The 230686-nt window shown below is 31.2% G+C and carries 190 protein-coding genes, 1 pseudogene and 1 riboswitch (1 of these 192 only partly in view); of the genes and pseudogenes, 101 read left to right on the top strand and 90 right to left on the bottom strand.

Annotated features, from left to right (window positions below; all coding sequences use genetic code 11):
* On the top strand, nt 1-273 hold the end of the coding sequence (locus tag V9L04_RS17920; protein ID WP_338791293.1) for a hypothetical protein. 2427 nt of this gene lie to the left of the window's left edge; 273 of the gene's 2700 nt are visible here — the last part of the coding sequence; its start codon lies beyond the left edge, outside the window; its stop codon occupies nt 271-273.
* A gap of 312 nt (nt 274-585) precedes the next feature.
* On the opposite strand, the gene rpmH is transcribed toward V9L04_RS17920, so the two are convergent.
* The 3 genes from rpmH to gcvT form a co-directional block, all read right to left on the bottom strand.
* Nucleotides 586-741, bottom strand: a complete 156-nt coding sequence (gene rpmH / locus V9L04_RS17925) for a 50S ribosomal protein L34 (RefSeq protein WP_014799268.1) — start codon at nt 739-741, stop codon at nt 586-588.
* Between the two features lie 214 nt (nt 742-955).
* Nucleotides 956-1594: a T9SS type A sorting domain-containing protein gene (locus V9L04_RS17930; RefSeq protein ID WP_338791294.1), complete on the bottom strand. Its 639-nt coding sequence runs from the start codon at nt 1592-1594 to the stop codon at nt 956-958.
* Between the two features lie 217 nt (nt 1595-1811).
* Nucleotides 1812-2933, bottom strand: a complete 1122-nt coding sequence (gene gcvT, locus V9L04_RS17935) for a glycine cleavage system aminomethyltransferase GcvT (RefSeq protein ID WP_338791295.1) — start codon at nt 2931-2933, stop codon at nt 1812-1814.
* A 212-nt stretch (nt 2934-3145) separates the two neighbouring features.
* Between gcvT and rlmB the strand changes: the two genes are divergently transcribed.
* From rlmB to dprA, 5 genes are all read left to right on the top strand, one after another.
* Nucleotides 3146-4000 carry a 23S rRNA (guanosine(2251)-2'-O)-methyltransferase RlmB gene (gene rlmB, locus V9L04_RS17940; RefSeq protein ID WP_338791296.1) on the top strand — a complete coding sequence of 285 codons (855 nt, stop codon included), beginning with the start codon at nt 3146-3148 and terminating at the stop codon, nt 3998-4000.
* A gap of 108 nt (nt 4001-4108) precedes the next feature.
* Nucleotides 4109-5290, top strand: coding sequence for an FAD-dependent oxidoreductase (locus V9L04_RS17945; RefSeq protein WP_338791297.1), 1182 nt, complete (start codon nt 4109-4111; stop codon nt 5288-5290).
* Nucleotides 5291-5579: 289 nt separating this feature from the next.
* Entirely contained in the window at nt 5580-5822 is a 243-nt protein-coding gene (locus V9L04_RS17950; protein ID WP_338791298.1) for a hypothetical protein, read from the top strand.
* A 212-nt stretch (nt 5823-6034) separates the two neighbouring features.
* The gene (locus V9L04_RS17955) at nt 6035-6295 is read left to right on the top strand and encodes a hypothetical protein (protein WP_338791299.1); all 261 of its coding nucleotides are present in this window, start codon (nt 6035-6037) and stop codon (nt 6293-6295) included.
* Nucleotides 6296-7029: 734 nt separating this feature from the next.
* Nucleotides 7030-8139, top strand: coding sequence for a DNA-processing protein DprA (gene dprA, locus V9L04_RS17960; RefSeq protein WP_338791300.1), 1110 nt, complete (start codon nt 7030-7032; stop codon nt 8137-8139).
* A gap of 194 nt (nt 8140-8333) precedes the next feature.
* Here the strand turns inward: dprA and V9L04_RS17965 are convergent, their stop codons facing one another.
* Entirely contained in the window at nt 8334-9734 is a 1401-nt protein-coding gene (locus V9L04_RS17965; protein WP_338791301.1) for a hypothetical protein, read from the bottom strand.
* Between the two features lie 213 nt (nt 9735-9947).
* On the opposite strand from V9L04_RS17965, the gene V9L04_RS17970 reads away from it, so the two are divergent.
* Nucleotides 9948-10313 (top strand): DoxX family protein, encoded by a 366-nt coding sequence (locus V9L04_RS17970; RefSeq protein WP_338791302.1) that lies wholly within the window; start codon nt 9948-9950, stop codon nt 10311-10313.
* Nucleotides 10314-10508: 195 nt separating this feature from the next.
* Here V9L04_RS17970 and V9L04_RS17975 read toward each other — a convergent pair whose 3' ends face one another.
* Together V9L04_RS17975 and V9L04_RS17980 are read right to left on the bottom strand one after the other, a co-directional pair.
* The gene (locus V9L04_RS17975) at nt 10509-10781 is read right to left on the bottom strand and encodes a DUF1294 domain-containing protein (protein ID WP_338791303.1); all 273 of its coding nucleotides are present in this window, start codon (nt 10779-10781) and stop codon (nt 10509-10511) included.
* Between the two features lie 138 nt (nt 10782-10919).
* A complete protein-coding gene (locus V9L04_RS17980) occupies nt 10920-12530 on the bottom strand; it encodes a S8 family serine peptidase (protein WP_338791304.1) in 1611 nt (536 codons plus the stop codon).
* Nucleotides 12531-13432: 902 nt separating this feature from the next.
* On the opposite strand from V9L04_RS17980, the gene V9L04_RS17985 reads away from it, so the two are divergent.
* Together V9L04_RS17985 and V9L04_RS17990 are read left to right on the top strand one after the other, a co-directional pair.
* On the top strand, nt 13433-15106 hold the full coding sequence (locus V9L04_RS17985) for a S41 family peptidase (protein ID WP_338791305.1): 1674 nt from the start codon (nt 13433-13435) through the stop codon (nt 15104-15106).
* 146 nt (nt 15107-15252) lie between these two features.
* Nucleotides 15253-17394 (top strand): thioredoxin domain-containing protein, encoded by a 2142-nt coding sequence (locus V9L04_RS17990; RefSeq protein WP_338791306.1) that lies wholly within the window; start codon nt 15253-15255, stop codon nt 17392-17394.
* Between the two features lie 99 nt (nt 17395-17493).
* On the opposite strand, the gene V9L04_RS17995 is transcribed toward V9L04_RS17990, so the two are convergent.
* Entirely contained in the window at nt 17494-18312 is an 819-nt protein-coding gene (locus V9L04_RS17995) for a hypothetical protein (protein ID WP_338791307.1), read from the bottom strand.
* 79 nt (nt 18313-18391) lie between these two features.
* Nucleotides 18392-19009: an RdgB/HAM1 family non-canonical purine NTP pyrophosphatase gene (gene rdgB, locus V9L04_RS18000; protein WP_338791308.1), complete on the bottom strand. Its 618-nt coding sequence runs from the start codon at nt 19007-19009 to the stop codon at nt 18392-18394.
* 140 nt (nt 19010-19149) lie between these two features.
* Here rdgB and V9L04_RS18005 point away from each other — a divergent pair, with 140 nt between their 5' ends.
* The 8 genes from V9L04_RS18005 (at nt 19150) to V9L04_RS18040 (ending at nt 26007) form a co-directional block, all read left to right on the top strand.
* Nucleotides 19150-20085: a hypothetical protein gene (locus V9L04_RS18005; protein ID WP_338791309.1), complete on the top strand. Its 936-nt coding sequence runs from the start codon at nt 19150-19152 to the stop codon at nt 20083-20085.
* Nucleotides 20086-20997, top strand: coding sequence for a hypothetical protein (locus V9L04_RS18010; RefSeq protein WP_338791310.1), 912 nt, complete (start codon nt 20086-20088; stop codon nt 20995-20997).
* 6 nt (nt 20998-21003) lie between these two features.
* Nucleotides 21004-21909, top strand: a complete 906-nt coding sequence (locus tag V9L04_RS18015; RefSeq protein WP_338791311.1) for a hypothetical protein — start codon at nt 21004-21006, stop codon at nt 21907-21909.
* A gap of 3 nt (nt 21910-21912) precedes the next feature.
* Nucleotides 21913-22815 (top strand): hypothetical protein, encoded by a 903-nt coding sequence (locus V9L04_RS18020; protein ID WP_338791312.1) that lies wholly within the window; start codon nt 21913-21915, stop codon nt 22813-22815.
* A gap of 9 nt (nt 22816-22824) precedes the next feature.
* The gene (locus V9L04_RS18025; protein WP_338791313.1) at nt 22825-23727 is read left to right on the top strand and encodes a hypothetical protein; all 903 of its coding nucleotides are present in this window, start codon (nt 22825-22827) and stop codon (nt 23725-23727) included.
* Nucleotides 23728-23782: 55 nt separating this feature from the next.
* On the top strand, nt 23783-25093 hold the full coding sequence (locus V9L04_RS18030) for a hypothetical protein (protein ID WP_338791314.1): 1311 nt from the start codon (nt 23783-23785) through the stop codon (nt 25091-25093).
* Between the two features lie 55 nt (nt 25094-25148).
* The gene (locus V9L04_RS18035) at nt 25149-25658 is read left to right on the top strand and encodes a DUF2480 family protein (protein ID WP_338791315.1); all 510 of its coding nucleotides are present in this window, start codon (nt 25149-25151) and stop codon (nt 25656-25658) included.
* 133 nt (nt 25659-25791) lie between these two features.
* Nucleotides 25792-26007: a hypothetical protein gene (locus tag V9L04_RS18040; protein ID WP_338791316.1), complete on the top strand. Its 216-nt coding sequence runs from the start codon at nt 25792-25794 to the stop codon at nt 26005-26007.
* 100 nt (nt 26008-26107) lie between these two features.
* Here the strand turns inward: V9L04_RS18040 and V9L04_RS18045 are convergent, their stop codons facing one another.
* Entirely contained in the window at nt 26108-26833 is a 726-nt protein-coding gene (locus V9L04_RS18045) for a pyridoxine 5'-phosphate synthase (protein WP_338791317.1), read from the bottom strand.
* Between the two features lie 221 nt (nt 26834-27054).
* Here V9L04_RS18045 and V9L04_RS18050 point away from each other — a divergent pair, with 221 nt between their 5' ends.
* Entirely contained in the window at nt 27055-27987 is a 933-nt protein-coding gene (locus V9L04_RS18050; protein WP_338791318.1) for an EamA family transporter, read from the top strand.
* Between the two features lie 30 nt (nt 27988-28017).
* Here V9L04_RS18050 and V9L04_RS18055 read toward each other — a convergent pair whose 3' ends face one another.
* On the bottom strand, nt 28018-30948 hold the full coding sequence (locus tag V9L04_RS18055) for a sensor histidine kinase (RefSeq protein ID WP_338791319.1): 2931 nt from the start codon (nt 30946-30948) through the stop codon (nt 28018-28020).
* Between the two features lie 173 nt (nt 30949-31121).
* On the opposite strand from V9L04_RS18055, the gene V9L04_RS18060 reads away from it, so the two are divergent.
* Together V9L04_RS18060 and V9L04_RS18065 are read left to right on the top strand one after the other, a co-directional pair.
* Complete coding sequence (locus V9L04_RS18060) at nt 31122-31478, top strand: response regulator (RefSeq protein ID WP_338791320.1); 357 nt, start codon at nt 31122-31124, stop codon at nt 31476-31478.
* A gap of 68 nt (nt 31479-31546) precedes the next feature.
* Nucleotides 31547-31810, top strand: a complete 264-nt coding sequence (locus V9L04_RS18065; protein WP_338791321.1) for a hypothetical protein — start codon at nt 31547-31549, stop codon at nt 31808-31810.
* Between the two features lie 58 nt (nt 31811-31868).
* On the opposite strand, the gene V9L04_RS18070 is transcribed toward V9L04_RS18065, so the two are convergent.
* The 4 genes from V9L04_RS18070 to V9L04_RS18085 all read right to left on the bottom strand — a co-directional run bounded on the left by V9L04_RS18070 (nt 31869) and on the right by V9L04_RS18085 (nt 35943).
* Nucleotides 31869-32057, bottom strand: a complete 189-nt coding sequence (locus tag V9L04_RS18070; protein ID WP_338791322.1) for a hypothetical protein — start codon at nt 32055-32057, stop codon at nt 31869-31871.
* Between the two features lie 144 nt (nt 32058-32201).
* Nucleotides 32202-33938 (bottom strand): sodium:solute symporter family protein, encoded by a 1737-nt coding sequence (locus V9L04_RS18075; protein ID WP_338791323.1) that lies wholly within the window; start codon nt 33936-33938, stop codon nt 32202-32204.
* 186 nt (nt 33939-34124) lie between these two features.
* Nucleotides 34125-34400: a DUF4212 domain-containing protein gene (locus tag V9L04_RS18080; RefSeq protein WP_338791325.1), complete on the bottom strand. Its 276-nt coding sequence runs from the start codon at nt 34398-34400 to the stop codon at nt 34125-34127.
* A gap of 226 nt (nt 34401-34626) precedes the next feature.
* A complete protein-coding gene (locus tag V9L04_RS18085) occupies nt 34627-35943 on the bottom strand; it encodes a porin (RefSeq protein WP_338791326.1) in 1317 nt (438 codons plus the stop codon).
* Nucleotides 35944-36183: 240 nt separating this feature from the next.
* Between V9L04_RS18085 and V9L04_RS18090 the strand changes: the two genes are divergently transcribed.
* Nucleotides 36184-36549, top strand: a complete 366-nt coding sequence (locus tag V9L04_RS18090) for a four helix bundle protein (protein WP_338791327.1) — start codon at nt 36184-36186, stop codon at nt 36547-36549.
* 63 nt (nt 36550-36612) lie between these two features.
* Here the strand turns inward: V9L04_RS18090 and V9L04_RS18095 are convergent, their stop codons facing one another.
* Nucleotides 36613-37035 (bottom strand): IS1 family transposase, encoded by a 423-nt coding sequence (locus V9L04_RS18095; protein WP_338791328.1) that lies wholly within the window; start codon nt 37033-37035, stop codon nt 36613-36615.
* 329 nt (nt 37036-37364) lie between these two features.
* Here V9L04_RS18095 and acs point away from each other — a divergent pair, with 329 nt between their 5' ends.
* Together acs and V9L04_RS18105 are read left to right on the top strand one after the other, a co-directional pair.
* Entirely contained in the window at nt 37365-39266 is a 1902-nt protein-coding gene (gene acs / locus V9L04_RS18100) for an acetate--CoA ligase (RefSeq protein ID WP_338791329.1), read from the top strand.
* Nucleotides 39267-39474: 208 nt separating this feature from the next.
* Nucleotides 39475-41649, top strand: a complete 2175-nt coding sequence (locus V9L04_RS18105) for a 7TM diverse intracellular signaling domain-containing protein (protein ID WP_338791330.1) — start codon at nt 39475-39477, stop codon at nt 41647-41649.
* Between the two features lie 9 nt (nt 41650-41658).
* On the opposite strand, the gene hemG is transcribed toward V9L04_RS18105, so the two are convergent.
* Nucleotides 41659-43023 carry a protoporphyrinogen oxidase gene (gene hemG, locus V9L04_RS18110; RefSeq protein WP_338791331.1) on the bottom strand — a complete coding sequence of 455 codons (1365 nt, stop codon included), beginning with the start codon at nt 43021-43023 and terminating at the stop codon, nt 41659-41661.
* A 143-nt stretch (nt 43024-43166) separates the two neighbouring features.
* Between hemG and V9L04_RS18115 the strand changes: the two genes are divergently transcribed.
* The 3 genes from V9L04_RS18115 (at nt 43167) to V9L04_RS18125 (ending at nt 45811) form a co-directional block, all read left to right on the top strand.
* On the top strand, nt 43167-43991 hold the full coding sequence (locus V9L04_RS18115) for a VanW family protein (protein WP_338791332.1): 825 nt from the start codon (nt 43167-43169) through the stop codon (nt 43989-43991).
* A 520-nt stretch (nt 43992-44511) separates the two neighbouring features.
* Nucleotides 44512-45420: an IS982 family transposase gene (locus V9L04_RS18120; RefSeq protein ID WP_338790429.1), complete on the top strand. Its 909-nt coding sequence runs from the start codon at nt 44512-44514 to the stop codon at nt 45418-45420.
* Nucleotides 45421-45472: 52 nt separating this feature from the next.
* The gene (locus V9L04_RS18125; protein ID WP_338791333.1) at nt 45473-45811 is read left to right on the top strand and encodes a hypothetical protein; all 339 of its coding nucleotides are present in this window, start codon (nt 45473-45475) and stop codon (nt 45809-45811) included.
* Nucleotides 45812-45820: 9 nt separating this feature from the next.
* Here V9L04_RS18125 and V9L04_RS18130 read toward each other — a convergent pair whose 3' ends face one another.
* Nucleotides 45821-46279: a beta-carotene hydroxylase gene (locus tag V9L04_RS18130; RefSeq protein WP_338791334.1), complete on the bottom strand. Its 459-nt coding sequence runs from the start codon at nt 46277-46279 to the stop codon at nt 45821-45823.
* 318 nt (nt 46280-46597) lie between these two features.
* Entirely contained in the window at nt 46598-49270 is a 2673-nt protein-coding gene (locus tag V9L04_RS18135; protein WP_338791335.1) for a putative LPS assembly protein LptD, read from the bottom strand.
* Between the two features lie 367 nt (nt 49271-49637).
* Between V9L04_RS18135 and V9L04_RS18140 the strand changes: the two genes are divergently transcribed.
* On the top strand, nt 49638-50663 hold the full coding sequence (locus V9L04_RS18140) for a mechanosensitive ion channel (RefSeq protein WP_338791336.1): 1026 nt from the start codon (nt 49638-49640) through the stop codon (nt 50661-50663).
* A 436-nt stretch (nt 50664-51099) separates the two neighbouring features.
* Here V9L04_RS18140 and V9L04_RS18145 read toward each other — a convergent pair whose 3' ends face one another.
* The 3 genes from V9L04_RS18145 to recO all read right to left on the bottom strand — a co-directional run bounded on the left by V9L04_RS18145 (nt 51100) and on the right by recO (nt 53249).
* The gene (locus V9L04_RS18145; RefSeq protein ID WP_338791337.1) at nt 51100-51438 is read right to left on the bottom strand and encodes a hypothetical protein; all 339 of its coding nucleotides are present in this window, start codon (nt 51436-51438) and stop codon (nt 51100-51102) included.
* A gap of 15 nt (nt 51439-51453) precedes the next feature.
* Complete coding sequence (locus tag V9L04_RS18150; RefSeq protein WP_338791338.1) at nt 51454-52470, bottom strand: hypothetical protein; 1017 nt, start codon at nt 52468-52470, stop codon at nt 51454-51456.
* A gap of 86 nt (nt 52471-52556) precedes the next feature.
* Complete coding sequence (gene recO, locus V9L04_RS18155; RefSeq protein WP_338791339.1) at nt 52557-53249, bottom strand: DNA repair protein RecO; 693 nt, start codon at nt 53247-53249, stop codon at nt 52557-52559.
* Nucleotides 53250-53445: 196 nt separating this feature from the next.
* Here recO and V9L04_RS18160 point away from each other — a divergent pair, with 196 nt between their 5' ends.
* Entirely contained in the window at nt 53446-54702 is a 1257-nt protein-coding gene (locus V9L04_RS18160; RefSeq protein WP_338791340.1) for a 7TM diverse intracellular signaling domain-containing protein, read from the top strand.
* 68 nt (nt 54703-54770) lie between these two features.
* On the opposite strand, the gene V9L04_RS18165 is transcribed toward V9L04_RS18160, so the two are convergent.
* Together V9L04_RS18165 and V9L04_RS18170 are read right to left on the bottom strand one after the other, a co-directional pair.
* On the bottom strand, nt 54771-56411 hold the full coding sequence (locus V9L04_RS18165) for an ATP-binding cassette domain-containing protein (RefSeq protein WP_338791341.1): 1641 nt from the start codon (nt 56409-56411) through the stop codon (nt 54771-54773).
* 274 nt (nt 56412-56685) lie between these two features.
* The gene (locus V9L04_RS18170; RefSeq protein ID WP_338791342.1) at nt 56686-58599 is read right to left on the bottom strand and encodes a GAF domain-containing protein; all 1914 of its coding nucleotides are present in this window, start codon (nt 58597-58599) and stop codon (nt 56686-56688) included.
* Between the two features lie 253 nt (nt 58600-58852).
* Between V9L04_RS18170 and V9L04_RS18175 the strand changes: the two genes are divergently transcribed.
* The gene (locus tag V9L04_RS18175; protein ID WP_338791343.1) at nt 58853-59197 is read left to right on the top strand and encodes a MazG nucleotide pyrophosphohydrolase domain-containing protein; all 345 of its coding nucleotides are present in this window, start codon (nt 58853-58855) and stop codon (nt 59195-59197) included.
* A 12-nt stretch (nt 59198-59209) separates the two neighbouring features.
* Here V9L04_RS18175 and V9L04_RS18180 read toward each other — a convergent pair whose 3' ends face one another.
* Entirely contained in the window at nt 59210-59986 is a 777-nt protein-coding gene (locus V9L04_RS18180) for a hypothetical protein (protein WP_338791344.1), read from the bottom strand.
* A 162-nt stretch (nt 59987-60148) separates the two neighbouring features.
* On the bottom strand, nt 60149-60346 hold the full coding sequence (rpsU, locus tag V9L04_RS18185; protein WP_338791345.1) for a 30S ribosomal protein S21: 198 nt from the start codon (nt 60344-60346) through the stop codon (nt 60149-60151).
* Nucleotides 60347-60857: 511 nt separating this feature from the next.
* On the opposite strand from rpsU, the gene V9L04_RS18190 reads away from it, so the two are divergent.
* Nucleotides 60858-61256 (top strand): DUF4296 domain-containing protein, encoded by a 399-nt coding sequence (locus tag V9L04_RS18190; RefSeq protein ID WP_338791346.1) that lies wholly within the window; start codon nt 60858-60860, stop codon nt 61254-61256.
* A gap of 8 nt (nt 61257-61264) precedes the next feature.
* On the opposite strand, the gene V9L04_RS18195 is transcribed toward V9L04_RS18190, so the two are convergent.
* Nucleotides 61265-61954 (bottom strand): hypothetical protein, encoded by a 690-nt coding sequence (locus V9L04_RS18195; RefSeq protein ID WP_338791347.1) that lies wholly within the window; start codon nt 61952-61954, stop codon nt 61265-61267.
* A 437-nt stretch (nt 61955-62391) separates the two neighbouring features.
* Between V9L04_RS18195 and rsgA the strand changes: the two genes are divergently transcribed.
* Together rsgA and V9L04_RS18205 are read left to right on the top strand one after the other, a co-directional pair.
* Entirely contained in the window at nt 62392-63315 is a 924-nt protein-coding gene (rsgA, locus tag V9L04_RS18200) for a ribosome small subunit-dependent GTPase A (RefSeq protein WP_338791348.1), read from the top strand.
* Between the two features lie 10 nt (nt 63316-63325).
* Nucleotides 63326-64267 carry an aminotransferase class IV gene (locus V9L04_RS18205; protein ID WP_338791349.1) on the top strand — a complete coding sequence of 314 codons (942 nt, stop codon included), beginning with the start codon at nt 63326-63328 and terminating at the stop codon, nt 64265-64267.
* Nucleotides 64268-64308: 41 nt separating this feature from the next.
* Here V9L04_RS18205 and V9L04_RS18210 read toward each other — a convergent pair whose 3' ends face one another.
* The gene (locus V9L04_RS18210; RefSeq protein WP_338791350.1) at nt 64309-64815 is read right to left on the bottom strand and encodes a DUF4112 domain-containing protein; all 507 of its coding nucleotides are present in this window, start codon (nt 64813-64815) and stop codon (nt 64309-64311) included.
* 113 nt (nt 64816-64928) lie between these two features.
* On the opposite strand from V9L04_RS18210, the gene V9L04_RS18215 reads away from it, so the two are divergent.
* Nucleotides 64929-65984: a saccharopine dehydrogenase NADP-binding domain-containing protein gene (locus tag V9L04_RS18215; RefSeq protein ID WP_338791351.1), complete on the top strand. Its 1056-nt coding sequence runs from the start codon at nt 64929-64931 to the stop codon at nt 65982-65984.
* 254 nt (nt 65985-66238) lie between these two features.
* Here V9L04_RS18215 and V9L04_RS18220 read toward each other — a convergent pair whose 3' ends face one another.
* The 4 genes from V9L04_RS18220 to V9L04_RS18235 all read right to left on the bottom strand — a co-directional run bounded on the left by V9L04_RS18220 (nt 66239) and on the right by V9L04_RS18235 (nt 69402).
* Nucleotides 66239-66967 carry a LytTR family DNA-binding domain-containing protein gene (locus V9L04_RS18220; RefSeq protein ID WP_338791352.1) on the bottom strand — a complete coding sequence of 243 codons (729 nt, stop codon included), beginning with the start codon at nt 66965-66967 and terminating at the stop codon, nt 66239-66241.
* 161 nt (nt 66968-67128) lie between these two features.
* Entirely contained in the window at nt 67129-68184 is a 1056-nt protein-coding gene (locus tag V9L04_RS18225; RefSeq protein ID WP_338791353.1) for a histidine kinase, read from the bottom strand.
* A gap of 3 nt (nt 68185-68187) precedes the next feature.
* Nucleotides 68188-68664, bottom strand: coding sequence for a DUF2306 domain-containing protein (locus V9L04_RS18230; protein WP_338791354.1), 477 nt, complete (start codon nt 68662-68664; stop codon nt 68188-68190).
* Between the two features lie 54 nt (nt 68665-68718).
* Entirely contained in the window at nt 68719-69402 is a 684-nt protein-coding gene (locus tag V9L04_RS18235) for a hypothetical protein (protein ID WP_338791355.1), read from the bottom strand.
* Between the two features lie 195 nt (nt 69403-69597).
* On the opposite strand from V9L04_RS18235, the gene V9L04_RS18240 reads away from it, so the two are divergent.
* The 12 genes from V9L04_RS18240 to V9L04_RS18295 all read left to right on the top strand — a co-directional run bounded on the left by V9L04_RS18240 (nt 69598) and on the right by V9L04_RS18295 (nt 85396).
* Nucleotides 69598-70425 (top strand): prohibitin family protein, encoded by an 828-nt coding sequence (locus V9L04_RS18240; RefSeq protein ID WP_338791356.1) that lies wholly within the window; start codon nt 69598-69600, stop codon nt 70423-70425.
* 432 nt (nt 70426-70857) lie between these two features.
* A riboswitch (SAM riboswitch) is annotated at nt 70858-70967 on the top strand.
* A 475-nt stretch (nt 70968-71442) separates the two neighbouring features.
* Nucleotides 71443-72768 (top strand): O-acetylhomoserine aminocarboxypropyltransferase/cysteine synthase, encoded by a 1326-nt coding sequence (locus tag V9L04_RS18245; protein WP_338791357.1) that lies wholly within the window; start codon nt 71443-71445, stop codon nt 72766-72768.
* A gap of 160 nt (nt 72769-72928) precedes the next feature.
* Nucleotides 72929-73390 carry an OsmC family protein gene (locus V9L04_RS18250; protein WP_338791358.1) on the top strand — a complete coding sequence of 154 codons (462 nt, stop codon included), beginning with the start codon at nt 72929-72931 and terminating at the stop codon, nt 73388-73390.
* Nucleotides 73391-73641: 251 nt separating this feature from the next.
* Nucleotides 73642-74469 carry a uroporphyrinogen-III C-methyltransferase gene (cobA, locus tag V9L04_RS18255; protein WP_338791359.1) on the top strand — a complete coding sequence of 276 codons (828 nt, stop codon included), beginning with the start codon at nt 73642-73644 and terminating at the stop codon, nt 74467-74469.
* A complete protein-coding gene (locus V9L04_RS18260) occupies nt 74459-76210 on the top strand; it encodes a flavodoxin domain-containing protein (RefSeq protein WP_338791360.1) in 1752 nt (583 codons plus the stop codon). The genes cobA and V9L04_RS18260 overlap by 11 nt, the downstream gene beginning before the upstream one ends.
* Before the next feature lie 148 nt (nt 76211-76358).
* Entirely contained in the window at nt 76359-78005 is a 1647-nt protein-coding gene (locus V9L04_RS18265; RefSeq protein WP_338791361.1) for an NADPH-dependent assimilatory sulfite reductase hemoprotein subunit, read from the top strand.
* Between the two features lie 132 nt (nt 78006-78137).
* Nucleotides 78138-79655 carry a TSUP family transporter gene (locus tag V9L04_RS18270; RefSeq protein ID WP_338791362.1) on the top strand — a complete coding sequence of 506 codons (1518 nt, stop codon included), beginning with the start codon at nt 78138-78140 and terminating at the stop codon, nt 79653-79655.
* 118 nt (nt 79656-79773) lie between these two features.
* The gene (locus tag V9L04_RS18275; protein ID WP_338791363.1) at nt 79774-80481 is read left to right on the top strand and encodes a phosphoadenylyl-sulfate reductase; all 708 of its coding nucleotides are present in this window, start codon (nt 79774-79776) and stop codon (nt 80479-80481) included.
* A gap of 149 nt (nt 80482-80630) precedes the next feature.
* Complete coding sequence (cysD, locus tag V9L04_RS18280; protein ID WP_338791364.1) at nt 80631-81527, top strand: sulfate adenylyltransferase subunit CysD; 897 nt, start codon at nt 80631-80633, stop codon at nt 81525-81527.
* A gap of 98 nt (nt 81528-81625) precedes the next feature.
* Nucleotides 81626-82870 (top strand): GTP-binding protein, encoded by a 1245-nt coding sequence (locus V9L04_RS18285; RefSeq protein ID WP_338791365.1) that lies wholly within the window; start codon nt 81626-81628, stop codon nt 82868-82870.
* Between the two features lie 124 nt (nt 82871-82994).
* A complete protein-coding gene (metX, locus tag V9L04_RS18290; protein ID WP_338791366.1) occupies nt 82995-84053 on the top strand; it encodes a homoserine O-acetyltransferase in 1059 nt (352 codons plus the stop codon).
* Between the two features lie 11 nt (nt 84054-84064).
* The gene (locus V9L04_RS18295) at nt 84065-85396 is read left to right on the top strand and encodes a homoserine dehydrogenase (RefSeq protein WP_338791367.1); all 1332 of its coding nucleotides are present in this window, start codon (nt 84065-84067) and stop codon (nt 85394-85396) included.
* A 72-nt stretch (nt 85397-85468) separates the two neighbouring features.
* On the opposite strand, the gene V9L04_RS18300 is transcribed toward V9L04_RS18295, so the two are convergent.
* Nucleotides 85469-87772: a LysM peptidoglycan-binding domain-containing protein gene (locus V9L04_RS18300; RefSeq protein WP_338791368.1), complete on the bottom strand. Its 2304-nt coding sequence runs from the start codon at nt 87770-87772 to the stop codon at nt 85469-85471.
* Between the two features lie 212 nt (nt 87773-87984).
* On the opposite strand from V9L04_RS18300, the gene V9L04_RS18305 reads away from it, so the two are divergent.
* Both V9L04_RS18305 and V9L04_RS18310 read left to right on the top strand, forming a co-directional pair.
* Nucleotides 87985-88593 (top strand): ATP-binding protein, encoded by a 609-nt coding sequence (locus V9L04_RS18305; protein ID WP_338791369.1) that lies wholly within the window; start codon nt 87985-87987, stop codon nt 88591-88593.
* 246 nt (nt 88594-88839) lie between these two features.
* The gene (locus tag V9L04_RS18310; RefSeq protein WP_338791370.1) at nt 88840-90360 is read left to right on the top strand and encodes a T9SS type A sorting domain-containing protein; all 1521 of its coding nucleotides are present in this window, start codon (nt 88840-88842) and stop codon (nt 90358-90360) included.
* A gap of 3 nt (nt 90361-90363) precedes the next feature.
* On the opposite strand, the gene V9L04_RS18315 is transcribed toward V9L04_RS18310, so the two are convergent.
* Nucleotides 90364-91470 (bottom strand): glucosaminidase domain-containing protein, encoded by a 1107-nt coding sequence (locus V9L04_RS18315; RefSeq protein WP_338791371.1) that lies wholly within the window; start codon nt 91468-91470, stop codon nt 90364-90366.
* Nucleotides 91471-91822: 352 nt separating this feature from the next.
* On the opposite strand from V9L04_RS18315, the gene V9L04_RS18320 reads away from it, so the two are divergent.
* Nucleotides 91823-97036, top strand: a complete 5214-nt coding sequence (locus tag V9L04_RS18320) for a hypothetical protein (RefSeq protein ID WP_338791372.1) — start codon at nt 91823-91825, stop codon at nt 97034-97036.
* Between the two features lie 83 nt (nt 97037-97119).
* On the opposite strand, the gene V9L04_RS18325 is transcribed toward V9L04_RS18320, so the two are convergent.
* Both V9L04_RS18325 and V9L04_RS18330 read right to left on the bottom strand, forming a co-directional pair.
* On the bottom strand, nt 97120-97698 hold the full coding sequence (locus V9L04_RS18325) for a hypothetical protein (protein ID WP_338791373.1): 579 nt from the start codon (nt 97696-97698) through the stop codon (nt 97120-97122).
* A 170-nt stretch (nt 97699-97868) separates the two neighbouring features.
* Complete coding sequence (locus tag V9L04_RS18330) at nt 97869-98585, bottom strand: RDD family protein (protein ID WP_338791374.1); 717 nt, start codon at nt 98583-98585, stop codon at nt 97869-97871.
* A 182-nt stretch (nt 98586-98767) separates the two neighbouring features.
* On the opposite strand from V9L04_RS18330, the gene V9L04_RS18335 reads away from it, so the two are divergent.
* Entirely contained in the window at nt 98768-99700 is a 933-nt protein-coding gene (locus V9L04_RS18335; RefSeq protein WP_338791375.1) for a tryptophan 2,3-dioxygenase family protein, read from the top strand.
* 79 nt (nt 99701-99779) lie between these two features.
* On the opposite strand, the gene V9L04_RS18340 is transcribed toward V9L04_RS18335, so the two are convergent.
* Nucleotides 99780-100754, bottom strand: coding sequence for a cation diffusion facilitator family transporter (locus tag V9L04_RS18340; protein WP_338791376.1), 975 nt, complete (start codon nt 100752-100754; stop codon nt 99780-99782).
* 223 nt (nt 100755-100977) lie between these two features.
* Here V9L04_RS18340 and V9L04_RS18345 point away from each other — a divergent pair, with 223 nt between their 5' ends.
* Together V9L04_RS18345 and V9L04_RS18350 are read left to right on the top strand one after the other, a co-directional pair.
* The gene (locus V9L04_RS18345; RefSeq protein ID WP_338791377.1) at nt 100978-102399 is read left to right on the top strand and encodes a DUF1800 domain-containing protein; all 1422 of its coding nucleotides are present in this window, start codon (nt 100978-100980) and stop codon (nt 102397-102399) included.
* Nucleotides 102400-102535: 136 nt separating this feature from the next.
* Nucleotides 102536-103777 (top strand): DUF1501 domain-containing protein, encoded by a 1242-nt coding sequence (locus V9L04_RS18350; RefSeq protein WP_338791378.1) that lies wholly within the window; start codon nt 102536-102538, stop codon nt 103775-103777.
* A gap of 112 nt (nt 103778-103889) precedes the next feature.
* Here the strand turns inward: V9L04_RS18350 and V9L04_RS18355 are convergent, their stop codons facing one another.
* Nucleotides 103890-104609 carry an SDR family oxidoreductase gene (locus tag V9L04_RS18355; RefSeq protein WP_338791379.1) on the bottom strand — a complete coding sequence of 240 codons (720 nt, stop codon included), beginning with the start codon at nt 104607-104609 and terminating at the stop codon, nt 103890-103892.
* Nucleotides 104610-104700: 91 nt separating this feature from the next.
* Here V9L04_RS18355 and V9L04_RS18360 point away from each other — a divergent pair, with 91 nt between their 5' ends.
* From V9L04_RS18360 to V9L04_RS18395, 8 genes are all read left to right on the top strand, one after another.
* Complete coding sequence (locus tag V9L04_RS18360; RefSeq protein ID WP_338791380.1) at nt 104701-105048, top strand: hypothetical protein; 348 nt, start codon at nt 104701-104703, stop codon at nt 105046-105048.
* Nucleotides 105049-105373: 325 nt separating this feature from the next.
* A complete protein-coding gene (locus V9L04_RS18365) occupies nt 105374-105577 on the top strand; it encodes a DUF6132 family protein (protein ID WP_338791381.1) in 204 nt (67 codons plus the stop codon).
* A gap of 95 nt (nt 105578-105672) precedes the next feature.
* The gene (locus V9L04_RS18370; protein WP_338791382.1) at nt 105673-106197 is read left to right on the top strand and encodes a flavodoxin; all 525 of its coding nucleotides are present in this window, start codon (nt 105673-105675) and stop codon (nt 106195-106197) included.
* Between the two features lie 288 nt (nt 106198-106485).
* Nucleotides 106486-109767, top strand: coding sequence for a hypothetical protein (locus V9L04_RS18375; protein ID WP_338791383.1), 3282 nt, complete (start codon nt 106486-106488; stop codon nt 109765-109767).
* A gap of 28 nt (nt 109768-109795) precedes the next feature.
* Nucleotides 109796-110449, top strand: coding sequence for a hypothetical protein (locus V9L04_RS18380; protein ID WP_338791384.1), 654 nt, complete (start codon nt 109796-109798; stop codon nt 110447-110449).
* A gap of 190 nt (nt 110450-110639) precedes the next feature.
* Nucleotides 110640-113495: a 2-oxoglutarate dehydrogenase E1 component gene (locus V9L04_RS18385; RefSeq protein ID WP_338791385.1), complete on the top strand. Its 2856-nt coding sequence runs from the start codon at nt 110640-110642 to the stop codon at nt 113493-113495.
* 177 nt (nt 113496-113672) lie between these two features.
* Entirely contained in the window at nt 113673-114158 is a 486-nt protein-coding gene (locus tag V9L04_RS18390; RefSeq protein WP_338791386.1) for a hypothetical protein, read from the top strand.
* A gap of 185 nt (nt 114159-114343) precedes the next feature.
* Nucleotides 114344-115621 carry a TlpA disulfide reductase family protein gene (locus V9L04_RS18395; protein WP_338791387.1) on the top strand — a complete coding sequence of 426 codons (1278 nt, stop codon included), beginning with the start codon at nt 114344-114346 and terminating at the stop codon, nt 115619-115621.
* 169 nt (nt 115622-115790) lie between these two features.
* On the opposite strand, the gene V9L04_RS18400 is transcribed toward V9L04_RS18395, so the two are convergent.
* Entirely contained in the window at nt 115791-116252 is a 462-nt protein-coding gene (locus V9L04_RS18400; RefSeq protein ID WP_338791388.1) for a PA2169 family four-helix-bundle protein, read from the bottom strand.
* Between the two features lie 165 nt (nt 116253-116417).
* Nucleotides 116418-117182, bottom strand: a complete 765-nt coding sequence (locus V9L04_RS18405) for a GDSL-type esterase/lipase family protein (RefSeq protein ID WP_338791389.1) — start codon at nt 117180-117182, stop codon at nt 116418-116420.
* Nucleotides 117183-117401: 219 nt separating this feature from the next.
* Here V9L04_RS18405 and V9L04_RS18410 point away from each other — a divergent pair, with 219 nt between their 5' ends.
* The 4 genes from V9L04_RS18410 to V9L04_RS18425 all read left to right on the top strand — a co-directional run bounded on the left by V9L04_RS18410 (nt 117402) and on the right by V9L04_RS18425 (nt 124080).
* The gene (locus V9L04_RS18410) at nt 117402-117854 is read left to right on the top strand and encodes a hypothetical protein (RefSeq protein ID WP_338791390.1); all 453 of its coding nucleotides are present in this window, start codon (nt 117402-117404) and stop codon (nt 117852-117854) included.
* 198 nt (nt 117855-118052) lie between these two features.
* Nucleotides 118053-119138, top strand: coding sequence for an efflux RND transporter periplasmic adaptor subunit (locus V9L04_RS18415; protein ID WP_338791391.1), 1086 nt, complete (start codon nt 118053-118055; stop codon nt 119136-119138).
* Between the two features lie 236 nt (nt 119139-119374).
* On the top strand, nt 119375-122551 hold the full coding sequence (locus V9L04_RS18420) for an efflux RND transporter permease subunit (protein ID WP_338791392.1): 3177 nt from the start codon (nt 119375-119377) through the stop codon (nt 122549-122551).
* Between the two features lie 86 nt (nt 122552-122637).
* Nucleotides 122638-124080 carry a TolC family protein gene (locus tag V9L04_RS18425; protein WP_338791393.1) on the top strand — a complete coding sequence of 481 codons (1443 nt, stop codon included), beginning with the start codon at nt 122638-122640 and terminating at the stop codon, nt 124078-124080.
* A gap of 130 nt (nt 124081-124210) precedes the next feature.
* Here the strand turns inward: V9L04_RS18425 and recQ are convergent, their stop codons facing one another.
* The 10 genes from recQ to V9L04_RS18475 form a co-directional block, all read right to left on the bottom strand.
* Nucleotides 124211-126400: a DNA helicase RecQ gene (gene recQ, locus V9L04_RS18430; protein ID WP_338791394.1), complete on the bottom strand. Its 2190-nt coding sequence runs from the start codon at nt 126398-126400 to the stop codon at nt 124211-124213.
* Between the two features lie 392 nt (nt 126401-126792).
* Nucleotides 126793-127731 carry a hypothetical protein gene (locus tag V9L04_RS18435; RefSeq protein ID WP_338791395.1) on the bottom strand — a complete coding sequence of 313 codons (939 nt, stop codon included), beginning with the start codon at nt 127729-127731 and terminating at the stop codon, nt 126793-126795.
* 14 nt (nt 127732-127745) lie between these two features.
* Nucleotides 127746-128378, bottom strand: a complete 633-nt coding sequence (locus tag V9L04_RS18440) for a macro domain-containing protein (protein WP_338791396.1) — start codon at nt 128376-128378, stop codon at nt 127746-127748.
* A 78-nt stretch (nt 128379-128456) separates the two neighbouring features.
* The gene (locus V9L04_RS18445) at nt 128457-129299 is read right to left on the bottom strand and encodes a DUF2520 domain-containing protein (protein ID WP_338791397.1); all 843 of its coding nucleotides are present in this window, start codon (nt 129297-129299) and stop codon (nt 128457-128459) included.
* A gap of 69 nt (nt 129300-129368) precedes the next feature.
* Nucleotides 129369-130127, bottom strand: a complete 759-nt coding sequence (locus V9L04_RS18450; RefSeq protein ID WP_338791398.1) for a hypothetical protein — start codon at nt 130125-130127, stop codon at nt 129369-129371.
* A 26-nt stretch (nt 130128-130153) separates the two neighbouring features.
* A complete protein-coding gene (locus V9L04_RS18455; RefSeq protein WP_338791399.1) occupies nt 130154-131386 on the bottom strand; it encodes a ThiF family adenylyltransferase in 1233 nt (410 codons plus the stop codon).
* Nucleotides 131387-131424: 38 nt separating this feature from the next.
* Complete coding sequence (locus V9L04_RS18460) at nt 131425-132393, bottom strand: site-specific DNA-methyltransferase (protein WP_338791400.1); 969 nt, start codon at nt 132391-132393, stop codon at nt 131425-131427.
* Nucleotides 132394-132395: 2 nt separating this feature from the next.
* Nucleotides 132396-133247, bottom strand: a complete 852-nt coding sequence (locus V9L04_RS18465; protein ID WP_338791401.1) for a HindIII family type II restriction endonuclease — start codon at nt 133245-133247, stop codon at nt 132396-132398.
* 24 nt (nt 133248-133271) lie between these two features.
* Nucleotides 133272-134147: a DUF3822 family protein gene (locus V9L04_RS18470; RefSeq protein ID WP_338791402.1), complete on the bottom strand. Its 876-nt coding sequence runs from the start codon at nt 134145-134147 to the stop codon at nt 133272-133274.
* A 401-nt stretch (nt 134148-134548) separates the two neighbouring features.
* On the bottom strand, nt 134549-135199 hold the full coding sequence (locus V9L04_RS18475) for a histidine phosphatase family protein (RefSeq protein WP_338791403.1): 651 nt from the start codon (nt 135197-135199) through the stop codon (nt 134549-134551).
* A 229-nt stretch (nt 135200-135428) separates the two neighbouring features.
* Here V9L04_RS18475 and V9L04_RS18480 point away from each other — a divergent pair, with 229 nt between their 5' ends.
* The 4 genes from V9L04_RS18480 (at nt 135429) to V9L04_RS18495 (ending at nt 138774) form a co-directional block, all read left to right on the top strand.
* Nucleotides 135429-136001 (top strand): hypothetical protein, encoded by a 573-nt coding sequence (locus tag V9L04_RS18480; RefSeq protein ID WP_338791404.1) that lies wholly within the window; start codon nt 135429-135431, stop codon nt 135999-136001.
* Between the two features lie 144 nt (nt 136002-136145).
* A complete protein-coding gene (locus V9L04_RS18485) occupies nt 136146-136472 on the top strand; it encodes a hypothetical protein (protein WP_338791405.1) in 327 nt (108 codons plus the stop codon).
* A 6-nt stretch (nt 136473-136478) separates the two neighbouring features.
* Nucleotides 136479-137582 (top strand): hypothetical protein, encoded by a 1104-nt coding sequence (locus tag V9L04_RS18490; protein WP_338791406.1) that lies wholly within the window; start codon nt 136479-136481, stop codon nt 137580-137582.
* A complete protein-coding gene (locus tag V9L04_RS18495) occupies nt 137560-138774 on the top strand; it encodes a hypothetical protein (protein ID WP_338791407.1) in 1215 nt (404 codons plus the stop codon). The genes V9L04_RS18490 and V9L04_RS18495 overlap by 23 nt, the downstream gene beginning before the upstream one ends.
* Nucleotides 138775-138787: 13 nt before the next feature.
* Here the strand turns inward: V9L04_RS18495 and V9L04_RS18500 are convergent, their stop codons facing one another.
* The 3 genes from V9L04_RS18500 to proC all read right to left on the bottom strand — a co-directional run bounded on the left by V9L04_RS18500 (nt 138788) and on the right by proC (nt 144188).
* A complete protein-coding gene (locus tag V9L04_RS18500; RefSeq protein WP_338791408.1) occupies nt 138788-142084 on the bottom strand; it encodes a two-component regulator propeller domain-containing protein in 3297 nt (1098 codons plus the stop codon).
* Between the two features lie 249 nt (nt 142085-142333).
* Complete coding sequence (locus V9L04_RS18505) at nt 142334-143257, bottom strand: YihY/virulence factor BrkB family protein (RefSeq protein WP_338791409.1); 924 nt, start codon at nt 143255-143257, stop codon at nt 142334-142336.
* Between the two features lie 130 nt (nt 143258-143387).
* Nucleotides 143388-144188 carry a pyrroline-5-carboxylate reductase gene (gene proC / locus V9L04_RS18510; protein ID WP_338791410.1) on the bottom strand — a complete coding sequence of 267 codons (801 nt, stop codon included), beginning with the start codon at nt 144186-144188 and terminating at the stop codon, nt 143388-143390.
* Nucleotides 144189-144499: 311 nt separating this feature from the next.
* Between proC and V9L04_RS18515 the strand changes: the two genes are divergently transcribed.
* From V9L04_RS18515 to V9L04_RS18540, 6 genes are all read left to right on the top strand, one after another.
* Nucleotides 144500-145462 (top strand): hypothetical protein, encoded by a 963-nt coding sequence (locus tag V9L04_RS18515; protein ID WP_338791411.1) that lies wholly within the window; start codon nt 144500-144502, stop codon nt 145460-145462.
* A gap of 116 nt (nt 145463-145578) precedes the next feature.
* Nucleotides 145579-146700, top strand: a complete 1122-nt coding sequence (locus tag V9L04_RS18520) for a hypothetical protein (RefSeq protein ID WP_338791412.1) — start codon at nt 145579-145581, stop codon at nt 146698-146700.
* Between the two features lie 180 nt (nt 146701-146880).
* Nucleotides 146881-147480, top strand: coding sequence for an ACP phosphodiesterase (locus V9L04_RS18525; RefSeq protein WP_338791413.1), 600 nt, complete (start codon nt 146881-146883; stop codon nt 147478-147480).
* 226 nt (nt 147481-147706) lie between these two features.
* Nucleotides 147707-149902 carry a tetratricopeptide repeat-containing sensor histidine kinase gene (locus V9L04_RS18530; protein ID WP_338791414.1) on the top strand — a complete coding sequence of 732 codons (2196 nt, stop codon included), beginning with the start codon at nt 147707-147709 and terminating at the stop codon, nt 149900-149902.
* 6 nt (nt 149903-149908) lie between these two features.
* On the top strand, nt 149909-150766 hold the full coding sequence (locus tag V9L04_RS18535; protein WP_338791415.1) for a hypothetical protein: 858 nt from the start codon (nt 149909-149911) through the stop codon (nt 150764-150766).
* A gap of 184 nt (nt 150767-150950) precedes the next feature.
* On the top strand, nt 150951-151826 hold the full coding sequence (locus tag V9L04_RS18540) for a porin family protein (protein WP_338791416.1): 876 nt from the start codon (nt 150951-150953) through the stop codon (nt 151824-151826).
* An 84-nt stretch (nt 151827-151910) separates the two neighbouring features.
* Here V9L04_RS18540 and V9L04_RS18545 read toward each other — a convergent pair whose 3' ends face one another.
* From V9L04_RS18545 to V9L04_RS18595, 11 genes are all read right to left on the bottom strand, one after another.
* Nucleotides 151911-152237 carry an iron-sulfur cluster assembly accessory protein gene (locus V9L04_RS18545; RefSeq protein WP_338765439.1) on the bottom strand — a complete coding sequence of 109 codons (327 nt, stop codon included), beginning with the start codon at nt 152235-152237 and terminating at the stop codon, nt 151911-151913.
* A 191-nt stretch (nt 152238-152428) separates the two neighbouring features.
* Nucleotides 152429-153136: a PIG-L family deacetylase gene (locus V9L04_RS18550; RefSeq protein ID WP_338791417.1), complete on the bottom strand. Its 708-nt coding sequence runs from the start codon at nt 153134-153136 to the stop codon at nt 152429-152431.
* Nucleotides 153137-153171: 35 nt separating this feature from the next.
* Nucleotides 153172-154155 (bottom strand): GNAT family N-acetyltransferase, encoded by a 984-nt coding sequence (locus V9L04_RS18555; protein ID WP_338791418.1) that lies wholly within the window; start codon nt 154153-154155, stop codon nt 153172-153174.
* 8 nt (nt 154156-154163) lie between these two features.
* Nucleotides 154164-155213: a pseudaminic acid synthase gene (gene pseI / locus V9L04_RS18560; RefSeq protein ID WP_338791419.1), complete on the bottom strand. Its 1050-nt coding sequence runs from the start codon at nt 155211-155213 to the stop codon at nt 154164-154166.
* 3 nt (nt 155214-155216) lie between these two features.
* Complete coding sequence (locus V9L04_RS18565; RefSeq protein ID WP_338791420.1) at nt 155217-155849, bottom strand: formyltransferase family protein; 633 nt, start codon at nt 155847-155849, stop codon at nt 155217-155219.
* A 5-nt stretch (nt 155850-155854) separates the two neighbouring features.
* Nucleotides 155855-156847 carry a UDP-2,4-diacetamido-2,4,6-trideoxy-beta-L-altropyranose hydrolase gene (gene pseG / locus V9L04_RS18570; RefSeq protein WP_338791421.1) on the bottom strand — a complete coding sequence of 331 codons (993 nt, stop codon included), beginning with the start codon at nt 156845-156847 and terminating at the stop codon, nt 155855-155857.
* Between the two features lie 17 nt (nt 156848-156864).
* On the bottom strand, nt 156865-157560 hold the full coding sequence (gene pseF, locus V9L04_RS18575; protein WP_338791422.1) for a pseudaminic acid cytidylyltransferase: 696 nt from the start codon (nt 157558-157560) through the stop codon (nt 156865-156867).
* Nucleotides 157561-157567: 7 nt separating this feature from the next.
* Nucleotides 157568-158758, bottom strand: coding sequence for a UDP-4-amino-4,6-dideoxy-N-acetyl-beta-L-altrosamine transaminase (pseC, locus tag V9L04_RS18580; RefSeq protein WP_338791423.1), 1191 nt, complete (start codon nt 158756-158758; stop codon nt 157568-157570).
* Nucleotides 158759-158763: 5 nt separating this feature from the next.
* Nucleotides 158764-160845 (bottom strand): hypothetical protein, encoded by a 2082-nt coding sequence (locus V9L04_RS18585; RefSeq protein ID WP_338791424.1) that lies wholly within the window; start codon nt 160843-160845, stop codon nt 158764-158766.
* A gap of 216 nt (nt 160846-161061) precedes the next feature.
* Nucleotides 161062-162105: a UDP-N-acetylglucosamine 4,6-dehydratase (inverting) gene (gene pseB, locus V9L04_RS18590; protein WP_338791425.1), complete on the bottom strand. Its 1044-nt coding sequence runs from the start codon at nt 162103-162105 to the stop codon at nt 161062-161064.
* A gap of 90 nt (nt 162106-162195) precedes the next feature.
* Nucleotides 162196-163077 (bottom strand): ABC transporter permease, encoded by an 882-nt coding sequence (locus V9L04_RS18595; protein ID WP_338791426.1) that lies wholly within the window; start codon nt 163075-163077, stop codon nt 162196-162198.
* A gap of 253 nt (nt 163078-163330) precedes the next feature.
* Between V9L04_RS18595 and gmk the strand changes: the two genes are divergently transcribed.
* From gmk to lpxB, 7 genes are all read left to right on the top strand, one after another.
* Nucleotides 163331-163945, top strand: a complete 615-nt coding sequence (gmk, locus tag V9L04_RS18600) for a guanylate kinase (protein ID WP_338791427.1) — start codon at nt 163331-163333, stop codon at nt 163943-163945.
* Entirely contained in the window at nt 163942-164514 is a 573-nt protein-coding gene (gene nadD / locus V9L04_RS18605; protein ID WP_338791428.1) for a nicotinate (nicotinamide) nucleotide adenylyltransferase, read from the top strand. Before gmk ends, nadD begins: the two co-directional genes overlap by 4 nt.
* A 989-nt stretch (nt 164515-165503) precedes the next feature.
* Nucleotides 165504-167120 carry a reverse transcriptase family protein gene (locus V9L04_RS18610; protein WP_338791429.1) on the top strand — a complete coding sequence of 539 codons (1617 nt, stop codon included), beginning with the start codon at nt 165504-165506 and terminating at the stop codon, nt 167118-167120.
* A 108-nt stretch (nt 167121-167228) separates the two neighbouring features.
* Entirely contained in the window at nt 167229-170693 is a 3465-nt protein-coding gene (locus V9L04_RS18615; RefSeq protein ID WP_338791430.1) for a hypothetical protein, read from the top strand.
* Nucleotides 170694-170802: 109 nt separating this feature from the next.
* Nucleotides 170803-172485, top strand: coding sequence for an SWIM zinc finger family protein (locus V9L04_RS18620; protein WP_338791431.1), 1683 nt, complete (start codon nt 170803-170805; stop codon nt 172483-172485).
* Between the two features lie 276 nt (nt 172486-172761).
* Nucleotides 172762-173829, top strand: coding sequence for an LD-carboxypeptidase (locus V9L04_RS18625; protein ID WP_338791432.1), 1068 nt, complete (start codon nt 172762-172764; stop codon nt 173827-173829).
* A 102-nt stretch (nt 173830-173931) separates the two neighbouring features.
* Entirely contained in the window at nt 173932-175128 is a 1197-nt protein-coding gene (lpxB, locus tag V9L04_RS18630; RefSeq protein WP_338791433.1) for a lipid-A-disaccharide synthase, read from the top strand.
* A 93-nt stretch (nt 175129-175221) separates the two neighbouring features.
* On the opposite strand, the gene V9L04_RS18635 is transcribed toward lpxB, so the two are convergent.
* From V9L04_RS18635 to V9L04_RS18650, 4 genes are all read right to left on the bottom strand, one after another.
* Nucleotides 175222-175935 carry a DUF4476 domain-containing protein gene (locus V9L04_RS18635; RefSeq protein ID WP_338791434.1) on the bottom strand — a complete coding sequence of 238 codons (714 nt, stop codon included), beginning with the start codon at nt 175933-175935 and terminating at the stop codon, nt 175222-175224.
* Between the two features lie 252 nt (nt 175936-176187).
* On the bottom strand, nt 176188-178089 hold the full coding sequence (gene mnmG, locus V9L04_RS18640; RefSeq protein ID WP_338791435.1) for a tRNA uridine-5-carboxymethylaminomethyl(34) synthesis enzyme MnmG: 1902 nt from the start codon (nt 178087-178089) through the stop codon (nt 176188-176190).
* A 268-nt stretch (nt 178090-178357) separates the two neighbouring features.
* Nucleotides 178358-178975, bottom strand: a complete 618-nt coding sequence (locus V9L04_RS18645; protein WP_338791436.1) for a hypothetical protein — start codon at nt 178973-178975, stop codon at nt 178358-178360.
* A 655-nt stretch (nt 178976-179630) separates the two neighbouring features.
* Nucleotides 179631-180674 carry an IS630 family transposase gene (locus tag V9L04_RS18650; protein WP_338790635.1) on the bottom strand — a complete coding sequence of 348 codons (1044 nt, stop codon included), beginning with the start codon at nt 180672-180674 and terminating at the stop codon, nt 179631-179633.
* 794 nt (nt 180675-181468) lie between these two features.
* On the opposite strand from V9L04_RS18650, the pseudogene V9L04_RS18655 reads away from it, so the two are divergent.
* Nucleotides 181469-183973, top strand: a pseudogene (locus V9L04_RS18655) (COR domain-containing protein).
* Here V9L04_RS18655 and V9L04_RS18660 read toward each other — a convergent pair.
* The 4 genes from V9L04_RS18660 to V9L04_RS18675 form a co-directional block, all read right to left on the bottom strand.
* Entirely contained in the window at nt 183970-185343 is a 1374-nt protein-coding gene (locus V9L04_RS18660; protein ID WP_338790948.1) for a hypothetical protein, read from the bottom strand. The pseudogene V9L04_RS18655 and the gene V9L04_RS18660 overlap by 4 nt on opposite strands.
* A 249-nt stretch (nt 185344-185592) precedes the next feature.
* A complete protein-coding gene (locus V9L04_RS18665; protein ID WP_338791437.1) occupies nt 185593-185778 on the bottom strand; it encodes a hypothetical protein in 186 nt (61 codons plus the stop codon).
* A 239-nt stretch (nt 185779-186017) separates the two neighbouring features.
* Nucleotides 186018-187994 carry a flotillin domain-containing protein gene (locus tag V9L04_RS18670; RefSeq protein ID WP_338791438.1) on the bottom strand — a complete coding sequence of 659 codons (1977 nt, stop codon included), beginning with the start codon at nt 187992-187994 and terminating at the stop codon, nt 186018-186020.
* Between the two features lie 265 nt (nt 187995-188259).
* Nucleotides 188260-188928 carry a hypothetical protein gene (locus tag V9L04_RS18675; protein ID WP_338791439.1) on the bottom strand — a complete coding sequence of 223 codons (669 nt, stop codon included), beginning with the start codon at nt 188926-188928 and terminating at the stop codon, nt 188260-188262.
* A 360-nt stretch (nt 188929-189288) separates the two neighbouring features.
* Here V9L04_RS18675 and V9L04_RS18680 point away from each other — a divergent pair, with 360 nt between their 5' ends.
* On the top strand, nt 189289-189909 hold the full coding sequence (locus V9L04_RS18680) for a hypothetical protein (RefSeq protein WP_338791440.1): 621 nt from the start codon (nt 189289-189291) through the stop codon (nt 189907-189909).
* A 95-nt stretch (nt 189910-190004) separates the two neighbouring features.
* Nucleotides 190005-190499 (top strand): DUF4385 domain-containing protein, encoded by a 495-nt coding sequence (locus V9L04_RS18685; RefSeq protein ID WP_338791441.1) that lies wholly within the window; start codon nt 190005-190007, stop codon nt 190497-190499.
* Here the strand turns inward: V9L04_RS18685 and V9L04_RS18690 are convergent.
* The gene (locus V9L04_RS18690) at nt 190487-190993 is read right to left on the bottom strand and encodes a hypothetical protein (protein ID WP_338791442.1); all 507 of its coding nucleotides are present in this window, start codon (nt 190991-190993) and stop codon (nt 190487-190489) included. The two genes, V9L04_RS18685 and V9L04_RS18690, sit on opposite strands and share 13 nt — an antisense overlap.
* 126 nt (nt 190994-191119) lie before the next feature.
* Between V9L04_RS18690 and V9L04_RS18695 the strand changes: the two genes are divergently transcribed.
* From V9L04_RS18695 to V9L04_RS18705, 3 genes are all read left to right on the top strand, one after another.
* On the top strand, nt 191120-191497 hold the full coding sequence (locus V9L04_RS18695) for a hypothetical protein (protein ID WP_338791443.1): 378 nt from the start codon (nt 191120-191122) through the stop codon (nt 191495-191497).
* Between the two features lie 112 nt (nt 191498-191609).
* Nucleotides 191610-192899, top strand: coding sequence for a dihydroorotase (locus V9L04_RS18700; protein WP_338791444.1), 1290 nt, complete (start codon nt 191610-191612; stop codon nt 192897-192899).
* Between the two features lie 63 nt (nt 192900-192962).
* A complete protein-coding gene (locus V9L04_RS18705) occupies nt 192963-193400 on the top strand; it encodes a nuclear transport factor 2 family protein (protein ID WP_338791445.1) in 438 nt (145 codons plus the stop codon).
* A gap of 90 nt (nt 193401-193490) precedes the next feature.
* Here the strand turns inward: V9L04_RS18705 and V9L04_RS18710 are convergent, their stop codons facing one another.
* The 3 genes from V9L04_RS18710 to V9L04_RS18720 form a co-directional block, all read right to left on the bottom strand.
* The gene (locus V9L04_RS18710; protein WP_338791446.1) at nt 193491-194504 is read right to left on the bottom strand and encodes an aspartate-semialdehyde dehydrogenase; all 1014 of its coding nucleotides are present in this window, start codon (nt 194502-194504) and stop codon (nt 193491-193493) included.
* Nucleotides 194505-194928: 424 nt separating this feature from the next.
* Nucleotides 194929-198213 (bottom strand): T9SS type A sorting domain-containing protein, encoded by a 3285-nt coding sequence (locus tag V9L04_RS18715; RefSeq protein WP_338791447.1) that lies wholly within the window; start codon nt 198211-198213, stop codon nt 194929-194931.
* 252 nt (nt 198214-198465) lie between these two features.
* Nucleotides 198466-198744 (bottom strand): hypothetical protein, encoded by a 279-nt coding sequence (locus V9L04_RS18720; protein WP_338791448.1) that lies wholly within the window; start codon nt 198742-198744, stop codon nt 198466-198468.
* A gap of 224 nt (nt 198745-198968) precedes the next feature.
* On the opposite strand from V9L04_RS18720, the gene V9L04_RS18725 reads away from it, so the two are divergent.
* Both V9L04_RS18725 and V9L04_RS18730 read left to right on the top strand, forming a co-directional pair.
* Complete coding sequence (locus tag V9L04_RS18725) at nt 198969-199886, top strand: ribonuclease Z (RefSeq protein WP_338791449.1); 918 nt, start codon at nt 198969-198971, stop codon at nt 199884-199886.
* A gap of 48 nt (nt 199887-199934) precedes the next feature.
* Entirely contained in the window at nt 199935-200717 is a 783-nt protein-coding gene (locus V9L04_RS18730; RefSeq protein ID WP_338791450.1) for a queuosine precursor transporter, read from the top strand.
* Between the two features lie 73 nt (nt 200718-200790).
* Here V9L04_RS18730 and V9L04_RS18735 read toward each other — a convergent pair whose 3' ends face one another.
* From V9L04_RS18735 to V9L04_RS18765, 7 genes are all read right to left on the bottom strand, one after another.
* Nucleotides 200791-201243, bottom strand: coding sequence for a DinB family protein (locus tag V9L04_RS18735; RefSeq protein ID WP_338791451.1), 453 nt, complete (start codon nt 201241-201243; stop codon nt 200791-200793).
* Nucleotides 201244-201280: 37 nt separating this feature from the next.
* Complete coding sequence (locus tag V9L04_RS18740; protein WP_338791452.1) at nt 201281-201676, bottom strand: hypothetical protein; 396 nt, start codon at nt 201674-201676, stop codon at nt 201281-201283.
* Nucleotides 201677-201801: 125 nt separating this feature from the next.
* The gene (locus tag V9L04_RS18745) at nt 201802-203031 is read right to left on the bottom strand and encodes a bifunctional 3,4-dihydroxy-2-butanone-4-phosphate synthase/GTP cyclohydrolase II (RefSeq protein WP_338791453.1); all 1230 of its coding nucleotides are present in this window, start codon (nt 203029-203031) and stop codon (nt 201802-201804) included.
* Nucleotides 203032-203139: 108 nt separating this feature from the next.
* A complete protein-coding gene (locus V9L04_RS18750) occupies nt 203140-203682 on the bottom strand; it encodes a hypothetical protein (protein ID WP_338791454.1) in 543 nt (180 codons plus the stop codon).
* Nucleotides 203683-203812: 130 nt separating this feature from the next.
* On the bottom strand, nt 203813-204505 hold the full coding sequence (locus V9L04_RS18755) for a TrkA family potassium uptake protein (protein ID WP_338791455.1): 693 nt from the start codon (nt 204503-204505) through the stop codon (nt 203813-203815).
* 11 nt (nt 204506-204516) lie between these two features.
* Nucleotides 204517-205182, bottom strand: coding sequence for a uridine kinase (udk, locus tag V9L04_RS18760; RefSeq protein ID WP_338791456.1), 666 nt, complete (start codon nt 205180-205182; stop codon nt 204517-204519).
* Nucleotides 205183-205252: 70 nt separating this feature from the next.
* Nucleotides 205253-207172, bottom strand: coding sequence for a sulfatase-like hydrolase/transferase (locus V9L04_RS18765; RefSeq protein ID WP_338791457.1), 1920 nt, complete (start codon nt 207170-207172; stop codon nt 205253-205255).
* Between the two features lie 245 nt (nt 207173-207417).
* Between V9L04_RS18765 and V9L04_RS18770 the strand changes: the two genes are divergently transcribed.
* The 7 genes from V9L04_RS18770 (at nt 207418) to V9L04_RS18800 (ending at nt 214773) form a co-directional block, all read left to right on the top strand.
* A complete protein-coding gene (locus V9L04_RS18770; RefSeq protein WP_338791458.1) occupies nt 207418-209256 on the top strand; it encodes a L,D-transpeptidase family protein in 1839 nt (612 codons plus the stop codon).
* A 262-nt stretch (nt 209257-209518) separates the two neighbouring features.
* Nucleotides 209519-210007, top strand: a complete 489-nt coding sequence (locus V9L04_RS18775) for a redoxin domain-containing protein (protein WP_338791459.1) — start codon at nt 209519-209521, stop codon at nt 210005-210007.
* 98 nt (nt 210008-210105) lie between these two features.
* On the top strand, nt 210106-211305 hold the full coding sequence (locus V9L04_RS18780; protein ID WP_338791460.1) for an FtsX-like permease family protein: 1200 nt from the start codon (nt 210106-210108) through the stop codon (nt 211303-211305).
* 148 nt (nt 211306-211453) lie between these two features.
* Nucleotides 211454-212473, top strand: coding sequence for a HAMP domain-containing sensor histidine kinase (locus V9L04_RS18785; RefSeq protein WP_338791461.1), 1020 nt, complete (start codon nt 211454-211456; stop codon nt 212471-212473).
* Between the two features lie 201 nt (nt 212474-212674).
* Nucleotides 212675-213136, top strand: coding sequence for a hypothetical protein (locus V9L04_RS18790; protein WP_338791462.1), 462 nt, complete (start codon nt 212675-212677; stop codon nt 213134-213136).
* A 12-nt stretch (nt 213137-213148) separates the two neighbouring features.
* Nucleotides 213149-213904 (top strand): AraC family transcriptional regulator, encoded by a 756-nt coding sequence (locus V9L04_RS18795; RefSeq protein ID WP_338791463.1) that lies wholly within the window; start codon nt 213149-213151, stop codon nt 213902-213904.
* Between the two features lie 119 nt (nt 213905-214023).
* On the top strand, nt 214024-214773 hold the full coding sequence (locus tag V9L04_RS18800) for a transglutaminase family protein (RefSeq protein ID WP_338791464.1): 750 nt from the start codon (nt 214024-214026) through the stop codon (nt 214771-214773).
* Nucleotides 214774-214832: 59 nt separating this feature from the next.
* Here the strand turns inward: V9L04_RS18800 and V9L04_RS18805 are convergent, their stop codons facing one another.
* Nucleotides 214833-215888: a GDP-L-fucose synthase gene (locus V9L04_RS18805; protein WP_338791465.1), complete on the bottom strand. Its 1056-nt coding sequence runs from the start codon at nt 215886-215888 to the stop codon at nt 214833-214835.
* A 131-nt stretch (nt 215889-216019) separates the two neighbouring features.
* Nucleotides 216020-217132: a GDP-mannose 4,6-dehydratase gene (gene gmd, locus V9L04_RS18810; RefSeq protein ID WP_338791466.1), complete on the bottom strand. Its 1113-nt coding sequence runs from the start codon at nt 217130-217132 to the stop codon at nt 216020-216022.
* Nucleotides 217133-217509: 377 nt separating this feature from the next.
* Between gmd and V9L04_RS18815 the strand changes: the two genes are divergently transcribed.
* Entirely contained in the window at nt 217510-218178 is a 669-nt protein-coding gene (locus tag V9L04_RS18815) for a hypothetical protein (protein ID WP_338791467.1), read from the top strand.
* Between the two features lie 134 nt (nt 218179-218312).
* Here V9L04_RS18815 and V9L04_RS18820 read toward each other — a convergent pair whose 3' ends face one another.
* Nucleotides 218313-219557 (bottom strand): hypothetical protein, encoded by a 1245-nt coding sequence (locus tag V9L04_RS18820; RefSeq protein ID WP_338791468.1) that lies wholly within the window; start codon nt 219555-219557, stop codon nt 218313-218315.
* 374 nt (nt 219558-219931) lie between these two features.
* Nucleotides 219932-221407, bottom strand: coding sequence for a M28 family peptidase (locus V9L04_RS18825; protein WP_338791469.1), 1476 nt, complete (start codon nt 221405-221407; stop codon nt 219932-219934).
* 105 nt (nt 221408-221512) lie between these two features.
* On the opposite strand from V9L04_RS18825, the gene V9L04_RS18830 reads away from it, so the two are divergent.
* Nucleotides 221513-221971 (top strand): hypothetical protein, encoded by a 459-nt coding sequence (locus V9L04_RS18830; protein ID WP_338791470.1) that lies wholly within the window; start codon nt 221513-221515, stop codon nt 221969-221971.
* Between the two features lie 59 nt (nt 221972-222030).
* Here the strand turns inward: V9L04_RS18830 and V9L04_RS18835 are convergent, their stop codons facing one another.
* The gene (locus V9L04_RS18835) at nt 222031-223074 is read right to left on the bottom strand and encodes a hypothetical protein (protein WP_338791471.1); all 1044 of its coding nucleotides are present in this window, start codon (nt 223072-223074) and stop codon (nt 222031-222033) included.
* A gap of 401 nt (nt 223075-223475) precedes the next feature.
* Here V9L04_RS18835 and V9L04_RS18840 point away from each other — a divergent pair, with 401 nt between their 5' ends.
* From V9L04_RS18840 to V9L04_RS18855, 4 genes are all read left to right on the top strand, one after another.
* A complete protein-coding gene (locus V9L04_RS18840) occupies nt 223476-225065 on the top strand; it encodes a peptide MFS transporter (protein WP_338791472.1) in 1590 nt (529 codons plus the stop codon).
* A gap of 94 nt (nt 225066-225159) precedes the next feature.
* Nucleotides 225160-225759: a hypothetical protein gene (locus V9L04_RS18845; RefSeq protein WP_338791473.1), complete on the top strand. Its 600-nt coding sequence runs from the start codon at nt 225160-225162 to the stop codon at nt 225757-225759.
* Nucleotides 225760-226017: 258 nt separating this feature from the next.
* Nucleotides 226018-226749, top strand: a complete 732-nt coding sequence (locus tag V9L04_RS18850) for an electron transfer flavoprotein subunit beta/FixA family protein (RefSeq protein WP_338791474.1) — start codon at nt 226018-226020, stop codon at nt 226747-226749.
* Nucleotides 226750-226890: 141 nt separating this feature from the next.
* Complete coding sequence (locus V9L04_RS18855; RefSeq protein ID WP_338791475.1) at nt 226891-227847, top strand: electron transfer flavoprotein subunit alpha/FixB family protein; 957 nt, start codon at nt 226891-226893, stop codon at nt 227845-227847.
* Between the two features lie 118 nt (nt 227848-227965).
* Here the strand turns inward: V9L04_RS18855 and V9L04_RS18860 are convergent, their stop codons facing one another.
* The 3 genes from V9L04_RS18860 to V9L04_RS18870 all read right to left on the bottom strand — a co-directional run bounded on the left by V9L04_RS18860 (nt 227966) and on the right by V9L04_RS18870 (nt 230495).
* The gene (locus V9L04_RS18860) at nt 227966-228364 is read right to left on the bottom strand and encodes an acyl-CoA thioesterase (protein WP_338791476.1); all 399 of its coding nucleotides are present in this window, start codon (nt 228362-228364) and stop codon (nt 227966-227968) included.
* A gap of 190 nt (nt 228365-228554) precedes the next feature.
* Complete coding sequence (locus tag V9L04_RS18865; RefSeq protein ID WP_338791477.1) at nt 228555-230018, bottom strand: hypothetical protein; 1464 nt, start codon at nt 230016-230018, stop codon at nt 228555-228557.
* A 90-nt stretch (nt 230019-230108) separates the two neighbouring features.
* Nucleotides 230109-230495 (bottom strand): VOC family protein, encoded by a 387-nt coding sequence (locus tag V9L04_RS18870; protein ID WP_338791478.1) that lies wholly within the window; start codon nt 230493-230495, stop codon nt 230109-230111.
* Nucleotides 230496-230686: the final 191 nt, after the last annotated feature.

Below are 230686 nucleotides of genomic sequence, written 5' to 3' on the forward strand. Positions count from 1 at the left end.
AACCTGTCGGTGGCTCTTCGTCGACTTATTCAAGATAAAGAAGCCTATTCAAGAATTATTCTTTTGAGTAAATGGACAGAAAAACAACCTCCTTTTCCTTTTAAATTACTAAAAGAATATCGACAAAAGCATCGTATTTCGCCTTGTGTTTTTCTAGTAAACCTTCAACCTAACCTCTCGCCACAGCTTCGCCTACGTAGAAATGGTGTTTTTGCTGTACAAGGAATTTATGAAAATTTGGTAGACTGGATTTTAGAAATGGAATGTTTGTAATGAATTGCATTATTTTCTCCAAATCCTAAGCATAAACAGGATTAAAACCCTGTTAATTAAAAAAAAGAGTCGGAATTATAAATTGGACAGGGTTTTAACCCTGTTTTTATTTTTGTAGTACCCAAAAAATGTCTATTAGTAGGGTCTTAAAGATAGTTAGGATATAAAAAAGCAAATAGAAATACAAAAAAAAGACTTGCAAATAAGATAAATTATAAAATTTATAGTATTAACAAGTCCTAATTTATCTTCACTTTGGTTTAACTTTAGTTTATCAAAGTAGTAGAAACACTAGAGTAGTTAGAGTAATTCTTATTTGTGTGTACGTTCGTCAGAAACAGTAAGTTTATGACGTCCTTTTGCACGTCTAGCACGAATTACATTACGTCCTCCTGGAGTTTCTGTACGTGAACGAAAACCATGTTTGTTTTTACGCTTACGTTGCGAAGGTTGAAAAGTACGTTTCATAATGGTATAGATTTAAATAATTTAAGAATATTAGAAATTAGAATCAGAATTTAAAATCAGTAGAGCTAATTATAAATTTTGACAAATTTCAAAAATTATATTTTTATGCTATAAGCATTATTCCTAAATCGCTTTACAAATATTTTAAAATAATGAAGGGCAAAAGTACAAAAAGACTAGCGTATCTACAAGAATTATTTAAAATTATTTAGTTTTATCTTTCTACAAGCATTTTATTAACTTCTGTACGTTGTGCTGAACGAAAATGAACAAAATATTCTCCATTCTGCCAACCATTGATATCAATAATCAGAGGTGATTTATCAGCTTCTACCGAAAAATATAGAACTCCATCAGCATCGTAAATCTGAACTGTTGCATGCAAATCTGTACTTGGCAAATGAATTTTGATATATGAAGTTTCTACTGTAGAAGGCACAAATTGATTAGAAGCCAGTGTAAGAATTACATCAACAGGCATAATATCAGAATAAGTAGTTTTGCCAGCCGTATTAAGAATTTTTAAGCGATAATGCAGACGAGAAGCAAATGCTTTTTTATCTACAAAAGAATAATATTCTATATCGTTGCTCTGAATAGTTTCGATAGTTGTAAAATTACGTCCATCAATACTTCTTTCTACTTCAAAATAAGAAATAGGAACTGTTTCAGCAGCCGATTTTAATTGCCATCGCAAAATAACTGTCTGTGGAGAAGTGGCTTGTGCCTGAATACTCACTTCTTGTGCATAACTATCAGCGTGTGTATGGAAAGCACAAAATAGCAAAATCAGAAAACAGCCTATACTATGTACAAGAGGATTAAAAGAAGAATATATATATTTTTTTCGCATAGCCGTTTGGTAGAATTGAGAAACTAATTGATTTATTAAATTCAAGATAGTTTCAAATAAATAGTATTGAATAAGATAGCATTTTTTGAAGAATAAGTATTCTTACTCTAAACTAAAATAGTCAGAATTTATACCAATAACCCTATAAATCAGATTATAGTATAGTAAAAAACATATTTTTCGATAAAGCCATCTTACTCAGCTACAAAATAATCGTTTACTTCTGTAAAAAAGGAAACTTTTTTACCTCAGCTTTCATTCTTTTTCCTTCTCTTACTTCTACAAAAATTTCACTTCCTGCTTTTGTAAAATCTTTTTGGAGATATGCCATTCCGATAGACTTACCCAGTGAAGGTGATTTTGTTCCAGAAGTAACTTCTCCAATCTGATTTCCATCACTTTCTGCATCAAAAATTTTATGAAACTGACGGGCAATTCCTTTATCCAATACCTCAAAGCCTACTAATTTCTTCTTAACTCCTTCTTTCTTCTGTAATTCTAATGCTTCACTATTAATAAATTTTTTATTAAATTTGGTTATCCAACCTAGTCCAGCTTCCAAAGGCGAAGTGGTGTCATTTATATCATTTCCATACAAACAAAAACCCATTTCCAAACGAAGTGTATCTCGTGCAGCAAGTCCAACAGGAATAATTCCGTGTGCTGCTCCACTCTCTAAAATTGCTTCCCAAACGGCAACAGCATTTTCATTATTTACATAAATTTCAAAACCACCTGCACCTGTATAGCCTGTATTCGAAATAATTACATTAGGAACACCTGCAAACGTATCTTTTACGAAATGATAATAGGGGATTTCTTTTAAGTTGGCTTTTGTAAGAGGTTGAAGCGCATCAATAGCCACTGTACCCTGAACAGCAAAAAGACTAATGTTATCTGAAATATTTGTCATTTCTACACTTTCAGGCTTGTGTTTCATAAGCCAGTTCCAATCTTTTTCGATATTAGATGCATTGACAACCAAAAAATAATCATTTTCTGCCATCTTATAAACTAATAAATCATCTACAATTCCACCTTTATCATTTGGAAAACAAGAATACTGAACTCTTCCATCATAAAGTGTAGCCACATCATTTGAAGTTACATATTGTAAAAAAGCCTCAGCTTCTTCACCTTTTACAGAAAACTCGCCCATATGCGAAACATCAAACATACCTACTTTTTCACGAACAGCATGGTGTTCAGTAGTTTGAGAAGCATACCAAACAGGCATTTCATAACCAGCAAAAGGAATCAGTTTTGCACCTAAAGCTGTATGCACATCGTGCAAAGCAACACGTTTTAAGTCTGTTGAAATAGAAGAATCTTGAGCCATTTTAATTATATGTTTATTGTGTTAAAATCAAATGTCTATATATAAACACAAAAATAGGTATTTTTTTGGAATGGTTGATTTTGAAAATACGTTAATTTTGTAAGTCTTTGCTAGAATAAATTAGAATATAATCCTCAAATTAGGTAATCTTTGCTTTTATTCGTTTTTTTGCATTCCATTTAGACCAAAAGCAATTCCCAAAAAGTAAAACTATGCAAACTCCAAGCGACGATAACAACAGAAACGACGATTATAAAGATTCGAAAAGTAATTTTAAAGAAAAAAAAGACTATACTCATTCAAGACAGAATAGAAATCAAAGACAAACTACTTCTAATTTTATTTTTGGCTGGCATCCTGTTTTGGAGGCACTCAGAAGTGATAAAACTATCGATAAAATTTTAGTAGAAAAAGATTTTAAAAGTGAAGAAATGACAGAACTTATGCAGCTTGTAAGAAAGCAAAGCATTTATGTTCAGCGAGTTCCTGTTGAAAAGTTGAATAGAGTTACACGAAAAGCGCATCAAGGTGTAGTTGCTTTTGTTTCTGAAATTGATTTTGTTCCCTTAGAAAATATCGTTGCAGGAGCTTTTGAAGCTGGCAAAAATCCATTGATTTTGATTTTGGATAGAATAACAGATGTTAGAAATTTTGGTGCAATTGTTCGTTCGGCAGAATGTACAGGTGTAGATGGAATTGTAGTTCCGACACGCTTAACAGCTCAAATGGGTGCAGATGCAGTCAAAACTTCAGCAGGCGCACTTATGCACATGCCAATTTGTAGATATAGAAGTTTGGTAGGCGCAGTTAATTTTTTGAAAGAATCAGGTTTGAAAGTAGTTGCCTGTACTGAAAAAACAGACAAACAGATTTATGATTTGGAATTAGATATGCCTTTAGCCATTGTGATGGGTTCAGAAGAAGTAGGAATTTCGGAAGAAGTGCTAGAAGTAGTAGATGAAAGAGCTAGTCTTCCTATGGTGGGAAAAGTAGGTTCGCTCAATGTTTCGGTAGCAACAGGTGTAGCTTTATACGAGGTAGTTCGTCAAAAATCAATTACGAATTAAAAATTACGACCTAAAAAAGCAGCAAAGCTAATTTTCTAAAAAATAAAAATACAGTTACAGTAAATTAGTATTTTACTGGTAACTGTTTACTGATAACTGATAACTGACATGTGGAGTTTTTGGGAAAATAAATCATTTAAAAAGTACGACTATATTATTGTCGGTGCTGGCATCACAGGACTTTCGACGGCTACTAGTCTCATCGAAAAAAATCCAAAGGCTAAAATTGCTGTTTTGGAAAGAGGTTTTTTGCCTACTGGAGCAAGCACCAAAAATGCAGGTTTTGCTTGTTTTGGAAGTCTTTCAGAAATTGCTTCCGACCTAAAAACGATGAGCGAAACTGAGCTTACAGACCTTGTAACAAATCGTTTGCAAGGACTTGAAAAATTGCGTACTCGTTTAGGAGATAAAAAAATAGGTTATAAAAATTATGGAGGATATGAGCTTATTTTAGATAAACAAATTCCTTATATCAATGAGTTAGATAAAGTAAATCAGCTTTTACAGCCCATTTTTAACGGACAAAATGTATTCAAAACCAAAGACGGCTTAATAGAAGGCTTTGGCTTTAATGCTCGCCACGTCAGAAGGATTGTCTATAATCGCTTTGAGGGACAGATTCATACAGGCAAAATGATGAAGTCGCTTTTAAATTATGTCCAAAAGAGAGGCGTTACTGTTTTTACAGGCTGTGAAGTAACAGATTTTGAAGATGTACAAATAGAAGGAAAAGCAGGAAAAAACAATGTATCTGTAAAAATCAAAAATCCTTTACAAAATGAAGATGCAAATTTTCCAGACATCGAACTTACTGCCTCAAAAGTAGCCATTTGCACAAATGCTTTTTCTAAAAAACTCATTCCAGATTTGGATTTGCAAGCAGGACGAGGACAAGTTTTGGTAACCAAACCCTTAAAATATTTACGTTTTAAAGGTACTTTTCACTTAGATGAAGGTTTTTATTATTTCCGAAATTTTGGTAGAAGAATTATTTTAGGAGGAGGAAGAAATATGGATTTTGAAGGCGAAACAACCACAAAATTGGAAACTACAGAACTAATTCTTGAAGATTTAAAATCAAAACTAAGTGAGATTATTATTCCAAAACACAAATTTGAAATAGATACCACTTGGGCAGGAATTATGGCTTTTACAGAAAGTTCAAAAACAAAAATCCCACTCCTTCAAAATTACTCTAAAAATGTCGTTTTAGGAGTTCGTTTGGGTGGAATGGGAGTCGCTTTGGGAAGCAAACTTGGAGAAGAAATAGCTGAAATGATGGGAAATTAGGACTTAGAAAATATGACATGGGAATTGGAAAATACAGAAATTCAACTTCTATTTTAGAAGTAGGGTTTTCTTATAAAAAAAGAAAAATGCCCTTGTTGGTGTTTTAGCGACAGCGACACCAACAACCAAAACTTGACCATAGAGGTTTAAGATATAAAACAGAACTAAATAGTTTTTATAAGAAAACCCTGATTTTAGAAGTTACGCACCTTAAACTTACGTAATTTTTTTTTAACTTTAGATTGTATTTTTTTAGTATGTTTTTTTTATTACTTAAATTTTACTTTTGATGAGAGTGTTGGTACGAAAATCAACTGCATTGTGTAATTTATCTCTTTATAGTAATTATTTATTAGTAAATCCTAGAAATAAAGGATGTACTCAACTAGCTTTTGGAATGAAAAAAATGAGCCATGATAGTGTTCGCAATTTTTTAGTCCGTGAAGATTATACCCCACAGGATTTGTTTGAACGTGTTTGTTTACTGATTGTACTAGCAGGAGGCACTTTAAGTATTGATGCTAGTGTTTGAGATAAACCCTATAGTGATGCCAAATTAAATCCTTTTATAGCTCGTCAGTATTCAGGCAAACATCATGGTGTTGTAAAAGGTATCTGTTTAGTTACCTTATTTTATACTGATATAAATGGGGTTCGTCTTCCTGTTAATTATAGAGTATATGAGCCAACTTTAGGGGTTATAAAAAATGAACTTTTTCTTAAAATGCTTAGAGAAGTATTGGATTGGGTTTAGCTCCTGCACTTATAACAGGTGATAGTTGGTATTCTTCAAAGGAAAACTTGCGTTTTATTCGTTCTCATAAAATGGATGCTTTTTTTGGCGTCGAAAAAACTCGTACTGTTTCTACTCAAAAAGGAGTGTGTCAAAAGGTAGCTGATATAGAAATTGATGAAAATGGAGTACTTACTCACTTAAAGAATTTTGATTTTGTAACTTTGTTCAGAAAAGAACAGGCAGGTAAAGTTCGTCATTATGTCTATTAAAAATATTACAACCTAAAAGAACAAGAAAAACCTCAAAAAGCTACAAAAGAAGATTTTGAAAAATCACACCAACTACATTGGCACATTGAAGAATTTCATAGAGCTAGAAAGCAGCTTTGTAATGCTGAAAACTTCTTGGTGCGAACAAGAAAAGCTGTACAAAATCATATTTTTTCAGTCTATTGGGCATTTGTTACACTAGAAGAATATGTAATAAATAAAATATATAAAAATTGGTATAAATTTAAAAACAAAATTACATATCAAACTATCAAAACAAACCTTAGAAAGACTAAAAAAATAAATTTACATTTTTAGCTATCTATAAAACAGGGTTTTAACCCTGTTTATTAATGCGTGAATTTTTCAAAGTGTAAATTTATTCATTTTATATTCTTTATGTAGTATTAGGATGCGTAACTTCTATAGAATATAAGAAAAAAATAGCAATTTAGACTTGTGCCTAATCGATAGGGTTTGCAAACCTGTCGCTACGGAAAAATGAACATTACTAAATTAACCGTGATAACCTTTAATAAATAAACTGTAAATAATTTAGCTCAATTACTTATTTTCTTTAGAAGACTAAATACTTACCTAACTTTTATTTTTACGCAGTGTTTATAGAAATTATTTCAAAAATACATAAAAAGGAAAATAAGATAAGGTTTTTAGCTAAAATTTTTAGTATTTTGCATTTTATTTTTACATTTTCACTTGTTTTGTTTTAATTTATGTCTGATAGTCGTCAGTTTCAAGTGGCTTTATCGCTTTTGCCTCATGTGGGTGCAAAGACTGCCAAACTTTTGATTAGTTATTGTGGCTCTGCTCAGGAGGTTTTTAATGCTTCTCCATCCAAACTACTAAAAATTCCTAATGTAGGACAAAAACTTATTGCTTCACTAAAGCAAAATAAAACAGAAGTATTACATAAAGCTGAAAAGCAGTTGGCTATTGCTGAAAAACAAGATGTCAAAATTCTGATTTATACAGACAAAGGTTATCCTCAACGCCTTTTAAGACACGAAGATTCTCCTTATATTTTATACTACAAAGGCAATGCAGATTTGAATGCCCAAAAAACAGTTGGAATAGTGGGAACTCGCAAAGCCACTGAGTATGGCAAAGAAATGACACAGAAGATAGTTAGAGATTTAACGAAATATAATCCTTTAATAGTAAGTGGGTTAGCTTATGGAATTGATATTTTTTCACACCGAGCAAGTCTAGAAAGTGGATTAGATACAATTGGTGTGATGGCAAATGGTCTTGATCAAATATATCCTCCAGCTCATAAAAATACAGCTTTTGAAATGATTGATCAAGGAGGACTTTTAACTGAAGGTTGTTTTGGTACAATGCCTGACCCTTCTCGTTTTCCACAACGCAACCGAGTAATTGCAGGTCTTTCTGATGTTTTGATTGTAGTAGAAGCTGCTGCAAAGGGAGGCGCACTTATTACAGCTCATATTGCAAATGCCTATAATTGTGAAGTTTTTGCAGTACCAGGTAACTTGGATTCTGCAAGTTCGGCAGGTTGTAATCGTCTTATTCGCAATCATCATGCTCATATTTATACAGCAATAGAAGACATTGAATATATTTTGAAATGGGATTTGGACGAACAAAATATTCCTCCTATCAAAAAATCAAATGGTCAACTAACCATGGAAGAGCAAATTATTATCAATAAATTAGAAGATGTAGGAGGAACAATGGCAATAGATAATCTTTCTATCAAAACTCAAATTCCCCTTGGTCAGCTTGCAGGACAATTATTGATGATGGAAATGAAAGGAATCATAAAGGCTTTACCTGGAAAACAGTTTAAAGTAATTAGTTAAAACAAAACTGACTTATCAAAATTTTGTCAGAGTTATCTCCTAAATCCAAATAACTCTGACAATAGCTTGAAAAAATAGTCATTCTTAAACAACTTCTATATCTAAAAATAGTATTTCAAAAACGTATTTTCATTCTCTGCGTTCTCTGTAACTCTGTGTTTAACAAAACATACGTATAACTACTTATTATCTAGTTATTTCCCTTCTACAATTTCTTCTTTTATTAAAATGCCATTTCTGTCAGTCATTCTAAAATAAAATGTTTGTCCTCTTCCCAAATAATGTTTAAAAACAGTTGGAATAGTTCTATAACCGTGATGCAATCCACTATTTTCTAAAATATTGGCTACTTTATTTCCATATTGGTCATAAACATCAAGATTTACTCCTGACACAGGATCGACAAGGTTTACTTCAAAGTTATGTCTTTGAACAATCATTTCTTTGCGTTCTATCTTATGCCCATCTGTATAAACTCGCTCCCTTCCTACTTCTTTTCCATTTGTGTCTTTAGCTATCAAAAAATATGTTCCACTTTTGGGAATGAAAACATTATGACGAATATTTATGACCGTTTGTGAGCTTTTATTATATTCTTTATCTGTAAAATAGGATTTGAAAAGATGTTCTTGGTCATCATACAAAGCCAAATTTAGTTTTGTAGTTTCATCCAAAACAAAAACAAATTTATTTTCAGTTTCGATAAGTTTCATATCTTCATTGTGAGCAATGCTATTTTTATTTACTTCTTGCTCTGCCAACGTTCTCTCTTCATTTTCTTTTGCTGGATTAATTAATTTTATTTTGAAAGTTGCATCTTCTCCAATTTGTTGTGTAAACATAAAAGAACGATAAAAAAAACCTGCTTTTGCTGGAAAGTTTTTTACAATGGTTTTAAAAAACTTTCCTTGCGCATCATACACTTCAATATTTACTTTTTGGTCTTCTTCCAAAAAAGTCTGTAAATAACCATTAAATGTATAAGTAGGAATGTATTTTTCTTGTGCTGTGAATTTCATTTTATCAAAATCTTCTCCTTTAGCTTCACAAACTGCCTTTGCTAAATTTTCAAAAACTTCTTTTTTCGGATGAGAAAGATAAGATGTTTCTTTATTATTAGAAACACACCAAACACTAGATTGAGCAAGATATTCTTTTTGATAGTCATGCTTTGCAATCGTTTGAGCTACTTTTGAAAGTCCTTCATTATCTAATCTATCAAACTGATAAAGAGAATTTTTGTAAGGTGAGCCGTTGCTTGCCTGAATACAGGCTGTCATGACTGGTTGAAGTTTGGTAGCTCCTTTTTGAATGGCAAATTGATAATCTTCCAAAATCATTAGGTCTTGAATGCCTTCATCTTCGCTTCGAAATATTGTTCCTGCTGAAATCTTTACTAAAAGAGGTTTTGAGTATGTATTATAAATATTTAGCAAAAGACTTTCACCAAAATAACCTCCCAGTCCTCGTGCATTTATTTTGACTTGTTGTTTTTCAATTAGTTCTGCTAGTTCTATATGTGCCATTTGAGCAGAAGAAAAGCTAAAGAAGGAAAATAGAATAAATAGTGAAACAGATAAAATAGTAGTTTTCATAAAGTTTAAATAGTAAAAGTGGATAATTGGAGTTCTCTAATTTAACGAAAAAAAGTTATTTTATTTTATTAGTCTGTTTTTCAATTATCAAAATTGCTACTGGCTAGTTAATTTATCTATTTTCTAAAGATATAGCTAACAATTATAATTTAAAAAATTCATATATTGTAAATATAATTTCCTGTGAAAAATATTTCAGACTCAAAAAAATTCATGCAAAAGACAATTGAAGGCATTTTATCAATTATAGTGGCTGTTATTCTTCTTCAAACACTTTATTTTAAATTTGGGACAGCACCCGAATCTGTTTGGATTTTTTCTAAACTTAATGCAGAACCTTCAGGTAGATATTTGTCTGGTTTTCTTGAGCTTATTGTAGCTATCTTAATTTTGATTCCAAAAACTCGTCGTGTCGGAGCTGTAGGAGCAATTGTTATTATGTTGGGAGCAATTGCATCTCATATTTTTATTTTAGGTATTCGTATTCAAGATGATAAAGGACTTTTGTTTGCGCTTGCTTGTATTACACTTGCTTGCGCTATTAGTGTGTTGATTATGAGAACGATACGAAAAAGATGATATAAATTTCAAGTATTCTTTGTCTAGGGTAGGGTATTCAGAATTTCAAAAACAACTCTACAAAAAATGATTATTTTAAATCATTTTATTTTCTTTGAAATTTAGCTGCGTAATATTGTTGTTTGAAAACTACATTTTTGAAAATCATAATTACACAACTGTAGGAAAAAATAAACTAATTCTGCCCCCCTATTCTTACGATTTAAATTTAAAAACAAGGAAACTAACCAAACCCATCCATGCTAAAGCAATACCATAAGTAATTAGAAAATAACCTTTTTTTTGGTTTTTATGCCTAATTTGATACATTAAAAATAAAATACTAAATGCCCCTCCTAATAGTTCATAGAAATGTAAAGTACGTTCTTTTATTCTCTTTTTAGATTGTATTGCTTTACGCTTGTCCCACCAAAAAATAATACCTGAAGCAATATTAATCAAAAATAAGTATACAAATAAATAGTTCATTGAGCTATATTTTATAGTAGAGTACTGGACAGTTGTCAAAATAAATCAGATTGTTTTTATAAACCTAAACAAAAAAAGCCTATCCAACCAAAAAGATTGAATAGGCTTTTGCTTTTTTAAACTAAACTATTGTTTAATTTATTCTTGTTCTAAAACTGCACTAATTGCTTTGTCAGCTTGGATAAAGTTACCTGCTTTTTCACCAGCTTCTAATTCTTTACCTGTTGATTTCAAGATTTCAAAAGCAGTTTTTGTATCTAGTTCTGGGTTTAATGCTTTCATTACGCCCAAAAGACCAGCTACATAAGGAGTTGCCATTGAAGTACCGTTTAAGAATTTGTATGTTCCTTTAGGATAAGTAGAAAAAATCTGAACTCCAGGGGCTGCAATTCCCATTTTCATATCTTGTACGTGGTTAGAGAAAGGAGCTATACTCAAATCAGGAGAAATAGCTGAAACAGTGATTACACCATCTGCATTAGCTGGAGAAAAATCTTTTGCATTTTTGTTAGAATTTCCTGCTGCTACTACTACAATTGCACCTGCTGCATTTGCGTATTTTACAGCTTCTGAATATGCTTTTTGATGAGCATCATTTGAAGGACCTCCCAAAGAAAGCGAAATTACATCTGCTCCTGCGTCTGCTGCTTTGATAATTCCTGCCAAAACAGTTTCTTGAGAACCAAAACCAGCATCATTTAATACTTTAATACTAGAAACCGTTACAAATTCAGAATTTGGAGAAAAAGAAGCAATTCCTTTACCATTGTTAGTTACTGCTGCAGCAATTCCTGCACAATGTGTTCCGTGTCCTAGTTTGTCATAATCACTTTTCTTTTCAAGAGAAAGATAATTTGAAGTAATATCTTCGTGGTCAGCTTCTACACCTGTATCTAAAATAACAATTTTAGCTTTTTTCTTAGGCTTTTGTTCTTTCAAAGAAGCATACATTTCTGCTACTCCCATTTTCTCAAATCCCCAAAGGTCTTTTAAGTTAGGGTCATTGATTCCAAAAGAAGGTTTGTTTGGAGCTACATCAAAAGAAGTTGTTGGATTAGTTGGAAGCTCTAAAATTTCGTTGTTTTCTAAATAATCTACTGCACCTGAGTTTTGAAGTTCGCCAATAATTACATCAATATTCTTTAATTGGAAAGTAGGAATATCTAAAATATAATATTCTTCTAATTCAGAATATTCATCATGCTGTAAATCTGGAAATGCTCTACGAATAGACATACTGTATTTTTCCAAAATTGGAACAATAGCATCTTTGTTAGCCATGTTCAAATCCAAAAGAAGTTCGCCATTTGCACTAAGGTTTGAAGGCAAAGTAGTAGTTTCTTTACTTCCAATTATAGTTTCAGCTTCATTTGATTCCATTCCACAAGTAAAGCCATTTTCGTAAGCATCTACTACTGCATCTCTACCTGCATCAAAAAAGAATAACTTTAGTCCTGCAATAACTGCAAAAATAGTAAAGTAAAGAACTTTAGGACGAGGTGCAAAACGATTGAAAATCAGAATGACAATAGTAAGAATTGCCAAATCGGGAGCAAGAACACCCAAAAGGTCGTACATTACTCCACCATCATTAAAAAATAATGATAGAATATAAAGGAGTGAAGAAACAAAAAAGCTGTTTCTTGCAAAACCTGCTGCATGTTGGCGTTCTTTCAGGAAGAAGTAAACTGCTGCTGAGAGCAGAATTCCACCATACGCCAAAGGATATAAGAAATTGAAATTTTCCATAAAATTAGAGTTGATTTATTTTTAAAATGAGAATTTATTACAGATTGAGTTAGTTTTGAACTAAATAATTATCAAAATACACTTTTTTTGAGCCATTACAAAATTGATTAGCTTTAATTATTTATAATTTACTGTTTTGGTTTATTTTCTTTTATAACATACCATCAAAACTACGTTAAATAGGAAATTAAAAACATATCTAATTATCATAACGTATTTTCTATCTGTCAAGGTTTCAAATCCAAATTCTTTTAACCTTTTTATCTAGTTTTAAAATAATACTGTTTTTATTTTGATTAGATTTAAAATTAATTAGAGTACTAGATTTAAAGAGCGTGATAGAGCAGATGGAAAAAATATTTTATCCAATGTCCAGTACTTTTTCATTTTTATTCTTTCTTTTTGTTCAGATTCCAAAACATATTAATTTTATGCAGAAAGGTAGTTTATGCGTTCCTTATAAATCTTATATAAACACATAAATAACTCCAAACTAAACCAAATACCAAACTTTAGTGGTCTAAATCTTAAACAAATTATTAAAACTTATCACAGTTGGTAGTTCAGACTGCCGTTCTGAACATCACAAACAGTATTTTGTCAAATTCAATAGTCTGGAAGACTGTTATACAAAACTAACCGTGATAACTTTTATTGTTAAAACAAATTTTTATAAAAAAATGAACAATAATTTTAGCTAAAAAGGATATGTTTTTCTGTTAAACTTCACTAAACAATGTCATTTCGTAAAACGAAATTTCTTTTTTTTCTGTATATTAGATAAACAAATAGAAAAATGGTCATGTATTTGTGCCTACTTAAGTCAGTATACAATTATCTGAATAAAAATAAAAAAAGAAACTCATCAAAAAACTTTATATATTCTTCCTATGAAATTAAAATTGCCTAAACTAAAGCTTCCAAAGTTAAAAAAACGATTCAAATACGGCATTGCAGGACTTTTAATTGTCTTCATGACAGGTTCTGCGTTCTATAATCCAAGTGAAAAATACTTTGAGATTGCTAAAAACCTAGATATTTTTGCCACTCTTTTTAAGGAAGTAAATACATGGTATGTAGATGATGTAACGCCTTCAAAACTTATGAAAACAGGTATTGATGCCATGCTTGCGTCCCTTGACCCTTACACAAATTATATTTCAGAAGACCAAATTGAAGATTATCGAACCATGACTACTGGTGAGTATAGTGGAATTGGTGCAACTGTAGGAACTAGAGATGGAAGAATACTTATTATGATGCCTTTAGAGGGGTTTGCTGCCGATAAAGCAGGAATAAAAACGGGTGATGAAATTATAGCTATAGATGGAATTTCATTAGATGGAAAAACGTATGATGAAACTAGCCAGCTTTTGAAAGGACAGGCAAAAACAGATGTAATACTTTCTATAAAGCGTTATGGACTGGAACAACCATTAGATATTACGGTTACAAGAGAAAAAATTCAGACTTATAATGTTCCTTATTATGGAATGGTAACCTCAACTATTGGAATGATAAAACTGACTGATTTTACTCGTGATGCTAGTAAAGAAGTAAGGGATGCCTTATTAGATTTAAAATCACAAGGAGCTGAGAAAATTATCTTTGATGTCAGAGGAAATCCAGGTGGACTTTTAGATGAAGCAGTCAAAATTTCTAATATTTTTGTAGAAAAAGGAAAAGAAATTGTAAGTACGAAAGGAAAAGTAAAAGATTGGAACAAAACCTATAACGGTCTTTCAGATGCTACAGACACAGAAATTCCTTTGGTTGTCTTGACAAGTGGTACAAGTGCATCTGCTGCTGAGATTGTATCTGGAGTGATTCAGGATTATGATAGAGGAGTTTTGATTGGAGAAAATACGTATGGAAAAGGACTTGTACAGGCTACTCGCTCACTTTCTTACAATTCAAAATTAAAAGTTACGATAGCAAAATATTATATTCCAAGTGGAAGATGTATTCAAGCAATTGATTATGCCAACAGAAATGAAGATGGAAGTGTGGGCAAAATGCCTGATTCGCTTCGCATGCCTTTTAAAACGGCTGCTGGACGTATAGTGTATGACGGGGGTGGAGTGAAGCCAGATATTGCTATTAGTCATGATTTTTATGCGCCAGTTACACAAACTTTAATCTTAAAAGGACTTTTATTTGACTATGCAAACAAATATTATTTTGAAAATAAGACGATTGCAGAAGCAAAAGAGTTTAATTTGACTAATACTGAATATGATAGTTTTATCAAATGGCTTTCTACTAAAGAATATGATTATACTACTAAAGTAGAAAAAATGATAAAGCATTTGGAAGAAACTGCTCAAAAAGAGGAGTCTTATGAAGCCTTAAAACCTCAAATTGATGAGTTTAAGAAAAGCATTGCTCACAATAAGGAAAATGATTTGCGTAATCATAAAGTTGAAATTATTGAACTTTTAGAGCAAGAAATAGCAAAACGTTATTATTTAGAAAGGGGAGAAATGGAAGCTACTTTTGATGATGATCTAGATTTGAAGGCAGCTATTGAAGTTTTGAATGATGAAGCTAAGTATAAAAAAATATTAAGTAAGTAATAATCAATTCAAGTTACGTATCACAGACTGATAAGTCTGAAATACTTATATCTTTAAAATAAAACCTAAACAAAGACGGTATTTCGAAAGAAATATCGTTTTTTTGTGGAATAAAAATTACCAAAATAATTTAAATAAAATATAATTTGAACCAACTCACAAAAAGTCGCAGTCCTTATTTACTCCAACATGCTCAAAATCCTGTTCATTGGCAGATGTGGAATAATGAAACTTTACAGAAAGCAAAACAAGAAGACAAGCCTATTTTGGTCAGTATTGGTTATTCGGCGTGTCATTGGTGTCATGTGATGGAACACGAAAGTTTTGAAAATGAAGCTGTCGCAAAAGTGATGAATGAGTATTTTGTGTGTATAAAAGTTGATAGAGAAGAACGCCCAGATGTAGATGCAATTTACATGGAAGCTGTACAAATGATGGGTGTTTCGGGTGGTTGGCCACTGAATGTTTTTTTGACTTCTGATGCAAAACCATTTTGGGGAGGAACTTATTTTCCTGCTAATCAATGGTTTGATATTGTGCAGCAAATAGGAAAAGCCTATCAAAACCAAAGAGAAGAAGTAGAAGAGTCGGCAAATAAAGTAACCAAAGTTTTGTCTATTTCTACATTAGAAAGATATAACTTGAAAGATGTTTCTGAATTTGATATAACTATTTTAGAAAAAGCCTTTGCTAGTTTAGAAAAACGTTTTGATAAAGAGTTTGGTGGAATCGGAGAAGCTCCAAAGTTTCCTATGCCGTCTTATTATTTGTTTTTGCTTCGTTATTATGATTTTCTGAATAGCAAAAGTGAAGAAAATAATAGTATAACAAATCCTATAAAAGAAAAAATACTAAGTCAAGTAAATCTCACTCTCAATAAAATGGCTCAAGGTGGAATGTACGACCAAATTGGAGGAGGTTTTGCTCGTTATTCAGTAGATAGAGAATGGTTTGCGCCTCACTTTGAAAAAATGCTTTATGATAATGCTCAGTTGCTTTCTTTGTACGCTGAAGCCTATACAATTACAAAAAATAATACACAAAGAGAAGTCTATAGACAAACAATTGAACAAACAACCAAATTTTTAACACGAGAATTACAAGACAAAAATGGGGGCTTTTATTCGGCTTTAGATGCTGATAGTGAAGGAAAAGAAGGGAAATTTTATACATGGACAATAGACGAAATAGAAAAAGTCTTTACAAACCACACATTTAAAAATTCTACAAACCCAGAACAGGATTTACAGCTTTTTAAAAAATATTATTCCATTACTTCAATAGGAAACTGGGAAAGCCCACACGCAACGGAAGGAGCAAATATTTTATATAGAAAAGATACAGATGAAGTTTTTGCTAACCAAAATGATATTGATTTAAGTATTTTGAAAGGCAAAGTTGATGAGTGGCAAAATTATTTTTTAGAAGTTAGAAAAGAGAAAGTTCGTCCTAGTTTGGATGATAAAATCCTGACTTCGTGGAATGCACTTTTGATAAAAGGTTTTTGTAATGCCTATTCTGCTTTAGGAAATGAAAACGAAAGTGAGAAATATTTAGCTTTAGCTTTACAGACGGCTGAATTTATAGAAGGTAATCTTTTTGATAAAGAAAATAAATCTAAATTATATCATACTTTCAAAAATGAAACTGCTGAAATAGATGGTTTTTTAGAGGATTATGCACTTTTGATTGAATCTTATATTACGTTGTATCAAGTTTGTTTTGATGAAAAATGGATTCTAAGAGCTGATGAATTGACAAAATATGTTTTTACTAATTTCTATGATAAGGAAGAAAAATTATTTTATTTTAGCGACCAACTGGGAAGTGAAAAATTAGTAGCTCAGAAGAAAGAAATTTTTGATAATGTAATCTCTTCTTCCAATTCTGTAATGGCGACCAATTTATATTTCTTAGGAATTATCTTAGAAAATAACTTGTATAAAGAAACAAGCAAAGAAATGTTAGGAAAAGTAGCATCTTTGATTGCAGCCGAACCAAGACACGTTTCGAATTGGGCATCATTGTTTACATATTTCTTGACCCCAACTCCAGAAATAGTAATTGTTGGAGAAAATTATAAAGAAGTTTTAAAAGAAATTTCTAGTTTTTACATTCCCAATAAAATAATTATTGCTGCAAAAAGTGAAGAAGAAGGTCAAAAATCTGCTTTGCCACTTTTGGAAATGCGTCCAGTTATAAATAATCAAACAACGATTTATGTTTGTAAGAATAAAACGTGTCAATTACCTGTCAATAGTGTAAAAGAGGCTTTGAAACAGATTTGATACTGGTGCTATACTATAAATAAGATGCCTTTGTCGGTGTTTTAGCGTAGCGACACTGACAAAGACATCTAAAATCCATTCTTAAACAACTTGAATATTTTAATTTTCAGGTGTTCCATCTGCTACCCAACATTCAATAGCTTTTATTTCTGCATCAGTTAGTTCACGACCAGAAGAAGCTGGAGGCATAGAACGAGCAGAAGCACGAGCAAAAACTCGTGAAGAACTTTGAGAAACGCCTTCAAAAGTAGATAAGTTTGGAGATTGATTACCTGAATGACAGCCTGAAATAGCACAGTTTGTATTGATTATAGAAGCAATATTGTCTGTATAATTTATACCTGTTTTTAGTTTTGTTTTTGCTGTTGCTTCACAGTTTTCTGAATCTTTTACTGTAATTGTATATTCTTTGGCAGTTAAGTTTTCAAAAATATTGCTGTTTTGGAATGCGCCCTCATCAATTTTATATTGTAAATTACCACTTCCACCAGTTGCTGTAACTGTTATTTTTCCATTATCAGAATCACAACCTGTATTTTGAGAAGCCAAAGAAATAGTAGGAGCATCTGCATTTTCGACAGTAGTTTTACTTTCTTTAGTACAACCTTCATTATCTTTTACTGTAACAGTATATTCTCCAGCAGCTAGATTTTCAAAAATATTACTACTTTGAAAATTTCCACTTCCTAGTTTATAAGTCAATGCGCCTGTTCCTCCTGCACCTGTGGCAGTTATTGAGCCTGTATTACTTGAGCAGCCTGTACTTTCAGCAGTCAATGATAATGTTGGAGGAGAGCTACAAGGAGTTGTATCTACTGGGTCTGGTTTTGGGTCTTCTTCACTACCTCCACAAGAAAAAAGAAGAATACTAGAAAAGAGCGTAAAAAATAGAAGAACAAATAAATAATTAGTTTTCATAAAATGGAATAATTCAGGATAAGTGTAAAAAAGTAATGATTAGAAGGGTATTTTTTTCAATATAATAATTATAATTGATTTATGGTTCTACTTTGTTAATCTCATTTAAGAATGTTACTAATTTTCTTGTTGCGATGGCTCTATGACTAATTTTATTTTTTTCTGATAAACTCATTTGCGCAAAAGTTTTTTCATAACCATTAGGAATAAAAATAGGGTCATAACCAAAACCATCTTCTCCTGTGGGTTCGTTTATGATTTTCCCCTTTATTATTCCCTCAAACTGATGTTTTTTTCCATCTATGACAAGCGTAAAAACAGTTTTAAATTGTGCATTTCGATTTGTATTTCCTTCTGAAGCTTTTTCACTTAGATTTTTCAAAACTAATTTCATATTTTCTTTTGAATCTCTATATGAACCAACAATTTTGTCTGCATACATTGCAGAATCTACCCCCGGTTCTCCGTCTAAAGCTTCAATTTCTAATCCTGTATCATCTGCAAAGCAATTTGTATTATAATTTTCATAGACATACATTGCTTTTTGTTCCGAATTTCCTTCAATAGTTTGTGTAGTCTCTGGAATTTCCTCTGTACAACCAATTTCCTTCAAACTAACTAATTGAATAGTAGAAGGGATGGCAGCTGTTACTTCTTCTATTTTTTTTGCATTATTGGTAGCAAAACATATTTTCATAATTTTGATATTTTTGTTAGATAATTTTTTACAAATCTAATTATTTCTAGCTTAGGTAAAGTTAAAAAAGAAGTAAATGAAAACATATCTTCAGAATTTCGTTAGACTAAATAGTTTTAAAAATCTGTATTAAAAAAGACATGCACATCCACAAAATAAATTCAAACTCACAAGAACATCGAAGTTTCTTATCTCAAAATAGAAAAGACCCAATTACTGGAGATTCTATTTTAGAAAGTGATGAGGTGGTTTTTTGTGCAGGTTGTAAATCTGTATTTTTATGTGATACGTGGGAGTATTTGGGAAAACGACATTGTGGACAGAGTGGAACTTTGATTGATTTTCCTTTACAACAAGCTATTCATATAAAATTAGATAACGAAATTCTATTTTATAAATCATTACTTACAAACGGAGAAAGCCTATTTAACATACCTAGTAAGGCTAAGAAAAAACCTTGGTTGTATGAAGAAAACTTTTTATCAGCTTATGATAAGTTTCAAGAGAGTAATATTAATACAGGTTTATTTATATTTTTAGTTAGTCTTGTTTCTCTAGCTCTATATTTTTTCACAAGTAACTTCTTCATTTTTCTATCAATACTAGTAATATTGTTGTTATTACTAATTGTAGGAAGAATTCACGATTCATATTATATAAAAAAGGTAAATCTAAAGTATAAGAAATTCTATAGTAATACATTTTATATTTCCAAAAAGACAGTAGGTTTTGTAACAAAATATGGTGAAAAGCAATATACTTTACCTGTAAGATATATTGAAAAGGTAGTTTTTCGTCATACAGGACACAAAGCTAAAAACAAATATTTTAAAATTTATTATAAGGTGGAAGGCGTTGAAAAAACTGAACATGTTACTTGCTACTTATCTGATGATACATTTGAAGACCCATTTTCATTATTTGATTCTATACGTTTTTTATCCCAAAACAAAGATATACAAGTTAAGATAGAGAGCATAGAAGAGGATACAATTAATCATCTTAAAAAATTAAATCAAAAATGGAGTACGAACTTTTCTATTTCTTATTTACTTCATAACAATTTATTTTTATAAATGCACATTCACAAAATAAACCCAAACTCACAAGAACATCGAAGTTTCTTATCTCAAAACCGAAAAGACCCAATTACAGGCGATTCTATTTTGGAAGGCGATGAGGTAGTTTTTTGTGCAGATTGTAAATCTGTATTTTTACGTGATACGTGGGAGTATTTGGGAAATCAGCATTGTGAGCAGAGTGGAACTTTGGTTGATTTTCCTTTTAATTTTACTAACCTAACAATTCAAAAGACAGATCTTATTTTGTTTTATGAACAATTGCCACTAGAAGGACAAAAGAAAGGAAGTAAAATTCCTAGTAGATTAGATCCGACTATATGGAAATATAAAGAAGGAGAGTTAGCTAGTTATGAATATGATTTTTATCTTACTCCTATTTTTTATGCTGTTATTGCCTTTGGATTTGTAATGGGAATTATTGGTTGTATATTATTGGAATCATTTTTTCCTATTAGTGGTTCAGTTATTTTTTCAATATTATTGACGTTAATAGCAGCACAAGAAGAAAATACACAAGCAAAAAAACTCAAAACAGCTCACAAATATTTTTATGATAATGTTTTCTATATTTCTAAAACAGGAATAGGTTTTAGTAGGAGATATGGACGACAAGAATATATTTTATCGATTGCTTATATTCATTCATTAGAATTTCAATTTTCTTATTCTTTTTTTGCTTCTAATTATTGCATCATTGAAGATATAAACGGAAATAAAACAAAGTTTTTGATTACTAACTATTTAGAAGAAAATAAAACCACACAATTTTTAGAAGCACTACACAGTATGAATCAAGAAGCTATTTGTTCTATCAAAATACAGATAGAAGATAATGCGCTGCTTTGTAATATATTAGAAAATGAAATACAACAAAATGGTTATGCTATTTCTATTTTAAGAAAATAAAATCAAATGCACATTCATAAAATAAATCCAAACTCACAAGAACATCAAAACTTTTTAGCACAAAACCGAAAAGACCCAATTACTGGAGATTCTATTTTGGAAGGCGATGAAGTGGTTTTTTGTGCAGGTTGCAAATCTGTTTTTTTAAAAGATACGTGGGAGTATTTGGGAAAACAGCATTGTGAGCAGTACAAAACATTGATTGAATTTCCATCTACAATTATAAAAATAAATTTAACATCGAAAGAAGATATTCTGTTTTATGATTTTTTACCTCTTAAAAAAAATGAAATAAATAATGTACCACATACTGTAAATTCAAAATTATGGAAGAAAAAAAAAGGAAAGCTATCTAATTACAATTACTTTTTTCATAAGAGTCCTCTTTTTCTTGTATTAGTTTTATTGTCTTTTGTAGTTGCTTATGTATTTTATTCTATGATTAGTAGTTTGTTACCTTTTTTAGGTTCTGTTATTTTCTTGATAATTATTTATTTTATTGGAGAAATAGAACAGAACATTCAAGGTAAAAAGTTAGACAGTGTTCATAATGAATTTTCAGATGATGTTTTCTACATATCTAAAAAAGGCATAGGCTTTAGTAAAAAATTTGGAACGAAAGAGTTTCTATTAGGATCTGATTGTATTCATTCTTTAAAATTTTATTTCTCTTCATTTTATGAGGATAATTTTTGCGTTATTCAAGATAAAAGTGGAGAGATAACAAAATTTGCAGTTATGAATCCACTAAAAGAGGACAATGAAACTATTTTTTTAAAAGCATTAAGTATGTTAACTGATAATTTTTCAATTTCAATTTACCTAAAAGTTTATAGTGATTATACTGCTTATAATAAATTGGAATTTATAATAAAAAATAACAATTATAAGATTAATATTTATAAAAAATAATCGATGCACATCCACAAAATAAACCCAAACTTACAAGAACACCAAAGTTTCTTATCTCAAAACCGAAAAGACCCAATTACTGGAGATTCTATTTTGGAGGGCGATGAGGTAGTTTTTTGTGCAGGTTGTAAATCTGTGTTTTTACGTGATACATGGGAGTATTTGGGAAATCAGCATTGTGAGCAGAAAGAAACATTGATTGAATTTCCTATTTATAATACTCTTCATTTAGAAATAGAAGATGAGATTTTATTTTATCATACAAGTGGTTTGAGAAGTGATGGAGTTGATATTCCAAAATTAGTAAAAAAAAGTCCTTGGCGCACTAAGCGTAGAATACTTTCTCCTTATCAATATTTCTTAACAGGTTGGAGACATATTTTGCTTATTGTATCAAATTGGATTTTGATTCTACTTGTAGCTATTTTATCTGCTAGTTTTGTAATAACTTCTATTATGCTTCTTCCTTTGGCTATATCTATGTTTTTACCTTTAATTCATGATAGTTATTACGGTTCACAACTTTCGTCTATTTATAAAAATTTTAAATACAACACTTTTTATCTAGCAAAAAAAACAATAGGTTTTTCAACTCCTTATGGTCAAAAAGAGTATATATTATCTGCTGAACATATAGAACAGATAGTTTTCTATCAATCTACAGGTTTTCTTGCTGATAATTTTTTTGAAATTCATTTTAAAAATAATGAAGTCTATGAAAAGGTAAAGTGTAGATTACCAGAATCAGTATATAAAAATTCAGCACAAATTTTTCAAGCTCTTGAAGCCTTGTCTATGTCTGCATCTTTTACTATTAGAATAAAAAGTACAAATGAAGATATAGTTTATCATGCACAAAAAATGGTTGATGAAGGAAATAAGAACGTTATCCGAACAAATACGTAAGAAATATAAATGCACATCCACAAAATAAACCCAAACTCACAAGAACATCGAAGTTTCTTATCTCAAAACCGAAAAGACCCAATTACTGGAGATTCTATTTTGGAGGGCGATGAGGTAGTTTTTTGTGCAGGTTGTAAATCTGTGTTTTTACGTGATACATGGGAGTATTTGGGAAAACAGCATTGTGAGCAGTACGAAACATTAGGCAAATTTCCTATTCAAAAAGAAATTCGTTTAAAGGTAGAAGATACTGTTTTGTTTTATACTGCGCTACCAAAATCAGGGAAATCTCAAACGAGTATTCCAAGAAAAGCAAAAAAAGAACCTTGGATGAAGAAATCTCAAAATATATCTCCTTACCAAGAGGTTTTGCATCATCCTTTTATGAAGTTTGGTAAAATTGCTGCTTTTTTATTGTTTTACGTCCTATTTGTCTCAAAACTAAACTCCTCTTTTTTTCCATTAATTTACGTGCCTTTTATATTAGAAGCTATGATTTGGATACATGATTGGCACTATGGAAAAAAAATAGAATCTGTCTATCAACATTTTAAAAATAATACATTTTATATTACCAAAAAATCAGTCGGTTTTTCAACTCAGTATGGAATAAGTGAGTTTGTATTGCCAGCCGAACAAATAAATGAAATCGTGTTTCATGAGAAAGATAATTTTTTGTCAAATAGCTATTGTCAGATATATTATCAAAAAGATGGAATGATTAAAGATTTAAAATTCAATATAGATAGTGGTATTTTTACTAATTCTAGTACTCTTATTTCAGCTCTCAACTCTTTATCTATCAATCGGAATGTGCCTGTGCGAATAGAAAGTCGCAAAGAAAATACATTATTTTATGTAAACAAAATGATTGCAAATGGGAATTCTAATTTTCTGATTTCAAATCGATAATCAATTTAATTTGCTATATTCAAACTAAAAAATAATCACAAATTTATCACAACTCATGAAAAAAATAATTTTTCAATTTATCTTCATATTTCTTTCTGTTTTTTGTTGCCAAACTGTTTTTGCACAAAATAATTTTCTCTATAAAAGAGAACTAAAAGGAATACAGCAAAGCAATCAAACAGAATGGTACAAAATAAATGTACCTATCCAAGTCATAGAAAAAATAAATACTGATTTTTCAGATATTCGAATTTTTGGTGTAACTAATTCTGATACATTAGAAGCTCCATTTCTTACTAGAAAAATAATGCAAAAGTCTGAAAATCAGGAAGTTGATTTTAAGATAATTAATTCTTCCAAAAAAGAGAATGCCTATTTTTTTACTTTAGAAAAAGATAACACTACACGTCAAGAAGAAGCAACAAACTTAATAAAACTAGATTTTGAAAATACTAATTTTGACTGGAGAGTAAAATTAGAAGGAAGTCAAAACCAAAACGAATGGTTCGAAATTTTGAATGATTATCGTATTGTTTCTATCCAAAATGAATTTACAGAATACAAATTTACACGCCTTATATTTCCAAACTCAAAATACAAATATTATAGAATTAAATTATCAGATAAATCTGAAAAACAAAGTCAAAATGGTTTTAAGAATAATGAACCAAAGCTGAATTCAGCAAGCGTCTTTTTACAAAAAACAATAGAAGGAAATTTTGAAGGTTTAGAAATTAGTTCTAAAAATATTGAAGTAAATAAAGATAAAAAACAAACTATAATTGATATAGAATTAACTCATTCTGTTCCTATTGATTTTCTTTCTTTGGAAGTAAAAAATGATTTTGATTATTACAGAAATATTCAAATTAAATATTTGTTAGACAGTACCATAACTGAAAAAGGTGTGATTTATAATTTTGTTACGCTTCACACAAGCACTCTTTCATCAATAGAAAAACAAAATGGTAGTTCAAGTTTTTTTATTAATTCTAATGAAAAATCTAAAAAATATCAAATCATTATTGATAATCAAGACAATCAACCGTTAGATATTGGACAACTAGAGATTAAAGGTTATATCAATCAGATTTTTACACGAGTGAGTCCGAGCGACAAAACAATTTCTTATTTTTTAATGTATGGAAATGAAAGATTGCAAAAACCTAATTATGATATTGTTCGTTTTCAAAATACAATTCCTACTGATGTCACTTTGTTAGAATTGGATTCAGAACAAAAAATACCACAAAAAGAAGTAGAAAAAGTAACACCACTTTTTGAAAATTCGCTTTGGTTGTGGGTACTTATGGGAACAATTATTTTAGTTTTGACAGTCTTTACTTTCAAAATGATGAAAAAATAAACTTTAAATCCTCGTTTGACGGTTATAAACCTCAACTACGGTTACAAATAAAATTATGGAAAAAACACTTAATAAAGTAGTCAATTCGTCAGTCGTTACCTTTGATTTGGAAGATTTATATCCAAAAGGGGAAAGAATTACGTATGATTTGAAAATGAATCTTTTTCAAGAACTTATCTTGAGAGAAAAGGATTTTAGAGAGTTTGTCAAAAATCATGATTGGAAACAATATGAAGACAAGTTTGTAAATATAGTTTGTTCAGTAGATGCAATTGTGCCGATGTGGGCATTTATGGTTGTTGTTTCAAATATTCAACCTTATGCCAAAAAAGTAGTTATAGGAACAAGCGAAGAACTAGAAAGCGAGCTTTATAGAGATATTTTTCAAACTTTTGATTGGCAACAATTTGAACAATCAAAAGTTGTTATCAAAGGATGTAGCAAAATTCAGATTCCGAATTATGTCTATGGAGAAGTTACTCGCAGACTTGCACCTATTGCAAAACTGATTATGTTTGGTGAGGCGTGTAGTAGTGTTCCTGTTTATAAGAAACCTAAAAAATAATTACGAATTACGAATTAAAAATTACGAATATTTCAATCAAAACGAATTGTGTGCCTGTAAATTTATAGTTTTTAAATCGTATAAAGCATTTTTTATTATTTCATTTTTTTAATCATAAATTTCAATTTTTATTATGACACATTTCAAAGGAAAAGTAGTTTATCAAGATTTAGAAGGTGGTTTTTGGGGAATTGTTGCCGAAGATGGCACAGAATACAAACCTGAAAATTTAGCTCCTGAATTTCAAAAAGAAGGCTTAAAAGTAGAAGTAAAAGCTGAAGAAGCTATGGGGTTTGGCATTTTTATGTGGGGAACACCTATACAAATCAAGGAATGTAAAAAAATATAGATTTTATTTTTCTAAACCCTAAGGCTCTTCAAGAACCTTAGGGTTTTTTTAATTGCCATTTCTTGGGTCTCCACAAGCTAAATTATTAATACATAATAATTTATACTTTCAAAGCTCTTTTGTATAGTCCGATTGTGTTTTCTAGTCCTAGATAAAGAGCATCACAAACAAGCGCATGACCAATAGAAACCTCTTGTAAATAAGGTAAATGTTTGGCTAAATAATTTAGATTATCTAAATCCAAATCGTGTCCTGCATTGATTCCTAAACCTAACTTGTGAGCAAACTCTGCACAGTGAACATACTTTCGAATTGCTTTTTCAGGACTTTCTTGAAAGTTTTTTGCATAACTTTCTGTATAAAACTCTATTCTATCTGCACCTGTTGAGGCAGCAGCTTCAATAAACTGGTCTATTGGGTCGATAAAAATAGAAACCCGAACTCCTAGAGCCTTCAAATCAGTAATTACTTCTTTGAGATAATCTTGGTGTTTTATAGTGTCCCAGCCTGCATTAGAAGTCAAAACTCCATCTGAGTCAGGAACTAAAGTCGCTTGTGTAGGTTTTATTTCTTTTACAATTTCTAAAAAACGTCCTTGTTGTGGATTTCCTTCAATATTAAATTCTGTTTTGACAATTTTTGCAAGTGCAAAAGCATCCTCATAACGAATATGACGCTCGTCTGGACGTGGATGTATTGTAATTCCTTGCGCTCCAAAACGCTCACAATCTTGTGCTACTTGTATCAAATCTGGATTGTTGCCTCCTCTTGCATTTCGCAGAGTTGCAAATTTATTGATATTTACGCTTAATTTAGTTGAGTTCATTTGGCTATATTTTATTGTGATTGAGTTGTAGCTTTTTTGATAGAGAGATAACTATTCTGAATTATACTGATGTTCAAAATTACTCTTTTTATCTGCATCAAACAATATTTGCATCAGACAAAATACTTGTTCATGAACTATGTAGAGAATTACTAAAAGAGTTAAGACTTTTTTGTATTTTAGAGATTCAAATACTCATCACTTCATAATGCTTAATTCTCTTGTTAAAATACCATATTCGTCTTCATTTTGTAATTTGGCTTTCTAGTCTTGTTCCTTTGGTAGTCAATCAAATTCATTTATCAGCTACTGAACTTGTTTTTTATCGAACTTCAATGGCTGTAGTATTTTTGGCTATTTGGCTTTTAGTTATTAAAAAGTTTAAATGGACAGGTAAAAAGACTTATTTTTTGATGGGAACTGGAATCCTAACTTTTGCTTATTGGACATTAATTGTTCTTTCGGCAAAACTAGCAAATGAAGCTGTTTGTTTGATTGGACTTGCTACAATTCCTCTTTTTGTTAGTATTTTGCGACCCATTTTGGGAAAAGGAGCTTTATCAGTGGGTGAAATAATTACAGGACTAAATGCTATTTTTGGAATCTATATAATTTATAGCTCTGATTTTGATTATGGTTTAGGCTTTTTTTTAGCTCTTTTAGCTGCTTTTTTTGGTGCATTGGTTACTATTTTTAATGCAGATTTAGTAAAGCAAGAAGACTCTTTAGTTATTACCTTCTATCAAATGTTAGGAGCAAGTATTACAGCTTTTCTTCTCTTGCTTTTTTCTACGTTTTGGGGAGGAATAGTAAGTGATTTTATTCCTGTAAAATGGAGTTTGACTTGGCGAGATTTTATATTGATATTTAGTTTAGCACTGGGAGTTTCTGTCTATGCGTATAGCGAATCAGTACGATTAATGAAGTTTTTGAATCCTTTTACAGTAGCTATGGTGGGAAATTTAGTTCCTCTATATGGTATTGTTAGTGTAATTATTTTATCTTATTTCATTAGTTCTGTTGAGGCTTCAAAAATGGATATTTATTTCTATGCAGGTGGCATAATACTGATTTCGGCTGTTGTAGCTCGTCCTTTGGTTATATGGTATTTTGAAATATATGAGGTTGATAAAAAAAATAAAATAAGTAAATAATCATTTGATTAACAAAAAATGAAAGTTTATCTATTTCATAAATCTCATTATAAAAGTTGTTTCTTTATCCTGTTTGCTTTCTACCCAAATTTTGCCATATTGTTTCTGAGTTGTGTCATTTTTGTCTTTACTTTCTACAAAATGTGCCTCTACAATTCGTTTAGCGATGCTTAATCCTAAACCTGTTCCTTTGGGTTTTCGATTATTTTTGTCTCTAATTTGATGGAATTTTTCAAAAATAGAAACTTGATTTTCTTTTGAAATTCCTTTTCCATTGTCTTTGATGCTTATTTGCCAAAAGTCAGATTCAATTTGGGTTATTATTTTGATAGTATAAGGAGGAAATGCTATGTTATTTTTTTCATTTACTCTTAAATCTATTCTATCAATAGGAATTTCATTTTCATTAAATTTCATGTGGCTAATTGCATTTGAGACTAAATTAATTAGAGCCTGTTCGATACGCTTTTCGTCTGCTTTTACTGTTGCTTTTTCTTTTAATGAATTTTGTGGCATAAAAATCATTTCTAAATCAATGTTTTTTTCTTTTGCCAAAGGTTGCATTATCGTATAGACACGAGAAATCAATTTTATCAAATCAAATTCCTTGAGTTCTAAAGGCAACGTATTATTTCTAGCATGATTATCAAAACTTTCTATATCTAAAATTTCATTTATCAAAAGACTAAGCCTTTCGCATTCACCTACTACATTTTCCAAAAAGTTTTGTCTTTCATCTTGTTCTAAATCTGGATTTTGATGAACAATTTCGGAAAGCGCACGAATTGCTGTAATGGGTGTTCTGAGTTCATGTGTAACCGTTGAAATGAAATCATCTTTTATTCTGTCTTGTTCCTTCAATTTTTGATTTGAAGTTTCTAATTCTTGTGTCAATCGTTTGAGTTCGTTTGATTTTTGACGCAATTCTCTATTTGTAGAAAGAACATTTTGAGATTCTTTTAAAATGGTAATTACTTCTTCCATCGCCACCGTTTCTTGTTCTTGCAGAAGCGAAGAAACCAAAATACGAGCTGAAACCGAACCTACAACACTAGAAAGCATACGTTCGGCAAGAGTCAGAAGGCGAGAGTCTGCCAAAACAATTTGTGCTTCATTTAGAAATTCATCAGTTTTTATTTTTTTTTCTTCTGTATTCGTTTTTTGATAATTTTCTAATAAAAAAGTAGTTCGTTTTTCTCCTAAAAAGCTATTCAATAATTCTTTTACCTCTGAAAAATAAGCCTTTCCTTTCCATAAAACAGCACTTTCAAAACGATTGGAGTATTTAAAAATATCGACAAAAATTTCAGCTTCATTTCGTTCTGTTGCTGATTGAACACTCATGACTGAAACAACAACATAAAAAAAACTATTTAGAAAAAGTGACCAAAACACACTCTGAGAGATAGAATCTAAATAATCCATTCCAAAAAGAGCATTCGGATTTAATAATTTTAGAAAAGCAGAATCCGAATTCCAATAAATAGGAAAATAACCACTTTGAGCAAAAGAAGGCAGAATTAGTGTATAAGCCCAAATCAAAAAACCTATAACAATTCCTGCAAAAGCACCATTTTTAGTTCCTCTTTTCCAAAAAATACCTCCAAAAAAAGCAGGAGCAAGTTGAGCTATGGCAGCAAAAGAAACCATCCCCACCGAAACAAGCGAAGAAAATTCGCCAATTACTCTAAAATAAAAATAGGAAAGAAATAGAATAAATAAAATTCCGAGCCTTCGAAACCATTTTATAGTAGTAATGGCTTTAAAATTAGGATTTTTCCAGTCAAAATCTGAAACCCAGTTTGGAAGCAATAAATTATTTGAAATCATTGTACTCAATGCAGCCGTAGAAACGATAATCATACTTGTTGCAGCTGAAAAACCACCTATATAAGAAAACAAAGCTATTTGTGGAAACTCAGAAGCTAAAGGCAAACTTAGCATGAACATATCGGAATTGAATACAGAACTTGTTCCTTCAAACCAAATTCTGCCACCTAAAGCAATCGGTAAAACCAAAAAATTGATAACCAAAAGGTAAAGTGCAAAAATCCACATGGCAGGAAGAATGTGTTTTTCATCTTCATTTTCTACTACCGAAACTTGAAACTGACGAGGCAAGAGAAAAATAGCTAAAGCCGATAAGAGCAAATACCAAAACCATTCTCCACTATTTTTTTGATGTTGAATAGTAGTGAGTTTTTGTAAATCTACATGCAGTGCTGTTTTTTCAAAAATATCAATTATTCCGTCAAACATTCCATAGACAATAAAAATACCTACTCCTAAAAAAGTCATTAATTTAATAATAGATTCGAAGGCAATGGCAGCTATCATTCCTCTATTTTTATTGTCACTTTGTAAGTTGCGAGTAGTAAAAAGCATCGTAAAAAAACCAAGAATAAGGGTGGCATAAAAAGCAGTATCGCTTATCCAAAATTTAGTAGAATTTTGACTAGAAGTGGTAAGAACTTCAATACTCATTGCAATAGCTTGTACTTGAATTGAAATATAAGGAACAATTCCAAACACACACAAAATAGTAATCAGACGACCTAAAGCAATACTTTTTCCGTAGCGAGCCGAAATAAAATCAGCAAGTGTAGTAATTCCTTTTGCTCTACTAATTCGGATTATTTTACGCAAAACAAGCCACCAAACAGGAATAGTTAGCAAAGGACCTATATAAGTAGTCAGAAAACCCAGTCCAGAAGTTGCTGCTTGTCCAACACTTCCATAAAATGTCCAAGCCGTACAATAAACACCCATAGAAAGGGCATAAATAATAGGTTTGAAAAAACTACTTCCTAATTTTTGGTCAGAAGTAGAAGTTAATTCTTTATCTTTCTTTGTTGCCATTGTCCAAAAAAATAGACTTCGGTATTCTGTCCAGTAAGCCACACCAAACAAAAGACCTAGATAAGCAATAGAAATAATAAAAAGTAGAAGTTCGGAATACACGATAAAATATAATTTATTTTGCTCAAAATTTAATTATTCATTGAATTACTATAGTAATACAAACAGTTTTCCAATCAATACGTTTGATTTAGATAGAATTACTATTAAATTGAATATCAATTTATAAAAAAACTCATTAAAATTACTTTAAAACACCAAATTTTCCTAAATCTATGAAACGTATTTTAATTGCTGACGACGAACCTAATATTTTACTGTCTTTAGATTTCTTGATGCGAAAAAGTGGCTATGAAGTTTTTGTAGCACGAGATGGAAAAGAAGCTGTTGAGATTATCAAAAATAAAAAACCTGATGCCGTAATTTTGGATATTATGATGCCTGAAATGGATGGCTATGAAGTTTGTCAGTTTATCAGAACTCATGAAGAATTAAAAACTACAAAAGTAATTTTTCTATCAGCCAAAACCCAACCTGTTGATATTGAAAAAGGACTTAAAATGGCAGATTCGTATATTACAAAACCATTTTCCACGAAAGATATTGTTAATGAAGTGAAGAAATTGGTTTGATTTTGTGTAGTTGGTGAGACACCAACAACGGCAAAAGATTGAAAAAATATCAAATACTAAAAAAGCAAATGCAATCTACGTTTAAAATAGAAGACAAATTTACAGTTAAAAATGATGTTTATATACTTGCAAGTATTGTTGGAGACATTTCAGAGTATAAACTGACGGAAAATTCAACATTAGGAGGTATTCCTATAAAACCCTTTCTTACTATACCAAGAGTAACAGATAAAAATGGAAATCCAAGATTTGATTTATTCGGCTTTTGTCTAAAAAGTAAAAATGATTTAGAAAAAGTAGAAATTGGAAAAGTAGTACAGCTTATTTTCTAAAAAAAGGAAGAACAACTCAAAAAGAGCGTTCTTCCTCAATATCCGACATAACACAGTTTCAGCGTTTCCAATGATAAATAATAAATATCAAAAGAATAACCGAAACAAACCACACACCAAATAGGTAAAAGAAGGCTGTCGGAACTTTCTCCACCCATTTTATCTTATTGAACATTCCCAATAGTGGATAATTGAAAAGAACAACCATTAGTGCAGTCAAAATCAATAAATTGCGTGTTAATTTCATTCAGTTAGCAGTTATCAGTAAACAGTTACCAGTTAAATACAATTTCTTTAACTGCGTAATAAATTTTATTATAAAAACATTCAAATTATCAGTTACCAATAAGCGTATTCAACTGATTACTGGTAACTGATTACTGATAACTGTCTAGTGGTCAACGGCTGCACCAGCACCACGAGGCAAACGAATATCTTCTACAATGTCCTGTACTTCTTGTGGAGGTGGAGGTGTAAATTTACTTACAGCTAGAGATACAATTACATTGAGTATCATTCCAACTGTTCCAATTCCTTCAGGAGAAATTCCGAAAAGCCAATGTTCAGGAATATTTAAGTTAGGGGAAATAAATTTGAAATAAACGATATAAACAATCGTAAAGACAAGTCCTACTACCATTCCTGCAATTGCTCCTTCTTTATTCATTCTTTTGTAGAAAATCCCCATTACAATAACAGGGAAGAATGAAGCTGCTGCTAGTCCAAAAGCAAAGGCGACTACTTGTGCTACAAACCCTGGAGGATAGATTCCGAAAAGACCTGCAATAATAATAGCTACAGCTGCTGCAATACGGGCAGCTACAAGTTCACCTTTTTCAGAAATATTCGGCATTACTACTTTCTTCAATAAATCATGCGAAACAGAAGAAGAGATTACTAAAAGAAGTCCTGCTGCTGTTGAAAGTGCTGCTGCTAATCCACCTGCTGCTACAAGAGCAATTACCCAGTTGGGAAGATTTGCAATTTCAGGGTTAGCAAGAACCATAATATCTCTATCAATTTCCATTTCATTTCCTTTGTATCCTTTTGCAGCGACTTCTGCTAAAAAGGCTTCATCTTTACTTTTGTCATTGTAATATTGAACAATTCCATCACCATTTTTGTCATCGTATTTAATAAGACCAGTCTTTTCCCAGTTTCCTACCCAAGCAGGCATTTCAGAATAGGGTTTATTACTTATCGTATTAATTAGATTTGTACGAGCAAAAGCAGCAATGGCAGGAGCAGTTGTATAAAGAATAGCTATGAAAATAAGGGCATAACCACCTGAAATACGAGCATCTTTTACACGAGGAACAGTAAAGAAACGAACAATCACGTGTGGAAGTCCTGCTGTTCCTACCATTAAGGCTGCTGTAATAAAGAAGACATCTATAGTACTTTTTGAACCATCAGTATAAGCTGCAAAACCAAGTTCTTGATTGAGTCCGTCTAGTTTATCTAAAAGATAGGTGTCTGTTCCTGCTAAAGTCCCTCCAAAACCGAGTTGAGGAATTATAGTATCTGTCATTTGAATTGAAATAAAAATGGCAGGAACCATAAAAGCGAAAATCAAAACACAATATTGGGCTACTTGGGTATAAGTAATTCCTTTCATTCCACCCAAAACAGCATAGAAAAATACAATACACATTCCGATAACTACTCCCCACTCAACAGAAACTTCTAAGAAACGAGAGAATACTACTCCTACTCCACGCATTTGACCAGCTACATAAGTAAAAGAAACAAAAAGCGCACAAATTACGGCTACCAAACGAGCTGTATCTGAATAATATCTATCTCCTACAAAGTCAGGAACAGTAAATTTTCCAAACTTTCGTAGATAAGGGGCAAGTAATAATGCTAACAGCACATAACCTCCTGTCCAGCCCATTAGATAAACTGAACCATCGTAGCCACTAAAGGAAATAATTCCTGCCATAGAGATAAATGAAGCTGCCGACATCCAGTCTGCTGCTGTGGCAATTCCGTTAGCAAGTGGAGAAACTCCTCCTCCTGCTACATAAAACTCTTTTGTCGAACCTGCTCTTGACCAAATGGCAATACCAATATAGAGGGCAAAAGTAATTCCGACGATAATATATGTCCAAACTAGAATACTCATAGTAATTGAAATTTATTTTGTGTGGTGTGTATTTTTTTATAATTAATCTCGTTGGTGGAGAGACCAACAACGGCTAAGAAAATATTGCTTGTGAGGGTACAAACAAAGGATAAAAAGAGGACTTGAATCGTAAGTTAAGAATGGTAATTTGTATTTAATTTATAATTTACCATTCATCATTTACAATTACTTCTCATCTACATCAAATTCTTTATCTAGCTTGTTCATCAGCCAAACATAGACAAAAATCAAGACGACAAAAATGTAAATTGAGCCTTGTTGAGCGAACCAAAAACCGAGTTTGAAACCTCCTATTTTTATTCCATTAAGTGCATCGGCAAACATAATTCCTGCACCATAAGAAACTATAAACCATATAATAAGTAGAATAGTCAGATAGGAAAGATTTTTTTTCCAGTATTTATCCATACTTGCTTTGCTGTGGTCTTTGTCATTTTTCATAATTATTTTCAGTTATTAGTAAACAGTTACCAGTCATCAGTGAAATACAAACTGAAACCATTTATTTTTGTGTGTGTGAATTGATTTTTAAAAAATAGAGTTAAGGTAAGTTATAAATTATTAATTGTGAATGGTAAATGAAATATTTTCTTGAATGGTGAATTATAGATAAATTAGTAATTTGTATTCATTCATAATTTACCATTCACAATTTACAATTAGCATTTTATAGCCAAATATGTGTTTGAAGGATAATTTCTCCTCGTGTGGTATCTAAATTTCCTGCTGCATAAACAGGACGTTGAGAATATTGTAGCGTAATTTTGGCATGATGAGAATTAATGAAATAATTTGCTCCAATATCAAACTGTGAAGAAGGGTCGTTTAAGGCTTCAAAGTTTTTGTAAGTAAAGGCTGCAAAAGGTTGAAATTGCGCTCCATTTTTAAATTTTGCAAATGCATAACCAGCTTGTGTATAAGAAATTGTACCTGTTCCGATGGTAGGTTGTGTATTTCCTCCCCCTCCAGAAATATTCATAATTCCTACATTGCGAAGATAATTATCACCAAAATCATAGCTATAAAAAGCTGAATAAGCTGTAAGTCCACCTTTTCCCATTGGTAACTCTAAGAAGGCATCAACTGCAAAAAGTGAAATGTCTTTTAATTGAGCTTCTGTTTGTCCTGCTTTTTTTACGGCTGTTGCTTCTGGGTGATAATGAAATCCTGCTCCAATATTAAAAATCTTTTTGCTTCCCATATATGTTCCTACAAAATAAGGTAGCTTATTAGATTCTTTATCAAAAAATTGATAATTAAAATATCCTTGTACGGCAGTGTTATCATTCAAAACATTTCTTGCAATGCCATCATCTGCCAAATCATTTGCTAATCCACCTGATGCAAAAGGTTTATTAAGTGCGATGCGATAGTCAAAACCACCAATTTTTCCTTTTGCATAAATTCCAAACTGACGAGCAAATTGGTCTGTCAATTCAATCGTTGCCCAGTTAAAAATAGGTGCATCAATTGTTAAAAAATTGAGTGTACTGGCATTTGTCATTCTTGAAATGCCATTCCAATAATGAAGTCCTGTTCCAATATAAAGTTGGTCAGCTACTTTGTATTCTGTCCAAGCATCATGCATAAAAATTTGTGGTTTTTTTCCTGTACCTCCTGTAACTCCTCCATTTACAAAGGTTTGATTATTCAGTCCAAAATGAGTAAGTATTAAAAAACGAGGAGAAATTTGAGCGTACATCAAGACACGAGAGCGACGAAGACCAATATCAAATGTATTGTCTGAAGGGTTTCCTGCTAAATCCACGCTATTAGGATTATTTTGAGTAGAACGAACCCAGAACTGATGCCAAGTAAGAAAACGTATATATTTATTCCCACTATCATCTAATTTAAGAGTTAGAGGTTTATAAGAGTGGTCAATTTCTTGTTTTTCTTCTGTTTTTTCTTGAGCGAATAAATTTTGGCTAAAACAGAGTAAAACCAAACAAAATGCAATCAATATTAATTTTAATAGTTTCATTATGTGGTAGGTTTGTGTGTATGTGAAATTTTATTTTGTGTTTTGTTCCTCAATGATACACACAAGCCGACCTAATAGCCAAATGGTGGGTTGTTTTATGTTAAATGAAAGATAGCTAAGTAATTAAATTGTAAATGATAAGTGGTAAATTATAAATGGAATACCTTTTTGAGTTATGAAGAAAAATTTAGTAATTTATATTTTTTTATAATTTAATTCATCACTTATAATTATTTTATTATGCATTCTAATAATCCTGTTAGAGATAAAAGTTTTAAATTGGCTGTCAGAATAGTTAAATTATATAAGTTTTTAGTAGAAGAGAAAAAAGAGTATACCTTATCCAAACAACTATTAAGAAGTGGAACAAGTATAGGTGCTATGGTAAGAGAAGCCGAACATGCAGAAACAAAAAAAGATTTTGTTCATAAAATGTCAATTGCTCAAAAAGAAAGTAATGAAACATTATACTGGTTAGAACTACTTAGAGAAACAGATTACTTGACTGAACAGCAATTTGAAAGTCTATATAAAGACGCAAAAGAAGTAATTAGCATTACCACAAGCATAATAAAAACAACGAAGAAAAATATAAATAATAAATGAAATACTATGATAATATGGCTTTGTATTCGTTTATAATTTATCACTTACAATTTATCATTTGTTTTAAAGGCGTTCCCACTTGATTATCATAAACTTATCTCCCAAAGGGGTTATCAAAATACTAGAATCTTCTAACGCATTTTTTTCGGCTAGAAATTCTAATAATTCGCTGTGTTTCAATATTTTATAAGTAGGACGGTATTCTCTCATTTTTGGACGAGAAATTTTATATTCTTTCACCCAGTTCATTACAGATACATGACTTACTCCAATAATTCGTTCTATTTCTCTGTATGAAAGTCCTTCTAAATAAAGCTGTAAAGCCTTGACTACATAGTAATTATCGATACGTTTGCCGTCCTTCTGAACGGTAAAATAATAAGTACATGATTTACATAAAAAACGCTGTTTTTTGCGTATTGTGCCACTTTTTATAACTTGATTGCTTTGGCAGCGTGGGCAATCTGGAACTTTGAAAGTATTCATAATATAGTATTTAAACCCTAAGGGCTTTTAAAAACCCTTAGGGGTTAGTACAATTTTATACAATTTAATCAAAAAAAAAGAACTATCTAAAATTTACTTTGCATAGCTATATCAATTTTGCATAGCTATATCATTTTAGCAGAGTATGTTTTGTGGCTTTTAAGAAAAACTATACTTTGCTAAAATACTATATTTTTTTAGGGAAACCGTTTTTATTTTTTTAGATTGTGTAATAATTTGTATTACAGGCTTAACCAAGTCTGTGATAAAGTAAAAAATAATTTCAACTCACAGACTAGAAATCTGTGCAATATAAACCACACACAATCATGAGAATTAGAACCTTAGAAGATTATAGCACAGCCTATCGAAAAAGTGTAGAAAATCCTGAACGTTTTTGGGAAGATGTAGCAGAAACTTTTTCTTGGCACAAACGCTGGAACAAAGTTCTGGATTATAGTTTTGAAGATTATTATGTAAAATGGTTTGAAGGTGCAAAATTCAATATTACAGAAAATTGCTTAGACAGACATTTACTCACAAAGGGCGATAAAGTAGCCTTAATATGGGAACCTAACAGTCCAGATGAAGACGAGATAGAATTTACTTATAAACAGTTACACGAAAAAGTATGTCAGTTTGCCAATGTTTTGAAAAATAATGGAGTTGAAAAAGGAGATAGAGTAGTTTTATATATGCCAATGGTGCCAGAGTTAGCAATTGGTGTTTTGGCTTGCGCTCGTTTGGGTGCTGTTCATTCAGTTGTTTTTGCAGGATTTTCTTCTTCTGCTTTGGCTGATAGAATTAATGATGCACAAGCAAAAATAGTTTTGAGTTCGGATGGAAATTTCAGAGGAAATAGAGTATTTGAAGTAAAAAATGTAGTAGATGAAGCTCTTTCAACCTGTCCTTCTATCGAAAAGCAAATTGTTTTGAAACGCACCAATTCAGATGTAACTATGAAAGAAGGTAGAGATATTTGGTGGCACGAACAAACAGAAAAAGCTGACCCATTTTGTCCTGCAACTATTATTGATGCCGAAGATCCTTTATTTATTCTTTATACTTCAGGTTCGACAGGAAAACCAAAAGGAGTTGTTCATCATGCAGGTGGCTATATGGTTTATGCAAAATACAGTTTTGAGAATGTTTTTCAGCTTCAAGACGATGATGTTTATTGGTGTACAGCTGACATTGGTTGGATTACTGGTCATTCCTATATTGTTTATGCACCTCTTTTGTCTGGCTCAACCACAATGATGTTTGAAGGAACGCCTACTTTTCCAGATGCAGGTCGTTTTTGGGAAATTGTAGATAAATATAAAGTTTCTATTTTTTATACTGCTCCAACAGCTATTCGTGCGCTACAAGCACAAGGTTTGGAATATGTAAATAAATATGATTTGTCTTCTTTGCGTGTTTTGGGGACAGTTGGCGAACCTATCAATGAAGAAGCGTGGCATTGGTATCATCAGCATATTGGAAAGGGAAATTGTCCGATTGTAGATACGTGGTGGCAAACTGAAACAGGTGGAATGATGATTTCTAACATGGCAGGAGTAACACCAAACAAACCGACTTGTGCAACACTTCCACTTCCAGGTATTCAGCCTGTTTTATTAGATTCAGAAGGAAATGAAATTGAAGGAAATAACGTAGAAGGAAATTTATGTATAAAATATCCTTGGCCTAGCATTTTGAGAACCACTTATGGTGACCATGAACGCTGTAAGCAAACTTATTTTTCTACCTACAGAGGTTATTATTTTACAGGTGATGGCTGTAAAAGAGACCATGATGGAATGTACAGAATTTTGGGAAGGGTAGATGATGTAATCAATGTTTCTGGACATAGAATGGGAACGGCAGAAGTAGAAGATGCCATCAATCAACACGAAGATGTCATTGAATCAGCAGTTGTGGGTTATCCTCATGACATAAAAGGACAAGGAATTTATGCTTTTGTGATTTGTGATGAAAACTCTAGTAAATCTCATGAAGAATTAAGAACCGAAATCTTACAAACAGTTTCACAAGAAATTGGAGCGATTGCCAAACCTGAAAAAATTCAAATCGTTTCTGGGCTTCCAAAAACTCGTTCTGGAAAAATTATGCGTAGAATTTTGAGGAAAATTGCAGAAGGAGATATTTCTAATTTGGGAGATACTTCTACACTTCTTGACCCAGAAGTTGTGAACGAAATAAAAGAAGGCGCAGGATTAGCTGTATAGGCATTTATAACTTACAACTCATAAAAAAAGCAACTTCTAAAAGAGGTTGCTTTTTTTGTTCCAACAATTAAAAAAGTAATTAGAATTACTAATTTAGAAACTAGATGAGAAAAATGTATTTTAGGTTGCTTTTATAACTTAAATAAAATTATTTCTAAAATAAAGATAATATTTAGTATATTTATGCTATACTTACTACTATAAAAAAATGAAATTTTATCTTTCCAGTTTTTATAAAATATTTTTATTCTTTTTACCTATTTTTTTCTGTTGTGTTCCGACAACTATTTTTGCTCAAACAATAGTTTTAGATGATGAAAAAGAAATTTCTAGCCTAGCAAGTTCACTTTCGTATTATGTTGAAGGACAGAATGAAAACTATACAATACAGGAGGTGTCAAGTCAAAGTTTTAATCAAAAATGGCTTCAAAATCCTGCTGAACATCTCAATTTGGGTTATAATTCTAAAGTAATTTGGCTCAAAATAGAAATAGAAAATCACAGTAAACAAGAAGATTGGAATCTTATATTGGACTTACCTTATATTGATAGTATTTATTTTTATGAGCCAGTTATTAAATCTGATACTAAAGTAGAGAATAACACTTCTAATTCTAAAAGGAAAATTATACAGACAGGTTGGCATTACCCTTATAATACCCGTACTAATTTAGAATCTAACGGTTTCGTATTTCCTTTATATCTTTCTCAAAATCAGAGTGGAATTTATTATTTGCGAACTCAGTCTACCAATCCTGTTCTTTTCCCCATTTCTATTACCAAACAGAAGCAAGCAATCCAACAAAGCCAAGATAATCATATTGGATATGGTATCTATTTTGGAATCTTGTTAGTTATTTGTTTGTATAATCTAATTATTTTCATAATGGTTAGAGATATAAGTTATTTATATTACGTAGCTTCTATTGTATTTACTTTTCTTATATTTGGTGGAGTGAGTGGTTATTTGTTTAAGTATATTTATCCTAATTATCCAGAAGTAAATTTCTATTTAGTGCGTCTTGCTATGATAGGAATCGTTTATGCGACAGGCTTATTTGTACTCAAGTTTTTAGAAGTTAAAAAATATAGTGTACTATTTTACAGGTATTTTCTATTCATTTTTGTACTTGCTTTTGTAGCTCTTATCTTAGATTTTTCAGGATATAGCTCTTCTATCAATAATATAGTCAAATTACATTCTTTTTCTTTGTTAGTTGTCGGTATTTATTGTTGGGTAAAAGGAAATAAAGTGGCTTATATCTATACTTTTGCTTGGATAGGATACACAACAGGAGGTTTAATGATTACACTCCGAAATAGTGGTTCATTACCTATTAATTTTTGGACGACACATGGTGCTGAAATAGGTTCAGCTTTAGAAGTGGTTTTGCTTTCAATTGCACTTGCAGAACGCTACCGAATTATGAAGAGAGAAAAAGAAATTGCTACCAAAAAAGCATTGGCATTAGAACAAAGAACAACTCAAGAATTAGAAGAAAAAGTAAATGAACGCACCTTAAAACTCAATGAAAGTAATGAAGAATTAGCACAAATCAATGAAGAATTATCTATAAACATTGAAACTGTTGAAAAACAAAAAACAGAAATTGAATCCAAAAATCAAGATATTACAGCCAGTATAAATTATGCTAAACGTATTCAAGATGCTATTTTACCTTCCCAAAGTTCTATTCAATCAGCTTTTACAGATTCTTTTACACTTTATTTGCCCAAAGATGTAGTAAGTGGAGATTTTTATTTTTTCTTTAAGAATCCAAAATATATTTTTTTAGCTGTGGCTGACTGTACTGGACATGGCGTTCCAGGGTCTTTAATGGCAATGATTGGAACAAATCTTTTGAGAGAAAGCATTGTAGAAAAACAAATGATTTTACCCTCTGAAATTTTGATGAATTTACACGAGGAAATTGTATCTACACTAAAACAAAAAGAAACAGGAAATCGTGATGGAATGGATATTTCTCTTTGTGTGATTAACAAAATGGAAAACAAAATCTATTTTTCAGGAGCTAAAAACCCACTCATAAGTATAAAAAATGAGGAAGTTACAGAACATAAAGGAAGCCGATTTAGTATTGGAGGTTCTATCAAAACAGAAGGAATTAATTTTGAAGATAAAATAATAGAAATTGATAATCAAACTTCTTATTATATGTATTCTGATGGATATCAAGATCAGTTTGGAGGAGAAAGTAATAAAAAATTTATGCGAAAAAATCTTAAAAACCTTTTGCAAACCATTCACAAATTACCTTTTCAAGAACAAAATAATATTTTAGAAACGACACTTTCTAAATGGAAAGAAATTGCTCAAGCTCCCCAAATTGACGATATTTTAGTAATGGGATTCAAAATCTAATGTAAAATGCTATATGGTAGAATCTGCAATAAATTGTAATGCTAAATCTCTTCCTTTTTTAATACAATCACTTACCGAAACACCTCCAAACCAGTTTGCACAAATATAAATATCTGATTTTTTGAGTCGTTTTAATTGTTTTTCTACTTTTAAAAGCTGTTCATCATATTGTGGTACAGATTTATCCCAGCGTGTAAATTGCTGAATAATAGGGTCATTTTTTATTCCATAAATCTGTTTTAATTCTTCTGTATGTCGTTTCAAAATTTCCTGTTTGGGTAATTCTGCATTTTCTTGCCACTGTCTTCCCCCCACAAAACCAGTAAATAAAACTTCATCTTTGGGCGCACGCCCCTCAAAAACACTACTACTCCAAATTGTTCCTGCCGAAAAAAGGTCTTCTACTTTTGGATGTAACGCTCCAAAACCATCTAAATCAAAATCTACATCTTCTTTTTTGAAAATACTATGAATCAAACACATAGTCGGATAATGAATATCTCTAATAGTAAGAGCAAGTTTTTCAAAATGAGGTTCTAACAAATTAGCTGTTATTGAGGGAGGAGTCGTTATAAAAACTTTATCAAATTCTAGACTTTCAATTTCTCTTTTCCCTCTTTTTTCGCTTTCTATTTCTAAAACCCAACGTCTATTTCTGCGTTCTATAAAATCACTATTTTTGATTGAAACAACAGTATGATTGAGTTGAACATTCAAATTCTTAGCTATATGTTTTGCCAATGATTGCATTCCATTTTTGAAAGAAACGGATTGTTTTCTGCTTCCAGATTTATTTTTTATGAATCCTTTCAATACTGAACCATGATTTTGAGCATATTCTGTTAGTTGAGGAAAAGTATATTTGAGCAAAAGTTGATAAGCATCAGCTGCATAAATACCTGTTACAAAAGGACTGACAGCATAATCGACAACTTCTTTTCCAAAATGATTTTCTAAAAATTCGCCTACTGTTGTTTTTTCATCTAATTCCTCTTTTTTATAGGATAGTTCTTTAAAAATTTTAGCTTTTGTCTTTGTAGAAAAAAAAGAGCCAAATAACAATCCTTGTGGAGAAGTAGGTAATTTTTTTGGTTTTCCATCACGCACAATAAAGCGGCTTTTACTTACTTTATTTGCATAAACAAGTTCGTTTGCAAAACCTGAATTTTTGATAAACTCAAAAATTTCATCATCCATTAATAATGAATTTGCCCCTCTTTCAAGCAAATAGGCTTTATTTTTTCCCATCTGTATAGTTTTCAAATAGCCTCCTACTTCGTTGCTAGATTCAAAAATTTGATAAGGGATATTTTTTTGATGTAAATGCCAAGCTAATGAAAGTCCTGAAATACCTGCGCCAACGATTGCTATCATTTTAAAAAGTGGAAAAAATGAAAATTATTAGGATAGAATTAAAATTAACCTACGAAAATAAAGAGTTATTTTCTAAGAAACAAAATTAGTAAATTTATAGCCTCAAAAGCTATTATATTATAATACAAAAAAAGCAATAAATAATGACAAAACAGCGCAAACTTTTATCTCAATATCATCCAGTTTTATATTTTATATCAGTTTGGGAAAAAAGAATACGAAGACAAATAAGTTGGTTAGTAGATTCGAAAATATATACTCAAGAAAAGCAAAGTGAAAAATTAGCTTTCAGAGTGAAAAAGCATCAATCTAAGTTACTTAAAAAACTAGGCGACTCAGATATGCAGTTACAATATAATAAAGTAAAAAATTTAGAAATTGTTGTAGAAAAAATCAATGGAACACTCATAAAACCCAATGAAACTTTTTCTTTTTGTAAAACAGTAGGATTACCAACCAAAAAGAAAGGCTATAAATTGGGAATGGAACTCTCTTTTGGCGAAGCAAAAACAGGAATTGGAGGTGGAATTTGTCAAAGCTCAAATTTATTGCATTGGTTGGCTTTGCATTCTCCTCTTACAATAAATGAAAGACATCATCACAGTTTTGATCCGTTTCCTGATGATGGGCGTGTGTTACCTTTTGCAAGTGGTGCAACTGTTTTTTATAATTACCTAGATTTCCAGCTTACTAATACGACAAATTATACCTTTCAAATCAATCTTTGGCTAACTGATAAACTTTTAGAAGGTGAAATACGAATTAATGAAGAATTAGATTTTGCTTATCATGTCTTTGAGAAAAATCATAAGTTTTTAAAGCAAAAAGGAGACTTTTTTAGAACAAATGAAATATGGAGAAATAAAATATTAAAGTTTCAAAGTGGAAAAATAGTTGATACAGAATTGATTACAAAGAATTTTGGACGGGTAAAGTACAAACCTCAAGAGTACGAAAGTGTAGAATGAGCTAACAAAATCAACATAAACAGTTCTCTTGTAAGTAAAAATTGTATTTAAGTGGTATATAATTTAATTATTTGTAATAAAAATTACTTGTAGTTATTAATATGAAATAAAATTTTGCTTTTTTAAATTAATTCAAACTATTGTGCTGTGAGTTACTAAATTATTTGTGCAATAGAATGATTAATTTAGTAAATTATTTGTGTTTTTCACGTAAAAAATAGTTAATTACTTTACATGATTAATTTAATTAACTATGTAAGTCTATTTATATCTTCAAAATGTACCTAAATTTGCACTCTTATTTCTTTAAATGAAAAAATATCCCCTTAGATTAGAGAATTAATAAAAAGTTATGTACATGTTCCCCTACTCAAACTTAAGCACTATCGATTAACGTGAACTCGGTTTTTAACTAATTGACTTTCAGTGTTTTGTTTACTTATTTCAGTTATTTTTGTCAAAAAAGGCTAAAAAAGGTTATTTTTGAATAGCTCTACTCAACTTTAACCTCTTTAGCCTTATGTTTGACAAAACTATAAAATTCGACGAAGACCACCTAATCGGTATTTTTTATTTAGTAGATGAGTTCTGTTTACAAGCTCAATCTTATGTATCTAGTAAATGGGTGGGAACAAAAAGCAGTTCCACTTTCACCCCTTCTCCTACTCGTGTTCCCCAGTTATCAGCTAGTGAAATAATGACTATTTTAGTATATTATAATTACTCAGGTTATAAGAATTTTCAATACTATTATCAACGTTTTGTGTGTAACGATTTAGTCCCTTATTTTCCTAAACTTTGCTCCTATAACCGATTTTTAGAATTAATAGAAAGGGTAAGTTTACCTATGTATGTACTCGCCAAACTCCTGTGTGCTAAAAGTGAAGAAACAGGTACTTACTTCATTGATTCTAAGAAAATAGTTGTTTCTGATAATCGTCGTATTCACTCTCATAAAGTGTTCAAAGACATTGCAAAACGAGGAAAAGGGTCAATGGGGTGGTTTTTTGGATTTAAACTTCACTTAGTCATCAATCATTTAGGAGAGGTAATGGCTTTTGAAATTACAGCAGCAAATAAGGCTGATAATAACCACAATCTACTCAAAAATTTATTGAAAAATTTGAAAGGAAATTGCTTTGGTGATAAAGGATATTTGACAAAACTTTGGGAACAACTCTATGAAAAGGGACTTAAAATGATAACTAAAACAAAAAAAAATATGAAGAATCAACTCATCACATTGAAAGAAAAATACACACTTAGAAAAAGAGCCATTATTGAATCTGTAAATGATATTTTAATTTCCGTTTTTGACGTAGAACATTCTAGACATAGGAAGCCTATAAACGCATTTACGCATATGGCAGCTACAATAGTAGCTTATCATTTCTACCCAGAAAAACCTAGAATATTTGTACCTAAATAATACCGAGTTCACGTTCGATTATGACAATGAAAATGATTTTCTTTTACTTACAATGAAAGGAAATATGAATTTTGAAGGATACAAAAATTATTTTTTTGATATTCTTAAAGCTGCTAAAGAATATAATTGTAGGCATTGGATTTATGATTTATCAGAATTTGAATATGACTCTTTACAAGCTAGAATATGGCAGGTTTCTGTTTTTTTACCAAAATGTTTTAGAGAATTAAATCAAGAAATAATAATAGCTATGATTCCCCCTCCTAATCCTATACATAGAATGGGAATTAAGACAGCCATGAAAGCAACTGATATGATGAACTATCCTTATCAACTAAGTTATTTCTCTACTCTTGAAAAAGCTAAAGACTGGACTTTGAGTAAAAAATAAGCAGTAAAATTAGTTGTTTTTATCATATTTTTTTGGCGCATACAAAAAACCGTATGCTTCTGAATCATTTTTTTTATGAGAACGATGATGAACACCATGCGCCCTAACAATGCGTTTGAGATATGCATTTTTGACTTTGATTTTTATAAACGGAATTCTGTTATGTGTCAAAATGTCATGAAAAATAGCGTACATTATTCCATAAAGTGAAATTCCTATTCCCAAGGCTAATAAAATATTCCATTTGGGATAGGTAATTCCTACAATAATCATTACCATAGATTGAACTGAAAAAATAACAGCAAAAATATCATTTACTTCTAGAGTATGATTATGATTGGTATGATGAGATTTGTGCAAAAACCACAAAAAACCGTGCATAATATATTTGTGTGTAAACCAAGCCACACCTTCCATAAAAATAGCTGTAAGAATACTAACGCAGATAATTTGCCAAAGAGATAACATCAGATAAGTTGTGAGTTATAAATTGTGAGTTCTGAATTGAAATGCAATTTCATTTTTGAAATTACTAGATTAATACCATGTAACATAAATTATTTTGTGTAAAACAGGGTTAAAACTCTGTTCAATTTATAATTCTGCCATTGTCAGTAAAATACAAACAAACTTATGTTACAAGGTATTAATAACTTTTGTTTTAAAAAGAAGGTTTTCATTAATTTCAATTTTGTGATTTCTCATTGCATTTACATCTAAATTGCTTTCTGATGTTATAGTAACTTCATCAATTCTACCTTCTAAAATCAGACTTTTAAATTGGTTTTAGCGTCTATCTCTCCAGTTATTTCTACGGTTAAGTTTCAAATCCTGTAATAAACTAGATTTTACACGCAAATCAAGAGAGTAACCACGACGGAAACCAACTGGTGTCCAACTTACACGAAGCTCCCAGCAATGTAAATCTCTATGAATATTAAAAGTAGCATCTGAAAATGTATTGAGTTCTAAATCATAACTAGCATTATAGGCTACCTTCCATTTTGGTGTAACACTCACATCTCCATTAAAAGATAAGTTTTGGCTGGCATTTCCTTCTATCAATCCTGTACGAGAATAATTCCAATTATAACTTACACTTATTGTCCAAGGGACATCAAAATCTACATACAAATTTCTATTCTGATTAATAAAATCTAAATCGGCTTGCGAAATAGCCTGACTACTTGCCTCCTCTTCATTATCACTCTTAAAACCATCTGCTGATAAAGAAGTATTCAAAGAAATAGCTAATGTACTCAGTGTTCCTATACTTGCGCCTTCTGTCCAAGCATATCGATCTATTTTTCTTTGTGTGACGACTAAATTAGTTAGTGTATCTCTAGTTAGAGCTTCATAGGTGTAAGGATCAATCGCCCCTCTGACATTGATACCTATCTTGTTTTTGAATAACGATGTTCTTAGATTGACATTGATATTACCTAAATTAAAAGAATCTGCTGCTAAATTATAAGACGATGAAAAGTCAAAGCTATCTAATAACTTACGTTTTTCATCTTTTCCTTCCTTGGTTTCTACTTTTGCTTCTAAAGTATTACGCAATGAAAAAGAAACTGTTCCAGATTCTCCAGTTGAGGGAGAGCCATAAAGCCCAGTCATACGAGCAATACGCTGCGTTCGTCCATCTTCACTTACTTGTACTTCTTGATAAAAACCAAAACGAGGATCGCTAAAATCAGGTTGATAACTCAGTGAAATAGTTGGAATCATAGTATGACGCAATGCTTTAAACTTTTGACTTTTAAATAAAAAAGTAGAGTAAAAAGTAGTTGTGAAATCTACTGAGGCATTGTAAGAATAAAACTGTGAAATTCCTTGATTAACAATTGTTCTGACAGTATCTTTTTGTGTCCATTCATAGGAATTGCGACTTCCATAAATAACTTGAGTAAAGTTAGCACTAGGATTCATTTTGAAATAACGTAGGAAAGTAACCGAAGTAGAAAGAGGAACTGAATGTTTTAATCCCCATTGCAAATTATCTAGTATTTCAGGCAAATTATCCATATCAAAAGCAAGAGTATCAGATGCTTTACGTTGGTCTGAAGGAATTTTGAAATTGCCTTTTATATTGTTTGTAAGTAAATTAGAAATCTTTGCTTGCCCATCCAAACGATAAGAAAAACCAAGTTGAGCTAATGGAGATTGAGAGTTTTTGACCAACTTTCGAAGTGGAAAAATACGATTCATACTTAAGTTAGCTTGTGGCGAAACATTTGTAATTTTGGACTGTAAGTTTTGGTCATGTCTTAGACTTCCTGAAAATACAAACGGTGTTCCTGTAAATGTTTTATTATAGTTGATGCCTGAATTTACAGAAGCCTGTGTATAATCATTTGGATTAAATGAATTTCGCTCATTAAATTGAGAAGTCATAATATTGACATTAGCAGAAAAAGAAGAAGAACCTCTTGATTTTGGATTGTGTGACCAAGTAAGACGAAAGTCATTACTACTACTCTCATCAATTCCTCGTTCTTGCGCTCTAATAGTATTCATTCTAAAGTCAAAATTACCAGTATAATAATAGCGTTTTGCATAACGACTACGAAGAGAAGCACCATAAACACCCTTTGAATAGGCTTCTCCCAAGAAAGTAAGGTCAATATGGTCGCTAATGGCCCAATAATATCCACCGTCTCTCAAATAAAAACCACGCTCTTGTGTTTCTCCATAACTAGGAATAATTATTCCCGAACTACGAGTTTTTGGAATAGGTAAAAGTCCAAATGGAAAACCAACTGGCGTTGGAATATCCATTATTTCTAGCTGAAAAGGACCTGTAATGATTTGTTTGTTTTCTATCACCTTTAATTTTTTCGAACGAATACGAAAGTGAGGATGAGAAGTATTAGTACAGGTTGTATACGAGCCTTCAACGCCATTAAAATTACCTTCAGCATCACGCTTTCCAGTTTCTAAAAGCAAGAAACCTTCTCCTTCTTTTTTTACAATATCAGTTACAATAGCTCTTTCGCTCACAAAATTATACCTTATTTTTTTTGCTTTATATTCGTCATCTCCTTGTTTGAAAATAGGTGTTTCGGTTAAACCTCCCAATGAATCTTTTAATCCTATGGCTGTCAGTTCGTTTGTATTCCAGTCTAAAGTAATATTATCTGATTTTAAATTAATATTGGTATAATCAATTTCAGACTTTGTATAAAGAATAATTTTTTGAGTTTTGAAGTCATATTTTATCGAATCAGTAGCTGAATAAGTTACAATATCTGTAAAGTCTCCACTTGCAGCAGGACGATTTACTGTATCACTTTCTTCTAAGTCAATAGAATCAAGAGCAGCTTGTTGTTTCAATTCATTGAGTTTGTTTAAGCTATCCAATGAGATAGTAAGAGGTTTTATATCTTGACCATAAGCTGATGAGCCAAAAAATAAGGCAAGAAGGCAACAGAAAATAAATAAAATTCTAAAACGCATAAAACTGTAAAATAGATAAATCAGAAAGGAAAAAGATAATTTCTTTTGTTGTGTGAGTTTGAGTATGTAAAAATACATCAAAAAGACGGTGCAAAGGTAGCAAATGCAATGCTTTTACTCTATTTTAACTGCAATTTAATAGTATTTAATTCTTTAAATTTTCTCCTTTTAGCTTTTTTAGACAAAAAAGCCTTTTATTCAAGTTATTTAAGAGGAAATCAACTCTATTTTCTTTGTAATTATTCATATCAAAATTACGATATAACATAGATGTAAAACAATTTACTTCAAAAACCCTTTATAAACTGTAAAATATATTTTCATAATTTAACTGTTCATTTATTTTTTAATCTTACCCTATTACTTTATGCTCTTACAATTTTTATTACAAGTTCAAGATACAACAGCTACAACTGCAAAAGGACAAATTGATTTATTGACAAAAGGTTATAACACACTTGTTGATAAACTTATAGGTTGGTTTGAAGCTCTTGCTGCTGCACTTCCAAATTTTATATTGGCAATTGTTGTTTTATTGGCTTTTTATTTTTTAGCTAAAGGGGCAAAATCATTAATCAATAAAGTACTTTCAAAATGGGTAGATAATAAAAATTTACTTGATTTAGCCTCACAGATTTTATTTACAATTATTATTTTAGTAGGAATGTTCTTTGCTTTGGGCGTTCTTAACCTTGACAAAACAGTTACTTCACTTTTGGCTGGTGCTGGTGTAATTGGTCTTGCGCTTAGTTTTGCTTTTCAAGATTTGGCTACTAATTTTGTTTCAGGTGTTTTTATCACAATTCAAAAACCATTGCGTGTTGGAGACTTGGTAGAAACAAATGATTATACAGGAATTGTAAAGAGAATTGGTTTGAGAGCGATTGATATTGAAGATTTTAATGGACGTTATATTATTATCCCTTCAAAAGAAGTTTTTCAAAATCCATTAGTCAATTATAACGAAACAAAATATAGAAGAATTAATCTTTCTGTAGGAGTATCGTATGGAGACAATATGAAGGAAGTCAGAAAACTTTTATATAACACTGTAAAAGCTGTAAAAGAAGTAAGTACCTCTCACGCTGATGTTAGAATTGATTTTGATGGTTTTGGAGATAGTTCTATCAATTTTATAGCTCGTTTTTTTATTGATAAAAGTGATGAAAAGTCATATAAAATAGCTGAAGTAGAAGTTGCAACTGCCATAAAAGAAGCCTTTGATGCAAATGATATTATGATTCCATTCCCTATTCGTACCTTGGATTTTGGAATACGTGGAGGCGAAAAGCTCAATGAAGTTTTTACGCTCAATGATGAAAATAAAGAAAATGGCAAGGAACAGAAACAGAACGAGAATGAAAAACAAGCAAATAATAAAAATCAAAATTAATTTTTGAGTTCTCAAAGATGATTATCTATATGTCTGTTGGTGGTTGGTGAGACCTCAACAATGGCAAAAGGGGGTAAACAGGACAGTACCTGCAATGGATGTTCCAATAGCCCAAAGTGTTTCAATTATAGTAGATGCCAAAGTACTTATAATATGTGTCTTGGATATATTTTTATTTTGTTCCATATTTCCCTCCTTTTGTTTGTAGTTTAGTAAATTTGATATAGCTCTTATTATTACCAAAATAGTGATGAAAAAAGTTGTTGGAACAAAACCATTGCGAGGCAAAGCTGCTATCCCTTTCGGGGATTTCTTAAATGTTTTTATGGTTGGTCTAACGTAAAAAAGCATATAAAGTTTGCCAAAGCTTTATATTGAAAGTATAAGTTTAAAAGCTCAAAATACAAGACAACTATATTTAATTCTGCCAAACAAGTTAGAAAATAAAATGAATTCCTGTGTTTCTATTTATAGCTTCTTTAAATAAAGCAATTAATTGTTCTACTAAAGACCATTTTCTCAATTCATTAAAATCTTCAAGAAAGGACAATGATTTTTCTAAAGAATTTTTATCATATATTGCTTCTATCTCATAATCATCAATCATAACACCACTAATTTCATTTATGGAATCTAGTATTTGAGAATGATATAAATAATCTATGTCAAATTGTACAATATCTAATTTTATGAGTTTCAAATCATCAAACCCACCATATTCTAATTTTTCTTCCTCTTCCTTATCAAATGGAACTACTATTACTCTATTTCTCATATTTTGATTTTTAATCTAAAAAAGCATTTCCAAACTAGTTTGCAAAACACTTCCCATGTTTCTTGCTTTCAAAAACTTATCATTTTTATAAAAATCGGCTAACTCTTCTCTAAGCTGAATTACGTTTTCTTTTGGCGAAATGGGTTCTTTTCGCATTGCTTTCAATAAATCTTTTACTGAATGTAACGATGCTTTTATTCGTTGTGCCATAAGCGAACGCTCTTCTTTTTGATATTGCTGAACAGTGGCAGGTGTCATCATATCAATTCCCAACTGAATAATCGGATTATTTTCTTTGAAATATTGAGGCATATAGACAATTCTGCGTCCTTCAAAAGACTGCTGGTCAAAATCTATGGCACGGATTCGATAATGTACTTCCTCAAAATCAGGTGTAATATCAATCACAAAATTATTGGAGTGCATATCTCCCAAAAGACGAACAAAACAACGCTCATTAAACTTTACAAATTCTTTTGCCAAACGAATTTTATTAAATTCTAAATCTTTTAATCTTTCCTTTATAAATTGATACCCAGGGATTCCTGCAATATGTTCTTCTATAAGTGTCTGTTTATGAACCAAGTAATTTATTCTGTTTGGCGAAATCATATCTTCCAATTCTAATCCATAGACACGAGAAGCATCAGCTTGTTTGATATAGTAATAATCAAAATTATCATTGATTTGATTTACAACTCGGACACGAAATGGCTTTGTATTTCCATACGAACACAAATCTACTCTATCGATATACAAATGTTGCATTACCGAAAGGTCGCCATCTGCTTTTAGCATGGCGTAGATTTTCTTCAAACCATCATAAATTTCTTTCATATCTTCTGAGGCATAAAAAACAGTTAGCCACAGCGTATCTTCGCCTTTTTTGTCGTACAAATTTATCGAACTTGTAAAACGGGTAAGGTCAGAATAAGAAACAGGAATATCAATTTCTTTTTTATACTCTATCAAAAATTTACGCAACGGCTCATTGATAGGATAAATTATTTTTTTCTTTTTAATCAGAGTCATATAAATAAATTTAGAAGTCAGATTTTAGAAGGTAGAATGAATACAAATTTAGAGTCATTGAAATTTAATGCTCACTGGTTACTGATTCAATCCTCTTCAAATATTTCTTTCAGAACAGTCAGCGAACGAATATATCCAAAATCTTCTAAATGATTTCTGTAAAAAGCCAAAATCCAATATAAGAACATTCGACGCATTTTTCCATTCATGGGTAAATAATCGCTGTATTCTAGTTTCATAAGTGCATTTACATAATCAGTTGTCATTTTATTGACTTCAAATTGAGGAGGTTCTAATTCAAAAAATGCTTCTGCTGAATCCATTCCAAAACCCAAAAAAGGAATTAATTTTAATAAAAATTGAATGTGGAAATTTTCATATTCTGATTCTACATCATCTAAAAAAATCATGCTTTTTAATAGAAAATTAAACAGTTCTTCGTTTGCTCCTTCTTCTTGTAAGGCTTTTCTAAGAATTTCTGTCAAAAATAAAGCAATACTAGATTTTTTTGGTTCAAAGGGAAGGCTTCTAAAAGGATGATCAATGGAAGAATCTGAAATACGCAATAATCCTTTATTTTCTTTGTAATAAATTACTAAATCTAAAATAGTGAGAGGTTGATAAAGAGCCATTTTTCGTGCGCTTGTTTTGCTTTTTTGTCGTACTCCATTTATGATATAAGAATTTAAGCCGAATTTTTTGGTGAATATTCGGCAAATGATAGAAGTTTCGCTATATCTTGTAAATCCTAAAACGATTCCTTGTGTTTTTTCTAACATGAAACAAAATTATAAAATGATTTTTCTGATTTAATTATTCGCTATTTGGTAATTATTTGTAAGTTACGTTTTGTTTTATGAGAAAAAAATGCGTTTTTAGTAAAGCTAATAGCAAACTACTACTTTTTCTGTTTTAGTAAGAGCTATTTTCTTTAAAATATCCTACACACAAATAATTTCTATTTTTACTCCTACTGTGCAAAAACTTGAATATAAATTTTTATTTTTTATTCCTCTCTTGTCTTTCTTATTTTTTATAGGAAATTCGACTCTTGTTTTTGCGCAAAATGATATTTATCAGCACCATACACATCAAGAAGGAGAACGAATTCATTTAGAGTTTTTAGAAAATACACAGTCAAAAACTAGCTTTGATGAGCTTACTATTTATGAAATAGAAAAACTAACTACTTATTTTGTTCCTATCCAATCTATGTATTTGAATCTTGGCTTTGAAGAAAGCGCACAATGGATTCGTGTCAAGATTCCTCCTCATGTAGAGAATAAAATTTTTTATTTAGAACTAGAATATCCATTATTAGATAGTGTTTCACTTTTTTATAAAGATACTATTTCTGATTCTTGGCATGTTAAACACAGTGGCGATATGTTGCCATTCTATCAAAGAGATATTAATTATCACAATCTAATTTTCAAGATTCCTGTTTCGAAGGATAGTGTTTCGTACTATTTTCGTGTCAAAACAAAAGGTAGTTTGCAAGTTTCGGTAAAGCTTTGGAATGAGAGTAATTTATTTGAGGAAATATTAGGTGAACAATTTATTTTTGGAGGTCTTTTTGGCATTTTTATGGTTTTGGCAGCTTATGGATTTCTGATTGGAAGCCTTCTCAAAACTCGTTCTTATTTATACTATGCTATGTTAGTGCTTTCAGCAGCTCTTTTTTTGTCTGTTTTTAATGGTTATGCATTTCAATATTTGTGGGCAACTGCACCTGATTGGGGAAATCAAGCTTTGCCTTTTAGCATTGGGGTTCTTACTGTTTCAGCACTTAATTTTACACAGCTTTTTCTACTTACACGAAAACATGCTCCTGTTTTACAGAAACTAATGCAATTTTCTTCTCTCATTGGGGGTATTGTAGCAAGTATTGTGTTTATAGGATATTATAATCTTCTTACTCAAATTGTAGTTGGCAATGCTGTTTTTGCTGCTAGTTTAGTTCTTTATACAGCTGTTATTACTCGTGCTAGAGGTTTTGCTTATTCTCGTTTTGTAGTTTCAGGTTCGTATCTTTTTTCTATTGGGATTTTACTTGCTGTTTTGAAATCTTTCGGAATTGTAGATACTACTTTTATTACTAAACACGGAATAGAACTCGGTACAGTTTTTTATCTTTTATTATGTGCTGTTTCCTTAAATGACCGTTATACACTTCAAAAAAATACTAAAAAGGAAGAGACAGAAGACACAGAACAAGAATATAAAAAATAGTAAAAAGAAAAATCAGATAACCTCACGATTATCTGATTTTATTATATAACTTATAAATTGCTTACCAATTATTTTGCAGTTACACCTTGATACATAGTCTTACGAAGTTCTTTTATAGATTCGTCTGTGATGTATTCGTCATAGGTCATCATTCTGTCAATGAGTCCGTTTGGAGTAATTTCAATAATACGATTAGCAACAGTTTCTGTAAACTCGTGGTCATGAGAAGTAAAAAGAACGCTTCCTTTAAAACTCTTCAAACCATTATTGAAAGCTGTAATAGATTCCAAATCTAAGTGGTTGGTAGGCTCATCTAAAACCAAGGCATTTCCACGCTGTAACATCATTCTTGAAAGCATACAACGTACTTTTTCACCACCTGAAAGTACATTTGAAGATTTTAAGGCTTCTTCTCCTGAGAAAAGCATTCTACCCAAAAATCCACGTACAAAAGTTTCATCTCTTTCTTCTTCTGTCTTTGTATATTGACGAAGCCAATCTACAAGATTCAGATTATCTGTAAAATAATCATGATTTTCATTTGGCAAATAAGTTGGTGTAATGGTTACACCCCATTTTACAGTTCCTTCATCAGCTTTTAGTTCGCCCATCAAAACTTGAAAAAATGCAGTAACAGCCAAACTATTTTTTGACAAAACAGCTACTTTATCATGTTTGTTGATAGAAAGATTGATGTCGTGAAAAAGACGATCACCATCAGCAGAAGTTTTGGATAACTTTTCTATTTCTAGGATAATATCTCCAGCTTCACGTTCTTGGTCAAAAATAATTGCAGGATATTTACGTGTAGAAGGCTGAATATCTTCAATATTGAGTTTTTCCAACATTTTCTTACGGCTAGTTGCTTGTTTCGATTTGGCAACATTGGCAGAAAAACGAGCGATAAACTCTTGTAATTCTTTCTTTTTATCTTCTGCTTTCTTGTTTCTATCATTTCTCTGACGAAGTGCAAGCTGACTTGATTCGTACCAGAATGTATAGTTTCCTGTGTGCATTTGAATTTTTGCAAAATCAATATCAACGATATGCGTACAAACTGTATCTAAAAAGTGTCTATCGTGAGAAACTACAATAACTGTATTTTTGAAATTTGCTAGGAAATCTTCCAACCACATAACTGTTTCAATATCCAAGTCGTTGGTAGGCTCATCTAGTAAGAGTACATCAGGATTTCCAAAAAGAGCTTGCGCCAAAAGAACACGTACTTTTTCTGTTCCGTCAAGTTCATTGACTAATTTGTAATGCTTATCTTCCGTAATTCCTAAGCCACTCAAAAGATTGGCTGCGTCACTTTCAGCATTCCAACCATCCATTTCTGCAAATTTTGCTTCTAATTCAGCAGCTTTATTTCCATCTTCTTCTGAAAAATCAGGCTTTTGATAAATAGCATCTTTTGCTTGCATAATATCCCACAAAGGACGGTGTCCCATCAAAACAGTATGCAAAACAGGAATCTCATCATATTCGAAGTGATTCTGTTTCAAAACTGCCATACGTGCCCCTGGTTGCATAGAATAGCTACCACGAGTAGGGTCAATTTCTCCAGAAATAATCTTCAAGAAAGTTGATTTTCCTGCTCCATTTGCACCAATGACACCATAACAGTTGCCATTTGTGAACTTTAAATTTACTTCATCAAATAAAACACGCTTACCAAACTGTAAGCCTAAATTTGAAACATCTAACATAGAAGGAATTTATGATTATATAAAATGCTTTAATTACAATTATAAAATTTTTTGATATAAAACATTTTTTGCGAATAATTCGATTGATTAAACTATTGAATATGAATAACTTACCACTAAAAGTAAGTCGTTTTTTCAAAGCACAAAGGTACAAAATTATTTTGATTTTTTTATTTTAGACGCTTACAATTTTATTACCCAACTTAGAAAGTTTATGATAACCCTTATTTGCTATTTTCTAAAATTCTGAAATGAAAATAATGTGGGGTTTCTACTACTGTTTTATGAGGGTAGTTTTAGTTTCTTGTCGAAGCTCATTTTCAGAAGGAATATTTGCCATACCAATCATAAATATAATTTCTTTATTCAATTCCAAACGAGTAACATTTGCTAAAAGAGAAAGTTCTTTTTTATTTCTTGTAGTCGCTTTATAGACGTGGTACATTACTTTTTCACTGTCTCTTTTGGCATGTTTATTAAGTCCACGCAAATCAGGCACAAATTTACTAATTGGATTTCCTAACAATTCTTCTTTATTAAACTCTAAAAGTTGTGCAAAAGAATAGTTAATTCTTAAAAGTCTTCCAGAAGGATCAACAAAAGCAAATGCTTGATTACTATTTTCAAAAATATGATCTTTTTCTTCTACTTGTGATTTCACTTCTACTAATTGTCTCTCTAACTCTTCACGAGTTGCCATTAGTTCCTCTGTGTTTTGGCGAAGCTCTTCTTCTTGTGCGCTCATTTGTTGTGCTGAATAATTACTCTTTTCTAATAAATTTTTCATTTTTTCAGCATTTGCTACACTTGAAATAGAAGCAGCTAATATTTCAGCCGTACGTTCAACTAATCTAATTTCTACTTCTGTCAATGTATTAAAAGCAGCTATTTCTAATACCCCTAATACTTTTTCTTGAGCTTTTAATGGCACAACCAATACACTATTTGGCTTTGCTTCTCCTAAACCAGCACTAATTTGAGTATAATTATCTGGAATATCTGTCATAAATATTCGTTCTGCATCTTGAAAAACTTCTCCTAAAATTCCTTCATCACTTCTGACTTCTTTCTCTATAAATTTTTTCCTTCCATACGCATAAGCAGAACGCAAGATTAATGTTTTTTCTTGATTTGAAGGAAGAAATATTGCTCCTTGTTGTGCATCTATATATTTTACTAAATTGGAAAGAAGTTCATCACAAAGTACCTGCATATTTTCAGTGTGTTTTCGAATTACTTGCCCCATTTCTACAACACCTTGATTTTGCCAATTTCTTTCATATTCAGTTTTGGCTACTTCTTCCAAGCTAAGTTTCATTTTATGTAAGGCCTCGCCTAGTTCTGAATCAATTGGAAAAATGTCAATTTTCTTCTTAAAATTTCGTTTTCCAACCTCTTGTGCAAAGTCTTTTACTTCTTCTAGTCCTTGTGTCAGTTTTCGAATGTCAGTTAAAGTCTGTCCAAATTCGGTAGGGAGTATAATAACAGAAGAAGGTATTTGTCCTATTGAAAGTGAATGTATGTATTTGTGGGTTAGGTTTAAACCTTCCAATACCTTTTTTAAGGCTCTTCTACCCAAAAAATAAGTGGTAATGATAATAATAAGAAAAAGAGGAATAGCAAAGTAATTATTTTTTATAATTTTATTATTCAAAACTTCTCTTGCTTCAATTTCTTTATTTTTTTCATCTAAAATTAGTAGTTCTATACTCTTATTGATAGTTTTGATTAAACCTATCATATCTATCCGAAGATAATTTTTGAGAGGATCTCCTTTTTCTGAAAATTTTCTTAGGTGATCATACTTCGTATTGAGCTGATTCATTATAGGTTTGATTTCCAATACTGTTTCTACTTCTCCTTTTGATAATGTTTGGATAGAGTCAAAATGAACTACTGCATTATCAAAAACATCTAAAGCTGTCCGATAATACAACTCCTCATTATTTGGAACTGTATCATATTGTGCATAAAGTTGCAACAACATAAAAGAATAATTGATAGAATTTCGTAACTCACTAGCATGATATTTCATACTTCGCATTTTATACAAATCTTCATGCTCTTTAAAAAGAGAATTTCCTCTCCAAATGACAAGCAAAAGAGTACAGGCTAACATAATTATAATTAGTATGTACGAAAATTGAATAGTTCCTGAAAGTGATGAGAGTGAAAAGCGTTTTTGCATTAGTATATTAAATCACAAAAATTGAGACATGCATTTGCTACTAGTAAAAATTAAAAATAGAGCAAATTTCAAAAATATTTATCCAAATACACTACAATATACAATTAGTTTTTTAAAGTGCCTAAAATAATTTGTCTATCTTGCTATCTAAAATAAGCTGTTTTTAACTCCTTCAAAACAGTATCAACTAAAAATAGCATTTTAATAAAACTGATTGTAAATACAATTTCTAAATTAATTTTATTCTGAACTTATGCCAAATTTGCCACAAACCAACGATTTAAAAGATTTTCAAACTTATATAAAAGAACTTTGTGTTGAAAGAGGGTGGGACAAAAATTCGCCTTCACAGCTTTTTTTACTCTTGACAGAAGAAATTGGAGAAGTAGCAAAAGCAATTCGAAATCATACCAATTTGCATACTCAAAAAACACAAGACACAGAAGAAAAACAACAAAAAACAAAAGTAGAACTAGCTTCCGAACTTGCTGATGTTCTCAATTATCTTTTAGATATTTCAAATCATTTTGATATAGATTTGGCACAAGCTTTTTTAGACAAAAATAAAGAAAATGAAAATAGAGAATGGAATTCTTAACTTTATTGATTCTTAGAACTGAATTCCTATTCCAGAGGTAACTTCATAATTCCATTTTTCGATAGGAATGACAGGTGCAGCATCGTAATAAGGAATAAAATGAAGGTTAAACGAAATATGTTTTGAAATTTTTGCTCTAAAATTAGCATCGCCAATAATACGGGGATGAAAAAATCTATCAAAACGAGCTTGATAATAAGCAATAAACATTAGCTCTGAATTTTTATTAAATTTTGCATGCAAATTTATATAATTGGTAGACTTTACAAGACGAGTAAGTGCATAACTTTCTTTCAAATTCCATTCTTCCCATTCATACATTGCACCTGTTCCAATGGCAATATCTAAATTTTCTGAAGCTTTCAGAGACAAACGTGGTGTTGCGCCTAAAAGTCCACGATTTATAAGTCCTCTTGTTTCATTGTACTGATACTGTGTAAAAACCTCAGCCGAAAGTTTGTTTTTTCTCCAAAAATTGGTTCTATGATGAAAATAACCTTCACTAATCACATTTTTGCCTTCTGATTTGATAAGATTAATATGTCCTATCCAAATATAAGCATGTTTTGGTGTCATTAAAAGTAAATAATCATCATTATCAATTTGTAAAACGGTATTTTGTTGGCGTGTCAAATCAAAACCAAAAATAAAATTCCCTCTCCAAACTGTCGAATCAGTGGTCTTTATTTCTTGTCTTTCTTTTTCTATATTCAATATTTGTGCAGAAAGACTTGTTTGTAGTAGAATAAAGAAACAGACTGTAAAAACTATTTTTTTTAAGAAACTCATATACTAATTGTTTTTAACAGACACGAATGCCTGTTTTATTAAATTAAATAGAAAAAAGGCTTCTATTTCTCAACTTAGCAAGTAAGTTAAAAAATAAAAGCCTTTTTATATAAATTTATAATAGAACTTTTTATCATTTAGAATGATAGCTCTAAAAGAAATCTACATTTCTTCGTCTTGCATTTGCATTTTCTGACGATAAGCTGCACGGATTTTTTCAGTACGACGGCTAATTGATGGTTTTTCGAAGTAGTTACGGCTACGAACTGTACGTAATACACCTGCTTTTTCGAATTTCTTTTTGAAACGTTTTAGAGCCTTGTCAATAGACTCGTTGTCTTTTACATTGATAGATAACATATAAAATGAGTTTTATTAAATGAAATAAATGAGTTTTAAATTTTTTCTATAATTAATTATGCTTAATTAAGTAGAGAAAAATAATATTTTTTATTCTAATAATTCTAAAATAATTAGAATTAAATAGAATTTATAAAGTTTTATAGTTGTGTAATTATCTCCTAATAACTACTTTTTAAGTTGTTTTCTGTATTAAAACTTTTCATTAAAATAACTTGCAAATTTTATGCAATTATTATTTTAACGGATTGCAAAGGTAGTTTTTATCTCTCTTTTTTACAAATTTGTTGTGCTATAATTTTGTGTTTTTTTGCAAAAAAATAAGAGTGGAATTTTTAGTTCTATTCTTTTGCTAGAAATAGGATTTTCCTTACAGTTAATTGTTCTCTAAACCTGAATTTTTATTAAAAATTTCTTCTTTACCTAATTGATTCTTAAAAAATAGATTAGAAAGTAGATAAGTAGTAGATTTTATCGCATTTTTGTAAAAAATTACTTCAAACTATTTTACATGAAATCATTTCCTTTATTCGTTATTTTTCTATTGATTAGTATTTCTGTATTTTCTTCTTGTGGAAAGAAAAATAAAAGTACAGATTATTCTTTTGTGTCTTCAACTGTTCCTGACAGTATCTTGCCTAGAGAAACATTTGTACAAATAATTGCTGATATTCTAACAGCTGAATCTGCCGTAGTACAGCAATATGATCCTAATGAGTCCAAACTTATGCGTTTTGAAAAATATAGATATAATATCTATAAAAAATACGATTTAGATTCAATCTCTTTTAGGAGAAATTACAATTATTATATGAAAGTACCCAAACGTTCTGAACTTTTTTTGTTTATTGTAGAGGATACTTTAGAAGCTCGTAAAGCATCTTTGAGCGATTCTCTAAAATTGAAATAATGTTTTTTTTAAGCAGAACAATCAAATTTGGCTAAATTAAACCACAACATATACCATTTTCCGTTAATAGAAGTAAATCCAATTTCTAGATAATCATCTGTCAATACAACTACATGACTCACTTTTTTATCTGTTTGTTTAGCAAATTCTTTTTCTTTTTCTGAGTGGACTTTTTCAATGATATTCTCATTGATTTCTATCCCTTTTTCTATTTCATTAAATGAAACTGTTTTTTGATAAAATGTTCCTTCTTTTGAAAAAACTTCACAGTCAAACTTTGGACTTTCTTCATTCTTTGGGTTTTTTCCATTAAATTGTTTGAAATAAGGTTCTAAGTGAGGAAGTTGTTCATATACTTCATCTAAATCTGTAAAATGTTCGACAAGAGAAATTGCCCCTGGTTTGTGATTAACATAAAAACCTAACTGGGGATGAATATATTCTTTAAGTTCGTTGTCTGATGAAATGGCTAAAAATTTTTCAAGCACTTGCTCAAATTCATTTTTTTTTACAGAAGTATTAGAAGAAGCTGCTAATAATACTTTTTCAGAATTTATCTGTTCCCAGCTATCATTTGTATCCGAACAGCTAGAAAAAGGAAGTATAGTTAGAATACAAAAAACAGAAAGAAAAAATCTAAATCTTCCCCTTATACCAAGGGAGTAAAATTTATACACAGGTTTGTGAAGAATATTCATAATTGTTTATTTAGGATAGGTTTTTTTCTACTGAACGTATATTACAAAAAAAAGTTTATAGGATTTTACAAAGCAAAAAAATATTAATACTTTTTTATTTATAAAAAGTGTAAAAAAATAAAAATAGAACTCTACTTACTAGGCAAATGGTTTTTAAAATACTGCATTTATTATAATTTGAATTGTGGTTTGCTTTTTTTGAAAAAAACTTTTTAAAAATTATCAAATTTTAATCCAGCCACTTAATTCTAAAATTGCTTTGACTTTTAATAAGTACTCCATAAAATATTTTCAACTATTTTCGAACTCTAATTACCAAATTAGAGTTTATTTGTTTTTAGATACTACAATCACAGATTAAAAAGGTAATTTTACAATAAATTATAAAACCCTTGCCGTTGTCGGTATTTCTACCGACGATTTTCAACAAAAAATTTATGAAAGGACTCATTTTGCGCTCAACAGGTTTATGGTACGATGTTTTGGCAGACGATAATCACAGATATAGAGGTCGTTTGCGAGGAAAGTTAAGATTAAATAATGATAGAGTAACCAATCCGATAGCTGTTGGCGATAGAGTACAAATCGTGTTGGAAGACAAAGATGAAAACACTGTTTTGATAGAAAAAATAGATAAAAGAACAAATTATATCAACCGTCAATCTCCTAAAAAAGATGGATTTGCTCATACCATTGCAGCCAATCTTGACCAAGCAATTGTAGTTGTTACCCTCGCTATGCCTCGTACTTCACCTGGATTTATAGACCGTTTTTTAGTGGCAGCAGAAGCATTTCGAATTCCGGGAGTTTTGATTTTTAATAAAATAGATTTACTTTCAGAAGAAGAATTATTTGTTCAATCCAAAATGATGCAGCGTTATGAGCAAATCGGATATACTTGTATGGCTATTTCTGCAACAGAAGATGAAGATATTACAAAAATTGAAAATATTTTGAAAGACAAAGTTTCTTTGGTTTCAGGACATTCAGGAGTAGGAAAATCAACACTTTTAAATCGTCTTTCTCCAGAAATTACTCAAACTACCCAAGAAGTTTCGGATTATACAGAAAAAGGTCTTCACACCACTACTTTTTCAGAAATGTTTGAAATCTTTGAAAATACCTTTGTTATCGATACCCCAGGTATAAAAGAATTAGGTCTTATGAATATGGAAAAAGCAGAAATCAGCCATTATTTTCCAGAAATGAGAGAGCTTTTAAATCAATGTAAGTACGACAATTGCCTTCATTTGAGAGAACCACAATGTGCTGTTATTGCAGCCGTAGAAAGTGGTGATATTGCAAAAAGTAGATACAATAGTTATCTTTCTATGATGGAAAATGATGATAACAGAAGGTAATTAAATCATTATGCTTAATCACAACGGAAAAATTTATCAAGACAAAAACACACTTCTTTTTTCTGCACAAAATAGAGCTTTTAGTTATGCTGATGCACTTTTTGAAACGATTCGAATTGTGAAAAGTATAAAAAATAAGTCAATAAATTATTCTATTCCGTTATGGGATTATCATTTCAAACGTCTTTCGAAAGGAATGGAAGCATTTGGATATGATAAATTAGAAAGCGATTTTTTGAAAGATGAGATTCTGAAAACGGTATATTTAACAATTCCTATAAATATAGGTAAAAATGGAGTTGCTGATTTTAAAGCTCGTTTGACCGTTTTTAGAAGTGAAGGTGGACTGTATACACCAACAAGTTCAACACCTGAGTTTGTAATTGTATTACAAGAAATCCCTAAAATAAATTTTTTAAGTAAAAACAGTAACGACTTAGAAACAATACAAAAAAGCTATATTTTTTTTGATGAATTACCTCTTTTTCCTTCTGCTTTTTCTCCTTTCAAAAAAGCAGATGCACTTCCTTATGTTTTGGCAGGAAAATACAGAAAAGAGCAACAGGTAGATGAAGTTTTTTTATTAAATAATCAAAATAGAATTGCAGAAGCAGGAGCTGCAAATGTTTTTATTTTGGATAGGAAATTATCTAAAAAAAGAAACAAAGAAAATAATCAATTTCATTTTATTACTCCTCCGTCTTCTGAAGGTGGTGTAATGGGAACAATGAGAAATTATCTATTAGATAGACAATTAAAGAATTATAGTAAGACAAAATTTGAAATTTCTATTGAAGAAAAATCAATTACAAAGCAAGAGTTAAATCAAGCAGAAATTATCTTTACTACAAATGCTGTTCAGTCTATTCAAATTATCAAGATTACAACTCAAAAGCAGCTTGAAATAATGATTGATTGGATAAATGAAGTAAATCATATTTTTTGCCCCTAGTTGAGTATAAAATATCATACAGTTTCTAATAGGATATTTTATTATAAATTTCCTAAAAAGCTACTCAAAACCTGCCAAGTCAGATAAACACTTCCTCCTACAAACCCAGCTAACAGCACTAAAAAGCCTATTGCAGCAAACCAAACCACATATTTACTAGATTCAGTATGTTTTCCAGAAGTATAATATTCTTTCAAAATATCTACATTTCTTCTGTTAGATTTGAAAGCAACATCAAGAAAATCTCCTAGAAAAGGAAACAAACCTACTAAATAATCAAATGTAATATTTCCCAAAATCTTAGTCAAAACAGGTAAACTTACGCCATGACGAACAATCGCCAAAACCATAGAAGCAGAAATAGCAAAACCCAAAAAATCTCCTACCACAGGCACAAGTCCTATAAGTGGATCAAGTCCAAAGCGAAAATTTGTCGCAGGAATTTTGAAAATATCATCTAAAGCTGTCGAAGTTTTATCTATCCAAGCAAGTTCTTTCGGAAGTTCTTTCTCCATTTTTGTCTGACTAAGCTGAGTTTGTTTTTTCATAAAAATTAGAAAATGATATAATTTGATTTTGAACAAATCTTTGTTAGAATAGATTTATCTTTATAGATATTTTTCTAAAAATAACAAAAACTATTCAAATAGTAGTATTCATTATGAAGACCAAATCAAACTTTTTAATATACGGTGCTTACGGTTATACAGGTGAGCTTATTTCAGAATTAGCTGTCAAAAACGGACTCAAACCTATTTTAGCAGGAAGAAATGTGGAAAAAACACAAGCCTTAGCCAACAAATTAGGTTTAAAATGGATTGCTTTCGAAGCTAAAGACAAAACGGCTGTCAAACTTGCACTGCAAAATGTAGATGTCTTGCTCAACTGTGCAGGTCCTTTTACACAAACAGTAAAAGAATTTGTTCCTGCTTGTATTGCTACAAAAACACATTATTTAGATATTACAGGTGAAATTGATGTTTTTGAGTATGTCAAAACACAAGACCAAGCAGCCAAAGAAGCAGGAATTATGATTATGTTAGGAGTTGGTTTTGATGTTGTTCCATCAGATTGTTTGTCTAAATTTTTGAAAGATGAATTGCCAACAGCTACACATTTAGAGCTTGCCTTTATGGGCTTAGGAGGCGTTTCACAAGGAACAGCACTTACCATGGTAGAAAATGCAGGTGAAGGAGGAATGATTCGTGAAAAGGGAAAAATCAAAAAAGTAAAAACAGCTTATGAGGTCAGAACAATAGATTATGGAGTTAAAAAAATGACTTCCGTCACTATCCCCTGGGGTGATGTTTCGACAGCTTTTCATTCCACAGAAATTCCAAATATAAAAGTCTTTATGGCACAACCTCCAAAGGCTATCAAAGCAATGGAAGTAAGTGGTTATTTTTCGTTGGTGCTAAAAAATGATTTTGTGAAAAGTTTTATTAAAAAGAAAATCAAAGCAGGAGAAAAAGGACCTAATGAAGAAAAAAGAAACTCTAATAATAGTTATTTGTGGGGCAAAGTAATGGATGGGATAAATACGGTGGAAGCTAGGTTAATTACACCAGAAGGTTATAAACTCACTTCGATTACTTCTTTATTAATTACTGAAAAGATTTTGAATGGAGATTTTAAAATAGGTTATCAAACTCCGTCTAGTGCATATAGCAAGAATTTAATTTTGGAAGTAGAAGACACAGAAATGACTGTTGTTTAGAGATTGTATTTTTTTTGTCTGTCATAAAATAGAACAGAAATTCATAAGGAGAGACTTATTAGAAGCATAATAGTTGCATTTGGAAAAAACATCGTATGTTCAGTTTAGCTTTGCTGAGGGCTACGTCGTTCTCAGCGAAGCTAAAACGAACGCACACTATTTTAATAATTTCGCTAAATTGTCGGAAGAGCCATAAATTTTAACCTATCTTGATTCGCTTTTAGTGTACTTGAAAGCCAATAGTTTCCTTATTTTTATTTTTTCAAAAAACTATTTTGAGTTACTTCATTAATAATTTCTTGCGTATTTTTTCTACTGATTGCTATTTTCTTGTCTTTGATTATTATTTGATTACCTTCGATACTCTCAACAGCATTTTTGGAAATAATAAATGACTTTTGAACACGTAAAAAATCTTTTTTGGGAAGCTCTTCTTCTGCTTTTTGTAATGTTAGATAAGTCACAAACACTCCTCTTTTTTCTGTCTGAATTTCTATATAATTACGTTTTGATTCAATAAAAAGAATTTCCTCAAAATTAATTTTCTCTAATCGATTATCTATTTTGATAAAGAAAAAAGTAGCTAATTTTTGATTTTCTATTTTATAAGCATCATCAATTCGTTTTTGTAACTTGTGAGCAGATTTCAAAAAACGTGAAAACGAAATAGGTTTAACTAAATAATCTAACACATCAAGCTGATAACCTTCTAATGCATATTCAGAATAAGCTGTGTTCAGAATTACAAAAGGACGTTTTTCAGTAGGCACAGAGCGTAAAAAATCAATTCCTGAAAGTTCTGGCATATTTATATCCAAAAAGATAACATTTACAGAAAGAGAATTTAATTTTTCTATTAATTCTAAAGCAGATTCACACGTTCCAACAAGTTCTAAAAACGGAGTTCTTTTTATATATTCTGCTAGTCCTTCTCGTGCTAAAGGCTCATCATCTACGACTAAACAAGTGATTTTTTTATTCATTTTTGAGTAAGTTGAAAGTGTTCAATGGGGACATCACATCGACAAGAGTAAGATAAGAGTTTTGTTATAAAAGTTTTTAAATACCGTTGTTGGTATTTTAGTGAAGCGACACCAACAACAGCATTCGATAATTTGCTATACATCTTAATATCATTATCTGTTTAAAAGTTATTTTCCAAATCCAATTCCAAAATTGAAATATAGGTATTTGAATTTTGTTGAAAAGAAAGACAGTGTTTTTTTGGATAAAGTAATTCTAATCTTCGTGCTAAATTTTGTTGCCCTATTCCTCCCTTCTTTGAAATTTTATTTTGTGTTTCTAATTTAACATCTGAATGGCTATTTTCTACTGAAAAGAATAAATTATTTTCTTTGATTTTTAAAATAATAGTAATGAAATTTTGTTTTTCCTTTTCCATCGAAACCCACTTACATGCATTTTCAACCAAAGGCAAAAAAAGTAATGGCGCAACTAAAATGCTTTTATTTTTTACATCTAAGTGAGTTTGAATTTTGACTCTTTTGCCTTTTCTTAAACTTTCCATAGCTAGATAATTTTTGAGATAATGTATCTCTTGCTTTAGTTCTACCTTTTCAGTTGTGCAGTCATAAAGTTGATAGCGCAACATTTCAGAAAAGATAAGTAATGATTCTTGAGCTTCTTCTTGTGATTTTGTTACTTGAAAATAAATACTATTGAGAGCATTAAATAAAAAATGAGGATTAAGTTGAGCCTTTAGAAAACGAACTTCGTTTTGTAGTTTTTCTTTTTCTAATTCTGTGTTTCGTTTTTCTGCTTTTCGTCGTTCTTGTAAGCCTTTCCACGCCATAAAAATAGCCATAATCCAAAAAGTAGAAAGAAAAAATTGTTTAAACCAATTTCTAGGAAGCCAAATCCAACTATAATTTTCTTGGTTAAATTTTAAAGCCAAAAACATTCCTAAAGAAATTATACTACTAAAAAATAGCAAATTAACGAGCGATAAAAAAAATAGCAAAATATACTTTTTAGTCTGAAAATAACGAGGTAACAAAACATAAATTCCTATGTATGAAGCTGCTGCATGTCCAATTAAAAAAGAAAAATTTATCAAAAATAATTGCCAAAAAGGAGCTTCTTTTTCATAACTAACTATCGCCCAAAAGACAGAATACACTACCCAAAAAAGAATATGCCCTTTGTGTTTTTTTAGAAAATTGATAGTCTTTTGATTCATTTTTTAAAATTTTTTTATAAAATTCTTTGCATTTTTTTCTATTAAATAGCCTCCTACTATCGAAACGAGTAGTGTTCCAATCATTACAACTACCCAAAAAAACTCAAAACGGATAAAACGAGTAAAAACTTCTGCCACAAAAGCAGCATAAAGTCCCACAACTGACCAGCTCATAAAACGATAATGAAAACGTATTTTGTTAGACCATTTCAAAATCATGGGCAACATTCCAAATGTTAGACTCATTAAACTGATTACAGAAAAGAAATGAAACATAGAAAAAGAACCAAAATTATAAATTCCAAAAGCAGTTCCGTTGAGAAAAAGCATAGCAACTACATAAACGTAACCGATTTTTTTATGAGAGCTATTTCCTTTATGTCCTTTCAAAATAACAAAAAGTCCTGTTATCATAGCGATAATAGCAGCAATTAAATGAACTGTTCCTACTGGACTATGAATAATATTTGTGAAAATCATACTATGTAAAGTTTAAATGTTATTATTTTTATCAACTGTGAGGCTTCATTTCTCCTATTCCAAACCAAAACTAAATTGTAAAAATAAGTTAGAAAGGGTAGAAGAAGGAGCATTCTCAAACGAACGATTAGCAATTTGCCATTTTTGAGAAGGAGCATATTGATAACCAACTTGAAAACCCATGACACTTCTTTGTGCTTTGTATTCAAATTGTAAGGTCGTTTTGAGATAAAAACTACCTGTTTTTAGTTGTAGCGTTTGAGCTTGTTCTAGTGCTTGTGAAAAATTTGTAACTACTAAATTATTTCTATTTGATGATAAAATAATTGATTCTCCTCCTAATCCTATTAAAGGCAAAATATGTATTTTAGAGTTTGGATTGAGTAAATAACTTGTATAAATATTTCCTCCAAAGCCTTTTAAATCAGTATTTTTGTTATTATCTGCATTTGAGTTTTGGATATAATTTCCTTCCCCTCCTACTTTGAAACGACCAAACCAACCATAACCACCTGCTCCAAAAACGTGTGTAATTTCTTTGGAAGAAGCAAAATCAGAAAAGTTAAGTTGGGAGTTTATTTGAGAAAAATTTTGATTTCTAAAACCTTGCAATAGATACAAACCTCCCGCTCTTTTTCTATTAATTGATGTAGCATTTTGAGAAAATGAAATTGTTATACACATTCCATAAAAAACTAAGGTAAGAACATACCAAATAGTAAATTTTAGTTTTTTCATTATTGTCTGTTTTTTTAGAGTGATTGAATAACTTACTCTAAATTCTGACTTTCTATTTACTTAGACTAATATTTTATACCAAAAGCTATTTTGAGAGGACGAAAAGTAAAATACTAACCCAAATCAATTATTTTCCGTTATATTGCTTAAATAATAAATCAAAATTACCTTTTACTAAAAAACACCTTAATATATATGGCTAATTCAAGAAATAAATCCTCAATATCTCCCAAAACAGTCTTTTTTGGAATCGGAACTTTTGTTGTTATTATAGTTGCTCTCGTGTTTTTATTCAGAACTTTTGTAGTTGTTGAATCTGGACAAATTGGTGTAGTGGCTAATTTTGGGGCAGTTCAAGATATTTTACTTCCCGAAGGAATGCATGCTGTGAATCCTTTCGTTTCGACGGTTATTCAGCTTGATGTACGTGTTCAGAAAATGGAAGCATCTGCATCTGCTTCTTCTAAAGATTTGCAACCTGTTACTTCTAAAGTAGCACTTAATTTCTTTTTATCTAAAGAAAAAGCAAATGTTATTTATAGAGATTTAGGACTAGATTATAAGCGAACCATTATTGAACCCGTTATCCAAGAATCTATAAAATCGGCTGCTGCTCGTTATACAGCTGAAGAATTGATTACAAAAAGACCTGCTGTAAAAGAAGACGTATACGAGTATATAAAAAAGCGTCTTGCTCAAAATAATATTATCGTTACTGATTTTTCAATTATAGATTTTAATTTTTCACCAGAATTTAACTCGGCTATTGAATTAAAACAAATTGCAGAACAAAAAGCATTAACTGCTCTCAATGATTTGGAGCGTATTCGTACAGAAGGCGAGCAAGAAAGAGTACGAGCGCAAGCACAATCTGACGCACAAAAATTACTTCAATTATCATTAGATGACGAACTTTTGAGATTGAAAGCTATCGAAAAATGGGATGGAAAACTGCCTGTTATTTCGGGTGGTGGAGAAACTTTTGTAGATGTCGCAGATATTTTGAAGTCGAATCGTAAATAAATAGAGTTTATAAAATAGTATGTTCAGTTTAGCTTCGCTGAGGACTACGTCGTTCACAGAACTGAATAAAATGTTTCCTCATAAGTCTAATGTTTTTATAAATAATACTTATGAGGAAATGAATAAACAAAGACGAATTCATATTTTTTTGTGAAAATGCCCTGTTTCAATATAATAAGTTCAGAACAATTTTATTGTAAAGAATTATTTTATCAGATTATATATTTACTCTATTATTTTGAATTATTAATCAATAAATATAATTTTAATACTATTTATTTGTGTTTTTTTGATTAAAAAAGTGAGTTTAACAATTATTTAACATTGAATTTGTAGATTTATTTGGATAATAAAAAAACTCATCGTATCATTGTATCACACTTCAACTACACTTAGTCAAATCAGACTTATATGATTTACCAAAGTGTATGAGATTTATAAAGAAGTACAGAGAGAACAGGCTCAATGATGTACTGGCAACCTGCTAACAGCAAGGTGCTAATTCCTGCCTAAATCAAATTTTTTCTTTTTGAAATTAAGATTAATTCAAAAAGAATTTAGGACATATAAATTCTAACTATCATGTTTATACAGATTCTACAAAACGCCTTCTCAAGTTCACTACTTGAGCAAACCAATACCACAACATCATTAAATGCAAAGGTAATTTCTATTGCCTCTAATTTTCTTACTTATTCTTTTTCTCATATAGCCACTCCAAAGGTTATGTGCTGTTGTTGTTGCTGTTAATTTCTTCCTTAGGTTCTATTAATTTTCTTGTTTTTTGTACTTTCCCTAAAAGGAGAATGTTTTTTTGCAACTCTGCAAAACTAAATTATTTTATTTTAGCTTGAAATTTTACAAAATCTATTAAAAAAATAATTGTACCTACAATTTTTATTAAAATATACTTATCTATACAAAAAAAGAATAAGTATATTTTATACTACTTAATCTAATCTTTATTTTTCTATAAAGCGATAATATTACAAATTGTCACTCTAAAATCTACAAACTATGTCAAACAAACCATTGCATTTCGATACACTACAACTTCATGCAGGACAAGAAGTTGATCCAACAACAGGCTCTCGTGCCGTTCCAATTTATCAAACTACTTCGTATGTTTTCAATAACGCAGAACACGGAGCTAATCTGTTTGCTCTCAAAGAGTTTGGTAATATTTACACCCGTATCATGAATCCTACCACAGATGTTTTTGAGAAGCGAATTGCTGCCCTTGAAGGTGGTGTTGCTGCTCTTGCTGTTGCATCTGGACAAGCTGCACAATTTACAGCACTCAATAATATTTTGGAAGTTGGAGATAATTTTGTTTCTACTTCTTACTTATATGGTGGTAGCTACAATCAATTTAAAGTAGCTTTCAAACGCATCGGAATTGAAGCTCGTTTTGCAGAAGGTAGCGAAGTTTCTGCTTTTGAAGCTCTAATTGATGAAAAAACAAAAGCAATTTATTTAGAAACAATCGGAAATCCAGAATTTAATATTCCAAACTTTGAAGCAATTGCAGCTTTAGCAAAAAAATATGATATTCCATTGGTTGTCGATAATACGTTTGGTGCAGCAGGTTATCTTTTCCGTCCTTTAGAACATGGCGCAAACGTAGTAACAGCATCAGCTACAAAATGGATTGGTGGACACGGAACAAGTATTGGAGGAGTTATCATTGATGGAGGAAATTATAATTGGGGCAACGGTAAATTCAAACAATTCTCTGAGCCATCAGAAGGTTATCACGGACTTAATTTTTGGGAAACTTTCGGAGAAGGAAACCCACTAGGATTGCCAAATATTGCCTTTGCTATTCGTGCTAGAGTAGAAGGTTTAAGAGATTTTGGTGCTGCAATTAGTCCTTTTAATTCATTTTTATTACTTCAAGGATTAGAAACTCTTTCACTGCGTGTTCAACGCCACGTTGAAAATGCTCTTGCACTTGCAAAATGGTTAGAAAACCACGAATTAGTAGAAAAAGTAAATTACCCAGGATTGGAAAGTAGTCCATATAACGAATTAGCAAAAAAATATTTGAAAAATGGTTTTGGTGGAGTTTTATCTTTCCAAATCAAAGGAGGAAAAGAAAATGCTGAAAAATTTGTAAATAGCTTAGAGCTTGTTAGTCATTTGGCAAATGTAGGTGATGCAAAAACGCTTATTATTCATCCAGCTTCAACTACACATCAGCAACTTTCCGATTCAGACCAATTAAAAGCAGGTGTACATCCAACTTTATTGAGAGTTTCGGTAGGTATTGAATACATTGACGACATCAAAGGCGATTTTATCAATGCGTTTGAAAAAGTATTTGCTCCTGTTTTGGCTTAGTTCAAGCCGTTCAAACCTATAAGGTTTTTGAAAACCTTATAGGTTTGCATAAAAAAACCTTGTTTTGGCTAGAAAACAAGGTTCTGATTATCATTTGCATAAAACGAGGTTGCAGCCTCTTTGTGTTTTACTTATTTCAATCTTTCAAATTTACGAAAAAATGTCTATACTTTCTTTCTCATTTCAAGGAGTCAATAAAAGCTCAGCAAAATTCACAGGAAAAAGCCGAGAATTCGAACTCACCATCGACGAGCCTATTGAATTAGGTGGAACAAATGAATACCCAAACCCTGTCGAATATATTTTGGCTGGCTATGCAGGTTGTCTGAATGTGGTAGCTCATATAGTTGCTCAAGAACTTAATATTGTACTCAAAAAACTAGAAATAAATGTTTCTGGAGAGCTTAATCCTTCTAAACTTTTAGGAGAAAATACAACAGAACGAGCAGGTTTTCATCGCATTGAAGTTAGTCTGAAACCTCAAACTACTGCTACTGAAACTGAATTATTAGGATGGTTATACGAAATTGAAAGACGTTGCCCAGTAGGAGATAATTTGCAAAATCAAACGCCTGTTTCTTTGCAGATTGAAAAAAATCTTTTTGTAGCTTCTTTGAATTAAAAAATTGCACAGACTAGGAAGTCTGTGATACAAAAACAACCAATCAGCTATCAGAAAAATAGTGTCAATGGTCGGATAATCTATCTGACTTTGACTTCTATTTTCTAACCTCAAAAAACTTTCAATCCATCATTTTAGAAAAAGCAAAAATTACAAAAGGATTTTCAAGAATCTTCTTTTGTTGAGGCTCTTTACTACTGCCTTTATTGAACTTTTTTCTAAAAAATAATTCAAAAATAATCAGAAAAACTATGATTAAAGGATACGTAACTCTAGCAGGAGCAGGTTCGGGAGACCCTGAACTCATCACACTAAAAGCTCTAAAAGCACTACAAAAGGCAGACATAATCTTGACAGACCGTTTGGTTTCACCTTTTTTGATTGAAAAAGAAGCACGAAAAGATGCTCAAATTATTTATGTAGGAAAGCAGTGCAGCAAAGGAATTCATACACCACAAGAGGAAATTAATTTATTGATGGTAGAATATGCCTTGCAAGGAAAACAGGTTTTGAGATTAAAAGGAGGAGATGCTTCTTTGTTTTCTAATATTTTAGATGAACTCAAAATATTGAAAAAAAATGACATTCCCTATCAAATTATTCCGGGTGTTTCGGCTGCTTTTGGAGCTGCTGCTTATTCGGCTATTCCTCTGACAGCTCGCAATCATTCAAGAGGTGTTCGGTTTCTGACTTTGTATAATCTCAATCATATTACGCAAAAAGAATGGACGGATTGGGCAGAAACAAAGGACACACTTGTCTTTTATATGAGTGGTTTGAAATTGGAAAAGCTCACAAATCAGTTTTTGAAAAATGGAATTGATACATCAAAAGGCATAGCCATTATTCAGCAAGCTACTACGCCAGAGCAAAAAACAACGGTCTTTTTTTTTGAAGAATTGAAGTACAAAACGCTACCAGAATTTGAGCATGTTCCTACTCTAATTATTGTAGGAAAAGTAGTGAATTTGCATCACGAATTTGCTTGGTTAGAAGAAAAACAAACGCCTTTTCCTGCTTCTTCTTTTGTAGAATCTTATTTTGACAATCACAAAAACACTTATAAATATGCTGTCTGAATCTAAATTATCGGTATTACAAGAATTTGTGCAAAATGTTTCTCATGAGGAACTGATTTGGACAAAAGGATATTTGGCAGGTTTTTCAGACCGTCAGAATGTTTCTCAAAATACCATTGAAAATAAACCAAATTCACTTCCTGTCAAAACACTAAAACCATTAATTCTATATGGAACAGAAACAGGAAATGCCAAAAAAGTGGCTACTGGGTTACTTACTTCTTTCAAAAAGTCAAAAATTAAAGCCAAAGTGGCTGACGTATTTGGCTACGATATAAAAAAACTAGCAAAAGAAGATTTTGTTTTGTTTGTCATCAGCACACAAGGTGAAGGCGAATTACCACAAAATGCAAAGGCTTTTTATGACAAATTGAATAGTTCAAAAGAAAATTTTTCTCATCTAAATTACGCTGTTTTTGCGTTGGGAGATTCTTCGTATCCTCTTTTTTGTGAAGCTGGAAATTTGATAGATACACTTTTTGAAAAAAAACAAGCTCAAAGAATTTTATCTCTAGTAAAGTCAGATGTAGATTTTGTGCCAGTTGCTAAAAAGTGGGAACAAGACTTACAATTTGTTTTTCAGAAGTGGCAAAATAATTCAGTTGTAGAAAATGAGATTTTATCTGTTCCCTCAACAGCAGTTTCATCAGTTAAGAAGAATTATAAAGGCAAAATTTTTCATAAAGTAATTTTAAATGATAGAGGTTCGAACAAAGAAACGTATCATATCGAAATTGCAACTAATGAAAGAGTTGCCTATCAATCTGGAGATGCTTTGGGAGTTATTGCCAAAAATAGTGATACAGATATTGATAAAATCCTTACTTATTTTCAAGAAGATGCAAATCGTTTTTTGACTCTTAAAGGAGAAAACAAAACACTTTACGACTGGCTCAAAATCAGAAATATAAAAGGATTGAGTAAAAATTCTATTACCAAAATTTTGAAATTAATAAATGTAGATAATTTTGAAATACAAAGTGATAAAACGGATTTGATTGATATTTTGACACAAAATCCTGCTTTTTCAAGTCTCAAAATTGATTCAATATTAGAAATTTTATTGCCGATTGCTCCTCGTTTGTATTCTATTTCTTCTTCTTCGGAAGCGCATCAAGATGACGACGATGATATTAATAAAGGGGAAGTTCATTTGACAGTTACTTTAGATAAATTCAAGGTAGAAAATGACTTCAAAACAGGTTTAACTTCGCAATTTTTGGCAGATTTTCCACTAGAAACTGAATTTGATTTTTATATTCATTCCAATTCTAATTTCCGTCTTCCAACTGAAAATACACCCATTATTATGATTGGTGCAGGAACAGGAATTGCTCCTTTTCGCAGTTTTTTAGCTCAAAGAGATGCAACTGGAAGTGAAGGTGAAAACTGGTTATTCTTTGGAGAACAGCATTTTACACTAGATTTTTATTATCAAACCGAGATTCAAGAATGGATTGCAACAGGTTTACTTACAAAGTTTGATGCAGCTTTTTCAAGAGACCAATCCGAAAAAATTTATGTTCAACATCGTTTGAAACAGAATGCAAAAGAAGTCAATCAATGGCTAGAAGAAGGAGCAGTTTTGTATGTATGTGGACAAAAAAATCCGATGAGTCAAGATGTAGAAAATACATTGATTCAGATTATTTCTGAGCAAAGAAATGTAGATACACAAACAGCAAAACAGATTTTGCAAGATTTGGAAGAGCAAGGCAAATATCAAAAAGATGTGTATTGAGTACGTTCAGTTCCTCAGAACTGAATGAAACGCTTCCTCAGAAGCGTGATTTGACTAACACAAGCATGACGCTTCTGAGAAAGCGTATATGTTCGTTTCTGAGGAAACGAACACACTGCACATTAAATCACTAAAACACTAATCAAAAATGAGCAATAAATTATCTCCATTAGAAACCATAAAGACGGGTAGCGACGGACTTCGTGGAACAATAAAAGAAAGTTTGAAAGACAATTTTACTGGAAATGTTCGTCCAGATGACGAAGGTTTAGTAAAGTTTCACGGTATGTATGTGCAAGACGACCGAGACCGTCGTGCCGAACGTGCAGCCAAAAAATTAGACAAATTATATTCGTTTATGATTCGTCTGCGTATTCCGGGGGGAGCAATTGATTCGAAAAAGTGGCTTGCTATTCACGAAATTTCGGAGCAATATGGAACAGGCGTTCTCAAAATTACAACTCGCCAAACATTGCAATTACATGGTGTTTTGAAAAATCAATTACAGCCAACTCTCCAAGCCTTTAATTTGGCAAAATTAGATTCTATTGCAGCTTGTGGCGATGTAAATCGTAATGTGATGGTCAGCGCACATCCAAAAGTTTCTCCTTTGCATCAAGAAATATATGAATATGGTAATAAAATTTCTACGTTATTATTGCCAAAAACACAATCGTATTATGAGGTTTGGATAGATGATGAAAAAGTCTATGAGCGTTCTAAAGAAGCTGACCCTTTGTATGAAGACCGTTATTTGCCTAGAAAATTCAAGATTGCGATTGCCATTCCTCCTTCAAATGATGTAGATGTTTTTTCGAATGATTTGGGACTGATTGCACACATTGAAGACAATGAATTGAAAGGATTTAATGTGGCAGTTGGTGGTGGTTTGTCGGCTACTTTTGGAAATCCAAATACGTATTCTCGTTTGGGAACTGTTTTAGGATTTTTGGATAGCGAAGAAAAAATATTGAAAGCTGCTTATGAAGTGCTGACGATTCAGAGAGATTTTGGTAATCGTTCGGATAGAAAACAAGCTCGTTTGAAATATACGATTGACAAAATGGGAGTAGAAAATTTCAAAAAAGAACTTGAAAAGCGTATCGGTTTTGAATTTCTACCAGCAAAAGAATACAAATTTACAGAACGTTCAGATTTGTATGGTTGGCAGCAAAATCATGAAGGTAAATGGTTTTATACACTTTTCGTAGAAAATGGAGGAGTAAAATCGTATCAAAAAGAATTTTTGCATCAAGTGGCTCAATTAGACATTTCGAATTTCATTTTTACCTGTAATCAAAATTTGATTTTGGGAGAAATAAGTGAAGCAAACAAATCTAAAGTTGAAAATCTAATCGAAAAGTTTGCAATAGAAAAGCAAGATAGTGTTTTGCGTAAAAATTCTATGGCGTGTGTTGCCTTGCCTACTTGTCCTTTAGCTTTGGCAGAAGCACAGCGATATTTACCAAAATTAGTTTCTAAAATAGAACCTTTATTGGAAAAATATGGACTTCAAGAAGAGGAGTTAAGTATCAGAATGACAGGTTGTCCAAATGGTTGTGGGCGTTCGTATGTTTCCGAATTAGGCTTTATCGGAACTGCTCCAGAACAGTATAATTTTATGCTTGGTGGCGACCGTTACGGAGAAAGATTAAATCAACTCTACAAAGAAAAATTGAGTGAATCTGAAATTCTTACCGAAATAGACAGCCTATTTTCTCAATATGTAAACGAAAGAAAACCAAATGAAAATTTTGGAGATTTCAGTTACAGAAAATTCTTTTCTGCTAATTAATTTTTTTCAACCGTCAACGAGGCTTTGCCGTCGTTGAGGTAGCTAAAATTAAAATCTCGTTGATGGCGAAGCCTCAACGACGGTTAAATCAGACGATTTTTGATTCCAATTATCCTATCATTTTTACCATCTATGTCAAATACACTTTTTCCTATTTTCTTGAAAACAGAACGCTTACGATTTTTGCTTGTTGGTGGTGGAAATGTTGGTATTGAGAAAATAAGGACACTTCTCAAACAGAATCCAACAGCACATATTAAGCTCATAGCTACTGAAATTTTTCCAGAAATGTATGAAATATTGGCAGCTTATCCACACATTGAATATGCAGAAAGAGCATTCGAACCAAGTGATTTGGATGATGTTGAGCTAGTTATTTCTGCTACAAACGATTCAAAAATTAATGCACATATAAAATCCTTAGCCAATGAGCGAAAACTTTTAGGAAATGCAGCCGACCAGCCAAATTTATGTGATTTTTATTTGGGTTCGATTATCCAAAAAGGAAATCTAAAAATTGCCATTTCTACCAATGGAAAATCGCCTATTCTTGCTCGTCGAATGAGAGAATATTTTGAGGAAGCACTTCCAGAAACGATTGATGAAACAATTTTGGAATTGCACGACTACCGAAATACACTCAAAGGAGACTTTCAAAATAAACTCTTCCAGCTTAGCAAAATAACAAAATCTTTGAATGCAATTCCTGCTCAAAGTGAAATAGAACCAAACAATCCAAAAATAGAAACAGTAGAACCTATTGAAACGCTTGAAATAACTCCTCAGTCAAAAAAATATATACGACTCACTTGGGTAATTTCTATTGCTTTTCTGACTTTTTTTATTGGCTATGGACTTTCAGTTTTTGTGTCTGCGAATGAGTTACAAACTTTTGTTTTTCAGATTCCGACAGAGTTTTTTGAGATGATAGCGATTGGATTTTTGGCACAACTTGTTAATGGAAGTATCGGAATGGGCTATTGTGTGGTCTGTGCTACAGCTATGATGTGGGGAGGAATTGCTCTTCCTGCCATTAGTAGTAGTGTAAATATGTCAGGTGTATTTTCGAATGCCATCAGTGGATATTCACATTATCGTTTCGGAAATGTCAATAAAAAAATGCTCTACTGGCTTGTTGGTTTTGGAATGATAGGCGCAGTTAGTGGCGCACTTTTACTCATTTATTTGGGTGATAAATACAATCAACTGGCTTATTTGCTCTTGGCAATTTATACCTTGTTTGTAGGATTGCGCTTGTTAGTGGTATCGTTTAGGTCAGATTCTATAACTAAAAAATCCAAACATCTAGGACTTTTGGGAATAGTAGGAGGTTTTGCAGCAGCTTTTTCTGGAAGTGGCTGGGGACCTATCGTAACCTCTTCACTGATGAGCAAAAGAAAAGGAGTAAGCTATGTTGTCGGAACATCTAGTCTAGCTAAGTTTTTTATCAATTTTATTTCTTCGACAGTGCTTTTTTTCAGTATTGGAGTGAGTCATTGGTATGTTATTGCAGGTCTGATTTTGGGAGGTGTTGTGGCTGCACCACTAGGAAGTAGACTCACTAAAAAAATTCCTCGCAAACCTATGATGATACTTGTAGCCTTATTAGTGATTTTATCAAGCGTCAAAATCTTGATGAAATATGTATAGCGTTTTTAAAGTCCTCAACGACGGCAACGCCTCGTTGACGGTTAAAAAGTAAATAAATAAACCGTCGTTGAGGCTCAAATGCAGCCGTCAACGAGGAAAAAAATAATCTTTCAAAATTATGACAAAAAAAGAAATTTTAGCTTTTGCAGAAACTGAGCTTCATAGAGAATTATTTCCTTTAGAACTACTTAAAATTCTAGCTGAAAAATTCCCTCAAAAAGTATGTTTTTCGACAAGTTTAGGAATTGAAGACCAACTCATCACTCATTTTATCTTTAAAAATGAAATTCCTATTGATATTTTCACACTTCAAACAGGAAGGTTATTTGAGGAAACAGAACAACTTTTAGAACAAACTCAACATAAGTACAACCAAAAAATAACTGTTTTTGAGCCTAATCAAACTAAAGTTGAAGAATTAGAAAACGAAAAAGGCAAGTTTAGTTTTTATGAATCTGTCGAAAATAGAAAAGAATGTTGTTTTATCCGAAAAGTAGAACCTCTCAATCGTGCTTTAGAAAATTATACGATTTGGGTAACAGGAATTCGGGCAGAACATTCAGAAAATAGACAAAACATGCCTCTTTTTGAATGGGACGAAGCGCATAAAATGCTTAAAGTTCATCCTTTGCTACATTGGAATTTTGAAGATGTAGAAAAACGAATTAATATCTATCAAATACCTTACAACCCTCTGCATGATAAAGGTTTTGTAAGTATTGGTTGTAAACCCTGTACTCGTGCCATTAAAGAAGGCGAAGATTTTCGTGCTGGGCGTTGGTGGTGGGAAAATAGTTCCAAAAAAGAATGTGGATTGCATCAATAAGAAATAATTACGAATTAAAAATTATGAATGTAATACATCAATAATATTGTGTATTCAGTTCTGAGGAAATGAACACACAAAATAAATTACTAATTTAATCTAATGCCGTTGTCAGTGTCCTCACTGACGACAACTATACAAAAAAAACTATGAACTATTTAGATCAATTAGAATCCGAAGCGATTCATATTTTACGTGAAACAGCAGGACAATTTGAAAAACCTGCTTTATTATTTAGTGGTGGAAAAGACTCTATTGTCTTGGTACATTTGGCTCTTAAAGCCTTTCGTCCTGCTAAATTTCCTTTTCCTTTAGTCCATATTGATACAGGACATAATTTTCCAGAGGCACTTGCTTTTAGAGATGCTTTTACAAAAGAAATAGGAGAAAAACTTATTGTTAGGAATGTAGCTGATACTATCAAAGCTCAAAATTTAGCCGAACCAAAAGGAAAATTTGCAAGCAGAAACGGCTTACAAACTTATACTCTTTTAGAAACTATTGAAGAATTTGGTTTTGATGCGTGTATTGGAGGAGCAAGACGAGATGAAGAAAAAGCTCGTGCAAAAGAACGTGTTTTTTCAGTAAGAGATGAGTTTGGACAATGGGAGCCCAAATTGCAACGCCCAGAACTTTGGAATACCTATAATGGAAAAATTAGTAAAGGCGAAAATGTACGTGTTTTTCCGATTAGTAATTGGACAGAATTAGATATTTGGAATTATATCAAAAGAGAAAATATCGCTTTGCCGCCAATTTATTTTTCGCATTTGCGTGAATGTGTTTTTACATCAGAAAAGCAGTTAGTAGCCGTTTCGGATTTTATTCAGATTGATGAAAATGACGTGATTGTTACAGAAAAAGTCCGTTATCGTACCGTAGGAGATATGACATGTACGGCTGCTGTTCCTTCCGAAGCCTCAACACTTGATGATGTAATCAATGAAATTATCGCTTCCAGAATTAGTGAAAGAGGAGAAACACGCATTGATGACAAAGTTTCAGAAGCTGCGATGGAAGATAGAAAGAAAAATGGGTATTTCTAAAAATGTTATGCTTTACCGAACTGTTCCCTCAAAGGGAACAGTTCGGTGTAAATGAAGAATTACTAAAAAAATTACAATTATCTAAATTCAAAAAAACTATGGATATTTTACGATTTATTACGGCAGGAAGCGTAGATGATGGCAAAAGTACACTTATAGGTCGCCTTTTATACGATTCAAAATCTATTCTGACAGACCAATTAGAAGCCATTAGCAAACAATCCAAAAACAAAGAAAATGGAGAAATAGATTTAGCAATTCTTACGGATGGTTTGCGTGCCGAGCGTGAACAAGGAATTACGATAGATGTGGCTTACAAATATTTTTCTACGCCAAAACGCAAGTTTATCATCGCTGATGCTCCTGGTCATGTGCAGTACACACGCAACATGGTTACGGGAGCTTCAAATTCTGACCTTGCCATTATTTTGATTGATGCACGAAAAGGTGTTATCGAACAAACTCGTCGTCATTCTTTGATTGCGTCACTTTTGAATATCCCTCATGTCGTGGTGGCTATCAATAAAATGGATTTGGTTGGTTTTAGCGAAACAGTTTTCAATCAAATCAAAGAAGATTACCAAGCCATACAAGAATCTTTAGGACTCTCAAATGTAGAATTTATACCTATTTCTGCGCTGAGTGGAGAAAATATTGTTGATAGAAGTGCTGTGGTTATGAACTGGTATCAAGGCGACACATTGCTAGAGTATCTTGAAAATGTAGAAATTAAGCAAAACGAAAATCTTACTCATCCTCGTTTGTCAGTTCAATATGTTTTGCGTCCTCAAAGTGAAGAATTTCATGATTATAGAGGCTATGCAGGAAAAGTAGGAAGTGGAATTTTCAAAAAAGGAGATACTGTTTTGATACAACCTTCTGGAATTCGTACCAAAATAAAAGCAATTGAGCATAACTTAAAGGAAGTACAAGAAGTTTCGGCAGGGCAAAGTGTTGTTTTACATCTTGAAGATGAGATTGATATTAGTAGAGGAGATACGATTGTAGGAGAACAAAATGCTCCAACTGTTACTCAAAATATAGAAAGTCTTTTTTGCTGGATGGATACCAAAGACTTACAAGTTGGAGGGAAATATTTATTACAACACAATAGCCGAACGGTACGTTGTGTAATAAAAAATATTGATTATAAGCTCAATATCAATACATTAGAGAAAGAAACAGGCGCAAAAACAATTCAATTAAATGAAATTGGAAAGTTAGAAATCAAAACAGCATCGCCTTTAGTTTTTGATTCGTACAAAGAATTAAGAACCAACGGAGGAGCAATTTTGATTGATGAAACTACAAATCTAACGGCTGCTGCATTGATTTTACAATAAAAATTACTGTATTCGTAGGGCAAAGGTTTGCCTTTGACTGTATTGATATTCTTATAAACAACTAAAAGTCAAGCCTTTAACCTACTTTTTAAAATTCTGTCTTTTGTTTTTATAAAACTATCCTATGCTAAATTATTTTGATTCTGATTCTGAATTTGCCTTAGAAAGTGGGCAATCTTTGCCTTTGCTTCGTCTTGCTTATCATACTTTTGGAAAAATAAACGACAAAAAAGATAATGTCGTTTGGATTTGTCATGCGCTGACGGCAAATAGTAATCCGTTGGAATGGTGGGATATTTTAGTAGGAGAAAACAAGACAATTAACAAAGAAGAACATTTTATTATCTGTGTCAATATTTTGGGTTCGTGTTATGGTTCTACCAATGCACTTTCAGAAAATCCAAAAACAGGACAACCGTTTTATCATGATTTTCCTTTTTTTACCATTCGTGATATTGTAAATGGTATAGATTTACTTAGAAAAGAATTGCAGTCAAAATTAGGGTTTGATAAAATTTGGCTCTGTATCGGTGGTTCTATGGGAGGACAACAAGCGATGGAATGGGCAATAAAAGAACCCAATTTAATCGAAAATTTGGCTCTCATTGCTACCAGTTCAAAACATTCAGCGTGGGGAATTGCCTTTAATTCTACTCAACGTCAAGCAATAGAAAGTGATTCTACATGGAAAGAATCAAACCCGAAAGCAGGATTAAATGGAATGAAAGTAGCTCGTAGTATTGCACTTTTATCTTATCGAAATTATGAAGCCTACAATTTGACACAAACAGATAATGATGGCAGAACACAAAATTTTAGTTCTGAATCCTATCAAGTTTATCAAGGTGAAAAATTAGCCCAGCGTTTTGATGCTTTTGCCTATTACAATCTTTCCAAGGCAATGGATTCGCATGATGTTGGAAGAAATAGAGGAGGAGTTGAAAAAGCTCTTTCAAAAATTCAAGCAAAAACAGTTGTGGTAAGCATTACAAATGACGTTTTGTTTCCTTCTGAAGACCAACAACTTTTAGCAAAATATATTCCTAACTCAAGCTATTTTGAAATAAAATCTCCTTACGGACATGATGGTTTTTTGTTGGAAGGAGAAAAACTAGGTGAAATTTTATTAGATAATATTATTCTCAACAAAACCCTAAGGGTCTCCAAGACCCTTAGGGTTTAAAAAATACTAATATGAAAAAAATATTAAAAATTGGTTTGTTTGGATTTGGTTGTGTCGGAAAAGGACTGCACGATATTCTTCAAAACAACACCGAAAATACAGGATTTGAAGCACAGATTTTGAAAATTTGTGTAAAAAATAAAGAAAAAAAACGTGAGATAGATTCTTCCTTTTTTACGTATGATAAAAATGAAATTCTAGAAAATGAAGAAATAAATCTTGTTGTAGAACTTATTTCTGATGCAGAAGAAGCCTATCAAATTGTAAAAAAAGCATTGCTAAGTGGTAAAAATGTAGTTACAGCAAACAAAAAAATGCTTGCTCTGCATTTGGAAGAATTAGTAAAGATTCAGAAAGAAACAGGAACTTCACTTTTATATGAAGCTGCTGCGTGTGGAAGTATTCCGATTGTCAGAACGTTGGCTGAATATTATGATAATGAGCTTCTATATTCTGTAAGTGGAATTTTTAATGGTTCTTCGAATTATATTTTATCAAAAATTGCTAATGAAAATCTGACTTATGATGTTGCTTTGAAACAAGCACAAGATTTAGGTTTTGCCGAAGCTGACCCAACACTTGATGTAGTAGGTTTTGACCCCACTTATAAACTTTGTCTTTTGGCTGCACAAGCGTATGGAATTTTTGTAAATCCAGATGAAATACTTAGACTCGGAATTAATAATCTCAAGAAAGAAGATATTGATTTTGCTGCAAATTATAGTATAAGTAATGATAATAATCAAAGAACTACGAATTTCAAAGTAAAATTAGTAGCTAATATTTCACGTATTCAATCATCAAAAAATAGGAAGGCGAAGGATAATCAACTTTTACTTTATGTTTTGCCTACTTTTATTGATGCAGAAAATCCCCTCTATAATGTAGAAAATGAAAATAATGCTGTTTTGGTAGAAGCTGCATTTTCTGATAAACAAACTTTTATAGGAAAAGGAGCAGGAGGACATCCAACAGGCTCAGCAGTTCTTTCAGATATTTCTGCGCTGCGTTACGATTATCAGTATGAATATAGAAAAGTAAAAAATGTCGCTGTCGAGATCCCAACAACGACTGAATTTTCATCAACTAGAAAAGCTTTAGCAGAGGTTTATTTGCGTTTTGATGAAAACTTGAGTAAAAAAGAACTTCTTCAAAATATTGATTTTAAAGAAATTTTGATAGAAAATGAAAATTATATTATTGGCAAAATTCTTTTATCAGAACTTTTTGAAAAACGTAATTTTATAGAAGAAAATCAAATTTTTGTGGCAATTAGTGGAAATGTAGAAGCTACCAATGAAGAAAAACAAGAAAAAGAAACAACAATTTCTGAGAGTTATTGAAAATAATTTACCAAAAAAAATAGCCATTTTGTTATAAACAAAATGGCTATTTTTTGTACAAAAACTTGAGAATTATTTTATTCCTATAATCAATTTTTCTCCTTCATAGACCAAATCGCCTTGACGATTATTCCATTCTCTTACTTGTGCCGTTGAAAGGTTATATTTCTGAGCAATAGAAAAAAGTGTTTCTCCTTTTGCTACACTATGATAATCATAATTTACTTTCGTTGTAGCATCAGTAGTTATATTTTGTTTTGTCTGTGAAGAAATTGCAGTATCGTTATTTGCCATTTGCAAAACTCCCTCATTCACAATCATTTTCTTGCCCACAGGAAGGTCAATTACAGTTGTTTCTAACTTATTCCACTTCCAAATATTAGCCACAGGAACACCATATTTTTCACTCAAATTATATACATTTTCATTTGGCTGAACAGCATGAAAACCTGCACCATAATACTCTACTGGATAGACTGTTGCTGTTGCTTGATTTTTTGTTTCTTCTACAACAGTTACAGTAGTTTTTGGCTTCGAAACAAAAAGTGTATCCCCTTTATAAATTGTTCCATTTGCAGGAATTTTTGGATTCCACGCCATCATTTCTTTTGTAGTTATATTAAATTTTTGAGCAATTTTGCCAAGCATATCTTGTGGCTTTACCACATAAATTTCTGCTTTTGTTTCTATCTCTTCAATTTTGGTTTTTATTGTGTCTGTATTTACCATTGCAACCTCAAATCCCATAGCATCATAACCTTTTGTGCCTGCCTTGTCAGGATTTCCTCCAATCTTTATAATTTCTTCTCTAGTAAGTGTAGAAGGGTTTGTTTTAACTTGACTAGAAGCAGTATTTACTTGATTGACTCCATTACTAATTGCAGGGTCAATCAAAGTAGGGTCTTTAAATTCTGAGCCTCCTGCTGCTGTTGCATTATTTCCACTAGAATTATTAGTAGAATTATTTTTTTCTATTTCAACTCTAGAACCTGCTGGAACTGCCAAACTAGATTTGAGAATGATTTTGTCTCCTACATCAATATTATCTCCTACAATAAATCCATTCCAACGAATTACATCTTTTGGATTCAAATTATATTTTCTTGCAATCGACCAAAGAGTTTCATCTTTTTCTACAATATGATAATCTGAATTTGTAGTAGTGAGAGAAGGCTCAACTGGACGAAAATCTTGCTGAGGAGTAGGCAAGAGTACACCTGAAGAATCTAAAAAAGTTACAAATTCTCCATTTGCATTTTGCTTGACGACTACTTTCTTGTCTGATGAAGTAGTTGTTTTTGTATCTGTTTTTTCGGTAACTAAACTTCCATCATATACTTTGTCTTCTTTGCTGATATTTGGCTGACTAACAATAAGTTTTTGCCCAGTATAAGTAGTGTAATCAGGTAAACTATTCCATTCTTTTAGTTTTGACATTACGACATTATATTTTTTGGAGACATCATACAAACTTTCTGCTTCTGCTACAGTATGATACTTCACAACATTAGTAGTAGTGGTTTCTGCATTTTTCTTAGCGTCTGTTTTTTCTGTAATAATAACTCCGTCTGTGCCTTTATCATTATCAAATTCAGCGAAAGAACCTTGCTCTGAAGTAGTGGTTTTAGTTGGATTATTATTTTCAGTTTTTACAACTGTTGTAGTGGTTGCATTATTTTTCTCATTATTATCTACTCCAGCTAATTCTGTCTTTTTGAGTTCTTCCCATTCTGCCATTAGTTCTGGGTCTGCTGCTGTTTCTTCTTCCTCGCTTTCATCAAAACTTGCCACAATTGGAGTAACATCTCTTACTTCGACAGGAATTCTTTTAGGTCTTTTAGTCTGAATCCATAGAACTCTTCCTACTTTTACTTTATCATCTTCATCCAAACGATTATATTTCAATAAATATTTGTAACGCATTGCATATTTTTGAGAAACATCCCAAAGAGTTTCTTTATCCATCAATACATGTGTAGCAACATCTTTAGCTCTATTTCCTTTTTCTTGAAGATAATAAACTTGTCCTGTTTTGATGGCATCAGTAGGTTTCATGTCATTCCAATCCAAAAAGTCAGTAACCTCTATGCCAGCAGCATGAGCCATTTCACTCAAAAAATTCCCTGAAAGAGCCACCATTCCTTTACGTTCATTAATGGTTGCAAAAACATATTTCTTGCCTTCAATAAGACGTTCTTGTCTGTCTACTATTTTTGGATAAATATCTTTCTCAATAACTAAAGTAGTATCTAAAGGAGAAGAAGCCCAAGAAAAAACAGGAAAACTGCTACCTACAAAAATAATCAAAAACAAAATAATTAGAGTTTGATGTCTATAGGGATTTTTTAAAAAATAGTTTGAAAAATAATACTGCATAAGACTTAAATTTATAGTTTTATTTAGTGAATGGCTAAGGAGCAAACTAATACTGTAAGTAAAAACTATCAGTTTGGCTTTTTGTTAATTTGGTTTTACTCTTTAAAAAAAGATGATTTTTTGAGAAAAATCCATAAAAATAATTTAGTATTTTTATTGAGATTCAATTTGGTTATAAACTCAATAAAATAAAAATAGATTCAACAATTTACATGAAAGATAATCAATTTAAACAAAAAAGTACAACAATTACTAGACCTAGTAACGAAAATCCTAAAAGTATAGTTGTTTTTGGGGCAGAATCTTCTGGAAAATCTACATTGACAAAAGAACTAGAAAACTATTATGGGGTATTTTCAAATCCTGAATTTTCAAGATTATATTTAGATATAAAAATGAAATATGCAAAGTATGAGGATACAAATTCACTTACTTTTGATGATGTAGAGCCGATTGCAATAGGGCAGCTTTGTAGTGAAAATCAAATAAAAAATCTAGCTATTTCGCACAACAATTCTTTCTATTTTTTAGATACAAATTTGCTAACTACTTATGTATATTCAAAATATATTTACAAAAGAGTTCCTTTTTGGTTAGATAAAGCTATTCAAAATCAACTCTATTCACACTATCTTTTATTAAAACCCAACACGAAGTGGGAGTTTGATAAACAAAGAACAAATGACGAAGGAAGGCAGTTTTTTTATAAAAAAATGAAACAAGAATTAGAAAAAAGAAACATTGAGTACTCTGAAATTGGAGAACTTAATGATAAAAGACTTGAAGAAGCTATTAAAATTATTGATTACTATAATAAATAACATAATTTAATACCTAATTTTTAGTAGAGATAAAAATAGAAAATACTAGTTTTATTGGTTTATAGTATATATATCAAATGACCAGTAAAAGCAATATTTTTTTTAAAACAATGTATCTGATATACAGATTTATGCGTTATTTTACTATTACTCTTACTTTTATGTAAATCTGCATATCTTTGTAACTTAGAATAATTCAAAAAACTATATTTAATTAATTAAGTTAATTAAAATACCATTCCAACTATGAAACTATTTTACTACTTATTACTTTTTATTCCTTTATCTTTAATTTCTTCACAAGTTTCTGCTCAATGCACAGGTTGTGATAGAGTCATTTCAACAAATGTTAGTTTTTCGGTTGCTTCTGGTGAAAAAGTTTGTCTTACTTTTACTGGTACTTTTACTGGAAATATTGATTTTTCTGGGAACGGAACTCTTTGTGTCTCTTCAAATACAACAGTTTCTAATTCAATAAATATGAATTTGAATGGAACTAACAATAGTTTTGAAAATTATGGAACTTGGAATAAGAATTTAAACCTAGGTAATAATAATAGTTTTAATAATTTTGGGAATTTTTCAGTAGGCTCACTTACTGTTGGAAACAACAGTGTTTTTACAAGTACAACTGATGTAACAGTTACAGGAAATACACAAAATGATAATAATGGAACTATCAATATAACAGGAGATTTCTCTACTGGTAATTATACAGGAGGAAATAATTCAGTTTTGAATGTAGGTGGAGATATGGATGCCATAAATATAACGACAGGTGGAGATGTCGTAATAGGAGGAACAACTTCTGCTGTAAATGTAACTAATAATAGTGGTGGCTCTATTGTATTTGGTTCTGGAGGAACAATTTCTGGAGCCGTACAAAATAATGGAGATATGGAGTTTGGTGGAGATACTACTATTGGAGGAAGTTTTACTAATAATGGTAATGGCAATATAACGGTTGACAACTCAGTTGTGTCAGTAGGAGGAGCTTTTGCAAATAATGGTGATATAGTAGCTCTAGGAAGTTGTGGTAGAATCAATATTGCAGGTTCTTCAGTAAATAATGGCAGTGGAAATGTAGGCACAGATGGTAGTAATGTAGATATTTGTGATACTTCATCTAGCAATGGAGGAAGTTTTGATTCAAATGGAGGAAATATAGGACCAAATGTATCTAACTGTACTTGTGTGCCAACAATTTTACCAATTACACTTAGCTCATTTACAGCTAATAAAGAAACTAATAACAGTGTTTACATAAACTGGGAAACAGTGTTTGAATTGGATAATCAATATTTTCAGATAGAACGCTCATTTTCGGGAACTGATTTTAAAATAATTACTCAAGTTTCATCTCAAAACAATAATCAAGAACCCAACAAAGAGAGAAAATATTCTTTTATAGATAATCTTACAGATAATACTTTGAGTCTAACTTCGTCAAATGAAAATATTTATTATCGTTTGAAACAAATAGATACAAATGGCAATTTTACTTATTCTCCTGTCGTAGTTGTACAGGTAGAAAAAAATGATACTAAAGAAATAAAACTTGTGTCTTTTCAAAATGAATGGAAATTTGTCTTACAAAATCCAGTTCAAGTAAAAATTTATTCTAGTATAGGTGTTTTGAAGGGAATACATAATTTGAATCAAAATCAGAATATAATTTCAGTTTCTAGTCTTTCAAAAGGAATGTATATTTTGCATATTCAAGATAGTAAAACAAGTAAAATGACTGTTTTGAAAGTAGTTAGATAAAAATTAATAATCTAATAAATCAAGATTATATCTCTTGATAATTTTCTTCAAAAGCTCACCATAAATAGGAGAGGTTGCATAACCTACACCCCCATATTTGGTAGAACCAATTTTGTCAGCCCAATCTTCATAGTTTTTTCCTTTTGTAAATAAGGGAGAATAACGTTTGCTTTCATTCAAAAAAATGGAATGCGCTCTAAATGATTCCCAAGGCGAAGTATAATCAGCAAAGCTATCTTTTATCAGACATTTATAAAGTGTTTTTCCATCTTTCTGAATAATTTTTGAACTTACTATCTTACTTTTATTGGCTTTATATTCTGCTGCTGTATAATATTCTGTTGTAGTTATAGCTTTTGTTTTTCCTCTTTTATCTTTTATTCCAAAATAATTATTATTCACAATTCGCTGTCCATAAGCTGTTTCTAAAGCAGATTGAGCCAGTTTTATAGAAGCAGGAACGTGGTATTTTGCTTGTTCCATGAGTGCTGTTTCAAATTTTTTAAGATCTTTTGTTCCTGTAAAGTATGCCATTACATGAGGCTCTACCTTGGTTTGATTAAAAACAACAGTAATAAATGCTTCACTCAGTTTCTGATTTAATTCTATCATTTTTTTATCACTAAGTTGTTCTAAGCGAGATACTTGATTGTCTATAAGTGCTTCACTAATTAGGGTGTGTTTTACCTTCAAAAAATTCTTTCGTTTGTCTTCTGTTTCTGTTTTTGAAATAGAATTACTTTTTGATAAATGCTTATAGCCATAATCTACAACATCATTATATTCTACATCATCATTGTCTATATTATCAGTATTTGTATCTGAACTAGTCTCTTTATTTAATCCTTCTCCTTCTAAATATTCTTTTGTAGCATTTTCTGTAAGTGTGCTAGTCTGAGCAAGTTGTGTGTCATCTTTTCCTGACATCAGAATAGAAACTTGTAAAACAGCTATAATACTAAAAATACCAATTAATGCAAATACTAGTCTATTGTTTAATTGAATAACAAGTGTAAGTATATTATTTTCCTTTTTAAATGGAATTTTTATTTGAATGGATTTAGAATAAACAGGACGAGTAGCCCATTTTTTAAAAGGTGTTGGTAACATTTTGATATAATTTTTAAGCTATTGGTTGAATTTGGTTTTTAACTATTACTATTGGTGTAGAAGAAATATACTTTCATACTTTCAGGTACTCTATAATTATCATAGTAATCATAAATATCACTTGCTAATCAAACATATAATAATCAATTAGACTGTAAATTTAACGAAAAGATGTTAGTTTTTCGTTCCTTTCTAAAAGACAAAGAAAGATGAACAAAACTAAATCTCTGATAAGACTTCAATTACTTTTAACAAAAAAAAGCCTTTCGTATCTTTGGAAGAGTTATTTTTTTCTAAAAAAAATACGTATTTTTCATATTCTTGCCAAACTAATAATTACAAATCCAAATCTATGCTAATTTTAAAAAAATTACTACTACAAGCTGAGTCAAACAATAGAATACGAAAATCAGTCAGTTTGTCTGTTTTTCTGTTTCTGACAATCATTTCTTTTGCAAGTCAGGCACAAAGACATTTTAATGATGAGAAGAATTTTGTGCAAGACATGCGACAAGTTATTGAAAGAAAATCCCAACCTACTACTTTAGAAATTGCTGATGGAGTGGCTGCGCTTTGGGAGAGTGGAATGTCAGAAGAACAAAAAAAATTGTTATTCAAAGTGGCAAAGGATATGTATAAACGAAATTATCCTACAAACCCAACTTCAGAAGATTTCTATGCCTGTATTGTGTATGGAAGAAAAAATGGAAGACTGACTGATGAGCTTCTGACCTCTTTTCTGAAAGTTGCTGACACAACTGTTTTGGAAGCTTCGATAGGTGTAGCAACTAATTTTTATAGAATAACACGTCTTTATCTAACAGAAAATAAATTATATAAATATAGAGAAACAAGTGGAGTAACTGTAGAAGGAAATAATAATTTTTCTTTTGGATATGGAAGAGAAGCTGCTGTTCCTGAAAGTGCCGTCGAACTGCCTGCTGATATAACAGAAATTATTGAAAGTAAAACAGATACAGAAACAAAACAAGAAGAGAAAAAAGAAACAGCAGAAGATTTAGGTTGGGGAGAAACTGAAACCAAGACAGACAATGATGGCTGGGCAAATGATGGTTGGGATACAAGTTGGGAAGAAGAAAATACAGGAGATGTAAAACCTGACCCAAATGTTTGGGGAAGTCCTGATGAATGGGGTTCTGGAGGAGATTGGGGAGATACAGGAAGTGAGACCAATCAAACAAAGAAAAAAAATGATATAAAACTTGAAGCAGCTGTAAAGCCTAATGTGGTGTATGATTACAATGCCGTTTCTGAAAAACTTCCTCTTGCAGGTCCTTATATGAATTTGGATAACATTACTTTTACTATCCAAACGCCAAATGATACAGTACAAATAAAAAATACCACAGGACAGGTAGTGTTTGCAGAAGCAGCTTTTACAGGTGAAGGAGGACGTTTTGATTGGGGCGTTTTGCCTGATGTGTATGGAGAATTTACTAAGTTTAGTTTTGTAGTACAAAAACCAGAAATAAAAGCAGAAGAATTCAAATTACATTATGGAAGCTATGTCGATTCTGCTGTGGTGGGACAGTTTGATTATTTTGCTTCTCGTACAAACAACAAGGAAAATCCATTATATCCAAGGTTCACATCTTATAAGAGTGATATTGAAGTAAAAGGATTTTTGAAAGATATTATTTATCAAGGAGGTTTTTCACTAATAGGAAAAAAGATAATTTCTAAATCGCTAGGTGGAGGAGCATCTTCTATACGATTAGAACAAGAGGGAAAAGTGCGTTTCAAATCTACTTCAAGAGAAAGTTATGTTTTTAGTGAACACGCTGTTACAAATCGTCTTTCTCAATTAGTTATTTATACGACAGATAAAGATTCCTTAGCACACCAAGGTGTAAAGTTACGTTATGATGATGAAAGCGAACAGCTTTTAGCTCGTAGAGACAAACAACTTTTTAAATATGCTCCTTTTATAGATTCTTATCATGATGTGAGTATTTCGGCTGATTATGCAAGTTGGGATATAAAATCAGATACCATGAATATGTATAGTTTGGCAGGGCGTGGTGCTGTTATGTCAGCTTATGAAGCTGCTAGTAGAAATGTATCCAAGAGAGATTCTATTCTCAAACAGATTGATTTTGTAACCGTTACTTCAAATGCTTATTTCAATGAATATGAGCTTAGGTCTGTTCAGGGAATGTATCCTTTCAACCCTTTAGTGATGGCTTGGGCATATATTACACAGAGAAAACCATTTGGACTTTCTTTTACAAGTGCAGATTTGGCAAATCATTTTAAACAAAAACCTGTGCATGTAAAAAGTTCAATGCGTGATATGGCAGGTGCTGGTTTTGTAGAATATGATGAGGCTGCCGATTGGGTTACCATGACTCAAAAAGGAGTGCTGTACGCAAGAGCTAATTTGCCAACAACTAGCCGATTACGTTCTGATTATGACCAAATTAGGCTCTCTTCTTTAGGTACAAATAGTGATAACCTCACCTATTATTTTGAAAATAATGAACTTAAAGTAAGAGGTGTAGAAGAAGTATTATACAGTAATGCAAAGGTAGATTCAGTAAATTACTACGCTGTAAAAGCAAAACCTGTTGATAAGCAAGTGATTATTAAAGAAAATAGAAATATGACTGTCAATGGACAAGTGGCAGCTAAAAACTTTATCTTTAATGGAGAAGGATTCGAATTTGATTATAAAGATTTTAAGTTTGATATGGAAAAAATTGACTCTATGCAGTTTTTTGTTGATGGAGATACCATGCCAAATAGTTTTAAAGATGTATCAGGAACATTTTCAATCAACCTTCCTTACAACAAAGCAGGAGTATATGACCAACAACGATTTAAAGATTCTCAGCGTTATCCTCTTTTTAATACTACTTCTGGAGGAACAGTTCGTTTTGGTGGAAGTGAAGTAATGGGAGGAGCATATAGCGATTCGACAGTTCGTTTTGATGTAGATAACTTTACGTTAGATAGTTTGGCAAAAAGAAAACCAGAAGATTTACGCTTTGGTGGAACATTCAATACACCAATTTTTGATAAATTCAAAGAACCAATACGAGTAATGCCTGACAAATCACTTGGTTTTACACACAATGTAAATGACCCACAACATGCAGATGGAATGTCTTTGTATGGAGGAAAAGGAAAGTTGCTTACAGGAAAGGTAGTAGTCAGTAATAGTGGTATTCGTGCAGGTAGTGAGCGATATATTCAAGATATTGAAGAAAACTCTAAGAAAAATGTCAAGACAAAAGACTTAACAGAAGAAGAAACAATAGATAATACACCAGCCAAAATAACGTATCTAGCTGCCGAGCTAAACTCAAATGATTTTATCTTTTTTGCTGATTCTGCTACTTCAAAAGGAGAGTTTGCAGCAAAATTAGCTACTTCGAAAGGTAAAATAAATGCTGTTACTATTGATGATGCTATGTTTCCACAAGTAGAATTAGAAAATTATCGAATGAAATGGCTACCAAAACAAGATAGTATGATGCTTTCTACAACAGACCAACCTTTCCGAATGTATAAAGGAGAAAGTGGAACGCTAAAAGAAGCAAATTATACAGGAACATTAGCTCTTACTCCATTAGGCTTGAAGGGATATGGAACAGTAGAAACACAAGATGCCATCATTGAATCCGAATTATTTGCTTTTGAAACCACTCGTGTTTTTGGACGTGAATCAGATTTTCAGATTAAATCTTTAACTGATACAACCATGCCAGCAGTTGCAGCAAAAAATGTGAAATTTGAGTATGATATTTTAGCTACTCCTCGTACTGCTACCATTACTTCTGAAGTTTTGGGTGAGCAAGTTTTTGATTTTCCAAGCTTAAAATACAAAACTTCACTGGCAACAGGATATTGGAATGCAGATGCTCAAACAGTAGCTTTTCGCTTAGACGAAACAGGAGATATTAGCAAACAATATTTTGTTTCTACTGCTCCAGAGCAAGACAGTTTGAATTTTAGAGCTGCTTTTGCTAATTATCATATTCCTAGTGGTAACTTAACGATTGGTGGAGTACCTTATATTTTGGTAGTAGATACAGAAATTTATCCAAGAGAAGGAAATGTTACCATTCGTGAAAATGCTAAAATGGATAAGCTAGAAGATGCCGAACTCGTAATTAATTATATCAATAAATACCACAAACTGACAGAAGGTAATGTAGATATTCTTTCTAAAAATGAGTATCAAGGTGAAGCTATTCTAAACTATGACAACGGAACAGATAAAATTCAATATCTACGACTGAATAATTATGGTAAACAAGTAATTAAAGAAGAAGATTTGCCTGATAGCTTACGCAAAACAGATATTGCAGAAAAACTTATTGGTACAGAAGGAACTATCTCAGTTACAACTATCGAAGAACAAGATGATGTCATTGATGATACTGATTTTATCTATTCAGAAGGTAAGCAGTTTAGAGGAGAAGTAACTCTAAAGGCTTGGCTTTCGGAATTAGAATTCAATGGACAAGCAAGACTTGTAATTGATGGTGTGCCTCAAACAGGTTGGTTTCCTTTGGTAAGTGCAGCTTATGTAGATGCAAAATCTAAGAAAGCACAAAAAATTGCAGCAGCAGGTTCATCAGAACTAATTAAAGACCAAAAAATTGGAGGTCAGCCTGCATTTACAGGAATTTATTTGAGCGAAGAAGGTTTATTTGTTCCTGTAATGCAGGAAGATATTCCTAAATCAGAACCTATACTATTAGGAGAAGGACAAGTAAAAGTAAAACCTGAAGAAAAATCAATTTTGATTATTTCTGAAGAAAGAGCCAAATCATCTGAAATTGAAGATGGAAACTCTTTTAAAGCCAGCAAAACATTAGGAACAGCTGAGTTTGATGGAAAACTATTGTTGTTTAAAAGCAATCAAAGAGCGCAAGTAGATGTTTCAGGTGTTGGAAAAGCAAACTTCCAAAACAAACAATATACAATTGATGCAATGGCAAGTATTAATATAGAATCAAAAGGAGATGCACTCTCATTTATGAGAGATGATTTAAATTCGTTTGTAGAGGAAAATAGAGAACGTCTAAAACTTGAGCCTACTGTAAACAAATCAAAAAACACGCTTCTCAAAATTGCAGGACAAGCAGGCGCAAAAGAAGCTCAAAACTTCCAAAAACGATTTGCTCCAAATGATTATGGTATTGCAGACGTAATCAGTAAAACAATTGTTCTCTCAGATGTAACAATGAACTGGTCGCCTGATGAACAGACTTTTTATAGTGTAGGTGATATTGGTTTGGCTGCCATCTTAAAAGAAGAAATTGATGTCAAAACGACAGGTTATTTTGAAATTCCACAGACAGGAAGTAGAGATGAGTTTACACTTTATTTTGAACTTGACCCAGATAAATGGTATTACTTTCAGTTTGACGGACGTACACTCAAAACACTTTCTTCAAATGAAGAATATAATACTCTAATTACAGATCCAAAAGCAAAAGATAAATTTGATTTGGCTGATAGAGCAGAAATAGATGAGTTTATGGCTCGTTTTAGAGGTGTTTATCCAGCAACACCTTCTATTCCTCTAAAATAGATTTTAAATAACTTCTTTGATAAATAAAGCAAAAAAAAGTCTTACAAAATATATTTTGTAAGACTTTTTTTATTATTAAAAATTTATTCAAAATCTTTTACTTTTATTTTACACATCTGACCGTTTTTTAGATTGTGCCAAACAATTCCTTCAATTCCTGTATCATTTTTTTGATTACCGAATTTAGTTTTTTGATTAGGAAGCCATTTTTTTAACTCTTCAAAAGAAGTTGGAGCATCTTTATAGACCACTTTTTCTAGCCAATTTTCTAAGGAAAAAATAAATAAAGTATGCCCTTCCAAATTCAACGGATTGCCTTGTATTTTTTCTCCTAGTGCTTCTGCACTCCATTCTCCATCAGCAACATCTGAAAAATCAGTATTTTCTACAGCTTCAAAAATATATTTATCAGCTTTATCTTCTTTGCTTGCATCTACATACCAAGGGTCTTTTATTCCATTTGCTTTTTGTTTTTTGTCTGGATTTCTGCGCTTTTCTACTCTCACAACAGTATTATTTCTGACAGTTACACGCACATTTGTTCCATCCAACTTTTCGGTAGCAATAGCATTTTCAAAATCAAAATCTGTAACAACGAGTTTATTGTTTACTTTTCGGTCAGTTTCCCAGTTTCGGTCGAAAATGGTTGGTATTTTTTCCATGTTTTTAGGGTTTATAAAAATAGTATTCTTTATCTAACTTATATAATTTTATTTTTGTTCTTTAAAACAATACACAAAATATTTTGTAAAAGCATTTTTTAACAATTTGTTTGTTTTGTAGGTTTCGGTCTTTGTAATATGAATCTTCCAATACGATTAGTCATTCACAGTTATTTCCTTTTCTCTACTAATTCTATTCTCAATATTCTATCAAAAATGTTATTTTGATTGGCAAGAACGATAATCACATGGACAATATTTGCAATCAACAGCCCAAAGCCTAACAAACTTCCTATAACTCCACTTGCTCCTGTAACTGCTTCTAAAAAAACTACAAGACTAATTGCAGCAAAAAGACAAATCCAATAAAATACATTTCTAAATAGAAGAACAAAAGGAGAAGCTTTTTTTTGAGTTTGTGTATGTATAAAATAAAGTCCCATTATTCTTTTTCCTATACTAGATTTGATTCCTATAATATCCCTAAAGAGCATATAGGCAATTCCTATCAAAAAAGGCAAAACATCAAAAAAGTTATTATTAAATCCCATAAAAGCAAAAAAAGAAATTGTTGCTAAAACAATAGCTACTAAATTATCTATCAAATAAGCAAAAATACGATTATTAGTGTCAGCCTTTCTAAAGTCATAAACAATAGGCTTAGAAAGTTTTAGTTTGGATTGAACAGGAAATTTTTTGAGTGTAAATGTCTGTCCACAATGTTTTGAGTTCATGTATTCCCAGCTTTCTTTCAAAAAAGCAGATTTACAAGAAGCACAAAAAACTATTTCATCTCCTACACAAAATTCATCTCCTGTCACTGGGTCTTGACGGTTTTCTTTTAGAAAAAAAGTTTCTTTTTCGGTAAGTGTTAAAGCATTTTTCATTTTAAAGAGGACGGTTATAGCAAACTTTTAATATTCTTTTACTATTTCTTACTCTAAAAATAAGAATTTGGTTGTAAAAATAGTAAACAAATATTCTTAAAATTGATTTTAAAAACTCATTCACTAAATCATTTGATTCTATATGCTTAACTTTGTAAAAAAATACAAATCAATTAAAAACAATGACACAAGAAGAAATCATAAAAGCTATCAATGAAAAGTATCACAATTTAGGTGAAAATCCAGATACGTATTTAAAGGGATTGTTACAAGCCAAACCAATTAATTACTGGGATTATATTGAAGTAGATACATTACTTTCCCTTCAAAAACCTCGTACTGACTTTAAAGATGAAGAAATATTTATCATTTATCATCAAATTACTGAGCTTACTTTAAAGTTGATGGTTCATGAATTAGAACAAATTATTGAAGAAGAAAACATTACAGAAGAATTTATTAGTACCAAAATTCATCGTCTGAATCGTTATACTTCTATGCTTATTAATTCTTTTTCAGTAATGAGTGAAGGAATGGATTATGATGATTACAATACATTTAGAAGTACTCTGACTCCTGCAAGTGGTTTTCAGAGCGCACAATTTCGTTTTATTGAAATTTATTGTACTAGGGTAAAAAACTTAATTAATCAGAAAGGAATAGAGCGTTTGTCTGAAGTTGAGAGTCCAAAAATTGAAGATTATTTTGAGCATATCTATTGGAAAGATGCAGGACAAAACCGAAAAACAGGAGATAAAACGCTTACTTTAAGACAGTTTGAGGAAAAATATTTAGATAAATTCATTCTTCTTGCCAAAGAGTTAGAAGGAAATACAGTAGAAGATAAATTGATAAAATTAAATAAAATTTCGCCTATTTCGGCAGAGTTACAAAAGCTATTGAGAGAATTTGATACGCTTTATAATGTTACTTTTCCACTTGTTCATCTCAATACAGCAAAGCATTATTTGGATAGTAAAGGCGAAAATAAAGCAGCTACTGGAGGCTCTGCATGGAAAAAATATCTACATCCAAAATTCCAACAACGTAAATTTTTCCCTACGCTTTGGACAGAGGAAGAAAAAGAACATTGGGCAGAAACAGAAAAAGAGTAGAAAAAAAATGTGGTACAGAAGTATATAAATAAATTATATGCTCTGTACCACAAAATATTTTAGTTTCTAAAAACCATTTTTATTCTCCCACAAATCCTCCTTCAATCTCATCATCATCCTCTACATTATCTATAAAAACATCATCAGGATTGAAAGCTGATTTTGCTTCTACAAAAATCCGTTTTACTTCTGGATGGGCTGTTCTGATTGTAGATTCTAATCGCACAATAGCCTTCGAAAGTTGAGCAACAGTAAGGCTAGGACTAAATTTTACATCTAAAGCTAAAAATACTTCTTCAGGACCTAAGTGCATAGTAAGAGGTTTTGCACAATCTTTTACTTCTCTATCTGAATTGACAATAGCATGAATTTTTTTAACTAAACGAGGGTCTGCACCTTCTCCTACCAAAAGCCCTTTACTTTCATACGCCAACATAACAGAAACAATTGATAAGACAACACCAATAAGAACAGAAGCAGCACCATCAAAACGAGGCTCATCAAATGTATGACTCAAGAAAACACCAATAAATGCGATTATCAGACCTAAAATAGCAGCCGTATCTTCAAACAAAACAGCAAAAGTAGCTGGGTCTTTACTGTCTTTTACAGTCTGCCAAAGACTTTTCTTTCCTCTTCCCATATTGATTTTGCGATATGCTAAAAACCACGCAGCACCCTCAAAAATTGCTGCAATGATTAAAACAATGTAGTTTACAGTTGGGTCAGAAGATTCAGTAGGGTTTTTTAGGTGAGCTATTCCTTCATAAATAGACATTCCTCCACCAATCGCAAAAATTAATATGGCTACAATAAGTGTCCAAAAATAAAGCTCTTTACCATACCCAAAAGGATGTTCTTCATCAGCTGGTTTCTGACTCCATTTCATTCCTAAGAGAATTAAAATTGCATTTCCAGAATCAACTACAGAATGAATTCCTTCTGAAATCATTGCCGAACTTGCTGTAAAATATGCAGCAATAAATTTTGTGATTGCAATTCCTAAATTAGCTGCTAAGGAAGCATAAACAGCCGTTTTCGATGATGAAGCCATAATTTTTGATAGAATAATAAAATGTATAACAGACTTCGTAGTCCGTTTGAAAAATAGACGTTTAATAAAAATTTCTTTCTAAGAATGTTCAAAGATAGACACAAACTCAAAAACATCAAAAGAGAAATTAAATTTTAAATTTTAATCAAATTAAACCATTCTCATAAAAAATAGTCTAATAGTCAGAATTTTGTTTTATTCAGATAACAAAACGACTATTTTTATGAAATCAACTCTTCAAAAGATACAGCATTTATATTGGCGTGCCGAATTTGGTATTTTACCAAAAGATATAGAAATGCTAAATACTACAAAAAATATAGAATCTGCCGTCGAACAGATTTTTCAGCGTGCAAAATCTATTCATAAATTTTCTAATGATTTTGATATGCCTTCGCTTTCTGAAATGAAAGACATGGATAAAAAAGACAAAAAAAAACTTCGAAAAGCAGCAAGACAAGATGTAAGAGAACTTAATGTAGAATGGATAGAACAAATGGCAAATCCACAAAAAGGAACATTACGTGAAAAAATGACTTTCTTCTGGCACGGACATTTTGCTTGTGAACTCAAAAATCCACTTTTTGCTGTTCAGCAAATCAATACTATCAAAAAACATGCACTAGGAAACTTTAAAGACCTTGTTTTGGCAATCGCTAAAGATGCTGCTATGATTTTGTATTTGAATAATCAACAAAATAAAAAACAAAGCCCAAATGAAAGTTTTGCTCGTGAACTTATGGAACTCTTTACCATTGGAAGAGGAAATTATACCGAAAATGATGTAAAAGAAGGTGCGAGAGCATTTACAGGTTGGTCTACAAATCGTCTGACAGGAGAATTCCAGTTTAGAGAGCGACAGCACGACGAAGGAAAGAAAACATTTATGGGAAAAACAGGGAATTTTGATGGAACTGATATTATCGATATTATTCTTTCCAAAAAAGAAACAGCTCATTTTATTGCAACCAAAATCTATCACTTTTTTGTCAATGAAAACAATATCAATTCTAAACAAGTAGATGAATTAACAGATGTTTTTTTCAATTCAGAATACGATATTGAAAAAACAATGAAGCATTTGTTTTCTCAAGATTGGTTTTATGATGATAAGCATATTGGCTCAAAAATAAAATCACCTGTTGAGTTTTTGGTAGGAATAATGAGAACTTTAGACCTTGATTTTAAGAATGAAGATGGAATTTTGTTTACTCAGAAAGCACTTGGACAAATTCTTTTCCGTCCTCCCAATGTAGCTGGTTGGCAAGGTGGAAAAGCATGGATTGACAATGCAACTTTGCTAGTTCGTCTCAACTATGCAGGTTACATTTTTAATCAAGCCGAAGTAGAAATTGATATAAAAGATGAACCTGAAACAAGAAAAATAAGGGTAGGAAGAAAAATTGATGTTTCGGCAAATCTAAATCCACTTATCAAATCATTTCAAAAAATAGATTCAAAAGATTTAGCAAAAGAACTCTCTGATTTTTTGATACAAATTCCTTCTGACTCCAAAAAGGAATTAGATAAAATATTACAAAAAATAGCTTTTGAAAAGTATGCGAATGCAGCAACTAATCAGAACGAAAAAATAAAAGCATGGACAGTTTCAATTCTTAGTTTACCAGAATATCAAATGTGTTAGAGTATTATCTAAACAGGGTTAAAACCCTATTCAATTGAAAAACTACTTTTCAATTTTTAGAAGAATATTTTTTCAAAATCCACTATGAATTATAAATTGGACAGGGTTTTAATCCTGTTTTTAATAGATTACAACAATGAAAACAACTAGAAGAAAATTTATCGGTCAAATGGGACTTGCTACGGCAGGAACTCTTTTTGTTCCTTTATTTTTAAAAGGATTTGATTCTGTGGCTGCAAATTCTATCAAAAATTCAAATAAAAAACTCATTATCATTCAATTTTCAGGAGGCAATGATGGACTCAATACAGTTGTTCCATTCAGGAATGATATTTATTACAAAAAACGTCCACAAATTGCCATTTCAAAAGATGAAGTTATTAAACTTTCTGATGAACAAGGACTCAATCCTGCCCTTTTGCCACTCAAAAAACTTTATGAAGAGGGAGAATTTACAATTATAAATAATGTAGGTTATCCAAACCCTGACCGTTCGCACTTTCGTTCTATGGATATTTGGCAGACAGGAAGTAGTTCGGATGAATATCTTTCAACAGGTTGGTTGGGGCGTTATTTGGATAAAATTTATACAGAAAATAAAAATGCTCATTTTGCTTTAGAAATGGATGACACACTTAGTTTAGCTCTTAAAGGAATCAAAAAGAGTGGTTTTGCTGCTCAAGATTTGAATAGACTCAAAAGAACTACAAGTACGCCAGTTGTAAAAGCTCTTTTAGAAAATCAAAATAATATTCTAAAATCTAACCTCAAACCTCATCATGACCATTCTCATGACGAACAAGTAAGTTATTTATATCAAACACTTTCCAATACAGCAGCGAGTTCAGAGTATTTATTTGAGAAAAACAAAGTAGGAAAAACTTCAGCTAATTATCCTAATGACCGTTTTGGAAAAGATTTACAACAAGTTTCTAAACTCATTAGTGCAGGTTCAGATTCTCAAATTTATTATGTTTCTTTGAATGGTTTTGATACGCATGCCAATCAAAAAAATCAACAAGAAAGACTTTTTAAAAGTTATGCAGAAGGTATTGAAGCACTTCGTAAAGATTTAAAGAAAACTAATGATTGGAACGATACTTTAATTATGACTTTTTCAGAATTTGGAAGAAGAGTAGGTGAAAATGCAAGTCGTGGAACAGACCACGGAACAGCAAACGTAGTTTTTTTAGCAGGTGGAAACCTAAAAAAGAAACAATTTGTAGGACAAGCCCCAAATTTAACTGATTTGGATAATGGAGATTTGAAATTTAAAATAGATTTTCGTCAAATTTATAGTGATATTCTCAAAAATTGGCTTAAAACTGATTCTAGAAGTATCTTGAATGCAGATTTTGAAAATTTGGGGTTGGTTTAAATTGTAGAATGAGATGTTATGCAAAATATTATTAGTCTTTTCTATTTGATAAGGGTAGATGATAAAGTTTCCATAAAGGATGCTACACCTCTATTCCCAATTCATAACTTCATTAAACCAATTTTATTTTTCCCATTCCACCATCAACTCCTAGTATTTGTCCTGTTATCCAAGTGCTTTCATCGGATAATAAAAAAGCAGCAGCAGAAGCCAAATCTTCGGCTGTTCCTACTCTTCCTAATGGGTGGCGTTTGTTGGATGCTTCTTTTTTGTCTTCTGTAGATAATAAGGATTTTGCCAGTGGTGTATCTGTGAGCGAAGGTGCAAGTACGTTTACTCTTGTTTTTTGTGAAGCCAATTCGGCAGCTAATGACTGCGCCAAACCTTCAACGGCAGATTTTGCTGTGGCAATACTCGCATGAAAATTCATTCCTACTTTCGAAGCAACCGTACTAAAAAGAACAATACTACTTGTATCAGCTTTCTTTAAAGCCTTTAAACTGTGCTGAATTACCTTTACTGCACCAAGTACATTTATCTGAAAATCATTTTCAAAATCCTTTATTTTCAGACGTGCAAAAGGCTTTAAATTTATACTTCCTGCACAATACACCAATCCATGAAGCTCATCAGGAATTTGTAAACTATCAATTTCTCCTGTTATGTCCAGTTCTGTATGTGTAGAATTTATTCCCTCTGGTTTGGTGCGTGAAGCTGTAAAAAGTGTAGCTCCTTGATTTTCAAGTTGTTTGGCAAGTGCATGTCCGATGCCAGAACTTGCGCCAATGATTAATATATTTTTACCTTCAAAGTTAGAATTGCTTGTGTTCATTATCTATAAAAAAGTTAGAAAAATGTATTTTTGATTTTCCTTTGTAATGAAATGTAGCAAGAAATTGTTTTGAACCCTTAAATCTTAAAAAATGTCTGACGAGTATAAAGAAGGAACAGCAATGATAGAAAAACTTCTAGTCACATTAGAAAACGCTCTAAAATTGGAAGAGGACAAGTTAATTTCTATTGTAGATGAAATATATTATCCTGTTAATCCAAATACACATTTATTTATATCAACCCAAAAGCTAAAATATCAAATAAGGGATATAGGTTATATTTTAGATGATAAATATATGAGAGGAGAATTTGATAGCTTTAAGAAAAAAAGTGTAATGAAAGGTGCTAAACTTTTCTATGAAAGTACACTAAGTACAAAAAGCTGTATCAAAGATTGTAAAGAAACGCTTTCAAAAACAAAAAACAGGAATAAATAAGGGCAATTATTTTATAAATTTCGTAAATAAAATAAGGTCAGTCTCGTAGAGCAGACCATTTGTAGTTAGCTTCTCTTGCTCTTAGCTTTAATAGACGGTCTGCCCTTTTGGGACTAACCTATTTATTGAAAAGTGTCTAGTAGTATGCAAAACCCTTTAATTTCTTAAAATAGAAACAATCAGAAAAGGAAAATAGTAATTTAGAAGGATTTTAAATAACTTTTCAATACCTTTGCAAAAACTCAAAGGAATAGAATTGTCAAGAGATTTTAAGAAGTAGCACACAAATCAAAACTTTGAAAACAAATCAAATTAACATTCAATTATGAATATTCTAAAAAACCAAAAACTCATTATTATTGGTGCAACTCTAGGCGCAATCGTCGGTTTTTTCTACTGGAAAGAAGTGGGTTGCCTTTCGGGAACGTGTGCAATAAAATCAGTTTGGTATAATATGACAGCTTATGGACTCCTTTTAGGTGGACTTTTTGGCTCAATTATTCAAGGACAATTTCAAAAGAAAAAGTAAAATTTTTAATTGATTTAATTCATTATAAAGAAGAAATTATGAATTATAGATTATTCGTAATTTATAATTCATAATTCGTAATTAATATATATAGTATGGCAATTATAGGACTTTTTTACGGAACAGATACAGGAAATACCGAAACGGTATCGATGCAAATTAGAGAAATGCTAGGCGAAGAGTTTGTCGATTTATACAACTTTGGCGAACACGATGCACAAGCAGTTATTCCTTATGAATATTTAATTCTAGGCGCACCAACTTGGTATGATGGCGAACTTCAAAGCGACTGGGAAGAGATTTTGCCAGAGTTCGAAAACATCGATTTTACAGGAAAAAAAGTAGCTATTTTTGGTCTTGGCGACCAATGGGGTTATGGCGAGTGGTTTTGTGATGCAATCGGAATGATTGGCGAAGTTATCGAAAGCAAAGGAGGAGAGTTGGTGGGTTTTTGGTCTAAAGAAGGCTATGACTACGAAAACTCAAAAGGTGAAAGAGATGGAGTATTTATGGGACTTGCCATAGATGAAGACAATCAACCCGAAATGACACAAGAACGCTTAAATGCTTGGCTTCCACAAGTTTTACAAGAATTTGGACTAGAAGTAGAAACAGAGTAAATAAAGTTAGAAGTATGAATTTAGAAGTTAGATTTGAATTCCTACTACTTTAATTCTAAAATTTAGGAAATCATCTAAACCTATTTTTTTAACAAAGATTTTTCTTCTAACGTTACTATTTTCATTATTTTTAGGCGAGAGTAATCTACTTTCGCCTATTTTTTTGCTATTTCGTATCAAGTTTTCACAACTTTTTGCAATGTTTAGCATTTATATAACGTAAAGACTTTTATACTAATTAAACCCTAAGGGTCTTCAAGACCCTTAGGGTTTGGAGAATAACATTTTATGAAAAAAAATATTTTTTTAGCTGCCTTATCATTTTTAGTAATTCTAACTTTAGGATTTTCTAATACAATTTTTGCACAACAATTTCCAACCGAAGTAGATCAATTTGGTAAAAATCGTGTTCAATATCAAAATTTTGATTGGAAGTACGTTACCTCTGATAATTTTGAAATTTATTATTATGAAGGAGGATATGAAATGGCTCTTCTTACGGCTCGTTATGCTGAATCTGATTTTGGTAGAATGACGCAGTTTTTGGGTTTTGCTCCTTATAACAAGACTAAGATTTTTGTTTATCGCTCTATTGGCGAGCTTCAACAGAGTAATATTGGTATCAACGACCAAGATTTTAGCATTGGAGGACAAACCAATTTAGGAAAATCAGTGGTAGAGATTGCCTTTTCGGATTATAGAGAAGCCTATCGAAAAGAACTTTTAAGAGAAATTGCAGCTTCACTATTGTCTGAAATGATGTATGGAGGAAATTTGAAAGAAACACTACAAAGTTCATTTTTATTAAGTTTGCCAGACTGGTTGATGTCAGGTGCTGCTGCCTATACGGCTGAAGGTTGGAATACAGAAATGGATAACTTTGTAAGAAGTAATCTAATGGCAAAGAAGTTTCCTTATCCTGAGAGTTTTAGAGGTAAAAATGCACAACTTGTTGGGCAATCGCTATGGAATTTTATTGTAGAAGAGTACGGACAAACAACAGTTTCGAATATTTTAAATCTGACACGAATTGTGAGAAGTGAAAAACAAGGTATTCAAGGAACTTTAGGAATTGAATATGAAACTTTCCTAAAAAGATGGGAAGCCTTTTATCGCAATCAATACAAAGACATAAATAATTATTCCAATTTTGGAAAAACTAATTTGATAGCTACTTCAGCCGAATCTCAATATATTCATCATCCTCGTTTCAGCCCTGATGGAAATCTTTTGGTATATGCAGAAAACAATCAAGGAAAGTTCAGAATTTATGTAGAAGATATAAATGATAATTCTACAAACAAGAAAAATAAGAAATTTACTAAGGGAGGACTCTTTGTAATCAATCAGCGTTATGATGAGAATTCGCCTCTGATGTCTTGGAAAAATAATAATGAATTAGGTATCTTATCCTATTCAAAAAATAAATATTTTCTCAAAATATATAATTTGAATGGAAAAGAAATAAAAAACTATCAAATCAAGACACTAGAAAACATACAAAGTTTTAGTTTTGATGAGAAAGGACAAAAAATAGTTTTGAGTGGTACACAACGAGGTAAGTCAGATATTTTTACTTTTGATTTAGGTTCTGCTCGCCTTTCCAAAATTACAGATGATACAAATGATGATATTGATCCTTACTTTTTAAAAGGAAATAATAATCAAATTGTCTTTAGTTCTAATCGCACAAGTGATTCTCTCAAAACTTCTCCTTCTGTTGAGCAGTCACCTTATTTCAATTTGTTTATTTATAACCCTATTGAAAAGGATATTTTAAAGCAACTAACTAATCAAAATAGTAGTGCCACAAAACCAATTTCTATCGATGAAAATCGAATTTTATACATAACAGAAGAGTTAGGAATCCGTCATCTGTTTTTACATACTTTGTCAAAAGAAAAAATTGGGGTTAATGCTCAACTATCTACATTCTTTGTTGGAATAGAAAGTTACGATTATGATTTAAAATCAGAAAAAATAGCCTTTGTTGCTCGTCAGCAAGATCAATTAGAATTATTGACAACTACACTTATTCCAAAACACGAAATATTTACAGGCAAAACTTATAGAAGTCAGCTTTTAGATGCTCGTTTTTTGAAAGAATTAAGAAATCAAAGTGAGAGAGAAGAGAAAGAAGAAAAAAATAACTCAAATGAAAATATAGACTTGGGTAATGATAATTCTGAAACTTCTCCTGCTGATACAACAAAAATAAAAGAGAAAGATGATTATGAATTTGATACGTATGGAAATAATAAAGATGAACCTACACGCAAAAAACGTCTCTTAAAAGACTATGATTATTTTGCACAACGAGCAAAAGACAAACAAAATCAAAAGATTACTGTAAAAGGTCCTTTAGAATATCATAATAAATTTGCTTTCGAAAGAAGTGTAACAACAATTGCACTTGACCCACTTCGTAACTTTGGTGTTCTCTTAGAAGTTTCGATGAGTGATGCTCTTGAAAATCATAAACTAGAAGCAGGATTATTCAATCGTGGTTTTTTTGATATTCAGAGTGGAATGCTCTTCGCTGAATATAAATACTTGAAAAATAGAATTGATTATGGTGCAAGATTCGACCGTCAGGGCTATGAGCTTTTGACAGACTTTTTTATTCATAGATATTATTTGAGCAAACTATCAGGGACAATTTCATATCCATTCAATGTAACAACACGAATTGTTTTATCGCCTTTTGTAGCACAAAAACAGTTTTTTGCTACAAGTGAAATTGACCCTGCGATACAGGCTTTTCCAGACAAAATTACTCGTTATGCTGGTTCAAGCCTAGAGTTTGTATTTGATAATAGTATCATTACAGGACCAAATACATTAGAAGGTTCAAAGTTTAGAGCAACCATTGACCATTATCAGGGTTTGAATTATGGTAACGAAACTTTTACTAATATTTCTATTGATGCTCGTCATTATATTCCACTAGGACGAAAAGTAACTTTAGCTGCTCGTGTTGCTTATGGAAAATCATTTGGAAATTCTCCTAAAAACTTTAGATTAGGAGGCGTTGATAATTGGATTTTTCAACGACAACCTAATCCAACCGAACTTTCTCAAGATGATCCTTTTTACCTGAATCCAGATGTATATGATTCATATAAAAATGACTATAGTGATTATTTGTTTTTGCGTTATGCTACCCCAATGCGTGGTTTTGATTATAACAAACTCTCTGGAAGCAATTTTGTCCTGACCAATATAGAACTTCGTGTTCCTGTTGCTCAGCTTTTATATAGAGGAACAATACGTTCTACCTTCTTCCAAAACCTACAACTTATAGCCTTTAATGATATTGGCTCAGCTTGGACAGGAATTAGCCCTTTCAATAGAGAAAACGCACTCAATACAGTAGAAGTGGGAGGGCAACCAGGAACACCATTTTATGCAAAAGTATCTAACTTCAAAGATCCTTTCTTGTGGGGATATGGAATTGGAGTACGTACCAAAATCTTTAATTACTTTACTCGTTTTGATACAGCATGGGGTGTAGAAGATGACGTAACAGGAGGAGCAAAATTTTATTTAAGTATTGGATATGATTTTTAAATAAGACGTTTCCAATTTTTATTAAAATATGATTGAAATTGATAAGAAAATATATTTTTCATTTTCTGTAGATAAATACTTTTACTTGGATTCTATTCAAGAGTCAATTCATGAGATTACAAAAGAAGAATATTGTGAGATTATATTTGGTATTTATAATTTCAATTTATTCAAACTACTAGGGTATAGCTATTGTGTCACGCCAAATAAAATAATTGTTGCATTCTATCAGCAAAATGATTTGAAAATATTCGATAGAAAAGGAGTTTTGATAGAAGTAAAAAAAGACTTTTTTGAAGGTTTTACGCCATATCAAATTCAATTAGATGACTCTTTGGAAAACTTATGGATAGCAACAGGAGCAGGACAGGTTGTTCTTTGTAAAAATATAAATACAGGTGATACTATATTTGAGCTGGGAATTCCTTATGAGGAATATAGTCCATTGAGTTTTCCAGAGGAAATTAATAGAGTTGAAAACAAACTTTATATCGCTGAAATGGGTAATAGATGTGTTTCTGTTCTTAACTTAATTACTAAAAAACGAACTATTTACTCAAAATTTAATGAACCTGTTTGGGGTTTTTCTAAGTTTTCAACTCACGAAATAATACGGTTAGACTCTGGGGTTTATTATAGAAGAAGTAATTCAAAAATGGATTTTCATAAAATTGTAACCTAAAAAATTACAGGTTTTTTGTTCTTTTATGAGTATGGGTTTTCAATTCTTTGTAAAATAGAACACTTTATTGTAATTTCGTTCTAAATTTCATAATTTCTTATTCAATAAGAAATTCAAGAGTATAAGACTAGTAAAAAACTAGAAAAAGAGTGTCTAATAAATGCTTTTTTTATAAATATAACCCAAAAAAATGGACAAACTCTCATACCTTTCCAATGCCGAAAACTCGTATATCGAAGGATTGTATCAAGATTATCAAAAAGATGCAAATTCGGTAGATGCTAGTTGGCAACGATTTTTTGAAGGCTTTGAATTTTCAATGTCAGAGTATGACACTGAAACAGGAGAAGTTACCAAAACAAATAAAAATGGCTCAAACGGACACGCTATTGGTACAGAAACCGTAAATCAAAAAAGTTTTGCCGACTCACTTCCTGCTGGTCTTGATGAAGACAAACTAAAACAAGAAATTTCTGTCAAAAAACTAATTGATGGCTATCGTTTGCGTGGACACTTGCAAGCCAAAACAAACCCAGTTCGTCCTCGTAGAGACCGACATGCACGTTTGAAACTAGAAGATTTTGGTTTTACAGAAGCTGATTTAAGCAAAAAATTTAGAGCAGGAAACGAAATTGGAATTGGAGAAGCAACCCTTCAAGAAATCATTGATCGTTTGAAAATGATTTATGAGAGTGGAATTGGTTTTGAGTTTATGTCTATCCGTGAACCTGATGTAAAATATTGGTTCAGAAAAAAAGTAGAAGTAGATTATCCAAAATTCAAATTAGACCATCAACAAAAAGAACGTATTTTACAGAAACTCAATGAAGCATCTGTATTCGAAAACTTTTTGCATACTAAATATTTAGGTCAAAAACGTTTCTCTTTAGAAGGAGGAGAATCAACTATTCCAGCTCTTGATGCCATTATTAATGAAGGAGCAAAACTAGGAGTAGAAGAAGTAGTAATTGGAATGGCTCACCGTGGTCGTCTCAATGTTTTGGTAAATATTATGGGCAAAACCTATGCTCAAGTATTTAACGAATTTGAAGGAAATGTTTCTGACGAACTTTTAGGTTTGGGAGATGGCGATGTGAAATATCACATGGGTTATTCTTCACAAGTAGAAACTCCAAATGGAGAAAAAGTGTATTTACGTCTTGCTCCAAATCCTTCTCACTTAGAAGCTGTTGCTCCAGTAGTGCAGGGTTATACTCGTGCAAAATTAGATTATTTGCATGGAAGAGATAAAAAGAAGGCTCTACCAATTATTATTCATGGCGATGCAGCTCTTGCAGGACAAGGAATTGTCTATGAAGTAGCTCAAATGTCTGAATTAGAAGGCTATACAGTAGGTGGAACAATCCATTTTGTAATCAATAATCAAGTTGGTTTTACAACAGATTTTTATGATGGTCGTTCTTCAAACTATTGTACAGATATTTCACAACTTACAGAAACTCCTGAGATTCATGTAAATGGGGATGATCCTGAAGCTGTTGTTTTTGCTGTAAAATTAGCAACTGAATACCGTCAGAAATTCCATAAAGATGTGTATGTAGATATGGTTTGTTATCGTCGTTATGGTCATAATGAAGCAGATGAACCAAAATTTACACAACCTCATTTATATAATTTGATAGGAAAACATCCAAATCCTAGAAAATTATATATAGAAAAATTGACAAAAGAAGGAGATATTACTAGCAAACTTGCGAAAGACATGGAAAAATCTTTCAAAAAAATGCTGCAAGAACGCTTAGATGATGTTAGACAAAAACCACTTCCTTACGAATATCAAGAATTAGAACAAGTTTGGAAAAACATGCGTCGCTCTGAAGCAGAAGATTTTGATGTTTCTCCAAAAACTTCAATTACACAAGAACATATTGATAAAGTTGGTAAAGCACTTACGACTATTCCAGAAGGTTTTAATCCTTTAAAACAGATTGATAAATTACTTTCTGAAAGAAATAGAATGTTCTTTGAAGATAAAGTTTTAGATTGGGCAAGTGCCGAACTTTTGGCGTATGGTTCTGTTATTTTGGATGGTCATACTGTCCGTTTTACAGGACAAGATGTTCGTAGAGGTACGTTTTCACATCGTCATGCTGTTTTGAGCGATGCAGAAACAAACGAAACTTACAACAATCTTAATCACTTAGAAGGAAAAGATGGAGAAGATTTACCTCCTTTTGATATTTATAATTCTCTTCTTTCTGAATATGGCGTTTTAGGTTTTGAGTTTGGTTATGCTATGGCAAATCCGAATGCTCTCACAATTTGGGAAGCTCAGTTTGGAGATTTTGCCAACGGAGCGCAAATCATGATTGACCAATTCATTACGAGTAGTGAAACAAAATGGCAACGTACAACTGGTTTGGTTCTTTTGCTTCCTCACGGTTACGAAGGGCAAGGGCCTGAACACTCAAATGCTCGTCCTGAACGTTTCTTGCAACTTTCAGCAGAATACAATATTATTGTTGCTAATGTAACAAAACCTGCAAATTTCTTCCACTTGATGCGTCGTCAAATGGCTTGGGATTTCCGTAAACCTTGTGTTTTGATGTCTCCAAAATCTCTTTTAAGACATCCAAAAGTAGTTTCTCCAATTGAAGATTTTACAGATGGAAAATTTGAAGAAGTATATGGAGATGAGTATGCAGATAAGAAAAATGTAAAACGAGTTCTTCTTTGTTCTGGTAAAGTATATTATGATTTATTAGACAGACAAGAAAAAGAAGAACGCAAAGATGTTGCAATTGTACGAGTAGAGCAGCTTCATCCTTTCCCTAAAAAGCGTATTTATGAAGAAATTAATAAATATGGTAAGAAAGTAGAAGTTGTTTGGGTACAAGAAGAACCTGAAAATATGGGAGCATGGCTTTTTGTTTTGCGTATGCTTTATAAAGAATGGATTGAAGAAAAACGTCCGACATTGAATGTTATTTCAAGAAAAGCAAGTGCTTCTCCAGCAACAGGTTATTCAAAAGTTCATGCCAAAACACAACAAGCTATCGTTGATGAGGCTTTTGATGTGAAGTAAGAATTTATTTGTAGGTCAAAAGACTTGCCTTTGACTAATATAAAATAACTACAAAGACCATTTTTCATTTTTTGAAAAATGGTCTTTTTTTTATGAAAATAATAAGGTTGTGCGACATTTTATATTAATTCTTCGTAAAGTGATAAACTATTTTTAATTTAACTATATTATTTTACTATGAAAAAATACAATTTTTTACTTACTTCTGTCAAAATTAGTTTTCTTTTCCTTTTAGCACTCAATCTTTCTAGTTGTGATAACTGCACTGATACAGATTGTTTTACTCCAGCTGAGCCATTTTATTTTCAACTTATAGATAAAGAAACCAATCAAAATCTAATTGATAATGGAACATATTCTCTTTCTGATATTCAAATAAAATCTGTTTTAGAAAACAAATTTTATACACCACAACTAGATTCGGTGTTAATAGAAGGACAAAAACAAACTATTTTGGTAGACCAACAAATGGGCTGGAAAACCGAAAGTAAAGAGTATATTTTAATCGTAAATGACTCTATAGAATTTGATTTTATTTATCAAACAAGAGAAAAAAGTGAAGATTGCTGTACATTTTATGAAGTGGAAGAAGTCAGCTCTTCCGAAATGCAGATTATCAAAACTACCTTAAGTAATGGTTTTTTGTATAAACTTGCATTATAGGCAAATTATATCTCAAAATTTACGATATTTGTTGCTTGTACACTTTTACACTTGTGCAAAATTTTATACATTCTTTATCCTAAAAACTGAATGTGTAATAAGAAAATAAGTAGAACTGCTTTTTCATAAAGGGCAGTTCTCTGTTTTTATATTTTTATTTTGCTATTTTTTATTATAACCAAGCCATGAAAAAAATATTATCTCTATTTTCTATTATTCTATTTTTAACTTCTACTTTTATTTTCAGTAGTTGTAACTCTAAAAAAGAAAACGATATGAAACTTCCAAGTGGAATTTGGCGAGCTACCTTACAACAACAAGAAGGTGCAGTCCTTCCTTTCAATTTTGAAGTAAACTATTCAGAAAATGAAAACGATACCATTCCAACTTTTACACTTATTAATGGCGAGGAAAAAATCCTCTTAGATAATGTAGTAAAAAAGGGAAATGTATTTACAATTCCGATGCACATTTTTGAAGGCGAAATAGTAGCAGAATGGAATGCAGCCAATCAAAAATTAGTTGGAAAATGGAATCGTAGAAGTTTTACCAATGCTAGTTCATTAGATTTTTCGGCTACTCCAAACACAAAAACTCGTTTTGAAGCCAATCAAACAGCAAAATTTGATTTGAGTGGGAAATGGGAAACTTATTTTTTATCAGAAGGAGATTCTAGTGCAGCTTTAGGCGTGTTTGAAAAGATAGAAACAGCAGATGTAAAAGGAAATTTGAAAGGAACATTTTTGACCACAACAGGCGATTATCGCTATCTTTTTGGAAGCGTTTCGAATGATTCTTTGTATTTATCTTGTTTTGATGGTTCTCATGCATTTTTATTTGTAGCAAAAGCAGAAAATTCAACTACACTAAAAGGAAAATTTTGGTCTGGAAAAGGACAACCTGTAGATTTTGTTGCTACTCGTAACCCTAATTTTACACTTCCAAAAGCTGACACACTTACTTATCTGAAAGAAGGATATGAAACAATTACTTTTGAGTTTCCAAACCTAGAAGGAACACTTATTTCTTTAGACAATCCAAAATACGATGGAAAAGTACGTATTGTACAACTTTTAGGTTCTTGGTGTCCGAATTGTATGGATGAGACCAATTTTTTGACAGAACTATATTCTACTTATAATCCAAAAGGATTAGAAATAATTGGACTTGCTTACGAACAAACAGAAGATTTTGAAGATGCAAAAAAACGTTTGGAAAGAATGAAAAAACGCTTGAATGTAGAGTATGAAATTCTTTTTGCTGGACGTGCAGATAAACAGTTTGCAGCACAAACATTGCCTATGTTAAATCATGTGATGTCTTTTCCAACAACTATCTTCATTGATAAAACAGGAAAAGTAAGAAAAATACATACAGGTTTTTCAGGAAAAGGAACAGGAGAATATTATGACAATTATGTAGAATCAACTACTAATTTTGTGGAGAAACTTTTGAGTGAATAATCAGAGAGTGTAATCTACTGAGTGGTTTGTTATCTTTGTTTTATTTCCTAGTTTTTACTTTTTCATTTTTTACAGATGATTACTACACTTACTTTTTAGTATACTCCTCAAAAAAAATACTCTTACAAATAAATGTAAGAGTATTTTTGAATTTTTTTTTAATAACAAATTAGTCATTTGCTTCTTCTGCATGTTCGATAGTTTCCATTCGTTTCCAAATAGTATAACGAGCATCTTGTAATACTTGAACCGATGAAATTGGCATTTCAGTTTTGTTTTTTAAAACATCATCCATTTCGTCCAAGATATATTTTTCACCACGTTTACATTCTTCTAAAATTGATTCTGTGTTGTCAGAAGATAAAGCTGCTTTAAAATCTAACCACGCTTTGTGAATAGAACCCAAAGCTGTTCCGTCAGTTCTACCTCGTGTTACAGCAGGCGCACCTAAAGTAGCTAATTCTTGATTTATGGCATTCAAAATACCTTCACGTTCTTTAGCAAATGTTGTAAATAATGATGTTAAATAAGGAGTATCAACTTTTTCGGCTGCGTCTTTATAACCTTGCACGCCATCGATACATAATTCTGCAATGTCTTTAAGATATTCTCTTGTTTTGTCGGTATTCATAATGAATTAAAAATTTAGATAAAAAAATAATATTATTTAAAATATTGTAATAAAAAATGTAATTTTCAGATTTATAAATTTGTTTTTATTAAATAAGAAGATTACATTATAAGAACACTCATAACAAAAAAATGTTTGATATAATTTGTATTTTATTTTTCAAACCTACTTTTTTAACATCTTCAAAACTTCATCTGCCATAAGATCTACCCATTCTTTATACATTTGAGCTGAAGGATGTAATCCATCATTTGCAATTAGATTTTTATCAGAAATTGCTTTTCTAGAAATAGGAGTAATATCAAAATAAGTAACTTTATATTTCAATGCTACTTGTTTATTTATCTTGTTATAATAATCAATTTCTTGTGCTATCTTTTGTTCGTCCATTTTTTTGCTTTTTGCATAATCAGTCATTCCATAATCAGGAATTGAAATTACAAAAACCTTAGAAGCATCTTTTTGAGCTAGACTAATTGCTTTTTGCAACAGTTTTTCAAAACGTGCTTCATATTTTAGACTGTCTTCTTTGTCATATTGGTCATTTACTCCAATTAGAAGAGAAACTATATCATATTTTTGTTTGAGTTCATTTTTTTGTTCTCCCAAACGAATAGCTGTCAGAAGTTGCTCACATGTCCAGCCTGTTTTAGCTATAATTTTAGGTTCTTCAAAATAAATTCTTTTATCATTTTCATTATTCTTTGATAGAAATTCTATTTTTTCAGCAAGTTGAACAGGATAGCGTTCTCTTATTTTTACACTTTCTCCTATTGTATAAGAATCACCTAAGGCTAAGTAAGTGGTTTTTAAATCAGAATTATTTGAAACCTCAGCATTCTGAGAGTTTGTTTGTGGTGATTTGCAAGAAATAAATGATAAAATAATGAGGAAAGCAAATCCAGTTATAATAGAGTTTTTTAGGAGCATTTCTTATTTTTTTGTAAAAGGGATTTTTTTTATTTGAAGTCTAAAGCTACTAAAAAAAAATGTTTTTCTGCTGTTTGAAAAATAGTATATTATTTTTCAAACAAAAAATTAGATTTTACGTTAATAGGCTGATTTTATTTGATAATAATCTCCTTTTTTGTAAAAAATAGTCTGAAATTTGTTTGTACAATTAATAATTCTACATACATTTGCGACACAATGAAACAGCTTTTCAAAATATCGTTTGTGCTACTCTACCTTTTCCTGTTAAACGGAAATGGTTTTTTGTATGCCCATACAAATCAAGCAAACGAAAAGACATCTTTAGAAAAGTTTTTTTCTACTATTGAAAATACCAGTGAATCGCTAGATGCTGATTTTGATAATCAGTATGTTATTCCTATACTAGAAGCAGATTCATTTCCTAGTGGTAAAAAGAAAAGTAAACGCTTTAAATTTCGTTTTTTTGAAAAAGAAGAGAAAGAAAAAGAAGACAAACTACATTCTTTAGAAATATCTTCACAAGGTAGTTTTACTTTTGCTTCTATTTTTAATACTCCTCTATTCGCTAGATTCTATAATTATAATAGAAACTATCTTTATGTAAGCGAAAACCTCAATTATTTCTTATTTCATAAATGTTATATTCTGTTCCAAGTGTTCAGGTTATGATGCCTTGTCTTTCCTCATTTTAGGTTTTTCAAATTTTTGAAATAACCTATCTCTGTATCTCAGCTTTATCTATGCTTTTTGCACGTACTAGAATCAATATTTTTTATACAAATATTTGATTGTCAAGTAGTTGTTTATATGTTTTGCTGTTTATACTATTTTAAGGTATCTAAATTAATATTTATTAAAGAAATAATCATGAACAAGATATTACTTGGACTTATGAGCTTGTGCTTAATTTTGCTTTATACAAGCTGTGAGTCCCACCACGAAAAAGAAGAAGAAGAAGTAACTTTTTTGGTTACAAATCCTATCAAAATGGATACTTCAGTTATCAAAAATTATGTTTGTCAAATCCACGCTATACGACATATTGAGCTTAGAGCTTTAGAAAGAGGCTATCTACAAAATACGTATGTTGATGAGGGACAGAAAATAAATGAAGGACAAGCCATGTTCCAAATTATGCCAATGCTCTATGAAGCTGAAACTCAAAAAGCTCAAGCTGAAGTAGATTTTGTAGAAATTGAATATAAAAACACTAAAAAGTTGGCTGATAGTTCTATCGTTTCTCCCAATGAATTAGCACTTGCAAAAGCAAAACTAGACAAAGCAAAAGCTGAGTTATCGCTTACCAAAGTGCACTTGGGCTTTACAAAAATTAGTGCGCCTTTTAGTGGTATCATGGACAGGCTGCAAGTAAGACAAGGAAGTCTTTTAGAGGAAGGCGAATTACTGACTACACTTTCAGACAATAGCACTATGTGGGTATATTTTAATGTTCCTGAATACGAATATTTAGAATACAAAGCCAATGAGAAAAAGGATAGTTTGATGAAAGTAAATCTATTAATGGCAAACAATAAGCTATTTAGTGAAGTAGGTTATGTAAAGGCAATAGAAGCTGATTTTAATAATGAAACTGGAAATATTGCTTTTAGAGCTACTTTTCCAAATCCAAATGGTCTTTTAAGACATGGAGAAACAGGAAATATTCAAATGACTGTTCCTTTCAAAAATGCTATTATTATTCCACAAAAAGCAACATTTGAGATTTTAGAGAAAAAATATGTTTTTGTGGTAGATAAAGAAAATGTAGTTCATCAAAGAGAAATTGTAGTGGCTGGAGAACTTCCAGATTTATATGTCGTTCAGGCAGGTTTGAAAGAAGACGAAAAAATCCTACTTGAAGGAATTCGAAAAGTGAGGAATAATGATAAGATAGCATTTGAATACAAAGACCCTAAAGAAGTGCTAGACACTTTAGAGGTCTATGTAGAGTAAAATAAACAATTATAAATTACGAATTACGAATTACGAATGTAATCTTGTAATAAGTGATTTATAATTTAAACGATTTTACAAACTCTTATCAAAAAATATCGCATTAGGAATAGAATTAAATAAAGGAAGCAGTTTTAAATCCTAAACTGTTCATTATGAATATATCATGTTCGTAATTTTTAATTCGTAATTCGTAATTGCTTCTTAAATCATTCATTTTTCAAATTCCAATTACCATGTTCGAACAATTCTTAAAACGACCTGTACTAGCTATAGTATTGTCGTTAGTAATTATATTCTTGGGTGTAATGTCCATTTATACCCTCCCAACTTCTCAATTTCCATCTATTGCACCTCCAATGGTAATGGTTTCGGCTTCTTACCCTGGGGCAAGTGCCAAAACGCTAACCGAATCAGTTATCATTCCTTTAGAACAAGCCATTAATGGTGCTTGGGGAATGCGTTATATGAAATCTGATGCAACTAGCGCAGGGGAAGCAAATATTCAAATCGTTTTCGAACCAGGAAGCGATCCCAATCAAGCCTTAGTTCAAATTTCTAACCGTGTAGAGCAAGTCAGAAACCGACTTCCTGAGCTTGTTCAGCGTGAAGGTGTAATTATTACACCAATGATGCCGAGTATGTTGATGTACGTAAACCTTTACAGTACAGACAAAAATGCAAACATGAAATTCCTTTTCAACTTTGCAGGTGTAAATATGTTGCCTGAATTGCAACGTATTAACGGTATTGGTCAAGCAAGGATATTAGGTAGCCGTCAGTATGCAATGCGTATTTGGTTAAATCCTGAACGCATGAGAGCCTATAAAATTTCGCCAGATGAAGTAATGAAAGCTCTTGAAGAACAAAGTGTTATTGGTAAAGCTGGTCGTATTGGTCGTGGAGATGGTCAGCGTGCAGAAGCTCTTGAATATGTTTTGGCTTATTCAGATAGGCTCAATGATGAAAAAGAATATGGCGATGTGATAATAAAAGCCAATTCTGAGGGCGAAATTTTGCGATTAAAAGATATTGCTACAGTAGCCTTAGGAAGTGAATATTACGATATTTATTCTAATATTAATGGTTATCCTTCGGCTGCAATTGTGTTGAAGCAAACATACGGAAGTAACGCAAGTGCAGTTATTGAAGACGTGAAAATTCAATTAGAAGAACTCAAAAAAACATTTCCACCTGGAATGGAATACGAAATTAGTTATGACGTTTCTAGTTTCTTAGATGCTTCTACTGAAAACGTAGTTCATACGCTTAGAGATGCTTTTATTTTGGTGGCATTGGTAGTATTTATATTTTTGGGCGACTGGCGTTCGACGCTTATTCCTACTTTAGCTGTGCCTATTTCACTTATTGGTGCATTTATTTTTATGCAACTTTTTGGTCTGACCATCAACATGATTACCCTATTTGCACTTGTTTTGGCTATTGGTATTGTTGTCGATGATGCCATTGTCGTGGTGGAAGCCGTTCATGCCAAAATGGAAGAGGAAAATTGTTCCCCTTACGTAGCTGTACAAAAAGTGTTGAAAGAAATTAGTGGTGCAGTTATCGCCATTACGCTACTTATGACGGCTGTATTTGTTCCTATTGCATTCATGACGGGTCCTGTGGGAGTATTTTATAGACAGTTTTCTATTACTATGGCAAGTTCAATTGTACTTTCTGGACTTGTAGCCCTTACACTTACACCAGTTTTGTGTGCTATGATTTTGAAAAATAATCATGGTAAAAAACGCAAGAGAACATGGCTAAATAGAGGTTTGGATGGCTTTAACAGAGGTTTTGAAAAATTGACTAATGTATATGTAGGTCTATTGAAAAGAATTGCTCATAGAAGATTAGTTACGGCTATTTTGTGGATTGCTTTTGCTGGTGGTATTTACGGAATTGCAACAAACTTACCTTCTGGATTTATTCCTAGTGAAGACCAAGGAATGGTTTATGCCATTATCCAAACACCTCCAGGTTCTACTTTGGAGCGTACTAATGATATTGCACGTCAGTTACAAGAACTCATGAAAGAAGTAGATGCAATTCAATCTGTTTCTACAATTGCAGGGTATGAAGTTTTGACAGAAGGACGTGGCTCAAATGCTGCAACTTGTCTAATTAACTTAAAACCGTGGTCGGAAAGACACCATACTGTTACTGAAGTTATTCACGAATTAGAAGAACTATCGACAGCCATACCAGGGGCAACAATTGAATTTTTTGACCCTCCAGCCGTTCCAGGGTATGGTGCAGCAGGTGGTTTTGCACTTCAACTTTTGGATAAAGCAAATACAGGAGATTATGAATTACTTGAAAAAGTAACAAATGATTTTATGGAAAGACTAGAAAAACGCAAAGAACTATCAGGTGTGTTTACATTTTACAGTGCCAATTATCCACAATACGAAATCGAAATTGATAATCAATTAGCTATGCAAAAAGGCGTTTCTATTGGAAATGCTATGAATACACTTTCTGTTTTTGTAGGTAGTACGTATGAACAAGGTTTTATCAAATACCAACGTTTCTTTAAAGTATTTGTACAGGCTTCGCCAGAATTTAGAAAACTACCAGAAGATGTTTTGAATTTGTGGGTAAAAAATGATGTAGGTGAAATGGTTCCGATGTCTGCTTTTATGAAAATTCATAAAACACAGGGAGCAAACGAAATCAACCGTTATAATATGTACACTTCATCAGGTTTTAGTGGTGTGCCAGCAAAAGGCTATAGTAGTGGAGAGGCTATTGATGCCATACGAGAAGAAGCCAAATCATTACCAAATGGTTTTGATATTGACTGGGCAGCTCTTTCTTATGATGAAGCAAGACGTGGAAACGAAGCTATTTATGTTTTTATCGTTGTTTTAGTCTTTGTTTATTTTGTTTTGGCAGCACAATATGAGAGTTTCATTATTCCATTAGCTGTTATTTTCTCACTTCCTGCTGGAGTCTTTGGGTCGTTTTTACTTGTCAAATCAATGGGACTAGCCAATGATATTTATGCACAAGTAGGATTAGTTATGCTAGTCGGACTCTTGGGTAAAAATGCCGTTTTGATTGTGGAATTTGCTGTACAAAAGCAACAGCAAGGGTTTACTGTATTGGAAGCTGCCATTGAAGGAGCAAAAGTACGTTTCAGACCTATTTTGATGACTTCTTTTGCCTTTATTGCAGGTCTTATTCCTCTTATTTTAGCTCATGGTGCTGGTGCAATTGGTAACAAAACCATTGGTGCTTCTGCACTTGGGGGTATGCTTTTCGGTACTGTCTTCGGAGTAATTATCGTTCCAGGATTATATTATATTTTTGGAACAATAGCAGAAGGCAAACACCTTATTAAAGGAGAAGATGAAACGCCTTTGACAGAAGATAAACATGCCATGGATAATCCTCATGTTTTATAATTTATTCTTTTTTTGGTTCAAGCGTCGACGCTTGAACCAAAAAAATATAACATATTTTATCCAAAAAATAAAAACATAAAAAAATCATGTTCAAAATAAAAAAATACAAACTCTATAATTATTTGGTCTTTCTATTTATTTCTTCGTTTGTTACGGCTTGTTCTGTTCCTACGTTGGTAAATAAAAATGCAAATCCACAAACGCCTACTAATTATACAAATCAAACTGACTCTACTAATTCGGCTAAAATGAATTGGAAGCAGTATTTTAATGATGAAAATTTAGTTGCTCTAATTGATACAGCACTCAAAAATAATCAAGAATTAAATATTACACTTCAAGAAATTCAGATTGCAAATAATGAAGTAAGAATTAGAAAAGGAGAATATCTACCTTTTGTAGATATTGCTACAGGTGCAGGAGTTGAAAAACCTAGTCGTTATACCAGTAAAGGAGCAAGCGATGCGATGAGTGAAATTGAAGATGGCAGAAAGACACCTGACCCTTTACAGGATTATATGATAGGAGCATATGCAAGTTGGGAAGTCGATATTTGGAAGAAACTTAGAAATGCTAAAAAATCAGCTTATCTCAATTATTTATCTTCTATTGAAGGTAGAAATTTCTTAGTAACTAATATTATTGCAGAAATTGCTAATTCGTATTACGAACTTTTAGCCTTGGATAATCAGTTAGATATCATCAATAAAAATATTGAAATTCAAACGAACGCATTACGAATTGTTCGCCTTCAAAAACAAGCTGGTAAGGTTACCGAGCTGGCAGTCAAGCGTTTTGAAGCTCAGCTTTTAAATACAAAAAGTTTGCAGTTTGATATTCTTCAAGATATTACGGTTACAGAAAATAAAATTAATTTTTTATTAGGTCGTTATCCTCAACCGATTGAAAGAAATTCTACTGATTTTATGGCTTCTGTTCCAAATACAATTTCGGCAGGAATTCCTTCGCAGCTTTTGGGCAATCGTCCAGATATTAAACAGGCAGAGTTGAAATTGGCAGCTACAAAACTAGATATTGCTGTAGCAAAAGCTAATTTTTATCCTTCTTTGCGTCTTACGGCTGGTTTGGGACTGCGTGCTTTCAATCCTACGTTCTTAGTAAAAGCTCCTGAATCTATTTTATATTCATTGGCTGGAGATTTGGCTGCGCCTCTTATCAATAGAAATGCTATTAAAGCAAATTATTTGACTGCCAATTCAAAGCAAATTCAAGCTATTTATGATTATGAAAGAACGATTTTGAACGGTTATTTAGAAGTTACAAATCAGTTATCTTATATCGATAATTTACAACAAAAATATGATTTGGAAACTCAACAAGTAGAAGCTCTTAATCAGGCAACTACAATTTCAAATGATCTTTTTCAAGCTACAAGAGCCGATTATATGGAAGTTTTACTGACTCAACGTGATGTTTTGGAAGCAAAAGTAGAACTTATAAATACTAAAATGCAACAGATGAATGCCATTGTAAATGTATATCGTGCCTTAGGTGGTGGTTGGAACTAGAAATTAGACAAGAATAAGGTTTTAACTGTTTTAATTTAAACATAAAAAAAGCTATCCATACTTTTTGGATAGCTTTTTTATGTTGTGTTTTTGATATATAATCAATTTTTATAAAATTTCAGATGTTATTTTACATCGCATATTCTGATAAAAACTTAATACGCATCAGTCGTAATTCATCTTCTCCATATTCATCTTCTTCAAATTCATCTAAAGCATCTTGAATACTATCTGTTTCAGCATTCATAAAATAATCATAGATTTCATCCTGACGATCATAATCCATTATTTTATCAATATAATAGTCAAGATTAAGTTTTGTTCCTGAATAACAAATATGTTCTATTTCAGAAATCAAATCACTTACTTTTATTCCTTTTGCATCAGCAATTTCTTCTAAGTCAATCATTCTATCAATCTGTTGAATGATAAAAATTTTGACTTTTGATTTATTAGCCGTTTGTTTTACTAATACTTCTGCATCAGTTTCAATATCATTATCTTCTACATATTTGTTGATGGCATCTAAAAATACTTTACCAAACTTATCTACCTTTGCCATTCCAACACCATTTATTTGTGCTAGTTCGTCATTGGTGGTAGGATAAACAGTTGCCATTTCTTCCAAAGAAGGATCTTGAAAGATTACATAAGGAGGAAACCCTTTTTCTTTTGCTAATTTTTTACGTAATTTTTTAAGTAAATCAAATAAAACAGGGTCATGTCCTCTGTCTACTGTTGTTCCTCCAATATCTTTTTCTTCGTCTTCTGCTGTGATTTTACTAAAGTCGTGATCTTCTGTCAGCATTACTTTATGCGCCTTTGGATTTTCCAAAAATTTTCTTCCTTTATCATTTAATTTTACAACACCATGATTGTCAAAATCTTTGTTGAGATAATTAAATAATAAAACTTGACGAATTACAGAACGCCAATATTGAACAGTTTGATCTTTTCCATTACCAAAAACACTTACTTTATTATGACTATAACTTTTGACATAGTCAGTTTCTTTTCCTATCAATACATCAGCGATATGACTAATCGTAAAACGTTCTTCTGTTTCCTTGACAGCTTTCAAAACCCACTCTGTGTGTTCATTAGCTTCAAATTTTGGTTTTGGTTTGTCTGTATTGTCATTAAAACCTCCATCTTTATCTACATTTTCTCCAAAATAATGAAGTAATTGTCTTCTTCTACAAACTCCAGAAGTAGCATAATCCATCATTTCTTGTAACAAGTGACGTGCATTGTCTCGTTCTGTAACTGGTTTGTCTTTATTGAATTTTTCTAATTTATGAATATCTTCTGGACTATAAAACATAATACAGTCCGCATTCAATCCATCTCTTCCTGCTCTTCCTGTCTCTTGATAATAACCTTCTAAAGACTTTGGTGCATCATAATGAATTACACAACGAACATCTGGCTTGTCAATTCCCATTCCGAAGGCAATAGTAGCAACAATTATATCTACTTCTTCATTTAGGAAAGCATCTTGATTTTGCATTCGGATACTAGAATCCAACCCTGCATGGTAAGGACGTGATTTTATATCATTGACTTTCAAAAATTCGTGAATTTCTTCTACCTTTTTTCTACTCAAACAATAAATAATACCTGATTGTCCTTTTTTTCCTTTTAAATATTTTATTAACTGTTTTTTTACATTTTTCTTTGGACGAACTTCATAATATAAATTCTGACGATTAAATGAAGTTTTGAAGACATTTGCATCTTCCATGTGAAGATTCTTTTGAATGTCTTGTTGTACCTTTGGTGTTGCTGTTGCTGTAAGCGCAATAATAGGCAGATTTCCAAGTGAATCTACAATGAAACGGATACGACGATATTCTGGACGGAAATCGTGTCCCCATTCCGAAATACAGTGAGCTTCATCAATAGCAATAAAAGAAAGATTTGCTTTAGATAAAAAATCTAAATTTTCTGGTTTGGTAAGAGATTCTGGAGCAACATAAAGCAGTTTTGTATTTCCTGCCAGTACTGATTTTTTGACTTTATTACTTTCTGATTTTGAGAGCGTGGAGTTGAGAAAAGAAGCATTAATTCCGACAGCATTGAGCTGATCAACTTGATTTTTCATGAGAGCTATCAAAGGCGAAATTACGATTGCTGTTCCCTCCCTTACAATAGCAGGAAGTTGGTAACAAAGTGATTTTCCTGCTCCTGTGGGCATAATTACAAATGTATTTTTGCCATCAAGAAGGTTTTGAATAATTGTTTCTTGATTTCCTCTAAATTGATTATATCCAAAAACTTCTTTTAGTGTTTTTTTGAGATTTATTTTTTGCTCTACCATTTTAAAACCTTTTGTAAGATAGGGTACGACTTGTGAAATAGTATTAATACGAAGTTGTTTAGAGAGTTTATAATTCTGCTTGAATTACATTCATCTAATCTTTTGTTTTCTACTATATTTGATTATTTCGTGCTAGTTAAAACTTTAATTTTCTAATTCTATATAATAAAGTTAGCACAAAACTTTTAGAAAACAAGCCTATTTTTGTGTTTTATAGAAAAATAATTTACAATAAAGTACCTTTCTATTCACAATTTAGTTACAGATTCTTCATGAAACATTTATAAATCTGTTTTTGATAAGCATTTTTATTTACGTATTTATCTATTACCAATATACTCAATTACTGTAAAAAAACAACTATCTTTAAGGGTGATTTTTTTATAAAATTATTAGAGGGTATGTTTGAAGATTTTACCATTTTCAAAATGGTCTATTGTTTTGATAGGACTAAAATCTTGTAATGAAATTTGTGTTCCTTTTTTATCCAAAATTCGTAAAGGTGTTTTTCCATAAAAAGAAGCCCACATAGAATACGAACTCGGCACACCTAAAATATAATCACAGGCAGCTAAACAATACATATCTTCTAAGAAATGATTGGTAGAAAAACAAATATCTAAATTTTGTTCTTTAAAAGGCTTTGTTTCAATTTTATCATTCGAACAAAGTAAAAAACGAACTTTTTGATTTAGATTTCTAACATCATTTTCTACCTCTGCTTTAATCTGAACTAAAAAATTAGCATATTCTTCCCATTCAAAATAATATTTCCCTCCAAAAAAATCTTTATAATCGCCTCTTCGGATATGTACACCTACCAAAATATCAGTGTCCTGTCTTCTTTTGTCTATTAATTTATTGACATTATCTATATGTTGTTGTTGAGGTGTAAAAATGGTTCGAAGTTTATTCGCATGTTTTTCAAAGTTTTGATAATCTCTAAAATTCCACCCCTGCACAAAAAGAATTTTCTTTGTTTTTTCTAAAAACTCTTGACTATTCAAATCATATTTCCGTTCGTCTTTATCATAATCTGAAATATTTAGTGTTTCTATCCATCTTTTATTTTTATCAATTTTGGGCAAACGATAACGTAAACGCTCTAAATTTTGTTGCAAAAATTTATCGATAGAATCATTTTCTGAAAGACGAGTTTTGATAGAATAATTTAGAAATTTATTTTGAGCTACAGCAGGAAAATACTCTTCATATTCATCAAAATTTGGATTATAAAGTGTGTATTTGTGTTCAATAGCATTGGCTATAAAAAAAGCAAAAGAAAAAATTCGATTAGCAAGTTGTCCAGATTTTCCGTCTATAATGACCATTTTTATAAAATAAATTAAGGAATATTGTAAGTTATATCTCTGTCGTGGTGTGTAAAGAAATACGCATAATTTGAGCGTAATTCTTCCCATCCTTTTTCAGTTTTGAATTTTTCATTCATTACGTCCTCCCAAGCTATTCTCATACTTCTAGCACAAAGCAATGCTGGGACTTGTCCAACACCAGTTCCCAAGCCTGAAAGAGCAACCGTTTTGATTCTCTCTTTTATAAGATCTCCATTTTCAAATTTCCCATAATTTAAGAGTGTCAAAATTGCCTTCATACTCAAATATACGTTCGGACTTCTATGAATTGTCATGGGAGTTCGCATAGTCGGAGCAGAAATCAAATAAGGGAAATCGGTATGGTCTGTGGGAATAATTTCAGCTTGACCAACTAATAGTTCTCCAAAATATTTTTCTCTAATTACTTTTTGAAGTCTTTTTTCAATATGCCAACCCAAATTTTTAGAAATAGCAAAATCAATTCCTCCATTCATAAATCCAAAACTATTAGCAGGACTTACAATAACATCAGAAGGATAATTAAAAATAGAATCGTTCTTGACAATTACATTTTCTACATCTTGAAAAACTTTTTCCCAAGCAGCAGTAACTTTCTCGTTTGTATCTACAAAATAAAATTTCATTTTGTAAATTTAAGAATGAATTTTTACAAAAACTAGAATACAGTCAAAGGCAAGCCTTTAATCTACGATAAAAATCTATTACTTTTTTTGAATACTCTCTGTCATGAGTTTATAAATTTGAGTAAAATTATCATCCAAATTCATTTCCTTATTCATTGTTTTGAGCATTTCTAAATGTTTTTCAATTACCTTTTTATCATTTCTAATTGCAGGACCTGTTTGAGCATTGGAAGGATTTATTTCTAATGCTTTTTGAAGTGTTTCTTCCAAGAGAGGTTTTAGCATATAAAAGGGAAGGTTTTTTTCTTTCAAAATCTGCTCACTGATTGTCCACAAATAATTAGAAAAATTACATGCAAAGACAGCAGCAACATGCAAAATACTTCTATCTTTTGAAGAAACTTGAAATACTTTTGTTGAAAACTGTTTGGCTAAATTTGTCAGTTTTTCTTCAATTTCTTTCTCACTTGCTTCTATACAAAATGGAATAGAACTAAAATCTACTACTTTTGCCTTACTAAAAGTTTGTAAAGGATAAAAAACACCAATTTTTTCTATTTTTTCTCCTAACACATTTTGATTAGCTAGTTTTAGCATTTCCATCGGTTGCGCTCCCGAAGTATGCACCAAAATACAGTTTTTTGGAAGAATAAGTTTTGATAAAACACGTTCAAAAGCTCCATCTGCAATAGACAAAATAGCTAAATCTGCATCTATTTTAGAAAAGTCTAATTGTTGAACAGAATGACTAATTTCTATATCTTTATTCAGATTATCTATTTCTGTCAGTTTTTGCTTTAATGATTCTGCATTTTCTCTGTTTCTACTCCAAATATGATTAATTTTTATCTCTTGTTTTTTAGAAAATAATACTGCCAAATGCCAAGCTACATTTCCAGCACCAATGAATATAGTTTTCAAATTAATTAAGAATTTAATATTACGATTTCAGCAAAGATAAAAATATAGCGAATGTTATGCTTATCTTTTTTATTTCCCATCATAAATAGAAGGATTCAATACTTTTTCTAAATCATCTATTTTGAGCAAATCTTGAATAGTTTGTTCAATACACTCTCTTGTCAATTCTTTTACAAACAAATCGGGTGGTTTTTGATAAAGTCCTCCTAAATTTTGCCCTGTTTCTTTATCATAGTTGATAGCTGTTTCTAAAAATTTGTATGTCCAAATATTCAAACCATAATGTCGTCCATCTTCTAAATCAACATGGATATTACAAAACTCATTTTCTATATCCCAGTTATTGGGATCTACCTCTTCAAATTCTAACCACAGCGTAAATTTTGGATTTACTGTTTTTTTGGCTTTTATTTTATTATACAACTTTCTTAACTCTTTATTTTCTGTCCAACCTCCACTTTCTGTCATTGCAATAATTAAAAAATCTCTACCTTCTTCGATTGTATTAGCTTGTCCTTTTACAGTTGCATATCTCCATGGGCTTTTTTCATTCATTTTGTATTCAAACTGAATTGTTTTATCACTAAGAGCTGTAATTGCAATATACCAACCATCTTCCCAATTATCTGTGGGTTGTATTGTAAGTACATCATGAGAAGTCAAACCATATAATGTAGTATTAATAAATGTATCATTTACCATTGAGAGGAAAGAACACATGAGTTTTCCCACTTCATTATAAGAAAAAGAAGATGTATCACTTATAAATCCTTTATAGAATTCTTCAAGTGTTTCACTTTTTTGTTCAGAACTTCTAATTATTGGCATTTTATAAAAACTAGGTTTATTTACTGCTAACTAAATAATTTCTTTTTATCTCCAGTAAGTTCATAATATTTATGTTTTCCATCTGTATCTTGAACTGCCACGACATGCAAAATAGGAACACCTAGTTCTGTTAGTGAAAAATTAAGTAGTCTTTCTTCTGTTGTTTCTAAATTGAACTGTCCAATAGTTTGTTTTGGTGCAGGAGTTTGTTTGTCTTCTTCATTTTTTCCTTCACTTCTACACTCTTCGCAATGACTTTCGTAATCAAAAATACGGAAAGAAGGACGGTAAAATTCAATTTGTTTTTGGCAAGTTCGGCACGACATATTCTTTACAAATGTTCTATCTCCTCTAAAATCTAATGTTGCTCCTTCGCCTGAATTTTCTGGTTTAGAAATTTCTTTTAAGAAATCTTTAAGTAAAATATCTGTATTCAAATCTAAAGAAATAATTTCATCATAACTCGCTTGATGCGCCCAACAATCTGGATTATCTGGCATATCAAAAACATCAAAATCATTTGTTTTTCCTTGATAATAGATTTGTTTTCCGACAGGAACTTCTTGTCCACAAAGGAATTTTATCGCTTCCTGCACTTGCAACGCACCCACCAAAGCAGAGGCAATCTGAACTGTAGGGATTTTTCCTTCACTAACTACTTGTTTTTTAAAATCATCACATGAATAACGCTCTCTAGCAGCCTGCCATTGATTGGGTGACAAACTACACTGATAACAAGGCGCATGAGGAGGTTTATAAAAATTAATTCTCAAACCTAATTCATAAATTCCTGCATCAATCCAAGGCGTGCCTGCCAAATAACATTGTTTGTTTACAGCAATTCTGGTTTCGATATTATCCAAACAACCCAAAACTATATCTACGTGTCTATAAACGCCAGTTCCAAGTTCCCAAACAACATCACCCTCAAAATAATTTACTTTAAAATCATCTGAAAGAGCCATTTCTTTAATTCTTTCAGCTGCTGTTTGTGCTTTTCGTTTTCCTTGGTCTCCTTTTCTGAATAAAACTGTTCGACTTAAATTAGACTTTGAAATATCATCAAAATCGGTAATCAGAATATTTCCAACTCCTAAAAGAGCCAAATTTTTGAGTGTTTCGTTACCGATTGCACCAGCACCCACTACCAAAACAGTAGCATTTTTTAGTTTATCTTGTTCCCACCAATCTATTCTTTCTTGACGGTCAAAAAAGCTGTCTTCTGTTGATGAGATGTTGGTTACTTCAAATTTTGCCATAATTTCTGGTATATTTCTTTTTTGATTTATCTTTTTAATTATGATTTATAAAATAAATTCAGATTTCCGTTTTCTATTTTTTTGGTCGAATAGGCTTTTGTATCATTTTTCTGAATTACATTTTCTATTCTTTGATTTGCTAATAAAGTATAATTTTTATCGATTTCAAAACCAATAAAGTTTCTATTTAATTTTTTGGCTGCTACTGCTGTTGTTCCACTTCCCATAAAAGGGTCAAGAACAATTTGATTTTCTGTCGTTGTAAGTGTTATCAAAAACTCTAGTAAAGCAACAGGTTTTTGTGCTTCATGAAATTTATTTTCATCGTAAACAGACTCAAAGCCAAATTCTAACAAATTTGTCGGACTTGTTCCATTTATTTTGCATTCTGCAATATTTAAAGCTCCGACGTCATTTTTTAGAATATTATCTGTAATTGTAATTTTATAAGGCTTAAAAAACCACGCAATAGGTTCATAAATAGGCGCAAGATTTCCCAAACGCCACCCTTTCCATTTTTCTGCATCTTCTTTTAAACCACGTTTCTCCAAAATTCCTGAAAGACGTTGCGCTCTATGATGAGCTGAAGGCTTTTTCCAAGCCAAAACATCTTTCAATAAAAAACCACTATCTTCAAAGGCATTTATAGCTCGGTGTAATGTTCTTCTTGCACCAAAAACAAAAACTGATGCCCCTTCTTTCATAATGGGGAAAATAAGTGATGACCAGCTTTCACACCATTCTTGATATTCTTTTCCACTATTTCTGTCTGCTGAACTCCAACCATTTATTGGTTTTCCTCTACGTTTAAATCCTGTTTTTCCTTTTTGTGCTGGCGACTCTCCTAAAAGTGCCGAATTTGTATTTTTATGTAAAACGTCCCATTCATCTAAATTTATTCCATACGGAATATCCGAAAGAAACAAATCTATACTTTCAGTTTCTAAATGCTTTAAATGTTCTATACAATCCCCATTTGTAATTGTATTTAGATAATCTTTATTCATAATTAAATACCTTCTATATTAATAGTTTTTTGTATTGTTTTAATTTTATTCTCTATTTTTTCAGACTTGATTAATAATTTTATCGCATCTTCTTTTGATAAATTTTGAAAAGATTTTATTTTCTCATTCCAATAATTAATTCCTTCTAATCCAATTTGTTTAGTTTTTTGGATTTCTAAATTTCTATACTGTTTTATTTTTTCAATAGGTTGATTTACTGAATTAGCGATAGTTCTATCAATAAATTCCCAGTACTGAATAGCATCTTGAAGTTTCAAATCAGAATTTTCAGAAAGTCTTTTTCCTGTTTCTAAGACAGACTTTAAAGGTTTTTGATTAGAAAAATCAAGTAAAAAATGTAAATGAGTATATGAAAGTAAGGTTACATTTTTAGAAACAGCTTGAGAATATATTTGGCTTTTTCGGCTTGGATATTGAGCCAAAGGAGCAACTAATAAAGCATAGTTATTTGTTTGTCGCCAAGTATCTAAAGCATTCACTTTAAAATCTTTTTGATTTTTGGCAGTTCTACTTAATCTAAATGTTTTTGCATCTGCTACTAATGTATACTCTTTAGTTCTTCCTAAAACATCAGCCGAATTTCCTCTTGCACCCAAAACTTCAGATTTTACTCCTAAATAATTGAGTGATTGAGCCAAGAAAATATCTGAAAGTTTAGCCCAAATTTTCTCTTCTGAACTATCATGGTCAAACATTTCTGGTAATATTCCAACATCAATAATATTTTCAATTAGTTTTTTCTTGCTAATAGTAGCTACATAATTTTCTAACTGCTCAAAAGCATTCTTTTCTTTAGCAACTTTGAAAACTAACTCTATTAATTCTTTACGCATGTTTTTTATTTAAAAGTAAACTGTCTAAACCGTTTTGACATAATACAAACTAAATAAATCAAAATCTTCGTGACTTTCTAGTTGATCAAATTGATACCCAAAACTAAGATGTGCAGGACGCTCAGCAAACTTTACATAGGCGTATCTATCTAAAAGCTGAAAAATCTTTCCTTCTTTATTACTTTGTCCATAAAGAACAACTTCTAGTTTTTGAGAGTTTATTTTTATATCATCACTTACAGCTAAAATAAAATAAGCAACTTCTTCAGCATTTTTAAACTCAAAACGATTTAAGAAAAGTAAACTTTGTTCCTCTAAAACAGCTACAAAAAGTTGATTTCCTTCTATAAGTGCATGAACTTGATTCGCTTTATTTTCTTGTAATAAAAGTCCTTCCAAAAAAGCAGCCGTTTGATGCACATACGTAATTCCTGTTTTTTGATGAGGATATTTTTCTTCTATCCAATCTGAAACCATTTTTGGCATCGAAAAAAGACAATTTGTAGAGGCAAGCTGATGCTCACTAAACTGTACATACGTTTTTGAGGTATCCAAAGTAGTATTGAAACGCAAATAAGAAAGGGCATATTCTGTTCTGAAATATTCATCTGGAACAAAGGTAAATTCTTGTCCTCCCATCATAAGTGTAATTTTCTGCCAATATCCAGCCGAAGCAAAACTATGTGTATCTACCAAACTGCTAAAGGCTTCTAAAAACTGCTCATCGGTTTCTAAATAAAAATCAGATGTATATCGTTCGTAACACAGACAACGATCTGATTTTGTATCAAAAACCACTAAACGACATTGTGTAGGCGTAAGGGCAAAACAAAGTTTGTATCTACCTATTTGATCGACTTCAAACTTTTCATCTCTTATAATTAAATCTTCTTGGAACACGCTATATTTTTGTGTTAATGTGATGCGATTAATTTTTTATTCTAACCAATCGAATAGCTAAGAAAGTAAAAAAAGTGCATTCTTACAAATCAATTATTAATTATGAATCGAAAAGGGAATAAAGTCAATTAAAATTACCTTCTTTTAAGGTAGGGAAGCTAATTAAATTTATGACTAACTATTTCTTGGGAATAAATTATTGTCAGTGGAGATACCAATAGTAGTAAAAAAATAGGTATTATTGGTGTCTCCATCAAGGACAAAAACGTAACATGCTTTTTACAACATCTCAAAAAAAAATATAGCACAAATTAAAATTGGTTTCTTTTCTCTTTTTGAGAAAATATAAATTACAAATAAATCAGTAAGTAAAAAACGTAAAAAAATACTTTCTAAAACAATTATTTAGAAACATTCATTTCTTCCAAGTGGCTTTTATCATTAGCTAGTTGTAGTTCAAAACTATGCGTATCATAATGATAATGCAAAATGTACAAACCTAGGTTGGAGTGTTCGAAGTCATCCATATTCGAAATAGGTTGTCGCATAAGTTGGCAGAGTAATATTCTCATTGCTCTTCCGTGCATACAAACCAAAACTTGTTTTTCGTGTGGACGGGAAAGAATTACCTCTAGGGCTTCTCTTTGTCTTTCTGCTACTTCAAGAGGACTTTCTCCTTTTGGTACTTTTAGATGTAGCTCTCCATTACGCCAGCCTTTCAGCATTTCAAAATAGGCATCATTTTCTTCTTTTGTAACAGGTCTTCCTTCTTTATCGCCCCAACTCACCTCATTGAGACCGATAAGTTTTTCCCAAGCTATTTCTAAATTTAAAAAATCTTGTACACTTTGATGTGTTCGTTTGAGCATTGAAGTATAGACTTTATCAAATTTTGTATGTCCATGTTTTTGAAAAAATAGTTCAGCTTGTTGTCTTCCGACATCATTCAAATCTGAATCTATGCCACAACCTTGTACTAAACCTAATCGGTTGTATTCAGTTTGTCCGTGCCTAATAATATAAATAATTTTATCTGGAGTAGAGGTTTTCATAATGAATTGTGTTTTAGTGAATTGAGTATTTATTTTTATAAATCTTTGTTAGATAATTTAGTTTTGTAGGAGTTTTTTTTGTTTATAAGTCAAATATAGATACAATTTACCCAAACAAAACTAAATAGATAACGTCTGTATTAAATAAAATAGTTTCAAGAATTGTACTAATTTTATGTTACAGATTGATAAATAAGTAGAATTACAGACTAAATATAAAGTATAGAAAATGAATATTCATAAAATAGACCCTCATTTACATCAATCTTTTTTAGAAGAAGAACGAAAAGATGCCATTACAGGAGACTTAATTCAAGCAAATGATGAGGTTGTTTTTTGTGGAGTTTGTAAATCTGCTTTTTTGAAAGATTCTTGGGAGTATATTGGTAAAAAACATTGTAATGAGTCTAAAACGCTTGATTCTGTTCCTATTTCTCAGCCTTTATCGCTTAGTGTTTTCAAAATTATTCCTACATTTATTACGCTCATAAATTCAGATATTTCTTTTAAAGAGTGTCAAAATTTTCTTTCTACTTTTAAGCCAAGTGATAAAAAAACAGTTATTTATTTGAAAGAAAACTTTAAGAAAGGAACGTCAAAATATAATGAGTTATCAGACCAATATAAAAGAATAGAAAGTAAGCGCATAGGAGATGAAATGCGAAAAAATCACAAATCTGTTGAAACAATAGACGAGGATACTCTAAGAGCTTTCATTGTAACAGTAACAGTATCAGTTTTTGCTATACCACTCTCAATCTTTGCGTTTAGTAGATTCATGAGAATTGGTTGGGTAGAATGAGTAGCTTTGGCTTTAGTAGTTATAGTAATAATTTACTTTCTTACGACAAAGCTATTTAATAACTCTGAATCAAATGATAAGGAGATTGATTGTCTTCTAGAAAAGGAGCAAATCGGAAAAATACATGAATTTCCATCAAAAAGCATGCATTCTTCAGACAATCATGATACTGTTACTTTTGGAATCTTCGATAATAGTTTATTTTTTTATTTTGAAGAAGCACAACAAGCTATTTTTGTAAAATTTACACGAATTGATCAAATTAGAATTAATTATCAATCTGATACCTATTGGTACATTACACTAATAAAACACAAAAAAAAAGATGTTGAGGTAATTATTCCGTTAGTCTTTTTGAATATAGAAGACGTGAATTTATTTTTATCAGAATTGATAAAATTGCAAAAAGAGTTTTATAAAACAGGAAATATCACATTAATAGATTTTCCTTCTTATCGTAAGACATTATAAAGAAAGATGAATATTCATAAAATAGATCCTCATTTACACCACTCTTTTTTAGAAGAAGAACGAAAAGATGCTATTACAGGAGATTTGATTCAAGCAAATGACGAGGTTGTTTTTTGTGGAGTTTGTAAGTCTGCTTTTCAAAAGGATTCTTGGGAGTATATGGACAGAAAGCATTGTGGACAGACCAAAACACTTAAAAATGTTCCTATTTCTATGCCTTTGTTATTGAATGTTAGAACTATAAATCCTCACTTTATTACGCTTACAAATTCTTCTACTTCCTTTAAAAAGTGTTTGAAACTACTTTCATCTTTTAAAGCAAAAGATAAAAAAGTAGATATTGCATTAAATTCTATTTTAAAGAGAGGAACAGAAGAATACGAAAAGCTGACAAAAAGAGCAATAAAGAAAATTGACAGAAAAATAGGACAAGAGAGAAAAATAAAAGAAAGTAGAAATTTTTTATACCCTAATAAAGAGGAAGAGGAAAATATTGGAGATTTAATTAGAACCCGTACCATTCTAATTTCGTCTCTTGTATCAACTATTTTTATATTTTTGATTCCTGATGCATATGCTTTTGCTAGATTTCCATTTCTTATTGCTATATTTATTCTTATACTTTTGTCTTTTGAAAAAATTAAAAGTTTAATAAAGAAAGAGATTAAGAAAAGAAAAGAAATAACAAGAAAAAAGCAAATATCTTTGGGAAACTTTGAAAGCATGTTTGAGTTCAAATACTCAATTACTTTCGGCATTTTTAATCACAACCTATTCCTTTATTTCGAAGAATTAAAACAAGCAATCTTTGTAGAATTGACAAGAGTATCTAAAATAGAAATTAGATATAAATCCCATTGTTATATACTTTTGACCTTGAAAAGCTACAAAAGAGCTAAAAAGGAAATAGAAATACCTTTAGTTTTCTCAAAAAATTCAGAAGTAACAGAGTTTCTAGTAAAATTAGCTTCATCTAACAAAGAAATTGCGAACCCTTCAAATATAATGATTACTAGTTTTCCTGCTAATCAAAAAAAAACGTTACAAAGTAGCCTAAAATTCTATCCAAATATTACTTTTATAGAAAATGAATATTCACAAAATAAATAGCCATTTACATCACTCTTTTTTAGAAGAAGAACGCAAAGATGGCATTACAGGAGATTTGATTCAAGCAAATGACGAGGTTGTTTTTTGTGGAGTTTGTAAGTCTTCTTTTCAGAAGGATTCATGGGAATACATGGACAGGAAACATTGTGGGCAGACCAAAACGCTTAATTCTGTTCCTGTTTCTAAACCATTATTGTTGAATGTTTCGATTATACAACCTTATTTTATTACGCTGACAAATTCTTTGGTTTCGTTTGAAAACTGTTTGGAAATGCTTTCTGACTTTAATCCAATAGATAAAAAAATAGAAATTCGATTAGACCCAGTTTTCAAAAAAGGAACAGAACAATATATTGATTTATTAGAAAAAATAAAAGAGCCTACTGAAGGAGAATTACAAGTTCAAGAAACAGAAACAGAACAAGGTTGGTTATCGAATGTCATGATATTTATCATAATAACTATAATAATTTCAGTCATTGTAGGGCTTTTTGCTATTCCTTTTTTAGATACAGTTTCGTCAAAACTTATCTTCTTTTCTTGTACTGCTTTGATGACTTATATTTTTGTTTATGGAAATACTAAATATTCACTCAAGAAAGCAGTTAAAAAGGAAAAATATCAACTTCCAATACGAAATACAGGTTTTTTAGAAAATGAAGAATCCGTTACTTTTGGTGTTTTCAATCACAATTTATTTCTTTATTTTGAAGGTATTCAACAAGGGGTTTTTATCGAACTTGCACGAGTAAGCGAAATCGAAATTCATTATCAATCTAGTTGTTACATTCATCTGATTTTGAAAAAACAAGACAAAACCCATAAGGAAGTTAGTATTCCTTTACTTTTCTCAAAAAAAGAACGAATAACTACTTTTCTATTACGTTTAGCCAAAACAAAAAAAGATATTTCAAGTCAAGCCAAAATTAAACTGGTTGATTTTCCTGAAAAAAGAGTTCGTTTACTCAAAAAAAAGTTGCTATTTTATACAGATTTTATTTTCCCTGTAAAAGTTGAAAAAAAGCAAAATTCTAAAACTGAAAATTATATTTTAAGACAGGTAGATGCACGAAAAAGAGTAAAAACTGCCAAAGTAAGAGACTTCTTAGAAGATACCACTCGTTATAAAAACAGAAATCAACATCATCAAAATAGACATCAGACACAGTACAGAAATTACAAACGAAGATAAAAGATAGGCTATTTTAACTCCACTTAAACCCTAAAATAAGTTGGTCATCAATTTGCTCTTCATTTCCTTCTTCTTGCCATTTTTCCATAAAATCGGCAAAATATTCTTTCTGTTTGTCTAAAGGTTGAGAAGCTACTTCTTTAATCATTTCATAAAAATTGTGTCTTCCTATTTTTTTATTCTCTTTTCCTCCAAATTGGTCTTGATAGCCATCAGAAGTAAGATAAAAAGTTGTATCCGAATTTGAAGATAAAGTATGCAATGTAAATTCTATATCTTCTTCTTTTCCTCCAATAGAATGACGGTCGCCTTTTACAGAATGAAGTTTTTTATCTTGAACATAAATAAAAGGACGTTTTGCACCTGCAAAATAAACTTGTTTGTTTTCAACTTCATCACTATCAAAAGCACACAAAATAATATCCATTCCATCTTTGATATTACTTTCAGATTGTGATAAATTCTGACGAATAAGTGTATGTAATCTACTCAAAACTTTGTGAGGTTGCCATTCTCCCTCTGCTTCAATGATTTGAGTGAGTGCAGAGTTGGCAGCCATTGCCATAATTGCCCCTGGAACGCCGTGTCCTGTACAGTCAATTCCTGCAATAAGTATCTTGCCTTTTGTTTTTCCTATCCAATACGAATCACCACTCACAACATCTTTTGGCTGATAATACACAAAATGATTGGGTAAAAGACGCAACAAAGTTTTTTCAGAAGGCAACATTGCTTGTTGGATTCGCTTTGCATAACGAATACTCTGACTAATTTTTTTATTCTGTTTATCAGCTTCTAAATAAATGAACGAAAGCTGTTCGGCTTGTAAACTAATATCATCTCGTTGCGCCAAAATTTCTTCTTTTTGCTGCATAATTTCAGCATTTCTTTCTACTAAAGAATCATTATAAGATACAATTTCTTCTTTTTGAGCATTGATTTCTTCGGTACGAATTTCTACAATTTTTTCTAAATGCAGTTTGTCATTCTGAATTTTTCGCATACGCAAATTATGACCTCCCCAAACTAAAAAACAAATACAAACTCCAGCTAAAATCTGAAACCACAGGCGATTCCAAAAAGCAGGACTGATTACAAATGAAGTAGTTGCCAGCTCTTTAGAAACTACACCATCAGCATTGATGGCACGAACTTCAAAGTTATATTTTCCATAGGGAAGGCTTGTATAAGTAGCCAAATTTGCGTTTGTTGGAGGCGACCATTCTGTATCTAATCCAGTCAAACGATATTGATAACGCAAATCAGTTGGATTCTTGTAGCTAATTCCTATAAAATTAAAAGTCAGATAATTTTTATCATAAGGTAATTCTTGATTACTAATTTGAATGGTATCTCTCAAAAATAACTGTGTGTTTTCTAAAAAAATAGGTGGAGGAGTTTCATTTTTTTCAAATAAAGTAGGATTACATTTCATAAGTCCATTGATTGTTCCAAACCAAAGATTATCATTTTTATCTCTAAAAACTGAATTCTGATTCGTTTCCATTCCTGTAAAACCTTCCTTAAAGCTATATTTTTTTACTTCATTTGTTTTTGGGTTCAAGCGATTTAAGCCATCATTTGTTCCTATCCAAATATTTCCCAAAGCATCTCCAACAATTAAATAAGGATTATCAGAACCAATACCCTCTTTCGTTGTATAAACTTTAAAATCTTTTCCATCATACTTGAAAATACCACCTCCAATACTTGCAAACCACAAATTTCCGTCTGCATCTTCGGTAATGGCAGCAGGACGATTGTGTGGTAAACCTTCTTTTTTGGTAAGGGAATGAAATTTTGTTCCATCATAGCGAGAAAGTCCATTATCATTACTTCCAAACCATAAATCCCCTTTTTTATCTTTATACAAAGTCCAAATTACATTACTGACAAGTCCTTCATTGGTTGTAAAATCTTGAGTAGAAACAGCTTTTTGTCCTTGCATAGTTAAACGAACACATTTTTGTCTAAAAACTGAAATCCAAATCTGATTAGCTTTATCTTCATTGATTGAAATAATAGGCGCATTTGGATTGCCATTTATCAATTTTGAATAATCAGAAATTTGTTTGGTTTGAGGATTGTAACTCGCCAATTTTCCTCTCGCACCTATCCAAACCAAACCTCTTGAATCAGTATAAAGTGATGTAATTGAAGTGTTGGGGAAAATATTTATCTGTTCTATAGTAGCAATATTACTTTGAGCTTCATTTGTAAATGTATAGCGATACAAACCTGAAAGTGTTCCTGTCCAAACTCCTCCTTGATTATCTGTTGTGGTTGCAAAAACGATTTCGTCTTCAGCTTGCTTGATTTGTTCGAAGTAACGTCCTAGAAAAAGTGAAAGTCCTTTTCCCATGTGTGTGCCTATCCAAATTTGTCCCTCGTAGTCTTGTTCGATAGTGGTTACTTGCGACCCTGCAATTCCATTTTGAGTAGTAAAAGTTTCTATTTTTTTGTCTTTTATATGAATAGTTCCTCCATTTGTAGCTACCCAAATGCTTTTATCATTTGAGATTTTAAGTAAATTTATTCCATTCAAAAGAGGAATTTCATTGACTGTATACTTTTCTAAAACAGTAGGTTTCTGTGCTTTTTCTAATGAAATTTTGAACAATTCATTCCCTGTGGCTACCCAAAACGTATTTTTATCTATAAATTTGGCATCTGAAAAACCTGCTGCTTGTGAGTTGAGACTGAAAGGAGAAAGAAGAGAATCAAGTGTTGGTATTTGGTTAGTGGTATTTAATTTATGTAATCCATTTGTTCCCACAACAAAAATTTCATCATTTTCTATAAAAATCTGACTAATAAAATTAGCTTTGAAATGATGAGAAAGTAGTTTTCCAGTAATTGCATCTACCAAAAAAAGACCTGTATTTGTGGCTACCCAAAGTTTGTCATTTTGCGTTCGTAGGATAGAATTTACAGCTTTTATAGTATCGGCTGCAAAATTGATAAATGTATTACCTTTTTTGAGAGAAATTCCTGTGTAGCGATGTCCTACCCAAATCTGATTTTGATTATCTTGATAAATTGTGGTTACATGATTGTCTCCTAAACCTTCTTTTTGTGTGTAGGTAGTAAAATTTTGTCCATTGAAAGAAGCAACTCCTCCTTGTGTTCCTACCCAAAGTTTAGACTGATTATCTAAAAGAAGAGAATAAACAGAGCTTTGTGGTAATCCTTCTTGTATAGTATAAGTACGAAAATGAGGATTTTGAGCCTGTGAGAAAGAAATACAGGGTAAATAAATAAAAATAAAACTACTGAAAAATAGCAGTGTTTTTGATAAAAAAGAATTCATAAATGCAATTATTAGGTAAAGTTTGGTACTCTAATTTACAAACTATTTCAAAACAATTGCATTTCTTTTCGATAAATTACCTAATTTTTCAATCTATTAAGTTCAAACTACCTTATTTTTTTACAAAAATGAGTGTCTTGATAAAGCCATGACTAGAAATACGTTTGCCATTGTTGGTGTCTCACTGACAAGATTCAACTAACAAAAAAAAAGGAACTTGACATTAATCAAGTTCCTTTTCTGAATATCTTATAAAGAGGTAGGTCGTCGATCTAGAAGTTTTTCTTTACTTTTTGCATGTTTGGAAACCTTTGTACGATGTCCATAAAAACGAGCATATACTTTTGTAAATTCTGCTCCAAAAAACAGAATTAAACAAGCGTAAGAAACCCAAAGCAAAATTAAGACAACTGAACCAGCTACGCCATATGTAGAAGCAGGCTCTGCAATTCCAAAATAAAGACTTAATCCTTCTTTACCCAATGTAAATAAAACTGCTGTAACAATTCCACCAATGCCGACAGTTTTCCACTGAATTTCTCTATCAGGAAGTGTTTTGAACATAAAAGCAAATAAAATTCCTATTATAATAAGTGAGATTACTATTTCAATAGCACTCATGGCATAAATCATAAAATCAGGTAGGTAATTCATCATCCAATCTGAAAGTGTAGAAATAAGCGTAGAGACGATAAGTGAAATCAATAATAAAAAAGCAATTACCATAATAAGTCCAAAAGAAGTAGCCCGATCTGTAACCAGTTTCATTATTCCACTGCCACTTGTATCAGGTTCTACTTCCCAAATATTATTAAATGACTTTTGCAGTTGAACAAAAACTCCTGTTGCACCAAAAAGGAGTGAACCAATTCCCACTACTAAAGCAAAAGTAGAATCTTGATTACTAAGTGCATTTTTTATCATTTCTTGTACAGCTTCGGCTGCTTCTTGTCCTATCATTCCAGAAATTTGTCCTGTAATTTCTCCTCTGACAGCTTCTTCTCCAAAAAGTGCACCTGCTGATTTTATTACCATAATCAGAAGACCAGGTAAAGAAAAAACCGTATAATACGCAATTACAGCACTTTCACGAAAAGGGTCAAGGGCATTCCATTCTTTAAAGGTTTCTTTGAGAAGTTTTCCTAAATCTTTGAATTTGAATTTGTGAGCCATAAAATAAGTAGGTATATAAAAATAAAAAAATCAAGTTGAAAAAATGAAAAGCAATGAAAAATGGCTTTTGTATGAAATAAACTAAAATTATAACATAGAAAAAATAAATTTGTTATTGAGTTTCCAAAATTTATTCTCCCAATTCTTTTGCTCTTTTCTGTGCTGCTTGCAATCCTTGTCCTATCTTATAGGATACTTCTTGTTTAGAAAAAATATTTAGCGCAGCTTCTGTTGTTCCTCCTTTTGAAGAAACTCGTTTTATCCATTCTTCACACGAATAATTACTTCGGTTTTCTAGATGAACAGCTCCCATAAATGTTTGTGTAACCAATAGTTCGGCTTCAGAATGTGAAAAACCCATTTTTTGAGCTTCTTTTATCATGGCTTCCATAAAAAAGTAAACATACGCAGGACCACTTCCTGAGATTGCTGTTACAGCATCTATTTTTTCTTCTTCTGAAAAATAAAGCGATTTTCCTGTTGTATTAAGAAGGTTTTGAACAAAAAATAATTCATCTCTAGTAACCGATTCGTCAGCTGTAAAACCTGTCATTCCCATTCCAATTTGAGAAGGAAGGTTTGGCATAGCACGAATAACTTTTGTAGTTCCCAAACTCTTTTTTAAAGTTTCAATCTTAACCCCTGCCATAATAGACAGAACAGTTTGAGAAGGCAAAATATAGCTATTGAGCGTTTCAAATAATACTTTTGTGTCTTGGGGTTTTACAGCTAAAATAATTAATTGAACTTTTGAAACTCGTTCATCAGGAGCAGAAATAACATAAGAGTAGCCTTTTTCTCTCAAAAAGTCAGCTTTTTCAGGTGTTTTTTCTAAAATCAATAAATCATCTTTTGTAATGGAATGAGAAAGCAAAAAGCTCTCTGCATACGTTGTTCCCATATTTCCAGCACCCACAATTAGAATTTTCATTTTGAATTATTCGTAGAATTAAAAGTATTTTAGAAAAAAATAAAGAAATTTTGATGTTTTTTTTACTCCTCATATAGGTTACGGTCTGCCCCCCTAAATTTGTAGTATAAACCAAAGAGAAAAAGGGTTTTTAAAGAACAATTACGAATTACGAATTACGAATTACGAATTAAAAATTACGAATTGAAAGACAATATAAGTCAATCAAATATATAAGAAATAAATTATATACGTAATTAGCTTCGCTGCTTTGGCAGGTCGTAATTGTTCACAAGTTATTATTTATCATCAAATTTACCTATTTATTTATTATGGACAAGAATCAAATTAAAAATGACTTTTCTTCGCTTCTCAAAAACTATTATCATCAGCGTCATGAAGTGATTACCAAAGAAGAATCAGTGGCTAAAGTAAAAGAAATTACACTTTTACAAACAGCTCGTACCTACACACCTGATAATATTATCAAAGGACTTGGAACGCTTCAACTTACCTTTGCTGATACGCTTACTCAATGGTCTAAAAAACTACAAGATGAGTCTGAAAAACGTTCGCAGATTGAGGAGGCTATCGAAATAGAAAAGAAAAGATTGAAAAACTTACACCAAGTAAAATTAGCTGCTGATGCGTTGTATTTATTAAAACAAGAACACGAATCAAAGTTGGCTGAACTTACTGAAGCACATCAAAAAAGAATGGAATTGATGGCAAATTCTCGCAAGGAAGATGAGGCATTTTGGAAAAAGGAAACAGAGCTTTTTGAAAAAGAAGTAAAAGAATCAGAAGAGCGCACAAAGAAAACTCGTTTGCAAGAAGAAGAACGATTTGCATATGATTTGGAACGTAACACACAATTGGCAACAGATGCGTTTGAAGCTCAGAAAAAACAATCACATCGCAAACTAGAGCAACAAAAAGCTGAAAAAGAAAAAGCATGGACGTTGCGTGAAGAAGTTTTGGCAGAGAAAGATGAAAAACACCAAAAAAATCTTGTTTTGATTGCCGAATTTGATGAAAAACTTAAAGAAGAAGTCAAAAAAGCAAGAGAAAAAGGAGCTAATGAAGCTACAAAAGAAGGAAAAGCAGTTGCTGAATTAATGGAAAAAGAAGAAGCTGCCAACGAACAAATCTTTGCCGAACAGATAGAAGATTTGAAATTGAATGTAGAGACTGGAAAAGTAGAAGTTGATAATCTGACAATTCAACTCAAACATGCTTTAGAGCAAGTACAATCACTTTCTTTGAGAGCATTTGATAACCCAACTTCTAAATAAATTTATTCATCTAACCTTTTTGATAAATAAAAAATCTGCTCAAAATCCGTAGGAATCTACTTTATCAAATTTTTTATTTAAAAATCCTTTCAAAACCTTCTAAAAAAAATAGCATTATGGCAGTTTCAATGAAAAGCACTAAAAAAGAGATTCTTGATGCATATCAAGACCTTATAAGAGAAAATAAATCACTTCAAGCAGAAGTAACCAAACTAAAAGTAGAAAATAAAACGCTGCAAAGCAATTTGGAGAATAATATAACTTCTCAAAAATCTGCACCAAAAACTCAAAGTTTTGCTAAAGCAGAACCAAAACAAATTTCAACTACTAATTTGGGTGGTGGTTATCAGTCTGTAGAAAGTGTTGTTACAGCATTTGAGCATATTAAAGGAAATGTAGGTATTGCAATTAGTGGGCTTTCAGATAATCTGACAAAAGAGGCTGCAAACTTAGCCGTTTTGCAAGATGAAAGCAACCAAATCGAAACGCAACTTTTAGAGCTTCATCAGATTGAGGAAGCAGAAGAAAACACGCTTTCAAAACTTATTCAAGAATATATTGAAAAGTCAGAATCTTTCGAAAAAATCATCACTCAAACGGGAAAAGAACAGTTAAAAGCTGAAGAAGAAGCTAAAAAAGCTTATGAAGAAGCTGAAGATTTGCACAACTCAACACTTAGTGAGCGTAAAAAAGAATGGCAAACTAAGCTGGATAGAGAAGAAGAAACCTATCATTATGAAAAGAATTTGGCTCGTCAGCAAATAAAAGATGAAGCTATGCAGCTTGCTAAATCTCGTACTGAAGAATTGGAAAATCTTAAAGAAGAACAAGAAAAAGAGTGGACATTGCGTGAAAAACTTTTAGCTGAAAAAGAAGAGAGTTACGAAAAAGCAACTGAAAAAGCTGAAGAACTTCCTAAGAAGTTGGATAGCGAAACTAAGCGAGCTTATGAAAGTACAAAAGCAGCTATTCAGAGAGATAATAAAGCAAAATCTGATTTGTTGGCAAAAGAAAACGAAGGCAAAAAGCGTATTGCAGAACGTCAAATCAATGCTCTTTCTAGCAAAATTACGCAGCAAAATGAGCAAATCAAGTCATTAAATACTCAATTGACAGGTGCATTGAAAGAAGCAAAAGAATTAGCTATCAAAGCTATAGATGGAGCTTCGGGTGCAAAATCATTGGCTGCTTTGCGTGAAGTTGCTTTTGAGCAATCCAAACAAAATGGTAAAAAGTAAGAAGTAAGTTTTTTATCTACTAAACAGAAAAGCCTATCTAATTCTTCACTCAATAGAAAAATTAGGTAGGTTTTTTTGAATTTGTAATTATCTATCAAAACTATTATGAGTTATTTTGTTTATATTAGAAGATAATATTTTTTTTTATTGTTGCTGATTTGTAATTTATAAAACTTTTATATGAATTTTTTAGCTCACTTTTTTCTATCTAATAGAATAGAAAACATAATCATAGGTAATTTTTTGGGTGATTTTGTGAGAGGAAATAAATATAAAGAATATCCTAATGAAATAGCAAAAGGAATTATGTTGCATCGCAATATTGATACTTTTACAGATAAGCATCCTATTATTTTACAAACCAATAAACGTTTGCATGCTGATTTTGGAAAATACGCACCTGTGATTACAGATATTTATTACGACCATTTTCTAGGATTACATTTCAATAAATATAAATTTGAAAATCAAAGTGAAATCTATAATTTAACGGATTTTTCAACGTTTATATATCAGGTTTTAGAGAAAAATTATGATATTTTACCATCTTTAGCACAGCAAGTGTTTTTGAAAATGAAAGAGCAAGATTGGCTCACACATTATGCAACTTTATATGGAATGGAGCAATCGCTCAATGGACTTTCCCACAGAGCAAAATATGCCACCAATTTATATGAGTCGTATAATTTTTTGAAACAGAATTATTCTGATATTGAAAAAGATTTTTTATTGTTTTTTCCAGATATTATGCAATTTGTTCATGAAAAATTAAATGAATAAATTTGCAAATGAATGAGTTTTTGTATTTTTACTTTTAGAATTTTTGTTATTTTATCAAATAGCTTATCTTTTTCTATATGAGCTTTTAGTTGTTTGTTATTTTATTTATATGAATCGTCTTAATCCATATTATTTTTTTTACTCTAGTAAGATGAAAAATTATTTTTCTTTTTTGAAAAATGGATTAAATTGTATTTCTTTTTTTGAAAAAAATAGGTATAGCTGTTTGAAATTAACTTTATTCTTTATTCTTTTCTCTTTTTTTCCTTTTATAGCTCATTCTTATAATCAAAATATCAAAGAGTTAGATAGTTTGATTCAAGCATTAGAATTACGCCAAAAAGAAGATACAGTCAAACTTTTTCTTTACAATTCTATTGTTAGTAGGGCAATAAAAAATGATAATGAAACAGCCTATAAATATGCTCAAAAGGGATATGACTTAGGACAAAAAATTCATCCTACTCGTTTAGTTGCCATTTCTTCTTATCAATATGCTAAAGTTTTGCAAATCAATGGAGAACACTTAAAAGCAGTACAGATAATAGAAGATCAAATTTCTACCTTTCAAAATTTTAAGGAAACTCCTCCTCCTTTTTTGTATCATCAGCTAGGAAAAATATATGATGAAACTGGAAATAAAGTAGAGGCCTTAAATAGTTATTTGAGAGCTTTTGAGCTTTGGAGAAGCTATAAAAATCCATTATTGACAAAAGAAGATTTTTATCAAAGTATTGCCACTCTTTATCTTGAAAGTGAGCAGTATAAAGAGGCTCAATATTACTATGAAGAATTATTAAAATGGACTATTAAAGAAAGCAGCAATAAGAACGAAGATATAAATGAAAACAAAAAAATACAAGCGATTGCTTCTCAAGGGCTTGTGCGAGTGTTTATAGCCAAGAAAGAATATGATGATGCTTTATTTTATCTACAAAAATCAGAAGAGTTTTGTATAGGAAAATCTAAAAGAAAATGTTTATTAGCTACTTACGATTTGTATTCAGAGTTATACTTTACAAGGTTTGATTATAATTTAGCTAAAAAATATGCTTTTGATGCTCTACAAATTGCTGAACAGTTAGGAGAACAACAACAAGCAATTTTGCTTTCTATTCGTTTGGGAGATATTTATAGAGCAGAAGGTTCTTACGATAAAGCAGAATTATTTTTGAGACGAGCTGAAAAAACAGCTTTATCTTTAGATAATAATTTGTTGTACAAGCAGCTTTATTTTTCATTTGCTAGTTTGTATGAAAAAAGCCAAAAAGATAAAATGGCACTAAATTATTACAGAAAGTATTTGGTATATAAGGACTCTGTAAATAATGAGGTTTCTATTCGTAAAATAAATAGTCTTCAAATGCAGTTTGAGCAAGAACGACACCGACAAGAGATAGACGTTTTGCAACTCAATCAACGTGAAAAACAACTTCAACAAGAGGCAGAAGTAGAAATAGCACAAATGTTTAATATTATCGCATTAATTGTTGTTATTGCATTGGGTATATTTATATTTCTGATTTATAATCGCTATCGTTTTGGGGAACGAACACAGAAAATGCTCAAAAATCAAAGTCATTCTATTCAAAAACAAAATCAGGAGTTACAGTCTATGAACGAACAACTTGTAGAGTCAAAGAAAGAACTAAATGCTATCAATAAAACCAAAGATCGTTTTTTCTCTATTGTTGCCCATGACCTCAAAGGACCTCTAAATTCTCTAAAAGGATATTCTCACCTTATTTCTACGTTTGGCGATAAACTTCCAAAAGAAGAAATAATTAGCATGGCAGCCGACCAAGAACGAACACTAGATAATTTGTATAAATTTTTAGAAGATTTACTTTCTTGGTCAAGAATTCAGATGAAAGCAGTAGCCTCAGAACCTCAAAATATAGAATTAAAGAATGTCGTTGATAAAATGTGTGAAATATTAATGCCTTTAATAGAAGAGAAAGAAATTGATGCAAAGTGTATTGATGTAGAGGGAAAACAGGTTTTTGCAGATGAAAATGCTGTATTTACGGTTATGAGAAATTTAGTTTCTAATGCTGTTAAGTTTACACCTAGAAAAGGAATAATACGAGTAAAAGCAGAAATAGAAAAAAATAAGGAAGGAAATAATACAGGTTTTACCAAAATATCAATAATAGATACAGGTGTTGGAATGCCAAAATCAGTTTCTCAGAAACTCTTCAAATTAGATAATAAATATTCTACAAAAGGAACAGAAGGAGAAAAAGGAACAGGTTTAGGACTAATAATTTGTAAAGAATTTGTAGAACAAAATGGAGGGGAAATAGGTGTAGAAAGCATAGAAGGAGAAGGAACAACATTTTGGTTTACGCTTCCAAGTTTTGATTCATCACAAGAAAAAATAATTATAAAAAAAGAGATTCCAATTGAAACAATAGATTAAAATTAGATGAAATACCCATTTTTATTTATCTTATCATTATTCCATTTTTACTCTATTCTAGCTCAAAATGATACCTTGCTTTTGCAAAAAGAAGTAGTATTTGAAAGTGAAATTATTTTGAGTAATATTGATACGTATGGACGTATTTATATTTGTGATAAGAAAGGAGTGATTAAACGTTTGGATACATTGGGAAATACAGAATTAGTTTTCTCACCCTCTTCTTCTATTGCTCCAACTCATTTTAATGTAAAAAATCCAAATCAAATTTTTGTTTTTTATCAAGAACTACAAGAGTGGGTAATCTTAAATCGTTTTCTTACAGAGATAGAGCGTTACAAAATTTCTGAAAAAATAGAAAGTAATCAGTATGGTGAAATTGGTTTTGTAAGGCTACTATCTCCTTCACCAAATAATACGCTTTGGTTTTTTGATGAGTCAGATTTTAGCTTGAAAAACTATGATATTTTGAATAAACAAATTTTATCTCAAACACCTTTAGGATTACTATTGAAAAATGAAGATTATCCTATTTCACATTTAGAATTTTATCAAGGACAAATTTTTTTAGGTGTAAAAGAACAAGGCATATTGGTTTTTGATAGCTTTGGAAACTATAAAACAGTATTAGATTTTCCAAAATGGAATACTATTACTTTTGCAAAAGAGTTTATTCTAATTACAGAAAAAGAAAAAGTTATCAAAAAGGGACTTTATGATGAAAGTATAGAAGAAATAGCTATTTTAAATATAAATAAAGATAGCAAAACAGAGAACCCAATAAATTACTTTTTTGAGTGTAATCTAAAACACTATCAAATTACTAATGACAGAATGTATATCTCTACTATTTCTATAAAATGATAACAAAATAAGATGTTCATTCAATTTTTTTAAGATTTTCTCGTTAAATTAAGTAGTATTGTTTATTTTTGAACTTATATTAAGTAAATTTCAAATGTTTTTTATAAAAAATATCAATTACAGAATCAAAAAAGAAATCTTCAAATCCTATACATTAATAAGTATTTTAGTTATGACCACTATTATGAAAAAAACATTTTTTCTATCTCTGCTTTTCTGCTTAGCTATTACCTATCAATTACAAGCACAAAACTTCTCTTACTCAGGCTTTAAGACAGGCTTATCAGTTGGACGTGCGCCTATTTCCTTTGAGAAAGTAAAGATACCAGAAGTTATGGATATTATAGATATAGATACTATACCAATTGTACCTGTTTTAAATTTGTTAGAAGTAGAGAATGAAAAAAGCAATGGCAAATTCAATGTGGGTTTGCAGTTTGGTGTTTTTGCAGGAAAAGAATTTACCAAAACTATCGGAATGCGTATGGAGCTAAACTATGTTCAGATGGGACGAGTTGATACAATTAATTATAATCAACGTCAGAAATATAGCCTAAGTTATTTTTCATTTGACCCTATGTTACAACTTCGTATAGCTCCAAAAAGTCGTAATCATTTCTATATTTTGGCAGGTCCTTCAGCTCGTCTTTTGGTAGGAAATAAGGCATCAGGAATAGAAGGAGTAGCACCTTTAGATGTTCGTCAGACTGATTTGGGAGCTAATCTAGGGTTTAGTTATTTAGTAGGACTTACTCCTTATCTCTATTTAACTCTTGAGGCTCGTGCTTATTATGGACTTATGAATATCGCACAAAAACCGAAAGAAAATTCAGTTCCTATATCTAAATATGTAAATGCTCAAAATTCTGTGTTGACAGCATTGTTCTCAGATCCTCCAGGAGAAATAAGTCCAGAAACAGCTCAAACACTTGTAGATGTTCAAGAACACGGATTAAATAATAATTATAAAATATCAAATCAAGGAGCTACTTTCAGTATTGGTTTCTGTGTTCCTTTGCGTCCAAAAGCAGACAAATTGATTAAAATGAAGAAACAATAATTCTTTTTAGAAAAAGTATAAAAAGTAAAAGCCAGACAATTTTTAAAAATTGTCTGGCTTTTTTTGTTGAAATCAGAGTAAGTTTTAAACTGAAAAACTTTCTCCACATCCACACGTACGTGAAGCATTTGGATTTACAAATTGAAACCCTTTTCCGTTTAATCCATCTGTAAAATCAAGTGAAGTACCTAAAAGATACAACAAACTCTTTTTATCGACTAATATTTTGATGCCTTTATCTTCAAATACTTGATCTGAATCTTGAATAGAAGCATCAAAAGCTAGGTCGTACATAAGTCCTGAACACCCTCCTCCTTGTACGGACACACGGATATTACTATCAGGAGCATGATTTTCTTGTTGTTTGAGCTGACCAATTTGAGTCGCTGCTTTGTCTGTAATTGTAATCATAACGTTTCGTTTACTAGCGTATATATTTTATTCTAGCCAGAATTGAAAGTTCTGTGAACTCTTTATTGATTAAAAATAAATAATTGTCTTTTAAAAATTAACTGATTTTCTGTAAAATCAACTTATATTTTAAAACGTCTTTTGAAGGAATAAAGTTTTAAATTCTAAATTTTGTTTAGAATCATTCAAAATTACACAATTCCTCTGACATACATAAATGCTTCTGCAAAATGTTTTCCAACAGCTACTCCATGGCGTTGTGCCTGTATGTGTAATGCTTCTGGAGAGCGAGGGTGAGGATAAGCACGTTTTTCAAATTCATAACTTTCCATTCCTTTAATTTTTGCATTTACACTTTCTTCTTTTATACTAACAAAAAAGTTAGGTTGAAAAGGATTAGGATAATTAAAGGCTTGCCATTCAGTAGAGGACGGAGTTTCGAAAGTAAAAATATGCTGAACATTTTCATGTTCCATTGGACGTATAGCCGTCATGACAGCTTCAAAAGTACAGCGATGGTCAATATTCAAATCTCCTCCATGATGTGTGAAAATAATAGTAGGCTCAAATTCTTTTTTTTCTTTCTCTATTACTTTTACTAAGTCTAATAAAGCTACAGAATCAAAACGATTATCAGCAAAATCATAAATTCCTACACTTTGATAACCAATACATTTTTGAGCAGAATAAATATTATTTCTGTGGGTTTGAAGCTCTTGTTCCCATTTTTCTCTATCTCTATTATCCGAACGAGAAGTAATTCCTTCTCCCAAAATAATAGCTCTTACCTGACAATTATAGTTTTTGATAAGGTGGTGCATGGTTGCACCAACTCCTAAAAGCTCATCGTCTGGGTGAGCTACTACTACTAATATTTTTTTATTTTGAAAGTTTATCATTTTTTTATTTTGATAGAGTAAGATACATGACTCAATTAATATACATCATTATCTCCTAATGTAATATGCCAATTATGAATATTATCATAATTAATTTGGTCTGAGTAATTAATAAAGTAATTGAAATTTTCTGTTTTACGAAAACCTATACTTACTATGCAATTGTATTCTGTACTTTCTTCTGTTAAATGCCACATATTTAATAAATGACTTTTTTCTTGTTTAGAGTAATATATTGAAGTATTCAAAAGTTTTTTTAGATGATGTATTTGATTATAGCCAAAATCTACAATATGAGTTTTGAGAATAGATTGTTCTTCATCAAGAAATTTTTTTAATACAATATATCCTTCTACTTTTTCATATTCTTCTAAAATAAATATTTTATATGACTTATTAGGGCGTTCAAGAAATCTCCATTTTATAAACTCTTTATTTCTAACTATACTATAGTTATATTTTTCAAAAAAAGAACTAATATTTTCTAATTGTTTGTAATTTGTAAGCTCTTTTATTCCTGATTCTAATGGCTTATCTTCACACAAAGATGGGTTTATATTTAGAAAGTATAAGTTATCTAATTGATTCCATCCTACTTTCAAATGTCCACGAATTGCATTTTCATTAGGAATACCAATTACTATTTTATTACCTTTTTTAGAGCTATCTTTTAAAGCAAACAAACCTGTTTCCACAAACAAACCATATCCTCTATAATCAGGATGTACCATAACATTTGTACATAAAGCAGCAGGATATAATTTTTGATTGTAATTGACTTGATAGGGTAATAATCCATAAGCACTAACTAATTGATTACTTTCCAAATCTTTTACTAAAAAAATATCATTTTTGCCAAATGGAGAAGCCAAATTAAACCAATTGTACCATTCTCTATTTAGATCTTCTCTTTTTCCAAAACAACTTTCGAACAATTCAAAGTAAGAGATTATAAATTCTTCATTTTCTACTTGAGCTTTGAAAAACTCGAACTCTCTATTCTTTATTTTTTTTATCATAATATTAATTAAAGGTTATTCCAAGAAAGTGCTGTGCCTTTGGAAATGTCTTGTTTTGATGTTTTTCCTATTATATTATTGTAAAACTTAGGCAAAAGTCCTTTACCTGGACGTATTACTCTTATATTTGTTGAAGTAAATACTTCTCCTGCTTTTATATCTTCCACAACATAAATAGAACGTCTAAAAGTGATTGACTTTTGTTCTGCAGTAGTAATACCATAAGTTACTTTTCCTAAGGCATCAAATGCCTTTTCAGTTTCTTCTACTAAACTTTTAAACTCATGAGGCTCTAATGAAAAAGAAGCATCTAGCCCTCCATCTTTTCTATTTAAAGTAAAATGCTTTTCAATTACTCTAGCTCCTAATGCTGTTGCAGCGACAGCTACTCCTATTCCTAAAGTATGATCAGACAATCCTATTATACAATCAAACATACTTTCCATATGTGGAATAGTTAGGAGGTTAGAATCTACAGCTGAAGCAGGATAGGTACTCGTACATTTTAGTAAGATAAGATTAGGATTATTCACTCTTGCAAATAAATCAATAATATCTTGTAGAGTTTCTAAATTAGCCATACCTGTTGATATTATTACAGGTTTTCCTGTTAGAGCTACTTTCTCTATTAATTGGATAAAATTATTTTCAAAAGAAGCTATTTTGTACATTGGACAATCTAATGTTTCTAAAAAATCTACTGCTTCTAACCCAAAAGGAGAACTAAAGGCAATTATATTCTTTTCCTTTGCTCGTTTAAATATTGCTTCATGCCATTCGAAGGGTGTATATACTTCTTGATAGAGATTATACAATGTTTTAGCTTCCCAGTCTGGGTTTGAACCTCTAACAATAAAGTCTTCGTTTGAGGAGTCTATTGTAAGCATATCTGGTGAACTTGTTTGTATTTTTATAGCATGTCCTCCTGCTGCTGCTGCTGCATCAATAATTTCTAAAGCTCTTTCAAGCGATTGATTATGATTACCAGACATTTCAGCAATGATAAAAGGCTTATTTTCCGAACTAATTGTAAAGTCTTGTACTTGTATTTTTTTCATGATTTAATTTGCTTTATTTATTTTGATATAATATTTTACTCCATTTTTATAAAAAAAAGCAGGATATTTTTCATTATCACAGACTCTCAATAAATTAAATTGTTCATCAATAGTCTTATAAATATTCAACTCACTATCCTTAGGACTTCTTTTAGGATAAAATGACTCTAAACCCTCTTGTTTTTTCTTTGAGTTATTTGGATAATTAGTAATAAATTTTATCACTAATTCAATCGTTTTTTCTCCTTGAAAAACACGTAATTCTTCTACTAGCTCTGTTCCATTTAAGGAAATACTATCTTGCTCATAAATTAGACCTGCATCTACTTTTTGAGTAGCTTCAAATAATGTGATAGGTATTTGGCTTTTTCCTTCTAAAACTTGCCAAGTCAGTGGCGACCAACCTTTTCCTTGTGGTAAGGCACTTTCATGAATGACCAAATTGTGCGTGTTCAAATTTAAGTTTTTTAAAATTTGTTCACAAGATAATAAAACTAACACATCGCCTTTTTGTATATCCTCATGAGAATGAATTAATTCAACATTATGATTTAATTCTAGAAGCAAACTTTGTAACTTTTTAGCATAAGGAATAATCCAAGAGCCAATATTATCGACTAATAATTGTATTTTCATAAATTTTAAAATAATTCTAAAAGTCGTTTAGATGAATACCCATCAATAGCTTTAGCAGTTGCGAAAGAAGAAAGTAAAAATAATTTATCAAATCCATTTATGATTTTGTTTTCCAAGTCTATTTTTAAATCTTGTAAATCAATAGTTAGATTATTTTCAAAACCTCTGTAAATAGATAGTTGATTATCTACATAATAGCCCCCTAACCAAATTAAGCCAGTTGAAAGAATTTCATAAGAAATACTACTAGCAGGTGCAATGGCTATATCAGAGTGTTTCATTAATTTACACATCTGTTGAGCAGAAAGGTTTTGATGAAGAATTATTTTATCATTTTGTTTGCACAGCTCTAGAATTTCTTGATAAAATAATGAGGCACTGCCTAAAACTACATTAATTTGTTTTAATTTATCTACATTTAGACAACTGTCTATCGCTGTCTTTGTAAGATTGTAAATATCTGAACCTCCAAAACAAATGAAAGCATTCTCTATTTTATTTATTTCTCTTTTTTGTTTGGCAGCTTCTAAAAATGGTTTTCGAAGTAAAGCATATTCTGCTCCTAGACATAATTTTGTATAGGGTTCACAAGAATAATCAGTTTTCTTCAGCCCTTCTGCATGATTAATCACTACATCAGCCACAAAATGCCAATCATGCATATCATCAATACAAACTATTTTTGAATTGCTATTTTGTTTAATAATTCTTTGATAATCTGTCTGTATTTGATAATGGTCTAATACGATAATAGAATTATCTTGTAAATAAGATTTGGCAATAAAATGAGCTTCTTCTAAAAAATTAGTAGATTCTTGCAAAATAATTAATTCAAATTTTTCTTTGATTTGATTTTGAAGAACTAAAGAAGGATTCTGAACCAAAAAAACGCATTCAAACACAGAGTTTTTATCTTCTATTAGCATATCAGCTAAAGCCATACTGCGTACAATATGTCCCCAACCAATTTGAGAGTTGGCATCTGCTCTGAAAAACACCTTAGTTTTCGAGATATTTAGCTTTGTTGTTTGATCCATTGGTATTTGAATTCTGCCATTTTCCAATCTTCTATGTTATCAATATCTTGAACTTGTAAAGTAGATAAGGTAATTACTCCTGTATTATCTGTCCAAAGCCGTTTTTTTTCTAGTAATGTATCTGTCTTACACATATAAAACTGACCTGCATCAAAATAAGCTTTTTCCAAATCTTGTGAGCGTTTCATTAGATTACTAGGCTCAAACATGCTTACCTTATTTTCAATATTTTTTTTTAAAGCTCTTTGAATAGGCGAAGAAAATTCGCCCACTGGAAAGACAACATCAAGTTTCTTTAAAGTTAATAATTCCAATGCTTTTTCTAGTATTTCAATAGTAATAAAAGGAGCTGTAGGATAAATACCACAACAAATATCAAATTCTTTTCCTTGTCTTCGATATTCATTGATTACCTCTATTAATACATCAGCTGTGCCTGAAAAATCATCGGCATTTTTATTACTGCGTAAAAAAGGAATAACTGCACCATACTGTTGAGCAATTTGAGCGATTTCTTCATCTTCTGTCGAAACCATTACCTCATCAAATAATTCAGATTTTAAAGCTGTCTCAATAGAATAAGCAATGATAGGTTTTCCTAAGAAATCTTTTATATTTTTTCTAGGAATTCGTTTACTTCCTCCTCGTGCTGTGATGATAGCTAGTTTTTTCATTTTTACATTATTTACTGACAAACTCTAGTATTTTTTCTATTACAAAATTTTGTTCCTCCTCTGTAAGAGTTGGATACATCGGAATACTCAAACAAGATTCATAATAACTTTCTGCACTAGGAAAATCTCCATTTTTGTATCCCAAAGATTTATAATAGGGCATAATATGTACAGGAATATAATGTACTTGAGCAAAGATATTATTTTCTCTTAGGAAATCATAGAGTTCTTTTCGGTTTTCTACTTGAATGACATACAGATGATAAGCATGGAAAATTTTATTTTTACCTTCAATATCTCCATTTTTAGGATACTGAAAAAAGCAAACCTTCGTATTTTTGAATGCGTCATCATAACGTTCTGCAATTTCTTGACGTTTTTGCATCATTTCATCAGCTCTTGAGAGTTGAGAAATTCCTAAAGCAGCCAAAATATCAGGAATACGATAATTATATCCTAAGTCTTGCATTTCATAATACCAACCTCCATGATTTTCCTGCAATAAATCTGGATTTTTGGTAATTCCATGGGTACGAAGTTTGATTAATTTATCATACAAATCTTTGTCATTTGTGGTAATCATTCCACCTTCCCCAGAAGCAATATGTTTGACAGGGTGGAATGAAAAAATAGCTAAATCGGCATAATTACCACTACCACAATTTTGCTTTTTATTTTGAGAATCGATAAAATATCCCCCAGGTGCATGACAAGCATCTTCAATAATCCATAATCCATATTCATCTGCTAGTTTTCTAGCTTTTTCCAAATCTACAGGCAAACCCATAAAATCCACAGGAATAATCCCATCGAATGTTCCTTGTGGATTTGATTTTAATAACTCTTCTAATTTATCTAAATCAATAAGAGAAGTTTTTGGGTCAATATCTACAAAGACAACTTCCCCACCACAATATTTAATACAATTTGCTGAAGCTGCAAAAGTGATAGGAGTTGTAATTACCTTACTTTTTTCATTTACATTCAGTGCTAAAGCACATAAATGCAATGCTGCTGTTCCATTCGAAACTGCCACAGCATATTTTGAACCTACATAGTTAGCAAACTTATATTCAAATTCATCAATCTTAGGTCCTTGTGTTAGAAAATCAGCTTGTAGAGTTTCTACAACAGCATTGATATCATCTTGAGTAATGTTCTGTTTCCCATAAGGAATAGAGAAAGTGGTGGTAGTCATAGAATTTAATTTTTTTCTAATTTTATTTCGCAAGAAATTTCTTTTTTTGCTTGATTTGAAGGATAATAAATAATGAGTTTTTCTACTATAGGAATATATTTTTGAGCTTTTATACACATTTGAGAATAAGAAAGTGTATCAGAACTGTTCTTTCTTTCAACAAAATCAGCAAAACCATAATTATTTATTTCTTCTCCATACAAAGGCATTCCATCAATTTGCATAATTCCACTAATAGCAGGAACAACAAAAGAAATTGACTTGGCAGCTCTTTTTGTGTTCATGTGTTTCCAAAATAATGTATCTGATTGCGAAATATGGATGACTAGTTTTCTTTTTTGTTCTATTGGTAGATTCCCTAAACTATCTAACTGTTTGGTAATATATACAGCCCAGTTTCTATCGATTGGTGTAGAATTAATTTGCGAATTTTCTAGTTGTTTATAATCCTGTACTAAATTTTTATGATTTGAATATGCAGCTCTCAAGTCAGCTTGAAACTTCCAAGCTATTCCACCAAAAATAGTTATTGCCATAAAAACCGAAAAAATTAAACCAAAGGAAATATCATTTTTTGTAAATATATATGTTTTGAAAAAATAATATATCTGTTCTTGATGCAAAACTATATAAGCTAAAAACAAAATCATTCCCAGTTGTCTTGCAACAAGAGTAAAATAGATGGCACTTCCATCTGGAATTGCTATCAGCATTCCTGGTAAACTACTTGCTATCATCAATACAATAAGTAATTCGATATCTATTAGTACAAAATTAGTATGTTTTAAAAGGTTTTTTAAAGTATAAATTTTTGAATCTCTTATGCGTAGAATACAATAGGCAATGCCCCAAAAAAAGTGAATGAGGTAAAAGTAGAGTTTCTGAGATAGATAATTGATATGTTCTTTTATAAAATTAAACAAACTAATATTCATAATATCTGAATTAGTATTAGAATGATTAATCTTATAGCCAAAATAAAAAGTAATAAATAAGACCCCTATGAATAGCACTAATTTTATTCTCAAGTAAGTATTTTTATTTAACAAGAAAAATCTGAAACAGAGATAAATTACTGCTACCCAAAATAAAAACCCAACTGATATTTTTAATGACAAACTAGCAAGTAAAAAAAATACAGTAGCTACAATAAACAAAATAGATTGTTTTTTATCTGAAATAAATTTTTTATCCTCTTCTATAAATAAAATAATAAATAAGCAGAATAAAATGAAAGCAAAATTATAGGATTCGGATAAGATATGAAATAAAAATACATCTTTTCCAAATTTACCTAAATCTGATAGTAGTGAGAAAGTTACAATGATAAAGGCAATCCAAAATATAAAATTAAATTTTTGTTTGATGTTAAATTTTTCAGAAACACTTCTAATGGTAGAAAGATAAATATAGATAAACAAAGGAATAAAGACTATAATAAAGACAAAGTTATAACCTAGTAAGCTACTCTCTTTGAGTATTTTAGAAAAATGAGCAAGATAGTAATGACTACCTACATGATAGTTTAAAGGGACTAAGCCATCTACACCCGTTGAAGTTGTATTATAAGTCTGAATCATATTAGCAATACTACTGTGAAAAAGAGTGTCTATATGAACTTTTCCTAGTTGTAAAGCCTCAAAAAATAAAGGATTAATATAATTTATATCATTATTCAGTAGTGAAGGAATAATATGAAAAAAAGTTGCTTTTAAGGCAAATAATAAAAATAAAAATGACCAAAAACGAACTCTAAAACTTTTCCAAATAGTAAGTGCAAAAAGAATATAACCAATTAAAAAAACATACCTACAATAATATTGATCTATCCAACTAATTAATAAAGGTAAAGTCAGACAAATAAATAGAGAGCTAACTTGTGATCTATTAAAAGATAACTTAGAAAAAAAATGTAAAGAAGAAATATTGATGCAAAGTAAACCAAAGCCTAAAATAAGTAGTATATTTTCATAATCTGTAGCAAATTCTTTTCTCATATACAGACATAAAGCACTTAAACCTATGGCGAGTAAGGAAGAAAATAAAGCAATGCTTGTATTATTATGATTTTTGGAAAGTATAATCATATAGAGTTATAATTGAATAAAGGTTATCACGGTTATTTTTGTATAACAATCTTCCAAAATGTTAAATTTGATAAAATACTGTTTTTGATGTTCAGAGGAAGTCTGAACTACCTTAATACAAACCGTGATAAGGTTTATTTAAGACTTTCATTATGTTGAGGATTTCCTAACTGTAAGTGAAAGTCTTAATTATAAGCACAAAAAGTAGAACGTAAATTAACTAGTAGCTTCGAAAGCTTCAAAGTTAGAGTCAACATGAGTTTTGATAAGCTCACGCAACTGCTCAATAGTAAGCCAGTCAGTATTTTCTCCAGAGCTATAAGAAAAACCATCTTCAACTACTTTTCCTCCATGATAACCTAAATATTTATTGACTTGCTCTTCGTAACTTGCAAAAGGAGCATTAGGAACAATAATAAAATGGTTTTCTAGTTCGATTGTATTCATCGAATCACTTTCTGTAATCATTTCTTCGTGAATTTTTTCTCCAGGGCGAATGCCTACTATTTCTTTCTTGCATTCGGGAGCGATTGCTTCAGCAACATCAAGAATACGATAAGAAGGGATTTTTGGAACAAATATTTCTCCTCCTTTAGCGTTTTCTAAAGCAAAAAGCACAAGATCTACTCCTTCTTCTAAAGAAATATTAAAACGTGTCATTCCTTCATGCGTAATTGGTAATTTACCTTCAGCCCTTTTATTCATAAAAAATGGAATAACCGAACCACGAGAACCCATTACATTTCCATACCGAACCACAGAAAAACTAATTTCATTGCTTCCTGCGATATTATTAGCAGCAACAAAAAGTTTGTCTGAACAAAGCTTTGTTGCTCCATACAAATTAATAGGAGCTGCAGCTTTATCAGTAGAAAGAGCAACTACTTGTTTTACACCTGAATCAATAGAGGCTTCAATCAAATTTTGAGCACCCAAAACATTAGTCTTGATACATTCAAAAGGATTGTATTCAGCAGTAGGAACTTGTTTTAGAGCTGCTGCATGAATAACAATATCTACTCCGTGTAAAGCACGCATCAAACGTTCTTTATCACGAATATCTCCAATAAAATAACGAATGGCTGGGTATTTTTCTGGAGAAAAAGTTTGTGCCATTTCAAATTGTTTGAGCTCATCTCTAGAAAAAATAATCAAACGCTTTACCTTTGGGTATTTTTCCAAAATTGTCTTCACGAATTTTTTACCAAAAGAACCTGTACCACCTGTAATAAAGATGGATTTATGATTTAAGTCTAACATACGTATCAGTTATATAATTTGCATATAATAGAATGCAAAATTGATTAGTTGAGTTTGATTGAAATACAGTATTGATTTTGTGTGAATAACTTATACTGTATCCATAAATGTTCTTTCTGTTTTATTGAAGAGAATAATTCCAATAATAAATACAACAACAGATAAGATTCCTAAGTAAGCAATATCTATCATAGTAATACTTCCTACTCCCAAAAATGCCATTCTATAACCTTCCATCAAAGTAACTAATGGATTGTATTTGGCAGCCCATTCATATTTTTCAGGTATTTGAGATAGAGGATATAATACAGCAGAGAAAAACATTAATAATTGAACGCCAAAACCAATAAAAATAGTCAAATCTCTATATTTTGAAGTCAGTGAAGATATAATAATTCCTAACCCTAAAGCTAATGTTCCACTTATAGCCATGAGTAAAGGTAGGGTTAAGAGCCAAACAGATAAAATTAATTTTTCATCTGTAAAGAAATAAAAATAAGCTAACGAGCCAATAAGCAAAAGCAAGCTAATCCCAAAGCCAAGTAAAGCTGAAAAAATAGTAGAGATAGGAGTAACCAAACGAGGAAAATAAACTTTTCCAAAAATACTTTGATTGGCTGAAAAAGTAACAGCTGTGCCTTGTAAACATTTTGCAAAAAATGACCAAGATAAAGTGCTAACTAGATAAAATAAAAAAGGATGAACTCCATTTGTGGTAACATTCATAATATTTCCAAATACAATCACATACAAAATAGTGGTCATGAAAGGAACAATAAAATGCCACATCGGGCCTAAAATAGTTTGTTTGTATTGAGCAACAAAATCACGCTTTACAAAAAGATATATCAAATCTCTGTATCTCCAAACTTCTTTTAACTTTAAATCAAATAAACTACCAGTAGGAACAATTTCCTCTGTCCAATACTCATCTTGTAACTTTGTATTATCTTTATTAATTTCTTGAGTCATTCTGTTTTTATTAAATTAGAATAGAGGTTTTTTGAGTGTAAATTATTTTATGAACCACAAAATTAAAAATTTTTAGCTCATTTCTTATATCTATTTCATTTATATTTTGCCCCTTGATTTATATGGATTAAAAAAATAGAGTAGAAAATGATTATTTTTTCGTAATTTTGTATGTAAACACTTGCAAAGAAAGTCAAAACTGTATCATTAAAAATCAGTTATAACTAGGTAAGCAATTACTTTACAACCATCTATGAGCCAAAAATTAATTATTTTTTCTGCCCCTTCTGGAGCTGGCAAAACTACCATCGTCAAACATCTACTAGGTGTTTATCCTGAAATTCTGAGTTTTTCAATCTCTGCTACTACTCGCTCACCTCGTTCTTATGAAAAACCAAATAAAGACTATTATTTTATTTCTGTTAATGAATTCATAAAAAAAATGACAAATAATGAGTTTATAGAACACGAACAAGTTTATGAAGGACTTTATTATGGAACATTACGGAGCGAGGTCGAACGCCTTTGGAGTCAAGGACAAGTTGTCGTTTTTGATGTAGATGTAAAAGGAGGAGTTGCTCTCAAACAAGAATTTGGAGATGCTGCATTAGCCGTTTTTGTAAAACCACCTTCTATCAAAGAGCTTAGAAAGAGATTATTGTCTCGCAAAACAGAAACCGATGAAACCCTCAAAGCACGAGTAGAAAAAGCAGAAATAGAAATGGAGTTTGCTCCTTTTTTTGATGAAGTTGTTATTAATGATTCACTTAGTGAAGCCTTAGATTTTAGTGAAAAAATAGTAGAAGAGTTTATCTTAAAAAAGCCAAACCACAATCATCACCAACATCATAAAAATACAACTCTATGAAAATAGGTCTTTATTTTGGTTCATTCAATCCCATTCATGTTGGTCATTTAATTACTGCTAACACAATGGCAGAAAATACAGATTTAGATCAAGTTTGGTTTGTTGTTTCACCTCATAATCCACATAAAAAAAAATCTTCACTTCTTCATGAGTTTGATAGGTATGATATGGTGCGCTTGGCGATAGCTGATAATGAAAAACTAAGTGTGAGTGATATAGAGTTTAGTTTGCCCAAGCCAAGTTATACTATAGATACATTGACATATATTCAAGAAAAATACCCCAATCATCATTTTCAAATTTTGATAGGAGAGGATAATCTGACACATTTTCATAAATGGAAAAATCATGAGCAGATTTTGGAATATTATGGAGTTTTGGTTTATCCAAGAGATGGAACTCCAAAAACAGAGTTTCATAACCATCCAAAAATAAAATTTGTAGAAGCTCCTTTATTAAATATTTCGGCTACTTATATTAGAGAACTTATCAAGACTGAAAAATCTATTCGCTATCTTGTTCCAGAAGAAGTAGAAGTTTTGATTCGTTCAAAGAAATTTTATTTATAGAATGTAGCCTTAAACTTTGGTAAGAGTTAAAATGTGCTGTAAATTTCAGTTTCTGAAAAAAAAAACGTAAAAATTTTAGCAAATGTTTTGCAGGTTAGAAATTTATTCTTACCTTTGAAGCATAGAAACACAAAAGGCTGTTTCTAATAAAAATACAGTAGTTATAAATACCTTGCTTTCTAACTTCATTGTTAGAACGAATGACGTTTCGTCATTCAAGAACTTTTACATAGCATACATCACTACATACTATCTTTATGATGACTAACTACTACCTATACGCCATTTACGGTTTGAGTGCGCTGCACTTAAATAGCGTATAGGTAGTGTTAGTCTGGAGTTGATAGATATAGTCCTCAGATAATACGAAGATTTTATAACTGTATTTTTTAATTTCATTAAGAAAAAATAAAATAGTAGCTCATAGTAGCTTTAATAATAGCAATGAATACCTTGCTTTCTAAGTTTTGTTCTTAGAACGAATGATGTTTCGTCATTCAAGAACTTTTACACAACATACATCACTACATACTATCTTTAAGATGACTAACTAACTACTAGTAGTCATTTACGGTATAAGTGCGCTGCACTTAAATAACTACTAGTAGTTGTTAGTCTGGAGTTGATAGATATAGTCCTCAGATAATACGAAGGTTTTCAAAACTATTTTCAAATATATAAAAAAAAAGAGAGTTTAACTACTCAAATCTTTATGCACTTCTATGTGCAACTCATCTGTCATTGTTTGAGATTCTCACCAATGATAGATAATAACAAACAAACAAATAGAAATTAATTAGTCTTTTTTAGCTTTTACACCTTAGTAAATTACCATTTTTTTTATTTAGATTAGCATTTAATCTAGTAAAAATGTTTTTTTTGCTATGTCATTTTTTGCTGAATAATTTTTAATTCAAGCAATTTCATTTTCTTATATTTTTATTTTTTATAAGAAATTGGAAAAAGTTGCCAAATTAACCTATTTGTTTATGTCAATGACCCGTCAACAACTCTACGACCAAATTCGTGCTACCTCAAAAGAAGACTACATTTTAACAGAAATGAAGCGATTAGGATTTTGGGGAGATTCTGAAAAACCAACTCTTGCTGAAGAACTTATCAATAGACAAGCAAGTCTTCGAAAAGAACTCGCAGAACTCACTCAAAAACAAAGACAATACGACAGCAGAGAAGCCATGCTAAAACAAATGCGTCTTGAACGCATGAAAGCTTCCAAAGAAAAACAACAAGAAACAAAAGCCAAAAACGAAGAAAAACGAAGAATAAAAGCTGAAAAATGGGCAGAAACCCAAAAATCAAATATTATTTATTTGGGTGGAGAAGTTTCTAAAGGTCTTAATAATACTCTTTCAGATAAAGAGAAGTTAGAAAAACACAACCTTCCTTATTTTGAGAATATTGTAGAATTTTCTTCAATAATAAATAAGCCTATTTCAGAACTTCGCTTCTTAGCTTTTCAACGCTCAGTTTCTAAAGTTAATCAATATCATAATTATTACGTTCCAAAAAAATCAGGTGGAAAACGCCTTATTTCTGCACCAAAGCCAAAACTAAAAGCCACTCAAAATTGGATTAAAGCAAACATTTTAGATAAAATTGAAGCTAATTCAACTGTTCATGGTTTTGTAAAAGAACGTTCTATTCTGACAAATGCAGAGCCACATCAAAATAAAAACTTAGTCATTAGTTTAGATTTAAAAGATTTTTTTCCTTCTATTTCCTACAAAAGAGTAAAAGGACTTTTTCTCAAATTTGGTTATTCCGAACAATTATCGACACTTTTTGCACTTCTGACTACCCACAACGAAACTGATAAATTAAATGTTGATGGCGAAGTTTATTATGCTCAAAAGGTAGATAAAGAAACAGGAAAAACAAATCGCTTCCTTCCTCAAGGTTCGCCTGCTAGTCCTGCCATTACTACACTTATTGCCTACAAAATGGATAAACGTTTGGAAGGACTTGCCAAAAAAATGGGCTTTACTTACACTCGTTATGCTGATGATTTGACTTTCTCTTCTGACTTAGATTTAAAAAAGGATGCAAAAAATACAGATAAAATCATTGGTTCATTGCTTTATTTTGTCAAAAAAGTAGTAAACAGCGAAGGTTTTGAAGTTCATCCAGACAAAACGCACATTATGCGAAAAGGAAATCAGCAAAAAGTTACAGGAATTATTGTCAATGAAAATGCTGATAATAAATTAGGAATTGACAGAAAAACAATCCGAAAATTCAGAGCTTTTTTACATCAAACTTCTAAAACAGGTTGGAAAATAGATAAGTATGCAAAAGATAAGAAGTGGGGAATTCATTCTGATCCAAAACAAGCAGCTCTAGGTTTTGCCTCTTTTATTAAAATGGTAGATACCAAAAAAGGAGAGAAATTTATAAAACAAATAAACTCTATTCCTAATGCAGAAAATTATGTTGAAAATGCTGTTTTAGAAAATCCTACTCGTGCATTTGTTTCTGAGGAAAAGAATGATAAACAAGCTATTGAGTTAAATCAAAATCCAATAGAAGAACAAAATAAAGAAATAGAAAATCAATCAAATGAATCAGATTGGTGGGATATTTTTTGAGGAACATTATTTTTTAAGCTAAATTATTTCTCGTTTTACAAATCATTCTTATCTAAAAATAAAGAGTTATTTAGTAATTCGTAATTTTTAATTCGTAATTGAAGTAATATGAAATTAATAGAACAAAGCAAACTCTTTTTTAAGCAAGGAAATTCGGATAAAGTCTATGAAATCGACCTTTGTGAAGTCGGAACAGATTTGTATGTAGTCAATTTCAGGTTTGGAAAACGAGGCGCAAATCTAAAGGACGGAACAAAAACGCCTTCTCCAGTAGGAAAAATAAAAGCACAAGCCGTTTTTACATCCTTAGAAACTGAAAAAACGAAAAAAGGCTACAAAAAAGAAAGTCAGTCAAAAGAGAAAAAAGAAAAAGTTTTTCCATCTTCAATTTCTTCAAAAGAAGAAGCTATTTTGCAGCGTTTGAGAGAAGCTGTAAATAAAATAAATAGTCCGAATGAAGAACAGAAAAGTATTTTTAAATCAGAATGGAAAACGGGTAGAGTAGCTTGGCAAGTTGGTGAGCTAAAACTAAAATCAGCTATTCCTTTTTTAGTTGAATTAATTGAAGAAAATAATAGTTTGGAAACGGTAGAGATTTATTCTATTCTTTGGGCATTGGTGCGCTGTCAAGATGCGCAAGCAATTTCAATTTTTGAAACTTATGCCAATACTACTCATCCTGACCATATCAAAAAGATAGCGAAAGAAGGATTGATGAGTGTAAATTTTGATGAAAAAATAGAAGCTCAATCACAAGCTAAAATTAATACAATTGCGAATTTAGTGCAGAGTTTGCCTCCAATTATTCAAGAATATACATTAAATCAAGATACAAAAGGGTTAGAAAAAGAAATTCAGTTAAGAATAAATGAAAAACAAAAAGATTTTCAATTCTTAGAAACGCTCTATTTGCTTGTTCATGTATATCCATTTTTGCAAAAAGTAGTTCTGAATTCACTTTCAAAAATGCCTATTCGTCCCCCATTTTTCAAGTATATCCGTTCAATTTACAAACTGGCAGAACTGCGTGATGATACTAGAATTTTGGGTTTGCTCTCTTATCGTTTTGAGAAATCGACAGGAATGTATAAAAGTACGACCATTTCAGAAGATGAAGACACAAGTCATTGGCATTATAGTTATAAAGTGAGAAGGTATATTTTTGAACTCAGCGAACAAGTAGCAGATATTACTAAAGAAGTTAAAACTAAAAATTCAAAAATTGGCTTTTCAGAGCAAACTAGAGAATATCTTCAGCGTAGAGATTTGAGAAGATTGAAAGATTTTGCATTAGAAACAGGAAATCACAATTATGTAAAATTGGCTACTTCTATTCTGCTTTCTTATCAAAAAGAAGATTATCAAGCCCATTCTGTGAGTAGTTTTGGTTATGCGTCTTGGAATAGAACTACTAGAAAATATACTCATAATTTTACAGTTTTTCCTGATAATGCCTCTTCTTTATTATTGAATTTGATTTTGAATGGAAATAATAAAGAACTAGAATTAGTCAGCAATAAATGGCGTAAAAAAGAAAAAATTACGATAGTTTCGGATAGTTGGTATGCACAGCCAACTGCTCAAAATGAGCAACCTTCTAGTTTGCAACGAATAATGTTTTTTAACAGAAAAACGCTTCAAGAACAAAAAGAATTTCACAAAGAAGACAAAAGAACAGAGTTTTTTCCTCAAAAATGGGATGCTCTGCCACAGGCTTACGTTCAACTTTTAGCAGAAGCAAAACTAGATAGTATACATGAGTTTGCCTATAAAAATCTCAAAGTACATTCAGAGTATGAAAATATAATTGCAAAATTTGATGTAAAACTTTTGAAAAAACTGATTTCTTCTGATTTTGAAATTCCTGCACTTTTTGGAGTAGAAATATGTAAGGATAAATTAAATGAAAATTTTGATAAAGAATTGACTTTAATTCTCTTAAACTCAAAACTAGAAGAAGGACGAAGATTAGCAAAAGAAATCATAGAAAAGAACAGCCAAGAATTTACAAAAGATGTAAACTTTACACTTTTTGTCTCTGAGCTTATTTTTAATCAATATATAGATATCCGAAGCTGGATAAATCAGTTTTTACAAACTATTCCTTTATCAACTGAGAAATGGCAGATTATTGTAGGAAAAGCAATTTCTGAGATGCTTAGTACAGATAAAAATTATTCTACTCTATTACTTAAAGATGCTCAAAACATATTGAAAGCAAACGCAAAACCTGTTTTAGAAAATGTAGGTTGGAATATTGTTTTGGAGCTTTTGGAAGACACAAACCTTCAAAATCAAGTTTTTGCGAGTGATATTTTGCTTATTAAATCCAAACTGATAAAAGCAACTGATATTCCTTTTTCTATTTTGAATGGGTTTTTTGAGAGTAAATCAGAAGAGATACGAGCAAATGGAATGGAAATTTTTGCAGATTATCCTGAAAGCGCACTTTTAGAAGCGCATCAACTTTTAGGAAATATGCTTATTTCTGCTTATCAAAATTTGAGAAGTTCGGCAAAAGAAATTATAATAAAACTTACTCAAAATAAAGTCAATCAGCAATCAAAAGAAGGAAAAGAGTTTTCTGAATCTATTGTAACAAAATTAGTTTTGGCTCTTCGTAAAAAAGACCCAGAAGAAATAAAACGAGAAGAAGCTGCAAAAATAAAAGCAGAACAAGAAAAACAGAACAAAGAAAGTGGAAATAATTCTGAAAATCAAAGTGAAAATGATTCTTCCGAACAGTTCAGTGTTCATAAAGAAATTGCAGATCTTTTAATCAATCATTTTGACTCTTATTTATCAAATGTTACACTCAAAACTACGCTTAATCTTCTTCATGGAAATTATAGAGAAGGACAATTTGTAGGTTTTCATATTCTCAAAAACCATATTGTTGCTAATCAAACTAATAAAGAAGAAGTTTCTATTCGTCAGATTGTTGCCTTAGCAGCTCACGAACTTTTAGAAATTCGTAGTTGGACATTAGAATATTATCAAAATAATGTTGCTCGTATTCGTTACGAACGTGATGAAGCCTTACGAATTTTAGATGCTAAATGGGATGATGTTCGCCAAAAAGCAATGGCATTTTTTAGAGAAAACTTCACAGAAAACGATTGGGATGTAGATAGTCTGGTTTCTATTGCTGATTCAGTTCGTCCAGATATAGAAGCATTTGGAAAAGAACTGATTACCAAATTCTTTGAAGAAAAAGATGGCGAAAAATACTTGACTATGCTCAGTCAGCATCCTAGCAATTCGATGCAGCTTTTTGCAACCAATTATTTAGAACGCTTTGCAACTGGGAATTTAGAACGTTTGAAGGAAATGGAATTTTATTTCCGTTGTGTTTTGATGCAAGTCAACAAAGGCAGGATTGCAAAAGATAGAGTTCTTGATTTCCTAGAAAAAGAGGCTTTATCTTCAAAAGAAACTGCTTTTTGGGTTGTTCCTTTGTTTAATGATTTGGTGGCTACGAGTGCCGTTCAAGACAAAGAGCGATTTATACAAATTCTCCAAAAACTAAAAGTAAAATATGAGAATTTGAAAGTAGCTTTAGTTTTTGAGTAAGGTTTTAACTGTCAACGAGACTTCGTCGTCGTTGAGGATTATAGATTCAAAACCTCGTTGACGGCAAAGCCTCAACGACGGTTAAATAAGAATACAAAAAAATAAAATTATGCTTTTCGAATATAAATACGGTGGCAACACCAACATCATAAATAATTCAGAGCAGACTTCTATGTCTTTTGCTCCTGATGCGCTGCGTGAACCTACTTTTTTTGTAGGAAAATTAGATAAAAAAATAAATTTTCGTGAAGCTATTTCTGCGCTTCATCATGTTGTTGTTTCGGATTTGCGTTTCAAACCCAAAGACAAAACAGAATATAAAGCGTGGGCAGAAAAACAAGAACAAATTTGGCTTGCCGAATATATGGAATCTTTTCAGATTGAGGAAGTAAAAGCCAAAACGGAGAAAATCAGAAAGGAATTAAACGAATCCTATAAAGAAAGTAATAAAATTTTACAGCCTTATTACACAGCACAGCGTGAATATTTCAAGTATCTCTATGAAAAAGATAAGGATGCTTGGTTTGTACTTGACCCTGTAATTACGGTTCATCCCGACGAGGTTTTCTTTGAATGTTTTAGTCAAGATGAATCTACGTATGGAAAATTGAGTTGTAGTTATAATGTCTTTAAGGAAATCAATGAGTTTGAATGTGGAACTACAAATGTAGATTATTCATCTACTTTATATAATGAATTTCAAAAGATTCGTAACTATAAAGAAACTGATTTTAAAATTGACCCAAGTGGTTTTGAGGTTCAGACGACCAATGAAGACAGTTATAAAGAGGTCAAAATTGATTTGCCTGATACGTGGGTACGTGGATTTTTACAAGTAAGTTCTGCTATGACCCTTCCTTCGACTACACTAGATTTGCATCCAATGGATATTTTTAGTTTGTGTCAGTTTTTGAGAAGATTTAAGGAGAAAAAAAGTCCTCGTTCGTTGCGTTTTGTGTTAGAACCAAATCAACCCATCAAAATAATTATTGAGCCTTGGAATAAGGAACTCATTTTTAACCGTTCGATTTATACAGGACATGAGTCTAAAGAAATTCGTATTTGGGGAAGAAGACGTATTTTGATTTTGGAAAGATTGATTCCAGTAGCTAAAAATTTCAAACTTGTTTTGCTTGGTTCTGGATTGCCTTCATTTTTTATAGCTGAATTAGAATCAGATATGACTTTTACGCTTGGTCTTTCGGGTTGGACTTCTAATGATTGGTCAAGAGCAGGGAATTTTGATTTGATGGCACCAAGAAGTGAAGTAGATGATTTTACTAAAAAAACAGTTTTCAATGCTTTGAAACAAAACTGGTTTGAGAGTTCGGCATCATTGGCTCGTCGTCTAAACTTGGATACAAAAACGGTTTCTTCTGCTTTGGCTGCCTACACACAAGCTGGACGAGTAATTTATGATTTGAAAATGGGTGTTTATCGTGTTCGTGAGCTTTCGAAAGATCCTTTGCCAATGGATAAATTGCGTTTTGCTAGTGAAGAAGAAGAAAAAGCAACAAGTTTTATTAAAAATAATGGCGTACAAGTAGAAGTTGATACGACAAATGTTGTCAATAAAGATGGCGAAAAAAGTGAACGAATTGTTTTGAAAGGCAGAGTAAGAGATAGAAATACAACCTATCCAACACTGGTTCAAATAGATAATGATGAGCGAATTGTAGATGCTAGTTGTGAATGTAATTTTTACAAAATGAATAATCTTCGAAAAGGAGCTTGTGAACACATGTTGGCTACACGAATGTACTTTAATGAAGTAAAAATGGAGAAGGTTTGAGTTTTTTAGAATCAGATATGATTTGCTGAATTTTTAAAAAGTCTAATTACTCAGAAATTCTTTTGATTAATTAGGCTTTTTGTAGTTTAAAAGGATTTTTTTACTGAAAAAGCAGATTTTTTTAAAAATACCTTTAATTAGGTGAAATTTTTGTTTATTTTTAATAACTTTAAAGTTAAACAAAATATTTTGCTAACATTATTTATAATCTATTCATTATTTAGTTTAGCTTTCTGCTAAGGTTTCATCTTATCCACTTTTTACTTATTTATTCTTATGCAAAAATCTACATTCTCAAAATCGCCTCCTTTTTTGAAATCAAAAGATATGATTCGTTTGATTGCTCCTTCTGGAATTGTTGAACCTAATAATATAGAACATGCTGTAGAGTGGATAATGGAAAATGATTTTACACCAAAAGTGGGAATTCATCTGACAGATAATTTTTTTCGATTTGCTGCAACGGACGAACATCGTTTGTTTGATCTTCAAAAAGCCTTAGATTGTAAGGAAACAAAAGCGATTTGGTGTATTCGTGGTGGATATGGAATGGGACGTATTTTAGACAAACTCAACTGGGATAAATTTTTAGAAAATCCTAAATGGCTAATTGGTTTTAGTGATATTACAGCTATTCATTTGAAAATAAATCAATTGGGTTTTCAAAGTATGCATGGTTTTATGCCTGTTCAGTTTAAGTATTTATATCAACCTCAAACTAATTTAGAAACTCAAAAAGCATTTACAGATTCTCAGAAAGTACAAATTCAACAGATTAAAAAAGGCGAAAAAGGAGTGAGAAATACCCTAAAGCAAGATACAAGTGAAATTTCTGATAAAATTCAGATTGAAAAATCTATACAAAGTTTTTTACAGGCTCTATTAGGCAAATCATATCAAATTAACTCTTTATCTCATCCAAAAAATAAATTAGGAGAAACAGAAGGAGAAATAATAGGAGGAAATCTGAGTATGATAATCAACAGTCTTGCTACTCCCACAGAAATAAATACAGATAATAAAATTCTTTTTTTAGAAGAAGTAGGCGAAAATCTTTACGCTGTTGATAGAATGCTTTGGCAACTTTACCGAGCAGGAAAATTTAAAAACTTAAAAGGAATTGTTGTAGGAAGTTTTTCAGGTTCAAAGCAAACTGCCCAGCAATTTGGTTTTTCAGTCGAACAAATGATTATTGATTTAGTAAAAGAATATAATTATCCTGTTGCTTTTAATTCTCCTATTGGACATACTTCTCAGAATGAAACTGTTATCTGTGGTGCAAATGTAGCCTTTGAAGTAAGTAATGAAGGAGGAGTTTTAAAATTTTTACAAAATCCTGTATAATTTGTTTTTTGTAGGTAAAAAGTTCGCCTTTTACTAGATTAGAATTTTGTCTAATTTTGTACTTTACAAAAAAAATAAACAGAACAAGACACACAAAAATTAATGCGTTTCTACATCATTGCTGGCGAAAAGTCAGGCGATTTACATGCTTCTAATCTTGTAAATGCTTTAAAGAAAGAATATCCAACAGCTATTTTTAGAGGTTTTGGAGGCGATTTGATGGAAAATAATGGTGTAACTCTTGCCAAACATTACCGAGAAACAGCTTTTATGGGTTTCTTTGAAGTTGTTCAAAATTTGGGAACAATTCAAAAACTACTTTCATTCTGCAAAAAAGATATTTTAGAATTTAAGCCTGATGCAGTTATTTTTGTAGATTATCCAGGGTTTAATTTGCGAATTGCAAAGTATTTAAGAAATTATTATAACAAAAATTCAACTCTCAAAACTCCCAAATTATTTTATTACATTTCTCCGAAACTTTGGGCGTGGAATCAATCAAGAGCCAAGCAAATCAAAAGAAACATCGATTATATGTTTTCTATTTTGCCTTTCGAAATTGAGTTTTATAAGAAATTTAATTTTGATAGAATAACGTATGTTGGAAATCCTCTTTTTGATGCAATAGAAAATTATAAACCAAATGATAGTTTTTTATTAGAAAATAATTTGAAAGACAAAGTTAAAGCTATAGATGGCGAATTAAATAAAGAAAATTCTAATCAAAAAAATATTGCTTTTTTGGCAGGAAGTAGAAAGCAGGAAGTAAAGTCACTTTTGCCTGTCATGATAGAAGTTGTAAATAAATTTAAGCAAAAATCAGATGCTACGAATTATAAATTTATTTTGGCTGGTGTTTCTAGCTTAGATGAGAGCTTGTATGATGAGGCAAAAGCAAATGGAATTGATGTGATTTTTGAGCAAACTTATGATTTACTTTCTCACGCAGATGCTGCCATTGTTGCTTCTGGAACAGCGACTTTAGAAACAGCTCTTTTTGAAGTTCCTCAGGTGGTAATTTATAAAGTAAATGCAATTACCTATCAGATTGCAAAACTAGTAATTAAAGTAAAGTGGGTTTCGCTGGTCAATCTTATTGTAAATAAGGAAATTGTAAAAGAACTTTTACAACATGATGCAAATGTAGAAACTATTAGCCAAGAATTAGAATTACTTTTAGATAAAGAAGGTGATAGATATGATTTTATGAGAAAAGAATATATTGCGCTCAAAAATCAAATTCAGACGGAAGGAGTTTCTATCAGAACAGCTAAAAAAATAAAGGAGCTTTTGGGATAAGAATTATTTTATTTTAATGGTGTTCTTCTAACCAAAAATGAAAAAGCCTATCAGATTCTATAACTCTAATAGGCTTCTTTATTTTCAAATTAACTAATTATCCTCTATATATTCTAATAGTTCTTGTTTATCAAAATAGGAAAATTCCTCAGCTATTAGATAGTACCTTCTTTTATCATTTGGTAGTACATATTGATACATAATTTTTGTAAACTCTAATTTGTAACTACTAAAACTATACAGATTCATTAGTTCCTTAATTTGATTTATAGAAAAACAAGGGGGATATTTCTTCAAAATCTTTTTTATTTTGTCATTTTTCCGACTGTCGATAGATTCAGATTTCAACAATTCTTTTATTTCTTGAAATTCTTCTGTACTTACAAAATAAGAAGAATAGCTATTTGATGACTGGGAAGTAGAAGTAGTAGAATGATGAGATTCTTTACTTTTTACAAAATCATATAACAAAATAGCACTAGAAAAAGTATCGTAGATTTGATAAAAATTTTCTTTATCAATACTAGAATTATATGCGTTTTTTGCAACTAAAAGCCTCTCTAAATCTCCTGTAAATAACGAAATGATTAATTTGATTTGAGCTGTACTTAGGCAGTTCTCTTTACTTAATTTTAGTGCAGCCTCTAATTTAGATTTTTGAATACTTTGTCTTTCAATAAAATTCTTTTTACTCTGAAATAAATAATCAGACAATGCTTTTGTACAATTAGTGTTCTGAGCAAGAGAAAAATGACTAAATAACACAAGATATACAATAAAGGAAAAAGAAGTTAAATAAGTTTTCATAGATAGGATTTTTATAATAGTTTATGGATTAATAATGAATCCATAAGACAAAAACTAAACCTATTTATTGTTATCTCTACTTCCAACAATCCTATTAGTAAACACAAAAAAGCCTATCAGATTATAAAAATCTAATAGGCTTTTTCTATTTCAAACTATTGTCAGAGTTGTTTCGGATTACCAAAAAACTACTTACAAAGTTTTGAATTATCAATGCCGTTGTCGGTGTCCTCACCGACGACAAAAATACATTTATCTATTCAAGTAAACCATCAAAACAGAAATATCAGAAGGACTAATTCCACTAATTCGTGAGGCTTGTCCTAATGTGCGAGGCTGAATTTGAGTTAGTTTTTTACGTGCTTCCATAGAAAGCGAAGGCATAGAATGATAATCAAGACCATCAAATAAGTGTAAACCTTCCAAACGGTGCATTTTCTCAACTAGCTTTTGTTCTTTCTCAACATATTCAGAATATTTGATTTGAATTTCGGCTTGTTCCAAAATCTCTTCATTATTCCTATTGTTTGTACTACTTCCATTTTCTGAATCAGAAACAGAATATTTTTCTAAAAGATTAGCTATTTCGCTGTTCATTTTACCCAAATCTGAAAGCTGAACCTGTGGACGCTTCAAAACATCAATAGATTTTACTTTCTGCTTGAGTTCTGACGTTCCTAATGCTGCCAAAACAGGGTTTGCATCTTCTAACTCAAGACTTCTTTTAGACAAAACTTTAATTACTTCTTTTACTTCTTCTTCTTTTTGTTTCATTTTTTGAAGACGAGTTTCAGAAGCCAAACCTAAATCAAAACCTTTCTGCGTAAGACGAACATCAGCATTATCTTGACGAAGCAAAATACGATATTCGGCTCTTGAAGTAAACATTCTGTACGGCTCATCTGTGCCTTTATGAATCAAATCATCAATCAAAACACCAATATAGGCATCAGAACGAGAAAGCGTAAAGGCTTCTTTTTCATGTGCTTTTTGGTGGGCGTTTATTCCTGCCATAAGTCCTTGACAAGCAGCTTCTTCATAGCCAGTAGTTCCATTTATCTGACCTGCAAAATACAGGTTTTCAATGCGTTTTGTTTCTAATGTTTCCTTTAATTGTGTGGGTTGGAAAAAGTCATACTCAATCGCATATCCGGGACGGAACATTTTTGCTTTCTCAAAACCTACAATTTGATTCAATGCTTTTTGCTGAACTTCATACGGAAGCGAAGTCGAAAAACCATTTACATAGACTTCTACGGTGTCCCAACCTTCGGGTTCTACAAAAATTTGGTGTCTATCACGCTCCGAAAAACGAACAATTTTATCTTCAATAGAAGGACAATATCTTGGACCCAGTCCTTTTATACGTCCTGCAAACATAGGCGATTTCTCAAAACCAGTTTGCAAAATCTCATGAACTTTTGGATTTGTATAAGTGATATAACAACTTCTTTGATTTACTAAAGAGGTCGTTTCATCAGAATATGAAAATTTTGAAGGATTTTCATCTCCTTTTTGTTCTTCAATGGCTTCATAATTAATGGTTCTTCCATCTACTCGTGGTGGCGTTCCTGTTTTCATTCTGCCAGCCTCAAAACCTAATTCTACTAATTGTCCTGTAATTCCTGTGGCTGCTCGCTCGCCTGCACGTCCTCCTCCAAATTGTTTTTCGCCAATATGAATAAGTCCGTTTAGGAAAGTTCCGTTGGTGAGGATTACTGTTTTTCCTTCAAACTCAATTCCTAATTGCGTTCTGACTCCACACACACGTCCATCACGCACCACCAAACCTTCGACCATTTCTTGCCAAAGGTCAATATTTTTATTGTTTTCTAAAGCTGTTCGCCATTCTTCGGCAAAGCGCATTCTATCGCTCTGACAACGTGGACTCCACATTGCAGCACCTTTCGAACGGTTGAGCATTCGGAATTGTATCATTGTTTTGTCTGTAATAATTCCAGACATCCCACCTAACGCATCTATTTCTCTTACTATTTGTCCCTTTGCAACACCACCCATAGCAGGATTACAACTCATTTGAGCTATTGTGTGCATATTCATTGTTACCAACAAAACTTTTGAGCCTAATGTGGCTGCTGTGTGGGCTGCTTCACAACCTGCGTGTCCTGCGCCCACTATTATTACATCATACATAAACAGTTACCAGTTATCAGTGAACAGTTATCAGTTAATTTCTTAGTTTCTTCTGCGAAGAAATAGGATTTCTGTTTCTGTGTTTTTAAATTCTTTTTATTTTAGAATAATTCTACAAAATTACACTATTCTAGCGTTTTTTACTAATTTTTAGTTCCTTGATTTTTAGTGTTTTATGTTCAACCGTCGTTGAGGCGTTGCCGTCAAACGAGGTTTTAAACTGTTATAATCCTCAACGACGGCAACGCCTCGTTGACGGTTTCAAACATCAATCAAACTCAATTATCAAATCCTTTATTTTATCATAATCTTGTTGTTGGATATGAAATTTTTGAAGCTCATTTCTACCTCCAAACCATTCTAAAACATACTCTCTATCTAATTTTGTATTTTTTTCTGATAGATGACTGTGATAAGAAGAATGAGGATAATCTGTAAAGTCGTTTGTAAAACCGTGTTTTACTGGGTTTTTATGAATATAATCTATCAACGTAGTCAAGTAAGAATCAGAAGTTACTTTTTTGCGTTCGAAGGCTTCTTCAAAAAGTGAGCCTGTACGTTTATACTTCTTATTGATGGCATTAGCATACGTATTGAAAAAATGTCCCAACTGTCGGCTAGGATTCAGCGTAATATGCGTTCCTTTAGGCGAAGGTTTTTCTCTAAGTTGTGTACGCTGTTCTTCGGACTTGATACGTACCAAAAGATGAAAATGATTTCCTAATAAACAGTAAGCAAAAGTATCCATTACAGGAGAAACATATTTAGCGTATTTTTCTAAGAAGAAAGTATAATTCTGTTGTTCATAGAACAAATTACAACCATCAATACCACGATTGTAGATGTGGTATATTTCGCCAGACTCTAAAGGTATTTTGTATGCCATAACTTTAATCCTCATTGACGGCGAAGCATCAACAACAGTTTATAATGAATGATAAATTAGACTATCAAGATACAATAAAATCTAAAATAATCAACACAATACAATCGTAAAAACATAATTCAACACAACCGTCAAACGAGGCTTTGCCGTCGTTGAGGATTATAATTTAAAACCTCGTTTGACGGCGAAGCCTCAACGACGGTTTATAATGAATGATAAATTAGATTATCAAGATACAATAAAATCTAAAATACCCAAACCAACACAACCGTCGAACGAGGCGTTGCCGTCGTTGAGGATTATAACTTAAAACCTCATTTGACGGCGAAGCCTCAACGACGGTTGAATTAAAAAACACCAAAAACCATTTTGTTTTTATAAAAATAGTTGCGTTCTTATTAAGCTAATAAAAAATCTAAAAATACAGTTAATGGATAATAAAGAAGTAAATAAACCAGAACAGATTTTGTGGCTTGAGAAAGAACTTGGGTTAGAAATGTTTGAGGTAAAATCAAAGGAATTATTTTTTCATTCAGACTTACATCGTTATAATGTTTATCTAACAGACTCTAATAGAGAAATAATAGGTTTAAGAATAAGAGACTGTCATGTACGAGAAAACAGTTGTATTGCTAAATTAGACAAGTTGTTATACTCAATAGAAATTGGTTTTCGAAAATTGGACGTGAAAATTAGGTGCTAAAAGTGTTTCTAGCTCATCTTTATAATCAACGATATATTCAAAAAATGCAAGGACGTTAGTCCTAAATTTTTCAAATGTATTGTAGTATTCATAATCAATTATTTTCTTTCTCATCAACTTCCAAAGTCTTTCAATTAAGTTTAAATTAGGCGAGTAGGCAGGCAAGTAAATGAGTTCTATTTTAGAGCCATATACCCAGTCTTGCACCAAATAAGATTTGAAATAGGAGGCTTGGTCTAAGACCATATACACCTTGCTTTTATCTAAATAGGCTGCTTCTACTTTATCTAAAAATTCTCTTACACTCTCTGAATCAACTGTTTCTGATTCACTAATGAGTATATCGCTTGGATTTTGAATGTTTACTGTACCTGTCAAATTTATGCGCTTTCTACCACTACTACTTTTAATTTCTCTTTCCTCTCCTGTTGGAATCCAAGCATAATTACTTCGGGTATTCCATTGAGGATGAACAGCATCTGCGTAGAGTAGAACAGCATTTTCTGAATCTAAACGCTCTATCAAAGCCTCTATATCTTCTATAAAGTGAGTTTGAAGTTCTTTATCAGCTTTAGCAGGAACTGTTTTTGTCTTTTTATAAGAAAAACCTAGACGTTTCATCAAACTAGGAAGACTTTTAATAGCGTAATCAATACCTAAATTTTCTTTTATCCAATAAGCAATAGACTGGCAGTTTTTATGCAAGTGAGAACGAAGTTCTTTATCTAAAGCTGCCAAATCAAAACTATCCAACTTACCCCAAAAACCTAAATAATTAGAAGAAATAAAACCAGAAAGACCACAGGAATTATAACTTTTTACATAATTATAAAAACTACTTAAATCAACACCTAAAAGCTCTGACAACTCTTTTGCTGACTTACCTTGGTCAAGACCTAAAAGAACAGTACAACGAATATAGTCCTTCTTTCCTGAAGAACTTTTACGATAATCTTTTAAAATATCTCGTTCAGAAATACTAAGTTGAAAATTCATAAGCTAAAAATAATCAAAATTTAGATATTTTTGAAATCTAATTACGGATGAGTATATATCTAATAATTACGAAATTAGAAGGTGAAAATTTAAAATTTATAGATAGATTTTTACACTTAAAAATACTTAAAGTCAACTTTAGTCCAATAGCTGATTTTACTCCCATTAGTGAAATATATAGTTTAATAAGTCTAGAATTAGTAGAGAATAAAATTTCAGATATATGTTTTCTAGCAAAACTTAAGCAATTAACATATTTAGATGTTAGTCAAAACCAGATTACTAATATTGATCCTTTATCTAACCTATTATTACTTGAACAATTACATTTAGGTGAAAATAAAGTATCAAGTATTATAGGACTTAGCTCTCTGAAAAAATTAAAAAAATTGACTCTTCATGCTAATCCAATATCTAACATAGAAGGTTTAGCAGAGTTGCATTTATTAGAACATTTATCAATAGAAATATCATCGAAAGTAGATATGAAAGTTTTTGAGAGATTAATTAATATCAAGCAATTAGATATAGTTACAAATGTTGTACTTGTTATGAAACCGTTAGAAAATCTAAAATCTATATCTTGGTTATCTATCTATCCAGCAGAAAACACTGATTTATCGTTTATAAGTAGATTAAGAAGTTTGAAGAGAATAGATATGCAGATGGGATTGACGACAGAAATATCTTTCCTGAAAAATTTAGAAGAATTACAGAAGTTAGATTTACAAGGAAATGACATTGTTGATATATCAGTTATTAGTAATCTTAGAAATCTAAGAGAATTAAACGTAATGGAAAATAGAATTAATGAGATATATCCTATAGTTAACTTACCAAAAATTACTAGTATCAGCATATCGCACAACAAAATAGTAGATATAAAAGACTTTAAAAAATTAAATAATTTAGAATACTTATACCTTGCACATAATAGTATAAAGAGCAAAAGTCAAGTAAAGTCTTTAATCCTCTTAGATAAGCTACAGAATCTAACTTTATACGGAAATCCTATTGATTATCTACCAAAAGAACTTTTAGGAGATAGTTACGTATATAACTGCCTCCAAGACCTAAGAAATTACTACCAAAACCAAGATTTCGTACCCAACAAAGAAATAAAAGTAGTGCTATTAGGTAACGGAATGGTAGGAAAAAGTACGCTTTTGAATCGTTTTTTATCTCCTAATGGTAAGTGGGAAGATATACAAATAGACATTAGCGACCGTACAGAGGGAATTGTGATAAAAGAAAATACTCCTTTTGAATTAGAAGACGACAAAGAAGTAAAACTAAATATTTGGGATTTTGGAGGACAAGAAGTCTATCACGGAACGCATCGTCTTTTTCTGAATAAAGATGCTGTTTATATTATCGTTTGGGCATTGGAAACCGACGAACAAGAACACGAAATCCGTCAAGATTTGAATTATTGGTTAGATTATGCACAAGATTTGGCTATTGATAGTCCTGTGATTTTGGTGCATAGTCAGTGCGATAAAGAAAGTGAGAAAAATAGAAAGGAAATAAATAAGCAAATAGATATTAGCGAAGAACCAAAATATGCAAGAAATATCATAGAAAATGATTTATCGTTTTCTGCCAAAACAGGAAAAGGACTAGATAAGCTAAACGAAGCCATCAAAAAAGCTATCAAAGACACCAAATTTTCACTTTCAGGTAGAGTAAATACAAAAATTCCTGAAAAATGGTCGTTTTTGCGTGATGATTTGAGGAAATTAAGAGAAAATGAAAACGATAAGAAAAATGAAATTTCGTATCAAGAATACATAGACAGATGTAAAAAAAGAGAAATAGAACAATCAGAAGCTGAAACGGTACTTTTGTTTTTACATCGAACAGGCTTTTTGTATTACGACGAAAAATTATCAAAAAATATTATTCTCAATCAAACGTGAGCAATAGAAGCCATTTATGAAGCCTTAAAACCGAGTGGTTTGGTAAAAGATAAAAATGGAAAAATAAGTTCTGAAAGATTAATAAAACTTTGGCAAGAAAAGGGATATTCAGAAAATGAAGCAAAAACCTTTATTGATTTTATGGTAAGTTCTGAAATTTGTTTTTGTAAAGAACAGCAAAATTATAGAGAGTTAGAAAATCCTACTTTTATTGTTCCTCATTATTTGCCAAAGCCAGAAAATGTTCATATTAGATGGCGATATGAGGATAGTTTTTATATGATTTACAAACCTGCTTTTTTCCATAAAGGAATTGCAGAGCGTTTTTTAAGTCGTTTAGGACGTTTGAGTAATGAAACTGATTTATGGAGAGATGGAATACGTATTTTTAGTGAAACATTTAACGGTGATGCCTTAATTACTTTTGATAGAGAAAAGAAAGAAGTAAATATTTCTACTGAAAACTATGAGCTTTTGGAAGCGATACTAAAAGAACTCAATAAAATTTTAGATGAAGGTTCGCAAACTAAGCCTTCTGAAAAAGTTACGTTTTTTTATTCGTTTGATGGAAAGGAGTTTGTGGAAAAGAAAAAACTGATGACACAGATTGAAGATGATAATCAATTTGTAAGAACAGTAAACAACAAAAAAGTAGAAGTAAAAGACTTTGCAGAAAAATATAGATTAAAAGAAACTCAAAAAACTATTTCTGAAAAATCTCATTTTGAAGAGGAAGGAAAACAAGCTAAAAATCCACTTATTGAGGAAGCTAATAATAAGAAAAACCCTATTACTATGAAAGAAGACAAACCATTGAAAATTTTTATTTCGTATTGTAGTTATGACCGTAAACTACGTCAAATTATGGAAAATCGTTTGAAAGTTTATTTGCAAGGAGCAAAAAATAAATACGAAACTATTTGGTCTGATGTAGAATTAAAAGTAGGAGATGATTGGAATAAAGAAATTCAAGATGCATTGAATGAATCTACTGTTGGTATTTTACTAGTAAGTCCAGATTTTTTGGCTTCCGAATATTGTACAGGGGAAGAACTAACAATAATGTTAGACAAACAGAAGAATGAGAATTATTTGATTGTTCCTATTTTGTTGAGAGATTGTAGTTTTGGAAATAATGACACATTAAAGAAAATGCAACTTTTCAAGACGTACAAAAATGAATATGATGTTGAAGATTTGAATGAAATTAATGATTTAATGCCGTTTGAAGATTTAGCTGATATTCCAAAACCTCAAGCTAGATTATTGAATAAATATTTTAAAAAATTAGCAAAAGAGATTGATGATGCTGTGGATAACTTAGAGTTAGGCTGTTCAATCAAGGTCAAAAAGTTCCCTAATTTTTTGACCTTGATTTAAGCAACATTTTTCATTATTTTTTTCAACTTTAACTCTTTGCATTTTATGTTTTCTAACGCATTTTGAGTTTCTTCTATTGAAAAAGCTCTTCCAAAAGTAGCTATTGTAAAAATAAATTCAGTTAAACCACTTCTGCTGTTGGGATTTATTTTAGTTTTAAATTTTCCAAAATAACTCTCAATAATATCAGAACTACAAAGAATAAATTCCTCCTTCAAACTCTTACTTTTGTTTTCTAAATTATTCAAATATAATTTAGCGTTCTCCATAAAAACTTTTGCTTTTGGGTTTAATTTGTCTCCTGCTTGAGACTCAATAAGTAGCAATTTATTAAGAATATTTTTCTTTTGTAAAACTCCAAATCCTGTAGTTTTAAGCTCTTGACAAACCATTTTAAATACTTTTTCTACCTGTATTAGTCCTTTTATAAACTCCTCTTTTTCTTTCAAAAAAAGAACTTGTTCTTGAACACATGAGGGTAAATTGTCCCAATTTTGTACTATTTTTTTTGCCCAATTAACACAAGGAAAGATATTTGCAAAACGCATTTTTACCCTCATAGAAGGAGGCATATACTGACTATTATCTTTACTTAAATTCCATTTTTGTCGTAATTGACCGACAAGGTTACTAAATAATTTGAAATCAGCATCTTGATGATAAAGTCGCTTTAAATGATTAGCTAAAATATGAGTACAATCCTCTATATGGGTATAATTCAATGATTTATAAGCCTTTTTTAAGTTAGTACCTTCATCACTAACAATATATTTTATTTTTGTTTCAGAGGCTATTTTACTTAATTCTTTCGCTATTTGTTCGCCTCTCCATTCGTTACCAATTTCTACTGCCAAAACTTCCATATCACTATGAGATAAACTTCGGTTTTTAGGAATAGCATCTACTGAAACACCTAGTAGCAAAAGTATTTTTTCACTACCAAAACTAATACTTTCATCCACATAGACCACATACTCGCTACTTTGGTTTTCTGTGTGTTCAAGACGATAAGCTCCACATTTGCATAACCAATTACGGATACTGCTATGACTTGGTAATTTGCCTTGTAAACCAAAACAAAGATGTAAGCAAACTAACGTATGACGACAACTGCGTAAACTCATACCACCATATTTATATAGTTCTAGTACAAAATTGACTACCTGTAAGCTATACTGGTGTCTTTTTGCTTTTTTAGTAGACAAGTTTAATTTGCCTTGTAATTTTTCTGCTTGATATTTTTTTTTCCAAGAATCTCGGCTATCTAAGAGTTCTTTAATACGACTTTTTAAATAGTCGTTTTCTTTTCTGCGTGCCATAGCTTTGGATTTCCAGTTTTTTATCCTATATTCATACTGTCGTTTAGACATATTCCTCGGTATTTTTTGTTGTGTAGTAACTCAAAAATACGAGGAATTTTTTTTATAGTTTGTACAGCCTAACTTAGAGTAAATCCTCGTTGACGGCAACGCCTCAACGACGGTTAGAATTTAAACAAAAAAACTCCCAAAACTACAAAAGTAGTTCTAAGAGTAGAAAAATGAGGGTTAATGAATTGTAGTTAAATTTTTGGATTATAAATAATTTAAAAGAAGCTGTTTATAAATTCCGAGTTCATGTTATTTTTCATTTGCATTTTTTTGCATATAAATTTTATATTCTTTTTCTGCTAACTCAATCATTGTATCAAATAAAATAGCTTTTTCATCTAAGGTAGATAATTTTTCTTTTAAAGTTGTGTTTTGTTCTCTAAGGTTACGAATTTCTTGTTCTTGCTCTAGTAAGCGTTGTTCTGCCGTTTTCATGGAATGGTTTATTTTGTAATGAAAATTTTAACTTATTTGGAATAGATAATTTGAAAATTATTTTGTAATACCTAACTATTAACGTGAACTTGTAATTATATTTTAAATTATAATTATTTTTTTTGTCTCAGTATTTACTTGTCAGTCTAACTGAAAAGTTTATCTAATCTGTTAAGTAACTGTAAATACTGTTTTATAATTCCGAGTTCACGTTAATTAGTTTAAATAAAAACTAAAGGTTATAGGTATTCAACATCAGCAGCCGAATCATCTTCTTTTTTGGCTTCTTCTTTCGCTTTTTCAGCTTCATTGAAGTTTTCAATGAAATTAAGCAATTTCTCGCCTCCTGGAATGCTACTTACCATTTCCAAAACATCACCATATTCATTATCTGATTTTATGGTCTTGACAACTTCTTTGAGCATCGGAACTGCCATTCCAACTCCCATAACTGTTCCCATAATGCTTTGCATTGGCGAAGAACCATTTCCTCCAAAACCTCCTACACCAGAGCCACTTGTAGTTCCATTTTGTCCTGTTCCCATTCCATTGATATTCAAGAACTTGATGCTATCAATTTTCTCAGCAGGTGCCATAAGTTTCTCCATAATTGTAGGCAATAAAGGAATAAGTTCTTTGATTGCATCTGCAAGAATAAGATTTTTACCCACTTTATTTTGAGCCTCAATTTTGAGCATAAGTGCATGTGCTTCTGCTTCTCCAATTTGTTTGATGGTTTGCGATTGCAACTCAGCAGCTTTGCTTTCCAACTCAGCAGCCTCTAATTTTGCTTGTGCAACTGTTCTCAAACGATATGCCTCTGCATCTACATCTACATTGAAAGCAATCAATTCTTTCTTGGCTTCTTTGTCTGCTTCAATGACTTCAATTTGAGCTTGTTTATCAGCCGTTTTTAAGTCTAATTCAGCAGCTTCTTGCTTTGATTGTGCATTCTTAATCAAGTTATAGGCTTTAATATCAGCTTCTACACGTTGGTTTGTCAGCTGTGTTTCTGCTTCTCTTTTTGCCTTAATTACTTCGATTTCCTTATCACGATTTGCTACCTCAACAGCTTGAACTGTACGTGCTTGCTCTTCTGCTCTGATTTTTTCAGCTTCTTGTTTTGCTGTTTCTTCTAGCATTTTGAGTTTTTCACGAAGCTGCTCAGCTACTTCACTTTCTCTACGAATACGAGCCAGTTCAATCTCTTTTTCTTTATTTTCATCAGCTACGCTAACAGCTTGTTCTCTTAGTTTTGTAGCTACAATAGATTGCTCTTCTTTTTTCTGACTTGCCAAACTAATTGCTAATTCTCTAGCAATAACAGCTTGTTGCTCAATAGACTCTTGTTCTTGCTTTGTTTTTTCAGCTAAAGCATTTTCTTTTGATACAGTTTCTGCAATTTCACGTTTTTGCTTTTCAGATTTAAACTCTAAATCTTGCGTAATCTCTAACTGACGAGTTTGAGCAGCTTGATTTTGCTCTGCGATACGAACTTCTTTTTCACGTAAACGAAGGTTGGCTGCCTCTGCTTGTGATGCCGTTCTTTGTGCAATTTCCTTAATACCTTGTGAATCCAAAACATTTTGGTCATCGTGTTGAGAAAGAGGAAGCTGCTCCAAATACTGGATAGCTACATCGTCTAGCTTATACCCATTCAAAATTACATCAGAATCTTCATCTTCTCCTAGAGCTTTCATGATTTCCTTTTTGAACTCTGTACGGTTTTGATACAACGAGTCAAAAGTCAGTTTCGAACCTGCCGTTTTCAAAGCATCTGAAAATTTCGCTTCAAAAAGTTCTCTAAGAATACTAATATCAGAAGCTCTCCCACACCCTACAGCACTTGCCACACGACGAATATCTTCGTCCATTGCATTGATTTTGATATAAAAATCAACTTCAACTTCTGCACGGATACCATCTTTACAAGAAAGACTTTCATGTTCACGTCTTCTTATTCTGACCGTTTTGACAGTCAAATCAATCGTTTCTATTTTGTGAAGAAGTGGAATAACAATTGCCGAACTGGTAGAAATAGATGCTTTTTGAAGTCCAAAACCTGTTTTTACAAGTGCAGTACCAGGGCTTGCTTTTTTCAAAAATGCTCTGAGTAAGGCTACTAGAAAAACTATAAATAGAATAACACCAGCAGCAACAAAGACAAAAGTAGGCATACCATTTATGCCATTTGATTGCAAAATAATTGCGTTCATATTTTTTAAAATTAAAAGTAGATAAATAAGTTTGATTGCTTTTCATTGAATAGATTCCTTTACAAGAAAAGAATTTTTATTAATTTTTGCTAAATTTCATGTAGTATTGGCAAAAGAAAAGCAGTACGAAAACAAGTTTCGCAAAAACGAAGGCATATAAAGTTCACATGGGAGTAAAATGTATAACAGACATCCTTGTCCGTTGAAGGTTTGAAATAACAACTGAAATATTATCATTTACACAGACTAGAAGTCTGTGATACATTTAGTTTAGCATCACGAAGTATAAATTTTTTTCTTGATCAAAATCTACAATGACTACTTCTTGCTTCTTTACGAATACAGAGCCTTTTTCAGCTACACGGATAGAAATATCGACAATATCTCCTCCATCTAATTTAAAGATAGCAGTTCCAAACTTGTCTGTAACTTCTGAAGAAGAAACAATGGCTACTTTTCCTACTAAGCTATTTGCAGTTCTGACAATTCCGTAATCTCTAAAGAAAGGTTTTATGGGTTTTAATAAAAAACCTGCAATAAAAACAGCTACAAAAAAAGAGATTCCAAAATTGACAAAAAACATTGTCCAAAGCTGCCAAGATATAGATAATTCTAACTGATTGATAGCAAACTGATTGAGCCAAACTCCAATAATTGCTTGTATAAAAAACAAGATGGTAAGTATTATTGAAATGGGAACTTGTCCGACGCTCAAAAAAGTAAGGAATCCATCACCTAAAGAAAATCCGTCTGCATCTACATCCATGTCTATATCTACATCAATATCAACATGAGGATGAGGAAAAAATCCTTCTATTGCACTATGACTAAACAATCCAATTGCTGACATAAGCCAAATTCCGATAGAAATTGCACCCAATACTCCATAAACTAAATTATAGGGAGCTTCTAAAAGTGTGATTAATTCGTTCATGGCTTTGTTATTTTATTATTGTAGTAAGTCGTAAATAGATGCAAATAAGCAAAACTTATTTTAAAGTAGGTTTAATCTTTAAGTAAAGTAGTTTTAGTTTTTAAAATTTATGACTTAAAGTGTTTGTGGTTATATTTACGTAAAGTATCAAAAGAAGGTTTTGTTTTGCAATAACTATTCCAATTATAATTTTGCTAATACGCTCATTTAGAGCAGATTATTTTGTTAAAATATTTTTAACAATTTGATTTAATATTGATTTTTGATGATGCTTTTTATGCAAAAAACTAAATTTGACTTGCCAATTGTATTAAGAAACTCTTAGCTTTGTAGAGCAAAATATTTAATATAACAATAATCATGTTACAAATCGCAGACTTTGTTTTTGAAAATATTCTTTATTTTTTTATACCATCTACTTTATTAGGAATAGTTGGGTTTTTATTACTATCCTTTTCTAGTGGTGCAGGGTTTTCACTCAAAATGACCATTCACCATTTAAGTCAATTAGATTTAAAAAATGAACTTACCATAATAGGAATTATTCTTTCTGTACTATGTTTTTTAATGGGAGGTAGTTTAGCTTCACTACATTTTTATTCTTATCAGAAAGCAGGAACAGAAGTAAAATCATTTATAGAAAATAATGAAATACTTTTACAAGTAGAAAATACTGAACTAGCATTAGATTTGGTAGATACACTCTCTTTGTATTTGCAAAAATTAAAACTAGATGATGGACGTAAGTACCTTTCTAGAGAAGAAATCCATCTTACAGTTTTCTCAAAGGATAAACAAAATAGTATTTATTTGATACTACAACAAGATAGGAAGAAAGACAATCAATTATGGGTTTCTTACAAATTATCTGAAAATAGCTTTCAAGAATGGGAAATAGGAAAAATACCTATTTATAATCCACTATTACTAAATATATTTGATGAGAAAACAATAAGAATCGCTAATCGCCACAAAGAATGATAAATTAGCTTAAAGAATATGTAACCTATTAAAAAAGGAGAATCTTAACAATTTAACTTTATCAGTAGTTTAACTATCTAAAAAAGCAATCTATTATGAAGAAATTTGATTATTCACGCAATTATAAAGAGCTTGATTTACGTAAAAATCCAGAGTTATATGCTGTTGGAAAAGGAGAGCAAGGTGTTTTGTTGGTAGAGCCTTATAAATCTGAAATATTACCTTATTGGAGATTCAAGACTCCCGAAATAGCAAAAGAATCTTCTGAAAAGATTTATCAATTATTTCTATCATATTTGAATGAAGAAGATTTTGTAGGCGCAGATATGGCTCGTAAATTTTTACAGATGGGCTATACTCGTTCACGAAGATATGCCAATTATAAAGGAGGAAGAAAATACAAAGGAGAAGTTCCTAAAGATAAAAAAGGACAAAGTGGTTCGCATGGAAGACCTCAATTAGAACGTCAAGAAGAAGACCCTGTAAAAGCCGAATCTGCTAGAATTTTTAAAGAAAAATGGTTTTTAGCAAAAGACAATGAAGAGTATTTAAAACAAAAGAAAATATTTCAAGAAAATTATTCAATGTAATTCAAGTTGTTGGTAGCTTCTAAGGTCAGGTATATCAATAAAATAAGTCGCAGAGACCAAAAAAAAGTACGAAACCAGTTTCTAAAAACAAGTTTTTCGATAGTTTTTATATCGTAGCCTTTGCTTAGTTTTCCATGTAGAGGAACAAAAATCCAAGCTGTCAGAATCCAAAGTAGAAGAGTAAAGACTAAAGCAATACTAGAAAAAGAATAAAAATTACTCATTCTGTTTCTTATACTTTCGCCTACATAATTGTTTTGAAGAGTATAATCTACTTCATATCCTTCCCAAACGAGCCAAAAGGATAATCCAAGTTCTATGAGCATAGGTAAAATTACTATTTTTCCTGTCAGTGTAGTATGTGCAGAATGGAAGTTATGAAAATTTTGTTTGCCTACTTCTTTAAAAATAGGATAATGAACTATCTGCACAAACCAAATAAGTCCAACTAAAAAGCTGGTAATCAGTAGGTTTGAAAGTAAAATAGGAGACATAATTGAGGATTGAAAATTAAGTAATTTTTTTAAACTAGGATTAATTTATGATTTTGTGCAACCAAATTTAGGAATTAGCATCTCAAATATAAATTTATCTCAAATTAATTACTAAATCTATCGTTTATGAACTTTGTTAAAGTATCTGCTTCTTTTTTTATTTTTATTTCCATTTATTTTTTTTCTTCCATTTCTACATTTGCTCAATTAGATAAAAATTCGTGTCAAGAAATTTTAGGTGGTTTAAAAACAAAAGACTTTGAGGGATTATCGCTCATTACACACATACTAACAACAGATTCTCTTGTACAAAAGCCTTCTATTTATGTTTCTGCTCCTTTATTACTTGTTTTTAAGGAAAACTATCTCATAATAGAAGGTAATAGTGAAAAAAATCAAAGAAGTGTATATTTGCCTTACAACAGAATTAAATTTATTACAACTTACAACTGGAAACGTATCTTTTCTAGTGGCAAAACAATAGAGATTCATTTAATGGATTGATGAGAAACAAATAAATATTTGCTTTTATCTTAGCCAATTTGTGACAAAACTTTCAAACAAAGTTTTTACCTTTGCATCAAATACCAAAAATCACAGTTATTAATTTATAAAAATGCAATCGGAACAAACAACTGCACATTGGCTTCCAAAAGTAAGAATCATTAACTCAGAATATGATTCGAAAAAAGAATTTTGTATTGGAATAGCAGATGGAAAAATTACCCATCTAGTAGAATACAATCCCTCTATAACAATTCCTATAAATTATAAAAAAATAGATTGTGAAGGTGCTTTTGTTTCAGTGGGTTGGTGCGATATGCGTGCTTTAGTAACTGAACCAGGAATGGAGCATAGAGAAACGCTAAATACAGCAAGTAAAGCTGCAAGTTTGGGAGGTTTTACACAAGTTGCCATTTTACCAAATACGAAACCAACTTTAGAAAATAAAGAAAATGTTTATTTTTTAGAACAAGAAAATAAAAAATCTAATTCAAGAGTAGAATTTTTAGCAATTGCAGCCCTTACACACAAAGCAGAGGGACAAGAAATGACGCAAATGTATGACCTTCATAAAGCTGGTGCAGTTGCTTTTTCCGATGGCTTGAAAAATGTGTCTCATACAGGCGTTTTGATGCGAGCTTTACAGTATGCACAGGCTTTTGATGGACTTGTTATGCAACTTCCTTCTGATAAAAATCTTGCTAATGGACACATGCATGAAGGAATTACATCGACAAAATTAGGTTTGAAAGGTTTGCCATCTATTGCTGAGGAAATGATGATTCAAAGAGATTTGGAAATTTTGCGTTATACAGGTGGAAAAATTCATTTTTCTACTATTTCGACGGCTCGTAGTGTAGAACTTATCCGAAAAGCAAAACAAGAAGGATTAAACGTAACATGTGATATAGCAGCCTATCAACTCTCTTTTTTAGATGAAGATTTGGCTAAAAATTCATTTATTTTTGATACATTTTTGAAAACTTTTCCCCCTTTCCGTACTCAAAATGATGCGACGGCAATTTTGGAAGGCTTGAAAGATAATACAATTGATGTTATTGTTTCGAATCATAATCCACACGATGAAGAAACTAAAAAACTAGAATTTGATTTGGCAGAATTTGGAATAATTAGTTTTCAAACAGCTTTTGCAGCTATCAGAAAGCAAACTGAACATATTTTGAGTATAGAAGAATTAATAGAAAAATTTACTACCAATCCAAGAAAATTACTAAAACTAGAGCAACCTCAAATCAAAGAAGGACAAAAGGCTAATTTGACAGTCTTTTATCCTGACCAAGAATGGGAATTTAGAAAAGAAACAAATGTATCAAAGTCTAAAAATTCTCCGTTTTTTGAATTAAAAAATAATTTGAAAGGCAAAGTTATAATAACATTTTGAAAATTAAACTTATCAGTACATCTCAAAGATGTCTGACAGTTAAAACACAAACTTCTAAATTACATGAAAAACATTCTTATTTTATTTTTGCTTTTTTCTCTTTGTCTAACCTCTTTTGCTCAAACTGTGAAATCAAAAGATGTAGCTCAGATTATGCAAACTTTTCAGAATCAACAAAAGGCGTGGAATAATGGCGACTTAGAAGGATTTATGAATGGATATTGGCAATCTGACTCTTTAAAATTTATTGGAAAGAATGGAATTACATATGGATATGAAGCTACTCTGAACCGTTATAAAAAATCATATCCTGATACAGCAACAATGGGCAAACTTCAATTTGATATTTTATCCTTTAAAAAATTAGATAAAAAACATGTTTTTGTAATTGGAAAATGGCATCTTAAAAGAGATGAGAAAGAAGATTTAGAAGGTCATTTTACGTTGATTTGGGAGAAAATCAATAAAAAATGGGTGATTATTGCAGATCATTCTAGCTAGAAATAAATTAAAAATTTAGATTTTAGAAGTAAGAAGTAAAAGCCAATAAAAAAGAGTTCAAAAATTAATATTTGAACTCTTTTTTGATTTTTATACCGTTTCTGTTTTTAATAAATTTTCTTTTACCAAATATTCAGCAATCTGAATAGCATTTGTGGCAGCTCCTTTACGAAGATTATCAGCCACAACCCACATATTGAGCGTGTTTTTCTGACTTTCATCTCTTCTGAGTCTTCCTACAAAAACCTCATCTTTTCCTTCTGAATTAATTGGCATTGGATATTCAAATTTGCTTACATCGTCCTGTAAAATAATTCCTTCTGAATTTTTCAAGATTTCTCGTACTTCATTCAAATCAAAATCATTCTCAAACTCTACATTGATTGCTTCTGAATGTCCTCCCATAGTTGGAATACGAACAGCAGTAGCTGTCACCTGAATAGAGTCATCACTCATAATTTTTTTGGTTTCCAAAACCATTTTCATTTCCTCTTTTGTATAGCCATTTTCTAAGAAAACATCAATATGAGGAAGTACATTTAAATCAATAGGATGTGGATATACTTTTGTTGCTGTTTCGCCTTTTCGCTCACTCATAAGCTGATCAACAGCAGCTTTTCCAGTTCCAGTTACAGACTGATAGGTAGAAACAACTACACGTTTGATTTTATATTTTTTATGTAATGGATTGAGAGCCACTACCATCTGAATTGTTGAACAGTTTGGATTGGCAATTATTTTATCATTTTCATTTAGGTCGTGAAGCTCATGAGAGTTTACTTCTGGTACAACTAATTTGTAGTTTGGATTCATTCTCCAAGCCGAAGAATTATCGATTACAATTGTTCCTTTTTCTGCAAACTTTGGAGCAAACTCTAAAGAAACAGAACCTCCAGCTGAAAAAATAGCAATATCTGGAACAGCATCGATAGCTTCTTGCATGCTATGTACACGATATGATTTTCCATCAAATTCAATTTTATTTCCTACTGAACGCTCCGAAGCAACAGCAATAAGCTCAGAAACAGGAAATTTACGATTTTTCAAAACTTGTAACATTTGAGTTCCTACAAGTCCAGTAGCTCCTACAACAGCAATTTTCATTTTTTATGGTAGTTTAGATATATTTTCAATACTGATAAAATAAATTATACTCAAACTCATTAAGATTTAGAAAATTGAGCTACTTATCAGTACACCTCAAAGGTGTCAGACACTTTTTAACTGTACTGACACCTTTGAGGTGTCTGACAGTTCAAGCATATACTTCTAAAACTGATTTTGATTGAGTATAGAACAAAAGTAAGACTTTATGAATTAATTTGTTTCAAAATCTGAATTATGAGATTCAATTTTTGATAATTTAGTAAAATAGATAAAAAAACGCTTCTCTATTACTAGAAAAGCGTTTTTTGTATTTTTATTAAAAATACCATCAAAAACAGTATTTTATCAAATTCAACAGTCTTGAAGGCTGTTATACAAAAATAACCATGATAACCTTTAATTTATTATCAAGCAAAATAATCTATTTTTGTAATACTACTTTTTGTACATATAATTTGTTGTTATGTATAGCTTTCAAAATATAGGTACCACCTACAAATTTTTGAATATTCAGTTCTACATTTCCACCACCTTTACTAGAAGTACGTACTACTTCTTGTCCTGTGATTGTATAAACACGAATATCATAATTACCTGTTATTTTAGGTAATTCAAAACGTACTTTGTCTTGTGTAGGATTTGGATACACTTTTAGACTAATTGCATCAGTAGGATTTAAAATGCCTGTAATTCTATCATATTTGATTCCTATGTCAGAAGACCAAATACCACGTCCGTGCGTACCAATTACAAGTTGCCCATCATTTTCTTTTACCACAAGGCTAAAGACAGCTACTGCTGGGAAGTTAGGAACAAGTGACCAAGAGGCTGCATCATCATAAGAAGCCATAATACCAATTTCTGTTCCGACTAAAAGAGTATCTCCTTTTACAACCATTGAAAAAGGTACTACATCAGGAAATCCTTTACTACTTGTTGTATTTTGACCAAATCCAGAAATATCTTCCCAAGATTGCCCTAAATTTTTTGTACGCCATATTTTTCCTACACCTGCCTGTCCAAATAACATATAGGCTTCATTTCTATTTTCAGGATTAGTTGCAAAGCCAGAAGATACACCAATATTTATTGAATTTGGTAATGGAGAAAATGTTTCTCCTCCATCTTTTGAAAGGAACATAGTACGGTCTTCTGACATTCCACTACCTGCCCAAACGATATTTTGGTCACATAATGAAGGAAATATATTTGTAGTAGAGCCATTGTAATTCCAAAGTTCATCAGTGATAGGTTTTGCTTTCCAGTCTTGTCCAAAATTAGTAGATTTGAATACACCACTAGAACCTACTGCAAATACTACATCAGGAGCTACAGGAGAATATCCCAAGCGAGTAACAAAAGGAGCTGTATCATCTTCTTTATCGCTAATTCCTGTTGATGAAAATGAGACACTATTTCCTCCATCAGTAGAACGAACAATATCATTGTTTGTATAAGAAACGAGCATGAAGTCTGGTTTGGTTGCATGCCAAACACATTCCATTCCATCTCCACCATATACCTCTTTATAATCTGTTGAAGCATCTCCATCTTGACTAATTGAGAGTAAAGAGCCATTGTCTTGTGTTCCTCCTAAGTATTTGTCTTGTGTAGGATGTCTGTCTGCTCTATAAAACTGTGCAGTAGTTACATTATTAGTACCCTTATTGTCAATTTCTTTCCAAGAATTTCCGAAATTATCAGAGTGCCCCAATCCACCATCATTAACAGAAATCAAGCGAGAACCTGCAAAAGTTAACATATGATGATCTACATGAAGCTGATCACCACTAACAGGACCAGGGGTTTCTCCTTGTGATACACGCCCATGTGTCATACGTGTAATTTGGCTATCTTGATAAGTAACATCTCCATAGTTAAGACGCAAAACAGATGAGGCAGTAGGAGAAAATGAAGAGTTTGGAGTCAAGAAAGGCCATAAGAAATAAATTTGATCTACTTCATGTCCTGCATTTACTGTAATTCTATCACTAGGAGTTGTTTCATAAGGAATAGCATGCACAAACATATATTCACGAGTATTTACATAAGTTGGATCATTTGCTTCATCTCTTTCTGTAAAACTAAATTCTCCATCTCCTACATTATCACGAAAAGAAAACATAAGTTGCCTATTGTTTTCTATATCCCAAACTTCAAAAGGCACATCTACATAATCTTGATATACATATTCAGAAGCTGCAACACCTGAAGTAGCTCCTCCTCCTGCAGCTAAAAAACGGTGTGCTTTCTGTGACTTTCCAGGTCCAAAACGAAACTCTACAGTTACAGACTTACTAGGATTTTTTATTTCTACTCTGCCACCCCACTCAACAAAACCAGTAACACTTGTAAAACTAAGAAAATCTAAGTTTTCTTTCTCTCCACCCAAGAATTTACGAACTTTTCGGGTAGTTGCTGTATTTATTGTAGCTTTCCACAAATCTACGCCACCCCAATATACTGTGTTCTCATCTGTTGGATTTACGACAATAGCATTATCATAGAAGCCTTGTTGTAAATAATCTTCTCTTTTCTGAGTACGATTTTCTTCAACTATTTTCCAAGAAATACCTCTATCAGATGAAACTAAAAGACGAGATACAGCACCTGCAATATCTACAGAAGCATATATAATAGCTGGGTTTGTAGGAGAAATAGCTAGTTCAGAACGTCCTACACCACCACTTGCTGTTGCTTGAGTTTCTGCTACAGAAGTCATTGGAGTATCTTGCCAAGTAAGTCCTGCATCAGTAGAACGAATTAATTGACCTCCTTCACCTCCAGTACCGACAGCATACATGTTATTGAAGTTACCTGGTTCTGCAATTATTTGTTGTAATCTTTGAGTGTTATTATAGACACTTGTCCAAGATGTTCCTCCATTTGTAGAACGGAATATATTAGATGTAAAGCTATCCTCAGGATCAGTTCCTTTACTTTCAAAAGGGTTGTAAGAAGAGGTTACCAAAACTAAATTTGGATCAGTAGGAGAAACAATAACACGAGTTCCATGTAAAAAATCTGTTATACGAGGCACTGTAGCAGTTATACGATTCCAAGTATCTCCTCCATCAGTAGATTTAAAAACACCTCCACCATTAATACCAGCATTACCAAAAGGTGTTTCTCCTGTGGTTGCATACATAATATTTGGACTAGATTGTGCTTGTGCAATGGAAGTGATACCTAAGTGAGACATATTTCCTGATTTGTCTGTCCAAGTGTTTCCTCCGTCGGTAGTTTTCCAAATACCACCACCAGCAGTACCTATAAACCAAGTATTTTTAGAAGTATCTCGTACGTCCACAACAATACAACGAGTACGTCCAGCTACGTTACCAGGACCTCGCTCATCAAATACAAACTCTTCTTCAGTACGAGCATTACGAGTAGCTTCTAGGCTACTTTCTAAAGCTAATTGACGATACCCTATTTTATAGTTAGGATGTTTTTCTCCTTCCTTGGTACGAATATCATTCATATATTTTAAGTAACCCGAGATTTCCATTGTCTTTACATATCCCTCTCTGTTACGTATAGCAGCTTTTTTTGCAGCTTGCTTTTCTTTCCAGTCTTCTATATTTATACTTGATTCTTGTTTTTGTGATAAATCAACAGAAGTAGTATTTAGTTGAAAGTATCCAAAAATACCTGTACTAATTCCTAGGACTGTTACTCCAGTTAATAGGTATTTTTTATTCATTTTTTTTAAATTTTAAAAGTAAATCAGTTTATTATTTTGTTTTCAAATAAATTATTAGCAATCAATCCCCAAAAATATCTTCTTGATTAAAATAATGTTATAATATGTAAAGATACTAACCACCTTGTCTTTTAACAAATAGATTCATCATAATTCAATTAATAAAAAAAATCTTCTTAGCGTTTACTAAGAAGATTAATAATTTTTGAATCAAGAGAATATAACTACAAAAAGCTAAATTTTTATCAATTATTAAAACTCATCATCTTCTGAAATATAATCATCATATTCATCGAAATCAGTATCAAATTCGTCAAAATCTGGATCTAAATCAAGGTCTGAAAAATCATCCTCTAAATTAAATTTAGTATCGTCGTCGTCATCTAGATTTTTCACATTCCAAGTAGTTGAAGAAGCTTGATTAGAAAAAGAAGATGGTTCTTCGATAGAAATTAAGCTTTCTTGAGAGGTGTAATTATTTAATAACATAAAAGCAGGATTTTTAGGTGAAATATATAAGGTAAAAATCATTAGCAAGTAATCAGAACTTGATAATGGTTTGGGAAATAGAATAAATGAGGTGATTTTGATACAAGATTATTAAACAAATTTCAATTTACAAAGACGAATTCCAAATTAAGATATAATTTTTGTTGAAAAATAATTTAGTGAACCTAAATTTAGGTTTTTATTTGTATTTTACCCTCTATATTTACTTTTTACTTTTTTTATTGTTCATAACGAATTTTATTATCGTGATTTTTGAACTTACTATATTAGGTGCAAATGCTGCTATTCCTGCACACGGACGTTTTCCTACTTCTCAGGTTTTGTGTATCAATCATAGATATTATATGATTGACTGTGGAGAAGGTGCACAAATACAGTTATTTAGAAATAAAATAAAAATTAATAAAATACATGCCATTTTTATAAGTCATCTTCATGGCGACCATTATTTAGGACTTATGGGACTTCTAAACACCATGAATTTGCGTGGAAGAACCGAACCTCTCTATTTGTGTGCACCCAAAGGTTTACAAGAAATAATTATTTTGCAGCTCAAATATTCTTATGCAGTTCTTAATTATTCGCTTCATTTTGTGGAAACGAATCAAGAAGAATCTGTATTTTTATTTGAAGACGAAAAAGTAACAGTTCATACAATTCCTTTATTGCATAGAATTCCGTGTTGTGGTTTTTTATTTAGAGAAAAAGAAAAAGATAAAAATCTAATCAAAGAAAAAATTCCAACTGATTTGCCTGTTGCTGGAAGAATTGCTCTTAAAAAGGGAGAAAGTTTTGAGTATAATAATCAAATTTTGAAAAATGAAGAGTACACTTATGCACCAAATAAGAGACGAAGTTATGCTTTTTGTTCGGATACTGTTTATTTGCCTTCTTCACCTTTGATAGAAATTATTCAAAATGTAGATTTGTTGTATCATGAGGCTACTTTTACACAAGTACATGAAAAACGGGCTGCACAAACTTTTCATTCTACAGGTCAACAAGCTGCTTTGATTGCTAAAGAAGCAAATGTAGATAAACTCATTTTAGGACATTTCTCTACTCGTTATTACGATTTATTACCTGTTTTGGAAGAGGCACAAGCTGTTTTTCCCAATTCTGCTTTAGCGATTGAAGGCGAAACATTTCCTGTAAACGAATAGATTTTGATTGAATAATAATTACAGAAAGAATAATTTGAATCATCTCAAATGAAAAAAATAGAAACAAATCAAAAGAAACAAAATTTATATATCTTCTTGAGTGGATTGTTTTTGACAAATGCACTTATTGCTGAAGTAGTCGGAACAAAAATATTTTCATTAGAAAAAACTCTTGGTGTTCATCCTGCTCAAATAAAATTACCTATTTGGGATTCTCCCCTTGACTTTAATCTGACAGCTGGTGTGATGCTTTGGCCTGTTGTCTTTGTGATGACAGATATTATAAATGAATATTATGGTAAAAAGGGAGTTCGCAAAATATCTTTCCTTACAGCTGGTTTTATTGCTTATGCTTTTTTTATGATTTGGGTAGTTACTGGACTTTCTCCAGCAGCTTTTTGGGTAGAAATAAATAATCCATTGGATATAAATACGGCTTTTAATCGTATTTTTCTACAAAGCATGGGAATTATTATTGGTTCATTAACAGCTTTTTTATTAGGACAAATTATTGATGTAGTAACTTTTCAATGGCTACGAAAGTTTACAGGAAACAAAAACCTTTGGCTTCGTGCAACAGGCTCTACACTTATTTCTCAATTTATTGATAGTTTTGTAGTTTTGTTTATCGCTTTTTATTTTTTTGGAAATCCGAAGTGGAGTTTTAATCAAGTTGTTTCAGTCGGAATAATCAATTATATCTATAAGTTTTCTATTGCTATTTTACTTACTCCGACGCTTTACATTGTCCATTATTTAATAGATTCTTATTTGGGCAAACAAACAGCCAAAGAAATGATAGAGGAAGCAAGTGAGTCAGAATTGTTTTAAGATAAAAACTGGTTTAAGCAAGAACACTTAAACCAGTTTTATAATACTTGATTTACTGATTACGTAACTTGAATTATTTGATAGCCTTCCTCAAAGCCAACGCATAACCATAATGCACACCTTCATGTGTATTATTAAAATTTATTGCATCTTCAATACTTTTCAAAGTATAATTATAACTTGTTGGATATTCAGAATAAGAATCAAACATAGATTTACTTTCTGAATAATCTTTCTCAAATTTATCAATTAAATCGAAAGCTAGTTTTTTGAGTTCATCTACTTCTGCTTGACTGGCATCAGCTTCTGGTTTTGTTCCTTTTCTATATTTATTAATGAGTTCATCACTAATATACATTTCATTTCCAGAAAGTTTGTAACACAAAAGCTGCTGTGTAACGACAAGATGTCCAAAATTCCAAACTAGATTATTAGAAAATCCTTTTGGAATTTGATTGATTTGCTCTAATGAAAATTCATTCAATAGATTTAAAAAGTTTGTGCGAGTGGTTTTTAGGAGTTGCATATTTCAATTACGAATTAAAAATTACGATTAGAAAATTTTAAATTAAAATAATAGAATAGAAAGTCATTCCACATAATGACCAAAATAAAATAGACGAGAATATAAATAAAGAGATTTTCTGTATCAGAATATAACTGTTAAATTTCTCTATTGCACGTTTATGTCTATTATTTTTTGTGTATAACTTCATAAAATAATAACTAGGAACAACTAAAAGAATATACAATACAAGCAACATGTGACCTATTTCAAAAGAAAATAATGAAAGAAATAAATTTAGGATAATTAGATTCATCATAATAATTACTCCACTCATAGGTCTTTCACTAGAAGTAATTGTTTGTTCAAAACTTGGAGTTGCCATCTCAACGGCTGCTTTATGGTTCTTTCCATATACCCTCTTTACTATCTTAATATTTAAAATACTTAACAAGAATTTGCTTATTATATAAAGCCAAATATTTGTTACTACATATAGCGAATAAAATATTATATCTAAAAGTAAAATCATAAATCATAAAAACTAGTTATGATAAAATGTAATTCGTAATTAAATGCTTACTTCCCCTTCAAAATAGTATGTCCTAATTTATCTCTTTTTGTAGTAAGATATTTTTCATTGTGAGGATTAGCTTTTATTTCAATGGCTACATTTTCGACTATTTCTAATCCATAACCAATAAGACCAACACGCTTTTTAGGATTATTAGAGATTAGTTTTATTTTGCTTACTCCTAAATCTCTCAAAATTTGCGCTCCTACTCCGTAATCTCTAGCATCCATTTTGAAGCCTAGCTTCTCATTTGCTTCTACGGTATCATAACCTTGTTCTTGTAGTTTGTAGGCTTTGAGTTTGTTTACAAGTCCGATTCCTCGCCCTTCTTGATTCATATACAAAACAACTCCTTTGCCTTCTTGTTCTACAAATTTCATGGCTTGTTGGAGTTGGTCGCCACAATCACAGCGTAAAGAACCCAAAATATCGCCAGTTACACATGAAGAGTGAACCCGAACCAAAACAGGTTCATCTTTTTCCCATTCTCCTTTTACAAGTGCCAAGTGTGTATCGCCTGTGTCTTTTTGTGTATAGGCGTGAAGCTGAAAATCGCCCCATTTAGTAGGCATTTTGACATCAACTTCTTTGTCTATAAGTGAATCATTTGCAAGACGATACTCAATCAAATCTTTGATAGTGATGAGTTTCATATCAAATTTATCAGCAACTTCTCTAAGTTTAGGAAGGCGAGCCATTGAGCCATCATCATCCATTACTTCTATCAAAACACCAATGGGCTTAAAGCCTGCTAATTTTGCCAAATCCACAGCAGCTTCCGTATGCCCTGCACGACGCAAAACACCACCTTCTCTAGCTTTGAGAGGATTAATATGCCCAGGTCTGCCGAAATCTTCGGGTTTCATGTTTGGGTCTGTGATGGCTTTTATGGTGGCTGCTCTATCGTGTGTCGAAACGCCTGTTGTACAGCCGTGTCCTAATAAATCAACTGTAACAGTAAATGCTGTTTGTTTTGGGTCAGTATTTTTACCAACCATCAAATTAATTCCAAGCTCATCACAACGCTCTTGTGTAAGTGCCATACAAAGAACTCCACGAGCTTCTTTTAAAACAAAATTGACCATTTCAGGTGTGATACATTCGGCAGCACAAATAAAATCGCCTTCATTTTCTCTATCTTCATCATCTACTACGATTACAAATTTGCCAGCTTTTAGGTCAGCAATTGCTTCTTCGATAGTATCTAATTTTATCTCTGAATTGTTAGTTTTCATAGCTTGTTATTTTGGTATTGCTTGTGGGGACACAAGCAATGGTTAGATTTACCCATACAAGTAAGATTTTATTTTTCTGTTGCTCGTGTCCCCACGAGCGACATCGAACTATTTTTTCTTTTTAAAAGAACGAATAATTGCTTTTTGACTTAGCACAATACTCCATATCCCTTCAAATTTATTTTCCATAGAATTAAAATTTGGATAATTATAAAGTATTTTTTCTTTTCCGTGAAGGAGTTGTAAGTTTTCTTGGTAGAGTGTAGTATCTGTGATATTTTGATAGGCTTCAAAAATCTGTTTTTCTTTGTCGTATTCTATTGCAGAAATTTCTTTATAGTAAGTTATTTTTTCAATAACCTCTATTTCTGTGCTGTCTAACTCTAAAAGCTGATATAATTCTTTTTGTTTTCCTTCTTTATTTACTTCTAAAAACTGTACTATTTGTGATTTCTTATCTTCTATTTTTTTATAAATCTGTTGCGCTTTCGGAGTTGCACTTTCTAGTATTTGTCCTTCTGTTACTTTTGTGATGGTTACATTATCTTTCATTTCATAAAACTCTTCTTTTGTAACAGCTCGTTTGTCTGTAAAGGCATCACAACTTTGAAGTAATAAGGCAAGAGCAAGGAGAGAAAAAAATAATTTCATTTTGGAATAATTACGAATTACGATAATTAAATATAGCTTTACGTACAGAGATAACACAGATATAAGTAAATTTTAATAGCATTAAATTTGAAATTAACTGATAACTATTTACTAGTAACTGGTCGCTGATTTATCGGTTTAGTTCTACAAATTTCTCTACATCATTTGATTTTCCTAGAACAATCAAAACGTCAGATTGTTCTATGGCAATGTCATTTGTTGGTCTATTGATAAGATGTTCGGCAAAAAACTTTCTTCCGTCGTGGTATTCTTCATACACTCGTTTGATTGTAATAAGGTCTAATGCATAGTTATCTTTGAAGCGAACTTGACCTATTTTTCTATTTACAATTCTTCTAGGTGCTTGTATTTCTACAATGGAAAAATTATCAGGTAAAGGCAAAAAAGCTTTCATGTTTGGATTTAGTAGCTTTTCAGCAACGAGCTTTCCTACTTCATCTTCTGGAGAAAGAATTTCCTTTACACCTAGCTTTTCCAAAATCAAACGCTGCTGGTCTGCCATAGCACGAGCAATAATTCGTTTTACATTTAGTTCTAAAAGCTGAACGGTTGTAAGTAAAAGACCTTCTATATTTTCTCCAATGGCTACCAAAACAGCATCCATATCAGCTACATTTTGAGAACTAAGTGCTTTTATATCTGTTGCATCAAGTGCCACAGCATAAGCTACATCATCTTTTATGGATTCTACCCGTTCAATATCTCTATCAATGGCAAGCACTTCTGCACCTCTTGCTGCTAGATTTCGTGCTACTGCATAGCCAAAATGTCCAAGTCCGATAACTGCAAATTTGTCTGCCATTTAATTTAAAATTACTTGATTTGAGATTTTGTTTTTATAATTGATTGAGATTTTGAAGGAATATGTAATTTCTTTTTAAGATGATTAATTACTACTTCAAGTGCAATATCGCAAGTATGATTATTAGGAACAATAATATCTGTATTTTCTTTGTATGGACGGACATAACGTTCGTAAGCAGGCGAAACATGCATCACATATCTATAAAGAACATCTTCTAAATCATAACCACGTTCTTTATTATCTCTCATAATACGCCTTTTTATCTTTACTGGGTCAGTTGCTTCTACAAACAATTTCAAATCTAATAAATCAGAAATTGTTTTATGATAGAATACAAAAAGACCCTCTACAATGATAATTGGCTTAGGTTCGAATACTAATTGTTTCGGTACTATGTTTGGATTATTGAACGTATATTCTTCTTTATAGACAGTTTTGCCTGCACAAAGTTCTGCAATGTCTTTGCTAAACTGTTGGTGGTCAATAGATTGTGGGGTGTCAAAATTAGACACTCCATTTTCATCTATAGGTTGTTCTTCTCTAGGGCGATAATAATTGTCTTGTGAAATCAAGCATACATCATTTGGATTGATGCTTTTCATTAAACGACTCAAAAAGTAGGTTTTCCCAGAACCACTTCCTCCTGTAATGCCAACTAAATACGGTTTCTTCATAGCTTGCAAAGGTACAGATTTTTAAGATATTTGAGAAAAGATATTTAACAAAAATGACATACTAATCAGTTTATTTTTCTGCATAATCTTCCAAAAGAGCTTGTAAATAACTTTTAGCAAAGGGTAATTCTTCTAAAAGTACATTTTTATTTATACCTTCTGTTTTAGTTATTACTTGTGCATCTTTTGTAGTTTCTACATAACGCAATGAGCCATTTGGAGTAATCCAAGTCATTCCCTCATCATAACAATAAAAAGCAAACTGCTTTGAAGATGGGTTTAATAAATCTTTTCCCCATTCAAACTGTGAAGTTTCTACTCCTAATTGTCCTAGAAGGGTAGTAGCAATATCAGTTTGAGAACCTATCCTTGAATTTCTTGTAGCTAAAAACTCTTCTGAAATAGCATTTCCATAGAAAAGCAATGGAATTCTGTATTTTTCACTTCGGTGGGTATCTTTATACATTTTTGGAAGTCGGTGTCCATGGTCTGCAACAAAAACAAATAAAGTTTGGTCATACCAAGATTGTTTTTTTGCTGCTTCCATAAACTTATTTACACTCCAATCGGCATAATAGGCAGCTTTTCTAAATAAGTTAGCCTCTTTTTTATCTTTGTCTGTTTCTGTTTTGGCAATTTCATCATAAGGAGTTTCTATAGGTGTTTCGAAAGGCTCATGGCAGCTTAAAGTCAAGACAGTTGTAAAAAAAGGAGCTTTTTGAGTATTCAAATCTTTGATTACTTTTTCAAAGACAATATGGTCATGTGCCCCCCATTTAGAGTTTTTATCTTTTTCTTCAAACTCATTCTCATCAATAATTTTATCAAAACCTGCCTGATGCCAGTATGCTTTAAAGTTGGCGTACTCCGATTCTCCCCCATAATAAACAGAAGTAGAATATCCTTTTTCTTTAAAAACAGAAGGTAAAGCAGGAAGTTTTTCAAATTTTTGTGGTTCTTTGATAATAGAAGAAAGTTTTTGAGCAGGATAGCCACTCAAAACTCCTACTACACCTTTGTCAGTTCGGTCAGCAGTAGAATAAATACTATCAAATAATATCCCTTCTTGAGTCAATTTAGAAAAATGAGGTGCAATTCCTTTTTCTCCTCCCAGTGTTTCAACGACATCAGAAGTATAACTTTCTAAGATTACCAAAACTACATTAGGACGAGTATAACGAAGAATTTTTTCTTGTTCTTTCGGATTTGATTTATAAATTTCTTTTAAATTTTCTTGAATCGTTTTTTCATCAAAATAAGTAATTCCTGCTTGTTTGCTGGCTTTATTACTTTTCAAAATATTGAATAATAAATTCCAAGAAGTGTTGGTAGCTAGATGATTGAGAGGAGCATGAACAGAATAATAAGCCGAACTTTGATTGATAGGTGCAAGTCCCAAACTTCCACGAATAGCCAAAAACGTAAGTGCTGCCACCAAAAACCAAACCATTCCATAACCTACTGAATACATGATGCTCTTATTGAAATTAAATTTTTCAAACTGTTTTGGTGTATCTACTCCTAATTTTAATATAAATCTATACATTAAAATGCCAAAACTAATCAGACTAACTTCCAAAACAATAGAAAGCAGTAGCTGTGAAGTAGTAATAGATGCCATCATTTGGGTAGGATAAAGCAAAAAGGAAAGCGCATAGGCATTGAGTTTATAGCCCCATTCATGATAAAGCAATGTATCAGTAACATTAATTATTCCTATTAAAATAATTAGTAAATAATTAAACCTATTAATAAATTTTACAGAAAAAATATATCCAATTAATAGAAGTGTTGGAATAGTAATTAAATAACCTGCTGTAGAAAAATCCAAATGAATAGCTTCCCAAAATGCTTGTAACTGCTCTGAAAATGGATATTCATCAAAAACAGAGTGATTATAAATAAAAAATACAGTACGATGAAGGGCAAAATAAAGCAACCAAAATATCCAAAGACGTAACCAAAAAGAAAGACGATAATTCTTTAACATAACCAATTCTATATAAAACAAATAAGTAAAAGTAATTTTTCACAAAAATACAAAACAATGAATAGACTATTACAAAACCATTACGATAAGAATAGTTAATTAATATTGAAATGTATACATTAGATTACCTTTGATTTATTTTCTTCTAAAACTTTTTGCTCACAAAACCGTATATATAGGTACGGATTTTGCAGCCTATGCAAATTCTCATTTTTTTATCTAGTAATTTTTCAACCTTATTTTCTATGAACTACGCTTTATTTTATAAAAAAAGCCATAACTATGCTTTTTTATTCATTATTTCTTTACTCTTCTTTTCTTCTTGTAAGCGAGACAAATTTGGACATAGCACAGAAGAAATTGATATTGCTTATCTAATTCCAGAAACAGAAATTGATGCAGAAGAAGCTCAAATTTGGGTAAAGCAATTAGTAAATGCCAAACAAAGTCAACTTTATTTTCCTGATTCTTTTGCTAGACAATTTTTACAAGAACAAATTTACTTATTTTATCAAAAAAATAATTTTCAACCTGCTTGGTATTCTGCCACAACGGTTTTACCTCATACACAATCCTTAATGGGTTATCTCAAAAATGCAGGTTCAGAAGGATTAAATGAAGATGCCTATTCGCTTGCTGATATAGACGAAATACAAAACTCACTTTTGGGAACAGAAGGAGAATATGATTTGCCAAAACTGATGAAGCTAGATGTTTTTACAACAGCAATGGCTCTGACTTATCTTAATCATACCCATGCAGGACGAGTAAAACCAAATGAAGTAGATGGAGAAGTAAATACGTGGGTAGAAAAATATGAACCTGCCGACTTAGTAGATGAACTTTATAGTGCTGTCCAAAATAATACTATTGATGATATTATCAAAAAAGCAGAGCCTCAATATGAACTTTATGATAAACTCAAAAATGCTAGAGAAGAATATAAAAAAATAGTAAAAGAAGGAGGATGGGAAAAAATTAATTTGGAAGATTATCAAAAATTAAAAATAGATAGTACAGAAGAATTCAATCATCATGTACTTGTGCCTACAATTAGAAATATTTTGAGTAAAACAGGAGATTTGAAACTTTCTGAGAATCAAGTTGCAGATACTTCACAAATCTATGATGACAAACTTCGTGAAGCTGTAAAGAATTTTCAAGAACGTCATACTTTAGAAAGAGATGGAGTAGTAGGAATGAATTTACTCAGAGAAATGGCTACCTCAGCAGAGGAACGATTATTACAAATCGAACTCAATATGGAGCGTTTAAGATGGTTGAGTGATTCGTTGGGAGATAATTATATAATTGTCAATGTTCCTTCTTATTGGATGCGTTTGTATGATTATGGGAAACGTAGTTTCGAAACTAAAGTAATGGTAGGACAATCTTTCCATGAAACACCTTTGTTTATGGATACTATGAAATATATTGTTTTGAGTCCCAAATGGCATGTTCCTGTAAGTATTATGACAAATGAGATGTTACCAAAACTTCGTCGTGGAGGAAGTTATTTTACAAGAAATAATTTTAGTATATACCAACGTACAAGCAGTGGAGTAAAAGAAATTAGTCCAAGTTCAGTAAACTGGAGTAATGTAAGAAACATGGGGAATTATTCTATTGTTCAAAATTCAGGAGCAGGGAATGCACTAGGAAGAGTAAAATTTATTTTTCCAAATGCAAACAATGTATATATGCATGATACACCTTCTACTCGTTTTGGAGAAGCAAACAGAGCCTTGAGTCATGGATGTATTCGTCTTTTTGAGCCTGAAAAATTAGCTAATTATTTACTTAAAGAAAAAGCTGAAAAATGGACGCCTGAAAAAATACATGAAACGATGTATAGTGGCAATACAACAAATGTATATTTAGATAGACAATGGGTAGTTCATATTGTTTATTGGACTACTTGGGTAGATGATGATGGAAGAGTTCATTTTGCAAAAGATGTTTATGGTTATGATAAAACACAAGAGGAAATTATTGCTAAACGTGATGCCAATCTGAAAGAGTGGATGCAAAAACGTACTAAGGAATTTGATAATCTTAAAAGAAAAGAAATTGCTTTAAAATAAAATAACTCAAAGGGTGTAGTAACAAACCTTAAGAATAATTACGAATTTAATTTATTGATTACCAGTTAATTAAATGTTTGAAAATAGTAGTTTATTTAATCCTTAAACCTTATAAAAGCTTTTTAAACTTTTATAAGGTTTGTTTTTTTTGTTGTAAAGCGTATTAAAACCTAACTTTGTAATTACAGAAATAAAGAGCAAACTTTAGTTTGCCTTGTTGCTTTAGACTTCTTAGTTCTTAGTATTATTAAATAAATAAAAAATGAATAAACTACTTATACTCTTATTGTTATCTACTTTTCTGTTTTCGTGTGCTGAAAAAACACCATTTGATAAAGGTGAGCCTGCACCAAGTTTTGTAACAACAGATGTAGAAGGAAACTCTCAAACAATAGAAAAACACACTAAAAATGGTAAAGTAGTGATGCTTTATTTTTGGGCTGATTGGTGTCCAACTTGTAAACAGGAGTTTCCAGAAACACAAGACTATTATGAGAAACTTCAAAAAGAAGGCTTAGAAATTTTGGCAATCAATGTAAAACAACCCAAGGAAGCCTCTGAAAAATTCAAAGAACAATTTGGAGCTACTTTTCCAATGCTTATCGATGCAGATGGAAAAATTTCAGATTTGTATAAAGTAGAAGAGCTGCCAACTAATTTTTTTATAGATGAAGAAGGAAAGATTATTCGTAAAATTGTTGGTTGGGTAAGTGAACAGCAAGCAGAAGTGATTTTGAAACAACAGAAGTAAAAATCAATTACGGATTAAAAATTACGAATTACGATTTTTTAAATCATTGATTTGTAATTTTTTGTAATCCGTAATCCGTAATCCGTAATTGAGTAAATATGAATATCCTAAACTATGCTGTTTTGTCTTTGCTTCGAAGCTGGAAAAAACAAATTGCCTTAATTGTTATTTATGCTTTGGTAGTAGGTTTTTATGCTTCAGTAGTTTTTTTTACAAGTAGTCTGAAAACTGAAACCTCACAGACATTGCAAGATTTGCCTCCTTTATGGGTACAGCAGTTGCAAGGTGGACGGCTTGTTCCGATGTCAGTAGATTTGCAAGATTCTATTTCAAAAATTAGAGGAGTCAAAAGAGTTTTTCCAAGATATTGGGGATATTTCTTTGATGATGCAACAGGCGCAGTCTTGACAGTTATGGGAAGTGATTTTCCAAATGAAGAAATAGGTTTTTTAGATTTCAATTCTAATATTAAAAATGAAATTGAAAATAATCTGAAAAACAAAGTCAAAAGTATAGATAAAAATATATTCCAAAATGGCGTTTTAGTAGGCACAGGGATTTTGGAAACTCGCCAACTTCAATTAGGCGATTTTCTTTCCTTGAATGATGCCAATGGAAAAAAAGTGAGTTATGAAATTGTAGGTACTTTTGGAGCAAAATCAGATTTACTGACTAAAGATTTGATTATTTTACCCATAAAAGAAACTCAAAAAATAATAGGACTAAAAGATTCTCTTTGTACAGATATTGCCGTCGAAATTTATAATCCAGAAGAAATAGAGAATATTGGAAAAAAAATAGATGCTCGTTTTCCATCTTTGCGTGTTGTTACGTTAGCTCAACTTTCTTCTACTTATCAAACACTTTTTAGCTGGCGAGGAGGAATTTTTATTTATGGCTCTTTGCTTTCTGTTTTGGCTTTTTTGCTCTTAATGTGGGAACGAGCTTCAGGACTAAGTAGCAATGAAAAAAAAGAACTAGGTATTTTGAAGGCTATCGGCTGGCAAATCAATGATGTTTTGTTTTTGAAACTTACTGAAGGCATGATTTTGTCAGTTACAGCGACTTTAGTAGGAATTATTTTAGCTTATATTCATGTTTTTGTTTTTAACTCTCCTATTTTGAAGCCTTTTTTGGTGGGCTGGTCAGTGCTTTATCCTGCTTATGATTTGCAACCTTTTGTTAGTTTGGGAGATATTTTAAGTATTTTTTCGCTTTCTGTTGTGCCTTATTTGGCTGCAACTCTTTTTCCTGCTTGGCGTGGAGCAACTACCGAAGCTGCTGATGCGATGAGATAAAATCTGTAATCTGAATAGAAAAATATTCGTAAAATAAAGCTATTTTTTATATATTTAGGTTAAAACATACACAGCTTTTTATTTCAAAATTTATGTTTTAAAATAAATGTATTATTTTAATAGTGTTTAAAGAAATATTTTTATCCTAATGTTTGAAAAAGAGCAACATATTGCAGAGCAAGCCCAATTACTTCTCAATAAAGAATTAACTTCTGAAGAGTGGAAAACAGCTTATGCACATCTTGCTTTAGATTATGCTGATATGTTAGCTGATATGAAATTTCTGACAAAAATTAGTGATAGGTTACACAATAAATTATCGCTGATAAATGAAGAGGTAATTAAGCATTCGACAGAGTTAGAAAATGCTAAAAGATTGATTTCTATTCAAAATAAAAAACTTGAAAAAAAGATAGATCAACGTACTACAGATGTCAGAAATGCCTATTCACAACTTTTAGCTACTCACTCTGAACTAGATCAGTTTGTATATAGAGCTTCTCATGATTTGAAAGGTCCTATTGTACGACTTTTAGGTTTGTGTCAAGTTGCCAATTTAGAAGTAAAAGACCCAGTAGCTATAGAATATTTACAAAGAATAGGAAAGACTTCTTCTGAAATGAATAATATTTTGGAGAATCTCTTATATATAAATATGCTCAAAAATGAAGTTGCCCAACCTGCTGAGTTTGATATTATATATGAAATTGAACGGGTCTATAAAACATTAGGTTTTCTTTCTAATTACTCAAAAACAGAATTTATTATAGAATCTGAAACAAAAGAAGTTAAATTTTATACCGATATAGCCATTTTCAAAACAATCTTAAAAAACTTGTTTGAGTTTTCAATTAAACATATAGATAGTAAAGAAAATAAAAAATCATATATTCAACTACAAATTTTTCAAAAATCAACGGATTTAGAAATTATTATTACTTACAATGGAATAGAAATTCCAACATCTAATTATCATCTGATTTTTAATTTGTTTCACAAAGTAGCTAATCTTGATGAATCGACAGGAACAGAACTTTATACTACACAACTGGCTGCTTACAAACTACATGGCTCTGTAATTTTGTTAGAATCAACTAGAGATAAAACTACTTTTAGTCTTCATTTGCCTTCTTTTGATAAAAAAATAGTTCCAAATCAAAATCACTAAAACTATCTCTACTTTATGGAATTGCATTTGAAACGCTTACAAACTCAACTCAAAAAATGTTATCCATTTATAGAAAATTGAGGTAGAAAACAAAATAACATTTGGGATAAGCAAACTAATTTTATTTACAAAGTAAGACATTTCCAAACTTTAGAAAATCAAATCAAAGATAAATTTTACACAGAGTCAAATTTTGATGATTTGCGTATTTATGCGCTTAATCGCTGGTATAATTTCTGGTCTGCAAAGGGAATTGAATATATTTTTTGCAACTATCCAAATGTAAAACCTCATTCAGATCCTTATCATCACTATATAGATTTTTGGATTGATGAAATTGCCTTCGACCATAAAACAAGCGTTTTTCCAAAAAAATACAATCAAACTATAGAATTTGCTAAAAAGAATCCAACAGATTTACTCAAATGGCTCTATAAAAATCAGTCGAAACAAAAACGATTTCATTTACAAAATCGTTTATTTTTAATTTTATGTGAAAAAGAAGGAAATCATCAAAAACTAAAATCTGAAATTGATTTTATTCAGCCTATTATTGAAGATTATTTACAACACTTTGATTTCGAAAAACTCAAAAAACTAGAATTTAATACTAAGAAAGGAATAAAAACAGCTTATTCAGATTGTATTTTCATTGAAATGTAGTTTTGTAATACTATGAATAATAAATTTTATTTTGAAAAACAGTTTGGTCTTTTTTATGGAAAATTGAATGACAATAAATTGCATCGTCATTATGCTCTACAAATCAGTTTGTCGATTCATGATGAGATAATTTTGAAAACAGAGCAAAAGACTTACGAACAAACCAATTTTTTTATTCCTTCAAGAGTGAAACATCAAATTAGTAATTCAGAAAAACAGCTTATTATTTTAATAAATCCATTGAGCTGTTTAGGACATCAATTTTATATAAAGTATGATACATCTAAAGTTAGTTTTTTGTCAGAAAATCTACGAAATAGCTTATTTAAAATTTTGAAAAACTATGAAGATGAGCAAATTACATTTGATAATTTTTGTAAAGAAATAAAAAAGAGTTTATTAGAATATCAATGCAATTGTGAAAATAATAACCATTTGGAAGATGACAGAATAAAAAAAGCAATTGACTTTATGGATAGTAATTTTGAAAAAACACTTTCAATGGAACAAATGGCTGATTTTTGTGCGCTCTCTTCTACTCGTTTTTTGCATTTATTCAAAGAGAAAACAAAATTGAATTTTAGGAGATACCAGCTTTGGAACAAACTTATTTTTTCACTTCCTTACCTTTCTTCTCATTCAATTACTGAAACAGCCCATACTTTTGGTTTTACGGATAGTTCACATTATACACGAACTTTCAATGAAACCTTTGGCGTTACCCCTAAATTTTTTAAATTATTTTCAAATCAATCAATAGCAAAGTAAAACTTAGCCAGTTTATACAATTTTAGAGTCAAGATATACTGCAATTTTGTAAGGATAAACAAAGAGAATAGGTTTTATTTCTGTTCTCTCAATTTTTATAAAATTACAATTCTAAAGCTATGGATACTAACATAAAAGAAATTGAAATATCTCAATCTTTAAATCTTTCAGAAAATTATCTCAAAGAAACAGCTATTTTAAATTACTCAGCTAAAAACATTCAGAATTTAGTTAAGGAAAGAAATTGGCTCAAGATGAATTCTATCAATCAAGTCAAATCTATTTATAATTATGTTCGTGATGAAATTAAATTTGGTTACAATAAAGCTGATGACATTTCAGCTTCACAGATTTTGAAAGAGGGTTACGGACAATGTAATACAAAGGCAACTTTACTTATGGCTTTACTTAGAGCGTGTAAAATACCAAACAGAATTCACGGTTTTACGATTGATAAAGCATTACAAAAAGGAGCAATTACAGGAATTTGGTATCAATTATCGCCAAAAAATATTTTACATAGTTGGGTAGAAGTCTATGTAAATGATAATTGGTATTTTTTGGAAGGAGTCATTTTAGACAAAGAATATTTGTCTCAGTTACAAAAGGAAAATGCAACCTGCAAAACTACTTTTTGTGGATATGGAGCTTATACAGATAATTTTGAGAACCCAGAAATTGAATGGAATTTAAATAACACTTACATTCAAGATAAAGGAATTAATCAAGATTTTGGTTTATTCGACACACCTGATGAGTTTTACAAAAAACATCAACAAAACTTAGGTTTCTTTAAGAAATTTATTTTTCAAAAAATAGTCAGACATAAAATGAACAAGAATGTAGAAAAAATAAGAAAGGGGAACTAACTATTTTAAATCTAATTTTGTCAGAATACATCTTTTGTATTCTGACAAAATCAATTAATTTACACTTTTATATCAGCTAAAACATTTTTATAAACTTTATTAATTCCTTCTTCTAAAGAAATTTTGTGTTTCCAGCCCAAACCATTGAGTTTATCCACACTCATTAATTTTCTTGGTGTTCCGTCAGGTTTTGAAGTATCAAAAACTAATTCTCCTTCAAAATTTACGATTTTCTTTACCAGCAAAGCCAAATCTTTGATACTCAAATCTTCACCAGTTCCGATATTTACAAGACTTGGGTCGTCGTAATTGTGCATCAAATAAACACAGGCTTCTGCCAAATCATCAGCATGAAGAAATTCTCGCTTCGGAGAACCTGTTCCCCAAACTTCAACCTCAATTTCTTTTCCCTCTTTTGATTTACGAATGCCATATTTATTCAAAACTTCCAAAATGTCATTTTCAGGAAGCTCACTCATATCTTTTCCTTCTACCAAAAAATGACGTAAATTATTTCTAATTCCTTCCCAGTTATTTTGCTCCAAACATTTTCCTAAATGAAATTTTCGGATAAGAGCAGGTAAAACATGAGAGTTCATCAAATCATAATTATCACCTTCTCCAAATAAATTAGTAGGCATAACCGAAATAAAATTGCAATCATACTGACTTCTGTATGCTTCACAGAGTTTTATTCCTGCAATTTTGGCAATGGCATAAGGTTCATTAGTTGCTTCTAAAACTCCTGTCAATAGATATTCTTCTTTAAGAGGTTGAGGAGCAAGTTTTGGGTAAATACACGAAGAACCCAAAAACATCAGTTTTTTGACATTTGTTTTTCGTGCTGCTTCAATGATATTTGCTTCCATCATCAAATTATCATAAATAAACTCGCCTCTATAGGTATTATTTGCCCAAATTCCACCTACTTTAGCTGCTGCCAAAAACACCCAGTCAGGCTTTTCAGCTTCAAAAAAATCGTTTACAGCTTGTTGGTTTCGAAGGTCAAGCTGTTTTGAAGTACGTTCTATAAAATTTGAATATCCTTGTTTTTCAAGCTCTTTTTTGATAGCCGAACCGACCATTCCACGATGTCCTGCAATGTATATTTTCATTTTTTTATTGGTTTGTTCGTTGGTGGGGACACCAACAACGGCAAAAGAATTACGAATTACTAAGTAATATGACTTAATAAAATTTCATTCTGTATTTAACTGATTACTGGTAACTACTCACTGATAACTGACTATTCATAGTAATTCATAATTCTATGTCCACCTTCTTGTAGATATTTATCTTTCTTAAATAAGGCAACATCTGACAAAATCATATCTGTAACAAGTTGTTGCAAATTGTATTTTGGTTTCCAACCTAGTTTTTGTTGTGCTTTTGTAGGGTCTCCAATGAGTAAATCTACTTCGGTTGGACGGAAATAACGAGAATCGACAGCAATTACTTCTGTTCCTACTTGCACTTGATAGTCTGGATTCGAACACGATTTTACAATTCCTTTTTCTTCTTCGTTTTCGCCTACAAATTCTAGTTCAATACCAAGTTCTGCAAAGGCTAATCTACAAAAATCTCTTACTGTGGTTGTGATTCCTGTTGCAATTACAAAATCTTCAGCTTTATCTTGTTGCAAAATCAAATACATGGCTTCTACATAATCTTTTGCGTGTCCCCAATCTCGTTTTGCATTTAGATTTCCTAAAAATACTTTGTCTTGTAATCCAAGGGCAATTCTTGCTGTTGCACGAGTAATTTTACGAGTTACAAAAGTTTCTCCTCTAATTGGACTTTCATGGTTGAACAAAATTCCATTACAAGCATACATTCCGTAGGCTTCTCTATAGTTTACTGTAATCCAATAGCCATACATTTTGGCTACTGCATACGGAGAGCGAGGATAAAAAGGAGTTTTTTCAGACTGAGGAACTTCCTGTACCAAACCATATAGTTCAGAAGTTGAGGCTTGATAAATACGAGTTTTTTCTGTCAAATTTAGAATACGAACAGCTTCCAAGATACGCAAAGTACCCATAGCATCCACATTAGCAACATATTCAGGCATATCAAAACTTACCTTCACATGCGACATTGCACCCAAATTATAAATCTCGTCTGGCTGAACTTCTTGAATGATACGAATCAAATTGGTAGAGTCGGTAAGGTCTCCGTAATGCAACTTAAAACGATAATCGTCGACATGTGGGTCTTGATATAAATGGTCTATTCGGTCGGTATTAAAAAGTGAACTTCTGCGTTTGATACCATGAACTTCATATCCTTTATTGAGAAGAAGTTGCGCCATATATGCGCCATCTTGTCCTGTAATTCCTGTAATGAGTGCTTTTTTCATTCTAAATGTTTAATGTCCGTATTTAATATCTATATTTTTTTCTACTGTTTACAAAAGTAATAAATATATGCTAAAATGTAAGGGTACGACTTTGTTTTGAGAAAAGTATTTTGATTAATTTATTACCCATGTTTTATATCAATAACTGAGCAAAATAAAATATATCTGAAAAAAAATTAGAAAGTGGAAATTGAAACTTTCAAGATACCTTTAAAATATCAGATAGATTTCTATAACTTTCTATAACCTATAAATAATTTTGCCCAGTGTACTCAGAAGTAAAGTAATAATTAAATGTGATTTTGGTGTAATTTTTGGTGTTTATTAACCGAAATTTAACCAAAATACTTATTACTAACTTTTAATCACTTAAGACTATGAAATCTATTACCAAAGTTTTCCTCTTAGCAATAGTAATTTTTCCTACATTGCTGTTTTTTAGTGCATTCCAATCCAATTCTTCAAAGGAAATCTTTTCAGAATCTAAATCTATTTTAGGAAAAGATAGAACAGTTACGATTGATAAGCTACCTACTACAGTAGAAGAATTTTTAGAAATGAGGAATAAAATCAGCAAAACTCCAGAAGGAGGAGCAACCACAATGATTGTTGCTTTGATGATTTACAGCCAAAATGAAGAGTTAGGTTTAGCTTGTTTGACTATTGCTGCTGATAAAAAAAGACTTTCTAAAACCACTAAAAATGAAGGATATAAAGGTTATATTGTTTCAAGAAATGATTTAGGTTTAATAAAAACTCAAATCAAACGCTCTCCTTATGTTCCTTTTTCGTATGTAAAGGGAACAACAGTAGATAATGGCTACAAACTTCCAACAGGAAAACTAGTATTTGATTATTCTACCAACAAATATAGTGGAGATGAAAAAGAAGGAGAAATAAAACTATTTATTCCATCTTCAGGAGCTGATTCGGCTCGTCCTGTTCGTGTTCATAAAAATGATGCAGGAATTTGGAAAGCAACTGAATGGAGTAGTCTTATAGTAGGAATTCGTGCGCCAAAAGTAGATGATGATGATGATTTATAGAATAGTCACAAAAATATATTTTGTATAAATTCTATGGAAAATAAAAAAGGAATTTGAAGTTTATTCAAATTCCTTTTTTATTGTAATGTTGTTTAGGAAGGGAAAAGCATATCTTTTCTTTACAAATAATTTATTTACTTTTCTCCTTTTGGCTTAGAATATCCACGGATAGCAAGAGGAATCCATCCCAAAACAGGAATAAAATAAGATATTGTAATCAGATTTCTGAAAAGCAAAGGAAAAAAATCTCTTCTACGCATTCTCAATGTAAATTTGCCTTTTCTACCTTCTTGTTCATACTTTCTATATTTTCTATCAAATTCACTAAAAAGCATAGGCCAGCCGATAGGTGTTAGATAAGGAAAGAAACGAATTTTACTTCCTCGTTTTTCTTTTCCTTTGTTGGCTGCTCTCAAATCTTTCCAATTAAATGGTTTTTGTCCGTATTTTTCTACTGATTCGTCAAGTAGTTTTTGAAATTTATCTCTGACATAATCTCTAATTCTGACTACATCTTCTTGTGTTGCTTCTTCAGAAGGTTTATCTAAAAGCTCAGAAGGGTTAATTCTTTCTCCTTTTACATACGTCATTTTAGCAGGAAAACCTGTATAAAAAAGCCAAGGAAAAATAGGCACAAGTGCTGTAATAATACCCATTGGTAAAAATGGAATTCCAATTTTATTTACTAATTTATTTACCCAAGGAATGCTATATGTATGAGGATTGATATATTCACCATTGACGGTAGCAAAAGGTATAATATCAGTTTTGTATTTAAGAGCCATTCGGATAAAAGATGTAGAAAAACGCTGTGCTTCATATTTTCTGTTGAATCCTTTTCCAATTCCTGGAACGCCCTCAGGATAAACCATAATATTGTAATCATTACAGTTCATCATCGTTTCAAAATTGAGAGTGGTAGCATCTATACCACCTACCTTTTTCCATAAATTATAAGCACCAAATGGATTCATGAGAGCTGACTGTGAAAGCATAGGTGCAACCAGTGGGCGAATACTCTTTTTCTGAAACCCAAACTGCCTAAAAATTTCGGCTAAAAAAATCATTCCATCCCAAGGAAAAGCCATTCCAGAGTGGTTACTATAATAAATTAGAGGTCTTTCAGGGTTATTTCTTTCTTCTTGCTCATCAAAACCTACAAAAACAGGGCGATAGTAATAATCTGACATAGGAGAGATTACGTGTTCTATTAATGCTTCTGTATATTTTTGGTCAAAATTTTTATAATAAGTTTCAATGTTTTTCTGAACATCTTTAGGAACTTCTCTCTCTTTAGCAAGTTCTAAAGTTTTCAACCATGCAGTAGATACTTCTTGAGGTAAATTTTCAGGAATTTTAATAGCAGTATTCGTACTCATAAATAATTTATAATTTCTTTAGTTGGTGTGTATGCAAGTGTAAGTAACTGAGCAAAATTATTTATATGCAAATGGAATCTGTCTGACACCTCAAAGGTGTCTTGAGAGTTTAAACTTCCACTTTCTAATTGTTTTTTTAGATATGTTTTATTTTGCTCAATTACTTTATCAAAATAAAAAACCACAAGCAGCCCAAACTTGCTTCTCTATTTTTTTTATCTCACAAAATACGTTTTTATCGGTAAAAAAACAATAGTAAGTAACTGAGCAAAATTATTTATATGCAAATAGAATCTGTCTGACACCTCAAAGGTGTCTTAAGAGTTTAAATTTCCACTTTCTAATTCGTTTTTTGAATTCAATTTATCCTTAAATTACTTTGCTTGAATTATATCGTGACTAAATTCGATTAAAAGTTCGTATAAATTTTGAAAAGCATAAAGAGATAAATTTTGAGGTATATCATTTATATCATGATAGGCTTGACTTCCTCCATTCAAATAAATATAAAAACTAGGAACTCTATTTTTATGAAAAAAATAATGGTCAGAATTAGCTGCTTCGCCTCTACTTTCTATTGTTTTTAAATAACTTTTCTCTTTATTTATCTTTTTTAAGAGTTCAAATTCTTTTGTATGAATAGTTGCATTTACTACTGTTGCCCCTTTCTCTCCAGTTCCTATCAAATCCAAATTTATCAAAAAATTAATATCTTGTAATGGAAAAAGAGGATGTTGAGTATAAAACATTGAACCTAAAATACCAATTTCTTCTGACCCAAAAGCCATAAAACAGATAGAATATTCAGGAGGATTTTCTGAATAATATTTTGCTAGTTCTAAAAGCATCGCTATACCAGAAGCATTATCGTTTGCACCAGCAAAATAAACATCTTTACCCATCTTACCCAAATGATCATAATGAGCTGAAAAAACGATTACTTTTTTAGGATTTTTTGTTCCTTTTATATATCCAATTACATTTTGAGAAGGCTGAGAATTTACTAATTTTGATTTTACCTTAAATTTTAATGTTTTTATCTTGTTATTTTTTTTAGATGTTTTCAAATCTTCTAAATCTATCAAATCAAGTGCCTCATAAATAGGAAAAATACTATCTAAGACTTCAAAATAAGGTTTTGAATAGGCAACAGGTGAAGGGACACCAATTAATTTTTCTGTTCGTACAAATACAGCTTTTGCTTCTTGAATTTTTTCTAAAAAAACAGGATTTTCTAGTTGAATTTTTTTTGTCCATTTATCTGAATACATAACAGCACTTTTTCTTAATGACACTTTTTTAAATGCAATCTGTGCCGAATCACTCTCAAAAAATGCTGAATCTAAATATAAAATTCCTACTTTTCCTTTTCCTGAATTAGAAAAAGAAGCTACCAAATACTCTTTTCCTCCTTGAAAATTATATCCTTTAGATTTTAATTGTACTTTTTTTGGAAAAGTATTTACAGATTTTAGATTAAATGATTGAAAATAACTATTATTGTATTTTAATAATCCTATTTGTTCAAATTCTCTTGCAACGTAACTTGCAGCTAATTGTTCTCCATTATTAACATATCCTCTTCCTTGCATTTTAGAACTGCAAAGTATATTTATTGTGTTTTTTGCATTGTTTATTATGTTTGGATATGATTTTTGATTTTTACTTTGATTTTTTTGTGATGATATAAGTAGTGTGTCTTTTGTTATGTTTTGACTTGAATTGCTCTGAGCAAAACCTATTGTAGAGTTTGATAAATAAACAAACATACAAATACTGCTAGTAATAACAATATAACAAAAATAATACAATGTCATCATAACAATCTTAGAATAGAATACAGGTTTCATTTTTTTTGAGGTTATTTTTTACTTATTATTTATTTTTGAATGTTTTCTAAAAATTTTATTTTTACCGCCCTTTTTTTTGGAACTATAGTGTTTAGCATTTCTTGTTTGAGTAAACAAAAGGAAGAAAAACAAAAAGAACTTTACACTATTTTACCTACTGATTCTAGCACTTTTACAACTTCTTTGGATAAAATAGAAAGTATCAAAACTTCTAATTTTGATTTTGATGGAAAATGGAAGTTAGTAATAGATTCTTCACAAGAAAATCAATATCAATATTTATATTTAATTTTTGCAGGTAGAAAAATATATTCTAATTTGAATGCTGATTATTCAAACCAAAATGAGCAAAAAAATAATTTAAAAGAAGCCTATAAAGTTTTTGCTATTTACGACAAATGTCCTGATGAAGAAGGAACATATAATAAAAAAGGAAATTTTTTAGTTTTTGGAAGTGGTGATGAAAAGCTAGTTTGTTATGAAGTAATATATTTTAACCCTACAAAATTTATTTTGTATGATGTGGCAAAAGGAGGAGAATTAGAATTTAGAAAAGTAGAGTGATTATGTTTCCTGCTACTATTCAGTTCTAAATGTATATTTTCCCATTACCTAATTTGCATTTAATAATCATCTTCGTATTCATCATCCTCTATTTCATACTCCAACTCTTCATTGTCTTCAAAAAGTTTGATTGCAGGCAGATAATTTGAACACATTTTTAAAGAACGAGAAAGCCAACGAACAGCTTCTCTTATATAAATTAATGCTTGTTCATCACCTGTAAACTCTGCCTCGTCCAAGAGCAATAAAGCTGTATCTAAATAGGCTTTTCCAAAATCATAAAGCACTCCTGGTTGGTCTTTTACATACAAAAACATCGTTTCATAAAGTGGCTTTGCTTCTTCTATTTGTCCTGTGTATCCTAATAGATTTGCTTTGGTAAGTTCGGCATAAGAAGAATCAATATCAGTTTCTATTTTGTTTTTGGCTGCAAAATCAGCAAATGCACCAATAATGAAAGGTACATTTTTCCAAAAACGAGGACGCAATTCTCTTTCTGTACAACTATCGCATTGATATGTTTTTTCAAAAGAAAAGGCTTTATCTTCTTTTCCATAAAAATAGAATTCTACTTTTGGTGTAACCTGAATTCGATTATAATAATTACAAACAGGACAAATTTTGTAATCATTCAAATCTGTATAGTTACCATATTTATTAAAAATGGAATCACAATATCTACAAAAAATATACTTTGTGGGTTTCAAATAGGATAAGTCTAAATGACTTCTACAAGTGGGACATTCAGCTTTTCTAAAATTATGTAGTTCGTCCTGCGCCTTTAGTTCCTTTTTGCGTTCTTCTACTTGCAGTTCTGTATATTTCCTATCAATCTGGCTTTTTATATCAAAGGCTTCTTCTTCATCTACACGAATCATAAAACCATTAAAATCAGGTAGCAGAAACTCATCTACTGCTGTTCTTTCTCCTGCTTTGATAATAAATGAAAGACGATTTCGATAGCGTACTACTTCTTGAAGCTCCGAAAAAGCAAGTAATTCTCCATCAAAATAAATACCCTCTTGTTCGATAGAACCTTGTTTATCAAAATAAGAAGTTGGTTTATTATTTATATTTAAGAAGCGAAAATCAAAATCGAACATAAGTTTTTCAGTTACCAGTTATCAGTAAATAGTTACCAGTAAAAATACATTTTATTTATTTGTAAGGAAATAATTAACCACTTCCTAAGTCAATAAATAGTTATATTACTGATAGCATGCAAAGTTAATTTTAAAAGAGCTGTTTTGTTAAGCAAACGTAAATATAATTAAAGTATCTGACCTATTTGAGCAAAACATACTGATTTTGTTTATCTTGCTTAGATTATTTTCTTACTGATAAAGAATGAATTATGTTTATTTTTCCCTTGATTCTCTTATAATCTATAATTGTTTCAAAATTATTCATTATAAATTCATAAATTCGCAGTATTGAAAGACGTATTTTCAAAAATACTAAAAATAAATTATTTACTCATAATAAACACACCAATACCAATTTTATGGCAACAGAAGGAATACCAGCTAAACCAAACAAAGATGCATTCGACGGAGAATTGCAAGAAATGTTTGGACACCCAAAAGGACTTTTTTATCTATTTTTTGCAGAAATGTGGGAACGTTTTAGTTTCTACGGAATGCGTGCTTTATTAGTTCTTTACATGACTGATGTCCTATTTAATGGGCTTCCAAATGGTGAAGAATTATCCTTTGTAGTGTATGCTGCTTATGGAGCTTTAGTTTATGCGACACCTTTTGTTGGTGGAATGATAGCTGATAAATTACTCGGTTACAGAAAAGCAATTATGCTTGGAGGAGCTTTGATGGCAATAGGTCATTTTGTGCTGGCTATTGAAAGTACATATGCTTTTTATATTGCTCTAGCTCTTATTATTGTAGGAAATGGCTTTTTTAAACCAAATATTTCCTCATTTGTAGGAACACTTTATCAAGAAGGCGACCCACGTCGTGATGGAGGTTTTACGATTTTCTATATGGGTATTAATCTTGGTGCTGCTATCGCACCTTTATTTTGTGGTTGGTTAGCTGTGGAGTTTGGTTACCATTGGGGTTTTGGAGCTGCAGGAGTAGGAATGCTTGCAGGTCTGATATTCTTTTGGGACGGAATGCGTAAAGGTGTTTTTGGCAATCAAGGTTATCCACCTAATGGAAAAGGAACAGTTTCAAAAATGGTTGAATCAGTTGTATATGTACTTGCTTTTATGTCTGTGCCTATTTTTACATTTTTAGTTTGGGAAAATGAATATGTTTCTTGGATTTTATATGGTGCATTGGCTGTTTCGATTGCTTATATAATCTATATTATGATAAGTGTTTCTAGACAAGAAGCTCAACGAGTTTTTGTAGTTTCTTTGCTTACCTTCTTTATTACTGTTTTCTGGTCATTCTTTGAGCAAAGTGGTAGTTCGCTTACACTTTTTGCAAAGTACAGTGTAGATTTAGTATGGATGAATGCAGCTCAAACCAACTCTATTAATGCTATTTTCATTATCATGTTTGCAATTCCATTTTCTATAATGTGGGTAGCCCTTTCCAAACGCAAAATGAACCCTTATACACCTATTAAATTTGCTTTAGGAATTGCTCAATTAGGATTAGGATTTTTGATTTTTGCTCTTTCTATTCGTTTTGTAAATGAAAGCGCACAAGTACCTATGATATTTTTGATTTTGGGTTATTTATTAATGACAACAGGTGAGCTATTTATTTCTCCAGTTGGTCTTTCTAAAGTAACTGAACTTACACCAAAACAATTTGTAGGATTTATGATGGGAGTTTGGTTCTTATCTTCTGCCTTTGCTCACCATATTGCAGGAATCATTGCTACACTAACAACAGGTGGCAAAACAGAAGGAACTCAGGCAGCCGTAGAACCTACTTTTATAGATGGATTGGTAGAAATGATTACAGGAGTTACAGCAGAACAAGCTGGTAATTTCAGTGAAGGAATGGAAAAACTTTATACCTATTCTACTGTATTCTCACAAGTAGGATTTGCAGCTATTGGTTTTGCTATTTTGGCTCTTATTCTTTCTCCTCTTATGATAAAATGGTCACACGGAATTAGATAATTTTTATCTTTTAAAATAGAGATATAAAACAACAATAAATCCTTATTCAATCTCTATTGGGTAAGGATTTATTGATTAAAAATAAATTAAAATAATGGGCGATAACATAACAAAAATTGTAGCTATTAGTATTATTGCATCTATATTTATAGGTATATTTGGAATGATTGGCTATTTAGGTATTACAACCTATAAAAGAGAAACTACTTGTAGAGATTATACTAGTGGGAATACAGCAGTAATAAAGGAGATGATTTTAGATGAATCTATTTCAGTAAATTATGGCTGTCCGTATCCTTTTTTAGCATACTCTTCAAAAATAGGAGATATAGATATGGTAAGATTTCTAGTAGAAAATGGCGCAGAAATAGAGAAAAAATTTACTTACAAAAATCCAAAGTCAACACCTTATAAAATTACACATACACCTCTTTTTTATGCTATTTATGGCAAATACGAACAAAAAATAATTGATTTTCCTATGGAAATAAATGAAGATTTTATTGCTTGTTTAGAGTTACTTATAAAAAATGGTGCAAGCCTAGATACTCCTTGTGGTAGAGAATACAGCGAAAAAGCAACAGATAGTTTGAAAACAGTTTATAGAAATGAAAGTCCTGATTCACAGACAGCTAGAGAAATTATAAAACTGATAGACAATAAATTATTGAATGATTTTGCTGCAAAATATTAAGTTCATTATTTTCAAACTTATACTATTTTGAATGTTTTAGATGAAATAGGTCAAGACAAAATATAATAATCATTTTTATAGAACAATCTATTACAAAATTGCGCTTTTAAAGAACATGCCGTATATTCGCAGCAGATTCACACACATTCCAAACAATTTTCTTAATCATTCCTTTTATAGTTAGTTTCAAAGAATCTAGTTAAAAAATTAGATAAAAGGAATTATTCATTTTTTACTTCTTTTTACCAATCTCTTTATATGAATATATTAGTTTGCATTTGTCATGTACCCGACACAACAACAAAAATTAAATTTACTGGTACAGAATTAGATAAAAACGGCGTACAGTTTATTATTGGTCCTTATGATGATTATGCTCTTGCTCGTGCCGTAGAGCTTAAAGATGCAAGTGGAGGAAAACTTACTGTCCTTAATGTAGGCGAAGCAGATACAGAACCTACTATTCGTAAAGCTTTAGCTATTGGAGCAGATGATGCTGTTCGTATTAATGCACATCCAAAAGATGCTTATTTTGTAGCTGAGCAAATTGCAGCTTATGCAAAAGACAAAAATTTTGATATGATTTTGATGGGACGTGAAGCCAGTGATTATAATGGTGGACAGGTTCACGGAATGGTTGCCGAAATGTTAGATATGCCTTGTATTGTTCCTTGTATGACTTTAGAAGTAGAAGGAAATATTGCTAAAATGGGTCGTGAAATTGAAGGTGGAAAAGAATATGTAGAGTGTGAGATGCCATTTGTAGCAGGTTGTCAAGAGCCAATTGCAGAATGGAAAATTCCTAATATGCGTGGTATTATGATGGCACGTAAAAAACCTTTAGAAGTAATTGAACCTACAACTGAGTCAGCACCAACAGAAATCGTAAATTTCGAACTTCCTCCTTCTCGTGGGAATGTAAAAATGATTGATGCTGATAATATGGACGAACTTGTACGTCTTTTGAAAGAAGAAGCAAAGGTACTCTAAATCAATTACGAATTAAAAATTACGAATTACGAATCATACTCTTTTTTTACAATGACGTTATTTGTATTTTTTCTTCTCGCCGTTGTTGGTGTCTCACCAACGACATCACAAATTCAATTATAAAAATAAACAAATAAAACGATGTCAGTTTTAGTATATATAGAAGCAGATAACAATGCAGTAAAAAAGTCTTCTTTAGAGGCTTTGACGTATGCTGCCAAAATGAATGCAGGCGATGTAACTGCTTTAGTTACAGATAAAGCCGAAAATTTGGAAGAACTTGGAAAATATGGTGTAAAAACTGTTTTACAAGTAAGTGATGATAAACTTTCTACTCGTCCTGTTAGTGCTATTGCTAGTGCTATTGCTAGTGCAGCTAGTAAAGCAGGCGCAAATGTAGTAGTGATGTCTCGTTCTTCTACTGTGGATGCAGCAGCACCACGAGTAGGTGTAAAAATGAAAGCAACTGTTGCTTCAAATGTAGTTGCTCTTCCTCAAACTGATAATGGTTTTGTAGTTCGTAGAGGTGTTTTCACAGGAAAAGCATTTGCAGATACAAAATTAGAAGGTGAAAATAAAGTGCTTACAATTGCTAAAAATGCACTTGCAATTGATGATTCTGTAGGTGGTTCAGCTACTGTAGAAGCATTTAGCCCAGAATATGGAGCTAAAGATTTTGCTGTAAAAGTAACAGATGTAAAAAAACAAGAAGGTGATATTTTATTGCCAGAAGCTGATTTGGTTGTTTCTGCTGGTCGTGGCTTGAAAGGTCCTGAAAACTGGGGAATGATTGAAAATTTAGCAAATGAATTACATGCTGCAACAGCTTGTTCGAAACCAGTTTCAGATATGGACTGGAGACCTCACCACGAACACGTAGGTCAGACAGGAATCAAAGTTGCTCCTTCGTTGTATATTGCAGTTGGTATTTCGGGTGCAATTCAGCATTTAGCAGGTGTAAATTCTTCTAAAACTATTGTTGTAATCAATAAAGATTCAGAAGCTCCTTTCTTCAAATCGGCTGATTATGGTGTGGTAGGAGATGCTTTTGATGTAGTTCCTAAACTTACAGAAGCACTCAAAAAAGCTGGAATTTAATCTTTAACAAAAAAGTAACTAGCTTTTGTCAAAAGTATAGAATAAAAAAGAGGCTGTTCACAAAGATCAGCCTCTTTTTTATGTTTGTTGATACATATTTTTTACTTCCCAATAGACTTTAAAAAATAGGAGTAGGTTTTTTGTTTTCGTCTATAGCTACAAAACTAAAACTTCCTGTAATGGCTTGTTCTCTTTTTTCAGAATACATTTCTTCTATAAAAATTTCTACTGTTACATCAAGACTTGTATTTCCTACTCTTGAAACTTCTCCAATAAGTTCGATAATTGTTCCTGCTGCAATAGGCACTTTAAAATCAATACGGTCAGAAGAAACTGTAACTACTTTTTTACGAGAAAAACGAGTAGCTGTAATAAATGCCACTTCGTCCATCATTTGCATAGCTGTTCCTCCAAAAAGAGTATCATAATGATTAGTAGTATTTGGAAAAACGGCTTTAAAAATACTAGTTTTTGATTTTTGAATTAATTCTTTTTTATTCTCAGTTGTTAAGCTCATAGCTCTTGGATTGGTAATTAAAATAAGTTATTAAACAATTTGAAACTCATCAAATTTTATGTGCTATCAAATTGTTTAACAAAGGTTGTTATTATTTCTGTTTTAAAGCATTTTTTGTTTTTATAGAATCAACAAAAAAAACACAAATTTCTTTGTGCTTTTTAAAATTTTAAGAGGAGATTTGTAATTCCTATCCTCCACAGCCACCACAACCTCCTCCACATGAAGAACCACAGCTACTTCCACAACTAGACCCACAAGAGCTACCACAGCTACTTCCACAAGAACCACCATCACTACTAAACGAAGAATTATTTTTGTCTGTGTAAGTTACTAAAGGAGTAAACGAATCATCAAAAATAGCACTGCCTACATAAATATAGCTCCATTCATGTGTTTTATCATTACTAATTTTCTTTCCATATTTTTGAGGAATAACTGTATTTTTATAAAAATTTGGTACAATATCCCGAGCCATTTTTTTAGATAAGCCATTCAAATAAATAATACTTCCAATAAGAAGAGCAACTAACAAAATAGCTATAAATAGAAAAGGTCTATTGTTAGAAATTCCCATAAAAAGACGAATGCAACCAATAATCATAATAGCCGAAATAACTATATAATTTATCAAAAATAGCTTTGTGAAACGTTTTGAATATTTTATTGTTGCTATAAACTCATCCATCGCTTGATAGGTATTTCGGAAAACTTCTTTATTGGTAAGTTCCTTTAAAAGGGCTGGATAATACACCTCGTCGGAAGTAGCTGAAAGACTTGTGAGCGAATCAAAAATTATATATTCCTCTACTGATTTAGGATTTAGATTCTTACCAATTTTTATTGCATTTTTACTATCTACTTTTATTCCCTTGTTTTTTATCAATTTATTGACAGCATAATGCACAACATCGTTTTTCTTTCCTTTTTTTAAGTAAATAATTTCTGAAATAGATAAATCATTAATAAAAACATCCTCTGACCAACTTTTCAAAATATTTCTTAGATAAGAACTATTAAAAGAATTTAATGCGATGGCAGTTATTACAATCAAAGGAATATAAAATACAAAAAACTCCATTCCATTTATCTCACTATAAAAAGGCTGTATCAAAAAATGAAGGGGAATAAGAACTATCAAGGAAATAACAGCACCTAGCGTAACAATTTTTTCTGGTGTGGTAGTAGATTCTTTTAACCCTAAAGGTTGATACATGGTGTGATATTCCCAAATACTTTTAGGTTGTTTTCCAAACTGTTTTTCGTAGAGTTTTGTAGTATTTTCCTTTGCATTTTTGAATTTTTCAAATTCAGCTTTATTATGAGTCGAAGGAATATGTTGGATTTTTTTCCCTAATAGATTACAAAACTCATTATAAGATTCAGTAAAAATCAAATGTTGATGCCAAACAATATCCACAATTTCAGAAGGTGAAACCATTGTTCCAGCCGTTGCAGCTAGATACATAAATTTTTTATACTCCAAAATGGCTTTATCTGTGAAGTTTTTTGTCCATTTATTCTCATCAGCCAAACGAGTTACAAATCCATAATCTGTAATAGGCTTATTAAAATCAAAACTTTTTATCTTGTCCCAAGAAATAATATCTTTCTTATTCTCATTTCCTGTTTCTGCTGTTTTTTCTATATTCATAAGTAGGAAGTTTGGGTAAATAATGGTGATGCTTATATTTTGTCTTATAAAATACGTAAAATTAATATAAAAGATTTGTTTTGAATAAATTTAATCCCATATTCCTGCACTTACTATCTCTAAAACATGTCCATCAGGGTCTTCAAAGTAAAAAGAAAGTAATCCGTTTTTCCATTCTTGTTCATGTGTTATTTTGATTTGTAGATTTTCTATTTTGTTTTTCCACATCTGATAGTCTTCTACCTTTACTTCAAAAGCAAAATGTATTTTTCCTGTTGCAAAATGAGGAGGTAGATTTTCTTGATTTTTTGCATATTCATTTATAAAACATAAAAGAACATCCGTGCCAACTCTAAAAAATATAAAAGCATCTTCTTTTCTGCTAATGATAGGCAATTCTAGTTTATTGTGATAAAATTCTTGTGTTTTGTCTAAATTGGTTACGTAAAGACAGGTTTCTTTAATTTTCTGAATCATAATAGTGATTTTTGTAATTTGTGATGATAAGTTAGTTTAGATGGCTGTTGCTAAATTCCATAATTTTACTGTGTTACACGTCTAAAAATAACAACAATTGATTCTGTAAAATAGATACTCAATTCATTTTATATTTTGTTTTAAAATTACTTTCCGTATATTAGCCGTTCTGTTTAAAAACTTGATAAATA

The sequence above is a fragment of the Bernardetia sp. MNP-M8 genome (assembly GCF_037126285.1).
Taxonomy (GTDB): Bacteria; Bacteroidota; Bacteroidia; order Cytophagales; family Bernardetiaceae; genus Bernardetia.

What these genes read in the sequence shown, in the direction of transcription:
- V9L04_RS18380 (WP_338791384.1), top strand. Translation starts at nt 109,796, where the DNA reads ATGATTGAAATTGATAAGAAAATATATTTTTCATTTTCTGTAGATAAA.
- V9L04_RS18060 (WP_338791320.1), top strand. Translation starts at nt 31,122, where the DNA reads ATGAAACGTATTTTAATTGCTGACGACGAACCTAATATTTTACTGTCT.
- V9L04_RS18870 (WP_338791478.1), bottom strand. Translation starts at nt 230,495, where the DNA reads ATGATTCAGAAAATTAAAGAAACCTGTCTTTACGTAACCAATTTAGAC.
- V9L04_RS18695 (WP_338791443.1), top strand. Translation starts at nt 191,120, where the DNA reads ATGAACTTTGTTAAAGTATCTGCTTCTTTTTTTATTTTTATTTCCATT.
- V9L04_RS18080 (WP_338791325.1), bottom strand. Translation starts at nt 34,400, where the DNA reads ATGAAAAATGACAAAGACCACAGCAAAGCAAGTATGGATAAATACTGG.
- lpxB (WP_338791433.1), top strand. Translation starts at nt 173,932, where the DNA reads ATGCGTTTCTACATCATTGCTGGCGAAAAGTCAGGCGATTTACATGCT.
- pseF (WP_338791422.1), bottom strand. Translation starts at nt 157,560, where the DNA reads ATGAAAAAACTAGCTATCATCACAGCACGAGGAGGAAGTAAACGAATT.
- V9L04_RS18025 (WP_338791313.1), top strand. Translation starts at nt 22,825, where the DNA reads ATGCACATCCACAAAATAAACCCAAACTCACAAGAACATCGAAGTTTC.
- V9L04_RS17975 (WP_338791303.1), bottom strand. Translation starts at nt 10,781, where the DNA reads ATGAACTATTTATTTGTATACTTATTTTTGATTAATATTGCTTCAGGT.
- V9L04_RS18775 (WP_338791459.1), top strand. Translation starts at nt 209,519, where the DNA reads ATGAATAAACTACTTATACTCTTATTGTTATCTACTTTTCTGTTTTCG.
- V9L04_RS18390 (WP_338791386.1), top strand. Translation starts at nt 113,673, where the DNA reads ATGAAAAAATACAATTTTTTACTTACTTCTGTCAAAATTAGTTTTCTT.
- V9L04_RS18195 (WP_338791347.1), bottom strand. Translation starts at nt 61,954, where the DNA reads ATGAATATTCTTCACAAACCTGTGTATAAATTTTACTCCCTTGGTATA.
- V9L04_RS18480 (WP_338791404.1), top strand. Translation starts at nt 135,429, where the DNA reads ATGAATATTCATAAAATAGACCCTCATTTACATCAATCTTTTTTAGAA.
- V9L04_RS18540 (WP_338791416.1), top strand. Translation starts at nt 150,951, where the DNA reads ATGAAAAAAACATTTTTTCTATCTCTGCTTTTCTGCTTAGCTATTACC.
- V9L04_RS18180 (WP_338791344.1), bottom strand. Translation starts at nt 59,986, where the DNA reads ATGAGTTTCTTAAAAAAAATAGTTTTTACAGTCTGTTTCTTTATTCTA.
- V9L04_RS18505 (WP_338791409.1), bottom strand. Translation starts at nt 143,257, where the DNA reads ATGGCTCACAAATTCAAATTCAAAGATTTAGGAAAACTTCTCAAAGAA.
- V9L04_RS18285 (WP_338791365.1), top strand. Translation starts at nt 81,626, where the DNA reads ATGGATATTTTACGATTTATTACGGCAGGAAGCGTAGATGATGGCAAA.
- V9L04_RS18515 (WP_338791411.1), top strand. Translation starts at nt 144,500, where the DNA reads ATGGACAAGAATCAAATTAAAAATGACTTTTCTTCGCTTCTCAAAAAC.
- V9L04_RS18275 (WP_338791363.1), top strand. Translation starts at nt 79,774, where the DNA reads ATGACAAAAAAAGAAATTTTAGCTTTTGCAGAAACTGAGCTTCATAGA.
- V9L04_RS17945 (WP_338791297.1), top strand. Translation starts at nt 4,109, where the DNA reads ATGTGGAGTTTTTGGGAAAATAAATCATTTAAAAAGTACGACTATATT.
- V9L04_RS18040 (WP_338791316.1), top strand. Translation starts at nt 25,792, where the DNA reads ATGACACATTTCAAAGGAAAAGTAGTTTATCAAGATTTAGAAGGTGGT.
- V9L04_RS18610 (WP_338791429.1), top strand. Translation starts at nt 165,504, where the DNA reads ATGTCAATGACCCGTCAACAACTCTACGACCAAATTCGTGCTACCTCA.
- V9L04_RS18345 (WP_338791377.1), top strand. Translation starts at nt 100,978, where the DNA reads ATGAAATCAACTCTTCAAAAGATACAGCATTTATATTGGCGTGCCGAA.
- V9L04_RS18635 (WP_338791434.1), bottom strand. Translation starts at nt 175,935, where the DNA reads ATGAAAACTTATTTAACTTCTTTTTCCTTTATTGTATATCTTGTGTTA.
- V9L04_RS17995 (WP_338791307.1), bottom strand. Translation starts at nt 18,312, where the DNA reads ATGAAAACTAATTATTTATTTGTTCTTCTATTTTTTACGCTCTTTTCT.
- V9L04_RS18140 (WP_338791336.1), top strand. Translation starts at nt 49,638, where the DNA reads ATGCTCTTACAATTTTTATTACAAGTTCAAGATACAACAGCTACAACT.
- V9L04_RS18210 (WP_338791350.1), bottom strand. Translation starts at nt 64,815, where the DNA reads ATGAAAAAACAAACTCAGCTTAGTCAGACAAAAATGGAGAAAGAACTT.
- V9L04_RS18270 (WP_338791362.1), top strand. Translation starts at nt 78,138, where the DNA reads ATGTCAAATACACTTTTTCCTATTTTCTTGAAAACAGAACGCTTACGA.
- V9L04_RS18780 (WP_338791460.1), top strand. Translation starts at nt 210,106, where the DNA reads ATGAATATCCTAAACTATGCTGTTTTGTCTTTGCTTCGAAGCTGGAAA.
- V9L04_RS18010 (WP_338791310.1), top strand. Translation starts at nt 20,086, where the DNA reads ATGCACATTCACAAAATAAACCCAAACTCACAAGAACATCGAAGTTTC.
- V9L04_RS18820 (WP_338791468.1), bottom strand. Translation starts at nt 219,557, where the DNA reads ATGAGTACGAATACTGCTATTAAAATTCCTGAAAATTTACCTCAAGAA.
- V9L04_RS17950 (WP_338791298.1), top strand. Translation starts at nt 5,580, where the DNA reads ATGAGAGTGTTGGTACGAAAATCAACTGCATTGTGTAATTTATCTCTT.
- V9L04_RS18485 (WP_338791405.1), top strand. Translation starts at nt 136,146, where the DNA reads ATGCATTCTTCAGACAATCATGATACTGTTACTTTTGGAATCTTCGAT.
- V9L04_RS18765 (WP_338791457.1), bottom strand. Translation starts at nt 207,172, where the DNA reads ATGTTAAAGAATTATCGTCTTTCTTTTTGGTTACGTCTTTGGATATTT.
- V9L04_RS18545 (WP_338765439.1), bottom strand. Translation starts at nt 152,237, where the DNA reads ATGATTACAATTACAGACAAAGCAGCGACTCAAATTGGTCAGCTCAAA.
- V9L04_RS18805 (WP_338791465.1), bottom strand. Translation starts at nt 215,888, where the DNA reads ATGAAAATATACATTGCAGGACATCGTGGAATGGTCGGTTCGGCTATC.
- V9L04_RS18525 (WP_338791413.1), top strand. Translation starts at nt 146,881, where the DNA reads ATGAATTTTTTAGCTCACTTTTTTCTATCTAATAGAATAGAAAACATA.
- V9L04_RS18365 (WP_338791381.1), top strand. Translation starts at nt 105,374, where the DNA reads ATGAATATTCTAAAAAACCAAAAACTCATTATTATTGGTGCAACTCTA.
- dprA (WP_338791300.1), top strand. Translation starts at nt 7,030, where the DNA reads ATGTCTGATAGTCGTCAGTTTCAAGTGGCTTTATCGCTTTTGCCTCAT.
- V9L04_RS18815 (WP_338791467.1), top strand. Translation starts at nt 217,510, where the DNA reads ATGAAATCTATTACCAAAGTTTTCCTCTTAGCAATAGTAATTTTTCCT.
- V9L04_RS18705 (WP_338791445.1), top strand. Translation starts at nt 192,963, where the DNA reads ATGAAAAACATTCTTATTTTATTTTTGCTTTTTTCTCTTTGTCTAACC.
- V9L04_RS18335 (WP_338791375.1), top strand. Translation starts at nt 98,768, where the DNA reads ATGACACAAGAAGAAATCATAAAAGCTATCAATGAAAAGTATCACAAT.
- V9L04_RS18190 (WP_338791346.1), top strand. Translation starts at nt 60,858, where the DNA reads ATGAAATCATTTCCTTTATTCGTTATTTTTCTATTGATTAGTATTTCT.
- V9L04_RS18845 (WP_338791473.1), top strand. Translation starts at nt 225,160, where the DNA reads ATGGGCGATAACATAACAAAAATTGTAGCTATTAGTATTATTGCATCT.
- V9L04_RS18665 (WP_338791437.1), bottom strand. Translation starts at nt 185,778, where the DNA reads ATGAAAACGGCAGAACAACGCTTACTAGAGCAAGAACAAGAAATTCGT.
- V9L04_RS18535 (WP_338791415.1), top strand. Translation starts at nt 149,909, where the DNA reads ATGAAATACCCATTTTTATTTATCTTATCATTATTCCATTTTTACTCT.
- V9L04_RS18230 (WP_338791354.1), bottom strand. Translation starts at nt 68,664, where the DNA reads ATGATTTTCACAAATATTATTCATAGTCCAGTAGGAACAGTTCATTTA.
- V9L04_RS18660 (WP_338790948.1), bottom strand. Translation starts at nt 185,343, where the DNA reads ATGTCTAAACGACAGTATGAATATAGGATAAAAAACTGGAAATCCAAA.
- V9L04_RS18165 (WP_338791341.1), bottom strand. Translation starts at nt 56,411, where the DNA reads ATGTTAGATGTTTCAAATTTAGGCTTACAGTTTGGTAAGCGTGTTTTA.
- V9L04_RS18690 (WP_338791442.1), bottom strand. Translation starts at nt 190,993, where the DNA reads ATGTCTCCTATTTTACTTTCAAACCTACTGATTACCAGCTTTTTAGTT.
- V9L04_RS18650 (WP_338790635.1), bottom strand. Translation starts at nt 180,674, where the DNA reads ATGAATTTTCAACTTAGTATTTCTGAACGAGATATTTTAAAAGATTAT.
- V9L04_RS18435 (WP_338791395.1), bottom strand. Translation starts at nt 127,731, where the DNA reads ATGGTCATTATAGACGGAAAATCTGGACAACTTGCTAATCGAATTTTT.
- V9L04_RS18670 (WP_338791438.1), bottom strand. Translation starts at nt 187,994, where the DNA reads ATGAACGCAATTATTTTGCAATCAAATGGCATAAATGGTATGCCTACT.
- V9L04_RS18420 (WP_338791392.1), top strand. Translation starts at nt 119,375, where the DNA reads ATGTTCGAACAATTCTTAAAACGACCTGTACTAGCTATAGTATTGTCG.
- hemG (WP_338791331.1), bottom strand. Translation starts at nt 43,023, where the DNA reads ATGATAGCAATCGTTGGCGCAGGTATTTCAGGACTTTCATTAGCTTGG.
- V9L04_RS18240 (WP_338791356.1), top strand. Translation starts at nt 69,598, where the DNA reads ATGGCTAATTCAAGAAATAAATCCTCAATATCTCCCAAAACAGTCTTT.
- V9L04_RS18120 (WP_338790429.1), top strand. Translation starts at nt 44,512, where the DNA reads ATGTTTGACAAAACTATAAAATTCGACGAAGACCACCTAATCGGTATT.
- V9L04_RS18395 (WP_338791387.1), top strand. Translation starts at nt 114,344, where the DNA reads ATGAAAAAAATATTATCTCTATTTTCTATTATTCTATTTTTAACTTCT.
- V9L04_RS17965 (WP_338791301.1), bottom strand. Translation starts at nt 9,734, where the DNA reads ATGAAAACTACTATTTTATCTGTTTCACTATTTATTCTATTTTCCTTC.
- V9L04_RS18645 (WP_338791436.1), bottom strand. Translation starts at nt 178,975, where the DNA reads ATGGCATACAAAATACCTTTAGAGTCTGGCGAAATATACCACATCTAC.
- V9L04_RS18475 (WP_338791403.1), bottom strand. Translation starts at nt 135,199, where the DNA reads ATGAAAACCTCTACTCCAGATAAAATTATTTATATTATTAGGCACGGA.
- V9L04_RS18090 (WP_338791327.1), top strand. Translation starts at nt 36,184, where the DNA reads ATGCATTCTAATAATCCTGTTAGAGATAAAAGTTTTAAATTGGCTGTC.
- V9L04_RS18355 (WP_338791379.1), bottom strand. Translation starts at nt 104,609, where the DNA reads ATGAACACAAGCAATTCTAACTTTGAAGGTAAAAATATATTAATCATT.
- V9L04_RS18490 (WP_338791406.1), top strand. Translation starts at nt 136,479, where the DNA reads ATGAATATTCATAAAATAGATCCTCATTTACACCACTCTTTTTTAGAA.
- V9L04_RS18595 (WP_338791426.1), bottom strand. Translation starts at nt 163,077, where the DNA reads ATGACTCAAGAAATTAATAAAGATAATACAAAGTTACAAGATGAGTAT.
- pseC (WP_338791423.1), bottom strand. Translation starts at nt 158,758, where the DNA reads ATGACTACCACCACTTTCTCTATTCCTTATGGGAAACAGAACATTACT.
- V9L04_RS18005 (WP_338791309.1), top strand. Translation starts at nt 19,150, where the DNA reads ATGCACATCCACAAAATAAATTCAAACTCACAAGAACATCGAAGTTTC.
- V9L04_RS18235 (WP_338791355.1), bottom strand. Translation starts at nt 69,402, where the DNA reads ATGAAAAAACTAAAATTTACTATTTGGTATGTTCTTACCTTAGTTTTT.
- V9L04_RS18400 (WP_338791388.1), bottom strand. Translation starts at nt 116,252, where the DNA reads ATGAATACCGACAAAACAAGAGAATATCTTAAAGACATTGCAGAATTA.
- V9L04_RS18130 (WP_338791334.1), bottom strand. Translation starts at nt 46,279, where the DNA reads ATGTTATCTCTTTGGCAAATTATCTGCGTTAGTATTCTTACAGCTATT.
- V9L04_RS18315 (WP_338791371.1), bottom strand. Translation starts at nt 91,470, where the DNA reads ATGTTACCAACACCTTTTAAAAAATGGGCTACTCGTCCTGTTTATTCT.
- V9L04_RS18105 (WP_338791330.1), top strand. Translation starts at nt 39,475, where the DNA reads ATGAAATTTTATCTTTCCAGTTTTTATAAAATATTTTTATTCTTTTTA.
- V9L04_RS18250 (WP_338791358.1), top strand. Translation starts at nt 72,929, where the DNA reads ATGTCTATACTTTCTTTCTCATTTCAAGGAGTCAATAAAAGCTCAGCA.
- V9L04_RS18260 (WP_338791360.1), top strand. Translation starts at nt 74,459, where the DNA reads ATGCTGTCTGAATCTAAATTATCGGTATTACAAGAATTTGTGCAAAAT.
- V9L04_RS18620 (WP_338791431.1), top strand. Translation starts at nt 170,803, where the DNA reads ATGCTTTTCGAATATAAATACGGTGGCAACACCAACATCATAAATAAT.
- V9L04_RS18085 (WP_338791326.1), bottom strand. Translation starts at nt 35,943, where the DNA reads ATGAAACTATTAAAATTAATATTGATTGCATTTTGTTTGGTTTTACTC.
- recO (WP_338791339.1), bottom strand. Translation starts at nt 53,249, where the DNA reads ATGTTAGAAAAAACACAAGGAATCGTTTTAGGATTTACAAGATATAGC.
- V9L04_RS18015 (WP_338791311.1), top strand. Translation starts at nt 21,004, where the DNA reads ATGCACATTCATAAAATAAATCCAAACTCACAAGAACATCAAAACTTT.
- V9L04_RS18045 (WP_338791317.1), bottom strand. Translation starts at nt 26,833, where the DNA reads ATGAACTCAACTAAATTAAGCGTAAATATCAATAAATTTGCAACTCTG.
- V9L04_RS18125 (WP_338791333.1), top strand. Translation starts at nt 45,473, where the DNA reads ATGAAAGGAAATATGAATTTTGAAGGATACAAAAATTATTTTTTTGAT.
- V9L04_RS18555 (WP_338791418.1), bottom strand. Translation starts at nt 154,155, where the DNA reads ATGATAAAAAAAATAAAGAATAGAGAGTTCGAGTTTTTCAAAGCTCAA.
- V9L04_RS18370 (WP_338791382.1), top strand. Translation starts at nt 105,673, where the DNA reads ATGGCAATTATAGGACTTTTTTACGGAACAGATACAGGAAATACCGAA.
- V9L04_RS18825 (WP_338791469.1), bottom strand. Translation starts at nt 221,407, where the DNA reads ATGAAACCTGTATTCTATTCTAAGATTGTTATGATGACATTGTATTAT.
- V9L04_RS18310 (WP_338791370.1), top strand. Translation starts at nt 88,840, where the DNA reads ATGAAACTATTTTACTACTTATTACTTTTTATTCCTTTATCTTTAATT.
- V9L04_RS18550 (WP_338791417.1), bottom strand. Translation starts at nt 153,136, where the DNA reads ATGATAAACTTTCAAAATAAAAAAATATTAGTAGTAGTAGCTCACCCA.
- V9L04_RS18860 (WP_338791476.1), bottom strand. Translation starts at nt 228,364, where the DNA reads ATGAGCTTAACAACTGAGAATAAAAAAGAATTAATTCAAAAATCAAAA.
- V9L04_RS18150 (WP_338791338.1), bottom strand. Translation starts at nt 52,470, where the DNA reads ATGACTCTGATTAAAAAGAAAAAAATAATTTATCCTATCAATGAGCCG.
- V9L04_RS18455 (WP_338791399.1), bottom strand. Translation starts at nt 131,386, where the DNA reads ATGGCAAAATTTGAAGTAACCAACATCTCATCAACAGAAGACAGCTTT.
- V9L04_RS18440 (WP_338791396.1), bottom strand. Translation starts at nt 128,378, where the DNA reads ATGAAATTTTATTTTGTAGATACAAACGAGAAAGTTACTGCTGCTTGG.
- V9L04_RS18145 (WP_338791337.1), bottom strand. Translation starts at nt 51,438, where the DNA reads ATGAGAAATAGAGTAATAGTAGTTCCATTTGATAAGGAAGAGGAAGAA.
- V9L04_RS18020 (WP_338791312.1), top strand. Translation starts at nt 21,913, where the DNA reads ATGCACATCCACAAAATAAACCCAAACTTACAAGAACACCAAAGTTTC.
- V9L04_RS18095 (WP_338791328.1), bottom strand. Translation starts at nt 37,035, where the DNA reads ATGAATACTTTCAAAGTTCCAGATTGCCCACGCTGCCAAAGCAATCAA.
- V9L04_RS18565 (WP_338791420.1), bottom strand. Translation starts at nt 155,849, where the DNA reads ATGAAAATACAATTATTAGTCGATAATATTGGCTCTTGGATTATTCCT.
- V9L04_RS18745 (WP_338791453.1), bottom strand. Translation starts at nt 203,031, where the DNA reads ATGAAAACTAACAATTCAGAGATAAAATTAGATACTATCGAAGAAGCA.
- V9L04_RS18750 (WP_338791454.1), bottom strand. Translation starts at nt 203,682, where the DNA reads ATGAAATTATTTTTTTCTCTCCTTGCTCTTGCCTTATTACTTCAAAGT.
- V9L04_RS18425 (WP_338791393.1), top strand. Translation starts at nt 122,638, where the DNA reads ATGTTCAAAATAAAAAAATACAAACTCTATAATTATTTGGTCTTTCTA.
- gmk (WP_338791427.1), top strand. Translation starts at nt 163,331, where the DNA reads ATGAGCCAAAAATTAATTATTTTTTCTGCCCCTTCTGGAGCTGGCAAA.
- metX (WP_338791366.1), top strand. Translation starts at nt 82,995, where the DNA reads ATGCTAAATTATTTTGATTCTGATTCTGAATTTGCCTTAGAAAGTGGG.
- pseB (WP_338791425.1), bottom strand. Translation starts at nt 162,105, where the DNA reads ATGTTAGACTTAAATCATAAATCCATCTTTATTACAGGTGGTACAGGT.
- V9L04_RS18785 (WP_338791461.1), top strand. Translation starts at nt 211,454, where the DNA reads ATGTTTGAAAAAGAGCAACATATTGCAGAGCAAGCCCAATTACTTCTC.
- V9L04_RS18625 (WP_338791432.1), top strand. Translation starts at nt 172,762, where the DNA reads ATGCAAAAATCTACATTCTCAAAATCGCCTCCTTTTTTGAAATCAAAA.
- V9L04_RS18305 (WP_338791369.1), top strand. Translation starts at nt 87,985, where the DNA reads ATGAAAGATAATCAATTTAAACAAAAAAGTACAACAATTACTAGACCT.
- V9L04_RS18175 (WP_338791343.1), top strand. Translation starts at nt 58,853, where the DNA reads ATGCCAAATTTGCCACAAACCAACGATTTAAAAGATTTTCAAACTTAT.
- V9L04_RS18075 (WP_338791323.1), bottom strand. Translation starts at nt 33,938, where the DNA reads ATGAGTATTCTAGTTTGGACATATATTATCGTCGGAATTACTTTTGCC.
- V9L04_RS18295 (WP_338791367.1), top strand. Translation starts at nt 84,065, where the DNA reads ATGAAAAAAATATTAAAAATTGGTTTGTTTGGATTTGGTTGTGTCGGA.
- V9L04_RS18265 (WP_338791361.1), top strand. Translation starts at nt 76,359, where the DNA reads ATGAGCAATAAATTATCTCCATTAGAAACCATAAAGACGGGTAGCGAC.
- V9L04_RS18325 (WP_338791373.1), bottom strand. Translation starts at nt 97,698, where the DNA reads ATGGAAAAAATACCAACCATTTTCGACCGAAACTGGGAAACTGACCGA.
- V9L04_RS18795 (WP_338791463.1), top strand. Translation starts at nt 213,149, where the DNA reads ATGAATAATAAATTTTATTTTGAAAAACAGTTTGGTCTTTTTTATGGA.
- V9L04_RS17970 (WP_338791302.1), top strand. Translation starts at nt 9,948, where the DNA reads ATGCAAAAGACAATTGAAGGCATTTTATCAATTATAGTGGCTGTTATT.
- cobA (WP_338791359.1), top strand. Translation starts at nt 73,642, where the DNA reads ATGATTAAAGGATACGTAACTCTAGCAGGAGCAGGTTCGGGAGACCCT.
- V9L04_RS18070 (WP_338791322.1), bottom strand. Translation starts at nt 32,057, where the DNA reads ATGAAATTAACACGCAATTTATTGATTTTGACTGCACTAATGGTTGTT.
- V9L04_RS18850 (WP_338791474.1), top strand. Translation starts at nt 226,018, where the DNA reads ATGAATATATTAGTTTGCATTTGTCATGTACCCGACACAACAACAAAA.
- recQ (WP_338791394.1), bottom strand. Translation starts at nt 126,400, where the DNA reads ATGGTAGAGCAAAAAATAAATCTCAAAAAAACACTAAAAGAAGTTTTT.
- V9L04_RS18320 (WP_338791372.1), top strand. Translation starts at nt 91,823, where the DNA reads ATGCTAATTTTAAAAAAATTACTACTACAAGCTGAGTCAAACAATAGA.
- V9L04_RS18385 (WP_338791385.1), top strand. Translation starts at nt 110,640, where the DNA reads ATGGACAAACTCTCATACCTTTCCAATGCCGAAAACTCGTATATCGAA.
- V9L04_RS18170 (WP_338791342.1), bottom strand. Translation starts at nt 58,599, where the DNA reads ATGCAAAAACGCTTTTCACTCTCATCACTTTCAGGAACTATTCAATTT.
- pseI (WP_338791419.1), bottom strand. Translation starts at nt 155,213, where the DNA reads ATGAAAAAAATACAAGTACAAGACTTTACAATTAGTTCGGAAAATAAG.
- V9L04_RS18330 (WP_338791374.1), bottom strand. Translation starts at nt 98,585, where the DNA reads ATGAAAAATGCTTTAACACTTACCGAAAAAGAAACTTTTTTTCTAAAA.
- V9L04_RS18245 (WP_338791357.1), top strand. Translation starts at nt 71,443, where the DNA reads ATGTCAAACAAACCATTGCATTTCGATACACTACAACTTCATGCAGGA.
- V9L04_RS18710 (WP_338791446.1), bottom strand. Translation starts at nt 194,504, where the DNA reads ATGAAAATTGCTGTTGTAGGAGCTACTGGACTTGTAGGAACTCAAATG.
- mnmG (WP_338791435.1), bottom strand. Translation starts at nt 178,089, where the DNA reads ATGTATGATGTAATAATAGTGGGCGCAGGACACGCAGGTTGTGAAGCA.
- V9L04_RS18405 (WP_338791389.1), bottom strand. Translation starts at nt 117,182, where the DNA reads ATGCTCCTAAAAAACTCTATTATAACTGGATTTGCTTTCCTCATTATT.
- V9L04_RS18300 (WP_338791368.1), bottom strand. Translation starts at nt 87,772, where the DNA reads ATGCAGTATTATTTTTCAAACTATTTTTTAAAAAATCCCTATAGACAT.
- V9L04_RS18465 (WP_338791401.1), bottom strand. Translation starts at nt 133,247, where the DNA reads ATGCGTAAAGAATTAATAGAGTTAGTTTTCAAAGTTGCTAAAGAAAAG.
- udk (WP_338791456.1), bottom strand. Translation starts at nt 205,182, where the DNA reads ATGAAGAAACCGTATTTAGTTGGCATTACAGGAGGAAGTGGTTCTGGG.
- V9L04_RS18135 (WP_338791335.1), bottom strand. Translation starts at nt 49,270, where the DNA reads ATGCGTTTTAGAATTTTATTTATTTTCTGTTGCCTTCTTGCCTTATTT.
- V9L04_RS18495 (WP_338791407.1), top strand. Translation starts at nt 137,560, where the DNA reads ATGAATATTCACAAAATAAATAGCCATTTACATCACTCTTTTTTAGAA.
- nadD (WP_338791428.1), top strand. Translation starts at nt 163,942, where the DNA reads ATGAAAATAGGTCTTTATTTTGGTTCATTCAATCCCATTCATGTTGGT.
- acs (WP_338791329.1), top strand. Translation starts at nt 37,365, where the DNA reads ATGAGAATTAGAACCTTAGAAGATTATAGCACAGCCTATCGAAAAAGT.
- cysD (WP_338791364.1), top strand. Translation starts at nt 80,631, where the DNA reads ATGAACTATTTAGATCAATTAGAATCCGAAGCGATTCATATTTTACGT.
- rlmB (WP_338791296.1), top strand. Translation starts at nt 3,146, where the DNA reads ATGCAAACTCCAAGCGACGATAACAACAGAAACGACGATTATAAAGAT.
- V9L04_RS18735 (WP_338791451.1), bottom strand. Translation starts at nt 201,243, where the DNA reads ATGCAACTCCTAAAAACCACTCGCACAAACTTTTTAAATCTATTGAAT.
- V9L04_RS18800 (WP_338791464.1), top strand. Translation starts at nt 214,024, where the DNA reads ATGGATACTAACATAAAAGAAATTGAAATATCTCAATCTTTAAATCTT.
- V9L04_RS18460 (WP_338791400.1), bottom strand. Translation starts at nt 132,393, where the DNA reads ATGAATAAAGATTATCTAAATACAATTACAAATGGGGATTGTATAGAA.
- V9L04_RS18715 (WP_338791447.1), bottom strand. Translation starts at nt 198,213, where the DNA reads ATGAATAAAAAATACCTATTAACTGGAGTAACAGTCCTAGGAATTAGT.
- V9L04_RS18865 (WP_338791477.1), bottom strand. Translation starts at nt 230,018, where the DNA reads ATGAATATAGAAAAAACAGCAGAAACAGGAAATGAGAATAAGAAAGAT.
- V9L04_RS18450 (WP_338791398.1), bottom strand. Translation starts at nt 130,127, where the DNA reads ATGCCAATAATTAGAAGTTCTGAACAAAAAAGTGAAACACTTGAAGAA.
- V9L04_RS18720 (WP_338791448.1), bottom strand. Translation starts at nt 198,744, where the DNA reads ATGATTTTTACCTTATATATTTCACCTAAAAATCCTGCTTTTATGTTA.
- gcvT (WP_338791295.1), bottom strand. Translation starts at nt 2,933, where the DNA reads ATGGCTCAAGATTCTTCTATTTCAACAGACTTAAAACGTGTTGCTTTG.
- V9L04_RS18340 (WP_338791376.1), bottom strand. Translation starts at nt 100,754, where the DNA reads ATGGCTTCATCATCGAAAACGGCTGTTTATGCTTCCTTAGCAGCTAAT.
- gmd (WP_338791466.1), bottom strand. Translation starts at nt 217,132, where the DNA reads ATGAAAAAAGCACTCATTACAGGAATTACAGGACAAGATGGCGCATAT.
- rdgB (WP_338791308.1), bottom strand. Translation starts at nt 19,009, where the DNA reads ATGAAAATATGTTTTGCTACCAATAATGCAAAAAAAATAGAAGAAGTA.
- V9L04_RS18375 (WP_338791383.1), top strand. Translation starts at nt 106,486, where the DNA reads ATGAAAAAAAATATTTTTTTAGCTGCCTTATCATTTTTAGTAATTCTA.
- V9L04_RS18835 (WP_338791471.1), bottom strand. Translation starts at nt 223,074, where the DNA reads ATGTTCGATTTTGATTTTCGCTTCTTAAATATAAATAATAAACCAACT.
- V9L04_RS18755 (WP_338791455.1), bottom strand. Translation starts at nt 204,505, where the DNA reads ATGGCAGACAAATTTGCAGTTATCGGACTTGGACATTTTGGCTATGCA.
- V9L04_RS18225 (WP_338791353.1), bottom strand. Translation starts at nt 68,184, where the DNA reads ATGAATCAAAAGACTATCAATTTTCTAAAAAAACACAAAGGGCATATT.
- rpsU (WP_338791345.1), bottom strand. Translation starts at nt 60,346, where the DNA reads ATGTTATCTATCAATGTAAAAGACAACGAGTCTATTGACAAGGCTCTA.
- V9L04_RS18675 (WP_338791439.1), bottom strand. Translation starts at nt 188,928, where the DNA reads ATGAACGAATTAATCACACTTTTAGAAGCTCCCTATAATTTAGTTTAT.
- V9L04_RS18350 (WP_338791378.1), top strand. Translation starts at nt 102,536, where the DNA reads ATGAAAACAACTAGAAGAAAATTTATCGGTCAAATGGGACTTGCTACG.
- V9L04_RS18615 (WP_338791430.1), top strand. Translation starts at nt 167,229, where the DNA reads ATGAAATTAATAGAACAAAGCAAACTCTTTTTTAAGCAAGGAAATTCG.
- V9L04_RS18215 (WP_338791351.1), top strand. Translation starts at nt 64,929, where the DNA reads ATGAAGACCAAATCAAACTTTTTAATATACGGTGCTTACGGTTATACA.
- V9L04_RS17980 (WP_338791304.1), bottom strand. Translation starts at nt 12,530, where the DNA reads ATGGAAAATTTCAATTTCTTATATCCTTTGGCGTATGGTGGAATTCTG.
- V9L04_RS18730 (WP_338791450.1), top strand. Translation starts at nt 199,935, where the DNA reads ATGAAAAAAATAGAAACAAATCAAAAGAAACAAAATTTATATATCTTC.
- V9L04_RS18855 (WP_338791475.1), top strand. Translation starts at nt 226,891, where the DNA reads ATGTCAGTTTTAGTATATATAGAAGCAGATAACAATGCAGTAAAAAAG.
- V9L04_RS18035 (WP_338791315.1), top strand. Translation starts at nt 25,149, where the DNA reads ATGGAAAAAACACTTAATAAAGTAGTCAATTCGTCAGTCGTTACCTTT.
- V9L04_RS18770 (WP_338791458.1), top strand. Translation starts at nt 207,418, where the DNA reads ATGAACTACGCTTTATTTTATAAAAAAAGCCATAACTATGCTTTTTTA.
- rpmH (WP_014799268.1), bottom strand. Translation starts at nt 741, where the DNA reads ATGAAACGTACTTTTCAACCTTCGCAACGTAAGCGTAAAAACAAACAT.
- V9L04_RS18415 (WP_338791391.1), top strand. Translation starts at nt 118,053, where the DNA reads ATGAACAAGATATTACTTGGACTTATGAGCTTGTGCTTAATTTTGCTT.
- V9L04_RS18220 (WP_338791352.1), bottom strand. Translation starts at nt 66,967, where the DNA reads ATGAATAAAAAAATCACTTGTTTAGTCGTAGATGATGAGCCTTTAGCA.
- V9L04_RS18500 (WP_338791408.1), bottom strand. Translation starts at nt 142,084, where the DNA reads ATGAATTCTTTTTTATCAAAAACACTGCTATTTTTCAGTAGTTTTATT.
- V9L04_RS18410 (WP_338791390.1), top strand. Translation starts at nt 117,402, where the DNA reads ATGAAACAGCTTTTCAAAATATCGTTTGTGCTACTCTACCTTTTCCTG.
- V9L04_RS18700 (WP_338791444.1), top strand. Translation starts at nt 191,610, where the DNA reads ATGCAATCGGAACAAACAACTGCACATTGGCTTCCAAAAGTAAGAATC.
- V9L04_RS18030 (WP_338791314.1), top strand. Translation starts at nt 23,783, where the DNA reads ATGAAAAAAATAATTTTTCAATTTATCTTCATATTTCTTTCTGTTTTT.
- V9L04_RS18840 (WP_338791472.1), top strand. Translation starts at nt 223,476, where the DNA reads ATGGCAACAGAAGGAATACCAGCTAAACCAAACAAAGATGCATTCGAC.
- V9L04_RS18115 (WP_338791332.1), top strand. Translation starts at nt 43,167, where the DNA reads ATGACAAAACAGCGCAAACTTTTATCTCAATATCATCCAGTTTTATAT.
- V9L04_RS18520 (WP_338791412.1), top strand. Translation starts at nt 145,579, where the DNA reads ATGGCAGTTTCAATGAAAAGCACTAAAAAAGAGATTCTTGATGCATAT.
- V9L04_RS18065 (WP_338791321.1), top strand. Translation starts at nt 31,547, where the DNA reads ATGCAATCTACGTTTAAAATAGAAGACAAATTTACAGTTAAAAATGAT.
- V9L04_RS18360 (WP_338791380.1), top strand. Translation starts at nt 104,701, where the DNA reads ATGTCTGACGAGTATAAAGAAGGAACAGCAATGATAGAAAAACTTCTA.
- V9L04_RS18205 (WP_338791349.1), top strand. Translation starts at nt 63,326, where the DNA reads ATGCTTAATCACAACGGAAAAATTTATCAAGACAAAAACACACTTCTT.
- rsgA (WP_338791348.1), top strand. Translation starts at nt 62,392, where the DNA reads ATGAAAGGACTCATTTTGCGCTCAACAGGTTTATGGTACGATGTTTTG.
- proC (WP_338791410.1), bottom strand. Translation starts at nt 144,188, where the DNA reads ATGAAAATTCTAATTGTGGGTGCTGGAAATATGGGAACAACGTATGCA.
- V9L04_RS18680 (WP_338791440.1), top strand. Translation starts at nt 189,289, where the DNA reads ATGTTACAAATCGCAGACTTTGTTTTTGAAAATATTCTTTATTTTTTT.
- V9L04_RS18685 (WP_338791441.1), top strand. Translation starts at nt 190,005, where the DNA reads ATGAAGAAATTTGATTATTCACGCAATTATAAAGAGCTTGATTTACGT.
- V9L04_RS17930 (WP_338791294.1), bottom strand. Translation starts at nt 1,594, where the DNA reads ATGCGAAAAAAATATATATATTCTTCTTTTAATCCTCTTGTACATAGT.
- V9L04_RS18585 (WP_338791424.1), bottom strand. Translation starts at nt 160,845, where the DNA reads ATGATTATACTTTCCAAAAATCATAATAATACAAGCATTGCTTTATTT.